Genomic DNA, 223261 nt, shown 5'->3' on the forward strand with positions numbered 1-223261 from the left:
TTTCCCGATAAGACCCCACTGAAACTTGAGGTAATTGGTGAAGTCCTGGCAGGCAACCTGCAGCACTTTTCGATCCGAACCCAAAATGTCTAACGCGGGGTCTGCGTCTTTGAGTTTCTCAGTTAGGACAATCTCAACAAAGTTCATTTTACAGTTTCCGCTCCGAGCCTTCTCATTATATTTAACCGTTTGTTGTTTGTATTAAACTTTATTTTCCGTGCCATTATAACTGCTTTAAGACGATTCCCGCAACATTTCAAGGCTCAGAATATCTTAGAAAACGATTCGATTTTACTCCAAAAGAGTTGGTAGCTCAGAAATATCGTTTATTATAAAGTTTGGTTCAGTTTTTGAAAGTTCCACATGGGAATAAAGGCCACTTAGCACGGCAACGGTTTTGGCGCCCGCCGCCTTCCCTGCCAGAACATCAACAATTGAGTCGCCAACGATGACGCAGTCGCACATTTGAACACCCATAGCCCCTGCGGCTTTAATCAAAGCTTCAGGAGATGGCTTTGGCTTAGCGGTATCAAGTGCCGTAACAACATGCGAGAAGTAGCCGTCAAGGTTATACTGTTTAAGCTCAGCAAAAATGTTCTCTTTCGACATGAACCGCATGGTGATAACCGCAAGCGGCGCATTTTTGGATAACGCTTCCAGAGTTTTTTCTACTTGCGGCATTGGTTTTGTTTTAGCGGCGGAAATCGAGTAAAACGTTTCAAGATACACGGTCAGAAATTTGTGGTAATCCACCGTTTTGGTTATGTCTGTGAAAGGTTGTTTTTGCTCTATCCGTTTTGGAATCTCAAGCAGCTGCACCGCTTCAGGGCTTTGTTGCCCCAATTTTTCAAAGGCGATTCTCCCTGTTTCCAAATACGCTGGCTTGGTGTCAAGTATTGTACCATCTAAATCCAGCATGATTCCTTTTACAGCAAGTTTTGGTTTAGTCATTTGGGAATGCTCGAAGTTTTTGTCTGTTGAAGCTGTTCCTTTCATATGAGGTTTACGTTTAACTTCCTTCAAAGTTAGCATTACTAACCTGTCAATTCGTTTTTTGGTGCTTAAACCTTCTTTTTGGCTTGCGATTGTTACGTCTTTCTTCTCAAACCTTTTATAGCATTCCCGCACTCTTTGCCGTATCAGAAACACAGGCGTTGCCACGTGGAAGAAACAAGCCCCCAAGAAAATTCCAACCTTTTCAAATGTCCTCATTGTGCGTGCTGTTTTTGCACTGCCGCTGACCTTAAAAGTCACATGACACGTTACGGAATCTTAAAAGCAGAGCATGCTTCTCAATTTAAAAAAATCCATGGAAGCCTTGAACACGGCTCATTTCAGGGCTATGAATAGCTGCGGTTAAATGTTAATTAACTGCGGTCCTGTATGCTACATTTTCAGTAATTTGACTTTTCTGCCTTAGTTATGTTCGCTTTCCTGTTTTTCATGTGTACGTTAAATGCAAAAGCTATAAAGAAGTCAAAGCCACATCTTACCGATGCAGAAGATTGAGCACATGACAGAACAACCACCAAACAATCAAGAGCCAACACCCGAAAAACTGCAAATTGATGACCCCTCAAATTTTCAGTTCCATGCGGCATACATGGTTTATGCTGAACTTTTTGATAATACCCACGAGGAAGATGCTAAACGTGACCTTAACCTAAACATTGAAGACCTTAAAGATAACCGCATAAGTCCAGAATCGTTTTATCGAAACGTTTCTCGCTACCGTGGGAATTCTGCTTCTGAACGTCGACGTGACCGATTTACAGTACAGACACAGCGGAAAAAAGATTGGCGGATGAAATCTCAACGCCAAGACCGGATAAGGCGTCATAAAAAATAGTTTGTTTTTTATTTATGATTCTTCTCATTTTCTTTGTGGTTTATTTTTTTTGAGGCATCGCAGCTTAGTTTGATGGATAAATTTAAACGGTAGTTGCAACATACAAGAGCTTGTGCAAAACCATCCTTTGCATAAACAGCGATATAGGAGTTGATAACGAGTGTATAGAAAAGAGATGCACAAGGCGACTTGTTCTGACTGTGGGAAGGAATGTGAGGTTCCTTTTAAGCCTGATGGTAGTAGGCCAGTTTACTGTCGTGAGTGCTACGCCAAACGAAGACCGCCCCGACGGTACTAATTTGGTTGATTCATAGTTTCCCTTTATTCTGCTTTTTCTTTATGATCCATCTGATTTGCCCTTTGGTTGGGTTTTTTATTCTTTGAGTGGAACCCATAAGTCAAAGAGCCATTCTGTTGGCGGTTTGTCTTCTTGCCAGTTGACTTGCTCTTCAAATCCGTTGACCCAACCGTATTTTCCTCTTTGCCACCCTGCATGTTCGTATCCGCTTGCTTCTATCCAGTTCCAAAGTTTTTTCCATCCAAACTGCATATTTTCTAGACTTTTGAACCTTAAAACTGCGTACAGCCCGCTTGGAATTTCTGCGGTTTCGATGTCACAAAAGTTGGTGGGTTCCATACTTGTGGTCAGGTACAATTCGTATCCGCGTGAAGCTGGCTTATCAGTTGGGTAGGTGTTTCTGCCAAACAACCGTGCCCCCGCTTTTTCAAGCAGTCCTTGGTTTTTAGCCCACTCTTTGATTTTTTTCATGGCTTCTTCTTCAGGTGTCGCAGCAAATGAGCAGGCGTACGCTGCAGGCATGGCTGTGAGCCTTTCGATTCGGACGACTAGCTCTTTTGTTTCCAGATTATTCTCCCTCATCATTTTTATTTGAAACTATATACTCAATAGTGGCTATATAATTAATTTTCCATAAAAACCTGCGGCTGAATTTTGAGAGAAACAGCTTGACCTTTTGTTTGGTTCTTCAGTTTTTTTGGATATATTTGTTTAAACATGTTTAAACTGTTCATACGGAATACTTAATTGTCAGCCGAGTTTTCAGTGTTTAACTTAATGTAGGGACTAACCTTGAAAGCTCAAACTATTGCGGTAATTGGTATATGTGCAGCAGTTTATGCTGTAGTTGGACGCTTAACAGATTTTGGCTTAAACTTCCTTGGGGTAGCATTTTACCCCGCTGTGGCTGTGCCCGCAGTTTTTGCGGTGCTGTTCGGACCCTGGGTTGGCGGCATCGGCGCAGCCATAGGCATATTCATACGTGACATGCTATTCCACGGAAACCCCTTCCTAAGCTTAACGGCGGGTGTTCTACCAAACTTTCTGGTCTTCTTTATACTCGGGTACCTATCAAGCAGACACATAGATGTCAAAAAAATAGTCACAACCGGAGTTTTAGCTTGCATAGTTGTGGCAGCTGGCGTGCTGGTTCCCACGGTAATTTACCCTGCAGAATTCGTTGCCGCAACTGGGCTTCCAACAAATGAAATTGTTACCATCTTTGCTTCAACTGTAATCTTTAGTTTAGTAGTGATTGTGCTGGTTTCTTGGCGGTGGCGCGAGTGGCGAAGTTTTGCGGTTGGTTCGGTTCTGGGACTGATTTCAGGAGCAGCCTTGCTTTCCGTTGCTTACTGGGGTTACAGCCAATTATTCTTTGACCCAACTGGATACGTCACGGCGCCAGTGGCAGCCTCATTCATACCTGTACTGTTCATTTGGACTTTCGTCACAGAGATACCTTTTGTTCTGCTTGTCGCTCCCCCCGTAATCAGAGCCTGCTACAAGGCATTTCCCTCTTTAAAGATGCGGATAAAACCAGGGAAAGGCGGAACCCATTGACCCAAACCGCTAACGCCTTTGCACCTGCCGCCATCTCCAGTTTTTTTGAAATTTGCGACCAAGACAGTCAAGGCAACCCTTTGACCGATTTGGCGCGTGTAGGTGCCCGCGGTGGCGGGTTTGGGCTTCAAAAAGGCGTACACACCACAATATCCGTCACCACGGCAGAAGCGTCAAACCATTTTCTTGTTTACCTCAACGGGGTGCTTGCACCTGAAGCCCACACCACCATTAACGTTTTACAAACACTGCTTGAAGCAACAGCAGACCGCTACAACGTGGTGGTCGAACATAAAATCGATGTGCCCATTGGCGCCGGTTTTGGAACCAGTGCCGGCGGCGCTTTAACGGCTGGGTTAGCGCTTAAGGCGGCGTTGAATTTGCCCCTAACGCTTAATCAGGTCGCGCAAGCAGCACACGTTGCCGAGATAAAATGCCAAACGGGGCTTGGAACGGTGAGTTCTTTGGCTTCTGGCGGCGGATGTATTTTGGTTGTGGAGCCCGGGGCACCTGGAGTCTGCGTCATTGACCATATTTTGTTGGCTCGTGAATATGTGGTTGTTGCGGGGGTTTTTCAGGGCGTGTCTAAAACGTCTGTTTTGTCTTCTCCTGAGCGGCGAAACGAAGTGAATCGGTTTGGTCGCAAAACGCTGGATGCCATTTTGGCTGAGCCGTCGTTGGAGAATTTTTTGGGTTGTTGCTGGCAGTTTGCTCAGGATGCTGGGTTTGCTACTTCACGGGTACGACAACTGGTTGATTTAGCTTTGAAGGCTGGAGCCATCGGGGCGGCACAGAACATGGTTGGCGAAGCAGTTCATGCCGTTACGGTTGCAGAAAAAGCCGCTGAAGTAGCGGAAGCTTTTAAGCTGGTTCTACCTAAAGAAAACATCCTCGTAAGTAAACTCGGCTTCCAAGGCGCAAGGCTGGTTAACTACAAGTGACACAGTTTAGGAAAGTGGCAGTTGGCGGAACCTTTGATGAACTTCACCGAGGGCACAAAATTCTTCTTAACAAAGCCTTTGAGATTGGCGAACACGTAGTTATCGGTTTATCTTCGGACGCGCTTGTTTCTAAACTGGGCAAACCCCACATAACCGCCAATTTTGAGCAGAGAAAACAGGGCTTAAACGCATGGATGACCAATTTGGGTGTTATGCAGCGGGCAAAAGTGGTCCCGTTGTTTGACGCCTATGGGTCAAGTGTAAAGGACTTGGATTTGGAAGCGTTGGTTGTTAGCGAAGAAACTAAACCTACCGCGGAAAAAATCAATCAACAACGCCGCAAAAACGGGTTGCCTCCATTAGCAATTATAACGGTCCAAATGGTTCCTGCCCAGAACAGCAAACCCATATCCACCACACGAATCCGACGCGGCGAAATAAACCACGAAGGCTTTCTGCTTAAGAAAAACAGCCATGCTTCTGCGTTATAACACTTTTGTTGCGGGCATACTCTGGTATAGGAACCTTTGTTTTGGTCGAATGAAATAAACCTATTAAGCCAAAAACATTGTGAGCATGTATGAGTACTGCAACTGTGGTTCAAATTTCCTATGAGATTCTGGACGCCATCTATGCGGGAGCAAAGCAGCTTTACCCACGCGAAAGCTTCTTGTTACTGCGGGGCAAAAAGAAAAAAGGTGTGGTTCACATTTCGGATTTGGTTTTGGCTCCGTTTGCTGTTCACGGCGAAGGGTTTGCTCACTTTAACCCCTACATGTTTTCCGGTGACTTCTCGCTGGTTGGCACTGTGCACAGTCACCCTTCAGGCAACATCAACCCAAGCGACACCGACTTAAACTACTTTTTTGGCAGAATCCTCATGATTGTGGGGTACCCATTTCAGGGCAAAAACTGTGTTGCCGCGTACGGCTCTAGCGGCCAGCGGTTACCCATCCAAATAACCGATGAACCCGTTAAGTAGCATCCGCGTTTGATGCTTGCTCTGCAGCGGCTTTCGCGGCGGCAATTTGATATTCCCGCATGAAGTCAAGGGCAAATTTATCAGCGTTTTTTTCCGTTCCCCGATGTACCCTGTCCACGCTTTTGCTGCGCAGATGATGATAAAACTCGTGCAGTACAACAAAGGGGTTCCAGAGGGTGTCGCTGTCCAGCACACTGATGGTTTGGTTTTTGGCGCTGTAGGTCCCATACGCGTTTCGCACATGCCCTTTTGGCAACCCCACTTTAAGCTTGGGGGCTTCTACGCCGTAGGTTTTTGCAAGTAGCTCCAAGGCTTGTTCGGTTTGCCTGCTTAAAATTAACTGAACAATGGCGGGTTTAAAGTTTGGTTGGGTGGGGTTTTGTTGGGGCATGAGTTTTCAGGGGTTTTTCTGCCTAAAAGGTGTTCTGCCTCTTAGAGGGCGTTTGCGAGAACCATCAGGTTGTTTACAACCACCACAACCAAGAACAGGATAACCCCAACGTAGGCGATTTTGAGTAGTTTGTTGGTGCAGGTGAAGGCTTTGCAGTTTTTGTCTTCGGTTTTCATGAGGATTTTTTCGGCTTGAACAAAAATTAAGCATACGAAAACGGTTGTTGTCATTTTAAGAACCACAAAGGCGGGTATGTTTGTGCTGACCACGCCTGCAATGAGCGGGTTGAGTTCGACTGCGCCAAAATAAAGTATGCCAATTACGGTGGTTAAGCAATCCATGGATCCCATGAAAGCAAGGAACACTGTTGGGTAACCTGTCATTTTCATCATGTCATATTTTCCCCATTTGTCTCCCAATACACGCCTTCTTTGGCGGTTAGACTTTAAGAGCAAGCTTGCGTTTTTTGACATATTCCCTTTTTGGGCTGACGTCCTAAGAAAACGTTAAAGCCTACATACGCAATGATATGGGAGGTTACGCGGTGGAGGTGAACCCACAAAATGCCAGTGGTCATAGTTGAAACTTGGGCTGGAAAAAGCAACGAGCAGAAAGCCAAATTGATAAAGGGCATTACACGCGCGTTTGAGGATGTCGGCGTAACAGCAAACCAAGTGCAAGTAATCATTCACGACGTGCCCAAAACAAACTGGGGCATACACGGCGAGCAAGCCAGCATGCTTCCACCCTAACGGGCTTTACACGTTCGCTGTTTATTCTTGAATGCTCCAAACCTCCCCTCCCCGTATGTTTTTGATGTGCCCGTTTTGGGCTTATTTTTTGATTTTACGCTTGTTTTACGTTTATGCTGCGGCTTGAAACGGCGCGGCACGACGCGGAAAGGCAGAAAATGGCTCAATTTGCCTTTTTTGAAATCCTATCCAACCTGCTTCTCTCAAGGCATTGGCGAAAAAACCGTTCCCCTCTAACTCTTCGCCTCGGGTGGCGGCGGGCGGTAAACCATGCAGGCACCACGCAAAACCCATAAATACGTCGGATGCCGACAACTTGTAGCACAGCAAAAACGTGGGCCGGTCGTCTAGCCTGGTTAGGACATCTGCTTGACGTGCAGAAGGTCACCGGTCCGAATCCGGTCCGGCCCACCACAAAAACTAATTTTTCTATGGTTATTAGTTGGTGAATTTGGTGTTTGTCTTGTTGTTTGTTTCTCGAAATCTTTATTAACTCTATAGTGTTACTAAACCAAAAATTGGTAATACGTATAATAGTTGGGTATTAATGGAAGTGTTTGAATGGACAGAACCAAAGTTTTTGCCATCGTTGCCATAGCTATAGTTGTAATCGCCGCCGTAGGCGTTGCTTACATTCTAACAACCAGCAATGGAGATAACGAAGTTTCCGCGACAACCGTCACCGATGCCTTAGGACGAACAGTGAATGTTCCCCAACAGATGGACTCCATCTATTGTATTGGTGCATGCTCCCTGAGGTTGGTGTCCTATTTTGATGCAGTTGACAAGGTCCAAGCGATTGAAACCGCCGGCACCTTCAACACACGGGATGACCAAACATACTATCTCGTGAACAAAGCAAAATTCTCCGCCCTGCCCCAAGTAGCCACTACTCCAGAAGCCATTTTAGCTCTAAACCCCAGCGTCATCATCACCTCCACAGCATCCGATGTAGCAACCGCTGACACCCTACAATCCCAAACAAGCATCCCAGTGTACGTCATTAACGCCGACCTTGAATTCGGGCAGGCTTTCTATGACCAAATAACCTCTTTAGGCACTTTGTTTGGTGAACCGACTAGGGCTGCTGAACTCAATACCGGCATTGCCGATATGATTAACGAAGTTACCTCCAAAGCTACCACCGCAAGCGTCGAGAGCGCATACGCCTGTGGCATGTTCTACTACGGTGGGGCTTCATTTCTGAAGGGCTCCGGCAATTATCTGCCCTTCGACTATTCAAATGTCACCAACGCAATCGAACCCGCCGCTAACGGCCAACCGTACGTCATCACCTTGGAAACCTTGATAGCCGATAACCCTGACTACATCTTCATAGACAGCATAGGCCTAAGCAGCTGCATCGACTCAATCAACGAATACATAGATACCAATACTGGGCTAAGTGATGTTTCAGCAGTGGAAAACAACAACCTCTACTCCACCATGGTCTACAAATGCTACGGCACCAATTGGGACAACCAACTCGTAAATGTATACTACGTCGCCTCCATAATGAACGGGAACCTGTACTCATGGAACTTCGAGGACAAAGCAAACCAAGTCATACAGCTATTCTATCCAGAAACCACCATAACCTATGCCGACATCGCTGCTGGGCAGACAGGCAGCGGATGTGCCAAAGTCACGTTGTGAGGCTTTTAAACCTCTTTTCACTCTTTTTTTTCAATGGTGGTGTTAAGGGCGAGTAGAAAACCAAGCGATCACGACCACGGCGGACCCGAAGCGTTTGACATCTATGAAGACGATGAAAAGGACAGCAACCAGGTCTCAAAGACATACAGTGGATTTGTAAAACGCAAGCGCCTTTTCCTAATTGTAGGCTTAATAGTGCTGGTTTTATGTGTGGTCGTAGCCGCTCAGAGTGGACCTATTGACATACCGTTTGGAGACGTCATCAGGTACATCTTTACCTTTGACACCAGCGGAGCAGGCAGCGTTGTCTGGAACATCCGCATGGTCAGAATTGTCGGCGCTCTCTTAGCAGGCGTCGGTTTGGCAGTTGCTGGGGTAGTGATGCAGTGTATCCTCCGTAATCCCCTCGCTTCACCGTTCACCTTAGGCATATCAAGCGCCGCAGCTTTTGGGGCTTCTTTCGCCATCATTTTTATGGGCGCGGGCAGCAGCATGACCTCCATCGTCTCCATCAATAATCCCTATGTTACGACGATATGCGCGTTTTTCTTCTCCCTGCTGGCAACCGGTTCTATACTGCTGCTTACTAAGATTACCCGGGTCAGCGCTGAGACGATGATCCTGGCAGGTGTGGCTATCAGTGTCATGTTCTCCGCTGGGCTTTCCTTTATGCAGTATATAGCCACCGATTCGCAGTTGGGTAACATTGTTGCTTGGACCTTCGGTGACTTAGGTAAAGCCACTTGGTCATGGAACGCCATAATTCTTGTGGTGCTTCTTCCGATTGTTTTCTACTTCTTCTACAAACGGTGGGATTATAATGCCTTAGACGCTGGGGAAGACACCGCTAAAGGGTTGGGCGTCAACACGGAACGCGAGCGGCTCGTGGGCATGGTTTTGACCTCCGTTCTTTCAGCAGTTATTGTCTCCTTCTTTGGTATCATCGCTTTCATAGGTCTGCTGGGGCCACACATCGCCCGGATGATTATCGGCAGCGACCATCGGTACCTCATCCCTCTTTCGGTTATCCTCGGAGCCATTATCCTAATTATTGCAGATGGGGTTGGGCAAGTCATCTTGTACCCCTCCGTCATACCAGTAGGCATCATCACCTCAATGCTTGGCGGACCCCTATTCATCTACCTGCTAATCAGGAGATACCGAAAATGATGTTCTTCGAGGTAAATGACCTAAGTTTCTCCTACCGTAGCAAGTCAGTTCTGGACGGCGTGTCGTTTACCGTTACAAAGGATGATGTCGTCTCTGTCCTAGGACCCAACGGTGTAGGAAAAACCACCCTGATTAAATGCATAAGTAAGGTGCTCACACCAGCAGCTGGTTCAGTGATTATTGAGGGGTCAGACCTTCATCAAATGAACAAAAAAGAAATTGCCAAAAAAATAGGGTACGTGGCACAACGAAGCGAGACATCCCGAACCACGGTTTTTGATTCGGTGCTTTTGGGCAGGAAACCGCACTTTGAATGGGACATCACCGAAAAGGACATACGTTTGGCGGGAAGAGTGCTCCATCTTTTAGGCTTAGATGGGCTGGCGCTAAAATACGTCGACGAAATCAGTGGTGGAGAATACCAATTGGTGCAAATCGCAAGGGTCATAGTTCAGCAGCCAAAGGTTATTCTTTTAGATGAGCCCACAAGCAGTCTTGACTTAGCCAACCAGCACATGATAATGCATCTAATCCGGAACATTGTTAAGAAAAACCATATGGCTGCGATTATGGTTATTCACGACCTCAACTTGGCTATTCGTCATTCAGACAAATTTGTTCTAATGAAGGACAAAATGGTTTACTCCGTGGGCGGTCATGAAGTCATCACCCCCGAGAGCATCAAGGCAGTATATAACATCGATGCCTACGTGGAGTGCGTCCGAGGAATCCCCGTAGTCATCCCCATATAAGAAGGCAAAAACATGAACATGAACTCAAAAAAGGTCAATCCGAAAAAAAGAGAATTCTTCAACGAGAAAGCTGAAATCTGGGACAAAATCACAATCCACAACCTCCAAAAAGTACAATACATCACCGAACTACTAGAAATTCAACCTGACGATAGGATTCTGGATGTTGGCGCTGGGACAGGAATTATGATTCCTTTCTACGAGAAATATCTGGTTTATGGAAGCGTGGTTGCAGTGGATTATTCGGAGAAGATGATTGAGGTAGCCCGCTTGAAATATCCCCAAAAGGAGCATCCGCGGGTTTCATTTTTAGTTTCTGATGTCTATGACCTGAACTATGATGCCGAATTTGACTTGGTAGTGTGCTATTCCTGCTTTCCTCATTTTGTTGACCAGCCTTTAGCCCTCAAAATACTATCTAAGGCGCTACGGAAAGGCGGGCGAATAGCGGTGGCGCATTCTGATTCTGCTAAGAAAATTAATGGGGTTCACATGAATGGTGGTGTGGAGGTCGGGAACGATTTTCTGCCCCGTATGGGGCTTCTTAGGCAGATGATGAAGGAGAGCGGTTTTGATGTTACGTTTGAAAGGGATGACGAAAATTACTTCATATGTATTGCTAAAAAAATATAGTTAATACTAACCCATTTTTGAAGTGAATTAAAACGATACTGAAATGACAATCTTTCTGCTCATACCCTTTTCAGTGTTTGGTTTGTTTCCTAAAATGCTGTTTTTGGATAGACGACTACACTTTAGACTCCACCGCTTGTCTTTTTTAAAAAAGTTATGTCAAATTGTATAGGTTACTGTATAAAAAACAAAATGAATTAATGAAATCATCAGGAAACCATAAAAAGCTGCTATTTGATGTACCGAAGGTCTCTGGTCCGAATCAGTCCGACCCCAAAAAGAACCCCGCGGTTTTGTCTTCTAACTTTCCAAATTTTGAAAATTGGGCAAACGGACCACCTATCTCCAGGCGGTTTTCCGACAATCTAAGAGCAGTTAGATATGAGAAAAAGAGAAAGTGAATTAGTGATAGTTTACGCGTCTGTCGCTGCTGGTTTTTTTCTGTATAGTATGCCTTTGGGGTCTTTGAGTAATAAAATGCCCTCCCACAACACAAGCCCCACAACAAGCATAACGCCGCTGAGAACTGTTGCTTCAATTGATACCTCAAAGAATTCTCCGCCCCCTTCTAAAATGAAGGGCACTACGTGGTCAACAAGCACCATTATTGTTGTCCCCCAGAGAATTAAACTAAGATACTTCAATAGGTACTTGTCGTTCTCAGCTTGGGTATACCATATTGCAGTTGCAATTGTCGCGGCGAATGCGAGTATTATTAGCCACATATTTTCTCATCCTCCGTTACGCTTATTAGCGAGTGTTACTTTATTTAAATTTAGTGTTACTGGAGGAAAAATGTGATGGCGTGCTTCCTAGCTCCGATGACTCTTGCAATTGTAGTGACAATCGTTCAAGTAATAACGAGACATAGCGATATCCCCAATAAACTAAAACTAACAGCATTTAATGCAATGCTCTGGGGAGGCGTAGGCTTGCTCGCTGCAGAACACGTCTTTCACGGTGAAATAACCGCGTGGGCACCATACCTAACAGCAATGTCCTCCCCTGCTGACACTGCTGTGATGTTGTCCGAGATTGCTAGCGTTGGGGGGTCAATGACTTTAGCCATATCTGCTACATGGATGGGAATGCTTGCAGTAACTTCGCTGATGACAAAACGAATCGCAATCAAGGACCAATTAAGCCCACTCAGCAAGCCAATGACCACAAGAAAACAATAACACCAACTATCAAAAAACTCAAACTTTTTTTGTTTTCAACTTTTAATAACGCTTAACGCGATAGGCTAGTCATCGACTTTAACAAACATACCCTGAGTAATAGAACAAACTATGTTCTTTAACACGCGTCCCTTCACCACTGCATGGCTGCCTGCAGCAGAAAAGGGTACTGACCTGCACCGCTCAGAAGTGGAGACCATTGTACAATTTGGCTTTTAGGGGTCAGAGCTGGGCAACGTGGTTAAAGCCAGTGCATCATGTGAACTCACTTTTCTACTTCATCCTGGTTGCTTTAGTTTTCTACTTTTATTGATTCTTCCAGTTCGTGGTCATAGAAGTGATTCAGAACCATCAGCACACTTTTGCCCGCTGTCTTAAAGCCCTGCGCGTAGTTTTCGGAGATAAACATCCCTTTCTTGTGGTCAGCTAGAATTATGCCGCAGTTTGTGGGCAGGGGGGATTCTTCGATAAAGATTTCGGCGTTTTCTTTAAGGTTTCGTGCGCTCGGAGTTAACCGGTGCACTAAGAGTTGGACTTTTACGCCTTTTGAGTGCGCCGCCTTGATTGTTGATTCAAACTCGGAGAAATCATCGTAGGGAATTCTTAGGCGCGCCTCGTTTGTGGCTGACAAAATGATGTCTTTTGCTTGGGTGTTTAGGTTGGTTTTTCCCCGTATTGTCCATACAATGTCCTCTGAAGGCTCCACCGATTCGTTCTTCCCAAAAAGATACTCCAGTTCCTCCAAAACTGCTTTTTGTGCTTCTGAAATTTCGTTGATTTTCTTTTTGTAGCTGCCTTCCAGAGCGCTTTTTCTTTCTATGTATTCTTTTTCTACAGTGCTTTTTAGCTGGTTCTCGATTCCTTCCATTGAGGTGGAGGGTTTTATTGCTTTGAAGAGTATGGGTCTGCCTTTTTGAGTTTCGATGAGTTTTCTTTTTTCGAGGCGCATGAGGACTTCGTAGATTTTGGAGTGGGGGATTTCGGTTATTTTGCTAAGGTCGCCGGCGCTTGAGGTGCCTTTTTCGACGAGGCTGATGTAGGCTTTTGCTTCGTATTCGGTTAATCCTAATGTTTCAAGTGCCTGCTGGATTTCTACACCTTTCATGTTTTTCACCACTGAGAAAAAACATCAGTGACAAAACGAATTTAAGAATTGCTATACCTTATCCAGCAAATTAGCATCTAACACACCTAATGGAGATTAACAGCTTGAAACAAAACAAAAGAGCAAACTCAACAACCCGACTGGAGGCGACATAATTGTCAAAATCCAAGTCATGGCATGCATTAACAGTCGAAGAATCACTCACAGAGCTAGACGTCAAAGAAAACGAAGGCATAACACAGCAAGACGCTCAAAGCCGACTCACCAAGTACGGCCTAAACGAGCTCAAAAAAGAAAAAGGCAAATCCCCCATCAAACTCTTCCTCTCCCAATTCACAGACGTGCTTATGATTATTCTTCTCATCGCCACAGGGCTTTCACTTGCAGTCGGCGAAACCGTAGACGCCATAATCATACTCGTCATCGTCATCGCAAGCGCCACTCTGGGCTTTACGCAAGAGTATCGTAGCGAAAAAGCCGTCGAAGCCCTCAAAAAAATGACCTCCCCCAACGCCATCGTCATCCGCGACGGCAAAGAAGCAAAAATTCCCGCCAGCCAACTTGTTCCCGGCGACATCATGCTGCTTTACACGGGTGACAAGGTCCCCGCTGACGCCCGGCTGATTGAAGCACATAACCTTAAAGTTGAAGAAGCCGCCCTCACAGGAGAATCTGCCGCAGTAGACAAAGCCATCACCACCCTCGCGGAAGGTGCCCAGTTAAACGACCGCAACAACATGATATACACCGGCACCATCATCGCTTACGGTAGAGCAAAAGCCGTTGTTACCGAAACTGGTATGAACACTGAGTTTGGCAAAATTGCCCAAATGGTCCAAAGCACCGAAACCGAAACAACACCACTCGAAAAACGAATGGCATCAGTAGGCAAATGGATAGGCATTCTGGCTGTGGTTATAGCTGCCAGCGTAGCAGTAGTGGGCATAGTTATCGAGGGGCGTCCAATTCTTGAGATGGTCCTCTGGGCAGTCAGCCTCGCAGTAGCTGCGGTGCCCGAAGCGCTTCCCGCGATTGTCACAGGCGCCTTAGCCATCGGCATGTACCGCATGACCAAAGTTAACGCTGTCGTGAAGCGGCTTCCTGCCGTAGAGACTTTGGGCTGCACCAGCGTTATCTGCAGCGACAAAACTGGTACAATGACCAAAGGCGAAATGACCGTCCAGCGGGTCTACACCAACAACTCCGCCATAAAAGTCACAGGCATCGGATACGCTCCCGAAGGCAACTTCGAATTTGAAAACAAACAAATAACCCCTGACGCGCAACTCACCAAACTCCTGAAAGTCTCCTGCCTCTGCAACGACTCCGCCCTTGAAAAAGACGACCAAACCAAAAAGTGGACTGTAAAAGGGGACCCCACTGAAGGCGCCCTCATTGTTGCAGCCGCCAAAGCCGACCTACAAAAGCAGGAGCTTGACCAGCAAGAACCCCGCATCGCAGAGATTCCCTTCAGCAGCGAACGCAAACGCATGACCACCATCCACCAAGTCGGCAACACACGCATGGCATACATGAAAGGCGCACCAGAAATTGTGCTGGAGAAATGCAGCCAAATTCTGCTCAACGGTACCGTGCAGAAGCTGACCAGCGAGCAGCGTGTTGAACTGCAAAAGGTTACTGAAGCGATGGCTTTGCAGGCTTTGCGCAACTTGGGTTTTGCCTACAAAGAACTTCCCTCAAACAAGGCAGTCTTTGATGAGACAATTGAAGAGGGCTTTGTTTTCGTAGGCATTATGGGTATGATTGACCCGCCCCGCAGCGAAGTTAAAGACGCCATCGCCATCTGCAGAAAAGCAGGCATCCGCGTGGTCATGATAACAGGCGACCACAAACTCACCGCCACCGCCGTTGCCAAAGAGCTTAACCTCATCGGCGAAAACGAGGAGGGCAAAGTTCTCACAGGCGTTGAGCTTGAAGCAATGGATGACCAGCAACTGTATGACGTAGTGGAAAACGTTGCCATCTATGCCCGCGTTGCTCCTGAACATAAAGTGCGCATAGTTAAGGCATGGAAGCAGCGGGACCAAGTTGTGGCCATGACTGGCGACGGCGTCAACGATGCACCCGCGCTTAAAAAAGCAGACATAGGCATTGCCATGGGCATCACCGGCACAGAAGTCAGCAAAGAAGCAGCCTCCATGGTTCTGGCGGACGACAACTTTGCCAGCATCGTCAAAGCAGTCAAAGAAGGCAGGGAAATCTATGACAACATCAAAAAATACCTCACCTTCCTGTTGCAGTGCAACATCATGGAAATCCTAGTCATGTTCATCGCCGTCGTCACAGTGCCCTACATTGCAAGCATGCTGGTTCCTGGGCTTTCCTCTACACTTACGGGTCAAAACTCCATCAACAATGCAGCTATTGCGTTGACTGCGGTGCAGATTCTGTGGATGAACCTTGTCACTGACGGCTTACCTGCTATCGCATTAGGCGTAGACCCAGGCGACCCCGACCTCATGGAACGCAAACCTCGCAAACCCAAAGAGAGCATATTCTCACGTGATGTTCTGACGTTCCTGATTGCTACCCCTCTGCTGACAACGACTCTGCTGCTGGGAGCGTATTTCGCGCATTCCCCATGGCTGGGTGAATATCAACTGTTGGAAGCCCGAACTCAACTGCTGACTGCTATGATAATGATTGAGTTAGCCATTGCGCTGTCTTCGCGTTCGCTTAAGTACCCCGTGTTCAAAGTGGGCGTGTTCAAGAACAAGTACCTCTGGTACGCGATACTCTCATCGTTTGCCCTGCAGCTCGTCATCCTTTACGTCCCTGGAATTCAGGCGCTGTTCGATGTGCGTTCACCCGAACTCATTGACTGGGCAATCGCGGCACTATTTGCAGGCATAGTCTTCGCTGCGTTGGAAACCGGAAAATACATCTCAAGCCGACGAAGAAAAACATAACCCACCCCCTCTTTCCGCAAGATAAATCCGCGATGAACAAAGACGGAACCACCAAGCAATATTTCATTCTTGGCGTTCCGTTGTTCGGCTGCGGAAATCGTTTTTTCTTTTCAATATACGATTTCGATACGCGTAGGTTATTGTTAAATGAGGTGCGGCTGGGCTATGGTTGTTTGCGGATGAACCTTAATTGTGGTTAACGCTGGGGTTTTGATTCATATTTGTAGCTGTTATGTGTGTTGCGGTGTTGTTGTTCTAAAATTTTAAATATTCACAATACGCATTTCTGATTGAGGAATGATTATGCAACCAGATTTCAAGTTTTGTCAAAGTTGTGGAATGCCCCTAAATCAGTCTGAACTGTTTGGAACAGAATCTGATGGCTCAAAAACCGAAAAGTACTGCGCCTACTGCTACAAGGATGGCAAATTCACTACCCCTGAGGCTACGCTTGAGCAGATGATAGAAATTTCCGCCAAGGGCTGGTCAGATAATGACCCTAACATCACCTACGAGCAGGCAAAAGCTGAACTGTCGCTGATGTTGCCGCGGCTGGAACGCTGGTGGAAGTAGCTGTACCTTCTTGTGTCTGTTGGCAGTCTTAAATTGAAGGCGTAGAAAACTGCAGAGCAAAAAACACCTCTTGCTTAAATTTTAAGGGTGCTTTCACCAGAGCCTGTACCACGCCACCCAATGGTTTTCTGTTTTGGCTCTCTCGCCATGAGATGCGTGACATGGGATTTATGCGTGCAAAGCAGGCATCCGTGGTGAAAGCATACAAACAAAGGGGTTGTTCCTTTTGGGTTTTGCCTTTATAGTTGATGACGCATTTTTACCTCTATATTGGTCTACAAAAACTTGTGGCTGGCCTTTTTTTCAAAAACAAATTCGTACCCATTCCTGTGTGGTGGTGGTTCAAATTCTGTTTTTTCTCCACAACTTCTTTAAACAAATCCGCCCATCCTACGTAGGAGAAGTGAGTGAAATGGTTGAAGACATCATTTTGGCAACAATGCCTTTAATCCCAAAATATGACGTTGAAGAAGTCCTTGGACTAGTTTACGGCTCCAGCACCCGAACCCGCGGCATAGGCGGCAGGTTTGTTTCAGGTATCCAATCCATGACGGGCGGCAAAGGCACCGCTTACGAAGAAGAAATCGAAAAAGCTCGAAGAGAAGCGGTGGAAGAACTGAAAAATGAAGCCCGCAAGCTCGGCGCCAACGGTGTGCTGGCTATCGATTTTGAAACCACCGAAATCCTCGAAGGCTTCATAATCGTGACGGCGTACGGAACTGCAGTTAAACTGAAGAAGTGACACCCCAAACAGTTTTAGGTCGTATTTACATAAGTAACCTTGAGGGATAGATTTGGACAAAAAATGCCCTGTATGCAAGAAACCTTTTATGACCTTTGACAGCAAGAAAAAATACTGCAGCGATGCCTGCGCCAAAAAAGCCAACAAAGCCAAATAGGCGCCGTTAGAGTTCATACCTTGATGAATCCATCTGGGAGCCGCATTTGGGCGTAACAAAATAGAAGGTTTCGCCACATTGGCGGCAGTGGAACTCTTGATTTTTATTTTTCTCCACTTCCAAACTTTGGCATTTGGGGCAGCGTATATTGGTGGGCAAGGTTTCTCGTTATTTTAAGTGTGGCAGTTTGGATAAAGCTTGCGACTGCACTCACCAACGTACGGCAAAGTATTTGTACTGTTTCTTTTTATTTTTGATAGGGTGGATGGATTGTCTAAAAAGGCTAAAAAAGCTGAGGGCTTAGAGCAACACAAAAAGCTTCAGCGGGAAAAAGACCAGAAGCGCAAAGAGCGAAAAAAGGTTGCCCTTCCGGCAAAACACGGCAAAGGCAAATAGCGCATAATCGTCTGTGCTTTGCCGCCCCTCTTTTTTGTTTACTTACACCACTTTAGGCTTTGAATCCGCAGGGTCTTCTTGGGTTTGTGGTTGTCGTTTTATGCCAACAAAATCTTATTACACAAACTCTGCTTGCATAAGCTTAGATTTTGGAAGGATTATCCATGAGTGCTTCTTTTCATAATTTCCCTTTCAAGTTTGAGCTTTCTGCGCGTATCTCGACACGTGTCATAGTTTTGGCGTTAATTGCCGTTTTGGCGCTTGCTTTTTCAGCGGGAACAGCCGCAGTTTACGCCCAAGAATCTACTGTTCAGCCTCAAGTAACCTCCCCGTCCACTTCGCTTTCGCAGCTTTACCAAAACGTTGAGGACTCAGTGGTTGTTATAACTTGTTTACAGCCCACCTTGACGATGTTTGGGCAAGCTTACAGTCAAGTTCAGGGCTCGGGCTTTATCTACGACAATAACGAAACCATGGTCGTAGTTACGAACTACCATGTTGTTCAGGAAGGGGTAAACATCAGCGTCACTTTTCGTAACGGAAACGGCTATGCCGCAACAGTTTTAGGTTCAGACCCCTACGCGGACCTTGCGGTGCTCTCTACCGCTGCACCCCCCGACGCATATCACCCTATCGAAATAGCCAGTTCTTCATCGCTTGAAGTGGGTGACTTTGTGGCGGCGTTGGGAAGCCCTTTTGGTTTGTCAGGGTCAATAACCGTGGGCATCGTTAGCCAACTGGGCAGAACCATAACCGAAACAACCTCAGGGGGCTTTCCCATAGCTAACGTGATTCAAACAGATGCGCCCATTAACCCTGGAAACTCGGGCGGTCCCCTGCTTAATGGTGAAGGACAAGTTGTAGGCATAAACACCGCGGGAGTTTCTGGAGCCACTGGGGTCGGGTTTGCTATCCCCTCTGACACAATTCTGCGGGAAATCAATGACCTGATAACCACGGGGACCTACACGCAGCATCCTTACTTGGGCATCATTGGCGTAGACAACACCTACGACCTTGCAAACCAGACAGGACTTAACGTCACCTACGGCATTTTACTCCAGCAAGTGACCGCCGGCGGACCAGCCGACGATGCGGGGCTTAGGGCAGGCACCACCCAAATCACCATAAACGGCGTGAATGTCATCGTGGGCGGCGACCTCATTGTAGCCATTAACGGTTCCCGCATCATCAACTCCGACGGGTTATCCGCGTATCTTGAGGAAAACACTTTGCCAAACCAAACCATAACGGTTACCGTTATCCGAAACGGCGAAACAATGGATGTCCCCGTAGTGTTAGGAACGCGTCCTTTACCTAACAGTGCCGTAGTGCCATTTCCGTCCCCTTCATCCTCTTCGTCTGCTTCTCCTGCAATTGCAGAAGCCACTGCCATAGCAGCCATAGGTGCCTTCACTGTGGGAACAGCTTTGTATGCCACGTTTTGGTGGCGTTTTCGAAGATTTGCTCCTAATAAAGAAAACAGGGTTCATGTTGGATAAGGTGTTTTTGTGGGGTTTTTGTTTTATTTTTCTATATGGAAAACGTGGTTTGGTTTTAAATACTACTAAAGCCGACTATAAGTTAGCAGAACTGGTGGAGTGGAAACTTGTCAACAGATGAAGAACTGCGAAGAAAAGCTCGTCAGAGAGCTGAAGCCAAAATCGCCTTTTACATTCACTTAGCCGTGTTCTCAATTGTCAACGCCTTTCTCATTGCCGTCTGGTGGTTCACAGGCGGCTATCAGGGCGTGTTTCCCTGGTTTGTATTTCCGCTCTTTGGCTGGGGCATCGGGTTAGTAGCACATTACCTTACGGTTTTCTTGCGCACCGGAGTATCTGACAGAATGGTTGAGCAGGAATACCGCAGACTCAAAGAAGAACAACAATCAACCTAACAGTCAAAGACGCGAAGAAGAGTTGCTGACAGGAAGACTAAGAGGCGAAAAGAGTAGGCGGGTGGGCGTGCAAGCCCTTTTGTTATGCTTTTCCTGAGCTTCCAAACAGTTGCATTTTGCTTTTGGCAACTTGCTTCATGGTTTCTCGGGCGGGACCTAAAATCTTGCGGGGGTCAAACTCTTTAGGTGAGGTTGTGAGAACTTCCCGCACCGAACCCGTAAACGCTAAACGCAAGTCGGTGTCCACATTGACTTTAGCGATGCCTAAACCAATGGCTTTTTTGATTTCGGTTTCAGGGATACCTTTTGCGTTGGATAGTTGCGCACCGTATTTGTCGGCTTTCTCGATAAGCCACGACGGGACACTGGATGCCCCGTGCAGCACCAGCGGAACTTGAACTTTCTGGTTGATAAGCCTTAACCGTTCAATGTCGAGTTTAGCTTCGCTTTTGAATTTATACGCGCCATGGGAGGTGCCGATGGCAACGGCTAATGTGTCCACTCCAGTTTCTTCAACAAAAGTTTTGGCGTTTTCAGGGTCAGTTAAGATGGCGTCTTTTTCTTCCACGCTGCGCTCCTCCACGCCCGCCAATCTTCCTAGCTCGGCTTCCACGCTGACACCTTTTGGGTGTGCCATTTCTACGACTTTTTTGGTGACTGCAATATTTTCTTCCAGCTTCAAAAAGGAGCCATCAATCATGACGGATGTGAACCCGGCTTCAACACATTTTTGGGTGATTTCAAAGTCTTCGCCGTGGTCTAAGTGGATGCTCACGGGCACCGGCGCCAACTCTGCAGCCGTTTTAGCCATGCCGCTGATGTAAGGAAGCCCTGCATATTTGACGACGCTGGGGCTTATGGCTATAATGACCGGGGACTTTTCTTCAGCTGCGGCCTGAGCCACTGCAGTTAAACTTTCAAGGTTCTGGACATTCAAGGCGGGGATTGCATAACCGTTTTTTCTGGCTGGAACCATCAAATCTTTGTTTGTAACGAGCAAAGTTTCACACTCTCTCAGTTTAGCTTACAAGGGACTATCGACGGTTTCGGGGTATTTAATTTTTCTTACGAAAAAAGAATACGCATTCAGAACGGTGCCCCAGAGTATTCTGGATAACCTTATTTTGTTCAAGGCACATTTCAATACTGGTGTGTTTGTTTGACTTGTTACTTTAGGCACATGAGCGGTGTCTTTCAAGAAGCGGAAATCTCCGTTACGCCTGCCAATAAGAAACAGCTTGACCAAGTGATTCACCGTTTGGTGGGCGTCCAATACAAGGATTGTTCGGCTACTTGGCGTGAAGTTAAAAAGCACTTGGCGCAAGATGAAGCCGGCTTTGTTTTGCAGCTCAAAGAAGCTTGGCGTAAACAGTAACCCGCCTTTTGTGTTACTCTAAGGAGTCAACTCGTGTTACTCTAAGGGGTCAACTCCAAAAAACCCCTGTAGCTTGGTTAGCAGCTCTATGAGTTCTTTGCCTTTTTTTGTTGTCAACAATTTGTCGTCTGACTCGTTAAGCAAACCCTGCGCCACTAAGTAATGTATGCAGCCATTGACAAGTTCAGGGTTAAGGTTGCGAATGATTTTGGCTTTGGATTGAGGCAAAGTGCACAGGTTCAAGACGTCGGAGATTACTTTGATGCTCTCTTTGCTTAGCGCCCTTTCCGCTGTCCAGCATGGGTCTTCAAGGAGATTCATGTAGTAGGTTCTGTTGTTCACACCAAAAATGACCCTTTGAAGCTTGACATTAACTAATGCTTCCTCAAAAATTCTGCTCCTCAAGTCATTCCCCTCAAAAACCTCATGCTTAGGGGTATCGGCTAAAATGAATATAATTTTTTGTGGCTGTCAGCACACAACCACAAACCCAAAAAGAAACCAAGCAAACTACAAGCACTGGCAGATGATGCACATTGAGGCTTAAAATTTACTCAGACGGAGGCGCCCGCGGAAACCCGGGTCCTGCGGCGGCAGCGTACCTGATTCTTAACGAAAACGACGTTGTAGTTGAGTCGGGGTCGCGTTTTTTAGGAAAACGTACCAACAACCAAGCAGAGTACGAAGCGTTAATTGATGCTCTTAAGGCGGGTTCCAAGCTGGATGCTGCGGAAGCGGTTTTTCATTTGGACAGCGAGCTGGTTTGTAAACACATGACAGGCGAATATCGGGTTAAGAACGCTGAGCTGTTTAGGCTTTGGTCAACTGCGCAGGCGCTGGTGAGGCTGTTTAGGAAGGTTCAGTTTGTTAATGTTCCCCGAAGCAACAGGTTCATTCAGGAAGCTGACCTGTTAGTTAATGAACGGCTAGACGAAACCGTTAGAAACCCCCATGCTTTCTGAGGCATGACCGTTTTTGAGCATTGAAAAATTCTTTGTTCTAAACATTAGGTTTTTACGGTATTTTTAAATATCGACATCTATTCATTAAATCTCGGGGGCAAATAATGTCAAATCCTACTTACGCTGTTGAACTCCAAAACGTCGTTAAACGCTACAGTGAACTCGTAGCCGTAAACAACCTCAACCTAAACATCGGGCAAGGCGAAATTTTCGGGCTTCTGGGACCAAACGGCTCAGGAAAATCCACCACCCTGAAAATGCTCATGGGCTTGCTCCAGCCTGACCAAGGTAGCATCCACGTACTGGGCATAGACGCAAAACGTGACCCCGTCGGCATCAAACGGCAGGTTGGTTACGCGCCTGAATCCCCCCGTCTGTACGAGTTCCTCACGGGCATAGAGTTTCTGGACTTCATCGGCGATATATACGGAATGCAGCCCAACGAGAAACGCAGCCGCATAAACGAGTACCTCAAAGCCCTGCAGTTGGAAGGTCGCGAAGGTGACATGATAAGCAGCTACAGCGAAGGCATGAAACAGAAAATTGCCCTCATCTCCGCGTTTCTGCACAAACCCAAACTGCTCATCCTTGACGAACCGCTAAACGCTTTGGATCCCCGCTCTGCCCGCATCGTTAAAGATTTCCTGCACAGCCTCAAACAGCAAGGCGTAACCACCATCATGTCCACGCATATTTTGGAGATTGCGCAGGCTGTTTGTGACCGTATCGGCATCATGTATCAAGGGCAGCTTTTGGCGTTGGGCAACATGGCTGAACTGCGAAAGATGGCAAGTTTGCCCGATTCAGAGTTAGAAGACATTTTCCTAAAGCTCACAGGTACAAGTGACATTAAAGCTGTGGTCGAGGAACTTGTGAAATGAACTGGAAAAATGTCCTGCAGCTTGTCCGCGTGGACATGAAGTCGGGCAGGCTAATGCGTGGGCAAGATCGGTCCAACTATAACGTGAAAAAGAACCGCATATACAGTTCCCTCGGCTACATAATTGCCACCATAATCGGCATTGCCGCTGGGGCTTTGGCGCTTTTCATTTACGACACTTTGGCTGCAACCGAACCCACCTTTCAAGCCCTGTTTAATTTGGGGTTCATAAACTTCCAGTATGCCCTTCCAACGTTGATTCTGATTTTCACCTTCGTCTTCTCGATGATGCAGCAAATCCAGCGTAGCGGCGCAAACTTTGTTCGTCAGGCTCCTTACTGGCTGCCCGTCACTTGGCAAGAACACACCTTGGCGGGAATCATCTCCGACGTTTTAGGTTTGCCCATGCTTGGCATCTTGGTCATATCGCCTGCGGTCCTCATAGTCTCCGCCTCCATCGGGGCAATTCCCTCAACCATCTGCGCAATTCTGGCAATGCTTGCCGCAGCATTCATGGCAAGCGCAACCACCGAAATCTTTCGTATCCTACAGGTACGTTTCACAGGCGCCGTCTATAAGTCCACGGGACGCGCGGCAGTTTGGGTGCGCTTCATCAGTTCAATTCTGTTCTTTGTGGTCTTCTACATCATCTACTTCTCCTTCACCTACGGCGCAAACTCCCTAAACTTCATCCAATCCGTTGCTTCAGCCCAAAACACCCTCTGGTTTGTACCCTTTGTTTGGCTGGGCATAATGCTCTACTCCATAGCCAACGGGCTACTTGTCAACGGGATTGCGTTTTTGGGGCTGTCCGTCTTGTTCATTTTGGGCTTGTTTGTTTTAGGCACCAAACTCAACGCAAGATTTGGACTCTACGAACCCCCAGCCATAACCATCAGCCGCGGCGTCTACACACCCAAAACGGGCATGCTGGGCAAATTAGGCTTCTCCTCGGTTGAAGCCGCCCTCATACGCAAAGACCTCAAAGCCTTCACCCGCCGACGCGAACTCATTTCCGCCTTCATCCTGCCCATAGTGTTCCTAATAATTCCCGTTATGTCCAGCCTAAACGCCTCAAGCCCCTCCGAAGGCTTCCCACCACAAATGGGCTTTGCCTTCACTTCGCTTTTCCCTGTTGGGCTCATGGCCATAAGCCTTGGCAACTTCATGACTGGCGAAGAGGGACAAAACATGTGGCGACTTTACATGTCCCCCGTTTCCGCCAAAAACTTTGTCAAAAGCAAGTTCGCCTTCATGCTGTTCTTTGCCTTAGTGGTGCTGCCAATAACGGGCATGGTGGGCTACTTCATTTACCAGCCTTCCATAAACACAATCGTTGTGTTGATTGTGGAATCCATTTTTGTGGCGTTTGCAGCAGGCTCCTTGTCCTTGGCTAACGGCATTAAAGGCGCCGACTTCAACGAGGTGCCCCGACCACGCATGATACGCGGGGAGTGGAGCATCATAAACATGCTGACCTGCGGTGTCATCGCCTTGGTTGTGTTGCTGCCGCTTGCACCTCACGTCATCATGTCCTTTGTAGGCATGAACATAGGCTTCTTCTTGGACCTGTATCCGGCGCTCATAGTTAGTGGTGTCATCGCGGCGGTGCTGACGGTGATTTTCTACAAGCTGGCAATTGGCAACGCAAAAGAGTTGTTCACAAAAGCCGAAGTCTAAACAGCCTTTTAGGCTACTTCTCTTTTTTCTTCTCCAATTTAGGCGGTTTTGTGCGTCCGTCCCAAACGTGATGCAACGCCAACCCTGGGTGATGTAGCATCATGCGTGGTCCCGAGTACCGCATGACCTTCTTGACTTTCTGCTTCATGTCGGGGCGGTAGCAGTGAACGAGGCATTTGCCGCAGGTACTCTTCTTCTCTTGGAAGGGGCACTTCTCCAACCGCACAAAAGCGTAGGCCCGGAATTCGGTGCATTCAGGGCAGAGTCCATCATGGGTGTTGTGGTGGGCTTTGCAGTAGATGTGTATCATGGCGTCGATGGTTTTCTTTTCGCGGGTTATGCGTGGATGTTCAGGTTTTGCTTGTTGAGTTTCCAAGGTTGCTCCCTGCCTGTTTCATGTGTGGTTGATTGGCATAAGCTTTTACCCGAAAAGCTACGGGATTTCCGCCTTCTAGACTAAAACGGTCCAATGTTATGAGTCCTCAAGGCTTTCGAAACGCATAAACCCATCGATGCTCCATAAAACATGTAGCGTTTTAATCAAACAAAAACTCAAAAAGGAGAATTTCAAAAATGAAGTACCAAATTGAAATTAACCGCGAAGACTGCATTGCTTGCTCTAGCTGTTACAGTATGGACCCCGACCACTTCGAAAGCGACTCCGAAGGCAAATCCAACGTTCTGGGCGGCTCTACAAACGGCAAATCCGTTGGGGGCTTTAACGACGGCAAAGAAGCAGAGGCGCAAGCAGCCGCGGACGCCTGCCCCGTCAGCGTCATCACAATCACCAAAACGTAGGCATATCAGCGCTGGCAGGTTGCTTCTCTTTTTAAGAAACCCCGAGTTAGCGTCAAATTTAAACCGAACCGTGCCCTATAAACGAAAGATTACTATGATTGAAGTTATTGATGATGCTGGTCTTAAAAAAGAAGTGACAGCAAACCCCAAGGTACTTGCCCTGTTTTATTCTTCTTGGTGTCCTTTCTGCCAAAAATTTTTGTCTGTTTTTGACCGCTACGCTGCAGTCCCCAATGGGGTGGTTTACCTTAAGGTGCGTGTTGATGAGGATGAGAATCCGCTGTGGGATATTTATGGTTTTGAGGCTGTGCCCTCGGTTATTTTGTTTGAGGGTGGACAGGTTTCTAGGCGGCTTGACTGCCAGTTGGGGCGTGGGTTAACGGAATCGCAGTTTAGCAGTTGGCTGGCTGCCCCGTAACCTCTTTTCTGTCCTTAAGTCGGTTTTTGGTTTGTTGGTTTTTGTTGAGTGTAGGGTGGTTTTTTGTCTGTTGTGATTGAATGGTCATGTCGGGCTGTCTTTTTTGGTTATTTAATCGTATCTGTGCATTTGGTGGGTTGAGTTTATCAAAATTAACTTTTTGGGTGCTTAAAATTGGTTTGTTGGTTGTGTTGTCTGGTTTATGTGTTCATTTGTTCTGTGCAAAATAAAATGAATGGACGTTCATAGAGTAAATCTCAAAAAGTATGAACAATTGTGAAGTTATCACAAATAGTTTTTTAAAAAGCGGAAGCCATGCCATCAGGTAATACGAGGTATGGAACATGCGACAAATCGCCATATACGGAAAAGGTGGAATAGGAAAAAGCACAACAACCCAAAACACCGTCTCAGCACTCGCTGAAATGGGTAAAAAAATCATGCTCCTAGGCTGCGACCCCAAAGCAGACTGCACAAGGTTACTGCTCCACGGAAAACGGCAGTCAACCGTGCTCGATGTCCTAAGGGACGGCGGCGGAGATGTCTCTCCAGAACAAATCTGCACCAACGGCTTTGGCGGCGTCATGTGCGTCGAATCAGGCGGACCTGAACCCGGCGTCGGATGCGGAGGCAGAGGAATCATAACCTCAATCCAGACCCTGCACGACCTAGGCATGTACACTGAAGACTTGGACTTCGTGTTCTACGATGTGCTGGGAGATGTCGTCTGCGGAGGCTTCGCCATGCCCATTCGAGAAGGCTACGCACAGGAAATCTACATCGTAGCTTCAGGAGAATACATGGCGCTTTATGCAGCAAACAACATCTGCAAAGGCATCAAAAAATTTGCCGACCAAGGGCAAACCCGTCTGGGCGGAATTATCTGCAACTCCCGCAAAGTCGAAAACGAAGAAGCCCTAGTGGCAGAGTTTGCCAAGCGTATTAACAGTCAACTGATTCAGTTCATTCCTAGGGATAACATTGTTCAAAGAGCAGAAATTAACCGAAAAACCGTCATCGACTACGACCCCCACACAGCGCAAGCTGATATCTATCGAAGTTTAGCCAAAAAAATCGTTGACAACACAACCTTCACAATACCAACTCCAATCACACTTGACGAGTTGGAAAACTTGATGCGTGAATTCGGCATCGTGGATTAGTGAGATAATGACTGGATGTTTTGAAACAGCTGATCATAAGGAAATATGCAGTCAAAAGGTCATGGAGCACCCGTGTTACGGGGCTAAGGCGCACTTCAAGTATGGTCGAGTGCATTTGCCTGTTGTTTCAACCTGTAACATTGGGTGCAACTATTGCATAAGAAAGTTTGATTGTGTAAACGAAAGCCGACCCGGAGTCACCAGCAAACTCCTAACCCCCCAACAAGCCATCGAGACCGTTCGTGAAGCCGCGCGTGCAGACTCACGGCTGCGCGTTGTCGGCATTTCTGGACCCGGTGACCCCCTAAGCAGTGACGTTACGTTTGAGACTTTTCGTCTTGTCCAAAAAGAGTTTCCCCATTTAACTCGATGTCTCTCTACCAACGGGCTAATGCTCCCTGACAAACTGGATCTACTCAAAGAAGTTGGCTTAAACACACTCACGGTAACCATAAACGCAGTAGACCCAGACATAGGCTCCAAAATTTACTCCTTCGTCCGTTACAATAATCAGACGCTTCGAGGCAAAGAAGCCTTTGAAGTCTTAAGCAAAAAACAGCTTGAAGGCCTCCGGGCAGCAGTCGACGCCGGTATCGTGGTCAAAGTGAACTCCGTTTTCATTCCCGGCATCAACGACGACCACTTAATTGATGTCGCAAAAAAAGTGCGCCAACAGGGGGCTTACATAATGAATATTATGCCGTTGATTCCGCAGGCAAAATTCGCAAACATACCTGCCCCAACAGTACACGACATTCAACAAATACGCAATGTTTGCGAAGACACCATGTTCCAATTTCATCACTGCCGTCAATGCCGAGCCGACGCCGTAGGCGTGCCCGGTGAAGAGGGCTGCGGTTCACGGCTAACAGAAACTGAAAGATTAGAGAAAAAATGAAAATTTGAGGGTGCCATAAAGATGCCATTTGTATTACCTGAATGTGATAAAGATGTACCAGAAAGAAAAAAGCACATCTACTTAAAAGATGAAAAAGATGAATTCGCTATCCCCGCGTGCAACATAGCCACCACTCCGGGTGACTTGACTGAACGCGGCTGTACCTACGCGGGTTGCAGAGGGGTCGTTGGAGGACCAGTGAAAGACGTCATCCAGCTTCAACACGGACCCATTGGGTGCTGCTACTATCCATGGGCAGCGCGTCCACACGTAGCCACAGGAACAAACTTCCATCTGGCAAACGCGTTCTCCACGGACCTGCGTGAATCCAACATCGTGTTTGGGGGCGAAAAGAAACTCTACAACTCCATCGTTGAAGCCAGCGAAGCTTTCCCCAACGCTCAAGGCGTATTTGTTTACGCGACTTGCGTGGCGGGCTTGATAGGCGACGACATCACTGCAGTAGCTAAACGTGCCAGCAAAGCCATAGGCAAACCTGTGGTGGCGTTTAACTGCCCTGGATTCCGAGGCGTAAGCCAAAGCTTGGGACACCACGTAGGCAACCAAGTTCTCTTTGACACCATCGTCGGAACTGAAGAGCTTGAAGAGAAAACTCCCTACGACATAAACCTCATCGGAGAATACAACATTAAAGGCGACGACTGGCTCATCGTGCCCCTTCTTGAATCAATCGGGCTAAGAGTAGTTTGCACCTTCACTGGTGATGCCTCCATCCATGACATAGCCAAGATGCATGCAGCCAAGCTAAACGTCATCCGGTGCGCTCGTTCTGCCAAATATATCGCGGAAATGATGCAGGAAAAATACGGAACCCCATTTATGGAAGTTGACCTCTACGGGATAACCCAAACTGCCAACGACCTGCGCAAGGTTGCCCAGTACTTTGGGTTGGAAGAGAAAGCTGAAGAAGTCATCACAAAGGAACTGGCGGAAATCAAGGAGGAACTGGACTTTTACCGTGAGAAACTCAAAGGCAAAAAAGTGATGATCTATCAGGGTGGACCCCGCAGCTGGCACTGGCCTGAAACCATGGCGGAGCTTGGCGTAGACGTTGTTGTGGTGGCCACTACGTTTGGGCATGAAGATGACTACGAGAAAATCGTGAAACGCGTAAAGAACGGCACGTTAGTGATTGACAACCCGAACGCGCCTGAGCTTGAAGAAGCCATGCTCAAGTACAAGCCTGACTTGTTCATTTCCGGAACCAAAGAGAAATACCTCTCCCACAAATACGGCGTTCCCTTCCTCAATGGGCACACCTACGAAAGCAGCGGCGGCTACATGGTCTTTAAGGGGCTGGTCCGGTTTGCCCGAGACATGTACAAGTCGCTTTACTCGCCCTCGTGGAAGTTTGTCCGAACCCAAGAAACAGCAGCGGAGGCGCAGTAACATGGTGGTCATTAACCGAACCCGAAGCGTCACAATCAACCCCCCTAAAATGTGCCAACCCATCGGAGCCATCTGGGCATCTCTGGGTGTCCATGCCAGCGTACCCTTGGTTCACGGCTCCCAAGGATGCTCAACGTACCCCCGAAACTTGATGTGCCGCCACTTCCGCGAACCCGTTGAAGTCGCCATCACCTCGCTGCACGAAAAAGCCACAATATTCGGAGGCGCCCCAAACCTAAAGCAGGCACTTACGCACATCATCAAGCGTCAGCACCCCAAACTCATAACCGTCATCACCACTTGCCTTAGCGAAACCACAGGCGACGACATCCATGGTATTGTGAAGAGTTTCAAGGCGGAAAACCCCGTTTACGATGACAGTACAAAAATCGTCACCATAAATACCCCCAGCTACGTTGGCACTCACGTGTTAGGCTACGACAACGCCATCAAAGCCATGGTCTCGCAGCTTTCAGAGAAAACCGAGCCCAACGGTAAAATCAACATCATCCCCGGCATGCTTAACCCAGGTGACGTTTTGGAAGTGAAGCATATGCTTAAGGAAATGGGTGTGGAAGCCATCTATCTTACCGACATTTCCCGAACCCTTAACGCGCCCCTGCGGTTGCCTAAGCCTCACTTCCCTGAGGGCGGAACCACAACCGAGGAAATCGCTGACTCAGCCAACTCCCTGGGCACCATAACCCTGTGCAAACATGAGGGGCAAAGTGGAGCCAACGTCCTAAAGGACAAGTACGGTATGCCCGCCTTTTTAGGTGAGCTGCCCATCGGGGTCGAAGCAACCGAGGCGTTCCTTGGAAACGTTACCCAAATGACAGGCAAAAAGATGCCTGAGTCCCTGCGGGATGAACGCGACTTGCTAGTGGATGCAATGGTGGATGCAAGCCAGCTTACCTTCGGCGTGAAAGTTGCCATCTTTGGTGACCCCGACATTGTGCTGGGGTTGACGCGGTTTGCATACGAGTTAGGCATGAAACCTTTGCACGTGTTGACGACGCTTGAGAACCCGCAGTTTGCGAAGGACATGCAGGCGCTGGACACCGACTACGGCGCGGACGCGGAAAAGCAGAACATCATCGTGGGCGGCGACCTGTACGATTTGAGCCAGAAAATCAAGGAAACCCCCGTGGACCTGATAATCGGCGACTACAAAGGCAAATACATCTCCAAAGACGAAGGCATCCCGCTGGTACGGGTAGGGTTCCCACAGGCTGACCGCTTCGGCTACCAACGAAAACGCATGATTGGCTACAGAGGCTCCTTGGACTTGCTGGACACAATGGTCAACACAATCATGGACCGCAAAGATGACTAGACCCTGGAGATGCCCAGACATGAAGCTGGATGACTTCCTCTTCAAAATGCCTGCCCTCAAAACCGACCCCATAATCGACGACACCACCCTACGCGACGGCATGCAAATGCCCGGCTTAGCAGCCCGCCCCCAAGACGCAGCCAAAATCGCCCAGCTACTCTGCCAAATCGGCGCCGAACGCATCGAGCTGTTCCACTATCAGGAACCCGACCGCCGCGCCGCCAAGCTCATCCTTGGCATGAAGCTGCCCTGCCGCATCGCAGGCTGGTGTCGTGCCCTCAAAGAAGACATCGACAGCGCAGTGGACGCAGGCTTTGACGAGGTAGGCATTTCTCATCCAGTTTCCAACGTGCATCTTCGGGCAAAATGGCCCCGCAAAACATGCGAGGAGCTCTTGGCTAACTTGGTGGACGTAGTCGAATACGCCGCCAAAACCCATGGGTTGCGCACGTTTATCCACGGCGAAGACGGCACTCGGGCTGACTGGGAATTTGAGAAACGCCTTGTGAACGCCGCCGCGGATGCGGGTGCAGAATGCTACCGCTTCTGTGACACTGTTGGCATTGGGCTTCCAGAGTTGGATGCGCCTTTGCCTGTGGGTATTCCTGCAAAAGTTAAGGCGCTTAAGGCGGAGACGCGGATTTCTGCGTTGGAGGTTCATATGCATGACGACTTTGGAAACGCTGTCTCCAACACTATCGCTGCGATTCGGGCTGCTTCGGGGCTTTGGGAAAAAATCTACGTTAACACCACCTGCCTTGGCGTGGGGGAACGAGCGGGAAACGCGGAGACGGAGAAAATCCTGCTTAACCTCTACTTGCACTATGGCGTCAAAAAATATGCTGACAAAATCCAAAAGCTCAAACAAACCACGGACTTCATTGGTAAAGCCATCGGGTTTGCGGTTCCGCTTAACCAAGCCATCGTGGGTGAGTATGGGTTTACGCATGAGTCTGGTATTCACGCTTACGGCGTGCTCAGTGACCCTTGGACGTATGAGCCTTACCCGCCTGAACTGGTAGGCAACCAACGGCACCTGACAATCGGCAAGCAATCCGGCAAAAACGCCATCCAACACAAAATCATTGAAGTAACTGGAACTTGCCCAAACGACGAAGCCCTCGCAGCGGCTGTTAAAAAAGTCAAAGAGGTTTACGCCGAGGGAAAGCAGGAATCTCTTAAAGAGAGTGAGTTTAAGAAAATTCTGCAAGACCTTCATCTGCTGCCCTTAGAAAACTTGCTGGGCGGCAGGGGCGAGACGCAACGGGAAGTGTGTCTGGATGTTCCCGCGTGAGGAGGAGATTTGATTGAAGAAAATTGTGCCTATAAGTTTGACGCTGATTGTGATAGCTGCCTTGGTTGCCAGCGCGGTGTACCTGGGGTACAGTAACACCGACCCCTTTGCGTCAAGCTCATGTCCTCCAGCTTCGCCGTCGCCAAATGCCGCTTCTGTTGAGGAACTGCGTGTTTTCGTCGCCTCTAGTCTCATCAACGCCGTGGAAGACGCAAACCCCCAGTTCGAACAGGATAACAACTGCAAAGTAGTGGTTAACATCGGCGGCTCCAACGGGTTGTATCAGCAGATAATTGCGGGAGCACCCTGCGATGTTTTCATGTCTGCGGACTTCAAATGGACCAACCAACTTAACGCGTCCAGCTGGCTCTACAACGACGTTTACCAAAACTTCACCTCAAACACCCTGGAAGTGCTCACCCCAAAAGATAACCCCGCAAACCTAACCACACTCTTAGACCTCGCAAAACCCAAAGTGAAGCTTGTCATCGCAGATTTGACCGTTCCCGTAGGCTCCTACCTTAACAAGACGCTGACAAAAATCGATGCCACTTGGGGAAACACAAGCAGCCCACTGTACAAGGGTCCTGAATGGGAAACCTTTCGTGCAAAGGTGCTCGCAAACGTAGTTTCCTATGAAACAAAGGTGCAGGATGTAGTGGGCAAAGTCTCTCTCGGGTTGGGTACTGTGGATGCGGGCGTGGCTTTCATTTCCGACGCAACCTATGGCGCCATGACTGGGGCACAGCTTCAGTACATCGAGATTCCCGCTGAAGTGAACACTCAGGGCACCTATGGCATCGCGGTCATGGCAGACACTGCACACGCTGAACTTGCCGCTAAATACGTTGGCTTCTGGCTCTCCACCGAAGGTCAGGCAACCTTGAAGACTTACGGGTTTGGAACCTAAGCATGACCCCTACTCAACTTTCCTTTTTCTTTGAGCGTAACTTTTAGAGTGGTGCCTGAACCTGACCCGTACCCCCTTTAGCTGCATATCAAACAAGCTGGTACTCGCAGTTTTAGGCGCCATCATCCTGCTCTTTGTTCTATTCATTTCCCTCCCCATCCTTGCGGTGTTCCTCAAAATGGACCCCGCCCAAGCCATAAAGCAGCTTCAGAACCCAACAATCATAAACGCCATCGTGCTGGGGCTTGGGGCTTCTTCAGTGGCAACGGTAGCCGCGTTTATTTTTGCCGTGCCAACCGCTTACCTGCTGGCTACCCGCGATTTCCCGGGAAAAGCCGCCCTCGACACCTTAATGGACCTGCCCATCGTTCTTCCGCCCGCCGTGGCAGGTGTTGCTTTGCTTTTGGCGTTTGCACCAAAAGGGCTTCTGGGACCCGTGTTCACTGCTTTCGGCTTAACCATCCCCGGCAGCACAATAGCCGTGGTTATGGCGCAGACGTTTGTGGCTTCTCCGCTGATTTTGCGGTCAGCAAAAACCGCCTTCGAAAACCTAAACCCCGACGTAATCAACAGCGCAAAAATCCTAACGGAGTCACCTCTGCGTGTTTTTTTCACGGTTACTTTGCCGCTTTCCAGCCGCCCAATCCTTTCGGGGCTCATGATGACTTGGACGCGTTCCATGGGTGAATTTGGCGCCACATTGATGTTTGCAGGAAACCTCCCAGGCATAACCCAGACCATGCCCCTTGCGATTTACCTGCTGCTGGCTCAGGACCCGTTCGCGGCAATTGTGCTCTCGGCAATTATGGTGGCTGTCTCGTTTGCGGTGTTGATAGCCGTCAAATTGTTGGAGCAAAAAAAGTATGGAGCCAAAAAATGATAAAACTTGAATCCGTCAGCAAATCCTTCGGACAAAAAACCATCCTCAAAGACCTGACCTTAGACGTGCAGAAAAGCGAAATCTTTTCCTTGCTGGGACCTAACGGATGCGGAAAAACCACCACCCTAAACGTAACCTCAGGCTTAAGCAACCCCGACACAGGCAAAATCTACATCGACGACACCTTGGTCTACGGAGCTCTGGGCAACAAGATGGTTTGTCTTACGCCTTGTGAACGAAAAATCGGCTACGTTTTTCAGACTGCAGCGCTGTTTCCCCACATGAAAGTAAAAGACAACGTCGCCTACGGGTTGAAGGCAAAGCGCCTATCCAAGCAGGAAATCGCGGAAAAAACCCGTTCCCTGTTGCAGTTTGTGGGTATGGGTGAGTACGCTGAACATTTTCCGCATCAGATCAGCGGTGGACAAAAACAGTTGGTGGCGTTGGCGCGGTCGGTGGCTACGGACCCTGAGGTGCTTTTGTTGGATGAGCCGTTGTCGGCGGTTGATGTGAAGATGCGGGAAACTTTACGGTTTGAGTTTAAGAGTCTGCTGCGTAAGCTCAACATTACAGCAGTGTATGTTACGCATGATTTGACGGAGGCACTGGTGATGTCTAGCCGCGTGGCGGTCATGGGTAATGGACGTATTGAGCAGGTGGGGAATCGGGATGACATTTTGGGCAAGCCTAACTCTCGGTACGTGGCGGAGTTTTTGGGGCTAAACGTGTTCACGGCAAAAGCAGTCCAGAAGCCTAAAGGCAAAACGGACTTAGACATTAACGGTGTGGTGCTTATGGCGCCTAACTTGGAGGTTCCTGACGGGGAACCTGTTCTGGTTACCATTAAGCCTGAAGACGTCATTTTGTCGTCTCAATCCAGCCTTAAGGAACCCAAATCTATCTGCTGCAGATGCAACTTCCTTAAAGGCACCATCGTCGAGATTACCCTGATGCGTTCCATCGCCCGCGTAACGGTTGATGTAGGCTTTCAAATACGCTCCAAACTCACACTAAGTTCACTGGGCGATTTGGGGTTAATTGAAGGCGACACCGTCTGCGTAAAATTCAAAATTGATGCCCTAAACGTGTCCACCAAAAACACCCCCTAACATGAATCTATAGCCGCCTATTAGCATCCAATTAGCAATTCAATGCAGAACCCGTAGAGGGAAGGGGCGAATGTGGAGCATGGCGGTTGTGTGTTGGTTTTGTGACGTGATAGTGCTTTTGTTTGTCGCTGGACTGTTTAGGGTTGATTAGGTATGTCTCAGGAAACCCCCACCCAAACCCCAGCCGTCCCTTCTGCCGCGGTCGCTGAAAAGAAACCCATTACAGTTCAGGAGCTGATTGATTCCCTTCGCAGCATGCCTACGCCTCTGCCGCTGTTGTCCGTGACCCCATTGGCGGTAGAGGAACCTGGTTGGAAAATCAGGTTAATCAACTGTCATTGGTCCTTTTTTCTATGTCGGCTTCAGTTTCGAACCCTTTTTTGAGGGCGGATTTTTTGATTTTTTCAGGGTCAATGCCAAATCCGTCGTCTTCCACCACAATTATGACGTGGTCGCCGTTTCTCTGCGCCGAAAGTTTAATGGTGCCCACAGGGTCTTTGTGGGCGTTTTCCCTTTCGCTGGGGGTTTCGATGCCGTAGTCGATGTTGGTAGTAGACCTATTCTGCAACCAACCCCTATTCCCTCTACGCTTTTACAAGTATATTCCTGGTTGTTAGGTTGATTGTGATTCAATCAAAGTTAGCGTTAAAGTCGATTTAATGTTATCCAACCCGCGGATACGTTTAGACACGATTTCTTTGACGGCTCCAAATGATTCAGCTTGAATTAAAGCCACCGCATCATACATCCCGCGGGAAGAATGAGCTTCACTTACGCCTTCAACCTTCCTTAAACTTTCAACCACCTCCGCGCCGTCAGAAGTGGCGTTTATGAAAACCAACGCTCTGGGCATAACACCTTCACCTCCTGTCCGCGTGGATTTCTTTTCTCCCAACGGGAAAAAACGTGCATACACAAAGCAAGCTTCCTTCTGGAAAACCGCGCCACCCCAGCATGGTTCCAAAATGAAGCTGAAACACTCATCACGGTATTCCTTCTCGAATACAGTAAAAGTTGCCGTTTATGCACATGAAAGCGGGGCATTTTCCGTCATAGCAGTGGTTTAGCCATTGGCATGGTGAACGGACTTCGTGGACGCGTCGCTTGTAGGTGTACGTGCTTTGGATTGAGCGGTTTTTGGGTTTGTCCTGTTTAGAAATTTTGTTTAAAACTGCTCCCATTTGAGCACCTCAAAATTCGTTGTTAGGTCATTTGATTGAGGATGTTATTAAAACTGTGTTGCATACACTGTACTACTACAACTTGCAACTGGCTGTTAGGTTGTCTGTGTTTGGCGTTAAACGCGATGAACCATGACAAGTGTTATCTACCAGCAAAGCTAACCATTTTCAGGTGCGGCACTTGGAGTTCCAAGGAAGAGACATAACCTCAATTGAAGACTTCACACGCGAAGAAATTGACTACTTACTTAACACTGCAAAACTCATGGAGCCCCTCGCGGAGAAGGGTTCAGATATGCTTAAAGGCAAAATTCTTGCCAACATATTCTTTGAACCCTCCACACGTACACGGTTAAGTTTTGAAGCGGCGATGCTTAAACTCGGAGGCAGCACAATCGGCTTTGCCGACGCCGAAAACACTTCAGTGAAGAAAGGCGAAAATTTAGCCGACACAGTCCGCACAGTTGAAAACTACGCCGACATAATCACCATCAGGCATCCGCTGGAGGGCGCCGCCAAGCTCGCGGCGGAGTTCTCAAAAATCCCAATAATCAACGCTGGCAGCGGAGCAGAAGAGCATCCGACCCAAGCGTTGGTGGACCTCTACACCATCCAGAAGGAACGCCACACCATCGATGGCTTAAAAATAGCTTTGGTGGGTGACCTTCGTTATGGCAGAACAGTTCATTCGTTGGCGTACGCGCTTTCCCTCTACAACATCGAGTTGACGCTGGTTTCTCCTGAAGCGCTCAAGATGCGCCGGGAAGTTTTGCGCAGCATCCAAAACAAGATTTCGGTTTCAGAAACCCAAAACTTGGAGGACATAATTCCCCAAACCGACGTGTTATACGTTACCCGTATTCAAAAGGAGCGGTTTCCCGACCAAGCTGAATTCGCCAAAGTCAAGGGCACCTACCGAATTGACCTCAAAACGCTTTCTAACGCTAAAAAAGACCTGATTATTCTCCATCCGCTGCCTAGGGTTGACGAAATTGCGCCTGAAGTTGACGCTACCCCCCAAGCCTGTTACTTTAAGCAAGTGTGGAACGGGATTGTAATTCGGATGGCTTTGTTAGCTTTGGTTTTAGGTCAAGTCAAATAGCGCTGTTAGGTGTTGCTGAACCTGTTGAACTCGACCAGGGTTCCAATGGCGCCGCATGAGGGGCATCGGTGTAGGTTGCCAAACCAGCTTTTCTGGCAGTTCTTGCAGTAGGTCACGGAGCGGTTATACGTTAATAATTCAACGCCGTGATTCTGCATTAAGCGAAGGGTCAATTTCATGAGTTCGTCGGGGTTTTCCTCTGAAGCATCAATGTCGATGATGGTCAAGTTTGCACCCGCGCTTAACCCTTTAGTTTTCTCATGCAACTCTAACTGCTCGGTGGGCACCGAAAGAACTTTGTTGCCTGTTTGCAGGGTCATTCTTTGGGCAGTGGTGTAGTAGGGTTTCTCGCGGGTTCCCAAAAAATTAACCTTAGCTAACCCGTACTTCTCCACATCCAACTGAGCTAACCTCCCCGAAGATTCGGGGCTGCGTACAATGGCCAGTGAGATACGTTTTCCATGTTTTCTGCCCAGTTTACTGATGTATCCCTGCATGTTCTGTAGCAACTCCACCGCAAACTGGATGCTTTCTTTGTCCCCGAGGGGTTTGGACGTGAAGCTTTCAATTGAGCTTTCAAACCCTGCCACGTTAACTATCCCGCTGCAGTTTTCCAACCTGAAGTATGTGTCTCCGTTGGCGCCATGCATAAGAAACGGCAACACCGTTTTCCCAAACTGCTTCAGCGCTCGCTGCTTTATGCCTAACGCGCGTACTGCCATCTCTGCTCTTTCTTTGAGTAAATTGAAGAATTTGGTTTTGTCTTTTTCGCATTCACGCACAATCCTTGGCAAATTTATGGTGACGCAGCCAAGGCAGCCAGTTCGCATGGTGTCGGTTTCCCAGTCGCCAGTTAAGTTCGCTTTCAACTTTATTCCTGAAGCAGAAAACGAGGCGGTTTCTCCGTTTAAAAGTTCATTGGCAAATAAGATGGGGCTTTTGTCAAATGCTAACTGGGTGGCTTTTTGAAAAATCGGTGTTTCTTGTTCAGTTGCTGTTTGGGGGGTAACTTTCAGGATGAGTTTGGGGTTGACGATTGGTTTAAAAACGCTTTCTTCGGTGAAGATATCTACGGTTAATTCCGCTAAAAGTTTGGCTTCTTCTGTGTATTGGCTGTAGTTGCCTGCGGTTTTTCCGTTTGGACCTACAGCTGGTTTATTTGCCAAAAAACTTGGCATTTGAGGTTCTAACCCCAACGATACGTCTGCGTGCTGGTTAAGGTTTAAAATGAACAAGCGCAGGTTTTCCTTCACCTGAGTTGGGTCTAAACCTGTAATGAACGGCGCCAAAAACACGTTGAAGTGGTCTATAGTTTGGGTTTCGTTAACTTCTTGCTGCGTGAACAATAGCATGTCAAAGGTGGTTGCCAAGGCGGCTTCAAAGCTTTTGGGCGGCTTCTTGGATTGCTGTTGTGGGTTAAAGTCGTCCAGACGCATCCCGTTTTGGAGAAAGAACCGTAAGTCATGCATGATTTCGCTGGGCTTAAGAATCCAAGTGCTTAAACCGTTAATGTGCAGTGCCCCAGACAAATGTGCATCTGAAATGTCTCGGGGTAACACATTAAGTAATGTGTATTCGCGGAAAACGGTTTTCCCCGCCATAGCCAAAACTGACCCCGCCTCCTGAGGCGTTTTTGCGTCAATCAAGGCAGCAACTTCGTGAACGGGCAACCCTAACCGTGTAAGCTTATGACGATAATCCTCAAGGCCTTTCTCGATTAAGAGGACGTTTACGATTTCGCGGATAAGCGCGGCAGTTAAGTATTTGATTTTGGATTTGACGAGGAGTTTTTCGGTTTCTTTGGCAGTTTTTTGAGCCAAGTCCGCGGGCATTTTGCTTTCACGTATGAGGCTGTTGGCGATTTTGTTTGCGTCAAACTCTTCAAACGTGAAATGGGATGTGCGCACCAGCATGCCTTTGGGTTTGACTGCTTTTTTCTCTACGCGGTCAGCTACGTCGATGACCATCTTGCCAAGGTCTGTGAGGAAGTATTTTTTTGCCTCTGAATCCACTTCCACCAAGTTTGCTTTCAGCAGGAACTTTAGGTGATACGCAAATCTTCCTGCGTCGCGGCTTGGATTCATCTTTAACTGGTTCATAAGTTCGGTGTAGCTTAATTCGCCTTTGTCAAAGAGCAGGTTTAGGATTTGCAGCCTCAACGGTGAAGAAACAGCTTTGAGAACTTTTACGCCACGCGCACGTTGAGGAAGCGACATTGAACCTTTTCTCTCTTCAGGTGACTTGAGGTATTGTCAACGGGAGAGTTTAAACCTTAGCCAAGAACCCGTTTTTCTCAATTCCCCTTTCATGGGAAAAAAGTTTGATGACTTTCTTATGTTAGTATTCATGCAACCTTGAGTTTTAAATCTAAAACCCCTTCTGCCAAGGTTCTGGTGACCTTCAAGTTTATGGTTCCGAAGCATACAAGCATCTAAAAAGCTGTGCTGTCTGCTTATATTTTTTCAAATAAACTTTAATGTCTTGTTAGAAAATTTTTGCTTCGTTCAGCTCTAATTACGGCAATTCTTATATATGTCTTGTAGTTACTCCGTTTTTACCCTAAATAGGAGAAAATGATAAGAATGAAAATTTCGATGAGTAAGATTAAGTTAGCTACGCTTTCGCTTCTGCTATTAGCTATAATCGCTTTCCCCGCATTCTCACTGCAGACCGCCAGTGCGCATTCGCCTTCTTGGAATATTACTCGGTATGCTTTTGCTTCTGCTGCTCCTAATCCTGTCGGTGTGAATCAGCCGGTTGCTATTGTTATTTGGGCAGATATCCCTCCGCCTACGGCGTCGGGTAATGCTGGTGATCGTTGGACTGGTTTTAAGGTTGACGTCACTAAGCCTGATGGTACGACGGTTAATGTTTTGAGTGATGGTGTTTCGGATCCTGTGGGTTCGAGTTATGCGCTTTATACTCCGGACATGACTGGTGTTTATACTGTTGAGTTTAGTTTTCCTGCTCAGGTTTTGGAGCGGGCAGGTTATACTGGTCTTGATGGTTCAAACAGCGTTTACATCGGCGATACCTTCTCTGCCGGACATGTGACAACTACATTCACTGTTCAGCCTGATGCAGTGCCTCACTTCGAAGAAGCACAGTTGCCTGTAAGCTACTGGACGCGGCCAATCAACGAGAACAACCGTAACTGGGCTCAGGTTGGTTCAGCCTGGCTAGGCTCAACTGGCAACGGCGGTATTTTTGGCGCTACTTACCTTAAATACAACCCCTACGGCTGGGCACCAAGCACTGCTCACGTCTCCATGACTTACCCACTTTCGTGGGGCGGCATCGTCGGAGGCGGCAACGCAATTGTCTCTGACATCGGCTTCTACTCAGGCACACAATACCAACTAAAATTCAGCTATCCAATCATCATGTATGGCAACGTCTACTTCAGCCTCCCAGTTAACAACGCAATCAGCGGTAATGGTGTTGCTTGTGTTAGTTTGCGTACTGGTGAGACTTTGTGGGTGAATCCTGACTTTAGTACGGTTATGATGGGTCAGCTTTATGATTTTGAGTCGCCTAACCAGCACGGTGTCACAGGTATTTACTTGTGGGCTAGTGGCCGGGCTGTTGGCACTGGAATCACTAATCCTGGCGCTGATGCAGTTGCAGCCTTAAGCGACAACTACCCCGTCGGCACAAACCTAGCAATAACCCCTGCAGTCACCAACAGCACCGCCAAAGTTGATGCTGCTGCTTGGGTTGCTCTTGACCCTCAGACTGGTAAAGTGCTTTTCAATTTGACTAATGTTCCTTCTGGCACGCAAGCATATGGACCTCACGGTGAGTGGCTTATCTATAACATCGGCGGCGAAGACGGCTCAGCTTCCTACCTCTGGCAATGGAACAACACTAAACTACCCGGCAACGACGCAAGCGGCGGCGTAACCCAATGGATGCCTGGCAACCGAAACTGGAACATGAGCACTGCTTATGACTATAACGTGACTTTGTCTGAGACTCTACCTTCTAGGACTTCTCCGATTGGTGGTAGCGGTTTTGGTGTGACCACCTATTATGATGCGGCTACTGGTCTTTATACTGCGCCTCCTGCGATTGTTCGTGTGTTTCCGGGTAATGTTATTCTTGGTCAGAGTTCTGGTTTGCAGCAGACTCCTGGTACTTCTGCGGGTATTCTTGGCACTCCTAATCCGTTCACTTTGTGGGCGATTAATCTTGATCCTTCACGTGGTGATGTGGGTGAGGTTTTGTGGCTTAAGGATTATCCTGCTCCGGAGGGTAACATTACGGTGAACATTGGTCCTGCTGATGGTGAGAATAACGTTTTTACGTTGTACTATAAGCAGACTCGTCAGTGGGTTGGTTATGACTTGTTGACTGGTGAGCAGCTTTGGGGTCCTACGGATTCTGAGAATCAGTGGAACTTTTACACTGGTACTACTGGTTTGACTGGTCCGATTGGTGTGGGCTATGGTCACATGTATGTTGCTGGCTACGGCGGTACGGTTTATGCGTATGATCTGAAGACGGGTAATGTGGACTTTACTTTCGGTAATGACATCAATGACCCTAATAATAGTACTTTTACTGCAGAAACTGTCTACGGCGTTTATCCCACTCAGGTGGCTGCTGTTGCTGATGGCAAGGTGTACTTGGTTGAGGAAGAGCATTCTTTGGATTCGCCTGCGTATCGTGGGGCTAAGACTCGTTGTATTGATGCGTTTACTGGTGAGTTGCTGTGGGATATTTATGGTGTTAGTTCTTGGCAGAGCAGTGCGGTTGCTGATGGTTACTATACTTGGCTAAACTACAATGACATGCAGATTTATGCTATGGGTCCTGGTCCTAGCGCAACCACCGTTGACATAACTAACAACGTTGTCTCCTTAGGTAGCAGTGTTGAAATCGTCGGAACAGTTACTGATCAGACTCCGCTTGAGGCTTTGATGGGTACTCCTGCTGTTTCGGATGCGGATCAAGGTGTTCAGATGGAGTATTTGGTTCAGCACAGTGTTGATAAGCCAACTGACATTGCTGGTGTTCCGGTGACTTTGTTTGCTACTGACTGTAATGGTGTTACTGCTGAAATTGCTCAGGTGACTAGCACTGGTACGGGTGGTGTTTTCCACTATTTGTGGACTCCTCCGGCGGAAGGTGAGTTTGTTATCACTGCAGAGTTTGCTGGCACTAACTCTTATGGTCCTTCTTCTGCTCAGACAGCTCTAGGCGTTACTGCTGCTGCTCCCATTGTGAATCCAACTGCAACCCCCAGTCAATCTTCATCCCCCGTTGTCTCTGCAACTCCTGAAGCTTCCCCTACAACTGCAACTTCGCCTGGTAATGCGCCTGCCTTTGAAGTTTACATTGCAATCGCCGCAGTCGTCATAGTCGTAGTCATCGCAGCCGCAGCACTCGTCCTAAGAAGACGCAAATAAACCAACAACCAACCCTTTCTTTCTTTTTTTGTTTTAACGCTCAAAACCTGTTTTCTCTGCAAAACATCAGTCGCTTTATATTTCTCTGCGCCTACGCGTCTACGGAGACAAATTCATGCGTATAGTGCTCAGAATAGGCGGCTCAGTTGTCGCATCACCCATTAACACTGACCTTATCAACAAATACGCTGACCTGCTTCGAACCCTGAAAATGCAGGGTCACGAGGTTGCCGTGGTTACAGGCGGAGGACAAATGGCTCGGGAGTTCATTCAAATCGCTAAAAACTTGGGTTTAGAAATGCAGGCGCAGGATGAAGTTGCCATAAGCGTTTCTCGGTTGTTTGCGCAGCTTTTTTTGAAGAAGCTTGGTGGCTTGGCATGCGGCAAAGTGGCTGTGTCCTTAGAGGAAGCAGCGGCGTGTTTAGACACGGGGAAAATCATGGTTATGGGTGGATTAAAACCTGGCATCACAACGGACGCCGTCGCCGCTATGGTCGCGGAGCATGTTAAGGCAGATTTGCTGCTTAAGGGCACCGACCAAGATGGCATCTACGATAAAGACCCCCGAAAATTCGCCGACGCAGTGAAGCTGGATCATATGCAGTTTGAGGATTTGCAGGGTGTGCTCTCGGAGACGGTTCACACGGCGGGGATTCACCAAATCATCGACCCTGAAGCCGCGAAAATTCTTAAACGCAAACACGTCAAGCTTATGGTGGTTAACGGGTTTAAACCTGAAAACGTTTTGGCGGCGGTTAATGGCGAAAAAGTCGGAACTGTCGTCGACTAAATAGTCTTTTTTATTGCAGTTTTGTTTCTTGGCGGCAACAACCTTAAATATCACTTGCGATATCGCCTTTGATATCTAATGTAATATCAATAGTGATGTGAAATGTTCCCTCATAAAAGAAACTGGATGCGACACAACGCCATGGTTCCCAAAGGCTTCATACGATACCACGTCCTTGAAGCCCTCAACGAGAAACCCATGTCCGGCTCCGAACTCATGGAGCACATCGAAAAAAACACCGGCGGAAGATGGAAACCAAGCCCCGGCTCAATCTACCCCTTGCTTTCATGGCTCCAAGACAACGGATACATAAAAGAACTCCCCACTGAAAACGGGCTCAAACGCTACGAGCTGACCCCAAGCGGCAAAGTTCTTCTTGAAGAACAAGTTCAGGTGAGAAGCAAATTCCGTGAGGACGGTGGCTTCTTCTTAGAGCCCTTCTTTGACCGCTTCTTCACGGGGATGCCCGACGAAAAAACCGAACAAGTCCAAAAGTCCATAAAACGCCTTGCAAATTCCACCTTCAACTTGGCTCACAACCTCAAAGAGACCTATTCCGAGCAAGCATTGGAGGAAGCTTTGCGGATAATTGATGGTGCCTCAGCGAAACTGGAACAAATCAACAGTACCATAAAAGGCGAACCAAAACATGAGCCAAACACAAGTTGACTCCGCTGAAGACGTAATTAAAGTTGAAGGCTTAACCAAAGTCTTCAACAAAACCTTCACAGCCGTTGACCACATAGACTTCAGCGTTAAACGCGGCGAAATCTTTGGCTTTTTAGGTCCAAACGGCGCAGGCAAAACCACCACCATCAGCATGCTCATCACCGTGCTTAAGCCAACCAGCGGCAAAGCCACCATTCTGGGCGGCGACATAGCCAACCAAAGCCTCAAGGTCCGAAGCGCCATAGGCGTGGTTCCCCAAGAATACACCGCTGACGAAGACCTCACCGGCTACGAAAACATCCTGCTCTGCGCCGACCTCTACGGTATTCCCCGTTCCGTCTCCAAAAAACGCGCCATGGACCTATTGCAGCTGGTCGAGTTGACGGCATTTAAGGATAAACGGGTCCAGACGTACTCGGGTGGCATGCGGCGTAGACTGGAACTTGCATGCGGCTTAATCAACAGGCCCAACGTGCTCTTTCTTGACGAACCCACCTTGGGGTTGGATGTGCAGACTCGCGCTGCCACATGGAACTACGTCAAGATGCTTAAGCAACAGTTTGGCATGACGCTGTTCTTGACCACGCACTACTTAGAGGAAGCTGACGCTCTCTGTGACCGCATCGCCATAATTGACCACGGCAAAATTATAGTAACCGGCACTCCCGCTGAGCTTAAAGACAGCCTAGGCGGAGACATCATAACCTTAGCCATCCAAAACGACGCCGACATAACTGACCTCATCAGCAAACTTGAGCATGTCAAAGAAGTCAAAAAAGAAAACGGCTCCTACTTGATAAAAACTGCAAACGGCGAAGCCACTGCACCCCTAATCATCGAAGCGCTACGTAAGAATGGGTATGTCGTTACAAAGCTTTTCCTAAACAAGCCAACCCTAAACGATGTCTACTTAGAGTACACTGGCAAAACCATGCGTGACGCCGAGGAGTCCCGTGAAAACGTGGCTCGACAAAGAATGGCGGTGCGGAGGGCAAGACGTTGAGTGACATAGAAACCCGCGTTTCCAGCAATCGCCTGCATGGCTTGTGGGCTTTAACGAATCGTGACCTCAAAAAGTGGTACCAGAACCCCGTCGTGTTTGTGATGGGGATTATTCAGCCGATTCTGTGGTTGACTCTCTTAGGCAAAGCCATGAACATAGGCTCAATAATACCCAACATACCCGGCGTGAACCCCGCGTTGGTCATGCAGAACACTTTCGGAACCAGCGATTACTTCTCCTACATGGCTATGGGCATGGTGGCGTTCACCACAGTCTTCACTTCGGCGTTTGTCGGCATCTCCGTTGTCATCGACAAGCGCTTGGGCTTCATGAGCAAAGTGCTAAGCACCCCCGTCTCGCGTTCCGTGATAATCCTCTCCAAAGTGCTTTCCGCAAGCATCCGCTCCATGTTCCAAGCAGGCATCGTCACAGCTTTAGCCTACCTCATTGGACTACAGTTAGGCGCAAACTTTACAGTCTTTAGCGTCTTTGGAGTCTTTGCCCTCGTGTTCCTCATCAGCTTTGGATTATCTTCGATGTTCACGGCGATTACGTTGCGGACCACACGCATGGAAACGCCCCAAGCCATAATTCAGTTGGTTACGTTGCCCTTGATGTTTGCCAGCAGCGCCTACTTCCCGATTTCCCAGATGCCCAGTTGGCTGCAGGTAATCGCCAGCGCTAACCCCATTAGCTATGCAATTGACGGGGTACGGCGGTTGATGATATTCAGCGACGGTTACAGTCAACTGCCTTTGGACTTCGCGTTCGTTGGAATCTTCGCGGTCGTTGTAACTGCAATTTGCATCGTGCTTTCCTGGAGATACCTCAACAAGTAACCTCTTCTTTTCTTTGTTTTTGGGAGCCCTCTGTTTGGCTAACGTTTTAAACCTACTTCTCTCAATAATGAACCATTTGCTTGAGTTTAACGCGGTAAACTTCAGTTAAAGGTGCAACAATGACTGATAAAAGAAAAGGCTCAGTTCAGATTCGGTTCGAAATCCTAGAGTTCCTTTTCTTTGCCAACATGCCTCAACTGCGCACTCACGTTTGGCGAAAAGCAACTGACGTTTCCTATGACGATTTCCTTAAACATTTAACGTACCTTCGGGAACGGGGGTTTGTATCCGAAACCTCTAAAGGACAAATCTTACTGACGGCGGATGGACGAAAAATCTACTCCAACCTGCGGGACAGTTTGCCGTCTTTGCTTTAGGTTTCACCTTTGGTGCATCATCTATATAACTGCCGCATGGAAACAAGGAGATGAAAACAAATGACGGAAAATGAACCTGAACAAATTTACCCCGTGAAAACGTTACATGATTTTCTTAGTGAATTCAACAAAGAGTGGTACAGGTTCAAACGGGGCACGCTGATTAGCCTCACCATTTTAAGCACGTTGCTTGCCACGTTTATTTTGTTGTTTTTCCGTGCCCTGCGAATGGGCGTAGACTTCCTTGTTTTCATATTCCCTTTTATTCTAGCAACCTTTTTAATTTACAGCATAAGTGCTTTGATGGCACAGTACCGTTTCTTACGAAAATGGGAGCACCGAAGAGAACAACTGCTCAGTTTAGAAGAGAAACTTATGGCTTCAAAGCTTGACACGGACAAGCCTGAAGCAATCTCTCCTCAAAGCGTTGAGTAACTGCAGTTCATCTCTGGTGTATATGCTCCGTGAGATACCCTTTATTAAAACGCAAGAAACTGTTGAGCAAAAAAGGACGTGAAAGAAAATGTCAGCGACGACTCCTGTTGTCGAAATAACCGACCTCAAAAAAACTTACATGCTTGGAAAAATCCCAGTGGAAGCTCTCCGCGGCATCAATCTTCGTGTTGAACGGGGCGAGTTCGTTTCCATTTTGGGTCCAAGTGGCAGCGGCAAATCCACCCTCCTAAACCTAATCGGCGCCTTGGATAAGCCCACTTCAGGTAAGCTGCTTATAGATGGCGTCGACGTTTCAACTCTGAATGATAACCAGCTTACAGAGATACGTCACAAAATTGGTTTTGTCTTTCAGTTTTTTAACCTGATTCCAAGGTTCACCGCAAGAGCTAATGTAGAGCTTCCTATGTCTATTGCAAGTTTAAGCAATGGTGAACGGAAACGGCGTGCGGAACAACTTCTTGAAACCGTTGGGTTAAAAGAGAGACTGGATCATAAACCAGCCGAGCTTAGCGGGGGACAACAGCAACGTGTTGCTATTGCTCGGGCGTTGGCGAATAATCCGCGTTTTCTGTTGATGGATGAGCCTACGGGTAACGTTGACTCTCGAACTGCCCAAGAAGTCATCACTTTAATCAAGAAACTCAACGAAGATGGCGTCACCATAATCATGGTAACACACGACCAGAACCTAGCCAAAGAAGCAAAACGTACCATCAAAGTTTTTGATGGGCGCATCGATTCGGATATGGTGAACTGATATGAAGGCACGTGACGTTTTCTCTTACTCGTTAAGCGCTATTAAACTGCGGAAACTCCGCGCTGCCCTCACCATACTAGGAGTCGTCATAGGCATAGCCGCCATTGTTGCGTTGCTGGGCATTACACAGGGGGTTGAGAGCACCATAACTAGCGAACTTAGTCAAGGCTTAGCCACTGACACCCTCATTATAACCACCAACTCTGGTCTTGGAGGTGGAGGCGGCTTTGGCGGTAATGGTGGTCAAAGTGACGCAGAAGGCGGCTTAGGCGGCGGAGGTGCATCCAGTTCAAACTTCAAGCTATACCTCAATTACACCAATGACCTCAACTCAACGCTGGACCCAGGAATCGTTTCCTCGTTTGCAATCATTCAGCAGTCAGGCTACCTGCAATCAGGTGACGACACACGGCAAGTTACCAACTTGGTTGGCGTTGACTTTGAAGCCTACGACAGCGTTTATGGCAGTACCTTCAAAGCTGCCAGCGGAGACATAAACCTGAATCCTTCCGACACAGACATCGTGATTGGCGCACGGGTAAGTGACCCCAGACTTAACGGCACCGTACTCTTCAACGCGGGAGACCAAGCAGACCTCATCTGGACAAATGTCACCCAACTTAGCTTCGCAAACGAAACATACTCTGGACAAATCTCTGCTGTTCTGGAAAAAATAGGCGGATTCAGCTTTGTGGGCCCCTCCGACACGGGCGTTTACATCCCGCTTTCGCAAGCTCAAAGCTTCTTTGGAACTGACGAAGCCAGCATGATAATCGTGAAACTTGCCAACAGCGACAACGCTACCGTAACCCAAGCCACCAAAGCCATAACCGACTACTTCAAGAACCAAGTCACCATCATATCCCCCAACGCCGTCGTTGATTTACTCTCCAGCATCGTAAACATCTTAGGCTTGTTCGTGGCGGGCATTGCAGGAATTTCACTGCTGGTTGCGGGAATCGGCATAATGAACATCATGATTGTGTCGCTGATTGAACGCACCCGCGAAATCGGCATCCTCAAGGCGTTAGGCATGAAGAGCCGAACCGTGCTCTCCATCTTCCTTGCTGAATCAGCCATCATCGGCTTAATCGGCGGAGTCTTGGGCGTCCTTGGAGGCTGGGGCTTAGCGCAAGCTGTCAGCTTCATCGTGGCAAAAATGTTTGAGTTAGGCGGCGGCTTAACCCTCACGCCCGTGTTCACGCCCCAAGTTATCTTGGGCGCGTTGGCGTTTGGTATGAGTGTAAGCATAATCTTCGCGTTGTACCCTGCTTGGCGCGCTTCCAAACTGAAGCCTGTGGATGCCCTACGATACGAGTAGCCAAATGAACCCTCTTTAGTCTCGTCGGGTTTTCATTCCCCCCGACAACCTTTTTCTAAAAAGCCGATACTGCAGCAACCGTGAAGCTTCCACGTATGCACGTTTATTTGCCATCTCATCATGATATTTCTGTGATTACATCGCGGAAAGTGGTTCAATGTCCAATGACGTCCTAAGAGTGCATTCAGAATCTGCGCAAACATATGACCAAATCTGCCTGCAGGTGGAGTCACATGCACACGAAGTCCTCTTCGGGATGGCTTTCGAATACATTAACCCAAAAGAAGCACTGATAGACATCGGGATAGGCACCGGCGTGTGCTCTAAGCTTTTTCACAAGGCAGGTTTGAAAATTTATGGCGTGGACAACTCGCAAGAAATGCTCGCCGTCTGCAGAAAGAAAGGGTTTGCAACGGAACTGAAAAAACACGATTTGTGCTCTGGTAACTGGCCTTTTGAGGCTCAGGCGTTTCACCATGCCATCTGCTGCGGCGTGTTCCACTTCATTCCCGATTTAATCGTTTTCTTTCAAGAAACCCGCCGCGTTCTAAAGGACAAGGGCACCTTCAGCTTCACCCTAATTGACGGAAAGGGAAAAACCTCCTATGTGGACTCTGGCATCCACATTTACTGCCACGACGAAAACGCGATACTTCCTCTTGCATCTGGCTGCGGTTTTTCTTTGCTTAAACGACTGCCATTTTCTACCTTCAAAGACCCCCGCAAACAGGAAACAGTGCATTTTAAGGCTTACACCCTAAGAAAAACATAGCTTTACACATCAAAACTTAAAGCTCCCCCCTGAAGTGTTCTACAGCAGAGGCAGACTCATGGTGAACAGACGTTATCCGGACCAGCCCGTTGTCGGTGTTGGCGCAGTAATCCTCAAAGGAGACAAAATGCTCTTGGAAAAGCGCGGAAACCAACCCGCTAAGGGGCAGTGGACCATTCCAGGCGGCGTGGTTGAAGTTGGCGAAAGCTTGGAAGAAGCAGTTATCAGAGAAACCCTTGAAGAAACCGACTTAGTTGCCTCAGAGCCGCAGCTTATCGATGTAGTTGACCAAGTGCATCTGGACGCGGAGGGCAAAATCGAATACCACTACGTCATCGTGGATTTCATTGTAACCGTATCTGGTGAGCCTCAGGCGGGTAGCGACGCCGACGAACTCAAATGGGTACCTGTCGATGCTGTAGAAAGGTACGATTTAACGCCCTCTTTTAGAAGATTCTTTGTCAAAAATCAAACAAAACTACAAAGCATAACCTCGACATAGAAATGTCCTTTGAACGCGCCGAGCATATCAAATCCAATACCGTTAATTCTTGACTCACGTTTTGGCTTTCATTACCCATATAGTTCGCCAGCATTTTATAGCTGTGTTTGCATATGTCTAGGTAGTTCTATACATTAGCCCATCGTTATGTCTACTGAAAATGCGTAGATTTGCTAAACTGAATGAAGGGTGGCGCCTAATTTAGCATCGTTTAAATGTGCCTTAACAATTGGCGAACCACTGGTGGTTGTTGAACTGCGACATCGTGGACGCGGTGTGATTTGCACGTTTGCCTAGTTTTGGAGCGGTCATATTTGGATGCTAATAGCAATTGTATGCAGAAACCGAGGAGGAGGGAGCCGAGGGCTCCTGCAACTGTTGAATGTTGTTTTTTCTATGAGGCGAAGAACAGTCGGGTTTCGCCCATCGTTTTCAAATCCAGCGAACGCACCCGTGTAACCATGGGAAAGTCTCGGACAACCCGCCCCAAGGTAAGGCAGTTGTGCGGCGGCAAATCCCGTGCAATGCTGCGAACCGTTTCAGCGTCTACGCGTGCAGCTCGGCTGACCACATCCAAGTCATGTTCGTTGGTGAAGTTAAACAGGAAAATGTTGTCCGCTTGCCTGTAGATGGTCTCCTGCACCGTGTCAGGCTGGTTAGTGATGAACGTGGTGAATATGCCAAAGTGCCGCATGCGTGTGACGATGTCGTCCCAGTAGGTTTCCCGCAGGTACAGGTGTGCCTCCTCGGCAAAGAGGAAAACCGCTTTGAGTTTCCAGTTTTGCAGCGAATCCACAAGCTTGCCCAAGACGTATTCGACGACGATTTGGCGGTCTATGTTGCCGGTGTTCTTGAGGTTGATGATGATTGCGCCGCCGCTGTCCTTAGCCTTGAGCAGGCTGTCATCAAGCAGGGCTGCTTCGGTGAGGTTGTCAGTGAAGAAACCAGAGTTAACCAGCGAAAAGTAGCGGCTGGCAAGAGCGTCACGGACATGCTGGTTACAGTTGCAGTTTCGGATGGCTTCGTGGAGTTCGGCGAGGGTGAGTTTGCTTTGGTCTTTGAGTTGTTTCCAGATGCGTTTGAACTCCCGCGCCGAAGTTCCAGGCAAATGCAGCGCGTTGACGAGGATGCCTAAAACGACGTTGAGGTGGAGTTGGTTTATGGCGACTTTGAAGTTTTGGCTGGGCGTGAGGGCGTAGATGCGGTCGTAGTATATGTTTCGTTTGCCGTCGTTGGTCATGCCGATGCTGCCATACTCGCCGTTAAGGTCAAAGACGACGACAGTGGCTTTGTAGCCCACAAGACTAGCCATAAGCAGCTTGCTGAGGTGGCTTTTGCCGCAGCCCTTCTTGCCTGTGATGATGTTTAGTGTGCCGTCTAAGGCGGTGGCGTCGATGGTGAGTAGCGAGGAGTCTTTGGTTCCGCCCAAAATGATGGGTCGCTTGCCATCCACGTTTGCCAGCTTCATCAGCGCGGGTACCGACAGCTTCCGAATCAGCGACTGGGAACGGCTGGGCAGCCAGCTGCTGCTGGGGCTTAGCATGTTGTTTTCGAGGGTGGCGCGGATTTTGCACACTAGCAAGCTTGCGTCTTGGATGTAGGTTATGTGGGGCGCGATTTCCAGCGGGTCAATGTCTTCGCCCTGAATCGGTTCACCTCCATCAGGCAACGTACGCAGAAGCTCCTCCAACACACCTGGCACCGCGGCAAACTGCACATCAATCACCTGCACAATCAGCGCCTTGGCAGCTTCTGTGTCTTCGACCATGAGGTAGTCGCCTTTTTCGGCGCATTCGTTGGGGAAGCTGAGGATTTGGATGATGTTGCCTTCTTTTCGGTAAAGCTTCATGCAAACCCCTCCCTGCCAAACGGGCCAAACAGCAGTCGATGCATGTCTGGACGGTTGACAATTTGGATTCCGTGCCGGCGCGTGATGAAGTGCTGCATCGCCAAAACCTCATTTGCCGTAAACGTACACAAAATATGCGCCAGCCGCAGCGTCTCGGGGTAGCTGTTTTGGAGCACGTCGTTGCCCAGCAGCTTCTCGACGGCTTCAAAGCGGCTCTGCAACGGGACTTCGCAGTCAATGTCAAGGCGAAAAGCCATGTTGGCTTTGTGCAGCCGCGCCACATAGACATCACCCAACGGAACCATAGGCGCCTTAAACCGCAGCCCCGTGGTTTCCAGCAGGTAAGGCGCTTCGCCACTGGGCAGCAGGTCAGTTATGAGGTAACCGTTGGCGCGCAGACTGGTAGCTTTGCTGAACGCGAGAACGGTGTTGTTGTTTCTGCGGGCAAGGGTGAGGATTTCGCGCATGCGGTGCACGGGCGTGTCCATGGTGCCTGAGATGAGGCTGCCGTCAAAAAGCAGGACGGCGTTGTTTGTGGTTCGAGCGAGGCGATTTTGCATCCACCGCTCCAGAATGCTGGCGAGGCGCGTGGGCATTTGCATCAGCGGCGGGGTGGCTTGGCGGCTGCCGGTGTAGGGGGTGTGGAAACAGTCGCGTTCGAGGTTGCTGTAGACGGCGTTTTTGTTTTCTTCGGTTATGTGGAAAATGAAGGGACCCAGCCGAGTGTAGTGGTAGCGGCGGTTTTTTTGTTGGACGGTGGCGCCGCGGATGGCGATGATGATGCCGGTTTTGGTTTCGCCGATTTTGATGGTGGAGGTGTCGACTGCTGCGCTGGGGGTTGGTTGGTGGCTTGGTGGGCGGGGGAGGGGTGTGCGTTTGAGTTGGAGTTGCGTGGGGCATTCTTGATGAAGTTCGGGGGTGAGGGTTTGGGGGGTGGGTTGGAGGTTTGTGTTGTGGGCTTGGCGGAGGCTGTTGATGCTGAGTTCTATGAAGCGTGTGGGGAGGGGGGTGTCGGTTGTGGGTTGTGGAAAGTTATATTTGGGGGTTGTTGTTATTGTGTATTGTTCAATCACCAAGATTCACCAATATGCAATATCTATTGGTGCAGTAAATAAATGTTGCGCTTGTACATCATGCGCAATACAATATACAATAACAGCAGAAGACGAGACCGTGACCGAACCCCAAAAACCACCCATCAAAGTCAAAATGAAAATCGGCGACATAGAATTCGAAATCGAATCCCAAGAAGACCAAATCCAAACCGCCGTCGACCGCATCCTCGCAACCGTCACCACCCGCCTCAAAGACCTCCCCACCTCGGTCCCGTCACCAACCGAACGCCAAGCTCCACCCCCAAGAGCCGAAACCTGCAAAGGCATCATCCAAAAACTCTGGGAAGAAAACTGGTTTGCTCAGCCCAAAGGCTTAGAAGACGTGCATAGCGAACTGGCAAGGCGAGGTTTTCACTATGACCGAACCGCCGTAGCCCATGCATTGGTGGACCTGGTTAAGGATAATGTGCTTACACGCATCGGCAGACCACGTAGGTACCAGTACGCCCAAAAACGACCTCCACCCTAAACAATAGACACAATTATGAAGGATATAGGCAAAAATGCCTACATAGGCACCCGTGTCTATATCCTACATTGATTTTGGCATAGCATAACCCCCCTTTTGTTCGGGAAGGTTTGCATATTTTTTCGTTCAGATTAATGTCCACGGTTTAACGCCTTAGGCGAGCGACTCACTTGTGGCTTGTTTTGGTCAAAAGAACCTGCGTTCTACGGTTGCCGCCTGTTCCGTTAAGGTTGCTGCAGATGCCGTCTCCAAGTTAGCGTGCTTACAAACACGAGCGCATAGCAAGCTAACGCCAGTAGCATTGCTGTCGAGAGTCCCATCATGATGCCTATGCCCGTTGCCAGAACCGAGCCCAACACGGAAGTTACACCGTTAATTGCCCACATCCATGGAACACTGATTTTGGTGTTCGCCGCGATGATGCTGATTCCTGTGGGGAAAGGTATGCCCATGAAGAAGCCCAGCGGAAATATTAGGGCAATTGTTATGGCGCTTCGAGCTATGGCATCCAAGGGAAGCAGGGCGTTTAGTAGAGGGTTTAAGATGAAGTAGTACGTTCCTGCTATGGCTGTGATGGCTAAACATGCAAAAAGCACTGTTTTAGAAGCATCCTTGGTTTTGATGAATTTGCCTGAGAAACTGCCAACCCCGGTGGACAGAAGTAACGTGAACAGGATAACTTCAAGTGATCTGGTTGGGTAGCCTAGAAACAGGATGAACTTTTGCACCAGCGTGATTTCGATAAGCATGTAGCCTGCGCCCAACGCTGCAAAGTAGAGAATAAACGGTGCTGCCTTGGCGAGTTTGCCTTTGCCTTCGGAGCGTTTGCGCACTAGCGGAACCACAGAAACCCCTGCTGTGGCGATGATGGCAAACAGCATCAGGGGCGTTAGGCTTTCGGGGATGCCTTTTTCGAAGTCAAAGAAGTAGGGGTTGTCATCTGTGGCGGGGCGAATTTGGCTGTTGGAATTGGCGTAGAACTCTTCTAAGGTGACTTTGCCTGTGAGGAGGTCAGCGTAGGGCTCCTGCGTTTCAATGTAAGGTGCGTGGAGGACGGCGTGGTTTTCACCCATCTCCAGTGTTTCTATGTTCACGGTTTGTGCTTCAAGCTGCGTGAAAGGCACCTTCTTTAGCATAAACAAGGCCGCAACTCGCCCCGGCTCATACTCCCAAGTGGTCACAGACATGTATTTGCCCACATCCTCTGGCGCAACCCCCTCCGCTATCAAAAGCTCCGTAGCGGTGGTTACCAGTTTGGGGACTTCTTTGATGAATCGTGTGATGCTTAAGACGCCGTTGTTTGTTAGGTGGTTGTAGTATTGCTGGAAGGCTTCTTGGGTGTAAAGGTAGTTTTCTGCTAAAGCGTAGCCGCCTGACGCAAGTGCAGCCCAGGAGTCAACCATGGTTAAAACGATGACATCGTACTGTTCGGTTGAGCGGCTTATGTAGCTTCGTCCATCAGCCACCACTTCGTGCACATCATCGTAGGGTGCGATGCCGTCATCGTAGCTGTATATGTCGCCGCCTTTTGCCCCAAGACTCTTGACCACATCAATCACGATAGGGTTCAGCTCAACAGCCGTCACCAATTTCGTACCGCCATGGAGCGCGGTGAGTACGTCTCCGCCGCCTCCTGAACCGATAACTAACGCGTGCTTGGGGTCCTCCACTATTGTGTAGGGTGTGTAGTAAATCATGTCTTTAAGAAAAGTTGCATCATTCAGCGTTCCGTTGAAGCGGTATACGTTGGTTCCTGCGTCTGCGTCGATGTAGATGCTGGCTGCGATGGGGCTGCCCGCTGGGAAACCCTCTACTACGTCGACTCGGGAGAACGAGTTCCAGTCAGTGTAAACGTCCGTGAGTGAGGGGTCCTCTAAGGCGCGGTATAGGGATTTGCTTTCGTTGGGTTCTGCTCTTAGCCATAGGGTCTGTGCGTTGGTTGCTAACATGCCCGAAGACAATACCAACACGGCTAAACTGAAGGCTATGAATTTACGTTTTTTAGTGGCAAATGCAAAGAGTGTTCCCGACACAGCTATGATTAAGCCGACCAAAAGCACGGCGGATTCAGCGCTTAGTGGTCCTAGGACGGGCTCCACCATGAAGCAGCCTAAGCTTGCCCCAATCATGTCTGCAAAGTACAATGCGTAGACGGTTTTGCTTTGGCTTTGAAAGACTGAGGATATGCAGATGCCGCAGAAGAAGAATGGAACCATAGACACGGCATAGAACACGTATAACGCGTAGACTGAAATTGGGAACTGCAAAATCACATACAACACTGCTGGAATGGAAAGCGAGAAAGTCAGGGTTGCAACCGTTGCTATCTCCATGGAAGGTGCTTTTCTTCCGATGTAGTGCGCAAAAACTCCGCCAAACCCGAGCCCAAACATGGCGACGGAAACAGCAATGAAGGCGTAATGGTACCAGATGACAGTTGAGAATAATCTTGTTATTAAGATTTCCAGCATCAGGCTGGAGAAGGAAACCAGCATAATGCCCACTAAGACAAGGGTTTTATTTTTTTTCATTTTGTCGTTTTGTCCGTTCACATCTGCGTGCATCGATTTCTTTCCAGCATCAAACAGATGAGTATCTGAAATTTAATTTTCTGCATGTGTGAATCACACTGACACCCCACAAAGTTTAACAGTGCGTACACCCATGGAACCGCACACTACCCGCAGGGGTTATGGCTTTGGAACACACGTACGTGCAAACATTAACTGGATTGGGGCTTACTTCTTGCCAAAGCCGCGTCTATCTTGAACTCGTACGTTTAGGTTCTTCGTCTGCAAAAGCAATCTCCGCAGCAGCACAGGTCACCCGTCAGGATGTTTACCGCATCATGCCTGCCCTTCAGGAAATGGGGTTAGTTGAAACTGTTATTGACTCTCCCACTCTTTTCAACGCCATACCCATCGAAGAAGGCGTTTCCATCCTGATGAAACGCAGGAAAAAAGAAAATGATGAGCTCCGTGTAAAAACGCGGCACTTGCTGGCAAACTTCCGAGCCAAAGAAACAAAGCATCTTCCCCAAGAACACGCATTTGTTTTGATTCCTCCAAAAGAAACTGATGTTCGGCGGCGAAAACGCTCCCTCTCCAAAGCTCAAGAAACCTTTGACGCCATCAGTTCTAAGAAGCGTTTTTCTCAAGCGGTTTTTCATATGTTTGAGACCTTAAGTGCAGCGGCAGACCGCGGCGTGAGGATTCGTTTGATAACGGAGCGTCCTGAAGAAGGTGGATTGCCTAAGGAATTGGAGCATTTGGCAAAAAATGCTCGTGTGGAAGTTCGTTTTCTTGAGTATCCTCCTAAGGCGGTTGTGAACATTGTTGATGGTTTGGAGGCTTCAATTTTGACTTTGGGGTCTGCGGGTTGGGCGCAGTCGTCTTCTTTGTGGACCAGTAATCCTAGTTTTGTGGCTGTGGTTCAAGACCATTTTGATTCAACTTGGAGTAAAGCGTTACCTTTAGCTTTGGCTGAGGCGCGTCCCCGTAAATGTTGGACTTAACGCAAATTATCGGTCTGGGTGTTTGAGGCAAAAATTATAACTCAATGCTTAGGAATAGTAGCGTGGGGACTACCAATGAAGAGTGTGGTTGTTTATTATTCTCGAACGGGAAACACCAAGTTTATAGCAGAAACCATCGCCGCCCAACTATGTGCCGATCTATGTGAAGTTACGGATAAAACAAAACGTGACGGTAAACTGACCTATTTGACAGGCGGATTTGCCTCTTTGCGGGAAAAACCCACAGAAATTGAAGTCTCCAAACCCGTCGGCGTCTATGACTTGGTGGTTGTGGGTTCGCCTGTGTGGGCAGGAAAAATAGCCCCCGCTATCAGGACATTTCTAAAAACCACTGACCTGTCCCAGAAACTTGTTGCATTATTTGTGACGTTAGGCGGAGACAAACCTGAACACGCGTTGCAGAACATGAAGACGGCGTTCGCGGCGAAACAATTAGTCGGCGAGTTCGGAGTTACCTCCGCATTGGATAAGCGGGAACAAACCTTGGCGCAAGTGGCTGCTTGGTGTAGCAAACTGCAAAAATCACTTAACTAAAACCCGAGAAAACAAATTACGCTTCTGAAGTCTGCTTGTTGAGCCACTCAAAAATGGCTCCTGCAGCTTCTTGGTCCAGCACGCGGTCGGAAGCATTGTAGTGCAGCGCCGCTTGAGCATCAAGTTTCTCACGGGGCGTCTCTTCATGCTTCAGTATATGATTCGCGTTTTCTGGGTACACAAACTCTGCCAAGCCGTTTTTGGCAGCCGCAGCTTCCAGGGGCTTCCCGTCTGCTTGCCAGTCAGTTTGGATGTCCTTTTTGCCAATAACCACCAGCAATGGAGCATCGAGTTTGGCTATAGCTTTTGCTGGGTTGTATATCCATAATTCGCGGGCAAAGGGCAAGTTAAATGGCGTTGCCAAACTTAGCAACAGTTGTTTCATACCCTCAGGCAGAGACGCGTCAGGAACTACTGGTTTGCCCTCGACAAATGCGGCAATGGCAGCGTCATAGTACTTCATTGTGGATTCTGCGTCTGGTAACGCTGCGACTTGGCTGAAAATCTGACTACGCGCCACTTGACCAACGGCTCTTCCAGGGGCACCTGTGAGCACGAAACCTCTGAATCTGTGCTGCTTAGCTTCAAGTTGGTAGTTTAAGGCGTGAATGGCGCCTTCGCTACTGGAAAGCACAAACAAGTCCGAATCATCTCCCTGCCTCTCAGCCACTATGGTTTTAACGGCGCCAGCCAATTCGTCAACGTGGCTTTGCATGCTGATTTTACCTTTCAGCTTCATCGCAGCCTCTTTTGCATGTGGTCCCGAGGCACGTTTATCATAACGTAAAGTCAAAAACCCCTGATGTGCGAGGGCTTCCGCCAGCAGCTTGCCGCTGCCGTTGGTTCCGGGCAAAAGAGGTGAGCACCAATCGCGGTCGGTTGGTCCACTGCCCGCCACAAACACTACTGCACCGCATGTTTTCTCGCTTTTTGGGTAAGTCAATGTGCCGTAAACAGGAATCTCGTCGACTATCCATTGTGTTTCTTTGTTTTCGATTTGCTGATTTTGTGGCATGCTTTCACAGTGTCTCCAGTGATATCTGGTTGTGGGGTAACTTAAACAGTGTGACAGCGTGGTTGCAGCGTAACTATGCTAGAATTGCTTCTTGTCCTAAGAGAGCTTTTTGGAATAAGTCTTGGATTGCGGCGGTTATGCTGCCTGCGTAGCGTGGTCTCACTACTTTTTCGGAGAACTCTATGAGCAAGGCAGGTGGCACATTGTGGAATGCCAAGTCTGTGAGGAGGTCATCTTCTGTGACTAAGGTTGCGTTTTTTCGTTTCATGCATATTCGCCTACAGACTGCCTCTATGCCTATCTCTTTAAAAAGAAACATGCCCCAGCGACTCACTTGGGCAGGGGGGAGGGAGCAGTGAAACTGAAAGCGCGAGTTCGAATGAAGTAAAAAGGGCGGTTCCTGCTTGGGTTATGCTGCAGCGGCTATGCTGTTGACGATGAATATGAACAGGGCAATCACCGCTATGAATACTGCACCCAAGAAAACCGTTAAGCCTTTTTCATGTTTTCCAAACTTCAACGACAAAACTGCGTTGACTGCTGGAAATATGGCGCCGATTCCCAAAAGAAACAGCAGTTCCGATTTGTTTCCCCAACGGTTGGCTACGCCGTCAAACCCAAAGTGGACAGGCACCGTTTCTGGAAGGGCAGCATAAACCGCAAAAAAGTAACCCACAAAAACAAGGTACGCCCCAAAGACGGCTAAAACCTGCGCGTAAACAACCCACTGGCCCGCCCCCCGGCTGAGGTCTGGCTTTGTTATAACCCCCTTTACGGCTCCTACAGTTTTAGCCTTTGCCGCTTCAAGAAATTGGAGCGGTTGTGCAGGTGAAAGCACCAGTTTTTCTCCATCCACCAACGTAAGAACCACAAATTCCCCATCAATTCTCGTAGCATAAACGTGCGCATTGCCTATGCTGGTTCGAAATAAGCCCCAATGAAGCCCGGGCAGGCTTGCTCCAAACAGCCGCAAATTCAGCTTTAACTCTGCAGCTTCCACTGACGCAATTTGTTGGTAGGCTATTTTTTTCTTGATTAACCCGATATTTACTTGAACATGTGTGTTTGAGAGCTGGTATTTCATGTGCCCTGCAGAAAACGTGAGGTAACCCAGCAGGAGAAGCACCGCAAGCAGAACCGAACCCATTACTGCAGTGAAGGCTACGGGTCCCTGCAAAAACAGAAACATCAATGCTCCAATTGGAACTGCAAGAATGACAAGAAAGATTATTCCGTAGTAATTTGACTTTGAGGAATGTGTAGGCTCGTAAGCTGTGACGTTTTCGGGTGGCATTGCATTATTCACGTATGCGTTGTTATTATAGTCGTTTCATACTGCCTGCTTTTTCCCTTGTTTGGATAGGTTTTTGGGTACATAGTTTATTGAGAAAACCCTTTTACTCTCTAAACCCCCACTGTAAGGCTATGTCTTCTACAAAACGAATGATTGTTGACTGGAAGGGGCAGCTCCGCCTTGAGGCTGCAAACGAAAAAGGGCTTTTGGTGCGGTTTGATGCACCCAAAGAGCACGGCGGCGAAGAAAGTGCCCTTTCCCCAATGGAAAACGTGCTCGCCAGCTTAGCGGCATGCAGCAGCTTCCATGTTCTGACAATCCTGAAAAAGAAACGCCAAACCGTCACGGGCTACTCTGTTGAGGCAACCGCTGAAAGGAGAGACGAGCCCCCGCGGGTCTTCACCAAAATTCACCTCAAATACGTCATTAAAGGCGAAAACCTCGACCCCCACGCTGTGGAGACCGCTATCAAACTCTCCGAAGAAAGTTATTGCTCGGTGGGCGGGATGCTAAAAAAAGCTGTTCCTATAACCTCTTCCTTCGAAATCAACCCCTAAACACCACGACGGACCCGAGCAACCGCATATTGCTGCCTATTTGGCGTTTTATCTTCGGCAACTGCCACGCATGCGGTGCCTTTCTTTGCGACGTTTCTGCTACTGCTATGATAGTAAGAGAATTTTTTTCATCACGTCGATGCCTTTTTGGGTTATGAGGTAGTCGCCTTTGTTGTCTTCTTGGGCAATCAACCCCGCATCCAGTAGCTTTTTGACGTGAAAAATCAGGTGCCCTCCCTTCAGGTTGGTTATTTGGGTTAATCGTGAGAAGCTGTTTTTGCCCTCGTAGGTGCTGAGCAGGATTTTAAGCCGCACGGAATTTGCCAGTGGCTCCAGTACCCCCTCCACAAGCTTGGCTATGTTTAGTTCTTCGTTTTGTTTGTCTTCGGCGTTTTTCTCAACCAGAACCACGGTTTGGAACGCCCGCTTTTCGCGTTTTAGTTTTTTCTGAAAATTTCGGTGGCAGGCTTCACAGGGTGCTCCTTTGGCTTTTTCTGTGATCTGTTTTGCATGGTCGATTTTGGAGTCAAAGTCGGCTAAGGTGTCGGTGGAGTTTGATTCTTTTATGGCTTTGAGGTTTTCGTTGGCGATTTCTGCGAATTTTTTTATGCAGTTGGGTTGGTTTTTGCATTGGGCGTCGGTGAGGTTTTGAAGGTCTTCGTTGAGTTCTTCTTGGAGTTGGTTGGCGAAAAGGAGACGGCGGTTTTGGGTTAAGGCTTCTTCGACGGCTTTTATGCGTTCTTTGAGGATTGAGCCTTCAAGTCGGTTTAGTTCGGCTCGGAGGGTTTTGATTTCGGTTTTTAGTTCTTCGATGGCGGTTAGCATTGTTTGGTTGTTTGGGTTGGTCATGTTTTCCCTCTACAAATTGGTATATTTTTGTTACCTAAAACTATATAAAAATATCTGAGTGACTTGACCAATACAGGAGAAACAAACATGACGAACCTCTTAATCGCCTACTACTCCAAAACTGGAAACACCGAAAAAATCGCCAGCCTCATAGCCGAAGGCGCCAAAACCACACCCCAAACCACCGTAGTGGTCAAAAAAGCCCAAACCATAGACGCCAAAGAAGCCGCCCAAGCCGACGCCTTCGCAATTGGCTCCCCCACATACTTCAGCCTAATGTCTGGGCCAACCCTAACCCTACTCACGGAACTGTATTTTGTTCGTGACCAGCTAGCCGGCAAACCCATGGTAGCATTTGCCACAGGCGGCGGCAGCCAAACTAAAGCCGTGGAAAACATCGAAAGTGTCCTAAAAGCCTTCAACCCCAAACTACTACAACCCGGACTGGCTGTGGGCAACACAGTTTCGGACGCCGACGCCCAGCAAGCAAGAAAACTGGGAGCCGACTTGGCTAAAGCCGCAGCAGAAACCAAAGCAACTTAGCAACAATTGCCGCCGTAAATTGCGGCGCCTTCTTTTTTCTGGAAGACAGCAACAAAAGGTGAATTCCCAGATTTTTCGAAGCTCTTTGCGTGCTGCTGAGTGTGGTCTCTAAGGTATAAAGGTTTGTTGGGCTTTGGGTTGCTGCGGTTCAAATCTGGGTGTGTTCAGCTGAGGGGTTTACTGTTTTTCCCAGTAGATGGTTGTTATGGTGGTGTCTATTTGATCTATTACCCTGCCCTCTTTGGTTATGACTGTAAGGTATTCTTTGATTTTGTTGATTTCATCGGCTGTTAGCTGCTTGGCCATCATTGTTCTGCCTATGTAGTAGGAGCATGCATCCTCATACGTTTGGTTCATGTCCCAAATCTGTTTTTCATACGCAAGCTTTGGCAAATACCCATTCCCAAACAGCATCCCCATGATGTAGGTGCGGTCTTTTCCACAGTTTCCTTCATCATCAGCTACGCCTGCAATCTTGTGAACCTGCTGCAAAACCGGCTCCACCATCTTGCTGGGGTTGGATATTACACAAAACCGTTTGCTTGCAGCGTTCATTTTTTTGATTGTGGCGGCATTGCAGATTGCGGGAGTTGTGTGGGCAAACACCAAATCAAAATGTTCCTTGAAGCCTTGTTGCTCAAGGTCTACGGCGTTCCAATCCAGAACGGAAAGGGCTACGTTGGGTATTTGTTCTTTTTCGAGTTTTTCTTTTCCTTGCTGTATCATTTTAGGGGACAAATCTACTCCTGTTACAGAATGCACCTTTTGAGCCACCGCCATGGAGTATACGCCCACTCCACACCCAACATCGAGCACGTCATAGTTTTGGGCTAACATGTGCTCTTGGTCCAGCAGTTGCAGGAATTTGTTGTCCTGAAAAGTCGGCATTAAATTGTAAATTGGGTCTTGGGCTTGAGAATCCCATAATTGCACTTGCGACTGGGTATCCTTGTTTTGTGACACCCAGCTTTTTTCGATTTCTTCAATAGCCATGCAGTATTACTCCAGTTGTTTAGAGTGTTACTGGCTTTGTAGGTTTTACCTGTTTTATATAAACTTTGGCAACCCCCAAATTGTGTGCTTTCAAAAGTGGTGGGGCTGGGGAGATTTGAACTCCCGTCACGAACGCCCGAGGCTCATAGCCTGGACCATGCTAGCCGACAGCCCCACAAGCGGCTACGGTTTATGTTCTTTGGGCAGACATGAACATAAGTGTTCCTCAACAAAAAGGTTCACCCTTGTCTTGTCAAGTTTTCTTGAGGCGCTTGGATTAAGTCAAGAAAGTTTGACCAGAAAACACGCTTGTTTCCGTTCTGTTTAGTCAAAAAACCTTTACAAAAACCCTTTTTTACGCTGAAAATCCTAGACAAATTGGGCTTCGGCTCAGGCACAGTTTGAACAATTGGAGAAGTAGGGTATGTTTGACCTTAAAAAAGCGTTTGCCGCTGCTTTACTTGCAGTGGCAGTTTTGGTTTTGTATTATTTTCTCAGCGGCAAAGGGTTTGGGTTAAGCAGCAGCAACTGGGTGCTGGTCGCATTAAACATTGGCTTCTTCAGCCTATTCTTCCTGTTCATACCCTTCAAACGCAAAGTCAAACGCCGCCACGCCAGCATATACCTCGCCTTCATCGTAGGCTTATACGCCGAAATGTACGGCGTCCCCTTAACCATGTACTTCTTCACCTGGGCGTTTGGCTACAACAACGTCTACACCCTTGAATTCCTACTCTCCGGAGTTTTAGGACCTGAACTGTTCTACGCAGTCTTCACGTTCTTCATATTTCCCGCAACCGCCCTCGTAATGGTCGCTGGCATCTTGCTTATTGTGTTTGGCTGGAGAGACATCCACCGCGGCAAAGCAACCAACCAACTGGTTTCAACTGGCATCTATGGGCGAATTCGGCATCCCCAGTACTTGGGTTTTCTGCTCCTCACGCTGGGCATGAACCTGGAGTGGACCACCATATTCACGTTTCTGCTCTGGCCCGTACTGGTCGTCATGTACTATCGGCTGGCAAAAGAAGAAGACATGGACAATCAGGAGCAGTTCGGCGAAGAATTCCAACAATACAAAAACCGTGTCCCAGGCTTCCTGCCCCGGCTAACCAAACCCCACTTCACCTTGAAGCAGGCAAACCCCAAACGCTTCCCACAGACATAACTTCCCCAAACCACCACGTTTTTTTGTCTGGAGAAACCTAAATAGGCTTGCCGCGTTCACGCTTTAGCAGAACGCTTCGGAGAAGTTACATGCCCCAAAAAAACCGACGATACACCCTCAAAACCAAAGAATCCAAACAAATCCTCACCCAAGCTTCCGAAAAACTCAAACTCAACCTTGACAACCTCGTAGGCGCAAAAGCCAATGTGGAAATTGTAGAAGCCGACTTTGGTGACCTGCTGCTTATCGACGGCACGCCTCTGCTTTTTAGGACCGCGGGACTGGTTTTTCCCACGTTAATGGCGGAGGCAATTGTGACGCGGCTGCCCAAAGTCGTGGTGGATATGGGGGCGGTCAGGTTTGTCTGCAACGGCGCCGACATCATGGCTCCAGGCGTGGTCCGCTACGACGGAGACTTCGCAGCTGGCGACGTGGTTGTGGTTGTGGATGAAAAACATGGCAAGCCGTTAGCTCTAGGTGAATCGCTATACCCTTCAACCGAAGCCCGCGGGATTAAGCAGGGACCTGTCGTTAAAAGCCGGCACTGTGTGAGCGATAAAGTTTGGAATTTCGCCAAGTTGTCGACTGAGTAAACCGCGTGTGGCTTTTTCGGTGACAATCCATGCATATGCCAACGACTTTCACGTTTTCGACACGTTGCTGCCTACCCAGCAAGCCTTTTCCAAGTACAGTGACGTAGCCGAGAGGTTTGCCGCATTTCTGGCATCGGACTGGTTCGTTTTCGTTCATTTGGGTCACTTCCATTTAGTGAGGATTTCTTCCCGCCGAAACGTCGCTTTAGCCACGTAAAACAACGCCAAATCCGCCACCGCAAGCGCGCCTGAAACAACCAAGCCTAAGGTGACCAGCGGGATGGAGGGGATGGAGGTTGCAAGTATCATCACCATCAGCAGGGGCAAGATGATTAAGCCGCCCAGTTGCTGAGCAGCGCGGATATCGTTGACGCGGGAGGAAATGATGACGTTAGCTTCAACGCTTAAAACGCAGGCAAGCGGCGTCATTAACCCCATGACAACTGCCCAGTAGAGGTTGGGCAACAGCCAAACACCCAGCGTCATCGAGGACCATACGTCGATTATGACCACAAAGATGGCGGTGCCTATGTATGTGGCGCCTATGCAGGGAATGAAGGAGGCGAGGCTTTTGCCAAACAGCAACTCCGCATCCGTGGTTGGCGTTGCCAGAAGCGGCTCAAGGCTTTTTTCCAGTTTTTCGCCTACAAAACTGTACGATGCAATGATGGTGGGCAGCACGGCGGCGATGACCACAAAGTACGCCGTGAACATGTCAATGAGCATGTAGGCGGTTTGCACCATTTGCGGGTTGTTTATGCTGCTGGCTCCGGCGGTTATCGAGAAAATCAGGATGCCTGGAATCAAAATGCCCATAAGCAGGGGTAAAGCAACAAGCGAGTACGTGATGTACTTGTTTTTCTTAAACACCGATAGGTCTTTTGAGGCAACTATCCACGCTTTTGCAAATCTCACTATGCCTTCGCCTCCCTAATCAACTTTAAGTACACATCTTCAAGTGTGGACTTAAGCTCGGTCACGTACTGTACATCTCCACCCGCAGCCACAATCGCCCGCACCAAGTCTGGGTTATCCTTCTCAGGGTGATCCATATCCAATACGAGTTTGTTATCGACGACCCGAACATTACTGACCGAATTGAGCTTTTCAACTGACCTCGTTATCTCGTCGGTTACCATCTGCAGATGCACGATAGTCTTGCGACTGTAAAGGCTCCGCTCCAACTCCTTGGGTTCACCGACAGCAATAAGGCGGGTTTTGAGGATGCCTATGCGGTCACAAAGCCGTTCCGCCTCATCTAAATTGTGCGTGTTGAGAAAGATGGTGTTTTTTTCTTTTTTGAGCTCCAACACAAAATCCCGCACCGTCTTGGAGGCTTCGGGGTCGAGGTTGGCGGTGGGCTCATCCAAAAAAAGCAGCTTAGGTTCATGGATGAGGGCGCGGGCGATGGCGATTTTTTGTTTGGTGCCTTTGGAGAAGTTGCCTACGTTTTCGTCGCGGCGCTCCCAGATGCCCAGCAGCCGTAGCAGCCGCTCGATGTTTTCGCTTCGTTTCTCTGGGGGGACCTCGTAGAGTTTGCCGTAAAAATCCAAGTTACGGTATGCGCTTAGGTTATCATATAAGCCTACGTTTTCAGGCAGTAGCCCCACCATTTTGCGGATAGCAAGGCAGTCGGATTCTTTGCCTGACTCGTAGCTGCCGATGTGGGCTTTTCCACTGGTTGGTGTGATGAGGCAGCAAAGCATACGCACCGTGGTTGTTTTCCCCGCGGCGTTCGGTCCAAGAAACCCAAAAACTTCGCCGTCTCTAACTTTGAGGTTAAGGTTATCCACAGCAGTCAGGCTGCCGAATTTGCGGGTTAAATTTTCAGTTTCAATCATCCGCAAGAGCCCCTTAAAGTTGACTCTAATTAGGGCTTTTGGTATTTAGATTCTTCTATCCACCGCTTCTTTGTCGTCCTTGAGCAACTGGAGCTTAAGTTGATTTTTTCCCAGATATTTGCAGTTGTTGGGAAACGGTTTAGGTTTTTTCGTACTTGGAATCTTCGATGCGTTTGCGTTCCAGCTCCTCCTCAGAGATGTCCCTTTCAGGCTCCTGCTGGTTTTCCTGCGGAGGATACGTTATGGGGTCTGGGACGCTGGAGTAAATGTTGAGCCAACTGCGTTTGCCGCAGGCGGGGCACTTCACATAGTGAAGAGGACCCACGTGAGGCGCGAAAACTGCGCCGCCTAACCCTTGCTCGAAAACTGCCCCACATTTCTTGCATTTAACCCGAGCCATATCTTTTCGTCCTGATGCCTGTTATTGTTGCATCAATTGGAGCAAATGTAGTTAAGCTTTTCCAAAACAGAAAAACAAACACGACACCAACCGAAAACTATGGTCCAATAGTTGGTTTATGGCTTTTTTTTCGGATCCTGCTTTTTCGCCAAGAGACATGGCAGAGGCTTTTTGGGAATTCGGATTTTCAATCTGAAATCGTCGGTCACAAGCGTCTTATACGCCTTCAACAATACGCCTTTCAATAGGTGATTTCGAATACGTTAATTAGGGAACCAACCTATTTCCCTTGTGGAGTGACGTTTATGGCGGTCTTGATTGATGACATCGGAAGCTTTCCCTTACCCCACGCCATAAGTCAAGAAGCGTTCAGCCGTGCCTATGTGGCGGCAAGAGACGCTTTCGCCAAAGGTGCCGACCCGCGCAGCGATGAGTTTGTGAAGGCAAACTTTTGTGAGGTGGTGCTTGACTCCTTCCGCAAGAAGCTAACTGCAGGGCTTGATGTGGTTAATTTTCCTCAACACTATGATGGGGTTAAGCAAATTGGCGACGTGCTGCATAAAGCCATGGACAATGGCACCTTTGTGGTTGACGAAAAGGATGCTTTTCTGCCCGAAGTTCGCCTAATCAGTCAAGAAGCCAAAAACCTCAGCGAAGAGTTCGGCAAACAGATTCTACTGAGAATTTCCCTCTTTGGACCGATGGAGTTGTATCTCAAAGAAATCGGCACCACCCCTTACCCTGATGTGCTGGATGGTTTTGCGCAGACCATTAGGCTTTTTGCAAAAAACTCCATCTTAGATACCAAGTATCTTAAGACCGAGGTTGTTTGTATTGATGAGCCAAGCTTTGGTTTTCTTAACATTAACGCCGCAAACGATTTGATTCAGCAAACCTTGGCGAAAGCCTTCGATTTCTCGGGGGCAACTAGGCAAATTCATCTGCACTCCTCAGTTCGGCTTCCCGACCTGCTACAGATAAAAAACCTTGATGTGCTGACATTTGAGTATGCGGCTTCCCCTAAAAACATCGAAGGCGTAACCAAACGCATGCTAGAAGCGGCAGATAAGCGGGTGCGTGTGGGCGTTGCCCGAACCGACATCGACACAATTCTGGCTGAACTGCACGACCAAGGCATAGCAAATCCTTCCGCGGAGCAGCTTGTCGAAAGCAAAGCGGCAATACACAAACGGTACCTGTTTGCAAAAGAAAAGTTTGGCGACCAAATGACGTTTACGGGTCCAGACTGCGGGTTAGGCGGCTGGCCAAGCCAAGACGCCGCGCAGATGCTTTTGGCGCGCGTGGTTGAAGCCGTCAAAAACCAGTAACCCACTGTAGCCTTCAGCACGGGGTTTTCTGTGTTTCCGCCTTGACCTTTGGTAGGTAGGCTACCTTTTGATAGACCCTTCCCCTCCTACGTTTTGGTTAAAACCCACTTTCTATAGTCTCTATGTTTTTAGGTTCTTAAGGCAGCAGAGAAAATCGTCTATGTGTTGCTTTTTGGTGTGCGGCATCAAAACCACCCGTATACAGCCCAACCGTGGTACGTGCGAGACATACCAGCCTTGACTGCGCAGTTTTTCCGTGAGTGCCCTTGGGTTCGCGGCGCGGAAAGCAACAATATTCATGTTTGGTCGAAGTAAAACTTCGAAACCTGCCGCTTCGAGCCCCTCGTACAAATAAGTGGTCAGCTTCATGCAGTGCGCCACCGTTTTCTTGAAGCCTTCGCGTCCCAAAGAAGCGAAAACTGCCCAAGTTGCGGCTGCCGAAGCTGCAGGACGCGTGCCCACAAAGGTACACTGAAAATCCTGTGTCAAATACGGCGTCGGGGTCTTGATGCACTCCACGGCGTCTTTGTCTCGAAACAGGATGCCGCCTGCGGGGATTGTGGACATGCCCATCTTGTGGGGGTCAACTGTGACTGACCTAACCCCCTCCAGCTGGAAGTCAAATGCTGGAACCGTGTAGCCCAGCTCTTTCAGGAACGGTAGCACCAGCCCGCCAAATGCTGCGTCAACATGCAACGGCACGCCGTGGTTAAGGGCGATTTCGGAGAGTTCCTCAACGGGGTCAACTGTGCCCAACTCTGCCGAACCCGCGTTCCCCACAACGGCTATGGTGTGGTCGGTGATTTGCTGCTTCACAGAAACAAGGTCCACTTGGAAGTTTGTGTTCAGTTTCGCTTTTTTCGGCTTTATTTTGAGCAGGTCACAAATTTTGATAAACGAGAAATGCGCCGATTCAGGCACCACCACTTCAGGGTCGTCCACGTTTGCCGCGTTCCGCGCTGCATACAGTGCCATAAGGTTGGCTTCGGTTCCTCCTGAAACAATAAACCCCGCGCCGTTTGCGGGTGCATGCAGAAGCGCCAGCAGGTCGGCGACCGCTTCCTGCTCCAGTTGTATGCTGCCAGGGAAAAGGGCGGGGTCACCAAGGTTTGCTTCCATGAAGCTTTTGTGGGCTGTTTTGGCTGCGGGGTGGGGGGTGGTGCACATGGAGCACAGGATTTTGCCGTCGCGGTATTTTTGGTCTTTTTGGTTTGCTTGTTTGAGTTTTGCCAAAACTTCCTTTTTGGTTAAGCCTTTGGCGCGCATGCTTTTGCCTCAGATGCCTGCGGCGTGGCAAGGCTTCAACGCGTTTTTGATGACTTGGACGATGATTTGGACTTTTTCTTTGGTTATGTGCCCTGTAACTCTGTCTCCGTTTAAGCATGCTGCGCCTCGCAGTCCAATGATGTCTACGTCTAATCCGCAGAGCACGGGCAGATTCTCCAGCTTCAAGGAGCCTGCCAAGGCGGCTTGTAAGCCGTAGCTGTGCGCTTCATTGACAAACGCCTTCAGTTGTTTGGCGTTGAGGAAGTCCAGCAGGGTTTTGCCGTCTTTAATGGCGGTGTCCAGCATGGCTAAGTCGCATCCTGCCTGATGAGCGATTTTGGGGACTGCCATGGGGTCAACGGAGTTTACTCGGTGGGCGTCGGCGTAGCCTGCAACCACCACCTTCACGTTAGAGTCAAAATCTTTAACGGCGTGGACCACATTCTGCATCAAGAACACGGCGTCTTCTGGGGTTTTGAGGTGGTAGAGGCTAGCTTTGACGTAGTTGACGCCTGTTGAGGCTGCACCCAAAGCCGCCAGCGACGCGCTCCCCGGCAGGTTGGGTAGGTCGCCAAGTGTGCAGCTGACCTCAAGGTTAGCGGGAGTCACCGTTCGGATTTGTTTGATGACCCACGGGAAACTGGCGCCTAGGGGTCCTTCTTTGGGGTTTTTCACGTCAATTATATCTGCACCGCCAGCGACGGCTTCCAAAGCTTCCATAGGGTTAATTGGGCTCACGAGCAGTTTCAGCAGTATCCGCTCCCATTCTGTATGGTGATGCAGATTTTCTCAACCTTAAAGCTTTTGCCCCAGAAATAAGTTTACGTTGTTTTCAAAGCGGGCTTCTTTTGAGAAGGGTTAACTTTTTGGCGTTTGCGGGAGACGTTTAGCTGCTCTAAACTGTTATCCTCCTCGGTTTTTGGCAGCGTCCGTTTTGGGTTGTTTTTTTAATTTGGGCTTTAAAATGGGTTTGTGTCGCGGCGAAAAACGGCGTGGAACGGCGGGAAAAGGCGCTGCAGGGCGGGTTTTGGCGCCGTTTGGCTTAAATCAACTATGTACCCGCCGTTGTTTGAGCAAAACAGTAGCCGTCACTACCCCAACAACAGCAGCCGCTATCGCGCCCACCAAAAGAAGGTTCTCCTGCAAACCCGAGTCGCCTTTAGTTGTGGCTATTGAGGGAGATGGAATTGGTTGCGTTGCAGTTGATGAGGGCTTGGGAGGCGCAGTTGTTGGGGGTGCCGCTGAAGAAGGTGTAGGTGACGACGTTGGCGTCTGTGCTAAGCTGGGCGTTGGTGTCGGGGCAGGTGCTGGGGTTTGGTATGTTGGGTCAGGTGTGCCGTATCCTGCAGGCATATACTGCTCGTTAACCGCGCTTGGTTCAAACGAACCGATGAAATCACTAAAGCTAAATGTGAAACCGCCTACTGTGTAAATAACATCGTTTATTGCTGTGGCACCAAAATATGTGAGAGATGTGGGTTTAGGAGTGGTGCCTGTTGCCCAGTTGTTATTTTTTTGGGTTATAAACGTAAATAGCTGCCTCATCAAAAACGTAGACTTGTTTAGAAGCATTTATGCCCTCAGTTGCGACTGCAACCCATGTGCTCCCTCTTGAAGGCGCTACTTCACCTTGGTCCTCCCAAAAGAACGCGTTGTTCTGCCAAAAGAACACCGCTTTGGCATGTTCGCTGCGGTTGCCACGTTTAAAAGGAACAACTTCACAGTCTCATGCATAGGGCAACGAGGTTGACGATTTGAAAATTATCCCTGTAATAGACATCTTAAACGGCGTAGCGGTGCATGCGGTAAGGGGGCAGCGGAGCCAGTATCAGCCCCTGAAAAGCGTCCTTTGCACTTCTGCGGAGCCGCTTGTCGTCGCTTCGGCATTCAAGGAATGCGGCTTTTTCGACTTGTACGTTGCCGATTTAGACGCCATTTTGGGCAGGGGCGAAAACTTCTCGGTTTTAAGGCAGATAGCCCAGCAGACGGGGTTGAAGTTGATGGTTGACGCAGGCGTCTCCGACCTTGAGGGAGCGCGACGGGTTTTGGGTTGCGGGGTGGCGAAGGTGATTGTGGGAACCGAAACCCTGCCCTGCCTAAGCTTCCTCAAAGACGCCGTCGAGTGTCTTGGGGCAGAGAAGGTTGTGGTTAGCCTTGACCTAAACGCGGGAAACGTGCTGGGCAAATCTGAGGCTTTGCGGTCTTTGGGTGCGTTGGAGCTTGCGGGGCAAGTGCAGGCGGCGGGGGTTTTGGAGTTGATTGCGCTGGATTTGGCGCGGGTCGGCAGCGGCGAAGGCACCGATATCCCGCTGTTGGACGCCTTGTTAGGCGGGTTGAATCTCCGGGTGCTTGTCGGCGGAGGCATGCGGGGCATCAACGATTTAGTCCTCCTAAAAGACAGGGGCGTTTACGGGGCGCTTGTGGCAACTGCCCTGCACTCGGGCAAGATTTCCATCGATGCCTTGCAGCATTCAGGTTTTCTTGAAACATAACCCACTAGCGTTTCTTTTCCGTCAATTGGAACGTTTTCTGTGTGGTTATGGGGCTTCTTTGAGGGTGCACACCACCCCGCCCAACTGCAAAAGCCGTTTTCCCGTCGCCGTATCCGATTTGACCACCCGCGTTTTCACGCCTTTATTGGTGGCGACCTGCGTTAGCCTTTGGAGGCGGTTTTTTCGGCGGTTACCCGTAAGCTGCGTGTCGGTCAGCATGAGGTATTCGGGTTCAGGCTTACCCGGCGGGTGTACTCCGTAAACAGCTTCTTCAATGTCCTCCAACGCGTACAAAACCATGGGCGTCTGGACAGGGGCATTTAGACGCCTCTCAAGCAGTTCCAGCAGGTTCTCGTTTTCCTCGGAGGTGGCTTTGCCAATTATTTTGCGAAACTCTGCTGTCCGCGTCAAAACCGTCACTTCATGCATCGTGGAGGCAGACCCCGTGACTTGTGCAAACGCGGCTTTGCTTGGACCCCCAATAAGCCATGCGTGGTGCTCTTTGATGTGCCGCAGAAAATCCGCTGAAAAGCCTGCTCTGGGTGGGGAGGCGACGATTATGCTTTGGACGCCTTCTTTTAAGGTGGGGCGCAGAGCGTTTATGATGGCTTCGTGAAAATTGTAGACCGCTTTTTGGTCACTTCGGTTTGCGTTGAGTGGAACGGTCTTTTCAGGCTTAGCAACGTGGCTGTAAACTTTCCACAGCGTTGCCTGCTCCTCTTTTAAGCCTACCAGAACCGCAACGGGGTACCCTCGCCGATATCTTCTCTGAAACGTCACCACAATCCTTCCGCTGGTCAGGTTCTTCTATGTCTCACCGCTACCCTATAAGCTATCACGGCAACGACGCCTGTGGCTACTGCTGCAAACACGTAGAGCACGGCGTCTTCTAACCCGATGACTTGTGGCTGCCACATGTTGGTTTTATCCATTACCGTGTCGATTGAGAAATTGTACTCGGGGTAAGTTGAATGCGCCTCCACCAGTACCCCTGTTTGTTGGTCCCAATAAAAGGTGGTTTGTGGGGTTCTTCCAGAAGCCACAGACCGCGGTGCGTCACCATAAGTTTTCTGTTGTACACTTTCAATTGTGATGTTGCCTTGATGGGCATCAAAGAAAGATTCGCCTTCGGTGAGGTCAGCGGGGATGAAGAAGGCGTCTCCGATTTGTCCCGTTTCAAGGTTCAGGGTTACGTTTTCCACCAAGAAGGTGCCGTTTTGAAATTGGGTTGTTACGTTAAGGTTAATGACTGTGCCCTGAACGTTTTTAACCTCCATTCTTGCCCACTGCGCGTCATGGTCTCCAGGCGGCGACCCCGAAGTTGCAACCTGGTACTCTATCCAGTCCCCTTCCTTTGTGCCCACAGAAATGCTGGCAGAAACCAAAACGGACGCGGCAACCAAAACAACAAATAAAGCCGCGGTTACTGCTGCGACGCGCTTCTTGTTCATTTTTATTCGGGGATAGTTGTGGCAGAAGCTGCCTTTAAGATTTGCTAACCGTCTCAGTTGCGCTGGTTTTCTGGGGGTTTGGAAAAGTATAAAGGCATCTTCAGGCGAGAAGTAACTTCTACTTACATGTAAGGGTTGAGAGGATGCAAGCAGTTGGCATTATCCTGTTTCTAATCAGCGTTGGAACTATCGCCGCGCCTATAGGTGCCGTCATCGTCATGTACCACGATAACTTGGCAGAGTTGGTGGTTCCACCTGAAATTTCTGAACTTATCGACGGAAACAGCGCCGCCCTGCAGCAGAATCTGGGGATAAGCGGCGGCAGCGGCACAAACACATCCAACTCCGAGATGATGGGCATCACAGTTGTGGATAAACAGATAAACGCTTTGTCTCGAACATTCTCCATAACCGTAAACTTCACCAACCCCCTTAACCTCAACTTCACCCTCAACAACCTCTACGCAGGTGTCCAATGCGCAGAACACAACTTCTCCTTGGGCTCCGTCGGTCTCGATGGCACCGTAGCAATCCCCGCGGGAAAAGCCGCCCTGCTTACCGTGACGGGTTCATGGACGCAGGACGCCGAGAGTCACTTCCTCACCGAGCATCTAGGCGAAACATCCATAGATGTGACTCTGGTGGATGTGACTGTTGACTTAAACGGCATAACCATCCAGCAGAACGAGCCCATCCCCATCGGTCCTGTTCCCATATTTGGCTGGTGACCGTATGCCCGGCAAGTTTAACTGGGTGGGCATAGTGGGTGGCTCTGCTACTCTTGTGCTCATTGCTGTTTCCTGGTTCGTTCCTTGGTGGAGCTTTAACATCGGAAGCCCCGCCTTCGTGGAAGCCTCCTTCTCGCCCGTTAACCTGAACTTTGCCCTCTTTGGCGATTCCCTCACGTTGCCGTTGATTTGGGCAATGAACATCTCGGTTTTGCTGTCTTTGGCTGCTGGCGGCATCATCATGCTGGTCTACTCCCTTGTACCCGCTAAGCCATACGCTAAGAGGCTGCTAAGCTTCAGCTACAACAAACCCATTTACGCGGTCGTCTTCTTTGTGGCTGAGTTGATTGTGATGGTGATTATGGCTAAGACCCTTGTAGGACTTGACCTTCCCCTGTCAGGGTCAGCGGTCATTATGCTTCCGCCCAGCATGACTCAGGGAACAAGTGTGAGCGTCGCGGTTCTGGCGGCTTTTGGCTGGCCCTTCTACTTCGCAATCGTCGTTGCAATCCTTTGTGTGGTGGCCCGACTTGTGCACAAAAAAGTTGTTGGCGCTACCTCAACTGAACCCCAACCATAACCCGCACACATCAAAGCTGGTCACGAGGTTGTGCTTGTCATTTCTTTTTCGGCATCATCTTGGCGGCTGGGTTTTTTGGTTACTTGTAGCTTTCTAAGCATTTCCCGGGCGTTTTCCAGCATCGCAGTGTCATTGTTAAAGAAAACATATGCCCCTGTCGGGTTTGCCTTAGCGATTTTAGCTGCGACCTCTTTGAGCTCTTTGTCCGTGTAGCGGTGAATATACCATGCGGTTCGACCATGCATCCGCAGATAAACCCTGCCTTCAAGGTTAACGACTTCCCTAGGCAAGTCGGGCGCATCCACACTCACCCAAACAACCCCCACATCCCTTGCCCAGCTGGTCCACTCGGGCGTGAACCACTGCTGGTTTCTCGCCTCAAGCGCAATTTTCCCCTCAATGCCTGTTTTTTGAATAAACCTTTCAATGATTGACGCGGAATGCGGTGTGGTTTTGGGTGGAAGCTGAAACAAGAAAAAATCCGTCACAGACTCAAGGGGGGCAAAGAGTTGTTGGAAGTTTTGCCATCGGCTTATGGCTGCCTCGTTGAACTTGTAGGTGTGGGTGAAGAGGCGGTTGACTTTAATTGACCACCGCAGGTTTTTGCCTTTGGTTGCCCATTTCTCAACGGTTTTTGCGGGTGGGTACCTGTAGAAGCTTGCGTTTAATTCTACGGCGTTTAATCCTGATTTGGCAGCGTACCAGTCTAGCCTACGCGTCTGGTTCCATTTGTAGTACCAGCCAGAAGTGCCTACAAAAGCATCCATGGTTAGTGGCTCCGGAAAATAAACATATTAACTATCGTTGAAAGAGTAAATAAAAGTTTTAGTTCTCGTATCAAGTCAAAATTCTGCGGGTGAAAGTGCTTTTATGGCGCGGACGGTTTTGTTTTAAATGTTAAGGGAAGGCTTATTCAATTGTTCGTCGTATAGATAACTAATCTTTGTTGGGGAACGCGATGACGGACGGCAAAGGAAAATTTGAACAAGACCTCAACGTGCTTGTCGCTAAACTTTCAGCAGACATGACAGAGGATCACAAGCACAAACTGGAAAAACTAAAACTTGACCTTATCAATCTCCAAAAACGCAACATAGTCAAAATTAACCATTCTGTCATGGAGTTAGTCTGCGCCAAATACCTCATCCTTAAAGATTATGATGTTGAAATTGAGTACCCTCTTGACCCCATTTTAACCTGTGATTTGTTTTCCGCAAAAGGCTACGGAGACCTCATCGTGGAAATCGAAACCGGCTACATACCGCCCGAACACGCTATGGCTCCCCTAACGTACACTTATGCGCGTTTGGCAAGCAAAATCGTCCGTTACAGTTGTTTTGCAGGAAAATTCGCCATTGGAGTTCCGCCTCACTATGTTTTGCCGCTACCGACGGCTCTAACGTTGCCGCCTCGCCGAAGAAACCCCAACGACATTGAATACATCAAAAACCTCTGCGACCGCTTCTACCAAAACCCTCCCGTCACCTACGATGGCATCCGAAATGCACGCATACACGAAATCTACCTAATCGACGTAGACCGGCTAAGAGTTCAAGAGATGGACCCCGAAACATACATGAAACGCGCTCTAAACAAAGGAGTTGTCTTCACACCCTACGACGAAGCAATTGTTGAAAATGGCATAGGCACTCAGGGGCGTCAAGAAGAAAGAATTGACTACTACACCAAATAACTCTGATGATACCTCGATGCCCTACTTCGTTTACATACTTCTTTGTCAAGACGGAACCTTCTACACTGGCTATACCAAAAACGTGCAGGAACGCGCCAACCTGCATGCAAACGGACGCGGCGCCAAATACACCAAATCACATCCGCCAAAGCAGGTTTCCTATGTGGAAACGTTTTCTTCCCGTTCAGAAGCTATGCGCCGCGAGAAGGCAATTAAGAAGCTAAACCACCAACAAAAACAAGCCCTCATTGACTCACAAAGCAACCCAAAAAACTCTCCCTAACGCTTCAAGGAAACGTTTGATAACCCGTTTGGTTCAAGATGTTTCAGTGAAGCACGATGCCTAAGTCCAAGCTGACTTGGAGCCAAAAACTCCCAGAGCAAAGGCTCCCAAAAGTTGAGCAGATTCCCGAGCGCATGGTTAACCGCTGGGGCACCGGCACCATAGTTATTCCCGCCCCCATCGAGGTTGATGAACTCATGCGGAAGGTCCCAAAGGGTAAACTTGTCACAATGAACATCCTTCGCGCGGCGCTTGCCAAAAAACATAACGCCACCATCGGGTGCCCCATGACCACAGGCATTTTCAGCTGGATTGCCGCCCACGCAGCCGAGGAGCAACGGCAACAAGGTGCCTCCGACGTTACGCCCTATTGGCGAACGCTAAAAACGGGTGGTTTACTTAACGAAAAATACCCTTACGGCGCTGAAGGGCAAAAGCAGCTTTTGGAGACTGAAGGACACGTGGTTGTTAAAAAGGGAAAAAACTATGTTGTCCTAAACTACATCGAGGCTTTAGCCACAATTAGCGTTTGATTAAATGATGAACATTAACGCTAATGCGGTGCAGATTGGGATAAGTAAATTGTCATTTATGGGCAGTGGCAAAAACTCAATAGTCATCCCTATCGCGGCGCCAACTAAGGCAATCCAAGGCGAAACAAACATTAAAGCCCCCAAAAACGCGAAGAAGAACCCGCCTAAGGAGCCTTCCAGCGTTTTTGACCGGTTAAACGGCATCGGCTTTTTGGACAGTGTGCCTCCGATGAGGGATGCGGTGCTGTCACCAAAGGTGAAGATGGCAATGGCGGCATAGCTTGCTGGAGCTGGGAAAAGTAAGAGCGTGAGCAGAATTCCAAACGCAAAGTACAACGGGGCTGTCGTAAATTCGCAGAGTTCTGATTGGGACGCCGCATGCCGGGTTACTGTTGAGAAGAAAGGCACGTTCATTCCTTTCACCCTTGATAACTCAGAAACCGTGTAAAAAACAATCACCAAACTTATGAAAAGCGCTACAAGCGGTACACCTAAGTAAATTGCAAAAATGGGCATGAAGATGCCTGAGGCGTGAATGGATTCGCGGAGTAGGTCTTTGGATGAGGGAAAACTTTTGGTTTTTTGGACGCCGTGAATGATGGGTAAAATTTTGGAAAGCCTGCCGGTTACAATGGCGTCTGCTTTTGTTTTTATGATAAAGTCGGAGTTGTAGCCGATTTTTAAAGCGTCTTTGAGAAAGATACTAGAGTTGTTGCGGTCATCAGCCACTACAACACAATCGCTGGGAGTCAGGTTTCCTTCTTCTAAAAGTTCCTTTAGAACCAAAAATTTGCCGTTTGATTCAGTTACGTCGCCCCAAACCTCCCCCGTGAAGAAATCGCCTTCAATGCTAACCTCCACGCCTATCGCGTAGTCGGCACCAACTTGTTTTGCTAATCGATCAACCAGAAACGTCGGAATGCCCGAACTGATCAGCGCTGTTTTACAGCCTTCAGCCCTTAAGGTGTCAAAGACTTCTTTGCTGTTGGGCATAAGCGGCAGATTATCAATGGTTTGATAAAACACTTCAAGTTTAGTGCCTCGTATAGTCCAAAAAATCCGCGTCAACGCCTGCTTAAGAGGCAAAGCTCCGATTTCGTACAAGAAACCCATGAGCAGCACCCGAAACAAATGTGCAAAACCTAAACTTCGTGCTACGTCAAAGAACAACCGGTTTCTAGGTATCAGGACGCCTTCCACGTCAAAAACAGCAAGCTTTGGTTCCCTCCCCTCGGTAATCGTCAATGTTTTCACTTTTAACCCGTATTCTGGACTAACCCTCAATTATATACGCTGGCTTTAAAAGGAGTTTCTGATAAAAAGCACCCAAATTAAGCAGATTTGCCGTTGAGCGCCTTTTCGTTCTGTAACTCCAATGGGCAACCTCCACCGCAAACCTGCAGTTGAGGGCACCCCTCACATTTTTCTGGAGCGTAGGCTCGACTGCGGATTGCTTGGGCGGTGGGGTGGTTCCAGATTTTGCTCCAGCTGGCGGTGAGGATGTTTCCGAGGCTTTCAAAGTAGCTTTGACAGGGGTACACTTCGCCGTTGGGTGCCACGCACATATTAATGAGAGCGGCACTGCAGGACTTTACGCCTAACCCATACTGCACGGGGTCAAACTGGCAGTACTGCGTGGGTGTGTACCACAAAAACTTAAGCCCCAACTCCTGCGCTTTGTCCCTAACCTGCGGCAACAACACATGCAAGTCGTCAATGGTCAGGGCAAACTGCTGGCTTACCTCGTTGGCTTTGCCTGAGTAGATGAGGCTGTTGCAGCCAAACGCATCCACACCCAAACCCTTAATGAAGTCTACTGTGTCCAAGAAGCTCTTCGCGTTATGTTTGCTAAGCGTGGTGTTAGTGGTGACGTAAATTTGCGAGTTTACGACGTTTCGGATGCCCGCTACGGTTTCCTTCCAGCTGCCCGCGGAGGCAGTCATGGCATCGTGCACTTCCGGTTTATGCGACTCCAACGTAACCTGCACAAAATCCAGCCCCGCCTTCTCCAACGCGTCCACGTAGGCTTTGTCTTGGAGGTTTCTACCGTTGGTTATTAGCCCCGTGACCATGCCTTTGTTTTGGGCATAAAGCAGCAACTCCGGCAGGTCCTCGCGTAGGGTGGGTTCGCCGCCCGTGAAAGTCAAAATGAACACGCCGATACTGCTTAGGTGGTCTATTGCTTGTTTCCACTGTGCCGTGGTCATTTCAGCGGTTTCGTGGGGTCCGCCTGCGTAGCAGTGAATGCAGTTGTTTTGGCAGCGGAAAGTCAACGCCATATCCATACGCAACGGCGCTGTGTACGCGTAGCTGAACGGCTCCTCCTTTTCCACATCCAAAAAGGTCACAGGGCAAATTTTCTCCGTTTCAGCCAGTGTGCTGATTGTGTAGATAAGCCGCTCGTAGTCCGCTTTGGCTTGGTTTTCGTCAACGCGAAATGTGCCGCGGATTTTTTTGATAACCTCCGCTTCGGGCATGCCCTGCATGAAGAAATATGCGTAAGCTGAGGCGGTTGGGTTAAGGTGCAGCACAGTGTTTGCGTTAATCACCATGACGCCGCGTTCATCCGATTCAACACGTAGTTGCAGCGCCATACCCGTGAATTCGCCTGTTCCACGGTAAGTGTACCGCCCAGCAGGCACCACGCTTTTTCTAAGTAACTTGTTTTTCCAACTCATCTTATCCAACTCCTCCACCGGCACATGCACACGCACAAGAAACACACGCGCAGGCACACGCGCACGCCGCACAGGCGCAGACGCATCCCGCTTTTTTGTTGGCGGGTTGATGAGAAGCGGGGGGTTTGGCGGGGATGATGGCGTTGGCGAATTTTTCGATGTTGGTTACGATGTTGCTTGAGGTTTTCTCCAGCGAGGTGGCGATGTTGTTGGCGAATTCGGCGCCGGGAATCGTGGGGGGTTTGCCTGACTGCGAGGGGGCATTGATGTTTGGCGTGTAGTTTGGGTCGGCTCTGTAGTGGGTGTAGCCGTACCAGTACCACAGCCAGTACGGACTGGGCTCAAATGGCCGCGTGGTGAAGGTGGTTTTTGTGCGTCCCTGATAGTCTGGGTCTAAGAGTAGCCACAGAAGCTGCTGGTCATATGCTTTTGATGCAAGCTCACCTGTGCCTGCCTGCTCCACCTGCAGCCATGCTTTGTCCACAATTTTGCGGTAATACTCCTCCGTGTCCTTGCGGCTGTATCCCCGCAGTTTCTGCTCCAAGGTGTCTCGCAGATACATAACGGTCTTTGCCAGTGCCTCTTCGTCAAGGGTTCCGTCCGCTTTGACTGCGTCGAGAAAGTCTATTTCGTAGTACCGCAGCAGGTTGTCCTCGGGTCCCTTCTTGTTTTGGTATTCGGGCATAACCCGCAGCTTAAGCGATGGATTGGTGGATTCCACCCAGACCGCGCGTTTCTGCAGCAGGCTGTAGAGGATTTCGGTAACGATTTGGGTGGGCTTAAGGTCCAGCAGATAAGAGGCTTCGACAGCGGTTAAGCCGCGTTTTATGCCCAGAGTTTCCATGCTGACCTTGGGTGAAGTGTAAGGGCGTTTCCGCGCGGCGTAGAAAACTATGCCTAAGGCAAGCAGAACAAACGCCACTGCCGCCGCAATGAACGCTATGCTGGTTCCTGATAAGCCGCCTTGGGCTGGAGGCTCAAAATCTGGAAGGGCTTCTGCTGGAAACGACACCCCAACAATGTACTGCTCCTCGGCTTGCAGAACAGGAATTTCCCAGTAAACCGCGAGTCTGCCGTCGGGTTCAGTAGAGGTGCTGTTCCAAAAGGCGTCTGCAGTGGTTTTCACATCGTTTACGGTGACGTTTGGGGGCATAACAATTTGGATGCGGGCATCATTGATGGGAACCGACATCCACTGTGGGGCAAACTGCATCCCAAAGTTCCCCTCGTTCATGGAGTCAGGGCTAATCATGTCCGCCACGTTGGTGGTTAAGGTGAACCAAATGGTGTTGCCTGCGGTCAGCGGCGAATCCAAAGTTACCTTCACGCCTGTGCCATCCGAAGAACGGTCAGCCTGCAAGAAATGCCCATACTGGTCCGTGACTTCGCCAATCATGAAGTCCTTGGTGGGCTGCCCCAACGTAACGTAGCTGATTTGCTGCCCCGACTCCAACGTTAAACTCACGTTATAAAACAGGTCAACTGTGCCGTCGTGGTTTATCCAAAGCTTTGCCCATTCCTGATTGAAGCGGTAGCTTCGGGTCTGCGCGTCAGAAACCGCGACGGAGGCGGCTACGCAAAGAAGCAGAACCGCTACGAAAAATGTAAAGAAGACCCGTTTTTTCACCATTTCGGCTCCTCCGCAACCTCGAACGTGGTTCCACAATAAGGGCACTTCGCGTAGGGTACGCCTTTTTCAATGTGGATTTGGCGTGCATCCACCGAGGCAGAGCAGTGAGGGCACTTGATTGTGGCGGCCTTCATTTTTCCCGAAAGCTCCAGTTGCTGGATGATTTTGGTGGGTTTACGAGACGAAACGTAAGTGACGTATGAGACAGCAAAACCTAAGGCAAAGAGGGCAAGGGCGACGGCTAGGCGCGTGGTGGCTTCTTGGACGGAGGCGGCGATGGCAAAGATTAAGCCAAAGAAGAACAGAACAGCCGCAGCGAGCGCGCCTAATACGGTTGTTACTTTCATGGTTACGTGTTTAGGGGTGGCGGGAATTTAACTTTGCCCCGCCAAATGTTTCCCTGCAAGCGGCGCGTGAAGTGGAAACCTATTAAGAAGCCGCAGAGAACGCATATTCATGTTTCCCACTGGGGCAAAGGGCAAAAAGTTATCTGCATTACTTTTGGTAGGGCTATTTTTTGCAGCGGGCGCGTTTTCAGTTATCGCTGGTGAGGGGTTTGTTTCAGCTCAACCTTTAGTGCCCCCTGTTTTGGCATGGCAACAGACCCTGCCTGAGGAGTCGGGAGTTTCTGCGAATCAGATTATACAAACCAGTGACGGCGGATATGCAGTGGTTTGTGAGGGGAACTACAAGAATTTTTCTCCGGGGGCACTTGTCAAACTGGACGCTGCGGGTCAGGTTCAGTGGAGTAAAACTTATGGTGTGGTTAATTTGTTGACTTTAATGCAGACCACAGATGACGGCTTTGCTCTGGTTGGCTACGAGTTTAGGGGCACTTCCCGCCCTGTTCTTCTTAGAACTGATTCAAACGGCAATGAACTATGGAACCAAAGCTACACCGAGTTAACCGTCAACTCGATGCTGCCCGCACCAGACGGAGGCTTCATATTTGCGGGGTCTGCTTCAACCACCCACGACGCCGCGTTGTCTGATTCTGACTTTGCCTTGGCAAAGGTGACTTCTTCAGGGACTCTTCAATGGAACAAAACATACGGCGACGCAGGCGACGATTATGCCGTTTCGGTTGTGCAAACCCTTGATGGCGGTTATGCTTTGGCTGGAACAACAACGTCGTTTGACCCTGAAGGAGAATCCAATATGTGGCTCGTAAAAACGGATTCAGAAGGCAACATGCAGTGGGACAAAGCCTTTGGAGGGTTAGGCGACAGCGCGGCTTACTCGGTTATTCAAACCAATGATGGAGGCTACGTTTTAGCGGGCGACACTAACGCTTTCGGGTTAGGCCGCTATGACGCGTGGCTAATAAAAACCGATACCACGGGCAATCTTTTATGGACCCAAACCTACGGCGGAACAGGCGAACTACCCAGCATAGGCGATTTGCCGACAAATTTTGTTGCAGGCTCAAACGGCGAGGCAGAAGACCACGCGTATTGCGTAATACAGACCCGTGATGGAGGCTTGGCCTTTGTTGGAGCTTCCTCCTACATGCCATCAGGGTCGGCAACTACCCTTGTTTGGCTAGTCAAAACCGATTCTGCTGGAAACCCCCAATGGAACCAAACCTTCGGCGCACCATTCAAGACTTGGGCAGGAAACGCCCTCATCGAAACATGCAACGGCGCTTTTGCCATTGCAGGTTTCAGGCAGGAACCTGGGTTTCCGTGGATAGGCAACGGCTATGTAGTTGAAACTGAACCCTCTTCACCTTTACCGAGCTTAACTCCAACAGTCTCCGTTTCGCCAAGCTCGCCTCCTCCCACCTTGTCTTTTCCCTCAACCATCATACTTGCCGACGGAAACATTGACCCCTCAACGTCGCCTATTCAACGCATCGGCAACCTCTACACGTTAACGGACAACTTGAATGGAGAACTCGTCCTCAATAAAGACAACGTGATTCTTGATGGCGCTGGCTATATGCTTCAGGGAAACGGCACCTTAGGCGGGCTTATAATTCGAAAGAGTCAAACTGGCGTGAACCTAACAGACCAAACCAACATCACGGTCAGGAATCTGCAGATAACTGGCTACAACTACGGCATCTACCTCCAAAACTCCACCAACATCACCCTCACCGAAAACAGAATTTCACAAAACAGCAACGGCATTTTTGAGAAAAACTCAACCTTCACCACAATTTCAAAGAGCAACCTGACACAAAACGACTACGGCGTTTTCATAACCCAATCCTTTAACAACAACTTAAGCCGCAACAACATCGATGATAGCCTCTCCTTTGGCATCACCTTAAACCAATCGGTGGGTAACGTTCTTTTCGGAAACAACCTAACCACCTCAAGCGTTGACTTTGAATCGGGCTCAAACAACCTCGTCGCGGGGAACCTCTTCTACAGCAGCTACTTTGGCATCTACCTGAACGGCGAAACCAACTCTACGGTTGTAGCAAACAATTTCACGGCCTGCAGTTTTGCCATAGATTCCCCAAGTGGCGCCTTTGGCAACTTGTTCTACCTGAACAGCTTCAACAATACGCACATTAACGAGTTTTCTGGGAAAGAGCATAATTTTTGGGACAACGGCACAGTTGGAAACTTCTGGAGTGACTACTTCACAAGGTACCCAAACGCCACTGAAGCTGACAACTCTGGGGTCGGAGACATTCCTTACGCCATGGTCTACGGCTTAACCGATGAGTACCCATATGATGGGGATGTTCCAAACCCCAACAATGTGGACCGCTATCCCCTGTTGACGCCAGTTTCAAGCACCACCGCCATGACCTTAGCGGAAGAGTTAGTTTTGGCGCATACGTGGTCGTCAACTCCGACTCTGCCCCCATACGCCACGCCTTCACCATCAACCTCCCCGCAACCCGATTCCGTATCGGCTGATTTGTGGCTGGTGCTTGCTTTTTTGGGTCTAATTGGGGTCGTTGCGGTTGCTGCGTTGGCTTTCAAATTGAGAAAGAAGCATACCTGAAAGCCTGCGCTGAGTTGCTTTGAGAATTTGAAAGCTAACCTCATGAATTCAGACTATATAGTTAATTTTGACAAAGCATATTTACCTGAAAAACCTACTTTTAATTGGACCTTTGTTTACGCCAAACCTACCTAGAGGCGACTGGAGGTGCAGGTGGACACGTGAAAAAATTCTTAGTTATGCTCATAGTGGTGTTCTTGCTGACATCTACTGCAGCCGCCGTCGTGGTGCCCTTGAGGTTGGCTGACAAAAACAAAGAAACCTCCTTTTATGTAGGTGTGTCTTTCTGCGGCAACACCACCGCTGAGGCAAAACTGCTCATCGACAAGGTGCAGGGGTACACGAATCTGTTTGTGTTGCAGTCGTGGCCTGTGAGCCGAAACGAAACCGCTGTTTACGAAGTTTGCGACTACGCTGTTGCTCATGGGTTGAGCATAATTGTCAATTTGGGCACGCGGACTGACCGTGTGACTTGGGAGTGGCAATTTCAGGTGTGGAAGAACGGAGAGACACGTTGGGGTGACAAGTTTTTGGGTGCCTATTATGATGATGAACCGGGAGGCGCTCAAATTGACTACGACTGGAATGGTTTTCTTTCTGAACGTGTAGCTTACACTGTTCCTAAAGATTCTGACCAATGGGGCAGAGAGGTTTACCTGAAGTGGCTGGAGTGGAAAACCAACGGCACCCAACCCGCAGACTACAATGCAGAAACACAGGTTTTCCTCAACTACTTTAACCATAATGAAAGTGCTTTTCAGGAGCTGAAACGTAACGGCATTAAAACCTTCATCTCTGACTACGCATTGCACTGGTTTGATTACTTGGGCGGTTATGATGTTGTTTTGGCTCAGTTCGGCTTCAATAACAGCTACGTGCAGGCAATCCAGCAGGTCCGAGGTGCAGCGAACATGCAGGGCAAAGAGTGGGGCGCCATCATAACTTGGAAGTACATGCAGGAACCCTACTTGGCCAGCGGCGAAGAAATCTACCAGCAAATGATGACGGCATATCAGGCAGGCGCAAAATACGTGGTTATCTTTGATTACCCGCAAATTGACGGGAATCCTTATGGTGTTTTAACCGAGGACCATTTTGATGCGCTGGAACGTTTCTCAAATGATGTTATGGCAACTTCCAAAATGCGGCTTTTAACAGATAACAGCCAAGCTGATGCAGTTTTGGTTTTGCCCAGCAATTATGGGTTTGGGCTCAGACGGGCAGATGACCGAATTTGGGGCTACTGGGGACCTGACCAGAAAACCGCGCAGGTCTGGGCGGCGTCACAAAACCTGCTGCTACAGTATGGGGTTCATTTGGATATCGTGTTTGATGACCCCGCTTACCCTGTTGAGGGCAAATACTCCACGGTCTACTACTGGAACCAGACCCTTTAACCGCCGCAACTGCCCTTTGCCCGCGGGGTTTTGCTTCTGTTTGATATTGCTAAGGCGGCGTTTTGGTCGTAACTTTTATAAGGTTTCCCTGCATGAGAAGATGGGGAATGGGGGTCCTAATCACTTTAGGACTCCCAAACGACAATTATTTTTGCCTCACGTTTAAGGTAGTTTTCTTTGTGTATGGTTTAAGGCGTTGCTTTGATTTTTCTCTTTAATTATACGCAGCATTTTGGAGGCTTCAAAGGCGTTTTGTGCCGAAGCGATGCGTTTTGCTTTGGCAACTTCGATTTTGGTGCCGCAGTGAGGGCAGGTGCGAGTTTTCTGGCTTGCGGGGGCGAGCAGCAACCCCATGCATTTTTTGCATTGGATGATTAGTGTGGGGGGCATTTTGGTGTGCCTCAAGCGAAAGCCTTTTCCACATACAGTTAGATAACAGTATTGGCAAGGATGCATCGCGGATGGGTGTGCCTGAAAAGCAACGGTCCAGACCCAATTTAATTGAGGTTGCCGTGAAATACTTCAAAAAAGAAGGCTTCAAAGTCAACGGTCAAGCCGTAGCCATGGAAGGCGACAGCGGAATTCTGCGCCAATTTGACCTTTTGGTGCAGAAGGGACGCGAGGAGCAGGTGGTTTGGGTGCGTGACTGGAACCGAACAATCGGCGTCAACGTCATCATCGGATTAGACACGGCTTCGGCGGACGTGCGGCTCTCCAACCCAATTATGATAGGCGAAAAATTCAGCGACCACGCTAAATCTTATTCAAACCGCCGCAAAATCATGCTGCTCACCAAGCAAAAGTTGACAACCAGCTTCCGCTAAAACGGCTACTCTTTTAGGAACTGGTCAAGTTTGCCTTCCCGCTCCAGCGTACCAAGCCAATCCACAAAGCCATACACGCAAGGTTTTTTGCCCTCCAAAACCGCCACAACCTGCTGCAACACCTCTTCTGCGGGTTTGCCTGTGGTGTCTACTTCGCAGACCTTTGCCTTATCCTGCTTCTGCAAAGCTTCCACAAGGCACACATCCAAAATTTCGGCTTGCAAATTTTCCCGCTGTTTAGCTTGGGTGTAGCCGCGTTTCTGCATGAGCTCGGAGAGCTGGGTGGGGTGGCGTCGAAGCACGAAAACGTGGCTGACCAACGGTTTTGGGGTGACTGCGGCGGCGAAATGCCCGTCGATGATGGTGTCGGTTTGTGCGTGTGTGAGGAGGCTGCGGAGTTTGCGGCGCATTTTGGCTTCGTCCACAACCGTGGTTTGCCGCTGTTTGTCCTGCTCAAGCGCCAAATGTTCCTTTTCTGTAAGCTCGGTTAGGTTGATGTATTGGGCGTTTAGTTGGCTGGCGAGTTGTTTGGCGAGGGTGGTTTTGCCTACGGCGGGTGTGCCCGTGATGAGGATGACGCGTTTAGCCATGAGTTTAGAGGGCGGCTGGGGGTAGTTAACGCTTACGGGCCCAGATGTGCCTTTGTGTTTTGGGGTTCGTGGTTGTTGGTGCACTGGTGAACCAGCATTTGTTCTTAAACAAAAAACCCAACCTTCTTCTTCAAAGTGAAGCAACAATGAACTCCCTAAAAAGAATCATCACCGTTTTGCTGTTGACCACGCTTGGGGTTGGAGCAGCCGTATGCGCTTTTGGGTCAACAACCTACACCGTCCAAAGTGACAACACCGCCAAAATCACTGTCCATTCAGGCAACGTAAGAACCACTTGGCACGCTTATGCATTTAGACCCGCCCTGCCAATGTTCCTGCAACAGCCCTCTACGCAGACAAGCAGTCAGCTAAGTGGAGCAGGGGACACGATAATTGCCCACCTAGCCGTAACCTCAACAACCGTGTATTTTGGTCAAGATGTCAAAATCATAGCCAAACTTAGCCAGCCCGTCTCAGGTTTAACTCTTACGCTGCGGTTCATGGATGCCAATCAGCCCACCTTCAACGCAGAGGACGAAGCCTACCTGCAGGCAACAATCGACTATATTCTCAGTTCCCAGTGTCAGACCACGGCGACCACCAACTGGAATGGTGTTGCAGTTTTTGATTTAGGCACCGGGCTGCCGGTAACGCAGGCTCCGTTTGACGCGTGGCACTTTAACATCATGCCCCAGTCCGTAACCAACTAGCTCCTCACCCTTTTCCTTTTTGTTTTTCTGGTTTGGTGGGTTAACTTTATTGCTTGCCCCGCGTCTTCTGATTTGGGCTGGCGAGTTGGTGTGTGGCTGTCGTTCCCTTCGGGGAATGAGGAAACTCCGCTCACGTGTAGAATTGCACCCCGACGGGGAAGCCGAGAGGCTTGGCAACAGAGCAGAAACGAAACGTCCCCCCAGACTTGGCGATGAAGCGTTAGGGACGCGGAGTGTGCTGGGTGCGGCGCGGTGAAACGGCTGTCCTGCAAGTGGAAAGGGCAAACAGGCGCCGATGAAGCATCTACCGGAAGGCGCGGGTAGCCCGATTAGCCGAATGCCACAACAAGAACAAAAAGCGGGTTACAACCAACACACCACGCCCACCTTAATTTGAGAGCTTATAACGTGCTTGTTTCTTTCAAAAAGGGGTTAGGGGAAGGTTGAGTTTCCCCTAGTCATGACCAGTACCTGCTGGCTGACGTAGTCCACAAGGTATACTTTTGAAGTTGCTGGGTTGACTGCCATGGGGTCTAAAGCTGGCCAAACTAACACTTGCAGTTTAACGCTGGACAGTGCGTCGTGTGTGGTTCCGTTAAGGCAGGAGACGTTGTAGCCCTGCGTCGTGTAAAGCAAGTTGTTCGCCGCGTCGATTGCTTCCACCTGCCCCGTAAAGTTCGCCGAGACCAGTTGCAGGTCGGTGCCGTTCAGCACTGCACCACCCACATACACGTAGTCGGTGGCGTTATTGTACATAACCGCCACATCAAATAACGGCGTCTGCGTTGCATTGACAATCATGTTGTTATCATCAATCAGGTAGGTGCCGTCGTTGCCCGTCCAAGTCGCGTACATTCCGTTGGTGTTGACATTTACTGCGACGCCGACCCGCTGTATGTAAGTGTTGTTCTCGCTGCCGGGGATGTTTACGGTGGCAATTAAACTGAAATTCAGCGCGTCATAAACCTGCACGGCGTCGCACTTGCCCCTTAATGTGGTCCAGTCTCCGATGTAAAGGCGGTTAGTGTTTGGGTTAAGCGCCAACTCGTAATAGTTGTACACCTGCTCCTCTATCGTTCCCAAGACGGCATTTGTGGCTCCGTCAAGGACGGTGATGTTGCTCCAGGTGCCAACGTACACGAGGTTGTTTTGGGGGTTAACGACGACGGCCCCCACATCCTTATCAAAAGCAATTTCACTTAGCACAGTGTTGTTTTCCCCGCTGATTATCACAAGCCCTTCTTTCGTACCCACATACACCAAGTTTGTCTGCTCATTAACCGCCACACACGTAGGATCATCAGCAAAAGCAAGAATAGCCTCCACACTCAAAACATCCGTGTCGTCAGCGGCATAAGCCCCCAACGGGGTAGAGCTAACCACAAACAGAGCCGCAAGAGCCACCAGAAAAGCAGCCTTCACGCTTTTTCCGTTAGCTACCGATTCTTTAATCTCAAACATGACTTTCACCTCCCTCACAAGCTTTGAACCTATGGCAATTCGCTTGCCAACGTAGGGCGGCGATTCACAAAGCGAGACAGCATTGACCCATCTTGTGAAAAACGGGCTCTTTGCACTAAGCAGCTTTTGGTTGCCAAGAAACGCATCTTTCAAGCAGAGGACAGAACTGTTATCGCGGTGATGAATACCAGCGGCTTGCTTTATTCTTTTCTATCCCATAACAAAACGAGCAACCCATAGAGCCGAACGCCCAAAAAAAGAAGCGGGTTACAACCAACACACCACACCCACAACAAACACACCCTGTTTCACTTTCTTTTCCTAAAGATTTTAAGCACCTCCGTGCGGGCATCCTTGAGTAATTGTGATATCTGAACTTCCACCCATCCCCTGCTTCAAATTATTTTTATCAATCAAGCAGTAAGTCTTACATAAGAAACAGCAGAAAAATAATCTCACAAACAAAGCATGAAGCCAAATCGCCCCTTGCCTTGTTTAGTTCTGGGTTTTTCTCCACAAATACTATGAAACTTTATATTTAAGGGAACGTGTAATTTTAGTGTTAATTTGAGGGGAAGGAGAATTGAAGGTTTATTATTTAGAGAATAAGTTGAATCGTTTGAATGCTTTAGCGAAGTGTTTGCGGGTTGCTGTTTTGGTTGGGCTGCTTTTTTCAGGTCTACTCATGGCAGCATCAGCCATCGGCTTTGCCGCTGCAGCGGATGCTCCTGCTACCCAGTGGAGTCAAACCTACGGCGGAACAGACTGGGATTATGCGGAGTGTGTGGTTCAGACTAGTGATGGCGGGTATGCACTAGCAGGCTACACAGCTTCGTTTGGTGCAGGCTACAGTGATTTTTGGTTGGTGAAGACTGATGCTTCTGGTACTTTGCAGTGGAGTCAAAATTATGGCGGACCAGGCAGTGAGTGGGCGTATTGTGTGGTTCAGACTAGTGATGGCGGGTATGCACTAGCAGGTCGAACAGCTTCGTTTGGTGCAGGCTTTGATTTTTGGTTGGTGAAGACTGATGCTTCTGGTACTTTGCAGTGGAGTCAAAATTATGGCGGACCAGGCAGTGAGTGGGCGTATTGTGTGGTTCAGACTAGTGATGGCGGGTATGCACTAGCAGGTCGAACAGCTTCGTTTGGTGCAGGCTTTGATTTTTGGTTGGTGAAGACTGATGCTTCTGGTACTTTGCAGTGGAGTCAAAATTATGGCGGACCAGGCAGTGAGTGGGCGTATTGTGTGGTTCAGACTAGTGATGGCGGGTATGCACTAGCAGGTCGAACAGCTTCGTTTGGTGCAGGCAGCAATGATTTTTGGTTGGTGAAGACTGCTCCTGATAGTTTGTTTGTTGTGCCTGAGTCTGCCTTTGGCGCTCTGGGCACAATAGTCGCCTGCATAACAGCCATGGCAATAATAGCCACAAACAAAAAACGCCAAACCAAATAACACAGCCCCAAACCACACTTCTTTTTATCAGAAAAACGCAGAAGTATAGTTTTGAGTCTGCAGCCCAAAAAGAGGGCAGAAGCAACTTCTCTGAACTTATCTTCAGAAAGGTTAAGCCCAGTTGTGGCGCTAAGAATGGAATTGAATGCACGGAGGCGCTTTCTTTTTCTGCACTCATTGCTCTGTCTTTTTAGAGTATATTGTTCTGATGCAGGTTCAAAGAATTTTTTTATGTGAATTAGCTTGAAAATTGAGGATTCTTTACAAACATGCATTTATTGACGTGGTGCTTGACACATTGTCTGCGCAATGCTGCTGTTGCCCTCACTGTTTCTATTATGGTTTACTTTAAAAAACCAAAAAATAGGGAGAAGCTTTGAAAACTATTTTTCTGGGGTAGTTCGCTGATTTTGATGTCTTTGCTGAAGCGTTGGAGGTCTTGGTCTTGGGAGTAGAGGATGTTTGCTTTTTGGTTTATGGCTGTGGCTACGATTAGGGCATCGGGTAGTTTTCCGCCTCTTTTAGCCCTCAGGTTGGCGGCTAAGTCTGCAATTTCAAACGTGACGGACACAATTTTGAAGCCGTTAAGCGTTAAGTCTTCAAGCAGTTTTTTTGTTTTTGCAGCTTTAATTTGGTTCAGGGCATTTTTCATTGTTTGTCTTCTCATTCTTCGCGAAGCTTTCGCTGATGTTTTAAGGGGTCGCCGAAAACGCCTTTGCCGATGCCTTTCAAGTCCACTACTGGGTTAAAAGGTTTTAGAAGCAAGCCGTCTTCGGTCTTGTTGATTTCAACTATTATTCCTTCTTCGATGTGGTGTTTTTTGCGGAGTTTTTGGGGAATAACTACTTGCTCTCGCATGTCCACCTTTACTTTTTCTGACATAATATCTATCAGATAATGGTCATTCAGGGAATTAACGTTTCTTACAAAAGTTGATTTCTGAAACCGCTTAGATAACTGGCTAAATGGCAGAAACGGCAGATTAAAGATTAAACCAAAACTACGCCACTAAATCAAGTTGCTTATTTAACCGATTGGGCAAACGTTTGTTGGTTGCCCTCTGAGGGGCTCTTTATTGTGGCAGAAATGTGGGGTGGGGGTTAAGCGGCTTGTTTAATGTAGCCTTCTACCACTTCGTCAGATAGCATTTCCATTTTCTTTGTTGCCGCCGGTATGACAGCGATTTTTATTCGGGGCGGCGCCTGTCTTGAATCAACCGCTTTCACTAAGCACTTCACTGCAAGCGCGGTGATTTGTTGAAGCGTCAAATCTTCCCGGTACTCTTTTTGCAGCATTGACAGCACGTTTTCGCTTCCTGCACCAATTGCCGTGGCTTTGTATCGTTTGTAGGTTCCACTTGGATGCGTAGCAGTTATGCATGCGCCTGTTTTGTCGACGCCGCCAAAGATTATTGAAACCCCAAACGGTCGTCCGCCGCCGTTTTGCGTGTACGTTTGCTGGGTGTCGCACACTTGTTCGGTTACGGTTTCTACGTCAATGGGTTCATCAAAGTTTAAAATGTTGTTTTGCGCGTTTGTGCGTGCCTTATCTATAAGCACTCTAGCATCTGAACTTAAACCTACAATAGCTGCGCCTATATGGTTGTCCACTTGAAAAATTTTCCATGAACATTTGGGGTCCTCAAATGCTTCAATGTTTTCTTCTGCTCCAAGAACACAGCCTTCAGGACAGTGGATGCCTAAAATGGTGGATCCGCGGTTCACAGCTTCCATTGCGTATTCCACTTGGAAAAGCCGTCCGTCGGGGCTGAAAACGGTGTTTATGTGGTCATATGCTCCAGGTTTTACAAATGCAGACATGGCATTACCCATCCGTGTTGTGCTTTTACGCCTTCAGCATCATATAAGGGTTAGCTATATTTAATTACGCATTTCAAGGAAAGGAGCATAGTAGACTTTCACTGGACATTTCGGGGGAACAACTGCTTTCCTTTTTCCGTGTAGGCGATGAAGCCGAGTTTGTTAAAGAAGTCCAGTTGGTCGTCCAGCTCGCCGCCCTCCACAAGCTTGCCTTCTACCACGCGAAAGAAGAAAACCATGGGCAGGGTGACTTTGTTGCCTGTTGGGGGAAGGGGGACTCCGAAAAGGTTCCAACTGCCCGTGTGGGTGCCTGTGGCGGTGACTTTGACCCAGACCCACTCTCCCTCGGCAATCATGTCTTGGATGGTTTCATGCCAGTCAGGGAACCCCTCAAACGCCAAGGTGAAGAGTTGCTTAAAGTTGTCTCTGCCTTGCTGCTGATGCGTGTGGTCAACGTAGTCCAGCGAGACCAGTTCTTCGAATATGTTCAGGTTGCGGTTGTTGTATGCGTCAATAAATTTTCGAATGATTGATTTGTTTTCTTCCGCTGACAAAAAATCACCAATCCTAATGGTTTTGATGGCGTTTAACAGTTTTTGCCTCTACGGGCGCATGTTGTCAGGGCGTGGATGGCTGTTTTCTGGTTTGTAAATTATTAAGGTGTCGGGTTCTTTGTTTATGGTGTGCTTTGTTTTCCACATGCTGCCGCTTTGGTACGCCAGTTGATGTTTGGCTACTATGTCGTGCACGCAGTTACGTGTCTTCTCATCCAACGGCATCCGAACAATAATCCGATAACCCGCGTCGCTTGGCGTGTTAGAGGGTGCTACCTCCAGCGGGTGCCCATCCAAACCCAAACAGCAGTCAAGAAGCTCCTTCACAACAGATATGGCTTCTTCGCGTTTCAAAACTGTCCCTCGCATGTTAGATTAAAGAAAAATTGGGGGTTGCGGCTGTTTATAATCCGCTGCCGTCTGGGATGCCGTCACCCGAGTTTGGCGCTGGTCCAACACCGGGATTGTCGGGGCGTTCAAGTCCACTTCCATCTGGAACACCGTCGCCCATGTTTGGGGCAGGTCCAGAGGCGTTGCTTGCCGCTGCAACTCCTACGCCCAGAGCCAACGTTAAGAGCCCAACGACTAGGATGATGCTAAAGATTTTCTTTATTTTAAAAGCCTCCAACACTAAAGTGTTGTTAAAATCATATTAAAGATTTTTGGACAAGCACGAGTACTACTTCGGCTGTCCTAAATCGGACTCCTTACCAGTACAATAGCTCCATAGCGCTACAGGCTATGTTTAACATGAAGCCAACCCCTGGCATCCTTTTGTGGATTAGCCCCAAGTTGTAGTCATGTTTAGAACTTGTTAGCATCTTCGGTTTTTTCGAAAGTTATTAAAGCACTCTCATACATATCGTAATCTTCGGAGACCGTAAATGCCAAAAAAAGAAAAACCTTTAACCAAAAAAGAGCGCGACGAGAAACGAAAAGCGAAAAAGGCAAAGCAAAGCAAAACGCAAACTTCCTAAGCCCCAAAGAGCTTTGTAAGCTTTTTTCTAATTAACCTTTTCTATGCATTTTGTCCAGTCAGAATCACCAAATGGGCGGTCTTCATTTCTTATCTGTAGCGCCTGTAGGCGTGTTGCGTTGGGTTCTTATAGACACCTCAAGAGGGTAAAACAAGTTTAAAAGCTTGAACGCTGTTACTGCATTTGTTGAGATTATGCCAAGTGTAGCTAGACGTAAAGCAAAAAATACTCAGAATGCACAACAGAAAAAGCTGCAACGGGAAAAGGAAGCAAAAAAGAAACTGGAGCGGCAGCAGCTTCCTGCTAAAGGTAAAAAACGGTAGTCAAAAGTCAAGGCGCCCCGTTGTTGACTTAAGCAGGTTTGTTGTGTCAAGAAATCTTTACTAGCAACCTTTTTTGTGTCAGGAAACCTTTACAAACACCCATTTTTAGGCGAACGCATAGCTGGTTTTTGGGGTTTAGGATGAAACAGCAGCATGCATTAGCACTCCAGCCAAATCCAGACGTAGACGCGTCTGTTTCTGGAAATGAGCCTTCTTTTTCTAACCTGCCCGCCATGGACTCTCACGCAGAAAAAACTGCAGTGGGGGCATCTGCGTAATTGGATAGCCACAACCAAATCCAAGGACGCCCCGTAAACGTTGACCTGATACGCACCACCGCCATGTTTGGCGTTCTGCTGCTGCACGCGGCAGGCAGATATCCCACAACCCCCAACGAGCTCCAACAAATGGCGCCTCTGGCGTTCGTGGGTTGGGGCATCGTGGACATTTACCAAAGCATCGCCGTACCTCTGGGCGTTCCCCTTTTCTTGATGCTCACGGGCGCGCTTCTTTTGCAGCCCGAAAAAACCAACGAACCCTTGGGCGTGTTCTTCAAGAAACGCTGGTCACGTTTAGGTTTGCCTACATTGTTTTGGTGTGTTGCGTATTTTGCTTGGGACTTTCTGGTTCAAGGCATCCCGTTCACTTCCAGCGCCATCATCCAAGGACTCCTTAATGGCCCCTACACCCAGTTGTGGTATCTTTACGTGCTTGCAGGACTTTACCTTCTCACGCCGATTTTACGCGTGTTCATGGCGCATGCAAACCAGACTTTGATAAAGTACTTCGTGATTTTGTGGGTTATCAGCGTTGCCGTTTTGCCCTTTTTTGGCTTATTCTCGCCCTACATGTTAAACGAAAACGTTTTTACCCTAACGGGGTATGTGGGCTTCTTTGTTTTAGGCACCTACCTTCTCACCGTAAACGTGCCCCGCAAAACCCTCCTGACCCTTGCAGCTCTGGGTGTGGCTTTGACTGCCGTGGGCACCTACGCGTTGGCAGCGACGGTTGGCGGAACCGAAATGTACTTCTTCCAGCAATACTTCAGCCCAACCATCCTTTTAACTTCCACCATGGTGTTTTTGCTACTGCTCACCTCGAAGCCGCCTTCCACCCAAAAAGATGCGCATCCCTCAATAATCAGTCGACTAATTCAACTTATCAGCGAAAACACGTTGGGCATATTCTTCATTCACGTCATGATAATTGAATCCATCCAAAAAGGCTACCTGGGCTTCACACTCAACCGCACCATCCTTAACCCCATAGTTGAGGTTCCCATCCTGACCATAATTGTCATGTTCATTTCGCTGGGGATAATTCTTTTGCTCAAAAAAATCCCCTACCTCAAGAGGCTGATTGACTAATGCTGACGAAACAAAAATTCCAATCGCAAACACCTCTTCTTCTTCGCAGGGCGCGAACAAGCAAAAACCATATTTTATCAAACAAGAAACTAGACTGCAGCATTCCGCGAGACAGCAAAATGACTATACCAAATTCGCGGCTTCTCAATGTGGGTGTGCTGATTGTTCTGCTTGTTTTCTTAGGGGTGCTTGCGTTCTTTGTTGTAACCACCACAAACCAGCCTCCTACGGACTCAATTCGTGTGGCCTGTGTCGGCGACAGCCTCACCCAATTAACCTACTACCCAAACGACCTTAAGCAAATGCTCGGTTCCGACTATACAGTTCGTAACTTCGGTGTTGGCTCCACCACTGTCTCGCTTGAATCCGAAACGCCATACATGAACACCAGCAAATTTCAGGACGCACTGGAGTTTAACCCTGACATAGTAGTCCTCATGCTGGGAACCAACGACGCCCAACCCAGCCTTCACCAGTACAACGCCAGTTTTGTGGACAACTACCTCACGCTGGTTGCCGCATTCCAAGCGCTTCCCAGTGACCCTCAAATCTGGATTGTGCTGCCCCCACCCATTTTTGATGACCAGTCAGGCAAAATAAGCCCCCAATATTTCGCTGACACCCTTATCCCCATCATCGGGCAGGTGGCAGAGCAGGCTGACCTGCCAGTTATCGACGTGTATTCGGCTTTGGCTGATGGCGCACAGTATTTTCCTGACGGTGTCCACCCTGACCAAAAAGGCGCCGAGATAATCGCCCAAACGATATACAAAGCGTTAACTACACAAACAATTGAACCGACGCATTTGCCGTCCTAACAAACAATATGCGTGCAAACGGTGGGCTCCTCAGCTAAAACTGCCTTCAAGCGGTCGGGGAACTTGCCGTTTACAACAAAGCAATCTAACGGGTGCTCTAAAAGTAACTGGGGCAGAAACGTGTCTACGCTGGTGTGTTGCCCAAATTTTAGCAGTTCCCGCGCCGAAACTGTGTTGAGCAGTTTGGCGTTTGGGTTTTGTTTGGGGTTTTGGGTGAAGATGCCGTCTACGTCGGTGGCAAACACTACTTTTGGTGCGTCAAGTTGGTTGGCTATGTAGGCGGCGATGGAGTCCGAGGTGACTTCCCACGAAGGCGTGAACGGGTCGCCCTCAAGTAGCAGTGTAGCGGGCAGAAAAATGGGAACTGCGCCTGTGCCCGAAATCGTGAAGGCATCTTTGAGTGAGCGGCAAACCTGGCTATCAGGAATAAGCTGGGTGAGCAGCAAGCCGTACTGGTCCATGGCCAGAATTGCCATCCGATGCGACACCGCCGCAGGCAAGCTAAACTTGGCGTCCAAGTCCCTAACCGTGTCTGCGAATTTGCCCCCGCCGGGCACCACGACAATTTGGTGTGTCCTGGCGATTTCAGAAATTGCCTTCCCAAGTGCCTCTAAGGTTGCGGGGTCTTCGGATAGGCTGCCGCCGACTTTAATCACGGCATCCAATTAACATCCCTGACTTCCAGTTTGGTAGCCACCTTTAACGCTACACCCACCGAAGGAGAAACCAACGCCGTCCCCGCAGGGAGCACATCTTCGATGCTCACGATTTGAGCGATACCTGCCCGCTCTGCAGCTCTGCGAGCCAGAAAATCTTTGCCCATTCCCGTAACAACTACAGGAATTGTTCTTTTCGGGCTGCCTTTTACACGGCTGTAAATCTGATTTAGTGCTTCCGTAATCTGTCCTACTTGTTCTCGGTAAACTGCAACGGCAATCGCGTGAATTTCTTGCCCCGAAAGCATCTCCACATCGGCGCAGACCACCCGTGCCAAGCGTGCCGCAGCGTCGTCTACTGTTTTTCCTTTGCCATCAGCCGTTTCCGTCGTGTATTGCTCAGGGGTAATGTTGCCTAAAAAGAGGTGCACGTCGCCGCTTTGAGCAAACAGCTCTGAAGAAACCCTTGCCGCACCTCCATGCACAGGGACGCGGCTGACAACTGCCGCAACGTTGGTTCGCAGGCAGCCTGTGTACACAAGTTCGCCGTTTATGAGTTTCTCCAAATCTGTTTTGCCTTCCGCCGCAACCACGCCGCCTTTTATTGGAATGATGCTGGTGCTTGTGCTGCCCGCATCCACAACGACGCAGTCCTGTAGGTACTGGGAGACCAGCCATCCCGTCGCCGCCCAATTCGCCGCGGCTACCTTGAGTGGTTCAGCTTTTGCAGCTTCAACCGACTGCAGTTCTGCATCAACGTCTAAAACCCACACTTTTACACCTTGAAAAACTTGGCTAACGCAGTCGAGTACGTGGTGGATGCCTTCGCGTTTGGTGCGATAGATGTCGGAGAGTTCCGCCGTAATTGTAACTGCAACTCCGTCAAGCGCCACAGGCCCCGCTACTTTGCCCTTGATGCTGGAGAGCATTTCGCATAGCTGTTTGGTGTCTTTTTTCCAGAACGGGAAATACTCCAGCGCTGACTTGTATTCTGTAACAGTGGCGTCTTTGGTTGATATGTATGTGGCTTTGGTGTTGGCGCCACCTATGTCTAATCCTAAAACGGTTACCATGGTTTCTGTCCCTTCTCCCAGATGTCTTTGAGGTCCTCTTTAGCTTTATGCATTTGTTGGAGTGCTTGCTCGGTTGTGGCTCCACAGGAACGGAGCATTCCATAAGAGGTTTCCTGCCCATACAGGGGAAACGGCGGCGAAACCAACGCCTCCAACGCACAGAAGTTTTGCCAAGCAAAAATTATGGGGCGTTCAATGGGCACTTTAGAGAAACAACAAACCCCGTTAAACTCCACGTTACTGGCAGCTTCCTCTTTGAGCAGTGCATCGGCGATGTTGAGCTTGCTTGCTTTTCTTAGCCCAACGTAGGACGTGGTTAAGCGAGGGTTAACCTCCATCACGTACACTTTCTGTGTGCCCAAAATCACGTCAACTCCAACATACCCAAACAGTCCACGGAAGGATTGGACTAAACGTTTAGCTGCCTCAAACGCCTCAGCTTTTAGGGGATAATCGAACGGAACCAAACCACCGTTATAATTTGACTCACCTTCAGGCGAAGCCAACGTCAAATCCTGCAAGTTCAAACTCAAAGGCAACACCTCTCCACCTCGGCAGAGCAAGCTGACGCTAGCGGGAACCCCCTGCACAAACTCCTGTGCACAAACCCCCACGTTTCCTGCCTCCCCAAAAATCTTGTCAACCGCAGCTTCAACCTCAAAGGCTTCTTGAACCACACTCAACCCGCCGCATCCAGCGCTGCTGACGGGTTTAATCACCGCGGGAAAACCTACCTCGTTCTCGACTGTTTCCGCCATAGCTTCTATCGAGTCTGACGGGTTTAGCTGAATGGTTTTGGGGAAATTTAAGCCCAGCTGCTTGGCGTGCTCGGCGACCTCGGCTTTATCGGACGCTTGGGCTATGGCGCTGGCGGAACAGTTCAGGGAACGGGCGTTTGAGGATTCAACGCGTTTAGTCAGGTAATGCAGTATGCCCTCAGACTCAGGCGCCACCATATAAGCTGCTTCTGCCCAACTCAGTGCAGCTTTAAGCACTTGCTCAAACTCCTCTAACTTGTTAACTTGGCGTATGTTGTCGGCTTGCAGGGGCGGGTTGAACCGTGCAATACGAGCATCAAGCAGAACGGTAACCTCATGCCCAGCCGCCTTGAAATCCTCGGCTAATCCCCTAAGCATGGAGAAGCCTTCACAGAGCAAGCTGCTTGAAAGGGGTTCCCCTATGTATCCGCCGCTGCAAATGTGTTCGTAAAGTAGAATCCTCAAGTGTCAGTCACCAAAACCGAAGAATCCGCTGTTGGCTTAAAGCTTTTGCCCAAAAATGCGTTTGGTTTTATAGGTCGGCTACTTCTGGATAGACCCCTGCCCCTCTACCTTTTCAGTACAGTCTCCACTGGCTAAGTGGTTGTGCCGTAAAAGTCCAACGTAACCTTGGCGTCCGTGAACTGGGATGAAGCTTTAGCGTCCACAAGCACGGCAAAAATCACGTTGGGGTATCCGTAAAGCTGCAGAAAATCTTCATCATCCAACCAAACCGAGCCGCTGCTGTTGAAGGTTTTCTCGACGCTGCCTCCAACCACGTTGTCAACAAACTCCAGTCTCAGCCTCACTGTAATTGTCTCGTTGTTGGCAAAGCTGCCTTGCACGGAGATTTTTGGTTTAAAGCTGGCGATGGTGGCGGGATGCACCTGAACAATCTCGGTTTGCCCATACACATTTGCTCCAAGGGGAATTGGGATGTTTGTTTGTTTGAAAACGCCGCCGACACCAAAAATCCACACGCTGTACGGGTTAGATATGCGAGCCGTCCAGTTGCCCAAAATGTTTACGCCTGCCTCAAACACCGGCGACTGATACGCGTCTGCACCAATTTTCATGGCAAACAACAGGGCATCGTCAAGAGGAAGCGCAGCGAAGGACTCAAACACCACGCTTTCCATCGCGGTTTTGTACATGGAGCCCTCCAGCTGCAGCCCCGTCTGGTTAAATTGTCCAAATTCGCCAATCCACACTCGGACATCTTGCATGAGGCTGTCGGTGAATTCAGCTTGCGGCTCCACCGTTATGGCAACGGAGTTGTCCATCTGGTTAAAGTAGCATCGGGTGACCTCAGTGTTGGCGTAGGAGCCCGTTGAGTTTCCGCCTATAATTGGGCTGCTGCTGTTTGTCCGAAAAACCAAGCCCTGAACGCATTTGTCAAAATGAATCGTGTCAATACGGGTACCCTCCGACCACGTATTCGTATTCACTAGCTCCAAGCCGGCGGTGCAGTTCTGGAAAATCATGTTTGTCACCGTGGTTCGGAACGAATTTTGAACCCGCACCGTCCCGTTCACGACGACAAAACCTGAAAGCTGATTGTTCACTGAGTTGGCGTAGTCCACGCCGTAGATGACTATTCTGTGTCCGTTAGCGTTGAGGGTGGCGCCGTCGCTGTCCAGACGCGTGTTTTTCTTGTTTGACATGTAAATGTCTGAGGTTAAGTCGTACTGGTCTGCCTTGACGTAGATGTTGTTGCCCGCGGAGAGTGCTGAATTGAAAACCGCTGAGGCGTCAGTGGAGTTAAGCGCAACGTAGCCCGTTTTGCCGTCTTTAGCTAAGTACTCGGAGGCGTTGATTTGGTAGTTCCAGACGCGGTATATCACGTAGTCGTACTGCTCGATGGGTAGGCGGGCGTTGAGGTTGTCGATTTTGCCGTTAAGCAAATCCTTGATGGCGTAGTCGGTTTGGTTTAGGGACGTGTAGGCTTGGTTTAGGGTTTGGTTGAGGTCGGCGAGGTCTTGGCTGCGCTGCTGTTCCTGTATGCTGTTGTAGTGGAATATGAGGTAAGTGTTGGAAACTGACAAAGCCAGAACGGCAATTAAAAGCACCCCGAGGATACGGTTGGGTTGAGCCAGATTCATCGTTCTTCGTCCCAAGCCAAATGAGTTAAACTATGAATACATGTGATAAGTTAAATAACGTTTCCAAAAATCAAACCCGACGCACCTGAGTACAGTTTCTGTTGCCGTTTGCTGAAGCAAGCATAAACAATATAGCATAAACCGCAAACACTATAGCCAAACACCTAAAGGAATAAACATGCCCGGCTCATACTCACGCCTGCTTGGCGTCATCGGCAAACCCAACGTAGGCAAATCCACCTTCTTTAGCGCCGCCACGCTCGCCACGGCAGACATCGCCAACTACCCCTTCACCACCATCAAACCTAACCGCGGCGTCGGCTACGTCCGCTCCCCCTGTGTGCATGGCGAATTTGGCGTGCAAGACAACCCCAACAACAGCCTCTGCCTAGACGGCGCCCGCCTCCTCCCCGTCGAGCTCGTAGACATCGCAGGCATCGTGCCCGGCGCGTGGGAAGGCAAAGGCTTAGGCAACCAGTTCCTCGACGAGATTCGCCGCGCCGACGCCCTCATCCACATTGTTGATGTTTCGGGGGGCACGGACTGTGAGGGCAAAAGCTGCAAGCCCGGCGAGCATGACCCGGTGGAAGATGTGGAGTTTCTGGAGCGGGAAATCACGCTTTGGATGGTTACTATTCTTAAGAAGGATTGGGCGCGCATCGCCCGCACCGCCGAAGCCGACAAAAAAGGCATTGCGCATCACCTTGAAGACCGCCTCAACGGGCTGAGCATCAAACGACAATGCGTTAATGAAGCCGTCCGCAAAGCAGACTTAAACTTAGATAAACCCGCCACGTGGACGGACGACGATTTCTACCGATTCGTCGACGAGTTGCGCCGCATCTCCAAGCCGCTGCTTATTGTCGCCAACAAAATCGACTTGCCCACCGCCAAGGACAACGTGGAGCGCCTCAAAGCTCTGGGGCACATTGTGATTCCAGCCAGCGCCGAAGCCGAACTGGTATTGCGACGCGCCGCCGAGAAAGGCTTAATCGACTACAAACCCGGCGATGGCGACTTCCAGGTTCTGCAGCCGGAGAAGCTTTCGGCAGGGCAGATTCGCGCGTTGGAGCAGGTTAAGGAGAAAATCCTTCAGCCCAACGGCTCCACTGGCGTCCAAGAAGCCTTAAACACTGCCTACTACAAGCTGCTGGACATGATTGTGGTGTACCCGGTGGAGGACGTGGAGCACCTTTGCGACCACAACGGCAGAGTCTTGCCTGATGCTTATCTTGTTCCCAAAGGCACCACCGCCCACCAATTCGCCTACATAATACACACGGAGCTCGGCGAGGGCTTCCTGTATGCGGTGAACGCGCGGGATAAACGTAGAATCGGCGAAGACGCGGAACTAAAAGACCGCGATGTCATAAGTATAGTGAGCGCCAAAAAACGAGCCTAACCCAAAGTAAACGCTACACATGAGCATAGGCAGTCAACAGAAAACCTGTTTCTTTTCTGGTTTTAGCGATGTTTAAATTTGTCTTTTCCCACTTTATGTGTGGGATGCTTTATGGAGTTGGTCAAGCAAGTTAATGTAAAAGTAGATTCAAAGGGCAGAATCTGCATTCCGGCAGAAATCCGCAAAGAAATAGGCGAAACCGCAACCATAAAAAGAGTCCCCGAAGGCTTCCTCCTTGTTCCAGGCAAAAAAGAGGACCCCGTAGAAAAACTGCGCCGCATCATAAATTCAAAACATGAACGAACGGGCAAACCTGAGAATTGGTCGCCTGAAAAAATGAAGTCCATTTGGGGCAAAAGCGAATGATTGTGGGGTTGGACGCCAACATTTTATGCTACGCGCTTGATGATGCTTACCCCGAACATGAAGCCCTAAAGAATCTGCTGCTGGAATTAACCCCTGAAAACAAGGTTGCTCTAAACCCGACAACAATCCATGAATCATACCATACATTGGTGCGTTCCCAGAAGTGGCTGCCTGAAAAAGCTGCAGACGCCCTAATAACCCTCATAACCCTGCCTAACACAGAATTTTACAGCCAAACCAGAAAAACCAGCACCCTAGCCCTCAACCTGTCCGTCCAGTACAATCTAGGCGGAAGAGACGCCCTCATAATCGCAAACTACATGGCAAACCAAATTCCAACCCTCTACACCCACGACAAAAAACTCCTAAAACACCAAAAAATAACCCACAAAAACAACAACCTAACAATCAAAGACCCACTGAACCAAAAATAAACAACAACCTTCCCACCATTGCCTACCCGATAGTCAACTCCCAATATCCCAACAGACTACTAACAGTTATCAACCCCATCCACAACACCAAACATTCTTTGAGATACAAGCAAACAGCGGCTAATGGACGTCCACGACAAACGCAGAATCAGCGAAGACACCATCCTAAAAGACCGCGACGTAATCAGCATAAACAGCACACAAAAACGAACAAAACATACCCACCAAAAACATACTTAACTACAACGACGAAACTGCGATTAAGAGGCGAAACAACAACTCGCAAGAAGACCTTTGACAGAATAGCCTAGCCCTCTTAAAATGGGTAAAATATGATTTCAAGGGAAAGCTAAAACTTTTACATGTAAAACTTGTATTGCTGTTTTATAGCACTCCCTTGAGGAACCTCGCCGAGTACATCACCAACCTTATAGGCACACTTTAAAGTCAATGGTAAGTAACTTGAGTAGTCAGCGGTGTTCCAGTCCAGCCTACTTAGAGCAATCATTTCTTTGGCAATTTCGTCTTGAGTAGCATCGCCGAAATGCTGACTTATCTCGAGCGGCTTTGGAACACGAGGACCAAGATATGCTCTCTGGTACGGTACGTAGCCTTTAGTATATACAAGAAATGAACGTCTTCCAAGGGTTATCGTAGTCCCCCTTAAAACTGCTTTTTCTCCATTTCGATAGAAAAACACCTCTCGACCATCACTTACAGAAATGAAGTCAAATCTAGGAATTTGCTCGCATGCTTTCAAGAAGCCTCTTCTTTCTTCATCCAAATACATTGATGATTTGTGAATAACCACTCGATTTGGTAGTTGCTGCTCGTGGTGTTCCTTGTAAACCGCAATAGCATCTTTCAATACGTCGTAAGCGTTTTCCTCCGAAAGATGGGGGGCACCAAGCTTTTCCATGTCCCACTTAAAATCGTGTCCTCTTACAACCATTCCTTCGCCACTATCGCTAAATACTTGGGCAAGACTTGCACACATCGACTTATCTTGTTTTGTTCTATCTTTGTAAAAGGAAATTCCGACGTAACATGTTCCGCTTCTCAGATTTCCTACTTTCCAAGGAAAATGATTAGACTTATAATAAATGGCAGAGGCAAGGTTCCATACGAGGGAGGAACGGTCTATACCCTTTCTTTTCTTTTTTACGTTACGTCCTGACATTTCCACCGTTGGCTCTAAAATGGTAAGTCTATGCAGTATTGATTGAGTCAGAATCTGTGTAGGTATGTCAAAAGCCAAGCATTTAGCCTTAAGTACACGTCTAAAATCTTGATGCACCGCCATATCCAGAAGATTTTGAGTACTTTCACTTAAAGGAGCAAGAATCTGATATGTTTGAATGTTTTTCCTTATCTTATCCGCTTGCTTCTTGTCTTTTCGTGTGAGAACTGACCTATTTTTTGTGCCAACCATTCCTGCTCCACAATTAGCTTCTATATTTTCAGGCTCATGACAGATAATGACCTCTGGGAGACTAACGCGCCTGCAAATAATGCCTACCTTTTCAGCGTATTTTTCAGCAGCACGTCTTATCCTTGTTTCAGGATTAGAGACTGAGAGAATTTTGTCAACCTCTTTTGAAGTTATTTCTTGGTCGTAATCGGATGAAAGAACCAATCTACAGCGGAACGCTTTCATGAAACCAGGAAAAGATTGGTTCGCAAAAGGTTTTTTCCCAGAACTCAAAATAACATTATTATTGACGTACTCCAAGAAAGAGCTTGTCTCTTGTATCCCTTCACCAGTGCTAACAATTCCAACTCTAATTGTATACATGATATTGGTCTTGGCGTCTGAAGGTCCATTAATCGTTAACCCACGCTTTTGGTCTATGTCTTGCGTTCCGTTAGCAAAATAAAGCGGTGCCTCTTCAATGTACTTCGCCGCATATCTTACTTCAGATTGTCGGCATGCAACCGTACTTTTCACAATGGTTTGTGTCATAACTCGTTCACCGTGAACACTTTATCCAGTGCTGCGCTCTTTTCTATGGCTTGTTCAAAGTAATCAGGCTTGGGTTGTTCATACCAAAGCCTTCGCTTATAATCGCCTTCTATTCCACGGTTAATTGTAGCAAAAGCAGGCATCGTTGCAATAGTAGCTTCCAAATCCTCACCCAAAAATAGTTTCATTTCCTCAGATTGTTCCGACAAAATTGCTGTCCAAAAACGAACATCATCTAGTACAGAGTGGTTTCGCTGCATGTTCATCCATCGCGCGGATAACGATGACATTCGTAATGGAGAAACGGGTTCGATAATACCATCTTTAGTAAAATGCCAACCGGGCAATACTTTGAGAAACAACCAATCATCAACTTGCGTAAAAGTGGCTTTGCATGACCTATGAACATAATGTGGCTTCACTGACTTTGCTTTTTTTACAAGGAAGCGAGTGTACTCTTTTGTTCCAATTCTCCAAGTTCCATTTCTGCTCTCATCGCCTCTATTGAGCAAAGGGAAGAACGTTTTTTTCTTCTTGCTTCTGAAATCATATGTCATATGCAGTTTTTCTTTCATGTGCCTTGTCATTGCCCTATTGAGGAGGTCAATAATCCAACAAGTTTCTTCCCCAGTTAGCAAGCTTTTGGTAGACACTGTTTGACAGGTCGGTTCTAGACACAAGTCTCCGAATCGATACTGCGAATCTTTTAAAGAGGCAAAGCTGTAAATTTTATGTTTCTCCTCGTCAAAGGCAAAGGGCGGGGGGTTCGCGCCCTCACCTAGCAATGGAAAAATATCCCTCCGCCTTTTCACGGTTGTCAATGCAACGTTGATTTTCTCAGGAATTTTTAAAATGGGAAAAATGTTAGATGCTATTTCTTCCTCTTGTACATCAGCGGTTAATGACCCATAATCAATTTGCCCTGTATAAGCTGATGTAGTACGGTCTTTACCCATGGTCTCTCGTAACGTTTTACCCTGAAGCCTTCCAATCAGTTTTTTACTTTCTTTTTCAAAATTCGAATCCGTCTCAAAATTTAGCCATTTTAAAATGCGCATGGATGGTGGAGGCTCACAGTTTCTTCGCATGACTGGAATCATTCTGGCTTTCAAGCCTGCGGGGTCATCGTGTACAGGGATAACACGTTCCAACGTTGTCCAATCAGATTTTAACCAATCAGGCGACATAATGGGAATAATAAAATGTGACGAGGGTTCTGCTTTTTCTATTCTGAGTAAAATATTCTCCCCCGGCTCAATATCCCACTCGGCAAAAAAGACTTTGATTGGTTGTCCGTTAATGTTTTCCTTTTCAATTCTCTCAACAAGTTTTTCTGCAAAATCCTTGTCAGCCTTATTGTATGAGATAAATGCATCATAATCATACTGGCTTTGAGACAGTCAAATCGCCCCTCTTCTACGTTAGTTTTCTTATGATTACTTGTATTTGAATTTTCAGAGTATTGATACTTTAAAAATCGTCGAAGTGAAGCCGATTAAATTTAACAGATAACAGATGCCGAGAATTACTGTATAGGTTCTTTACTGTTTTCCAGCCAGTTGCCAAATGTGGATTGGATAGTTGAATTGTGCTTGCTTTTACTTTTTGTTATGGGCTGTTTTGGGGGTTTAATTTTGGTATTGGAAGGTGTAGTGGGTTTGTTGGTTGTTTTGGTGATTTATGCGCTTTTTTGTAGGGTGATTTTTATTTCTTGGGCGATGTCTTTGCTGATGGGTTGTATGGCGTTTTTGGAGGCTTTCCAGATTTCTATGCCGACAAAGTTTTGGTCTTTATCCATGTCGACGTAGACGTCTTCGTCGAGCATGCGGGTGTCGGTGATTTTGGCGTCTTTGAGTTTGATGTAGAGTATGTCGGCTTTGCGGTCGTATTCAGCTTTCATTTGATTTTCACCCATACGTTGGCGTTTAGTTTGCTGTGGGTTATTTCTTGGGCGGATGATGTAATAAAAGTTGTTATGACTCTCACTTGGTCGCCTTCCGAGGCATAGACGACGAGCAACTGTTGACCGTTGAGCTTTTTGAAAGCCACATAGGCAGCTGATGATAGGTCATAGAAGACAGTGGTAGGCTCTAAGATGGCTTGTATTATTGCCTTCTCGGTTATGCCTCTTTCTTTTGCTCGGTGTTTGCCATGTACAGTAAACTTCATAGGGTTAGCCACTAACTGTTATCGCTTGATTTTGATATTTAATTTTCCCTTTTCTAACACAACGTGATTTTGCGCCTTTTTATAAGAAGGAGAGAAGGTGGTGGTGATGAACGATAGGGTTTGGTGGTTTTTTAAGGCGTTTTTTGTTCTGCCTTTCATTTGGCAAAATTGCTTATAGACTGGCTGGGGCTGTTGGTGTGTGGGCGGATTTAACCGTAAATGGGCCATGCCAGTGCCCGACTGTATTGTGCCGACATTGCTCTCACTGCTTTCTGCTGCAGTCTTTGCTTAAAACGTAACCGCTGTCACGGGGCGCGCACTTTGGGTGCGTTTTTTGCCATCCTATTAGCATCCAAATAGCAATTGTATGCAGACCCTATAGAGGGGAGGAGGAGACGGGCGGAATAACCGTGCGCTTCACGCAGAGAGCCTTCGACGATGTTTGCCTTAGGAGCCGAAGCGGCGTTTGCGGTTCTGATATGTCCTTATGGCTCGAAGCAAGTCGATGAAGCGAAAGTCCGGCCAGTAAACATCCAAAAACAGCAATTCACTGTAGGCGGATTGCCACAAAAGAAACCCGCTCAGCCGCTCTTCGCCTGAGGTGCGGATAATCATGTCAGGGTCCTGTTTAGGCATATGCGACGTGTACAGAAACTTTTCAAACAGCTCCTCATCCACATCCTCCACTTCTAACTCGTTATCCTTAATTTTCTGGGCAATGGTTTTCGCGGCATCCACAATCTCCGCTCTGCCCCCATAGGCAAAGGCAAAATTCAAAAACTGATTGCTATAATTCGCGGTCGCCTGCTCCACATCAGCTATCAACTTCTGCAGGTTTTCCGGCAACAAATTAGCTCTCCCAATGACTTTAACATGCACCTTGTTACGGTGAATACGTTCATCGGTTAGCAACTTCCGAAACTTTTCCTCAGCAATCTGCATGATCTGATCCACTTCCCCGGAGGCACGACGAAAATTCTCCGTGGAAAACGTATACAACGTAACAAACTTTACATCAAGTATTTCAAGCCAATCCAAAAGCTGCTCCACAGTTTCGGCACCTTGCTTATGCCCCAACCACGGATTAATCTCCTGCTCATTAGCCCAACGCCGATTCCCATCCAATATGATAGCTATGTGTTCAGGTTTTTTGCCGTTTTTTATTTGAAGCCAAAGCCACTTTTCATAAGCTTTGTATGCTCCGATTGCCCTCAGAAACCTTTGTAAGCCCACAGTTACCCTCACATCATTAAGCATCTAAGTTTTTAACCGAAATAATTTTACGTACTATAGTAAAACCCGCCAACGGTTCAATTAAATCTTACTCTAGTTTAAATGAGCAAGACTTCACAATCCCATCATAGATATCTGCCTGCAGGCAGTTTTAATGCTGCTCTTGAGGGTTTTGTGGTTTTTCCTCTTCTTTCTCTTCCTCAAGGTCGTCAAGTTTTTCCTTGGGTTTGCCAAAGAAGTCTTTTGCAGACCGCTGAACAATTAACATAACCAAAACCGAGGCAATGGCAACCAGAATACCCACCACAATGTAGAAAACCAAATTAGCGTAACCCAACGCTGGACTGATAAGCACATCCGCGGCACCCGCAAAAATCATGCGGGACCACAACATCGTCACTATAAGAGCAGCATTGCGCAGTAACCTGGCGTCGTGATCAAAATATAGCGGCACCGAACGCCCCACCAAAATGGTGCATAACCCAACGATAATTAAGTCTAACGAACCCCGAAGAAAGTAACCCGCAAAAGAGGGCAAACTGCTCAACCAGTCCGCCGTGCCCACAGGCAAAGGATTCACCCCCCCAATGGCAGCTATGTACCCCGAATAAACGCTTATGCCAATGCAGAGCAACCCAGCGATGGTTGCATAGTTACTGATTTGCACCGGCAGAGGCGGCGGCGAGTATTCGCGAAACCATTTGTACGCGTTTTTGGCTGACCGGTCCACCCCAAAACCTTTGATTAACATAAAACTGCCAACCACCAGAATTATCGCCACAGCGTAATAGTAAACGTCAACTTTCAGAATGGCAAGAATGCTCCAAATCAAAATTAGCAGTCCCGGAAGCCCCAATGCTATGCGGCTGTAACGGGGTTCCTGAACAAGCATCCTCATGTATCGTGAAAAGAGGGCGGCGGTTTCTTCAATGGATTCGCTGTGCTTGACTACTATGCGGCGAATTGAGGAAACAGGAACCCGTGACTCAATAAGCGGCATGATGGCTTCGTCGCTGTAGCCGTCCGTGACTAAGATGACCTCGTCGGCGTTGAACTTTTCAAGCAGGGTGCCCAACTCGGCGACTAGTTTTCTGTCTGCGCCCACCCCGCCTAGTTCGGTGCCGCATATTGTGGCAACCTCAAAAATTTCGTTTGAGTTGTTTTCTTTGGCAAGTCGGTCGTGCAAGCTGACAGCTTCAAACATCGCGTTTGCGTCTGCTTCTTCGGGGTCATTTAACGCCAAAGAAACTGCAGCTTCTAAATTGGCGTTTCTCCCCAGAAGCGGCGTTTTTATGTTCGCCTTGGTTCCGAGATCACAATCTCTGTCAACGCATAGGATGAGGATTCTCTTGAGTATTGGTTCCCCAGTTTTCTCCGACATTAGGTCTCTGACCGAATCTTATAGGCGATGTTAGAGTTTAATCTTCCGTTTCCGTATCATCGCCTGCGAGAAGCTGGAATTCTCTCCAGTCAAGCTTTTCGCCTCGTTGCAGTTTTTCGCGCACAGCTGAACCCATTTTTTCTTTAATTTCCTGCTCTTTGGCTTTCTTTTGCCGTTCAGTTTCAGCTTTTGCAGCTTCAAACTGTTTTTGCCGCTCGACATACTGACCTTGTCGGATTCCAAACAGCTTCTGCCTCTGCTCTATGCACTTGCCGATTTCTTCGTGAAGCGGTTTAATTCTTTCCTTAGCCAAAAGGAATTGCAAATGCAGGTTGGTTGCGTCCTCCCTGATTTTCTTCATTTCTTCAAATTTGGCGAGCATTTTGGCATGAAGGTCTTGGCTTTTCTTGGCGTTTTCGGTTAGTTGACTGTGGAAGGCGTCTGCTTTCTGTTGGTATACCTTAAGCTGGTTCTTTAATTCGTTAATTTTCTTGTTGTGCTGGTCAATCTTTTTGTAGACGCTTAGTTGAATCTCGATTTCCTTCACTTGGTCAATGAGTTTTCTTTCTTCATGCAAATCCATCGATGTGGTTGCAATTTTGAACTCTAAAGCATCAAAGGCTTTTTGCAGTGCCTGACGATTTTGACCAGTGCGTTTTTCTCGCAACTCGCGGATTTTCTGTGTATGCTCTTTTATGGTTTCAATAAAAGGAGCCATCTGTGTCCGAACTTCATCACGTTGCGCCTTCAAGGCTTTGACGCTAACGTTAAGTTGGTCTCTTTCTTTTTTGATGTCAGCAATTTCCTGCCGCAGCGTTTTGGCTTTTTCGTTGAGCTGATCCCTTTGTTCAATGTGCTTTTTTATGTCTTCGTGGGTCTTGTTAAGGTCATCCTTTAAAGAACCAATCCGTTTGTGGATTGCCTCGATTTGCTGGTTGACTGTTGCGATTTCGGTTGTTTTTTGTTCAGTCAAACGGTTTCCTCTTTCGCGCCACTTTATCCTGATGACTGTAGCTTTCGAACTAATATGGGTTTCAGAGGATACTATTATGTTTAATGGATAGAAGAGCCTTTTTCTGTGTTTGCAGGTTAGAAGTTTTAAATACTTTGATGCGCCCAGTCATTTCGGGAAACCCATGGACTATAATTACAGTGACTTACTGAATCGTGCGCGCTCTTGTGTTCCAGAGGTAACAATGAAGAAGGAACGTTTAGAGTTGCCGCGGCTTTTTGTTTCAACTGTTGGGATGCGAACTACCATCTCTAACTTTAAAGAAATTTCCGACACACTTGACCGAGACCCCCAACATATACTCAAATTCCTTACTCGCGAGATGGCCACCGCTGCCACCTACCACGACGGTCGAGCAATCTTTCAGGGGAAATTCCCACGCGACACCTTTGAGCGGCTAATCGGACGCTACATGGAAAGCTTTGTCATCTGCCCCGTCTGCAAACGCCCCGACACAAAAATCCTCAAAGAAAAACGCTTAGCCTTCATTGTTTGTAACGCGTGTGGCGCCAAATCATCCATAAAACAACTCTAGGCGGGCTTGAGTTGGAGGCATGCGTTAACCTCAAAAAAATGGGCAAAAATGTAGTCTTAGCCATCTGTGACTGCGAAGTTTTAGGCAAAACGCTACGGGAAGGCAAACTTGTCTTCCATGTGAAGGAAGAATTCTACGATGGGGGACGCGTGACGGTTGAGGAAGCGGTGGACATGATTGAAAACTCGACCATTGTGAATATGGTGGGCAAGAAATGTGTCGAGACAGCAATCGCCCGGGGCTACGTGCATCCACGGGCAGTGCTGAAAATTGAGGGTATTCCTCACGCCCAAATCGTCAAGCTCTAAAGACCATTTTTTAGGCAACCGTAATACTTTTTTTGTTTTCTCCTAATTATTGGGCATAGTCTAGATAGTATTATATGTTGAGTGTTAACATACTGCTTGGCAGGGATTATATTTGAGTGGAAAAGAATACGAAGAACAAAGAAAGAGCGAGAAGCAAATTACAAAGCAACTTGCCATAGCCGACATCAAAGATTGGATGAGTAAAATTCCTAAAGATAAAGTGAACAAACCTGCCATTGTTGTCGGGACAAAAACTTTTACTCCGCAAGAAATCGAGAAAGAAGTAGAAAACGACACCGAATATGGTCAAGAATTCGCTAAAATTTTAGCGCGGTCTAAAGTGGAATTCGCAAAGAGGGCTGATCAGCAATGAAAGTAGAGAAAAAAGCAATTGATCTTAACGAAAAACTGATTGTTGATAAACTTTCTTACGACTATCTCCTTAGACGATGGAAGCTGAAGGTGTCAAAGAAGCTTTTAATCATAAGGCCAAATGTGCCCGGAGATAACTACACTGCCCTTTTCTCTTACAATGCTGCTGAACAAGTGAAGACCAAGGCGGTTGCTGAGGGCTGGACCGTAACCGACCTGAAAGCCAACGACACCAACAAAGCCAACGTGGAATTAACCATAAACAACGTGAAGCCTGACTTCATCATCCACTATGACCACGGCAGCTCCTACACGTTGTATGGGCAAAGCAGCAACACCATCACAGCAGCAATAAACTCCTCAAACGTTGACCTCCTGTCCAAGAGAGCCGTAAGCACCGTTTCATGCGAAAGCGCATTGGGATTGGGTCCATTAGCCATAAGTTCGGCTGAAACAAAAGCGTACCTTGGTTACGATGAACTGCACTGGGTCCACTTATGGTACCTTGACAAATTTACGGAAGCGGCAAACGCAGCAAACTACGCCCTTTTAGAAGGCAAAACCTACCAGCAAGCCTACGACATAGCCTTTCTGAAATACACCGAGAAATACAACGAACTCGTCACCATCGACACTTCGGCTGCTGGGTTGATGCTTCATGACCGCGACCACCTGCGATTGCTCGGCAACCCCTCCGCGAAAGCCTACAGCGTTACCATATCCCCAATACGAGTCGTCGCCCCAATTTCAAAGTTGAAATTGAAAACCCCGATACGCACTCCAGTACCCACGCCAACACCAAAACCTAAAGCAGCCTCAAAAAAGAAGGCATAACACAAAACACAAGATTAGCGGCACCAAAAGTGCCCACCATTTTTCTGAAAAATTGCTTTCTCCTATTTAGTTAGGCAGTCAAATTGGAAACTGGCGGTTTTAAATCCCGTTTAGGGGGCGTCACTGGTAAAATCTGTTTGTGGTGTTGTCACGTTTAGGTTTTCGATGTTTCAGTTGGCGTCATCCCAAATGGCGTATTTCAAATTTCCGTTGGAGTACTCCAGGTAGCTTAGTAGGAGTCTTTGTTGGCGTCAATTGCCCAGAAGCTGTTTTAGGATTTTTGAACAAAATGTACTACATAACCTCTTTCTGTTTGCTTTAAAACCAGGTTTGTCCAAAACGAAAAAGAAAAAGAAAGGCGAATTTTACTTGGGAATTTTTACTTAGCTACAGAACGTTGCCGACGGCTTTTGAACAGTGCCAGTGCCGCAAAGCATGTGACCACTGCTGCTAAGCTGCCCCAAACGTATTCGGGAAGCACGAACAGGCTGGGTCCGTTGCCGCATGTTCCGGTGGTTGCTGCGCAGCCTGCGTAATTGGTGTCGCCTGAGAATTCAGCTTTGACTGCGTAGACGCCGTTAGGTAGCGTTGCGGGGACATCCCAGTTGTAGCTGTAAGAACCATCTGGTGCCGTTGACACGGAGGTGATTGGAACCCATCCTGAGCAATCAAAGTAACTTAGCATAACCGTTTCGGCTGCAATGCCTGTGTCTCCGCTGGTTAGTGCTCCTGAAATCAGGGTGGTTTCGGTGCCTGTTTTGTCTACGGTTGAAGGGGTGCAGGTGACGGTGATTTCTGTTGCTACTGGTTGTGCTGTCGATGTGCCGTAGTTTGCGGTGATGGTTGCGTCAGATGCGACAGTGGTGTAAGTGCTAGATGTGCCTGAAAGGTCATTGCCATTGGTCCAGCCAGTGAATGTGTAAATCGTGCCGTCCCAGCCTGTTAGGGGCGTTGAAACTTCAACGGTATGGGTTGAGCCAGTTTCCCAGAAGAAGTGGGTTGAAGGCAAATTGTAGTAGTCGTATCCTGTGCCGTCGATTGTTAAGACCACTCCACCCGTGAAGGTTTGCATATCGGTTGCTGCGAAGGTGATTTCAACTGTTGCTGAGGCATAGTTTGCGGTTACTGTGGTGTCCTCATTGGGCACAGTGAATGTTCCTGATGCACTTACGAGTCCGTTTCCGTTTGTCCAACTGGAGAATCGGTACTCGGTTTCATCCCAGCCTGTTATGGGTGTTGAGGCTGCAACGGTGTGAGTTGACCCTGGGGTCCAGATGAATGTGGGTAGGTTCCAGTAGTTGTAGCCTGTTCCGTCGATGGTGAGGATGGTTCCGCTGTATGTGCTTACGTCAGTTGATGTAAATTCTATTTGGACGCTTGCTGACGCATAGTTGGCGGTTACTGTTACTTCGCCTGTGTTTGGTGTCTTAAATGTTCCTGAGGCGCCAGTTAAGCCGTAGCCGTTGGTCCAGCTGGAAAACTGGTATGTTGCATGGTCCCACGCTTCAAGTGGAGTGATTGCTTGAACCGTGTGATGTGAGCCTATTGCCCAATTGAAGGTGGGCATATTCCAGTAATTGTAGCCTGTTCCATCAATGATTAAAATATCAGAGTTTACGTTACTCACTCCGTTTACTGCAAAATTGACGGTTGTCGTCGGCGGGATTCCTTGAGCCTGAAAAACGTTGGGCGCGAGGACGAAAGCAGCCAAAAACGCCGCCACGATTACTGAGTATATTGCTTTTTTGTGCATCATTCAACCTCTTCTGGATTCGTATTTATTAACTCGTCATATGCTGTTGATTTTATAACTGATATTCTGGGTGTCCAAATATTTCGAATATTGGAATGTTTTTGCGTTTTTTCCTGTTAAAAGATGGGAAAACATTCATTTGCCTCGTGTGTTGGTAGCTTAGTGCTGCTTGTTTGTCCGTTTTCAGCTGTCCTGCGGGTGCCTTCACATCTTTAACGCAAAGGTTTTTGTCGTTCTTTGCCCTCTAAGTCGAATTCACTGCGAGTTGATTGACGTTGGATAAGGCGGATTTTTTGAAGTGGAGCCGTAAATACGACAAGGAAACCGGTATATGGCGCCAAAAAGAAGCCGAATTATCTGCTAAACTTCAAAAAAACAAAATGCTAACCCCAGATGACCTCGTCCAAATCGTAGAGTGGCAATTCAAAGACCACGACGCCAAAAAAAGCAAGGTTCTGGAAGCTGTCTCTAAGAATGACCCTGAAAATTTGGGGCGAATCTCCAGCCAAGTTTTCAACGTTGCTGTAGCGGAAGATGCGTACCGCATGCGAAGCTTAACCATGCTCAACGGCGTCAGTCCCGTCTTAGCAAGCGTCATCCTTGCGTTTTTTGACCCCAAACGCTACGGCGTCTTTAACAAACATGCGTATTGTGCCCTTCTTGGAAATGAGCCACCGAACCTGTTCACCACCCAAAACTATCTTCGTTTTCTTGCGGCGTTAAGAAAACTAGCCTGCAAACACAATTTGGATGCGCGTACAATTGAAAAAGCGCTTGTGGCAAAAAGCCTCAACAAATCTTAACTGGTGCTTAGGGGATTTCGAGTTTGTATGTGTTGATTTGGTCTATTTCCACGGTTGCGTCTTTTATGATGCAGTCCAGCAAGTGTCCTCCTGCGGTTGCGTCGTCGGTGATTAGGTGAAGATGATACCCTGCGTAGTCAGGGCCACTCATGCTTGATGGAAACCAGAAACCTGCCGCAGTTGCATTAACCTCATTTAACGTGAAGATGGACTGCGTTTTAAGTGCCTCAGTTAGGTTCGGGTAAGGTTGCGTTTGTATTTGGGGGCTTCGGGTGAGTGCATAATCAAAGGTGCCTTGCACTTTTATGGCGTAAATTGCCTCTTCTGAAGGACGTAAACCATCAAGATAAGTGGATAGTTGAGAGTAGTTTAAGCCTGTCACTTGGGCGGTTTGGTCTGAGCGAAAGAAGGTAACGGTAGCATAGGGCGTTTTTTCTGTTGGGCTTATTTGGCGTGGTGTACCGTCGGCAGGAATCTGGTAGAACACGCCATCTAAGGCAATCATTTCTCCGTCTAAGCCGTTTAGGGTCCCTATCCCAAAGTCGCCTTGTTTTGATAGTTCAGCGAACGTCAAGTTGCCCTCGTAGTTTCCTTCTGCGAAGGTATTAAACGGTGCAATCTGAAAAAGCCCCCCCTCTTGAGTGGGTGTGGGCGTTTCCAGATTGTGGGTCCACGCGCTGTACAGTAAAGTTCCTGAAACAGCCCCAACTAATGCAATGATAATCAACAGAAACCCCTTGTTCTTTTGTTGCATCGTGACTCCTCAACGTTTTCCTATGTCCTTCTTTCCTTTCGCTAAATTCTTTGTGTATCACCAATACCTAAAGTTGAAGGGGAAAACAGTATAAGCTAAGACTTGGCAGTATGAGGCGGTGATTGCTTGCCCAAAATGGTTAGCTTACCCGACTCGGTGTATCAAGATTTAGCTTCCGTCGCAGAAGAATTAGCTGACATGGCAAGAAAGCCTGTCTCTCTTGGCATGGCAGTGTATCTTTTAACCGAAGTTTACCGTGCTCACATGCATGACCCCTGTGCGCGTGACCTGTTTCGCCAAAAAATGGCGACCTCCAACATAATGTCTCCTGAAGAGTTTGAAAAAGCATGGGACTTGACGCCATCTGAAGAGGAGACAACAAAACCCTAACCTGAATGCACAAGTTTGTTTGTCGCTTCTGCGTGTCCAGAACTTTTGTTCTTAAAATTTAGGTTTAGATTTTGAGGACTTATACACAGCCCAGCAGAGCACATGACGTTTTTCATCAGCTTGTTTTGTCGTCCTGGATGAGTTGTAGGACAGCGTATTCGATGGCATGGCTGCGTGAAGCATACTTGCGGGTATCGATTTGTTTATCCATCCATTTGACTATGTCATCTCGAATAGTGACTTGGATTCTGATTTTGGACATTGCGTTGACCGTTTGTTTACTTTATTGTGTGTTAATCTTATTGGTTTTATGAATTCTGACTTTATTTTACTATTTATGACTCTTATTTCTGTTTGTGTCCACTGGTACACAGATATACACATAAAAAGAAAACGCAGAAAAAGAATATCAGCTTCCCCATTTAATCATAGTATGGTGTCGCATTTGGACACGTTTGAAGCCATAAAAACCCGACGCAGCATACGCGTATACCAAGATAAACCTGTTGAAGCGCAGAAACTTGAAAAAATTCTGGAAGCAGGCAGGCTTTCCCCCAGTGCAGTCAACTTTCAACCGTGGGACTTCATCGTCGTCAAAGATGAAGCCGCAAAAACCCGCCTGTACACGGCATATGACCGCCCATGGATTCAAAAAGCACCCATCATAATTGTTGTCTGTGCAACTCCCCAGAAAGCTTGGAAGCGACGTGACGGGGAGGAATTTTGGAAAATCGACGCTGCAATTGCTACTCAAACCCTGATTCTTGCGGCTGCCGCGGAAGGTTTGGGTACCTGCTGGATTGGCGCTTTTGATGAAGAAAAAGCCAAACAAGCTCTTGGAATACCTGCGGACGTGCGGGTAGTGGCGATGACGCCTTTGGGGTATGCTGATGAGCAGAAGGGTCCTGTGGTTGAGCGGAAGCCTTTAGCGGAAATTGTCCACTACGACAAGTGGTAGCCGTAACCAGCAGGCGGTTTTTTCGTTTTTTTATGTTTTTGTTTGGTTCATTTGAGTCTTCTATTCAGCGTTTTTGACTGAAATGTGGGATAAATGTTATAAGCGCGTGTTTGCAGTCAAACTATAAGTGGTTCACATGGGGCTATGGAAACTTCGTCTTTCTATGCTTGCAACTTTAGCCGCCATTTTCGGCTTAACCACGCTAGTCTTTGCTGTAGTCCTAACCTGGGTCGGCTACTTCAGCCTCACAACAATAGCCATTCTTGTGGTAACCTTAAACATCGCCCAATGGCTCTTTGCCCCCTACCTCGTGGGCTCGCTCTACCGCGTTCGCGAAATGAAGCCCGACGAAAACCCCAAACTTCACCAAATTGTTTCCGAATTAAGCCACAAAAGCAAAATCAACACCCCCAAACTCATGCTCGCCCAAATTCCTTTGCCTAACGCCTTTGCTTATGGCTCCCCCATTTCCGGCAGCCGCGTTGCCGTCACGCAGGGTTTGCTTAACAACCTCAATGAAGGTGAAGTGGAGGCTGTTTTAGGTCATGAACTGGGGCATCTAAAGCATCGGGATGTGCAAATCATGATGGTGGTCAGCTTCCTGCCCGCCCTTTGCTACTACATCGGATATACGCTGATGCTTTCGGGCATGTTTGGCGGCAACCAACGAAACAACAATGGGTACGGTGCGTTAATCGGCATCGGCTTTATGGGTTTTAGCTGGGTGCTTAACCTGTTCACGCTCTACATTAGCCGACTACGTGAATACTACGCGGACAGACATAGCGTCTCCATTGTCGACGACGGCGCAACCAAACTCAGCACTGGTTTAGCCAAGATAGTTAACGCCAGCTCACGCACTGTTCTGACAAGGCAGCAGCAGGAGCAGATGAAAAACTTTAGCAGCTTCAAATCCCTCTTTATCGCCAATCCCGAAACCGCCAAAGAAGACGCAGCATCAATAAATGCCTTCCAAAGCAACCAGCAACTCGTCGAAGACATTCTCGCTAAGAAACTTACCTTCGGCGACAAACTCATTGAAGCCCTCTCAACACACCCCAACATCGTTAAACGCTTACGTACCTTGCAGGAACTGAGCAAGAACCCCAACGCGTAACCAACAAGGTCTTTTTTGCTTCGTTAGTAACCTCTCTTTTTCTATCCTTCTCCCTCCCTCTATCTTTGCAAAATGTTTCCTGCTTGCTGCTTTTTTGATTCTGCTTTCAGTTTGGGTTTTGGTTGCGTCTGGAAAAAGTGCGAAATGTCACAAAACGTCAGGAATCGTCACCTTTGTTGTGTTGGCGCGCAAGTAAAGGGTTCTGCTGTGCCTGAAGCAAAAAGTGTGTGCCTATGCTTGAATAATTGATGATGGCTTGTTTGGTAAACATTAAAAACATCCAGTTCTCTTGCTATGCGGTGATACCTTGGATACGAAAGGGCTCTTTGGACAAGTTGACGCACTCAAACCCGAAATGATTGATACTCTGATGCGGCTCATCAGCGTTTGTGCTGTGGGTCCAGAATGCGGCGGCGAAGGCGAAAACGCCAAAGCCCAAACTCTCATGCAGGTGCTCTCTGAGGTTGGCTTTGACCGAATTGAACTCCACAACGCCGATGACATCCGCGTTTCCACGGGAAAACGCCCTAACATCGTTGCCTACCTAAACGGCGAAACATCCGACAAGCGGCTTTGGATTGTAACCCACTTGGATGTGGTTCCCTCAGGCGATTTGTCCGGCTGGAAAACCACCCAGCCTTTTGAGCCAACCCACAAAGACGGATGCATATTTGGGCGCGGCAGCGAAGACAACGGGCAATCTTTAGTGGCCTCCGTTTTTGCCGTAAAAGCCCTCAAGCAGCTGGGCATAAAACCCAAGCGCTCAGTGGCGTTGGCGTTTGTCGCTGATGAAGAGCAGGGCAGCACCATGGGCATTCAGCACTTGCTTAAAGAAGGCGTTTTTGGCAAAGACGACTTAGTGGTGGTTCCCGACAGCGGTAGCCCCGACGGTAGCTTCATCGAAATCGCTGAAAAAAGCATCCTCTGGCTCAAAGTCGCCACCTCGGGCAGACAAACACATGGAAGCACACCCGACAAGGGATTAAACGCCCACCGCGTAGGCATGCAGTTCGCGTTAGCCCTCGACACTCAACTGCACCGCAAGTACGACGCCATAAACGCGTACTTCTCGCCTGCGTGCAGCACGTTTGAGCCAACAAGAAAAGACAAAAACGTGGACGCCGTCAACATCGTCCCCGGGGAAGACGTCTTGTATTTTGACTGCCGTATCCTGCCCCAATACAACGTTGACGCGGTATTGGATGATGTTGAGCGTGTGGCGGCTGAGTTTGAGGCAACAGGCGCAACCCTGCGCGTAGAAGTGTTGCAGAAACAAGTTGCCCCCAAAGAAATCATAGACAACGCTGAGATTGTTTTGTTGCTCAAGGCAGCTCTCAAGCAGGCACGAGGTTTGGAAGCTGTTGTTGGCGGAGTCGGAGGCGGCACATGTGCGGCTTATTTCCGTAAACAGGGCATTCCAGCGGCGGTTTGGAGCACCATCGACGAAGTGGCGCATCAGCCCGATGAATACGCGAAAGTGCAGAATATAGTTGAGGACGCAAAAGTGTTTGCTCTTTTGGCAGTGATTTAGGCATACGCGGCAGTTGTAATCAAGTTTCGCATGATGTGGGGCATAAGCGTTTTAAAGTTGACTGATGTTTCTTCACGCATCCTGTTAGCGGAGTGTACTGGGTTTGAATAAGACCGATAAGATAATCAGTCAAGCACGCCGAGAGGGACGCAATGCCCTACTTGAGCCTGAAGCAAAAACCATCTGCACCGAATATGACATTTCAGTAACCGAGTTTGATTTGGCAAAAAATGAAGACGAAGCCGTCACCGCAGCTGAAACAATTGGGTTCCCCGTTGTTTTGAAGATTGTCTCCGAGGATATCATCCACAAGTCTGATGCGGGCGGCGTCAAAGTTAACCTGAAAACCAAAGAAGAAGTCAAAGAAGCTTACAACCAGATTTTGGAAAACGCTAAACAATACAAACCTGACGCCAAAATCACTGGCGTTTTAGTGCAGGAGATGGCGCCTCAATCAACCGAAGTTATCATAGGCTCCATTAAAGACCCACAGTTTGGTCCAACAATCATGTTTGGGCTGGGAGGAATCTTTGTGGAACTCCTCAAAGACGTCACCTTCAGGATTGCGCCCATCACTGAGCGGGATGCCCGAGAAATGATTTCTGGCGTAAAAGCCTACCCCCTGCTAAACGGCTACCGAAATACTCCCCGCGCAGACATTGAAGCCATAGTGCAGTTGCTGCTTGCCGTGTCGGAACTGATTACAGAACATCCTGAAATCAAAGAACTGGACCTCAACCCCATCATGACATACGAGAAAGGCGCAAAAACGGTTGACGCCCGCATAATCCTAGAATAAACGCGGGACGCCTTACCCTCAGCTTTCGTTTTATTTTTTGTTTTTATTTGTGCCGCATCATCGCGGCGCCTTTCTTTAATGTGCTTATCAAGCCTTCTCGTTTAACGACCCGCATCAACCGCGCAGCCGACTTGTTGAAGCTGCCCTGAAATTCCCGCTGCACCTTCAACAACATCTCGTAGTCAAATTCAGGGGTTTTGACGCGCGCCAAATAGTTATCCATCTGGTCATACCACCCCTTCTCCATGACTTCGTCGTAAAGTCGGCTTCCCGGGCAGGCAACGTAAATGTTGAATTGGCACCAGTCAGGGTTCAGCTGCTTGGCAAACCTGAAGGTGGCATCCATGTCGCTGAAGGTCTCGCCTGGGATACCCAACATAAATGAAGCCACGGTGTGTATGCCCTCTTTGCGGCAGAGCTCAAAGGCAGCTTTGACTTCTTGAAGGGTGACGCCTTTGTTGAGTTTTTCCAGAATAGGCGGCGAACCTGATTCAACCCCAAAAAAGATGGTCTGGCAGCCAGCCGCCTTCATCTCACGCAGAAGCTCTTGAGACACCAAGTTGGCGCGGGTCTCACAGACCCATTTTATGTCGAGGCGGTTCTTTTTGATGAGGTGGCACAATTCGGTGATGCGTTTTTTGTTTATCGTGAAGTTGTCGCCTACAAAATAGATGCCTTTAGTGCCGTACGTTGCCATAATGTGGTTGATTTCGTCGATGGTTCGTTGGGGGGTAAAGATGCGGCAGGTATTTCCCCAGAGCTCACGGGTTTCGCAGTAGGCGCAGCTGTAAGGGCAACCGCGAATTATGCTCACCGTGTCCACGGGTTCCACGTTCAAGTAGGGCAAGCGGCGGTCATACATCTTCATAGGCAACAGATGCCTTGCAGCAAAAGGAAGCTGGTCTAAATCACTGATGAACTGGGGCGGGTTTTTGATTTTTCCGTAGGCGACGCCGGGGATTTTGGCGATTTCGGCTTCGTTGGCGTTTTTAATTATGGCTGCGGCGAGTTGGGTCATTGCTTGTTCCCCCTCTCCAATGACCACATAGTCAACCTGCGGGTGCTGCAGCATGGTTTTGGGCATGTATGATGGATGCGGTCCACCGACAACCACTTTGCAGGCGGGCGCGGCTTCTTTGGCGGCTTTGGCGGTTTCAATGCATCGCTCAAAAGTTAGGGAACTGCAGGTTATGCCCACAATTTCGGGTGCGCGTTTTCGGATTTCCCCTTTGAGTTCTTCAGCGGATTTTTCAAGCAGGTAATTGTCATAGATTTCTACTTCAAACCCCGCTTTTTGGAGCGCGGCAGCAACGTAAGCCAGCCCCAATGGGGGAAGTTTGCCTGCCATGCCCCACGGCGATTTTTCAGGCGGAGCGGTGGTCATCAGTAGGATTTGCATGAATCAATCGTAACCTGCCTTCTGGTCAACTGGATCCACTTTGTTAGCCCATTATGCGGTTGAATTTAGCTCTGGCAGCTCTGCGGGCGTGCGCCAAAATCAGGCGTGTTGCGCCTAGCCCCCACATTTTGCCTTTCTTGAACATTTTAAGAGCGCTGACAAAGTATGCTGGGCTAAGGTAGAACTGCTGGAACGCCTGCTCCCGAATCTGCACCAGCTCCTGCATGCTTAAAGTGGGGATTTCGAAGACGGGAGTTGCGGTGTCGTATCGGTCAAAGTCAGTTATACGAAGCCAGCCTTTTGCTAAAACTTCGTCATACATGGGTGTACCCGGGTAGGGCGTAGCAATGTAGAAGCCCACATCGTTGGGGTTGAGTTCTTTAACGAAGCGGATGGTTTCCCACGCCGTTTCTTTAGTTTCGCCTGGGAAGCCCAAAATTACGCCTGCAACAACCATGAGGCCAGCGTCTTTTGCCCATTGGAAGGCGCGTCGAATTTGATTAAGCGAAAAGCCCTTCGCCATGGCGTCTACAACTTGCTGGCTGCCAGACTCCACACCGAACCAGACGCCGATGCAGCCTGCCTTGCGCATCTTAACGAGGAGCTCTTTGGTTACCATGTCTACGCGGGTTTCGCAGTCCCACTTGAACTTCAAGCCCCTGCGCTCCATTTCGTCGCACATTTCGGCTGTTCGCGCTTGGTCCACTGTGAATGCGTCGTCGTAGAAGGTGAATTGGTTGGCGTTAAATTTTTTGTGCAGATACTCCATTTCGTCAACCACGTTTTTGGGGCTGCGCATACGGTATCCTCGACCAAACATGCGTACTGCCGTGCAGAAGTTACACCAGAAAACGCATCCGCGGCTGGTCATAATTGGGTAAGGGATGGTGCCGTACTTGTTTAGGTCGCCTGCATTTTCTTGTGTGTGCCACAGGTGGTGCGCAGGAAACGGAAGGCTGTCAAGGTCTTGCAGGAACGGTCTGTCAGGGTTTTTGACTATGCCGTCACCTTTTCGGCAGGTCGTGCCCACCAAGTCAGTGTATGGTTTACCTTTTTCCACGCATTCAGCGAGTTCCAGCATGGTAGCTTCGCCTTCGCGGCGGACAACCACATCCAAGTATGGCGCTTCCTGCAGAGCTTTGTCATCCCAGAAGGTGACGTGGCTGCCTCCGATGGCGGTTATGCAGTTGGGCCAGACTTCCTTGGCGATTTTTGCCACTCTAAGCGCTGACTTGTAGGTGAGGGTGGTGGAGGTCATCCCCACGATGTCAGGTTTGTTTTTGCCAAGCTCCGCCTTCATCTGTTCCAGCGTAAGTTTTTGGGCTTGGCAGTCAATTACGTTAACGTGATATTGGTCGCGTTCTAAAACCGCCGCTAAATACCCCAAACCTAACGGAATAAAAGCAGGGTGCTGATGGGAACCAACGGGGTATGGCGGATTGATAAGAGTTATGTTTGTCCTCATTCTTAGTCCCTGAATCTATATTGGTCCTTTGCACTTCCCATAACGTACGGCAGTTCATTTACCTTTTGTAACCATGCAACCTTTATGTTTAAGCCCCACCGTAGGGAAACGAGGAAAACACCGACTGCTACTTTTGGTCTTTGCCGCCCGATTTACCCATAAGCGTCGAAATCAGCTGGGGAACCTTGCTGCGCCATAGCAGGTGATTAAGGGCGGTTCGAGCCATGATTTTGCTGTAAAAGTCTCCCCGCATCGACTCCCGCACGTAATAAGTAGGCGAGAAGAAGCTGTTGAAGAATTCGTGACGTGTCTGGTCGATGTTTTCCTGCCGCAACATGGGACTCTTAAACACGGGCGTCACCTCATCGTAGTGGTTCCAGTCAGGATCCATCGCCCAACCCAGCTGTTCCAGCCGCTCAGCCATATCAGTACCCGGATAAGGTATAGCTTGACACATGTAAACGTAGTCAGGCTGAGTCCGCTCAATGAACTCCACGGTCTGCTTAAGCATTTCAGGGGTTTCGCCGGGGTAACCCACAACAACCGAAATTGCTGCGCCGATGCCAATCTCTTTGGTCAGCTTGATGGCGCGGGCGTTCTGCTCAACGGTGGTGCCCTTTTTCATGAGGTTAAGCATTTTTTGGCTGCCTGATTCGACGCCGTAGTGGATGAGTTTGCAGTTTGCCTTCTTCATTTTCTGTAGCATCTCTACCGTGACTTGGTCCACGCGGGTGCGGCAGTCCCAGGGTAGGTCGACTTTGCGGTTTATGATTTCTTGGCAGATGTCATAGGCGCGTTGTTTGTCAAACGTGAATGTGTCATCGTAAAACGCAAATGCGTCGGCGTCGTAGCTGTCCCGTAGCCACTCCAACTCGTCAACCACTTTCTTGGGGCTTCGTGCACGAAAACCTCGCCCACACATCTTGGACGCCAAACAAAACGCGCAGTTAAAAGGGCAGCCTCTGCTGGTTATGATGGGCAAATACATTTTGCCCGCGAACTTGTAGCCCCGTAAATCAAAATGATTATACGCTGGATGCGGAAGTTCATCAAGGTCTTCAATAAATTGGCGGTCTTTGGTGCGGACCACTTCGCCGTCGTTCCTGTAGGTGATGCCGTCGATTCTGCTCAGTCCCTTAAGGTCGGAGCCCGAAGCCAACCCTGCCAGTTCCAGAATCGTCTGCTCCCCCTCACCCCGAGCCACCACGTCGGGTGCGTTGGGTTCCTGCATGGTCTGCTCGTCCAACACGGTGACGTGTGGTCCTCCCATGACGGTGAGGCAGTTGGGGCGAACTTCCTTGGCGATTTTCACAATCTCTAACGCAGGTTTGTAGGTGAGCGTGGCAGAGGTTAACCCCACTAAGTCAGGCTGCGTTTTGGCAAATTCATCAGCGAGCTGCTTGGGCGAGGGATAATCCACTTGGCAGTCGATAACATTGACTTCGTATTGGTTTTTTTCCAAAAACGCCGCTAAATACCCAATGCCTAAGGGTATAAAAGGTGCTTGAACAGCCCCTGCTGGGTAAGGTGGGTTGACAAGGGTCACGCGTGCCTTCAAGTTGCTTTCGTCCAACGTTGGTTAAGAGACCAAACTGGCGACGCACGCTATTATGTGTTTTGCAAAAAACCCGCGGTGTCCACTGAAGGGGTGCAACTGCTGAGTTAACAACAAACGCGCGGCTTCCGAATTGTGCATCAAATTCGTGTTTTGGCGGTTTTGCACAAGCTATTAATCCCGCCGCATCCCATATGCACCTGCCAACCAAAAAGGGGACATGCCAATTTTCCAGAGCATTCCCAAGAGCAGGTCAAAAACATGCGTGTTTGCCTCATTAACCCACCCCGTTTGCACCCGAAAATGTGGGGAAAACCCAGCCCCTTCCAACCCATCGACCTTGCATATGTTGCTGCTGTGCTCAGAGAAAAGCATGATGTTCACATTATTGACGCACCGGCTGAGGGCTGGTCAAACCTGCAGGAGATTGGGGCTCGTAAATACCGCCTTGGCTTAACTAATGGGCAGATGGCGTTTAGGGTTAAGCAGTTGGCGCCGGAGTTTGTGGTGATTACGATTCCGTTTTCAGGGTGGTGGGAAACTGCCTTCGAAGCCGCCAACATCGTCAAGAGAGTAAATCCGCAAATCAAAACTGCCTTGATGGGTTTGCATCCGACCTCGCGTCCTGAAGAATGCCTCCATCAGCCAAACGTGGATTTCGTGGTTCTGGGTGAACCTGAACTCACTACGCTGGAGCTAACTGACCAGCTGGAGCAGGGGGCAACTGAGGCGGGCCTCAAATTGGTCCAAGGCATAGGCTTTCGGAGCGGCAACCAAGTCATCCTCAACGAAAGACGCCCCTTTAACACTGACCTTGACAGCTTGCCGTTTCCCGCGCGGGACTTGCTGCCGTTGGAGAGTTTTTTTGCTGCTATAAAAAAGAATCCTATCCGAGGCGAAATCCGCAAACCCTACGCCCGCGTCATCACTAGCCGCGGCTGCCCCCACCGCTGCATCTTCTGCTCCAACCACATCATGAACGGCAGAACTTGGCGCCCCAGAAGCCCAGAAAACGTTGTTGCTGAACTGGAAGACGCGGTACGCAGGTTTCACGTGACGCAGGTGGATTTTGACGACGAGAACCTGACTTTTGACATGGCGCGGTTTGAACGTATCTGCGATTTAATTGTGGAGAAGAAGCTCAAGTTTGAGTGGTTCACGCCAAATGGGGTGCGGGCTGACGGCTTAAACGAAAAACTGTTAAGGAAAATGCGGGCGTCCGGATGCCACCGAATTCTCATCGCGCCTGAATCGGGCTCCCAACGCGTAGTTACCGACATAATAAAAAAGAATCTAGACCTCTCAAAGGTTGAGAACGCTGTTATCGCCGCACGCAAAGTCGGCATAAAAGTCGGCTGCTTCTTCATCATCGGCATGATAGGGGAAACCAAAAACGAAATCATAAAAACCATAAACTTCGCCCTCAAACTCCGCCAGCTAGGTGCAGACCGCTTCTACTTCAGCTTTGCCACCCCGCTTTACGGTACGGAGCTTTATGAGCAAGCAAAACGTGGCGGATACCTCAAAGAAGGCTTCAACGACGAGGCATTGTCCGAAGCACAGCCGCTTATTGAAACGCCCGAGTTTTCAGCAGAAGACCTGCGGGAGCTCTGTGCGAAGGCAATGATGATTAACCCCACCTTGAACAGTGACCGTCTTCTTCGAGCCATACGCAACCCCCGCAAAGCTCTGGAAACGCTGATTGGGCGCACGCGGGCGCGTCAGTACCAGCGGGAAATCAGCAAAACCAGCGGAGCTAACACAGAAAAAGGAAGTTAAGCTTTAGGCTGCAGGGACACATCTTTGATGTCCATGTACAGCCAGTTGCGTTTCCAGTTTTTGCTCTTTTCTTTATGGTTTTTCGTTTTAAATTTGTCCACTTGTACGTTCTGCTTAAAGAAGGGTGCCTCAACGACTTCGCTGTGGTATCCCTGTCCATCTTCACTGCAGACATCAATTTCTTTTTCATCCGCCAACGCCTTAAGCTCCTTGATTGACTGGGGGTCAATGACGCGTCCAAGCCAGTTTTCAGGGAAAAAGTTCAGGTTGATGCAGTTAAGCATTGGGCGTAAGCCGGCGTCGATTTCTTCTTTGAGGACGTCGTAGGTGTCGCCGGAGGGGTTTTCGTTGGGCATCATGAAGTTTAGCCCTGCTTCTTTACACATTGTTTCGTAGTAACTGGAGTGGACAATTGCGCATCCTGCTCCTACGATGTCGCCGGTGACTACGCCTTGTACGCCTTCTTGGTCATGTAGCTGTTTGAGTGCTTTGAGGATGTCTTCGTAGGGTTTTTTGATTTTGACTTTCTTGAGCGGTACATTCATGGTTTGGGCTTGAAGCTCCATGATTTTGAAGCTGTGAAAAACATAGGGTTTGGCGTACTCGAAGGTTAATAAGTATGCGACTTGGTGCCCCTGTTGAACTGCTTTTTGGTAGGCTAAGGCGCATTCTTTACCTCCGCTCCAGTGGATGACGACTTTCATTTTTGTCCCTGTTCATGTTCCATCTTTAGGGGTGTATTAAACTTTTTTGCCCTATCATGCGCCGCTGGCGAATGTGACCTTTGGGGTGATTTTTACAAATGTCCACATGGCGTGGTGAAATGGCGCATATTTGTACACGAAGCTGTTGAGGTGCTGGAAGAGTTTTTATAAGTTCACAATTTTTATGAAGAAATCTCAACCACCTTTTTAAGCATTCATGATGGTGTATTTACAAGTGAAGCCAACTTCCCCTAAAAAAGGAGGTCCAACTGAAACCAGTATGCTTAAAAAAAGCAAACCAAAAACGGATGAGAACAAAATGCAAAAAACCTCGTTCCAAACCTTGGAAAAACCAAAAAAAATTGAAACCCCCCACGATGTGCGTCATGAAATAGACTTCTGTCCACAGTGTGGGAAACTACTCAAGTTAGTTAACAAGGGCGTCCCTACGCTTTATTGCCCTAAATGCCGCTTTAAAACACAATTGGCTCACATAAAAACGGCAAAACAAAACGTTCACTTTGGGCGGTCAAAAGAAATCGCTGTTATCGATAAAAATGACGAGTTTGCCCTGCGGCCTTTGCCCACCGTGAAAGCGATTTGTCCGATTTGCGGCAAAGCTGAAAGCGAAACTTGGGTAGTGGCAGTTGGAGGCGAAGCCCCTCCGTCAACGGTCACCTTCTTTAGGTGCACAAACTGCGGTGCAACAAGGAGAGAAACGGGATGAATAAAAGGCATGGCGAAGGTGAAAAGGTAACGCACACTGATGGAACCATTTGTCCGCGATGTGGAAAGTCGGGAACCGTTACTGAAGTAGACCTCAATACTGGCGAAGTGCTGCTGGTTTGTTCAAGCCGAACCTGCAGAGCACTCCGAGCCAAAGGCTGGTTCTAACCGCCTTCATCCTTTTTTGTAGGAATCAGTGCGTTAGTATCTTTTCGGTAAGTTTTTCTGTTAAGCTGTATGCGAAGTTGTGGGAAGTTGTGGCATTCAAAGTACCTCTAATAACGGGGAAATCCGTCTGTTAGTTGGCTAGTTTCGTCAACATATGTCTGCAATGTTACGTTATTTTTCTATACTTCACTTTCTTGTATATAGTTTATATTGACAACGTGTAAAAAGCATGAGCGCCACATTTTATGTTAGAGCAATGAGGGGCTATTCGTTGACGTCGGAACTGGAACCGAATAAGGCAAATTTACATCCACAAGAGTCAAAGTTAAGTCTGTACTTGAATTTTCTAAAACTTTTCGCCGACAGTGGTCCACTAACTGCCCAGGACGTTCACCAGTTAAATTCTAAAGGATGGGCCCTTAAAGAGTTACGTTTCCATATAGATTTCTTAGAAAAACAAAACCTTCTCTCCAGAACTGGCCAAAGCCCTAGAAAAACCATTTACAAAATTACCCAATCAGGCCTAAGAGTTCTTTCGTACTTCAAGTTGCTACCGCCCATGCCGCCAATCGACGACATCGAAAACAGAACCTACAAGGCTCGCCCACTGTAAAACACAAGTTAATTGTTCAATGTAATAAAATATTTGTGAAGGGTAAAAATAGAAAGCCCCTCACCTGAGGACATTTTTGTTTTCTGACTTCTCTGACGCAGCTTTTTTCGCCATTGTCTTCTCAAAAGCTTTAGCGCGAGTTTCGATGTATTCAACTACTTTGAGTTCACTGTATTTTTTGTCGTCTTCCCTTTTTTTCAGATGTTTCGCAATTGTTTCCAGCAGTTTTTCCGTATCCACAGGTTTTTGTACATAGGCGTCTGCTCCGTTGTTTACTGAGTCAATTGCGTTCTGCATCGAGGGGAACCCTGTTACAATGAATCTGAGCATCGGCGGCGTTGAGGGCTTAAACATTTCCAGCAAGTCGGTGCCCGCAAAGTCCGGTAAACGAAAATCAATTAGGGCAACATCGTAGGTTCGTTTTTCTGTTTTTTGAAGGGCTTCTTTTCCGTTTTCAGCAGTATCCACGTCGTATCCTTCAAGTTCCAGAACCGCCGCGATAGAATATCGTATGCTTTCATCGTCATCTACAACTAGAACCGAGTAAGGCTGTTTACTCAACGGTTTTCACCTCCTTGCTGTCTGAGGTTGTTGGCAAGTAAATGTTGAATTCAGACCCTTTACCTACAATACTGTTCACGACTATTTTTCCTCCATGAGCGTCAATGATTCTTTTACAAATCGACAAACCAAAACCCATACCTTTAGCTTTGGTTGTGAAAAGCGGCGTGAAAATTTTTCCACGTGTCTGCTCCGTCATACCCACACCCGTATCCGAAAATACGAAGCGTACCTCTGGGTTTGAGCCTGTGGCACTGATGGTTAGGGTTCCGCCTTCAGGCATGGCGTCAACCGCGTTGTTAATGAGGTTGGCGAAAACCCGTTTGATTTTATCAACATCCACTTCAAGTGGTGGCTCATCTGATGTCAGGTTTTCCAGTTTGACCTTTTCAGGAATGTTCACCAGCGTCAGCGTTTCCGACAGAAGCTTTTTGGGTGTAGTCTGTTGTACATCTAACCGAATTTCCCGCGAGTAATCCAGAAGGTCGCGCACAATTTTGTCGGAATAGCGCACGTTGTTCTCAATTAAGCGAATCATATCTTTTTCTCTGTCAGGAGCGGTTGGCTTGGCGGTTCGTTTGAGGTAAAAGGCTGCGTTGGCGATGCCTTGCAGGGGGTTTCGAAGGTCATGTGCAACCATGCTCGCCAGTTCCCCGATGGCGGAGAACCGTTCTGCTTTTTGGAGTTTGACGTTGTTTTCTTCAATTTCGTCAAGCATGGTGTTGATGGATTTGGTTAACGTTTCGATTTCGTCGTTGCCTTTTGTGGGTAGTCTTTCGGAGGGGTTTTTGTGTTTAGTGATGATGCTGACGGCGCTGTTGAGTTTGCTGAGTTTTGAAAGATACAGAAATTCTAAAAGAATGAGAATGGCTATGCTGAAAACAACGCAGCTTATGAGAACCAGACGGTCAATGTAGTTAACGGTTATGACCCCTTGGACGTAAACACTTCTGGGCATAGTAACTTCTAGAACGATAGCGGGCTCGCTGTTGATGCCCTCCACCACGTTGTAGCCAACGATGTAATTCGTGTTTAACGGTTTAGAAAGCGTCAAAGAAGAGGCAGGGTTTTGGGTCACTTGTGCGTTTGTGTTCAGCCAATCATTGTACAAGCTATAAGTGACTGGAAGCTGCAAACTTCTTGACAGCGCAGCGACAACTTCTGCGTCAAGGTAACGGGCTAAAATAAGTGTGCCCTGCATCGGCTCCCCCGCAACTGCAGAAGGAACCGCCGTGGACGCCACAATGAGAGGCCCCTCTGGAATGACAATGATGCCTGTGGTGCCGCTGTCAAGGTTTTTTAGGTTCCAGAGTTTGGGGTTGTTGGACAGTTCGGTTAGCAGGCTGTCTGGGATGGGTTCCTGCTGGTAGGTGGTTAGATTAAATCCTATTCCTGCGGTGACGCTGCATGTGAGGTCGCAGGCAAGTATGTAGTTGGCGCCAAGGTTAACCCATGAATTTAGAGCTTGGGTGGACCGGCTAAAGTCTAAGCTTTGGTTCTCAAGGTACTCGTAGAGGTTGTCTCTTTGCGCCCAATCTTTGGCTTTGTTTTGAAGCTGGGCAAATTCGTTGGTTAATGCAGTTTGAAGCTGTCCAACGGCGTTGCCAACTTGGGTTTGTTCAAGTTGTGTAAAGTTGTCTAAAATTATGTTCTCCGAGACGACATGCAGAAGCCCGATGAGGCATACTGTTGTTCCTACGAAAACTGCCAGTGTTTTCATTCGGAGATTCATGGGGCGACTCACTGTGGCTTTGCGAAAAATTTAGCTACTTCTCTTAGTCGTTCATCAAAGTTTACGTCTTCTTTAAACGACATCTTTTCATGGTTGGCTTTCGTTTGGAGCTGGTCGATTATCATATTTTCGACGTAGCTGGCGCCGGGGCCAAGTAGTTCTTCTAAGGCGTGGGTGAAGTCTGAAAGTCTTTGAGGAGTTTCATCCATTTTGAAGTCAAATGTGTTTTCTAAGTGGTAAACTATGGCTCGTTTTACGGATTCTCCTAAAACTGCTAATGCTTCATCTACTGCTTCACAGAGGATGTTGCTAAAGTTGTTACCTGACATAACCTGATGCTCCAAGCCTAAACGGTTTTTTCCAGTATATCAATACTTGTGCTTTCGGAAACCGACGCATTGTCTGCGGAGGATAATTCTTGGCAATTTAAAAGTCTATGCTATGTATTTTATTGTGTCTACAAAGGTCACCTATAAACTGGCGGTTCAGATACCAGTTTCATAATATTTAATAAACAAGTTCCTGAAGGTATTAGAAAATGAAAGCCGCCACAAAAATTGTGTTTGCTTTACTCGCGGTAGCGGTTGTTGTGTCCGCTGCTTTTGGTTACCTTTATGTTTCACAGCCTTCCCCCTCAGTTGCTTTATCTGGGGAGGGCGCCACTTTTCCTGTGCCGCTTTTAAATGCCATGTTCATAACTTACAACAGCACCAAAACAAACATCCAAATAAACTACAATGGCGTGGGCAGCAGCGGCGGCATTCGTGCTTTAGGGGGCAAAGCGTGTGACTTTGCATGTTCCGATGCCCCCTTGAGCGCATCTGACAGTACAACAGCGCCTAACGTGCTGCATATACCCGAAACCATTGGGGCTGTTGCCATAGCCTACAACCTTCCCGGCGTATCTTCCGGGCTTCACCTGACTGGTGAGGTGATTGCGGACATCTTTTTAGGAAAAATATTCACTTGGAATGACCCCGCCATTCAAGTCCTCAACCCAACCGTAACGCTTCCCGCGGAAAACATAACCGTCGTGCATCGCTCGGAGGGTTCTGGAACCACCTTCATCTTCACCAGCTTTCTAAGTGAAGATAACGCTAACTGGAAAAACTCTCTTGGAAGCGCAAAAACTGTTCAGTGGCCGGTTGGGTTAGGTGCTACTGGCAACCCTGGCGTGGCAAGTGTTGTTCAAGCAAACCCCTACGCCATCGGCTATGTCGAGTTGGCCTACGTGATTGAGAACGACATGACTGTTGCCGCAGTCCAGAATCCCTCTGACAACTTTGTAGTTCCATCGCTTGAATCTACCCAAATCGCTGCCCAATCAGGCGCCTCCAAAGGCTTACCCACAGGCAGCGGCGACTGGACTGGGGTCTCTCTTCTTAACGCCCCTGACCCCAACGCATACCCCATCGTCAGCTTCTCCTACACGCTGATCTATCAAGAGCTTAACGTGATTCCCAGCATGACACATGACCGTGCAGAGGCGCTGGTTCAGTTCCTGTGGTGGATGGTTCATGATGGTCAAGAGGTTGCTCCCGACTTGGAGTACGCCGCACTTCCCCTCAACGTTGTGCAGGTAAACGAAGCCACCATCCAATCCATAACATTCAACGGGCAATCTTTACCCACAACATAAACCGCTTACCCTACAGTCAGCTTAAATACTCAACTGCAGATGAAAACGTCAGGGACACTCCATGAACCGCAACCCCATGAAAAGAAACGCTCTCCTCTCACTTTTTGTCACCGTTCTTTTTACTGTTATGATTTTTGTTCCTGGTCTTTTGGGTGTGGACGGTTTTGACTGGGGCTACGCGTTTTCTTTTTTGAGCCTTTTTGTAGCGGTTTCAGCGGCTGTGGTTTCGGTTTTATTTTTTAATTTAGCACGCCGCTTGGATGCCCTTTTGCGGGGCGAAGGGGTATTGGCTCACTGGACCTATGAACCCAAGTACTGGAGTGAATACACAAAAACCGAGTACGAAACTGAGAAGTCCCAGAAGAAGGGGCTTTTTCTTGTGGTTGCCGCGTTTGCCTTGTTTTTCGGCGTGCTCTTTTGGGTCTTAGACTCCGAGGCGGGTTTTATCGTGTTTCTCAGTATGCTTGGTCTAATTGGGGTAGTCGGGTTTGCGTGGCGTTTTTCCGCCTGGACAAACTACAAACAGAACCTAAACGGCATACGAGAAGCCTACATCACCAAAGACGCCATTTACCTAAATCAGAAAATGTACAGTTGGCGTGGACCCTTAGCGCGGTTTGTGGGCGTCTCAATGGAGAGCAGTCATGGCGTAACTGTTTTAGCTTTCAAGTATTCTACAGAGACAGGCCGAGCTGGACCCCAAACATATGTCACCCGTGTTCCTGTGCCCAAAGGACAAGAAGAAACCGCAAACAAAATCATCCAAGCCTTTTTAGGTGAAACGTAAAGCAAGTGTTTTATTATTGGCTCTATGCTAATTCATGTTGACTATGTGACCTTTGGAGGTGAACAGACGATGCCAACGTATATTGTTTTGATGCGTGCCACTCAGAAGGGCGTAGCTGACCCCAAGACCCTGCCCAAAGATGTGGAGGCAGTTAATGGTGTAGTTGAAAAGTTTGGTGGAAAAGTGCTTGATTGGAACCTAACAATGGGGCCATTTGATGCGGTTGCTAAAGTTGAGTTCCCCGACGACTACACGGTTGCTGCTTTTGCTTTGGCTGTCGCGCAAACTGGAAACCAAGAAACAACGACGATGAGGGCGTTTAGTTTAACGGAAGTGAAGAAAATTGTTGAAAAGATTCCTTAACCCGTTCCCTCTCCACTTCATTATACCTTCAATTTGGCTTGAGGTGTGTGCCTTCGAGGGGTTAAGGGATGGGGTAGCGCCAGATTGCTTCCAGCATGTTTTCCGAGAACGTTTTTCTGCTTAGGTGCTTGGCGAAGTCGGAGACGGCAATTATCCCCACTAACTGGTGGTCTCTGACGACGGGAAGCCTGCGGATGCGGTTTTCCACCATTTTTCGTGCGGCTTCCCCAAGAGAAGCATCTGGTGTAATAGTTATCAGCGGCTTAGTCATGACATCTACGATTTTGGTGTCCAGCGGGATTTGTTTGGCGATGACTCGGCGCACAAAGTCCCGTTCCGTTACTATGCCCCGAGGGCTATCGTTAATCGTGACTACAACATCACCTACTTCTTTCTGAGTCATTAACTGAGCTGCCTGCAGAACTGTTTTGGACGAATCAATCGTGAGGACGCCTTTGGTCATAAAATCTGCAACTTTGGGCATTGTATCCCGACAACATCACCTTTGTCTTCTATCTGATAAAAGTCTTGCCTAACCACAATTTGCCGCAAACTCCGAATTAAGCTTGATTTCACGAGTTTTTTAAATTGCAGACTAAAAAAGAAGATTTATGAGAAAAAGCTTGTTTTGCGCCTCAGAATAAGTTTGCTTCCAGTCATCGGCAGAGAATACCAATCTCTGAGTCCTAACGTGCAATTGTCATCACAGGCGCTTTTAACCTGAATAGTGAACGCTAAAACATAAACATGGAGCCGCCAATTCAGGACAGGCTGCTTTCGGCTTTTTGCAGTTCCAAAAGAACGCTGTTTAAGTCCCTGATTTGCTGGTCTATCTGTTTTTTCACTTCTAAATAGGCAGCGTCAGTCATGTTCCCATACATATAATCCAACTCTACTGCGCGCAGATGCTCTTCTACATTTGCGATGCGGGCGGCAAGGTTGGCGAATAAGGCGTTAAGCAATCTGTTGAGCACATCAATTTTTTCAAAGGGCAGCTTGTTGTTCTCCAATGTTTCCGCCTTAACTAGACATCTTCTTTAAACAACTTAAATTTTACAATTTTACACAACCAAGCACTTGCCTAAAACATAAATGTGAATCTGCCTCTTCACCTTTTCAATTGGAGGTCATGTGTTGTCGTTGGGCTGCTTTGTTGCCACAAAAGAGGTCTTCATAGACGCCGCAGGCTGGAGCGACCTCCTCTTAGGCGTTGTCATAGGCGCAATTAAACCGCCTGACCCACGACTCATGGAACGACGCATCCCCACCGCTGCATTTCAGCCACCCAACTTTGCCCAAAAAAAGTACTTGGAAAACGCCGAGAAAATTGCCGACCAAATTGTGGAAGTTATGGCTCCTGATGGGCAAACTTGCTTTAAGGTCTGCTCTGAGTATGTTTTGTCGGGTGTGGTTAGGCATCTGCAGAAGCGGGGTTTTAACGTGCAGGTGGTTAAGGACACGGGCGACTTGAAAGCGATGGCGGAGCGTGGCTATGTGCGGTGGTGTGTTGAAGAGGGCGTGCCGCAGGAGTTGCTTAGGGATAAGCGGCGGTTTTGGGCTTTTCTAAACTGGGTCTCGGAGAAGCCGCATCTGCGGGAAAGCATCGTGAAGACGGGGTGGGCAAGCTGGCAACGCAAATGGCGCAACGAAATCTATACAAAAAACAGTTCCCGCATCGTGCCTAAATGAGAACCACGAGATTAGCTGACTTGCCGAATATACTCCATTTTCTGTTCAGTCTGGTTCTCAACTGTGACTGCTCCAATGAAGGGTTCTCCAAGCTGGTTGGTGACCTCTTCCTGCTTTGTCCAGATTAGCCCTTTGGTTTGGACAGTTATGCCGTGAGCGCTAAAAATTCCCGCTATCGCAACTTGGTCGCCTGCAGCTACGTCGAGGTCCGCAGGGTACTTGACAAGGATTTTTCCGCCTACACTGTCCTGCAGGTAAAAGTAGGTTGCTGAGGCGGTGGTTTGCACGGTTGTGGGCAGATTCAAAAACCATGTGCTCACGGTTTGTTCATCCATCTGGTCGATGCTGACCACGGAGATGACTGTGCCTTGCATCGTGACTGCGTGTCCGTTGTAGGTTTCTTGCTGGGCTAAAAGCAGGCTGACTTTTACGTGTTCAGGCGCCAAGTTGGCATGTATCTGGGCGACTTCCTGCTCAACAAAGAACGGTAATTTCATTAGGATTCCTCTCAATCTGTTTGTTTCCATTAAAGACTTTGGGCGGCATATAAGAGAATTCTCTGTTTCGTAAATAATCTTTTTAGCGTCCAATGCTTCCCCTACGTTTAGGGAACAACTTGACAAAAAACACGGGTAACCTGCAGATGCACATCGGCTTTGACGACACCGACTCCACAAAGCACGGTTGCACAACCTACGTTGCAGCACTGCTTGTCGAAAGGCTGGAGCAGCTTGGCGTGACGTTTCTGGATTATCCTCGTTTGGTCAGGCTTAACCCGAATGTTCCGTGGAAAACACGTGGAAACGGTGCCCTCTGCCTAACTCTCCAAACCGACCCTGAGTTGGAAGCCGACATCAAGGAATGCACCATAGACTTGGTGGAAGAACATTCTGACTTAAACTCAAAAGGCACCAACCCCGGAATCGTCTTCCTAACCGCCAACGCCGTCCCCACGGAAATTGCGGCTTTTGCTAAGAAAGCAGAAACTGAAATCGTCACCCTTAAAGAAGCCCTCAACCTAATCAGGACCTTTCACGCGGAAGCTTTGGGCTATAACACGCGGCGCGGAATCATCGGGGCGTTGGCAGCCATCGGCGAACCCCTCACCGCCGACCACACGTATGAGCTTATCGCGTACCGCACCAAAGAGAACTTGGGAACTAAACGCCGCGTAAACGAAGTATCCATTTCCCAAATGGATAACGCTCTGCAGCCTTACACGTTTAACAATGTGGATTTGGAGACTAAACGCGTGGTAATTACGCCTCGTGGACCCGACCCCATTCTGTTTGGCATCCGCGGCGAAACCGCCCAGACCGTGAAGCAGGCGTTTGGCATGGTTGAAGCGTTGGAGCCGGTGGAGCGCTGGGTAATTTTCCGGAGCAATCAGGGCACGGACATGCACCTCAAACCTGTAAGCAGCCTAAGCCAAGCCCAACCGTACAGCAGCGTGGTTGCTAAGGGCACCGTTTCCCGTGCACCTGAAGTTGTTCCCGTCCGCCACGTCATCTTTGGTATGAAAGATTCAACTGCAGAAGTGGATTGTGCAGCTTATGAGCCAACGGGTGAGCTTCGCAAAATTGCGCGGGAACTGGTGGTTGGCGACGAAATCAAAGTCTGTGGAGCAGTGCGCAAGCCACATGCTGATAAGCCGTTGACGCTGAATCTGGAGAAAATCGATGTGCTAAAGCTCGCCACGAAAACTGAGCCGCAAAACCCCCTTTGCCCCAACTGTGGCAAGCGCCTCAAATCCATGGGTAAAAATCAAGGTTTCCGATGCGAAAAATGCAAGTCACGCTTCCAGACACTCCAAAAAGCCCAGGTCGCAAAACAGCGTTGTTTGCAGACGGGGTTGTATGTGACTTCGACGCGTTCGCAGCGGCACTTGACCAAGCCTCTTAGACGTTACGGTCTGGAAAAACACGGCGCAAATGGGGTTGAGTTGCTTGCGGGTTGGCACTCTTAACTTAACCTGGAATTGTGGGTTTTAGCGTTGGGAGAAAACTTTTTTACTGCGCCAATTCTTAAATTTAATAGATATGTGCTTTTCCAGCATCAATTTGGCAGTCGGAGTTTCTTCTTTGCTGTAGGTAATCAAGTCAAAATAGCTTTTCTCTAAGGTAGTTCTTGCTTTTGCTGTAAGTTCCAGTTCATCTCCAGACGCGTGTTAAGTAAAAGCCAAAGAAAGGTTTGCTGAAATGTCTTCTTCCAAGAGTTCAAAGTCTGCGCCGTCAAGGAAGCCCGCCCAAAAGGAAGGCTGGTACCGATTGAGCGTTCAGCAAACCGCGGACAACTTGGGGGTAGACGTTAAAAACGGTCTTAGCCCATCTGAGGCGCAGTCGCGTCTGCAAAAATATGGTCCCAACGTGTTGGCTGGCAAGAAAAAAGAGTCGGGTCTTCATGCTTTTCTGCGGCAGTACCGCGACTTTATGCAGATTATTTTGGTTGCCGCCGCATTATTGAGCTTCATCTTCACCGCGAGATTAAACACCACCTTAGTTCTGCTGTTACTGACGATTGTTAACGCTGTTTTAGGGCTCAAACAGGAATCCAAAGCTCAAGCAAGCATAGCCGCTTTGGAAGCCAAGACCCTGAAGAAAGTAGTTAAAGTCCGCCGCAATGGGCAAGAAACTGAAGTTCAAGCGGAAAGTTTGGTGCCGGGGGACGTTGTTTTGATTGAGGCGGGCGACCGTGTGCCTGCAGATGGACGTTTGTTTTTTGCTGCCTCCCTTGAAATTGAAGAGGCTGCGTTAACTGGAGAAAGCCTGGCTTCACCAAAAAACATTGATCCCCTAGCTGCTTCTGAGGTGCCTTTAGGGGACCGGCATTGTATGGCTTACATGAACACGTCAGTCACGCGTGGCCGAGGCGAAATGGTTGTCACAATGACCGGCATGGGCACCGAGATGGGGCACATCGCTGACTTGCTCAACAAAACCAAAACCGCCAAAACTCCTCTGCAAAAACAGCTTGACAAGCTTACGCTTGTTATTGCTGGACTAGCGGGAATCACTTTTGTCATAATGGTTATTCTTGGGTTAAGCAAGGGGCAGGAATTTCAAGCTCTTTTCATTGCAGGCGTGACCTTGGCAATTGCCGCCATCCCCACTGGCATGCCCACGGTGGTGACTACCCTGTACTCAATGGGTACCCAAATACTGGCAGCACATAATGCTATCGTTAAGCGTCTTCCCTCGGTTGAGACGTTGGGTTCGGTTTCTGCAATATGCTCCGACAAAACGGGAACATTAACCCTTAACAAAATGACAGCAAGGGAATTCACCATCCCCGGCAGGAACCATTACCGCGTAACTGGGGAAGGCTACAGCAGTCAGGGACAATTATTGCACGACGGCGGAGCCAAAATTGACCTTGATGAGATACTGCTTCCGATGGCGCTATGCTCAGATGCCTCCTTGGAGGGCGATAACTTGATTGGAGACCCCACGGAGGGCGCGTTAATTGTTTTAGCCGAAAAAGGCGGCATCAATATTGAGGGCTCCCGGAAAACTTTTCCCCGCATAGCTGAAGTGCCCTTTGATTCAGAATACAAGTTCATGGCAACCTTCCACAACATGACCGATAACCAAGGCAAACCCGTTGTGCGGGCGTTTGTTAAAGGGGCGCCAGACGTTCTGATTGCCCGTGGCAGCTTCTTCTGGACGCCGGGCGACGAAGTTTTTCCAATCACCGACCAAAACCGTCCGATAGCCCTCGCGGAGAATGAGCGTATGGCAAAAGCCGGCGAACGAGTAATGGTGGTGGCGCGAAAGGATTTTGACCCGCAAACGTTTAACCGCCAAGGTAACCTGATGGAGCTAATTAGTGGTTTGACCCTTTTAGCCATGGTTGGCATTGTCGATCCTCCGCGGCGGGAAGCTAAAGATGCAATTGCTAAATGTCACAGCGCGGGCATTCAAGTGCGCATGATAACTGGAGACCATGTGACTACGGCAGCAGCCATAGGTGACGAGTTGGGGATTGACGGCGAAGCCCTTACGGGTACCCAGTTTTCTGCCAAGACCGATGCTGAGCTTGATAAGGAACTGGACAAAATTGCTGTGATTGCACGTGTTGCTCCTGAAGATAAGCTGCGGCTGGTTTCTTTACTTCAAAAACAAAACAACATCGTCGCGATGACTGGCGACGGGGTGAACGATGCACCTGCGCTTAAGAAAGCCGACATCGGAATAGCTATGGGTATTACAGGTACGGATGTGTCTAAAGATGCGGCAGTGATGATTCTTACTGATGACAACTTTGCTACAATTGTGAACGCAGTGGAGTACGGACGGAGCATCTATAACAACTTGGTTAAGTACATTCGGTTCCAGATGAGTACCTTGGTGGCGTTTATTGTTACTTTTCTTGGGGCAGCGTTTTTCTCCATACTGGGCGGAACACCTTTTGGCGCGATTAGTGTTTTGTGGATAAATTTCCTTATTCAAGCTCCAATCGCGATAGCTTTAGGCTTTGATGAACCCTCCTCCAATTTGATGAAGCTCAAACCCCGTCCGCCTACGCAGCCCGTGCTCTCACGCAATCAGTGGCTACGTATCGTCTTCTTAGGCGTTATCATTGCCAGTTTTACGTTGTTTGTGGAAGCCTATTACAGTGAAATAGGCTCAAGTCACGCCATAACAATGGGGTTCGTGGTTTTTGCCCTGCTCAGCTTTGCTCTTGGAATCACTTCAAGAAGCGAAAAAGGAACCATATTCAGCAAAGACCTTTTGCCGGGCTGGCGGCAACTGGGGCTTTATGGGCTGTCTTTGCTGTTTATTTTCTCGGGGACGTTTTTACTACGTGTAGTTGACAACACAACACCGTTGACGGGTACGCAGTGGCTGATTTGCTTTGGCTTCACTGGGCTTTTGATTCTTATTGAAGAAGTGAGTAAGTTTTTCATGCGCAGATACAACTCAAAAGGAGCATAAACGCTATGGAAAGGTATGAACGAACAAAGCGGTTCATGGACTTAACCAAGGTTAAGCCCGGCAAAAAAGTCTGCTTAAAAGAGTTAGAAACGGGGTGGGCACAAACCGAGGAAATGAAAATCATAGGAAAAAGCGAGCTGAAAGAAAGAGCCAATAAACTGTTAGAGCAAAACCGTGCAGATCTCGCAGAGGCGCAGGAACTTCTCTACGCGGACGATACGTATGCAATTTTGATAGTTCTTCAGGGCATGGACGCTGCAGGGAAAGATGGCACAATAAAGCATGTTATGTCGGGTGTTAATCCTCAAGGATGCCGCGTTACCAGCTTTAAGCAGCCTTCCGCCACGGAACTGGACCACGATTTCATGTGGCGCCAAGTCGTGGCGTTACCAGAAAAAGGCATGATTGGCATATTTAACCGGTCCTACTACGAAGAAGTTCTAGTGGTTAAGGTGCACCAGAATCTTTTGGATAACCAAAAACTTCCCTCCAGGAACTATGGGCAAGAGTTTTGGGCGGCACGATACGAAGACATCTCCAATTATGAATGTTACCTTGTACGTAATGGCACCTTAATTCTGAAGTTTTTCCTCAATATTTCTAAGGATGAACAGAAGAAACGGTTTTTGGAACGGTTAAATAACTCGGCAAAGCACTGGAAGTTTTCTGCCTCCGACCTCAAAGAACGCGACTACTGGGATGAATACACAAAAGCCTACGAGGACATGTTGAGTAACACCAGTACCAAATGGGCGCCTTGGTTCATAATTCCGGCGGATTACAAATGGGTAGCCCGTACTCTAGTCGGGGACATTATCACGAGTAGTATTTACTCGCTTAACCTCAAATACCCCGAGGTTGATGAACAGAAGCGCAAGGCAATTGAAGCCGCCAAAAAACAGCTTGAAAACGAATAACCCTACTCTTCCCAGTGCAGTTGTAGCTGCTAAGTCAGATAGCCCTATTTGAGCCTTCAAGCCAACTTACCCAAACTTCACTTCTCTTTGTCGTGTAGCTTACTGTTTGCATCTTGGGCGGTGTTGGTTTTGTAAGAAGAAGCGGGCAAGTGGCGCTTTGTCTTCGAATTACAGAAATGCTTTAAATCTTGCGTGCTCGTAAACCCAACCATCAAATCTCAGTTCATGGTGCCTACGATGTCAAAAAGTTTCCCAGCGGAACATTATGCTTTGCCCTTCTTCAAACAGGAGGGGTTTATCCGCAAAAAGTGCCCTCGATGTGGCGACTTCTTCTGGACCCAAAACCCAGACATGGAAACCTGCGGCGAAGCCAGCAGCGATGAATGTGGCTGCTACACCTTCATAGGTAACCCCGCTGCAAGCAAACCATTCTCCTTGCATGAAATGCGTGAAGCCTTCCTGAGCTTCTTTGAGCGGAACGGTCACACCCGCATCAAACCCTACCCTGTGGTCGCGCGTTGGCGAAGCGACATCTACCTCACCCACGCCAGCATCATTGACTTTCAACCCTACGTTACTGAGGGCATCTCGCCGCCGCCAGCAAATCCGCTCGTGATTTCGCAACCCAGCATCCGCCTCACCGACATCCCCAACACAGGGCCAACCTTCGGCAGGCACTTGACCATTTTTGAAATGGGCGGCGCACACGCCTTCAATTACCCCGACAAGGAGGTTTACTGGAAGGACCAAACAGCGCGTTTGCATCAGCAGTTTGCCACTGAGGTTTTGGGCATCAAATCTGACGAAGTCATCTACAAGGAAGGTGTCTGGGTTGGCGGAGGAAACGCTGGCCCCGATGTGGAATGCATCGTGCGCGGCTTGGAAGTGGGCACGCTGGTGTTCATGCAGTACAAGGTTGTAGGCGACGAGTTTGTGGAGTTGCCCATACGCACCGTAGACACTGGTTACGGTATTGACCGCTTCACGTGGATAAGCCAAGGTACTCCAAGCCTGTTTCAAGCCATCTACGGCGACATGCTAGAGAAGGTTTACTCGCTGGCAGGAATCACTAATGTTGACAACGAGTTTCTCGCAAAAGTCGGCAAATACTCCGGCTTGGTGAATGTAGACAAAACCGCAAACCGCATGGTACTACGCAAACGCGTATCCCAGCTAACAGGCATTGACCTGCAAACGCTGGAAAAACAACTTATCCCAATCGAGAACGCCTGGGCACTAACCGACCACACCAAAACCCTCTGCTTCATGCTCAGCGAAGGCGTAGTTCCCAGTAACATTCAGGAAGGCTACCTTGCGCGACTGCTGTTCCGCAGAGCATACCGTCTTGCACTCGGCTTGAACATGGACATTGACCGCTTGTTTGACGTGGTGGATTTGCAGGTGGCGCTGTGGGGCAAGGACTTCCCACAGATAAAAACCATGCACGGCGAAATCATCGAGATGCTCAAAATGGAGAAGGAAAAGTTCGAAGACACCCTCAAACGCGGCGAAGGCATGGTCAAACGCATCGCAGCCGACCTTAAAGCGAAAAACGCTTGCCAAATCTCCAACGAAACACTTTCGGAGCTGTATGATTCACATGGGCTGCCCCCTGAAATTGTGAAACAAGCTGCGGAAGCTGAAGGTGTCGCGGTTGAGGTTCCCGAGAACTTTTACTCTTTGGTGGCTGGTCGTCACATGCAGGCAAACAAGGCAACGGAGGAGGAGCCTGCGGCGGAGCATGCGTTGGAGGTTGCGGTTCAGGGGCTTACGCCAACAGAGTTGATGTTTTATCCTGAGCCTTACATGCGGGAATGGAACGCCAAAGTCCTCAAAGTCGTCAACGAACAGTACGTTGTGCTGGACAGGACCTGCTTTTACCCTGAAGGCGGCGGGCAACCCGCTGACCATGGCTACTTCGCTTATGGCGGTGGCGTGCAGGCGGAAGTTGTGGATGTGCAGAAGGTCGGCAGAGTTGTCTTGCACAAAGTCAAAACCGAAAACCCCCTACCCACCGAAGGCTCCAATGTGCACGGGATACTGGATTGGGAGAAACGCTACTCTCTCATGAAGGCACACACGGGCACGCACCTAATTAACGGGGCTGCACGGCGCGTTCTTGGGGAGCATGTTTGGCAAAGTGGCACCCAAAAAGGCGTCGAAAGCACAAGGTTAGACATTTCCCATTATTGCAGGTTAACCCAAGAGCAAGTGCACCGAATCGAGCAACTCGCCAACGAGGCAGTGCTGGCAAACATGCCCGTGGAAACCACCTGGTACCCGCGTAACGAAGCCGAAGCACGCTACGGATTCCGCCTCTACCAAGGCGGCGCAGTTCCAGGCAAAGACATCCGCGTGGTGAAAACGGGCAACTGGGACGTGGAAGCCTGCGCGGGCACGCACCTGAAAAGCACAGGCGAAATCGGCTACGTCAAAATCCTCAGCACCGAGCGGGTGCAGGATGGTGTGGAGCGGCTGGTTTACGCGGTTGGCATGGCTGCAGTAAAAGCAGTTCAGAGGCAGGAAACCCTGTTGCAGAAGGTTGCCGAGACACTAAACGCGCCTATCGAGAAGGCGGATAAAACTGCTGAGCGCATGGTTCGTGAGTTGAAAGAAGCTAATTCGGATAAGAAGAAGCTGCTTAAAGAGCTTGCAGCCAAAGAAAGCGGCGCGTTGGCGGAATCTCAAGCTGAAGCCGAAGACGTTTCAGGAGTGAAACTGGTCAAACGGGACTTTGGCGCCGACGCGGACGTAAACCGCATGGTGCAGACCGCCAACGAAATCATCAAACGCAACCAAGCAACCGCTATCCTGTTCTACGGTGCAGACCAGAAAACCGCAAAACTTCTTGTAATGGCAGGCGACGAAGCCGTGGCAAAGGGCGTGAACGCCGGCGATGTGGTTAAGCTGTCTGCTCCTGTTTTCGGAGGTGGCGGTGGTGGGCGACCGAATTTTGCGCAGGGTGGCGGAACCAAACCTGACAAACTTGCGGATGCGGTTAAAACTGCTGAAGAAGCCGTCAAAAAGCAGCTTCAGTCATAACCCTTTTTTGCCTTAAGCAGCTCTCCTCTTCGTGTTTTGGCGGGGGTTGTTTGAGGTTGCTTTTTCAATTTAGAACTTGAAAAGTCTTCCTGTTGCGTCTTAAAACGATTAAATATGGTGTCAGATGGTATGAAAAGGCATTTTTTGGCGTTGGTTGTTGCTCTGGTTGGAGTTTTTTGTTGGGGCGACAAGTAGACGCTGTTTTGGAAGTGAAGATTTTCCCTGATTTGTCCTGAGTAGATTGGTTTCTTTGTTTGCTAGAACGCCAAAAATCCGTGATTTCATAAAAAATCTACCAGAAAAAGAAAATGGGTTTGTCGCGCGTAGCGTATTCCTTTTTGGGTTAGTGTTGTGATCTACTTTTTCACTTTTTTCTTAAACGCCGCTTCTTTCTTTGTCTCTGAGTCTTCCGCTATTGGATTACTGTCATTACAGTATCCTTCGAAACACTTGGTTGCTTTCTTGAAATCAAATCCCAACCGTTGCAGTTGTTTAATCATTTTGTCATCTATGGCTTCGTTGTCAATCAAACACCTAAACAGTTTACATAACCTCTGTTCATTATCCCGTTGACCGTCTGGCTTTGAGTCACCGCCAAAATATGCTGCAGCAGTCAAGGTTTGTTCACGCCAAAACTGAGACCCGTACAATGTCTCGCCCATTGTTCTAACGCGCAACTTGTAAAGCCCAGACAACGTAGTTCTCAAGCGACCTTGAAATTGACCTGGTGCATACTCCTCCAAATTAAGTTCCAGCTGACTTCCATCGGGTAATGTTACTTCTGCCCAAACCTTCGCACGCTTCTCAACTGGCACGCCATATTCTTTCAAGCTCGCAAAAACCCAAACATCCGTGTCCAGCGCAAAGTTTTTTTGTTGAACCTTGACTGCGAAGAACAGGTTTGAATAGCAATGAGCAATTAAATCGTAGGGCAAGTGCCCTTTACGGACTGCTTTTTTCAGAGAAGAATCTACGTCGGTAGAACGTAACTTGTTTTGGTCAAGCTTGATTATTGCCTTCCATGTGCCGTTGTGGCTGCCTTTGGGGTCACTGTGTATTGCAGGCAGTACGATTCGGTAGTAACTGAAATTGTTTTTGCTTACGAATTTAACAGGTGAGGACCCGCCGACCATTGAAGGGGTAACGAGTTTTCCGTTGGGTGTTTCAAGCTGGAAATCAATAATTGGAGCAACAGGGGACAGCAGGAAAACATCTATACCGTTATCGGATTCAATTACGTTGAAGGGTATACGATGTTCTACGCCAGGGTCAAGATTTCCATGGGGATCCAAGATTACGTTAGCGCTTGTGATGCCCGCGAGAATTTGAAGGAAGTACTTTTTAAGCAGCGCCTCCTGATCCGACGTCAAAGTTCCTGTTATAAGCAAATATCCATTGTGTCCCTGCGTCAAAGCATTCAAAGCAGCAGTGCTGATGTTTTCGGGATTTCCAAGACCAATCGCAAAAGTGTTTGCTGTTATACTGGAACTTATTTGTGATAGGTAAGGTGACGTGTTTTCTTTGCCGTCCGTGAGAACTAGTTGTGCGAGAACATCAAAAGGCGTTGAGGCGCCCGCTTGGCTTGCGTCAAGAGCCTGTTTTGAGGTAACAACTCCCGCTCCAATGGAAGTTGTTCCGTTTGGGTCCAACTCGGAGCTTGCTATGTGCCCTATTGCTGTTGAGCGCCCCGCGCCGGTCATTTCTGGTCCCGCTTGTGTGACCGGCATAAGAAGGTCAGCGGCTTGATTGAAGCGGACAATTCCTATGGAGTCGTCTTCCAACATGGCATCTACGAAGAGGTTTGCGGCTTCTCTTAATTTTTCTACTTTAATTACTCCATCGCCTGCGTCTTCAATCATGCTGCCCGAACGGTCTAAGACCAGTACAACCGCTGCTTTTGGTCGAGAAACTGTATTCGCGTTTATGTTGATGACCCACGTTTGTCCCGTTTCTGCACATTGAACTGTAACGGTGCCTGAACTTGTTGCGCCTGCGGTGGTGGAGGTATAAGAAAGCCAGATTTGAGCCTTGTTGACGGGTGTGGTTTTCGGTGGAGGGACAACAATGGATGTCCCAAAAGGTGTGCCAAAGCCGCTTGTTGGACCTGAAAGGATATTTAGTGTTTTTGGGGTATAATTGACAATCTCAAAAACTATTGCTCGAAAGGTTGTAATGCCTGTTCCGCCGATGCCTTCAGGAATATCTGTGAAGGAGATGCTTGGGGTTAAAAGTGTTATGTATTCGGCTGGCTGAAAAGGCGCTAAGGTTTGTCGTATGGCCCGTTCACAGACAGCGCAGAAGGGTACGCCCAGATTCCGCATCTTACAGTTATATTGGGGGCGGAAAATTCCGCAGTGATTATAATATGCGCCTTCAAAAGTTCCAACGGTATCTGGGGCTACGGGGTTTCCTTGCGTATCGCATTTTGTGCAGTCTGCATTTGTAGTTGTAGGGGTTGGTGTCGTTGTTGCAATCAAATCATCCCATTTGTTTGTTGCATTACTGTCCTTCGTGACATTTGCTGCGGTTGGTTCCCCTCCAGAATAGTGATCATGCCCCAGTTCACCTGAATTACATCCCTGATAGTATGGATATTCATCTGCAAGTTTAAACGCGGTATGCCCCATTTCATGAATTGCGCATTCAATTCCTGAACTTGCTGTGAATTTAGCAACTGCTCCTCCAGAACCGCCACCTAATGACGTATTGACTATAACAAACACCATATGGAATTGGGGAACTTGTGCACTTGCTACTGCAAATGCAGAGGCGTTATTTATTGTCACTAATCTACGAACTGTTCCATCCCCACAGGTTGTTGCGTCGAAATATGTGTGTACACTTGCTCCTGAACCTACGCTGCCGTCGCTGCAACTTGCGGGGTCGTCAATTCCGCTATCTGTTGAGACTACGTCAACGCGGTAGACGTTTATTCCGCACCAAAGTTCATTGAATGGCGCTGTTGCGTAGATTCCGTCAATGGCGTCTCGGACGTCATTATGGTATTTGGTCATCTCTGATGCGCTATAGCCATCACCCAAAAACACTAAATTGTAGCGTAGCGACGCTGGTCCATGGTCCACAACCTTTGTTGTGCCAATTATGTATCCGTCAGATGTGGTCATGGTGTGTCCCCCTTTTGTCGTTTTTCTTTTAAAGCGAAGCTGGCGAGTTTCTTCGCAGGTTCATGTGCTCTTTTTGCGTCTAGTGGGCTACTAACAAGGTCAATCGATTCTGCCTCTGGCAAATCTGGAACAAGCAACACGAAGGTTCCTTGTGGATGTAAGATGGGTCGACGTACTATGTTTTTGTTAGCTGTGCCCAAGAAAATCTCAGTGTCGTATTGTATCGGGTTGTATTCAACGCGTGAAAAAAGGACTTTTCCTTCGCTGTCTTTAATCTCAATCCAGAATCCGCTGTGTTTTTCAGTCAGCGGCGTTGTGGTGGGGGGCGGAACAATCATGTTAACGCTGTGCCGATTAACTAAGCGTATTTTGTCTCGGTCGTATTCAAAAGTCAGGCGAAGTGCGTTATGTGAAAGTGGCTTTTTGGGTTGGGAATTTTTATCTTTCTTTTCCACTTTTCATAATTCTCCTTTAAGTGCTCATGATGCGCTAAATTGAGACATCAAAGGTTTCATATTAAAAAATTTGAAACATTTGTCTTCGGAAAATAGCGCACGAATGTAGTGTCATGCCGCATGATTTAAACCTTCTTGAGGCGGAAGTATTAATATACTCAGGCAATCAATTCAAATCCTTGAGAATCTATAAATATGTATCAGACAATATTTTGAAAGATAAACAAGGTGAAAAAGTTTTGAGAATTGGGTTTTTCGTTTGGGAGTATCCGCCAGCGCTCGTTGGCGGTTTAGGAACTTACGCAGAATACGTAACGCAAGAATACGTTGACATTGGACACGACGTTTCCGTTTTTACCCTCAACCCCGGCAACCTGAAAACCCGCGAAATCCTGCGCGGCGTCGAAGTTCACCGCCCCTTAATTGCCGACGCCAGCAACGTTTTTCCCTTCTTCGTAACTGACGACCTCAAAAAATGGGGCACCAACATCAAACTTTTCAGTGACATCTTCACCTATAACATCCTTAGCGCCACCAAATTCATCAATGGACTAATCAAGAAAGAAAAATACGACTTTGACGTCGTCTGCGTTCATGACTGGCTCAGCAGCATCGCCGGCTTGGTTGTGAAAAACGAAACAAACATCCCTGTAGTTTTTCATGCCCACAGCACGGAGTGGGGCAGAAGCAGTAGTCAAGGCTCCGAAGTGGTCAGCCACTTTGAAAGCGCCATGGCACAAAACGCCGACCGCATAATCACCGTCAGCTACGCAATGCAACGCGACCTTATTCAGCACGGGTGGCCGCAAAACAAAATCAGCATGGTCTGGAACGGCGTGGACACCAAACGTTACGACCCCCGCCTATACCCCAAAGAAGAAGTGCAAAGCATTCGAAAGCTGTACGGCATTCCTGATGACTGGAATATGGTTCTTTACGTGGGCAGATTGACCTGGGTGAAGGGCGTGCGCAACATTTTGCAAGCCATGCCAACGGTGCTTAAAGAATTCCCCAAAACTAAGCTGGTGATTCTGGGCAAGGGTGAAGAGCAACGAGACATCGTGGAAACTGCTGAACGCCTTAACATCAAAAACAACGTGGTGTACCGCTTTGACTTTGTTCCTGAAAGCGAACGCATCTTGCATTATGCGGCGGCAGACATGTGCGTTTTTCCCTCAACCTACGAACCCTTTGGTATTGTCAGCCTCGAAGCCATGTCCATGGAGAAACCCGTCGTTGTGGGTGCCCGCGGCGTGGTGGGTTTTCGCGAGCAGGTTATTACTTCAGGACCCGACCAGTGTGGCTTACACATAAATGGCGAGGACCCCGCCGACATTGCTTGGGGCATCAAAGAAACCCTGCGTAACCCCGAAAATGCCCGTGTTTGGGGTGAAAATGGGCGCAAACGGGTTTTGGAGTTTTTCACTTGGCGCAAAGTCGCTGACGAAACCCTCAAAATCTATGAGTCAATGCGTCCCTAACCTTCTTTCCAAAAACAACTTGAAAAAGAAGAAAAATTAATTTATGTTGCGAGCATGTCAGCGAGTTTGAGCAGATTAGCGTCTAGCTGTTTGGTTTTGCTGCAGGCTTCCTCAAGGGGCATGCTGCCCACTTTTCCATTTTGCAGTCCCACCGCTTGGTTGCCTTGCCCCTCACAGAGCAGGTTGACGGCTTTTTCAGCAAAAACACTTGCCAAAAGTCTGCTGCGCGCGGTTGGGCTGCCTCCTCTTTGGGCATAGCCCAGAATGCTCAGGCGGACCTCGGAGCCTGTTTGCGTCTCGATTTCGTGGGCAAGTTGACTAACTCTCCCGCAGCCTTCCGCCGCGACGACTATGCCTGCTTTTTTGCCTTTACGACTATTCTCGAGAAGGGTATCCACAACCATGGATAACTCACAGTGGCTTTCAGGAACAAGAATGACCTCAGCGCCCACCGTAATCCCAACTGTCAACGCCAAGAAGCCTCTTTCTCTGCCCATGACTTCCACGATGAAGATGCGTTCATGACTGATGGCTGTGTCTCGGATTTTGTCAATTTCGGCAACCGCCGTGTTTACCGCTGTGTCAAATCCGATGGTTTCTTCGGTTCCGTAAACATCGTTGTCTATGGTGGCGGGGATTCCTGCCATTAGCGTGTCGCAGTGTTTGCTTAAGTCAAGCGCGCCTCGAAAAGAGCCGTCGCCGCCTATAACCACTAGTCCCTCCACATGATTAAGGCTTAATGTGTGCGTTGCTTTTTGCATGCCTTCTATGGTTTTGAATTCGGGGCAACGCGCCGTGTGTAGCATGGTTCCGCCTAGCTGGACGATTCCGCCTACAGAGCGGGGCGTTAAATGTCTGAAACTGTTGGTGATTACGCCTTCCCAGCCGCGTTCAAACCCCAACACCTGTACGCCTTTTTGAGCACCAATTCGGGTGACGGCTCGGATGGCGGCGTTCATTCCGGGTGCGTCTCCACCTGTGGTTACTACGCCAATGGTTTTCATATGTGTCAACTACCTCTACTCCTAGCTGTTTAAGAACGTCACGTTATGCTTAATGGGTGTTGGAAAATAAACTTGACGCATCAAAAATCTGCAGCGGCAAGCTTTTTTGAAACCCCTACAAGTATTAATTGGTGAACCTTGTGGAGAACCAGTACATCGTTGTGCTTGTGACGGCGGCAAGTAAACAGGAAGCAGAAACCCTTGCCCAAACGCTGCTTGAAGAGAAACTGATTGCCTGCGCAAACATTGTATGGCCAGTTTCGTCTCATTTCCGTTGGGAGGGGAAGGTGGAGCAAGCGGAGGAGTTTTTGGTTTTGATGAAGTCGCGGCTGGACTTGTTTGAGGCTTTGTCGGAGAGGATTTTGGTGCTGCATAGTTATGAGGTTCCTGAGGTGCTGGCGTTGCCTATTATTGCTGGTTCGGCAGATTATTTGAGTTGGTTGGGGCAATCGTTGAAGCGGTGACAACACATTGCAAACGTACGTTTGTGTGCAGACAAGCCTTAAATAGCGCATTTGAGTATAAGTGTGAACCATAGGAGAACAACAAAATGGGGTATCGTCTTTGGCGACCAAACGCCAACCACAACAATACAAACAACCAGTAACTTAGTCAACCCTCTAAGCTTCAAAAAAATCCCCTTCAAAAAATCCCCCCTCGACATTTTCAACCAACTCTACAAACACTACCCACACGCGTACCTGCTCGAATCCATCGAAGGACCCAAAAAACTCGCACAATTCTCATTCCTCGGATTTGACCCTCAACTCACCATCCAAATAAAAAACGGAACCGCCACCACCCGCAACCCCCAAACCGGACACGAAACCAAACAAGAAACCACCAACCCACTGCAAGTCATCAAACAGGCACTCGCAGGCAGAACAACCGCCAACAAGGACTTCCGCTTCGCAGGGGGCGCCGTGGGCTACATCAGCTACGACGCCATCCGCTACTGGGAAAAACTACCTACCTCCACCGTTGACGACTTGAATTTCCCCGACGTGGAGATGGGCGTCTTTGACGACGGTATTGTCTTTGACCACAAACAGAAACGTGCCTACTACTATTACTATGGCAAAAACCGGTTGCAAGAGGTTGAAGAACTGCTTAGCCAGACCACAGAACCGCCAGAACTCAGTGTTAGCCCGCCCAACGTAAACGTCTCCAAAGACTGCTACGAGAAAGCCGTCGAAACCGCCAAACAATATGTAACCCAAGGTGACATTTTCCAAGTCGTTCTTAGCAAACGTTTCGACATGCGCTTTAAAGGTGACCTCACCGCTTTCTACCGGGCATTACGCGCCATTAACCCTTCACCTTACATGTACTTCTACAAAGCCGAAGACCGGCAAATTGTGGGTTCCAGCCCCGAAATGCTGGCGCGTGTCGAAAACCGCACCGTCGAAACCTTCCCCATCGCTGGCACCCGCCCCATCACAGCCGACGTAGCTGAAAACAGGCGACTATCACGCGAACTTTTGGCTGACCCCAAAGAATGCGCCGAACACGTGATGCTGGTGGATTTAGCCCGCAACGACGTAGGCAGGGTCTCCAAATTTGGCAGCGTTCGTGTGCCCCAATTCATGCAGGTGCAACGCTACAGTCACGTGCAGCACATTGTTTCGCGAGTGATCGGCGACCTTACAGATGAATATGACTGCTATGACGCCCTGCGCGCAGTTTTCCCCGCAGGCACTGTTTCGGGGGCACCTAAAGTTCGCGCCATGGAAATTATTGAGGAGCTTGAGCCCACGCGTCGAGGACCTTACGCGGGTGCTGTGGGTTACTTCAGTTACAACGGCAACATGGATTTTGCCATAACCATCCGAACCCTCTTTGCCGAAAAGGACCGCGCGTTTGTGCAGGCAGGCGCAGGCATCGTGGCGGACTCTGTTCCTGAGCGTGAGTGGTTTGAAACCGAACATAAAGCTGGCGCGCCCATGAAGGCACTGCAGGCATGCGAAGGAGGCAGCACCCAATGAAGGTCCTAGTTATTGACAACTATGATTCATTTGTCTACAACCTCGTACAGTACGTGGGAGAACTCGGAACCGAAGTTGTTGTTTACCGCAACGACCAAGTTACCCTCACTCAAGTGAAGGCACTCAAACCCGACCGCATAGTCATCTCCCCAGGACCAGGCAACCCCGAGGATGAGCATTACTTTGGCGTCTGCAAAGCAGTACTGCAACAAGTCAGCCCAACCGTACCCACCTTGGGCGTGTGCTTGGGGCATCAAGGCATCGTCGCAACTTTCGGCGGCAAAGTCGTCTCCGCCAAACGCCTCATGCACGGAAAAACCAGCGTCATAAAACACGACGGCAAAGGACTCTTCCGCGGCGTCGAGAACCCGTTCACAGCGACGCGGTACCACTCGCTGGCAGGGGAGCAGGACACCATCCCCGACTGCCTCGAAGTAACAGCGGTTGCAGTGGATGACGGTGAAGTCATGGGCGTTCGACACAAACAGTACCCCATCGAGGGAGTTCAGTTCCATCCTGAATCCATCCTTTGCGAAGACGGCAAACTCATAATCAAAAACTTTCTTGAGGGCAACGCGCCATGATTGTGCAAACAATACGAGCCCTCATCGAAGGCAATAACCTGAACCCGCAAGACGCGCGCTCAGCCATGGAGGAAATCATGACTGGACAAGCCACCAACGCCCAAATCGCCGCGTTTTTAACAGCGCTACGCATGAAAGGCGAAACCGTTGAGGAGTTGGTGGCGTTTGCGCAGGTTATGCGGGATAACTGCACCCGAATCTCACCCAAAGTGGGGGGTCGTCTTGTGGACACATGTGGCACAGGCGGAGACAAACTCAAAACCTTCAACGTAAGCACAGCAGCCGCGTTTGTGGCTGCAGGCGCAGGCGTTTTCGTAGCTAAACATGGGAACCGCGCGGTGACCAGTAAAAGCGGAAGCGCCGACGTGCTTGAACGCCTCGGCGTTAACTTGGCTTTGGAGCCTCAGGGTGTCAAGGCAGTCATTGAGCAGGTGGGAATTGGCTTTATGTTTGCGCCTGCGTTTCATCCCGCCATGAAGTATGCAGTGGCGCCCCGACGGGAACTGGGCATACGCACCGTCTTTAACGTGTTGGGACCGCTAACTAACCCTGCCTCGGCTGATGTGCAAGTGCTTGGTGTTTACTCCGCAGAACTTGCCGAGCCGCTGGCTCTCGCGCTCAAGGGATTGGGCTGCAGTGAAGCCATGGTAGTGCACGGCGTGGACGGCTTAGACGAGATATCCACAGTCGGCAAAACCACAATAGCCCAACTCAAAGACGGCACCGTAACCACCCGCCACGTGTCCCCCCAAGACTTAGGCTTACCGCAGGCTACGCTCTCGGATTTGCTGGGCGCAACACCACAAGAAAATGCAGAATATCTTTTCAAAATCTTGTATGGGCAACAGTTGAAGGGTGACCCGAAAACCGACATCGTGCTTGCCAACAGCGCCGCGGCGTTGGTTGTGGGCGGAAAAGCAGACGACCTGCTTGGAGGCGTCGAGGTAGCGCGTGAAGTAGTTGAAAGCGGAGCCGCCTACAATAAGCTCAAGGCGCTGGTCAAGGGGTCGGGCGGTGATTCCGCAAAACTTGAGGAGTTGGAGCAGAGGTATGCCTGACTTTCTTGATGTTCTTGCCAAAGACGCGCAAGCAATCGTGGCAGAAGGCTACTACCAGAGCCTTCCCTGTGTGGAGCAGGTCCAGGTAAGCATGCGTGAGGCGATTCTAAACGCTAAAACGGCTGTTATTACCGAAGTTAAAGGCGCCTCGCCCTCTAAAGGCACCATCCGCCAAAACTTCCAATCCGCAGCGGTCGCCCAAGCCATGATGCGGGGCGGTGCAGTGGGCATCTCGGTTTTAACTGAACCCAAACACTTCAACGGCTCCCTGGAAAACCTCAGGCTGGTCCGCGGCGCAGTGGAGTTGCCTGTGCTCATGAAAGACATCGTCGTCAATCCTATACAGTTGGAGGCAGCCGCAAAACTTGGCGCTAACGTTGTCCTGCTCATCCAAGCGGTGTTTGACCGGGGTTACTGTGGCTTCGAACTGCCCGAAATGATTGCGAAGGCACATTCGAACAACCTCGAAGTGCTCCTGGAAACCCATAATCAGCACGAATTCTGCCGCGCCGTGCAATCCAACGCAGACCTTGTGGGTGTCAACAACCGAAACCTTGGAACCCTGCAAGTTGACCTCGCTGTTACCAAGAACGTGCTGGCGAACTGCCCCCACAACGGCAAAGTCGTCGTGAGTGAGAGCGGAGTCAACACGGCAGCTGACCTGCGTTTTCTGCGCGAATGCGGCGCACAGGCATTTCTTGTTGGCTCCTCTGTGATGCAGGCTTCTGATGTTGAAGCAAAAGTCAAGGAGCTCGTGACTGCCTAACATTCAAGATAATTAAAGATGGAGGAAAACTGAATGGAAATTGAAAAACCAAAACTGAGCAGCTACCCCGTCGATGGCAAATACGGCAAGTACGGCGGACGCTTTGTTCCCGAAGTGCTCATGCAAGCCGTCAACGAATTGGAAGCTGCCTACACTCAAGCCCAATCGGACAGCAAGTTCAAGGAAGAACTCAATTATTACTTACGCGAGTATGCAGGTCGACCTACCCCGCTCTATTTCGCTCAGAATCTTACTCGTAAGGTGGGTGGCGCCAAAATCTACCTCAAACGTGAAGACCTTGCCCATGGAGGCGCCCACAAAATCAACAACACACTGGGGCAGGCACTACTTGCTAAGCGGATGGGTAAAACCCGCGTGATTGCTGAGACAGGGGCGGGGCAGCATGGGGTGGCGACGGCGATGGCTGCGGCAGTGTTAGGGTTGAAGGCGGAGATTTACATGGGCACCGAAGACATGGAACGCCAACGGCTCAACGTTTTCCGCATGCGATTGCTTGGCGCAGAAGTGCATCCTGTGGATGCGGGCAGCAAAACCATGAAGGAAGCCATAAACGAAGCTTTCCGCGACTGGGTAACCAACCTTGAAAACACCCATTACCTTATCGGCTCGGTTGTTGGTCCGCATCCGTACCCGATGATGGTGCGCGACTTCCAACGCGTCATAGGCGAAGAACTCAAAGCTGAGTTCCAGAAAAAAGTGGGGCACCTTCCCGACGCCTTGGTTGCATGCGTGGGTGGTGGAAGCAACGCAGCGGGCACGTTCTTCCCCTTCGAAGACAACCCTGAAGTGAAGCTTTTCGGGGTAGAGGCCGCGGGTCAAGGCATCGAGACAGGTAAACATGCCGCCTCCCTGGGCGCAGGCTCTGAAGGCGTCTTTCACGGCATGCTAACTTATGTCCTTCAGGACGACGAGGGACAAATCCAGATAACCCACAGCGTCTCTGCAGGTTTAGATTATCCCGGTGTGGGTCCTGAACACTCGTTTTTGAACATGCTGCGGCGGGCAGAATATGTTTCGGTCACTGACAAAGAAGCAGTTGAAGCATTCCTCGCGCTGTCCCAGACTGAGGGCATCATACCCGCGTTGGAGTCCTCACATGCTTTAGCATACACCATGAAGCTGGCGGCGCAAATGAAGTCGACGCAAACCGTTGTGGTGACACTGTCGGGACGCGGCGACAAAGACGTGGAATCAGTCGCGAAATTTATGGGGGCAAAAATATGAGCCGCATAACCCAAGTTTTCGAAAAACTCAAGGCACAAAAAGAGGGCGCATTAATCGGCTACGTGATGGGCGGTGACCCCCAACCTGAAAAGACCATGCAGATAGCTGACGCCCTAATCAAAGGCGGCGTAGACCTCTTGGAGCTGGGTATCCCCTTCTCAGACCCCATCGCCGACGGACCCACCATTCAAGCAGCCAGCACACGCGCCTTAAACGCACAGACCACCCCCACAAAAGTGCTTGAAATCGTCAAAGCCATAAAACAAAAGCACCCCCTACCTGTTGTTGCCATGACATACTTTAACCCCGTCTTCAAAATGGGTCTACAGAAGTTCTTTGAAGCCGCAAAAACAAATCAAGTTGACGGCGTGATAATTCCTGATTTGCCTGTGGAGGAATCCGCGGAACTGCAGCAGGCTGCATCTGCGGTGGGGGTGGACAAGATTTTCCTTGCCGCGCCCTCTACAACCAATCAGCGGCTCCCCAAAATCGTTCAAGCCTCCTCAGGGTTTCTGTATTTGGTTTCGCATTTTGGCGTGACTGGTACCAAAAGCTCGGTTGCGGACTCAACCATAAGCCTTGTCAAGCGGGTTTTGCCTTTCACGGCGGGGCGGATTCCGTTGGCTGTCGGGTTTGGGGTTTCCAAGCCTGAGCATGTCCAAGCAATCCTTGAAGCAGGCGCTGACGGGGTCATCGTGGGCAGCGTGTTTGTCAACCTCATCAGCGAAAATCAGGGTAACCCTGAAAAGATGTATGCAGCGCTTGAAGAAACCGCCCGAAACCTCAAACAAGCCACCCACAAATAGCTTTCTCCTTTTTTTCCATGTGGTTTTTTCAAAAATTCTTATCTACTTCCCCATTAACATAAACAGAGGAGACTTTACGGGTATGCAGGACGGAAGAGACCTACAAGTAAAAATCGCCATAATTTCCGAAATTGAGGCACTTCAACAACACTACGCCACGTTAAGGGATTACGTGATGGGCAAACAGTACGACACGATTGAAATTATGGCAACGCTGCAAGTTTTCAGGGACGGCTTAAACCGCCTCAGCGCACAAATCCTCACACTCTACGCGCTAAACCAACAGAAAACCAAGATAACCTGGCAGCCGCTTTTGGAAAACCTCGAAAACGCAGTAGCCACCGTGCAAGCTTCACCTACACGAGACGCCCGCTCCGCCATCAAACTTGCCTTCACCATGAGCGACCCCGACGTGAACGAAGTCATGGTATATTTGGCCCGGCTTAAAGAATCCCTCAAATAACCTTGCTGTCGGTTTTTTCGGCTTTTTTCTTTAACTCTTTTAGGAGCAGTTTCAGGATTATTTTTGCGGCTCGTTTGTCTAAGGGTTTGTTTTCGTTGCCACATTTGGGTGAGTAAATGCAGCTGGGGCAGCCTTCGGTGCATTCACATTTCTCTATCAGCTTAAGGGTTGCTTTGAACAGTTTTTCCATCATGCTGTAGAGCGTTTCGGATATGCCTATGCCTCCCTCAAAGCCGTCATAGATGAAAATTGTGGGCTGCTCCGTGTCTAAATGCATCGGCGTGGAAACACCCCCTATATCCCAGCGGTCACACATCGCATAAAGCGGCGCCATCGCAATCATCGCATGCTCAACTGCATGCAAGCCACCTGCAAAATCCAACTGAAGCGCATGCTGAACCTGTGCTTTGATTTGTTCGGGCACCGTAAACCACATGCCTACGGACGAGAAAACCAGCGGGGGAAGGTTAAGTGGCTCCACGTCCAAGATGACCTCGTTGTTTTTCAGCACAAATTGGTGGTACCGCTCGGTTACTTGAACTTCCCCCAACCCCATCTTGAAGCCTGTGTCTTTTTCTTGGAACCTTTTTTTGATGTCGATGTCGACGGTTTTTCGGGTTTCCGTGTTGTAGCTGACATCCTTTTTTGTAACCGACGCCGTTAAGGTTTTGAGGTTTAATTCGTCCACCACGTAGGTTTCGCCTTGATGCAGCAGAACCGCTCCTTCATGGGCTTCCTCATAAGCCTTGGTTAGCTCCAATGTTTCCAAAACCTTTCCGAGGCACAGCACCGTGACGGTTTTGTTGGATATGTTATTTAGGTTCACGACCTCGGAGGGTCTTGCCGTGCCACAGTACACCCAACCCGAACCCGTTTTCCGTACAAGCCGCTTGTTTTCCAACGCCGTTAGGCTTTCGCTTAAGACTTCAGGGAAAAACTTGTGGTCCCCTTCCGTGACGGGCAGTTCCGCGGCTGCACACATTATGTGTCCAAGCGAGATGTACGGGTTATGCAGGTCGATGATGGCTTGTTCGTGTGCTCGACCAAAGAAGGCGTTTGGGTGCTTCATGAAGTACTGATCCAGCGGGTTTTGGAAAGCCACCAGCGTGACCAACGAGTCCGCGGTGGTTCTGCCTGCGCGTCCTGCCTGCTGCCACGTCGAGATTACTGTGCCCGGGTAGCCCGAGATTATGACCGAGTCTAATGAGCCGATGTCGATGCCTAATTCTAAGGCGTTGGTGGATGCAACGCCGATTAAACTTTTGGAGCGCAACTTATTCTCAATTGCACGCCGTTCCTCAGGTAAGTAGCCTGCACGGTAAGCCGTAACCGCCTCCGAAGCGTTAGGAAGGGCACGTTTGCGTTTGAGGTCTTCACGCGTCCACCTCACCAAAAGTTCCGCCATCTGACGCGAAACGGTAAAACACAAGGTTTGAAGGTTTTCACTTATGCTTAAGACGAAGAGGTCTTTGGTTTCTTGATGCGTTGAACGCCTCAACGCGCGCAGGGCGTCGGTGAAGGGTGGGTTCCAGAAGACAAAGTATTTTTTGCCGCGTGCGGAGCCGTCGTTGGAGATGACTTCGAATTCTTTGCTGGTGAGTTTCTGCGCGTGTTCCTGTGGGTTGGCTATTGTGGCGGAGCTGAGCACGATTTGTGGGTGGGAACCGTAATTTTCGCAGATGCGCAGTAGCCGCCGCATAAGCATGGCTACGTTTGAGCCGAAGACGCCTCGGTAGAAGTGACCTTCGTCAACTACGATAAATTTTAGGTTCTGAAAGAACTTGCGCCATAAGTAATGCCACGGTAGATACCTGTGCAGTCCGTAAGGGTTGCTGAGGATAATGCGGGAACCTTCGCGGATACTTGCCCTCTGATGCTTGGGAGTGTCACCATCATAAACGTTAGCACAAACCCTGACGCCTGTTTCCTCTTCCAGTTTTCTCAAAACCTTAAGCTGGTCGTTGGTCAACGCCTTGCTGGGATACAGGTAGAGCGCAGTTGCCTTCTCATCCGTATGCAACGCTTCAAACACGGGTAGGTTAAACGCCAACGTTTTACCCGAAGCAGTAGGTGTGGTTATGACCACGTTTTTGCCTTGCCGAATTTGGTTAATGGCGCAGGCTTGATGAGAGTACAGCCTAATGCCTGCCTGCTGCAAGTAATCTTGGAGGCATTTTGGCAACGGCTTATCCAAATCGCCATAGGCTGCTTCTCGGGCGGGAATTTCTTCAATATGCACAATTTGCTGCTTGTACCCCTTCAGGCTTTCCAGATGCCGAATGTACTTGCCAATATCCATTAAAGCTGCCACTCCCTGTAAAGGCTACAAAACAGCAGTGCCAGCGTCACCAAATCCTGCTTATTATGCTCCACGATGGCAACCAACGGACCCACATTCCCACTCTTCTGATAAGCGTCATAAAACTCAGGCACCAATGCACCTGGAATGTTGACATCGCGGTGGACTCCCAGAAACGGCTCCAACGTCTCCAAACGGCAGTCTCTAAACCTACCCCGCAACGCACGCCGCGCAAAATGCAAAACATCAAAATGCACCACACCAAAATCACTTTCTAATCCCGATGATTGCAAGCCGTAATATGCTAGCCTTTCCCGAATAAAGGGGGCATCAAAACATCGCCCATTATACGAAACCAAAACCGAATCCCCGTTCAAAGTGGAGACAAACTCCCAAAGGGCACTTGCTTCTTCGGAAATGTCTCGCACCAAAAACTGTCGCGTGCAAATTTTTGATTTCACGATGTTGGCGGCACCTACCAGAATGATGGGTCTTCCAAACAAACCTAACGTTTCCACATCAATGATGGCGAATTTTTTGTTTTGGCAAAACCCAGCCAAATAGTGCACTAAAGGGTGGGACTTAGGCAAACGTTGTCGTAGTTGCTCTTGTAAGCCTGAAACGTCTTTGTCTTCAACCAGCTTCAAGAAATCCTTTGCTTGCCTTTGCCACCGCGGATGCCCCCTTAAGGACTCAATAGTTGGGTAGCCTTGCTGTTTTAGCGTTTGTTCTCTTGCGGGACCAATACCTGACAACAGTTTTAACTCGGAAAGCAAACGTTGTTTGGTTTCAGTTGCGGTTGGTTTTTGAAACCTGATTTTGTGGTTTTCAGTGATGCAGTAGCATTGACCGTGCGGGTTTGAAACAACTTCTCCCGCAATTACCTTCTCCAACTGTTTGCCTGCATATTTGCGGGTAAGTTCCGTTTTGAGCTTTAGAGCTTGGTCATATTCAGAGTTGAAGAGGTACCCTTCGGACGCAAAACCCTCGGGCACTTGGTTTTCTGGTTCGGGGATGATTTGGTATTCTTTTTCTTTTTCAACCTTCAGCCGTAAGTTTTGGGCGACCCGCTGCAACTCCCCATTTTGCTCATGCTGTTTGGGCGGCTCTGGTGTTGATTGAGGTAGGTGAGGCTCTACGTTTGCCCTCGCGGTGGGTACAGTGAATTTTTTTGCAAGAAGCGAGCCACACTTTGGGCATCGGAAGACTTGTTTTGCCTCTTCTTCAGAATAGCCCACATTGCATTTTTGGCAAACATAGTTTATAGTCAATTTTATCTAACCCCACTTCACAAAGTGGATATAAAAGCCCTCTGTCACCTAAAATAAAAAACAAACAAGACAGGCAGAACCGTTTTCAATATTTTCTTGTCAAACAACCCTTTGACGAAACAGTTTAACGGCGTTTAATGCGGAAAACGCGGACGTTTCCATGGTTGCAACTGCATGCTCAACTGCACTAACATACAGAAGTCCATCGTCAATGCGTGTGGGTGGCAGTTTGTTGACGGGTTTGAACTGGGGGTAAGCGGTTTTCCACTGATGCTCCAAAACTGTAACCCACCGTGCCTTAAACATGCCTTCAAACATGGCGTCCTTGATGGGTTGCGGCGAAGAAGCAGTCACCAAGACTTCCCCGTTTTCGATGCGTTGAATACTCAACTGGGTCAGGGGGTCAGCTGCTTTAGTGGTTAACACCACCGAGGGCACATCCGCTTCCTTTTCTAAACGTAAAAAGCACGGCTCAAAAACTCCCCGCACCACCCGCCGATACACCATTTGGTATGTCTGCTCCGAAAAACTTGGCAGGGCTACGCCTTCAAACTTGATGCCCGCAACTTCCAGTGGCGCCGTAACAAACACGCCGTCAAACGCCTTGCTGTCTTTTTTTGTGTGGATGAAGTAGGTGCCGTTGGCGGTTTTCTCGACTGCTTCAATTTTGGTTCCCCGCTGAATTGACGCTTCAGACGCATCCAAAAGGTGGGCAGGCAAACTGCTGTTGCCGCAGACTAAACTGTACATTGCCCCCGAATACACACCTATTAGGCTAGATATTCCTGCCAGTCCCCCAAGGTCGGCGTTTTGGGAGTAGATGGTTCGGGTGATGGGCGAAACCGCCTCCTCAATAAAGTCCTGCTCCACGTCCGCCTCTGAAAGCAACTGGTCAAACGGTTTTTTGTACCACTTGTCCAGTTCTGCCGCCTCAAACAGTTCGCCAACTTCCGCGGGCGCTTTCTGGGCTGTTTGATGTAATTTGACAAATTGACGTTTGGCTTCGGCTATTAAGCGGGCTGTCCGCGTTAGACTTAGCTTGTATTTTGCCAAAAGCTCCATTTCGGTCATGAGGGAATGCTTGTTGGACCTGAAAATGATTTCTGAACCGTTCCAAACCGCAAAATTCGCGTGCTCGTTTAGTTGCCTAAATTTAAGTTGCTCTGCTTCAACTATGCTTTTGATTGTGGGGTTGAGGTCGTTAAAGAAGGCGGCTCCCAACTCAATATTTGTTTCTTCAACTGTTTGGGTGAGGATTCTGCCGCCTACGTGGGGTTGTTTTTCGTAGATGGTTATGGTTGCGTTTGGGAATGTTTTGTGTGTGATGTACGCTGCGGAGCAACCGCTTATGCCTGCGCCGATTACTGCTAAACGTTGCGTCATTTGGGTTCACAACTCTTTTGTCGTGCGAGTAGATAAACCTGCGGCGCTTGTACTTGACCATGCAGCGGTGCTGTTTTGCTTTTTTTGGTGTTGGGCTTTTGTTTTTCAAAAGGTTTAAGTTCTCAGACAGTCGGGTTAGAGTGGGTTTTACCTATGTTGAAGCACTTGTTTGGGTTTGAAGAAGAAGACTGTGACTGCGACGATTGCGATTGCGACTGTGAATGCGAAGACTGCGAAGAATAAGCCCCTCAATCGTTGACAAAGATCCACCTTTTCTTTTTTTAACCACGCAAAAATGCTGGAACATTGACGTTTTTTGGAGAAGTAGCAGTGGATCACAGGGGTTTGACGCCTAGACTCCGCCTGTCATCTCAAATCCTACGCTCTTACCCGTAACCCCTTGTGCGCTGAACGTCCAAACTTAGGTTGCTCTCTCCCGAGCCTAGCCGGATTCGCCTGTTAAACCCCGAAGACGGTTGCCCTACGGAAACCGCTCGGAGACCGCCAGCCTCAAAGGACGGATAGTCACTGTTTCGGAAGTGAGGGCCCAGACGGCCTTTTGCGCCTCAGCCTCTGCTGTCGGCCCGTCGTGTAGAGGGTTTACGGTTCAAGGGACCCCTACCCCCCCGCCTAAGACCCACTGCCAAACGTATGGAACTGAAGTTTGCTCTTTAATAGTTTACTTTTTGTTTAGCCCTGCCTTCTTGTTTAGGAGTTCAGCAATCAAGAAAAACCGCTGCAGAAGATGTTTTGAGTCTTTGTTGACTGTGAGATTTGTTTCTGTTTGACCCGAAAAGAGGGGAAGGTGGTTGAAGGTTTAAGCCCAGACGACCAACAAAGAGAGAGAAAGGAGAAAAAACCGTTGCTAACCTAAAAGCTAGCATGATTACGTCCAGGCTTGCTCCTTCAACCTTCGTGGCTGCACTCTTCCATTGACACACTGAACCGCTTGGCGGGTTCTTGCTTGTCGGCACAGTTTGCAATATCAGAACAGTGCTGTAGCGTATTAATCGGTTTTCCAAAATCATTGCCAAAACTGTTCAGATTCTCACCCAAATTAACCCCTAATCTAAAGGGGGCCTCTGATTGGGGTCCTGCAGTACCTTGACGGTTGCATAGTCGGTTTCGATGAATTTTTCAGTTGTTTTCCCCCGAAGATACCAAGACGTGTAAAGGGTTATTCCCAAAACGATGGCGGTGGAGGGCACGATGGTTGACCCCGCTATTGCAAAAATGTTGTTTGCAAAATGCAGAGAAACCGCCATCAAATAGTAGGGGAGGGGGCGTTTGGTGGCGATGCCGTAAGCGGTTATGGCGGCACTGGCAGGGTGGAAAAGAAGCCCTGGGATTCGGGCGGGCAGCACCTCCGTTCCGTAAGTGCCCACGTAGGTAAGGAACTCAACGATGCCAAACCCTAAACCTACACATATGGCTAAGTTAAAGATTGAACGTTGGGTTTCGCCGTGACGGTAGAAAAGCGGAAAAACTTTGGCGAACTCTTCCACCAAGGGCGCAAACAGGATAACTGTGATTACCGTGATATCAAAAGCTGAGAACCCAACTAGAAGGGGGTCAGCAAAACTTTCCACAAACAAAGTTAAGGGTACACTTACGATGGCTCCCGAAAGAACAAAAAAAAGCAGCTCATTTAGGCTGGGTCTATGAAGTCTTATGGTCACGCAGTTATCTGCCATTTCCTAAGCTACCTCAAACATGCCTCAAAAGAGAAACCTGAACTTCAGTTAACTGGTTTATGCGGACTTATTTTAATGATTCTCCCACCAAAAACCACGTTTTTGCGCCAAAGCCATTTCCGCGCGAAGAGTTATTTAACCCAAGCCGCCGCTATATGAACCCAGAACTGATGTGACTGCCATGCCCAAAAAAGACTTCACCAGCTTTGACCTCTACGCCGTAGTGCAAGAGCTTAAACCTCAAATACTGGATGCCCGCGTCAACAACGTTTACCAACTTGACGCAAAAACCCTGCTTTTCAAGCTGCATAAAGTCAGCCAGCCACCCATTCAGCTTATCCTTGAAGCAGGCAGGCGCCTTCACCTCACCAACTACGCTCAAGAAAAACCCCAAGCACCCCCCGCCTTCTGCATGGCTCTTCGAAAATACCTGCCAGGCGCGTGGATAAGTAATGTGGAGCAGTACGGGTTTGAACGGGTAGTTACCTTCGAGTTCAAAGCCCGCGAAGGCACCCTTAAACTGGTTTTGGAGTTGTTTGGCGAAGGCAACCTCATTTTAGCTACAGAGCAAGGCGAAATTCTTCAAGCTCTCATCTTTAAACGGATGCGTGACCGCAGCATCGTCCGCAAAGAAACCTACCAGCTCCCGCCCTCCAACGCCCAGAACCCCTTTCAAGTTACCAAAGAAGAACTTGCCCGTGGACTTCAAGCTGCGGGGGACGCTGCCGTCGTGCGGGTGCTTGTTCGTTATCTAGGGGTTGGAGGCTTATACGCCGAGGAGCTTCTGCTTCGGGCGGGTGTGGAAAAAACTACGCCTTGTACTGCGCTGACTGATGTGGATGTGGACGCGGTGTTTGGTGCACTTCAAGGGTTGCTTTCGCCGTTTTTGGCGCAGACCTTGGAGCCCAACATTGTGTTGGATTCGGCTGAAGGGTTTGTTGATGTTGCGCCCGTGAAGCTTAAGCGGTATGAGGATTTTACGCAGCAAAGCTTTAGCAGCTTTGGCGAGGCTTTGGATGAGTTTTATGTTCGGGTGACCGCCGCTGAGAAAGCTGTTGCAGGTATTGATGTGGGGCAGTTTCGGCGGGAAGCTGAACGGCTCAAACGGATGATTGCAGAGCAGGAACGAACCCTGCAGGAAGAAGACCGCAAAACTGCCAAGGATAAGCAAATCGGCAACACAATTTACGAGCACCTAAACGAGATGCAACCGCTTCTGGAACGGTTTGCGTCCACCTGGAGGCGCGGTGCAGATTTGCCTGCTCTGGTTGCACAAGTTAAAGCCGCCAAAAAAACCGGCAGCCTCCCCGAAGCCTTCTTTGACTCCTTTGACGGCAAAAACCTTGCCATCACCGTCTCGGTCGGCGAATTGACCTTTAGCATGAGCCTGCGCAAAACCATCTACGAGAACGCTAATGAATTCTACGACCGCGGTAAACGTGCCAAACAAAAAACCTCCAACGTTGTCGCGGCAATGGAGGATTCACGCAAAAAACTCGCGGAAATTGAAAAAGAACTCGGCAAAGTAGAAGCCCTAAAAGCCGCTGCCCCCGCAGAAGCCATTGAAGAAGTGGAAACCCGCAGGGTCCAAACTAAGGAGTGGTTTGAAAAGTTCCGTTGGTTCAAATCCAGCGAAGGCTTTCTTGTTGTCGCGGGTAAAGATGTGGTCAGCAACGAGGTTTTAGTCAAAAAATACACTGACGCTTACGACCTGGTTTTTCACGTTGACATTGTTGGCTCTCCGTTTGTGGTTATAAAGACGGAGGGCAAAGAGCCTGGAGAGGCAACCTTGGCGGAGACGGCAGAGTTTGCAGCCGACTACTCTCGGGCTTGGCGGGAAAGCATGGGTGCAGTGGATGTTTACTGGGTTAAACCTGAGCAACTCAGCAAAAGCGGGCCTTCAGGCGAATTTGTCCCCAGAGGCGCCTTCATGGTTAACGGCAAACGAAGCTGGATGCGCGGCACCCCATTAAGGTTTGGGTTGGGCATCGTTGAGACTGAGGAACCCTACTTCATTGGCGGACCGGTTGAAGCAGTGAAGGCTCAAACAAAAGTCTACTTGGTTTTAGTTCCCGGCGATTCATCGGGCAAGGATTTCCTCAAGCAGGTGCTGCGGTCGCTGCTGCTAAAGTTGCCAAAGGAACAACGGATAAAACTGGGTAAAGCTTCGATTGAAGACATACGCGAGTTTGTCCCCTACACTAAGGGGCGCATTTCACCCAACCCGTAAGCCTTGCTCGTTTTTCTGGGTAAAACTGTTTTGCGTGTTCGGGGTTGTGGAGATAAGCAAGGTATAAAAACATAAACTGCGCGTCTTGTAAGGAGGCACTGAGCATGAAGAAGTCTATTTTGGCTTTTTTCACTATCCTAATCATTGCGTCTCTTGTGTCGGTGACGTTTCTTAGTTTGAACAATTCGGGCACGCAAAACACGGAGTCAGTTGACGAATTGGATATGCTTCAAGAAGCCTACGATGAATTAGAAGCCAAATACTACAATTTGCTGGGTAATTACAGTGCCTTGGAATACAACTATCAAAGTGTCCTTTTGCAGAATCCGGTTTCAGTGCCTAACCCTGCAAGTTCAGGCGGAACTGAAACCCAGCAGATGCTCACCCGATACCAAGCCCTACAACAACTTTACATTAGCCTGCAAAACGAATACAACCAGTATTTAGCCGATTACCAGTACTTGAAAAGCAACATGGACCAGCGGCTAATGCGAGGCGACCTTCGCTCGTTGATTACGCCTAACGACCCCGAAGTTATGAATCTAACCTACAGCGTCACTGGGAAAACTGGAAACACCACCGACCCCAACTCGTACTGGAAAGACATCAAAGCCATGTATGACTGGGTGAACACTAACATCGAGTACCGCGACGACGGCTTGTACCCGAACCTGCCTGCCTCCCCCGCCGACGTGGTTGCAGACGGTTTGTTGCAGACCGACCAGATGGCGCAACTCTCCAACGAAACCTTGCGGGTGAGGATGGGGGACTGCGAAGACATCGCAGTTTTGTTGACTTCGATGATTCGGGCATACTTTGACAACCAGTTCCTTGTTGAATGCATCTGGATAACAGGCCAAAACGCCGGACACGTAGCCGTTGTTATTCCCTTCAGCGGAGACCAAATCGTCATTTTAGACCCCATCAGGGACTACTTTAGCCACGACACCTTGGGTAACATTGCGTTGAACACAATTTCCTCAGAGATTTATAACTGGATGCAAATCTGGCGTCCCTCACTGGGCAACGACGTGCACGTTTACCGCGTGTTCAGCGACTATATGGATCAATACTTTGAGAGCACAGAAGAGTACATCAACTGGATGTACAACCGATAACCCAAAAAGCCTTATTTAAACGCAGAGTGCCCAGAAAGTAAACCGTTGTTTGAGGCTACTTTGTGTTAATCCGCTTTCTTTTTGACCGCCTCTCAACAAACACCAAACCAACGTAAACCCCAACCACCGCAACCGCAAGAAGCGTAATATGAGTCCTTGCATGAAGCAACTACGTCCAAGCATGGACTACAACTTCAACTACCAAGTTGACATCTGCGACTTAACCACCGCAGTAGCACACATTAACATGTAACAAACTGAAATCCCTATTTTCTTTTTCACTTCGGTGGCGTTAGTTAAAAAGTATAAATTCTTAAATGCCCCTTCAAATTTGGGAACCCGAAATGAGCAAGCCGTCCAAGGAACCCAACCAACCCGCCAACAAAACAGTCACCTTGCCCTGTGGCTGTGCCTATCAAGATAAGGGCTGGTTGTTAACCCGCGTCAAAGAGTGCGAATATCATAAACGAAAACGCACCTCAAAGCGACCCTACAGGCCAAAAGCCGAATGCGTTCGACCCTAACTCAACCGTAACGAGAAGTTGTAGTGGGTAACCGCTTTGAGTCTGCGTTTAGTGAGTTTTTCGAGATTCGCGGTTGAACGGAACGCCGATTGGTGCTGCTTCAATTTTCACTTTGTTGTCGTTGGCAATGGTTTTGCAGATGAGATTTAGTGAGCCTTCGGTGAAGTTTAGCACTGTTTCGCCTTCTTTGGTTAACTCATAAACCTTGCGTGGGCGTTCAGTGTTCATGTTCCAAGTAGATTTGACGTACTCCTTCTTTTCCAAACTGTTCAAAAGCGGATAAACCGTGCTTGGACCAAAATAGACGCCAAAGCTTTTCCGAATTTTCACGATAAGCTGGTAGCCATGCATAGGTTCCTGGTCAAGAAATTGCAGGATAATCATGTCTAAGAGCCCTTTGGTGAGTTTGGTTTGAATTTCTTTTTGATAGTTTGCCATTTTTCATTTCTCCAGAGGATTGTTTTATGATTATCATCATGTCTTTCTTGGGAATATCTTACGTCTTTATACACTTGAAAAACTGAATATAAATTTATAGACATAATCCAAGCATACTAAAGCATAAGCTAAAACCCAAAGCGCGTCCAAATAAACATACCTAAACATCGAAAACATGCAAAAACAACAAGCAAAAACCCGTTTCGTCATCAAACAGCAACTTGTAGAACAGATCAACAAAAAACCCAAAAACGCCCATACTTGTCAACGACCCAGATACAGTTCCGTACACCAGAAATTGAGGTTGGGTTTTAAATAAGGGTTAAAACAAAAAGAAACAAGGCTTGATTCACTAATGAGTTTGCGGATAAACCCCCTTTACGAGAAACTTCTTCCTCAAATGTCAGAAGAAGAATTTGCGCAGCTCAAAACCTCCATACAAGAAGAGGGACAACACTACCCTATCATCGCCAACCAAGACCTCGAAGTTCTGGACGGACACCACCGTTTTCGCGCATGCCTAGAGCTGGGTATCGAACCTGATTTTGAAGTCCGCCATTTTGAAGACAAGCTTATAGAAAAAAAATTTGTTATAGAAGCCAACCTGCGACGGCGGCACCTAAATAACTTTCAACTCGTCGAATTAGCGGTTCCCCTTATGGAAATCGAAAAGCAATTAGCAAAAAAACGGAAAGCTGAGGGCGGAAAACTTGGGCGAGACATGCAGTTGGGGATAGCGCCAAATGACGCTAAGCCCTCACCGCCCGTGTTTGTGGGTAAAGCCGCTGAAGTTGTCGCAAAAAAAGTTGGCCTATCAACCCGAACTTTTGAGCGAGGAAAAAAAATTCTAGAAAAGGCCAGCGAAGAGGATAAGCAACAGCTTAGGGACGGAAAAGTGAGTATATCAAGGATTTATCAAGAAATTGTTGCTCCTGAAAAAGAAGCGGGCAATCTGCAAGATGCCCCCACCATTTCAATAAACGTAGAAGAAGACCCACAATTAAGTGCTAGCAGGGCAGCACTTTTGGATTTTCAAAAGCAACTGGAAGACAAACAGCTTTTTTGTCCCTTCTGCAAAAACGCCATGTTTGAATGTAGCCAGTGTCACAAAACCATCAAAGACCTAACAAAACAATAACAACTTATCATGTTTGGTTAAAAGAAGAAGGCAGCGTGTCGCTGCTAGTTTTCAGCCTGTGCCTTGGCCGGTTGCTGTTTAAGGTTGGTTACCTCAGAGGAGATTTTCTCGGCTAACTGGTTTGCTTTACTGCTTTCAGCCTCAACTTTTTTAAAGACTGCAAAAACCTGCTCTGTACTTGCAGTTTGTTCTTCTACGGTTGAAGTGGATTCTTCTGCGGCGGATGCGGACTGCTCAGAAACTGACGCGACCTGTTGGATGGCTTCGTTAACTTCCTCAATGGATCTGACGCTTTTGGCAACATTTTCTCTAAGGTTGTTTGTAATTTTTAGAATGTCGTTCATGGAGCAAGCCACAAGACGTGAATCTTCAACTGATTCATTAACGAAAGTGCTGCCTTCTGTAGCGGCTTTAGCGGCTGACTGAGTCATCACTACGGCTTTGCTTCCAGATTTGGTTATGTCATCAATGGTTCTGACTGCCGTCTCCGCACTTGTTCTGGTGCGTCCAGCTAACTGGGTTAACTGCATCTGCAACCACTGCAAATCCTCTCCCAGCTTCACCTGCACGTGCAGCTTCGATGGCAGCGTTTAATGCCAACATGTTCACTTGTCCCGCAATTTCGGATATGTCGCTGGCAAATGCGGCAACGTTTTTAACCGAAGCATTTACGTCACTGATGGTTTGGTCCGCTTTACACACTGAATCTCCAATGTTGCCCAAGGATTTTAGGTTACTTTGCCGTTTTCTTGAACTTTTAATGCAAGCTTGTTGGATTCGTTAACTTGGGAGTTAACTTCGTCGGTGTTTTTGTTAACCGCCGTCATTAACGCCATGAGGTCTTCAACTGTTTTAGCGGTAGTCTGAGCTAAACCCGCCAAATTTTGGGTTCCACTGGAAACGTTTTGGCTTGCCGATTGAAGCTGCCGCATATTGCTTAGCAGTTTCTCCATTTCCTTAGCTGCTTCAATCCCCATTTCGCCTACACTTTTTGATGATTCCAACACTTGCCCCGATAAGGCTTCAACATGTTCTGATGCCAAAGTTGCGGATTTGATTACAGCTTCTATTTGGTTTCATCATTTCTTTAAGCTGCGTAACATCGGTGATGGCTTCTATTGCGCCGACAATTTGGGTTCGTTCATTGTTGTATAACGGCGATGAGGTGTACTGAATGGGTAAGGCGCCCTCTCGCCAAAATGGGCGGTTGTTTGTGAGGTTTCGGGCGTCTGCGTTTTCTGCATGCAAATACAAGAAGCGCAGCGTTCAGTTTTGCACTCCTCAGTCTTGAAAAGGTCGTAGCATTTTTTCCTGTAAACCGTGGCTTTTTTCATTCCAAGCAGTTTTCTTCCAAACTGGTTCATGTAGACGACGTTGAAATCTGTATCGATAACCATAACTGGAGTCTGGATTCCTTTGAGATATATTTCGAATTGGTTTGCCTCCAGCGTGGAGGAGGAATTTTTACCATCGACGTTTTGATTAGTGGTAAATGATTCTATCATGTAGTCTCCCAGCTAAACCTTGTTTTTTTATTTAAGTCACTTGTGTCCGTAAAATACGTATTAAAAATAAGAAATAGAGCCGCTTATTGTAACCTACCCTACAAACCCTGTACAGCAACATCAAGCAACATCTGGAACGCCTCACCATTAAATTTCAACGTTTTCAAACCAGTTTCCTCCCGCTTGGCAAGCATCCTCATTTCCAGTTTTATCGCTTCAACCTCTTTCGTAGGCAAAACAAGATCCATTATCTTTTCCGTTTTCTTAACGGTTATTTTGCCTTTCAGCAACGCCAACAACTCTGGCTTTACGGCTTTGTTTTGCATGGCACATAAGAGAGGTAGCGGCAAGACTTCGTTTTTTGCCCTATTCTGCAACTCTTGAACGTTAGCCAAGTCCACAAATTCTGACCGTAACGACATCAACACGCTTAAGGTCCTGCCAAAATGTCCCAAAGCAGCTATTTCCCGGGCATTTCCGCCTCCAATGATGCCGCCGACACGAGCAAACGCATCTGACACGGAACCTTTAGCAAAAATTATTTCGCGGTATTTTTCGGGTTCAAGGCTGAGGTTGCCTTTGTAGAGGCGTTCTTGGGCTGTTGCGCACGCAATTTCTACGAAGGCTTGTTCAATGGTGTTTCTGATAGCGGGTCTCGTGTTGGGGGCGAGTTTTTCGGTGGCATTGTTTAGCAAGGTTAGAGCTTTCAGAAGCAAGATATCGCCAGCAAGCAACACTTGGTCAGGGTTAAATTTTCCAAATGCGGTTGGTTTACCAAATTTTACTGTCGATTTATCGATGATGTCATCATGGATGTCCGCTGCGCCCGTAAGAAGAACCAGCGCCGCACCCACCTCATCGGGCAATTCGCCGTCCCCACCCACCGATTCACAAGCCAAAGAAACCAAAGCAGGATGTTGCACATTTGCCCACGAATCATCAATAAAAAAACAAACCACCCCCGCAACAGGACCAACAAGCAAAGCATCCTCACGGATGCTTTTTTTCGCTAACTGGTAACCCTTCTGACCGTAAGCAGCAACAAGACGTTGCGCTTCAACTATCAAATTTGTCAGCTAATCACCCGTTTAAACAGTTGATGTGTTGTACTCAAACAGCGACCTCCACCTATAGTCTGCAATTCTTATATATTACTACAGGGTATTTGGGTTTTGGGGGCAATTCATATTCAAAAAAGAGTTGTAGCCTTATCTGCAGTATTGTCGTTTGTAATCTTGGGGGCTTGTGTTAGTTCTGCGTTTGCAATTACTGGCAATTTTCAACCCAGCGCCTCGCGTAGTTGTGTCGGTGTAGTTGTTTTTTACAGTACTGATGCTTTCGGAAACATGATTCCTTTAGCGTATTGTAGTGGTGTTTTGATTTCGCCAACTGTGCTTTTGACTGCTGCACATGCTTGTGTAACCCAATCGGTGCTTGTGTGCTTTGATGTTGGACCGCTTACATTGCTGTTGGATAATGGTCAACTTCAGTTTCAAGGTGTAACTTCAGTTTTCACGGGAACCGCTTATCCTAATCCTGCTTTCACAATGAACGTGGATGGCAAGAGTGGCTTACCCTACACGTTAAGCAACGATGTCGCAGTTGTAATTCTTGACCAACCCGTACCCTCAACAGTCGTCGACCAGTTTGGTGCACTTCCAGAAATCGGAGTCGTAGACACCTTACCCGTAAACACTGCAGTTGAACTAGTCGGCTACGGCGTGCAGCAGCAGACGGCACCTAAAAAAGCAGGCATCGAAAACTCATGGATAGGGCTTGTGATGCGCAACAGCGCCCAAGCCAAAACATTATCAACAAACTTTGCTTGGAGCGACGAGTTTTTGCGGTGTTCCGCTAATCCTGGTCACGGAAGAGGCGGCATAGCCTTCGGCGACAGCGGCGGCCCAGTGTTCCTGGGGCAAACAAACCAAATCCTCGCCTTGAATTCTTACGTAACCAACCCCAACTGTGTCGGAGTAAGCTACCACACCCGACTCGACACAACCGCAGTCCAAACTTGGATCAACCAGGAGGTGAGCATCCATGGCTAAGAAACGTGCAGTCCGCGCAAAAGCCCAACCAGCATTCTACATGTGGTGGTAAAATCCGTAACTACCCTTTTTTCCTCTTTCCCCACTTAAAATGCATCCGTTAGGCGGTTCATTTGCTGATGCAAAATGCATCTTTGAAATTCTTAATCCTTAACTATCTTTTTCCAAAACTCACCGGTATGCGATAACAATGCGTAAGAACTTCTTGGACACAGTTGGCACTGCTCCAAAAAAGGCGTTTGCAAGTACCCTTTTAGTCGCTAACGCGTTCGTGTGGGGCTTTTACAGTTTTCGATTTCTCAATTTAGTAACTGCCGCATCTAACCTGTCAAATGCACTTGAGTTTACAGTCCGGGGACTAAACTTTTTTGGAATTGTTGTCGCAGCAATATTTGGCGTTTACCTTGTTTATCACATCAAAAAAAGAGTAGTTTTCCTCAAGTCTTGGATGCTTACTGGAATTGTCCTCTCTTTAGTGCCCACTGTTCTGGATGTCAGCGGGTTTGTTACCTCAGCGGTTTTCTTCACTTTAGTAGGACTCTACTTTGGGTTTGGTATGCCCGTTGCTTTTGCCTACTTTGCCGCCTCAACCCAAACCAATAACCGTTCACGACTGGGGGGAATAATCTTTTTCGCTTCCTTTTTTTGCGTGTTTCTTCTGGGCGCTTTAGGAATTACTGATATCACCCTGAATGCGTTTTTGCTGGCAGCTTGGCAAAGCATCGGCTTTATCATCACAACATTTGTTAAACCTGAAGAACAAGAAATCAACCCAAACGACCAAGTGCCCTACAGCAAAATCTTGCATAACCGACCCTTCCTGCTTTACCTCATTCCCTGGATTATGTTTATAATCATAAACTTCTTGGCGCTACCTCTGGTTGAACAAGTTTTCCCTGAACTCTTCCAATATATTGAATTAATAGGCACTGTTTTGGCGTGTTTTCTGGCTCTATTTTTCGGGTTTTTTGCAGACCGCGTCGGGCGCAAACGTCTTGCAGTTCTCGGTTTTGCCATGTTGGGTTTTGGGTATGCGAGTCTGGGTTTGTTTTCAGGCAACATTTGGGGTTGGTGGTTTTTTGCTGTAGCCGATGGAATTGCTTGGGGCGTTTTCAGTATCGTTTTTGTTATGAGTGTCTGGGGTGACTTAGCCCAAGAAAAAAGCAGCGAAAAATACTACGCCATCGGCTTCTTGCCTTTCCTGTTTTCTTTTTTCATGCAGCTCCTCGCACCCTACGTCTCTCTGAATGTACCCAATTTGGCGGTGTTTTCTTTTGCAAGTGTGTTTCTTTTCATCGCGGTTTTGCCTTTAGCGTACGCACCTGAAACCCTCAACCTCAAAGACCGCGAATTTAGAAGCTACGTCGAAAAAGCAATGCAGGCAAAACTGCAGCATGAACCCGATGTTGCTACCGCAAAGCAGTAAACTCGGCTCGGCAGCTACAGCAACTATTATCTATAACGTCGAGGAAAAATGAACAGCACAGGTGTGAAGGGTTTGGCTGCTGTAAACAAGGAAGTTCGTGTCTCAAAAATTAAGGACGGAACCGTCATTGACCACATCAGAAGCGGTTATGCTTTGGATGTGGTGCGGCTTTTAGGAATCACGGGTCACGAGCATCAAGTTGTCACCATAGCCATAAATGTTCCCAGCAAACAGTTGCACACAAAAGACCTTATAAAAATTGAAGGTCGCGCATTAAACAGACAAGAAGTTAACCGTATTGCGCTTATTGCGCCTCGAGCAACCATAAACATCATACGCAACTACTCTGTGGTGGAAAAACAAGAAGTCAAGTTGCCCACCGTAATTGAAGACATCGTGAAATGCATAAACCCAACATGCATAAGCAACAGTAACGAACCTATCTCGCCACGATTCAGAGTGGAAACAGAAGACCCCCTGCTGCTCAAATGCCACTACTGCGGCTACTCACTTGAGAAGCAAGACGTGCTCAAACAGTTTTAGTTTCAGAATTTTCCTCCTCAATCTCTGAACGCGCAAGCTTTAGCAGGTCTTCGAAAAACAGCTCGCCCAAGGGCTCTGTTTTTTCAGCGGCATCTGGGCTTGAAATAGCTGGGCATTCTTGGGTTTCCCTGAAAACATAAATGCCCTCGGAGTTTGTGGTTAACTCGAAGGGGTAAAACCGACAAATCAACGGTCTAACAGAGTATATGCTGCATTGATTGTTCTGTAGGAAGATGCATTGCCCTGTTTTGGGTTTTTTCCGCATTTGAAAAACATACGGTGTCCGCCCACCCATGTTTTTGGTCGCGAATGTTTCGGTTGGCCTTTGAATGTATGTGGCTATGCGTTCTGTGTCTTTCTTTAAAAGAAGAATATGTCGTGTTTTTTTGTTTGTGTCGCCACAGCATAAGCCACATTTAGAGCACACAAACTGAATGCCCAAAGGGTAGCTAAAGCTCAAACGTTAATCCTCTGATAAGACGTGTGTGAACACAGATAAAAACGCTCACGCCAACACGTTGAATTGGTCATTTATTGCGGTGTCCTTCACCATACTGATAGGGTCTGCCCAAGTTCTTTTCCAGCTTCCACCGAAACATCTCATCCATGTCCACGCTGGGGCACGCCAGGCGGCTTGCATCTAAAATGTAAAACATCACATCAACAAGCTCCTCAGCGATTTTCTTTTCATCAGCGCCTTTTTTCCATGCGTCACTTGCTTCCCCCAATTCAATGAAGGCAAACAGGAGTTTTTTTGGGATGTCTTCCGGTTTGTTGTAGAAGCCCTTGGTGAGTACGAGGTTTTCGATTTCTTTTTTCATTTCTTCCAAATGCATAGAATGTTCGTCCTGCTTCGCCCTTTTATCGTTACAGTTCAAGTATTTCTGCTTCTCGTTTTTCGGTGTCCATCAAAGCAAAAGTCGATTTACCAGTTAAGTATCCACATAGCTCGCCTGGGTTTATGATGAGTGTTTTTCCGTTTGTTTTACAGACGGTTGAGTGTATATGTCCGTAAACTACTGCGTCAAAACATTCACGGCTGGTTAGTGCGTGAAGCAATTCATTTTCGTCACCATGTAACAGCGCTATTTTGAAGCCTTCTGCGTTGACTTCTGTGAAGCGTCCATGGATTTCACAGTTGGTTGTTTCATTGAAGCGTTTTTTGAGTAGTTCGTGGTCGCCGTCGTTGTTGCCAAACACGCCGATGAGTTTGCAGTTTAGGGCTTTGAATTTGGGGATGACAAATGGTGATGTGAAGTCGCCTGCATGTAGAACAAGAGCCACTTTTTCGTCGTTTAAGCGTTTCACTGCTTTCTCGACAAGAGGTAAATTGTCATGGGTATCGCTTATTATTCCGATGAGCATTTTTTCACTCTCTGCATTTTGTTTCGTGTCAAGGCAGTAAAATGTTTTCGTGCTTTAATTTCCAGTTGCTTGTAATATTTCGATTTCTGACATATCCAACCCCGCGAAACACGCCTTAATATGCATAATCACGTAGTCCGCTACAGAAGTCTCATCTAGAAGAAGGACCCATAATATGAATTCAAATACAACCACGACCGATACCCGTAAACGAAGAGACAAATTGGTGATAATGGCTGAAATACTGGAAATCACCAAAACAGGCGCTCTGAAAACCCAAATCATGTACAAAGCAAATCTTAGCTTTGCTCAACTCACTGATTACCTTAGTCTGTTGATGCAGTTAGGTTTTCTTGAAAAAACCACGCTAAACGACAACGGCAAAAAGGGGTACATTGCAACTAAAAAAGGAAAGGACTTCTTGAGGCAGCAGCAAACAATCATGGGTCTAGTTAACGATGCATCCGTATTTGGAGATGGAGTAAAGCTTACTTTCACTCCAAAGAAAAACGTGGATAGGAGATGTGAAAATGAAAAGTGATGTTGAAATTGAAGAATTCCGTTGGCAAATAATGAAAGCAATATTAGATGAAACACCTTCGCTTGTGGAGAAAGTTAAGAGTTACGTAGAAGGAATCTGAACGCTGAATTAACAGCAGCTGTCTTTACGGGCTCTCTTTTCCTCTGGTTATGCATATCCATATACGACCCCGCTTGCTTCCGAGCCCTAAATCCAGTTTTACTCTTTTAATTCGGTTCTAAAAGAAGCCAAACGCATTTCTCGTGCAAAAACATTTTAACCTTCACTGCAGACTGCACTTAAGAAGGAAATCGCATGCCCATTAAAGCTGTCCTCTTTGATATGTTCGACACGCTTATGCTGATTAAAAAAGACCATGCTTTCTACAGTCCCGCCGTAAAAGGAATGCACCAGTTTCTTTATGAAAACGGAATTCAAGTTCCATTTGCTACGTTTCGAGATGCCTACATCAAAGCGCGTGACCAACTTTATGACGAAGCTGACCTAAAAATGACTGAGCCACATTTTGATATGCGCGTAAAAAACGCTCTTCAAGCACTTGGCTATATCAAAGAATCTGAAAGTGTTCTTGTACAGGGAGCAACGTCGGTTTTCTGCGGGGAATTCATGAAGTATGTAACCCTTGATGAAGAGGCTCCTCAAACTCTAAAAACTTTACATGACCTATATCGTTTGGCTTTAGTTTCGAATTTTGCCATTCCGGAATGCGTACATAGGCTTCTTGAGCAAGAAGGGCTCAACAGCTTATTTGATGTGGTCGTCGTTTCCGCTGCGGTTAACTGCCGCAAGCCTAACCCCGACATCTTCAACCTTGCTTTAAGGCAGCTGCAGGCTAGTCCTAGTGAGGCAGTTTTTGTGGGTGACACGGTGGACGCGGACGTGATGGGTCCAAAACAGGTGGGCATGAAAACAGTTTACATTGAGCGTCGACCCCAAAAAGACCTTGAACTCCACAAGCCCGATCAGACTGTAAAAACCCTCAAAGAGTTGCCTGATGTAATTGGGCGCCTCTAAAGGGATTATTACTGTATTCGGCGTCTTTTTGGCTGCACCTATATTCTGTGCAGCGCCTAAAGGCTAAGCCGAAGAAACTAGTTGTACGCCAGCAAAAAATAAGAAAAATTATGAGGCGCCGTTTTTAAGCAGCCCCATTAGCATCGGCATGAGCTGATAGCCAAAATCTAATGTTCCTAAGCTGCCTTGAAGGCACTGTTTCTCGCAGAACTTGTCCAGTTTCTCGTCTGCAACAGGACCACCCGAGATTAGCACTGGCACGGGGGTGTCGCTGTGCACTTTCAAGATGCAGGGGGTTGCGTGGTCAGCGGTGATGCAGAACAAAGTCTCCTTCAGGTTTAGATGGGGTAACAGTTTGCCAAAGAAGTGCTCATCGATAGCGGAGATAATGCTGGTTTTAAGGTGGCAGTTGCCGTCGTGTCCCGGCTCGTCAGGACCTTTAAGGTGGATGTAGAAGCAGTCATGCTTGGGTAAAATCTCCAAAAGCCGCTGAACGCGGATTGTGCAGTCTTTTTCCAAGTCGCCTGACGGAGGAGGAAGCAATGATGCCTCCATGCCTGCAAGTTTAGCGATACCGCTTTCCGCATGCATATCCGCCAGCGCCGCAAAATCTACGCCGTAGCGTTCGTTTATGCTGAAAAAGTTAGGCAGCTGGTTACCGGCGTCACGGGACAGAACCACGTTGCCTTTTAGTTTGCCTTCAGCGGCGCGTTTCTGGTTAACAGGGTGATTTTCCCAGAGTTCCCGTGCTTTCAAAGTGAACTCATTGACTAAGTCAGCGGAGATTTGAGCCTCCTCAGAGTCATCAAGAGGTTTGCAGGTTTTTAGATGCATGTCCACGTTGGTTTCGGCGACGCCTACACCGTTCACGTTGCTGTATGCGGGGTCAGTGTTGGTGATTTTGCTGCTGAGCGGTTTAGTTTTGTGTTTAATTACTAAAACTGCTCGGTGACCCAGAGTGTTAACAAATTCAAATGTGGCAGGGTGAGATGTAAGCTGGATTTCGTTGTTGGCGGCTTTGCTTAGTTCAATGGCTTCTTGAGTTGTAAGGGTGCGGGCAACGCGGCGGTCGACGATTTCGGTTCCATTGCCCATGGTTGCAAAGTTGCATCTTAGAGCTAAGTCGCCGTTTTTGAGTTGGACGCCTGCGCCTACAGCTTCGATGATTCCGCGTCCAGTGCTGTACTTAAAGGGGTCATACCCCAGCAGTGAAATAACTGCCACATCGCTTTCGGGGGCGACACCTTTTCGGACGCTGTACATGAGTCCCGTTTTGCCGTTTTTTGCCAAGGCATCCAAGTTAGGAGTGTTGGCGGCTTCAAGGGGAGTTTGGTTGTTTATGTCTTTGTTGGGCAAATCGCCCATGCCATCTATCACTATGTAGAGTAGTTTCAAGGGTGGAGTTTTCCTCCGTGTGTCCTGAGCATCCCTTAATCTGTTTTAAGGTTTATTTCTTTTTTGTATGGTTATGCACGTTTATGCACTTCAGCTTTAGGTTCACAGAGTTTCAGCGAATCCTTTGAAGACTTCTTTTATGCTTCGAATCAAGGGATACCTTACTTTGACCGGTTCCTCAAGGTTTTCCATGCGGGCAACGCGCCAATAAATGGGTGGGTGCGAATCCAGCCCTATCCATTCTTGGAGACGAAAGCTTGGGGTGCGTTCGAAGAGAAGGCGTTGGAAGCCGATTTTTTCCAGTGCCCGCGCCATAACTTTGGGTTGCCCCATCATGATGGCGGAGGTTAAGTCTGCTCTTGCTTCAAAGAATTTGGCGATGAAAAATATCCCGGTCATGATTGCCCAGAAGTAAACAAAGAACAAAAAGGACACAAAGATGTAGGGAACAAAGACGAAGAGTACGTAAAAGCGGAACAAAAATTCTGCGCTTGTTAACCCATAAAGAATCAAGGGGTCTCTGCCTTTTAAGTGCCCAAACTCGTGTCCAAGCACGCTTATGAGTTCCGGCTCATCAAGCTGTACCAAAGCGCCGGTTGTGATGAGGACAATTCCCCGGCTTGGGCTGGGTCCTGATGCCGCCGCGTTTGGGGTCATAGTGTTTGAGACAACGATTTTGGGGACTTTGTAGCCGAATTTGTCCGCGACCTTTTTGACCAATTCGTACACGTTAACCTTTTTTGCTGACAGAGTGCCTTCACTGCATGAGACGTTATGTTTGTTGAAGACTTTCTCGGCTTGGGCGCAGTCAATTTCTCCGTGTTTAGAGAGAATTTCCTCGTAAACTTCTCGTTTTATGGCGGCTAACTGTTGAGGAGAAGTTGCTTTTAAGTCATCAAGTGTTCCCAGTGTGCCTACTGGAAGGTGGTATTCGAGGAAGTGTATGATAGGGTTTTTTTCGGTTATGGTCCAATCGCCCGTGCGTGCGATAATGCGGTTGCTGTAGAAGACCAAAATAAACTGGGATCCAATTAACGCCAAGGGGGCAATCCAGAACCAGTCAGGGTAATAAGTGAAAACAACAATGAAAAGCCCCATACCCAAAACAATGAACACAACAAAGAACAGTATCTGGGTTTCAAGAAAAAGCCGCCTAAAGCTCTTTTCTTTTTCCTTAACTTTTTCGGGCACAATTTGTTCGCCTTCGCGCCACGCAAAATACCATGTGGCTTTGCGGGCTTTTTCCTCAAACATTTTTGTTACTATGGTTAAGTCTTGTTTTGCTTCGTCAATGGCTTGGCTTGGAAGTTCAGGGTCAAGGGGGGTTATTGTGGCGTTTATGTTTTGAGTGTTTGCAAAAATAACCACATCAATTAGGTATCTACCTTGAAGGTCGACTACGGTGTAGGACAGTTTTTGAGTTGTCGGCGAGGTTTGTCTAACGAGGTTAATGTATCGTTGTTTCTGCGGGTTTAGGTACTGGGTGTAAATGAAGTCAAACAGTTTTCCAAAATAGCTTGGTGGGACATCCGTTTCAACCTTAAAAGCGAAAGCTCCTGTTGCCATGACTTCCAATCCTAGAAAACTCTTTAGGTTAACCTAGTTTTTTCTATGTAATAACTGTATGGGTTTATGACAGAATAACCAACTAAAACTGCAACTGCGATGTATGATGTCTCTTATCGTGTTATCAAACGCCTTTTGCTGAATCAGACATGATGCTTTTGGAGGCGGGTTTATATGCGCCCTTGTGGCGTGGCGTGTGTTGGTTGGCGCCTAAACATGTTGTGTATGCTCCCTTTTCCAGGCTCTGCCAGTGTAGTTAACCTATTCAAACAGACCCCTATCCCTCTACGTTTTTTTGAAAAAAGAAAGAATGGTGAAAATTGCAGTTAGATGGTTGTGCATGAAAGAAAGGTCAGTTTGGTTTTGTGGCTGAAAGTTTAATGCTGACGGCAGCTCCAAAAAACTCTGAGGCTTCACTTAGCGACATTTGAAGTTCCTTAAGAATTTGGGCTGTTGTTTCTTTAGTGATTAACGCTTCTATAGGCATGGCTTTTTCTTCAACAATTTGTACCTCTTTGAAACCGGCCCGCTTAGCTTGGTCAATGTAGCTCTCTTTCTTTTCTGCCCCCGCAATACACCCCACGTATGCTGCGACATTTCTCAGAATCGCTTCAGGGATTTCTTTTAGCAAAACCATGTCCGAAATCATCAAGCGCCCCTTGGGTTTTAACACACGGTACGCCTCGTCAAAAACGCGTTGTTTGTTAGGTGACAAGTTTATGACGCAATTGCTGATTATTACGTCTGCAGTTTCATCAGCGATGGGCAAGTTTTCAATTTCGCCTAATCGAAACTCGACATTGGTGTATTCACCTGTCTTTTGGTTTCTGCGTGCACGTTCAATCATCTCTGGGGTCATGTCTACACCGATTACTTTGCCCGTTTTCCCGACTTTTCCTGCGGCTATGAAGCAGTCTAAACCTCCACCTGAACCTAAATCCACAACCGTTTCCCCCAGTTTTAGTGAGGCCAAAGCTACGGGGTTTCCACAGCCCAAATTGAGGTCGGCACCTTTAGGGACAGACTGCAACTCTTCTTTGCTGTAGCCAACTTGCTCGCTGACGTTGGTTGAACTGCCACATCCACAGCAGCATGCTGTTTCTGATTGTTTGGCTATTTTTCCGTAGCCGTTACGTACAATTTTATGAATGTCTTCTTGTTTCATGTTTTTTCATCTCCATTTCCGAAAGCCCCATTAAGGATTGGTGCCAGCTTACATTTCACTGTGTCTTCTAAAGACTCAGTTTTCATCAGGACGATGCAGCAAACTTGGTTTTCTTGTTCTACGCCTATTATTGCAAGTTTGTCGCTGGGTTGTATGTTTGCTTTTTCGCGCAGGTTTTTTGGTAACACTATTTGCCCTTTAGGGTCGACGGTTACTACTGCATCGATTTTGCAGCATTCTTTGCTGGCTGTTTGCTTCATTTTTTTCTCCTTAACCTAAGGAGTAAACTCGGTTATTTATGCTTTTTCGGATTTTTCTTACTATTCAGAAATGCGTTTTTCCTCAAGTCTACTTTGGAAAAACTTATAACACAAACAAAACAAACAAGCACCCACCCTGTGATTACCATGGAGTACTTTTTTGATGAGGACAACGGTATAATTTTAGACAAAGTAACCCGCGACCGATGTCTCATATTGACAAGAGCCCGACTTTCCCAGATTCTCGGAACCTTGAATCAAATTTTCGGCTCTAGTTCAGCATCCCTCATTAAAGCGGGGTTCCTGTTGGCTGGAAAAAACTTTGTTAACGAGGTTGCCGAATGTAACAAGAAAAGCACCACTGAGTTCATGTCCTGCGCAGTACAAAGGTTCATGAATGCGGGTTTAGGAAGAATCGAACTCACAGAATTCAACCCTGAATTATCCACTATGACACTAAGAATATGGAGTAACTTCTTCGCCGACATCCGCAGCAACAACGGCACGTACTGCGACTGTGTTGGCGCATTCGTTGAGGGCATGTACAGCGAGTTCTTCAAAACAAAAGTGCGAATCAAAGAAACTAAATGTATCAGTAAAGGCGACAGCTACTGCGAATGGTACCTTACTTCACAAAAGGGCATGCAGTGAATTATCCGTCAATAACATTTAACTATAAATTCCTGCTACCCTTTTTTTGGGCGTGTTGTTTCTTTGAGTGGGACATCTCAATTCACGGTTTTCACAGTGGGGCACTCTACCCGCTCAATAGACGAATTCCTTAACCTCCTAAAAACGTATGATGTAACTCTGGTGGTTGATGTACGTGCGGTTCCCCGCAGCCGCCACAACATCCAATTCACCAAAGAAACCCTGCCTGAAAGCCTCAAACCCGCGGCCATCCACTACATCCACATACCTGAACTGGGAGGACTGCGCCGAGCTAAACCGGACTCTGAGAACCTTGCCGTCGAAAAGTCACTGCGTGGATACGCAGACTACATGCAGACCAAAGAGTTCACCGAGCACCTGCTAGAGCTGGTTGCGCTGATTCAGCAAAACCGCGTTGCCCTCATGTGCGCAGAAGCGGCGCCTTGGCGTTGCCACCGAAGTCTGCTCTCTGATGCGCTTGTGGCAAGAGGCATTAAAGTGCAGCATATCCTCACGGAAACCAGCAGCACCACTCATGAACTGACCCCCCTTGCAAACGTCGAAGGGACAAAAGTAACCTACTCCCTCTTTGTCAAAGAGAAAACGCAGAAAACACTGTTTGATTTTAACGATGGGGCTACTTAGTTTCGTCGTCCGCTTCCATGGCTTCACGAATCAACTCGACATGCCTAACATTAAGCGGCTTGTTGGTTGCTTTTATGGCGAAGCGTTCTTTCCATCCGCAGTCAGGGCACTCATAACTGGGCGGAACAATACCCATATGTCCCAACAAGTCTCCCCCAGTACTTTTTACCCTTCGCAATCGGGGGCTTTTACATTTGGGGCAAACCAAAATATCCACATGTTGGCCCTGTTGTTCCAACTCCTCCAAAACCTGCGAGACTTCAACCGCGTTCTGAACTGCAACCTCTTCTTCCTGAACCTGCAAAAGGGCAGAGAGCTGTTTTCTTTTTCTCTTTTTCTTTTGTGCTTGAGTTTCAGCCATTTTTTTCGCCCTTAACACATTGAATAAGCTGCAACTATAAGAAAGGCTTTCTGGTACAGGATTTTACCTTAGTACAGTGGTTTACAGAATATGATAAATAGCTCCGCAGCAAACCGTTTCGGGGGAATATGTTTGAACAAAAAAACCACCGCTGCCTTTACGGTTCTTTTAGTTATGCTTGCGTTATCGGTTTCCTTTGCTGCTGCTTACTCACCCAACAGCGTTCCTCAAGCCGCCACGTTTCAAAACATGGACAATACACAACAACAACTATCCGTAACTGTGCCTCTTGTTGTCGGCGCAGGGCTACAGGGTAACTCAACATCGCCGCTTAATCAGCCAACGCGAATAGAAATTTACAACTACATCAAGGACAACCCCGGAGTGCATTTCAGAGGCATATGCGACAAACTGCATCTCTCAGTCGGGGTAGTCCAATACCACCTTGACGTTCTCCAACACGCGGGTTTAATTGACGTTTTTGCGGACGGACAAAACCGACGGTACTTTGACCCCAGAACTTGCACTGAAACAAACGTTGCCCTGTTTTCGCTTTTGCGGCATCAAACAGCCAACAAAATCCTGACCGTTCTTGCCCAGAATGGCTCAGTTCTTCATAAGGACATTGCGTGCAGTCTGGGGATAACCTCGCAGGCACTCAGTTGGCAGATGAAGCAACTTAAAGAGACAGGGTTAATCACCTCTGAAAAATCCGGCGTAAATGTCAGGTACAGCTTAAGCGGGACAAATGTCGTTGCATTAAAATGTGCGCTTGTCCTCACAAGCAGTTCACGAACCTAACTGGACTGTTAGTCAACTGGCATTTGGCTGGAAACCTCTTTTTATGCTTTTAGCTTGGATGCAGGGTGGGCAGATTGTGGAAAAACTATAAGTCTAAACAAAACCGACTAGACCTTGAGCGCTTCAAATATGTCCCGAAAACTAAGCCCCCGCCTCCAAACCGCTCTGCTTTGCCTGCTGCTGTTTGCCGTTGCATTTACAGTTTACTACTTCACGGGTGAAGGGCACCCTACATACTACAACTATTACGTGCGGCTCTCTGACGCGTTTCTCCACGGTAGACTCTACCTGCTGGATAATCCGTCTTGGCTTAACGAGTTAGTTCCCAACCCTTCAGGACCAGGATTTTACGTGGTTTACCCGCCGTTGCCCGCCGTACTCATGACCCCGCTGGTTGCGGTTTTTGGGTTAGAGTTGAATCAAACTTTGGTTTCGCTGGTTGTGGGCTCGACTACGGTAGTCGCCGCGTTTTTCGTAACTAAGGATGTACTGCGTAAAGCTGAGGCGGGGCCGAGCAGTAACCGCCAGACTTACGTATGGGGCGCAGTGCTGTTTGGGTTTGGAACACTCTTTTGGTGGCTTGTCAGCGTGGGCAGCGTGTGGCTCATCGCCCAAGTTTTCTCCGCCTTTTTCCTGCTTTTAGCTATCCATGAAGCATTCAACAAGTCGCGACCATTCGTGATAGGGCTGCTGGTGGGCGCATCGTTTTGGTGCCGCCTACCCACCATTCTATGCATACTCTTCTTCGCAGGCTTACTTATCGCACGAGCCCCAAGCCAAAACTGGACCCAAAAACTTCGCCAATCCCTCAAACCCCTCCTGCTGCTGGCTGCAGGCGCAGCCGTGTTTGTGGCTTTAGACATGGCATACAATTTTGTGCGGTTTGGAAGCCTCTTTGACGTAGCGTACTGGATGATTCCAGGCATACTGGAGGAACCATGGTTTCACTTGGGTCTCTTTAACTTAGCTTACATCCCCGAAAACTTGGTGCCTTTCCTGACGGGGCTGCCCACCTTTGACTGGACAGCGCCGTTTATGCATGCTCCCATTCAAGGCGTCGCCATTTGGTTCACCACCCCTGCGTTCGTGTTTGCTTTGCGCTCCAAGCTCCGCGACGCCGTCACATGGTCCGCTTGGGCAGCTATCTTCGCGGTTGCTTTTGTCATCTTCACCAAAGGCTTGTCTGGGTGGGGCTGGGGGTACCGATATGCAATGGATTTCTACCCGTTTTTGTTCGTTTTAGCCATACGCGGTATGGGTGTTAAGCTACGTTGGTACCATAAACTGCTCATTGGTTTAGGCGTTGCCATAAACTTGTGGGGTGTTATCGCCTTTAATATGTTCCAAGGTTAACCGCTATGTTGAGTGGTTGGTGAAGCCTTTTTTCTTTGGTGACGCCAAATCAGGAACGCCCCAATTGACCCCGCCAAAACCGCCGCAACCGCAACAATGCCGTATTGTGATAAATTGGTGATTTCTTGCCACTGAGCGCCCAACCAATACCCTGCGTAAATTAGCAGCGCATTCCACAGAAGACTGCCCACCGTGGTGTAAACCGTGAATTTAAGCAAGGGCATTTTGACCGCGCCTGCGGGGAACGAAACGATTGTGCGCAACCCCGGAATTAACCGACCAAAGAAAACCACGATGGCACCGTATTTGTTAAACCAGTTGCTGGCGGTGTTTAACTGGTTTTGTGTAACAAAGACTTTGCCTAAAATGCCGTGGTTTGAGAGAACATGGACTGCTTTGAGTCCGATGTAGTAGGCTATAAGCGACCCCACCAAGCCGCCCAATGTTGCAGTAGCAATTGATAACAAAAAGTGTAGTTCGCCACGCAAAACCAAGTACCCCACAAACGGCAAAATCGCCTCACTGGGTATGGGTAAGCTGGTGGCTTCTAAAAGCATCAAAATAAACACGCCCGTATAGCTCCAAGCGGAGATAGTCGCCGTTACATTCTGAGAGAGAAACAGGATCCCTTCAAAGAGGAATTTCAGGGTTCCTGAAGTGAGGGGTACACCAGCTAAATATAGAATAACCAGAACAAATATGACAGCCACTACTACAGCAAGGCTGATTTGGATTGGTTTTTTACGTATCCACTTTGGCTTAGGCTGGGTTGGCAAACACATCACTTTTCTTAATGCTGTGCTTCCATTTAACTTTCAGCCCAAAAAACTATCCTGCAGCTACAAACACTACATAGCTCCTGTACCAGTGGAACCTGAATTAGACACGTACAAGTTAGGCAAACAATTTATTTCCAAAAACAGAAAGAAACATGTGGCGTTTGTGATGAAATACAAGATGCTCATACCCATCGAGAAAAACATCGAGCATTATGCCGGAAAAGAAGCCGCCGCAACGGTCATGGAAGGAAGCACGAACATCAACGAAAAAACCGACAAAAAGAAAACCGCCCTCTGGACAAAAGCAGCCATGGACCGCCTCGACAGCACAGTTAATGAACCCATACGAATTCAAATTATGAATAGCTGCGGCGCCAACTGCGCAGAAATCAACAAACGCGTCATCCAAAAAGCCCTTGCCAGAAGAAAAAAATTTGACTCAACAGCGGATTTTTTGAAAGCGGAAATGGAAAACCCGCAGAAAGGTACAAGGCTTCTCTGGGAGGGCAAGCAGCTTTTTCAGTTTTATACGCCGCAGGCGTTTACTCATCCGATGCGTTGTTACTGCGGTTTGATAAGAGCCCTGCCCTCAGGCACTGTCATGTCAAAAACTTATTGCCACTCCCTCTGCGCAGAGGGGTTTGTCAAGAAATACTGGGAAACCGTCGTGGGAAAACCCGTGGGCGTTCAGTTCGTTGAAAGTGCCGTTTCAGGGGCTTCAGAATGCAAGTTTGCAATCCACCTCTGACGCGCTTTTAGTTTCTTAGTCAGAGCTTAGGGTTCGGGTTTTCTGCAGGGCCAATAAACGCTGTGGTTAGCTTGCTTGTGTTTATACCCGCCGTCAGAAACCGAGAGCATATGTCCACAGTTTTTGCACTTCATGGTTTCATCAACAGGTTGCTATCTGAAAAACCTAAAGAAACGGAGTCAATAAAAAGTAACCTATCAAAACCTGAATTTTGATGTATCCAGAACTCGCTGTTACATGTGGCGTTGATTGTTTGTTGCCGCGGTTTTTGTGGGTGTTTCCTCTGCCTTTAAATAGGAGTTTTTAAAAATAGTTTGGGTTGTGGGGCCGTAGTATAGACAGGTATTACGACGGGCTCCAGAAGCTACTTGAACGGGTATGCTGACCCTTCGGGGAATGACGAAGTTCTGGAGCTGTAGATACCCGTAGGTCGTCGGTTCAAATCCGGCCGACCCCACCAACATTTTTATCACGCTTAATGAGAAAAAACCAACCTACAGGCACCAAATATTTGCCACGATGCCACCCTGAAAGCGAAAGGTTAAAGAGGGAACTCCTCTGCTTTAAGCTGGGTTTGCCGGCCATTGGGCGCGGGTTCCACCTGATCCCGTTCCGAACTCAGAAGTTAAGCCGTGTTCCGTTCCCTGCTGTATTGCGGTCTTCGGCCGCGAGAACCCGGGAAAGCTGGCAACCCATTTCGGCATCTTTAATTGTTTACTTAGATTTGGCTAAACTTTATTACCAACCGCAAATAGTTTTGAAGAGATGTGATAAAGAAATGATTAACCCGCTGGCTCAGTCACCAATCTTTACTAACCAATTCGGCATCGGTTCAGGCGATCCTGTCCTAACAATATTGAGTTTACTCTCTTACCTTTTCATCTTCGTCTTCATCTTCTACGGCCAACGAATCCAAATGTACGTCATGATTCGGGAAGTAGAAAACTCCCTCTTCAAGCTGAAGCTGATGAAGGAAGAAGGACGCAAAACCGCTGTGGAAACCATCAAAGAAATCGGAAAACCCACCACTGACCCATCCAGCAAGGTTGACCGATACTTAGACTACTTCACCATATCCCCACAAAACATGGACCCCGCAGGCATAGTCAACAAACTGGACCACATCCTTGACGTCCGAGACCAACGTATGAAAGACGAAGTAAAACTGATGGCTCCCGCCAGCGACGAAGTTCAAGTTTACAACTTAGAAAACACCTTGGAAGCAGCAATGGCGCTTAACTTTATCTACAAAGTCGTACGCCACTACTATCTACAAGGCAAGAAAACGCTCAGCCTATACACCATCATGCAGCTACAGATGATTCTGCCCATGGTAATGAAAGAAGCAGAAGCCTACGCAAGCGCGCTAAAGGCCTTCGCTTACGGTCAACCCATCGGAGACGGAGCAGGTCCCCTCATCGCCGCCCGAATTATGCACGGTCAAGAAGTCCACAAAATCCCCAAAGACTGCGTATACGCCGAGGTGCCCTTTGAAAACCGCACTGCCTTAGTGATGAAGGCTGAAGGCCCAGGCGGAAACGTGGGTAAACCTGGCGAGGCAGTACAGTACCTATTGGAGGAATACAAGGGCAAAGTCACGGCGGTCGTAATGATTGACGCAGGCTTGAAACTAGAAGGCGAGGCTCTTGGTGAAATTGCGGAAGGAATCGGCGCAGCAATCGGCGGACCCGGTGTAGACCAGTTCAAGATTGAAGAAGCTGTCGTCGAACAAAAGATTCCGCTGTACGCTGTCATCATAAAAGAGGACATCGGCGACGCGGTTTCGATGATGCGTAAAGAAATCTCCGATGCAGCCGACAAAGCCATTGAACGAATCCGAGAGGTCATTAAAGAAAGAACGCAAGAAGGCGACCATGTGGTAATAGTCGGTGTAGGCAACACAATTGGAGTAGGACAATAGGAGACATGAAAATGACAAACCAAGCTAACTCTACAGGCGCAAACAAAATTTCAACTTTGGTTATGGCCGCTATCTACATAACCCTCATCCTGTCCATCGTTGCAATCGGCGTTGGCATAGCCGCTTTCTACGAGACCGGCACCTACGAAGTCACGCTATACCTACTTGCCATAGGCTTCATCGCAATGGCTCTCTCCGGATACTACCTGCTGCAATCCCGCAAACACACTGCAAACCTAAAGATTGAAGCTCCAAAAATCCTCACCACCATCGAATGTGTCAAATGCAGCATCAAAACCACCCGAGACTTCCAACGCGGCGACTACGTCTACAAAGAAATCGAGAAATGCAGCAAATGCGAGGATATGCAGGTTATCACGGCAATTTACCGTGAACCCACCGCCAAAGAAAAAGAGAAAGAAAAACCCGCAGCCGTCTAAGTTAAGTGGCAGTATTTAATAAGAAAACAATGTGGATTTAGACGGTTAATAACCACATTTCCTTCTTTTCTAAAAATTTTTAAACAAGAAGTGTAAGCTACGGTGTCTCGCCGGCTTTCTTCAACAATTCATCAAGCAAAAGAAGGTCTTCTGTTACTTTCTGACGGTTAACTGTTTTTGCTCTTGCTCGATGTAAAATGACTTTGAAGCCTTCCAGTCGTTCTCCTGTTTCTAAGTATCGTTTGATGAGTTCTCTTTCATGTTCCGATAGTAGGCCGCTGTGCATAGCCATCATGAACTAAGTGTGATGGTTTCTTATATAAGGTTAATGTTTGTGGTTTCTGCGTTTGGTTGCTTATTTAGTAACCTTTATTAGATTGGTCTTGGTTACAAATTATGTAACCAGTAAGGAGTAACCCAATATGGAAACCGTGACGATTCAAACCAACAAGAAAATGAGCTACCAAGAATTCTGCGCAGCAAACAAGCTGCCAACGTGCCCTAACAGAACCCGAGTCTTCCCAGAGTACGGCACCGTGTTCTGTGAACGCACAAACGACCAACTTGACATCTCCTACTGCAAAAAATGCAGCGCGGCACGCCGCGAAAGAATGAGCTTGGACTGGTGAACGGAGACAAGAGCATATGAGAAAAATGTCCAAAGCAGAATTAATATACAACAATCCCACAAACAGAGACGCAGAACGGGTAGCAGTAAGTCTTCCAAAGGTTGAGCTTCACCTATTGAAAAGCCAGCATCCTGATGAGTCAATCGAACAGGGTCTGGTCGCTTTAATTCACGAGTATGCCGATAAGGAGGTGACGTGATGGTGAAAGTGGAGGTTGAGGTCGATTTAGGTATGCTTCAGTTTTGCCTGCGGTCTTTGCCATACCTGAGTTATGATTCGCCTGAAGACCTGGTTAAGGACGCGGTCGCTTCGCGGATGGAGAAGATGCTTCATCTCGCCGCACTTGCTCATGAAAACCCAAGCATCCAGACGTATCCCCAACAACCGACAATAGGAGATTACCCTAAAAAGTGAGGCCTCACGAATAAGAGAAACTGCTAAAGCTACAGGTTTATGAGGAATTGCTCCAACTTCTCAAATTTAGCAGGGTCTTCCCCTATTTTTGCTAATTTTCCATTATCCCTTCCCTTTTGTTCTCTTTTTCTTTTTCCCCTTCACTTTCTGGAAACTTCAAAGTTAAATATGGCGAATTCTTGTCCAGCCTTTATCGGTCACGGGAGCTGTCCGAGCCATTTACATCCCCCTTCATTTTCCTAACCTATACAGCTAGTTTATGCAGTTAAACGCTACTTAAGCTTTCAATAATAACTCCTGAGCTGTTGTTTCTGATTTTGCTATGTTCTGCTAAGTCATTTTGTGGGTGTAGAGGGGGGGGGGGGGTGATTGGGGCTTGTTTTGGGGTTATTTTCTTTCGCTGTCTTAAATTTTAAGTTCAGTATCCCACATGTTGTCCTCTACCGCATCTACAACTTCCTTAATCACGTACCATTCCCCTTTTAGGTAAACACGGTAAGTGGGCAAATACGCCGCGTCCCCATCCACAATAACAGGGTCAAGCATACGCGGACTCCTCCAGTAATGCAAGCGCTCGCAAGGTGCATTCTGCGTCGCTGTTTAGGCTGGTGTCAACTTCAGGGGCAGCCTCCACGATACCCCAAGCCTCCGCTTGACTGTATGTGTTGTTTTCAGTTGCACGAAAAGCACCCTCCCCAAAGTTTACACCGTCCAAATAGAAACCAAGACTATACTTTGAGAACTCGAAGTACCATTCGATAACGGTTATGTTTGTCCAGTCCGGGCTACCCGACTTCTTCCAAACCCCCGCCAACCCCTGTGACGGACCCACTTCTAAACGCTTGCTCTCTTCAACGCTTTGGGGTTCGGCAAATGACGCAAAAATCTTAAGTGTCCCATCAGGTTATCTTTATAGCTATGCCGAGACGCAGAACGCCAGCTCGTGAGGTTTATGTCGTAGAAGACCTTAACCAGGCACTCCAAGGGTTGCCTACCGATCATAAGTTTAAGAAATGGATTAACGGCATGAAACTTGTTCTCAAAGAGCACATGTTTTCAGGCGATCTTATTGGAAAAAGCTTGGTTCCAGCGGTTTATGTCGAAAAATATGGTGTTAACAACTTGTACCGCTACGAGCATCCAGAAGGGCACCGCTCCTGCTACACCATAGCAGAAGGCTGCGTGTACATCCTTGATATAATGACTCATGCAGAATACGATTTGAAGTTTGGTTACAAGACAACTTAGATTTTGACGCTTGTTTTTATCATAGCTGCTAACTTAGGATTGTTGACGCCTGTGTATATTATGTGGTCTGAGTTGGAAGCGATTTTTCCAGAAGCCTCCAGATAATCTAAGGCGCGTTTGAAGGTTTGGTACTGCATTTTTTTGGGTAGGCTCTTCCAGAGTTGTGTTCTTGTCGGGTGTTCTTTAGCGTCTAAGATGGCTTTCTCAATCATTAGGAGTGTGCTTAATGTTGGTTCGTGAAGAACTTTTTCCACCATATTTTTCAGCTCACGTTTCAGGTACGTTATTCAAACGCTAATACTATAACACAGATACAGTTATATAAACTTATACAATAAAGAAATGTGTTTGCGCCACCCACTGCATTGAACTATGGCCTCTCGAAAGCAACCCAAAATGTTTGAAACCTTGGATTTCTTATATTTAGGGAAATTTTCCCTAATTTCTTTCCCTTTTTCAGGGCGTCCAATGGGGTGATTCCTTTTTTCTTTTGCTTCCAGAGCCTCACCCTGACAGTTCAGTATATTTTAGGGACATTTAAGGACATTTTTAAACAAAAGTACACGTCAGGGCTTCTCGCCGGCTTTCTTTAACAATTCATCAAGCAAAAGAAGGTCTTCTGTTACTTTCTGGAGGTTAACTGTTTTTGCTCTTGCTCGATGAAAAATGACTGTGAAACCTTCCAGCTGTTCTCCTGTTTCTAAGTATCGTTTGATACGTTCTCTTTCATGTTCCGATAGTATGCCGTTGTGCATAGCCGCCTGCAGTCCCCGCTGCAGAAATGGTCAAAGAACAGTGTGGAAGATTGTAGATTTCTATGCGGGTTTTCGCAGGCAAAACAGAACTCAACAGGATGTCTCCCTGCAAAACTTAGCTTTCACTGCCGCGTCAAAGGGGTCAAGGTTTTCAGTTGTTTGTTTTGGCTTTGCTTTGGTGAACGTGCCCGCTTTGTTGAATGCTTTTTCGTAGGCAACGTCAAAGGGATCTCTTTTTTCTGCTGCGTTTTCCAGTGATTGTTTTTGTTCTGAGGGTTGCTGGTGTTTAGCCTTCAGTATGTTGATTAAGAGGCGGTCTGCAAATTCTTCTGGAGTTTCCATCAAACTACACCTCCCTGAATGTTTGATGATGAGAGGTGTTTCTGAATGGCTTTATCCAGGTCGCTTTTTCGAATGATGGATTTTGTTTTCAGGTCGTTTAATATGGCCTTTTGTTTTGCCTCACAGAGGAGGGTTAGTCTATAGTCGATGTTTTTCAATTGTTGATTTGCATAGACTTCAGCCTTGGAGAGCAAAGCGTCGATAGTGTCGAGTGCGCGGGATGTTATGATGTTCATTGTTTTCTCTATTTCGGCGCGTCGGTTTTCGGGTAGTTTATCCTTGATTTGATGTTCGTCCAAGTGCGCTTTGGACCTGCTGAGTTCAAGCCCCATTTTTTGGCGCATTGCAACTTCAAAATAGAATTCTGCCGCCTCTTGTTCGTCCGGAGTTAAGTTGTCTAACATTGTTTTTCCTCTTTTTGCTTCTGATTTTGGGTCCTTAATTTTGAGATATTTTCTACAACCGCCAATAGTTCTTTTTGCCACTGGTCAGCCCGCAACTTGACGTATTTTTCAAGTTCAACCTGTTTTTCTTCAATCTTTTCATCTATTAGACATATATTTTTGACGAATTGGTTTCTAAGGGCTTCTTGCTCAGGCACAGGTAGTTTTTTGAAGTCAGACAGAACCCCGATTTCTAAATTGAAAATTTCAGTATATTTCTTGCAGGTTTTAGCCCTCTCTCTGCGTTTCCGCAAGTATTCCCGCATATATTCGTTTGAACTATGGGCAGGCATATTTCTTAATCCCTATCAAATATCGGATAGGAAAGGTTAATATAAACGTTCCTATACTATTTTTGATAGGAAAGCGCGTTTGTATCATCTTCGGTACGGCTCAAACACTGACAAAAAAACCGCACTACATCGGCTCTGTATACCAGCGTCAACAGCTGGTCGCCACCCACAAACCGCGCTGCCAAAAAGGAAGATAGAAGATGATGACCGAAACAAATGCCATAATCCTAAAAGTAATGGGAAAAAAATCGTCAATTTTAGACCTTTTGAACGCTATAGAAAAAATGTATCCCCTACATATCCGCAGTGAACTATTGCAGAATGACCGAGATGGTGGATACCACGTTTTTGAACACCTTATAATTCAAGAGGGAACCGCCAATGAATCAAAGCGCTGTTGACGTCAAAGAGGTCTTAGCGGAAGTTCGCCTCATCCTACAAGAGACACTGAAAATCTTAGACAACGAAAACGATGCATCCAAAAGGAACAAGCGATTCCAATGACAATGCAACTAAACGTCGACTTTATCTGGTGTAGATACTGCCAAACCGTGAATTCAAAGTGGAGAGACCGCTGCCGAAAATGCGGCGAATTTCTGGGGGAATAAAAACATAATTCCAATCGGGGACCCCTTCAAACTAGACATTGACGTAACGCCTGACACTCCAATAGATGAGATCCCCGACAGCTACACAAAAGGCATAAAGCAAAAGCTAATCGATAAAGAGGCAGAACGAAAAACCCTAGAAATAGCCCTAGAAGAGCTAAGCGTAAACCCCGATGTTGAATCCGTTTTAATGAGTGAAATACACAAAACCGTCAGCCACTACGACAATCACATTATCCGCGTATCTTTGGCTGCAGGATTAAGCACATACAACAAGCCCCTAAACTTGGCTTTAAAAGCAGAGTCAGGCAGCGGCAAAACATACTGCACAATCGAGACAACCAGCTTTTTACCCGACGAAGACATAGAGACACTAAACTATGTTTCGCCCAAAGTTTTCATCCATGAGAACGGCCAAGCCATGGTCACAATAGACGGCGAAGATGTACCGTTTGACAGCATACCTGAACCCGTAAAGCCAGACCCCGCCGATGAACCAGACAAAAGCATCTACGCACAGCTCTGTAGAAACTACAATGAAGAAATGAAACGCTACCGGGAACTCAAACGCCAAGTATTCTATCAAATCGATCTGCGCAACAAAATACTGGTTTTCATGGAAGGAATAGACCAAAAACTCTTCACCATGCTCAAAACTACAATGAGCCGCGACAACGAAAACCATGGATACAATGACAGCAAATACGTGGATGAAAAAGGAAGCGTGCACAAAACTCGACTTCTTGGTTCGCCAGTGATGATTTTCAACAGCGTAGACAGCGGAGAGTACAATAACGAGTTTGCGACCCGATGCTTAACAGCAACTCCTAACACCAGCCAAAACAAGATCAAGGCAGCCATGGAAATCTCAGCTAAAAAAGCAGCCTACCCTTGCCTATTCAACAACAATCGATTCCAGAAGCGACTACTAAAAGAGTATTTCCGCAAAATCCGAGAAACCATGAAAAAAGGAAACATAAGCGTAATCAGCCCATACGACGGGCTAAACACAATCTTCAATGGCGACTCAACACGGTACATGAGAGACTTTAACAAATTCATAGAATTAATTGCCCCCTTCGCAATCCTTCACCTATACCAGCGCCCAGTCGTAATTTTAAACGATCAAAGATACCTGGTCCCGACAATTCGAGACGTTTTAGACGCCAAAGACACATTCGACAAAATCATAGAGACCACCCAAACAAACGCGGATAACCGATTAATCCAGTTCTATTGGGAAACAGTCTCAAAACATCAAGGAGACGGCACAACTTTAGAAGTAATAACCGACGAATATAACCAAGGTAAAAAACGGAAACTTACCAGCCGAACAATCTATGGATGGTTGGAGCAGCTAACAAAACTAGAGTGGGTAGACGCACGTAAAGGCGAACAACTTACAAGCAAGGGGTATGTTGACCAGCAAAGAATCACGTATCACCCGTTAAAAAACCGCGAAACTTCTTTGAATATGCTAATCAAAGAAGATTTAAAGCCCGTTTTACAAGAACAGTTCAAAAAATGGCTGAAAACTTCTTTGGAAAAAGGCTGGCTCCGCACCCCTTTCATCATTCCTAGAATCGACGGTTCAGCTTTCGAAATAACATTAGAAGAACTTGAAAGAGTAATTTTAGACACCGAGGAAAAAAACGCAGTAATTTCCAAAGAAGATTTTACGCCCAAATCAAGCACCAATCAAGAAAATAAGGCTGAAAACCTTTTGATTCCTGAAAACAAAAAAATAGAAGAGTTTATGCTACCGCCAAATGAGCCACACCCATGCGAATTTTACAACTGCGGATTGGAAGCGACACACTACATCAAAACCAAAGACGCAGACGAAAGCTACTTCTGCAAAACACATTTCCGCGAAATGCGCAAAGAATGCGAATCCGTAAACATGAAACTGGAATCCCGACAGGAGAGTCAATAATGACCGAACAAAAAACCACCGAAGAACCAACATTAAACCAACAGAAAAAGAAGCACAGAACAAAGCTGTTCGCCCATTTAGACCACGTAATACGCCTATCTGACGAAAAACTTAGCAGTAAAGGCAACAGCGACAAAGCAAAGCAAGGTTGGGCCCGAGTTATGACTACTGCAATAGCCACGTATGGAACCCTGCTCAAAGATACAGAGTTAGAAACAATAGAAGAGCGCTTAACCAAAATAGAGGCTGAACGCACATTGGAAAAATGGAAGTAACCAGAAAGGAGGTGTGAAACATCAAAAGTATAATCAGAAGAATTGAAAAAATTGAGCGCCAAACCACGGCCCCACGCTGGAAAGTAGCAATCCAAGATTGTACAACCGACGGTCTCTTCCGTGGTGACTGCGGCGACGGCTTAACCCAAGAACAGTTTAGCAAATGGACAGAAAGCCAAGACAAAAACACTCAGATAATCATCATTAAACTGTCTTGCACTTTGGATGCCTTAAATGTGGTTGTTGAGAACCATGCCGACAAAAACACTGAAGACCTGCTGAGAGAATACGATGAAATAATCGCTCAGCAGGTGAACGAAGAGGTCAATAGACGGGCGGACACAATAATTAAGTTTAGCTGTGAAGAAAACAAAGAAACGGAGCAAACGCAGGAACCTTAATGCGTATCCATGCCTATTTCTTCTCTTCAAGTTTCTTCTCAAGTTCAATAACTCGTTTAAGCAAAACTTCAATGCCTTCTTTGGAGCTCTCTATTTTCTGCATTTTCTCTTTAAGCTCCACACCAGTTCTAACAAGCGATTCAATGACCTGGTCTTTCTCCGCTACCTTAGCCGATAATTCCTCAAGTTCTTCCTTTACTTTTTCGTCATATTCGGTTTGAGCAACGTCAGTTAACCGTAAGAACGCATAGACTTTTTTGGCGGCGTCAACAAAACTGTCCATCATCTGCTTGTAGCCGCCATACTCCATCTCTATACTGCTGGCGTGCCCCATCATTGCCTCTTTGGTTTTAGGATAAATACCAGCGGCCTTCAAAGAATCTTCAAAAGCGTCACGAAGATTAGTTGGCTTAAACCCCTTTACTTCATGTAGTTTGGGGACGTTCTGAATGATGCAGCTTACAACTTGCGTAACTGCCTTGTTATTTAAGGGTCCCTCTCTGCCAAGAAGCAACGGACCCGCTTCTTCTCCCCTAATCTTCATGTATGCGTTTAATGCGCTGCAAACATCCGGCATAGACACGCCTCTGATGACTTCGCCTGTTTTTGAACGGCTGCGCTCAAAATACTGCCACGGCTCAGAAGGGTAATCGCCAACGTTTAGAGCTGCTATGTCAACGGGGACAAAGCCATTCTGGTACATGATGGCGATGATGAATTTGTCTCTTGCACAATCCGCATGATCAAGTAACTCGCGGACTTCACTGTTTTCAGGGGAATATTTTCTGTGTCTTCTAGCCTTTGGGAGCTTAATTTCGTTCTTCAAGTCTAAGGCTAAACGTTTAGAGTTGTTGGCAAAGAACCCCTGTATTCTACCTATTACCCCTTGGGTGCTTCTACCCGTGTAGCCTTTGGCTAAAAGGTGCTTGGCGTACAGTTTGACTTGGCGTTCATAGCGTTCCTCGTTTTCTGGGATGCCGCTGAACAAGTCAGATTTGCGGTTGCTGAAGACGGTGTCGGGGTCTTCGCCTAGAAATAGGAAGAACGCGGATAGTTGCCAGTAATAGTTTTCTTTGGTTTCTTCGCTTAACGCGGTTACTGCGCGTTTGATTGATTCATATTCTTGTATAGGTTTGCCGAAGGTTTGCTGGAATTGTTCTTTGTTGGTGGTGCGGCCGTTTTTCTGTTTTCGTTGCTTCAGCATTTTTCATCAATACAAAGTATAGCTACCGTCTATAAATACGTTACTTTCCTACTGGGTGAGCTAACTAAGTTAGGACGGCGCACCCATCTTCTTTTACCAACAACGTATGTTCTGCTTGGGCAACCTTTTTGCGGGATGCTTCCACAAAAACTGGGTAGCCCATAACTGCTTTTGTTGTCAGTAGCTCCTTGAATGCTTCGTGATAACGATTTTTGGGTAACACGCCTTGGAGCCATCTTTCGGTGAAGGGTAAGGTGTGGCAGTTTTCTTCGATGTATTTGACTAACGTTTTTGCGTCAGGATTTTTAGTCTTAGTTTTAGTTTTTACTAAGCGAAAAATTGTTTTTTGAGGTGAATCTTCAACGGTGCCAACAGCGTCCCGCACGGTAACGAAAGGTTCAATGGCGTAGAGTTCGCCTGCCTTGAGTTTGCCCAGTGACATTTGGTGAACGTTGGGTATGCTGGTTCCTGCATGAATCAGGTACCTGCCTACGCTGTGACCCGTCAGGTTCTGGATGGGTCGGAAGCCTCGGTTGGTTATGGCGGTTTCGATGGCTCCACCGATTTTGCCTGGAGACACGTCAGCGCGGACAGTATCAATTGCTGTCTGCAGGGCGGTTTGCGCGACGCCAACCATAACGTCATATTGGGGGTCAAAGCTGACCGTAAACGCTGTATCCGTGACGTAGCCGTCTACATGGGCGCCCATGTCCACTTTGACCACGGCGCGTTCGGGTATAGTGTTTTTGTCGCCTGGCGGAGAAGTGTAGTGGGCGGCAACCTCATTAATGGAGACATTGCAGGGAAATGCTGGTTGAGCGCCCTTTTGCCGAATAAGTCCTTCGGCTTTCTCGCACACCTCAATTATTGGCATGTTTTCTTGAACAAAACCACGGGTTTCTTCGCGTGCTTCCCGCAAAATTTTTCCGGATAAACGGAACTTTTCTAACGCTTCTTCATCATAGAGGGGCATCAGTTTTTCACTTCGACTGCTTAGGGTTCAGTATGCACCACAGGCTTAAATGCCTAACCCATGAAATACATCAGAAAAGAAAAGAGGCAGTGTGCCCGTTTTAGGGCTTGTACATTTTGGGGTCTAAGACCGCGAAGTTGTTTCCGCCTGCGTGATAGAGCATTTTGGCATTTTCCAAGCTGTAGCGTTCAGTGAAGACACCTGGATTAGCGTAAGCTGCCTCCACCAAGCCGACAAACACGGTGTGGTCGCCTGTGGTGACTTGGCTATCGACGGTGCATTCAAGGTGGGCGATGCACTCTTTTATGGCAGGAGCTTTGACTTTGCGGGCGGGAATCGGGGTTAAATCTGCTTTTTTGAATTTGTCAAAGCTTCGTCCACTAAAGGAGCCGCATGCGTAAACGGACTGCAGCAGTTCAAGCGTGGGAATGTTGATAACAAATTCCTTTGATTCGCTGATTAGCGTGTGGCTGTGTCGTTGAGGTGAGAGGCTTATGGCGACCAGTGGGGGCTTGTTGCTGGTTGGCATCGCCCAAGCAACTGTGGTGATGTTGGGTTTGCCAGCTTTACCTACGCATGAGACGAGAACGGTATGCATAGGGTGAAGAAGCCGATAGGCGTACTGAGAGTTAACTTCCAGTTTACCTGCTGACATGACAATTACCGTTTGGTTTCACGTGCCCGACGTTTATTTCTTTTTCTTTAACCCTAAAACCGAAAAACAAACCGCTTCAGCAAAAAGGAAAAGGGACGAATTATTCCCTTATGTGACCCCTACCTAAAACGAAGTATTTAATGGTCGTCAAATGCTGCACGCTCATGGGCCCCCGTGCATGCAGCTTCTGGGTGCTGATGCCGATTTCTGCGCCCAAACCGAACTGGTTGCCGTCGGTGAAGCGTGTGCTAGAATTCCAGTAAACCGCTGCTGAATCCACTTCCTTGATGAATTTCAGTGCCTTGTCAAAGCTGGCGGTGAGGATGGATTCACTGTGTTTGCTGCTGTACTTGTTGATGTGAGCGATTGCTTCATCTAAGCCTGAAACGACTTTTACGCCGATGATGAGGTCTAAAAATTCGGTGCTCCAGTCCTGTTCAGTTGCGGCTTTCACCGTGGGCACAATGCGCTGAGTTTCTTGGTCGCCTCGAACCTCTACGCCTCTCTCGTGCAGTGCTGAAATGGCTTTTGGCAGAAACGTCTCCGCGATGCTAGCATCAACCAGCAGCTTTTCAGCCGCGTTGCACACACCTGGACGCTGGCACTTCGCATTAATAACTATGAGGACTGCGCGTTCAAGGTCAGCGTCTTCGCATACGTAAATGTGGCAGTTGCCCGTGCCTGTCTCGATGACGGGAATCCGTGATTTCTCAACCACTGTCCGAATTAGACTTGCCCCGCCCCGAGGCACCAGCACATCGATGAATTCTCGCATGCTCATGAGTTCCTCTGCTGCGGCGCGGTCAGGATTATCCACCACCTGAATCGCGTCAGCGGGAACCCCCGTGCCCTTTAAGGCGTCGCGAAGGACTTGGCCGATGGCGATGTTGCTGTTAATGGCGTCTGAGCCTCCGCGTAAAATTACGGCGTTGCCTGACTTGATGCATATGCCTGCAGCGTCGGAGGTCACGTTGGGTCTGGATTCGTAAATGACGCCCACCACGCCTAACGGGACTCGGAGTTGCCCGATGATTAAGCCGTTGGGGCGGGTCCACGTTTTTTCGATGCTGCCCACAGGGTCAGCTTGTGCAGAGACTTCATGAAGCTCTTTTGCCATGTTGCTGATCTTCTTTTGGTCAAGGGCTAAGCGGTCTAGCAGGGCGGCTTTCATGCCTTTGGCTTTTGCCGCATCAACATCCAGCTGGTTTGCCGCCAAAATCTTTTCCACATTTGTCTCCAACGCGTTAGCCATTTGGCATAGAGCCGCGTTTTTTTGGGTGTCAGAGAGTTTTGCAACCTCGTAGGATGCTGCGCGGGCTCTCTGGCAGGTTTCCAGTATGGTTGTTTTGCTCATTTTTCTGCCTCAATAAGGTGGATGTTTCGATGCTCAATGACCTCGTTGGGGCAATCAGCACCGAGTTTCTGGTGTACTTCAGTAACGCGTAACCCTCTAATTAGGTTTAACTCTCCACTGGTGTAGTTGGGGTTGCCTTTGGCAAACTCTTTGCCCTCCTCGTCAATGAGGCTCACAACATCACAGGCTTTAAAGTGCCCCACAACTTTTGTAATCCCCACGGGGAGCAGGCTGGAGCCCTCCAAAATGGCGTCTTTAGCGCCCTTGTTCACGTGAATTTGCCCCTTAACCGCGGCGCCATACGCAATCCAACGCTTAATGGCAGGCATCGGCTCATGAGGCTTAAAATAGGTACCCACCTCTTTGCCAGCCAATATGTCCCCAAGGACGTTTTCTCGTCGGCTGTTGGCAATTACAACAGGGATGCCGCATGTGGTGGCAATTTCTGCTGCTCTCACTTTGCTTTGGATGCCTCCCCGCCCAGTTTTACTTTTGCCCTCAAGCGAATTCTTCATGGTCAAAGTAATGTTTTCCACAGAACGGATAACCACGGCGTTGGGGTTTTTGGGGTCACAGGTGTACAAGCCTTCAACATCTGAGAGAATAATCAGCAGGTCGGCTCCTACTGCGTTGGCAACTAACGCTGAGAGGATATCATTGTCGCTGAAGTTGACTTTGTAGCCTTCGTTAACAGGCGTGAGTTCCTCCACGCTGGTCACGTCATTTTCGTTAATTACGGGAACAACCCCCATCTTAAGCAACATCCCCAGCACGTCACATATGTGCACGTATGAAGCTCTGTTGGACAAGTCCTCAGCGGTGAGCAGAACCTGCGCAACTTTCAAGGCTTGTTCGCCGAAAATTTTACGGTACTTCGCCATCAAAACGCCTTGCCCTGTCGCTGCCGCGGCTTGCTGAAACACGATATCCTTGGGTTTCCCCGAGGTGCCCAGTTCCTCTTTTCCCGCAGCCACTGCACCTGAGGTGACAAAAATGATTTTGTCTCCGCCTAAAACGGCAGCTTTAACTTGGCGGGCTAACTGCTGCATTTCCTGCTCGTCAAGTGCTCCATCGGCGGTTGTTAGACCACTTGTTCCGACTTTAACCACAACTAATCTTGAAGACATGTAAATTCCCTTTTTTGTTGCAAATTACACGTGGCACTTGCAGATATATCCATATGCCTTAAAAATCCAGCCCCTCAAACTGTTCGTTCCAGTTAACTTTAAAGTTTTCTTGGACATTCAAGCTTACAAACAAACAAAAGCTATATAAACACACTAGCATTCCGTATCGGAAAAGGTCGTTCAATAATGGTCTTACCTCTCCAAAATGTCTTTGGAATAACCGTTCTTGATTCGTCAGCTGTCTTCTGGATTGCGCCCATCGCGGGTTTCTTGGCTGTTTTTGTTTCCCTTTATCTCATGCGCCGCATTGGCAAGATGAGTTCAGGTGGACCCAAAGCAGTCGAAGTCGGCGAAGCAATCCGCGAAGGTGCCTACGCATTTCTAAAACGGCAATACAAAACCATCGCTATCATAACCGCTGTTCTTTTCGTTTTGCTGACAGTTGCGCTGGGCTTTAACACTGCAATCGCGTTCTTGGTGGGTGCAGTTGCTTCTTTAGCCGCAGGGTACATCGCAATGGACAACGCCACCAAGGCAAACGTCCGAACTGTTGCAGCAGCAAAAAACGGCGCTGAAGCTGCTCTAAAAACCGCCTTCTATGGTGGAGCCACCATGGGCATGGCTGTTGTGGGCTTGTCCCTTTTAGGTGTAAGCTTTTTGTTTTTGATTTACGGCGGATATCACGCTTTGTTTGGACCTCTACCCGTTTCTGAAGCTGCAGAATTAGGCAGAAACGCAGCCAGCGGAATCGTTGGCATGGGTTTTGGTGCCTCCCTGATTGCACTGTTTGCGCAGCTAGGAGGCGGCATCTACACCAAAGCTGCAGACATCGGCGCTGATCTCGTGGGCAAAGTCGAAGCAGGCATACCTGAAGATGACCCCCGCAATCCCGCATGCATTGCCGACAACGTCGGAGACAACGTAGGCGACTCCGCGGGTCGAGGAGCTGACTTGTTTGAGTCTGCAACAGGCGAAAACATTGGAGGCATGGTTATTGGTGGGTTAATTAGCATGGTTACGGGAAACTTGATTTTCCTGATATTCCCACTTATCGCTCGTGCGTTGGGCATTTTTGCTACACTGGTTGGTATGCCGTTTGTTAAGCTTAATGAAGCTGAAGCAAAGCACCCTATGAAGGCACTTCGAAAGGGGCTTATGGTGACAACCATTGTTTCGGCAGTGCTCTTTGGGATTGTTTCCGTCTTTCTGTTAGGCAGTCTGTATCTTTACTACTGTTTGCTTGCTGGGTTAGCTGCAAGCGTAGCCATTGATTACATAACTGACTACTACACAGGAAGAGACCGAACCCCAGTCAAAAAAATCGCCAAAGCCAGCGAAACCGGAAGCGCCACGAACATAATCACAGGTTTAGCCGTCGGCTTAGAAACAACCGCCTTGCCCATAATCGCGTTGGTTATTGCGCTTCTTGTCTCATACTTCTTTGGAACCCAATTTGCCGCCCAAATCGGCATTGACCCCTTCATCGGCGGTGTCTACGGCACCACCCTTGCAACAATGGGTATGCTGGCAGTCATGGGTATGGTTCTCGCCTTAGACGGTTTTGGTCCAATCGCAGACAACGCAGCTGGCATCGCCGAAATGTCCGGCGAAAAAGGCGCCGAAGAAACAATGGACGCCCTTGACGCAGTGGGCAACACCACCAAGGCATTAACCAAAGGCTTCGCGTTGGGTTCTGCGTTGCTGGCGGCTCAGCTGCTGTTCCAAACGTACGCGCAGGAAGTTGACGCCCAACTAGGCATAACCTTAGCCGTGGACATCTCCCAGCCAGTAGTGCTCATCGCTGCCTTCATCGGAGCCATGCTGCCCTTCCTGTTCTCATCCCAAGCCATCAGCGCTGTAGGCAAAGCAGCCTCAGAAATGGTCGCCGAAGTTCGCCGCCAATTCAAAGAAAAACCAGGCATCCTGCAAGGCACCGATAAACCCGACTACGGAAGCGCAGTGGACATCAGCACAAAATCCGCCCTCAAAGGCATGATTCTTCCGGGCGTTGTGGTTCTGGTGGTTCCCCTGGTTGTGGGTATCCTCCTGGGGCCCTCAGCCGTAGGAGCACTAGTGATTGGCGCCACACTAACCGCGGTTCCCTTAGCCTTGCTGATGAACACAGGCGGAGGCGCTTGGGACAACGCCAAGAAACACATCGAAGCAGGCAACTTAGGCGGCAAAAACAGCCCAGCGCACCAAGCGGCAGTTGTCGGCGACACCGTGGGTGACCCCCTCAAGGACACCGCTGGACCCAGCTTGCACGTGCTAATCAAGCTGCTGAGCACGCTCTCCATCGTGTTCATCCCGCTGTTCATCAACCTGCTCCACCTGATATAGGCGGAACCCAAAGGGAAGTTTTTCTTCCCACCCTTTTTCTTTCAAACAAGTTTCTTTGTTCTGTTGGGTCTTGTCTTTTAGCGGAAAGTAGACCCCTCTATAGGTTCTGCATACAATTGTTAATGGCATCCAAATAGGCTCCAAATAGGTTGCGCCGAGTCCGGTTTGCTTCTTTTTGAGGGCGCCACATACAATATAACAGACCATCGGCTATACTATAACAGGTGAATCCAGCAGTTTGCATGAGTATTCGCCAAGGTGAGGTTATGGCTTTTTTTACTAACCGAACGGAAGCGGGACAAAAACTTGCCTCCGCCCTCCAAGGTGTAGCGGACAAAGATGCGCTGGTGTTAGCCGTTCCCCGCGGAGGCGTCGTTGTTGGTTACGAAGTGGCTCGCGCCCTGAACCTTGAGTTGGATGTTATTATCACCAAAAAAATTGGGGCACCTGGGAATCCTGAACTTGCCATAGGCGCCGTCGCCGAAGACGGATTCGCTCTGGTTGATGCTGCGTTAGTCTCCATGGTGAGGGCACCTAAAGACTACGTTGAAGCGGAAACCGAACGGCAAACCGCCGAAATTCAACGTCGCCTCAAAAGCTACCGCCAAAACCAGCCTACTCCAAAAATTGCGGGCAGACAGGTGATTTTGGTTGATGACGGCATCGCCACGGGCTCAACTCTTACGGCTGCCATACGCTCGCTCAAAAAAAGGGGCGCCAAAACCGTAACCGTAGCCGTCCCAGTGGGTCCACCCGAAGTCATCCGCAACCTTAAACAAAAAGCTGACCAGGTAGTTTGCCTTTTTACGCCTGAACCATTCTACGCAATTGGAGAATTCTACGACGATTTTGACCAAACTACTGACCAAGAAGTCATCGAGCTGCTGAGTTTGTGCAGAAAACAAAAAGCGAAGGTGACAAATTGAGGTCGGTTCATGCTGGCAAAACCGATGTTGAGATTCCTGTAGGGAACGAATTCATAAGGGGAACCCTCACAATTCCTCAAAATGCAAAAGCCATTGTAGTTTTTGCACATGGAAGTGGTAGCGGCAGGTTTAGCCCGCGGAACACGTATGTCGCGCAGTTGATTAACACAGCTGATGTAGCGACGCTGTTGATTGATTTGTTAACAGCAAACGAAGCTGAACAAGACGAATACACAGGCGAGTACCGTTTTGATGTGCAAAAACTTGCAGGGCGCCTTCTGGACGCGACACAATGGCTAAAATGCAACTCTCAAACCCAAACCCTGAGAATGGGTTATTTTGGAGCCAGCACCGGAGCCGCCGCAGCCTTAATTGCATCTGCACAAGTTCCTGTGGAAGTTAAAGCGGTAGTTTCCCGAGGCGGAAGACCCGACTTAGCCAAAGAAAGCCTCACCAAAGTTAGGGTGCCAACCTTGCTTATTGTTGGGGGAAAAGACACCGAAGTTCTCAGGTTGAATCAAGAAGCCCTCAGGCTCATTTCTGCAGAAAAGAAACTGGAGGTGATTTCTGGGGCAACACACCTGTTTGAGGAACCTGGAAAACTCGAGGAAGCCGCCGCGTTAGCTCTGGACTGGTTTAAAAAATACCTCTAACAAAGCCTGATTACTCACAGTTTCCATTGAAGGCTAAAGCTGCCCTCCTCAGTTAAGTTAACCCGTGTACCCATTTTTTCGCCTTCACGATTCAAAACTGATTCGAGCCAAGCTACATCATTTGTCTGAGGACACCTTTTCTGAAAACTCTTAGTTAACATCGGCACCATCCTCAAGGAAACAAGGTTTCCAGTTCCTGCATCCGCATCAGAAAAGTACATCAAGCTAATGTCTCCGCGAAACTTTTCGTAGCCGCCAATGCCTGCGTAGTCATTGAGGAAGTCGCCGCAACCGTAGAGTATAAGTTTACCCCCATAAACCTCAATGCCCTTGACATGATGCGAAGAGTGCCCATACACTAAGTCGACGCCTGCGTCGTCAATTAATTCGTGAAAAAAAGTGGTCGGGTCCGCTTCAATACTATACCCCCAATTCTGCCCGTAATGAACGGAAAAAACAACGAGGTCCCCACGTTTTTTGAAGCGTTTCACTTGATTGTGTATGCGTTTGACTGTTTGCTTAGAGTAGTCTTGCAACAAGTTTACGCCGGGTCTGTTTTCGGTGGCTGCCCAATCCTTAGGAACACCACCGTCTAAGGTGCAGTACGCAAAAAAAAGCACGCGCCCCTTTTCTGGAACGGACAAAACCGCGGGTCTCCTTGCTTCCTCAACATTTTTTCCAGCTCCAGCATACTGCACTTCAATTTTTTGGAGAGATTGAAGAGTTTCAGAGAGCCCCGAATAACCATAATCAAGCACATGGTTATTTGCTAAAGCGACGCAGTCGATGTGCGCCCGCAAAAGACAGAGAGCATTTTTTGGGTTCATTCGGTAGGTTACGCTTTTACCTACCCATGGATGACTGCGTTGGGTTATGCTGGTTTCCAAATTCGCCACCCGCACGTCAGGGGCAGCGCGTTCAAGCTCCTCCAATGCGTCACCCCAAACGTAGTCAAAATCGACAGGGCATAGGATAGCCCCGCTGGTTTTTTCGGCAAACCGGACGTATTCACGGGCATCTTTCACGTAGGGTTCATGAAGTGACGGATTTGAGGGGTACGGCAGCACCTGATCTATGCCTCTGCCCGTCATGACATCTCCGCATAGGAAAAGCCGAATTTTTTGGTCATCTGGTTTTTTAGGTGAAATCATGCCGCCTAATGCCAGATTCGCAGCTAGCAGATTCTCCGTATATCTCTCTCCTAAATCGGTCTCTGGAACTGTGAAGGAGAGCCGCCGCGGTAAATGAAAAGGGCGAATTAGGCTCTATTGTGATAGGTAGGTTGCAGGGCATAGGAGTTTTTCTTGTTCCTCGCTGATTAGGCTCTCCGCTTTTAACTCTTCAGCTATTTTTTTGCCTAACTCGGTTAAGTAGTAAATTTTGTATGTGTTACGTCCGTTCCTTGAGACTTTCATGTCTTCATTGAAAAGACCTGCATCACGCAGCAACTCGCAGTTTTTAAGGTCTGCTGAGGGAATCATCATTCCTGCGCTGGCCTCTAAGTACCATAAACCTTGCTCTTTGTTTTCTAAGGCGGCTAAGAGGTATTTTTTGAAGACGCCTGTTCTGCACCTAATATAGTCGGATAGGAAGTCGCCAAGTCTTTGTGACATATTAATCAAGAATATTGAAGGTTAAAGCAAATTTAAGGTTTATCTAACCCCACCCAAGACGCGAAACAGTAGAAAACGCACAACTTCCAGACCTGCGCTTCTTTCACTTTAATTGACCCCTCCCCCCTGCATCAAAGAGTTGCTTTTACGATAGCTTAAAAGCAGAAAAACAACCAACACAGTCCAAAACAAAACGGCGAAAAAACATGTCCCAAGGCCTCCTAATCCAACAACCAACAGCAACCCAAACCAACCAAACACTATTCTCACTAAACATGCCCAACGTAACAGACCTATTTCCCGGCTTTAAACCCGGAGACTTCGCGGTTGTCTACGGTTCACCAACCATAAACTCAGTCATGTCCCTACTTTGCGTACGCGCCCAACTGCCTACCCAACTAGGAGGCTTAAACAGCAACGTCGTCTTCATCGAAGGCGGAAACACCTTTCGCCAAGCAAAAATCGCGCGGTTCGCTCAAATTCATCACCTCAACCCAAAAAAAGCATTAAACCGTATCTGCCTTACACAAGCATTCACAGCATACCAGATAACCAACATCATCTTAGAACGCCTTCACAGCATCATGGAAAAAAATGGTGCAAAGCTTGTAATAATCTCTGACATCGCAGGGCTATTTCTTAACGAAGACATCCCTGAGGAAGAAGCCAAACGAGCTTACAGTCAACTAACTGCCTACCTTCAAGACTTTGCCCGACAAAACCAAGTGATTGTAATCGCAACATACCTTTCCCGTCAAAACTGCAGCCGCCACCGATACCTTCGTGAGGTTTCCTTCGATAACGCTACTGTCGTGACTGCTTTTCGGCAGACACCTTACGACCGTGAATTTACGTTGGAAAAACACCCCCAGTTCATGTTGGGAACAGCGGATTTTTCCTTGGAACACCTGCCCTTAACTGATTTCATGTGATGCAAGGCGTTGGCACCTTAACTTGCCTGAGCCTTAGTCGCTTCAAGGTTAAACGTCACCCGTTCACATTTCTTGTAAATTGGCGTTATTGTGGATGTTTGCAGCGTATTTTCCTGATTTTGCATCGATGTGTTTAAGTTTTCATAATTTTTATGTATAAATCTCAACTAGCCTTTTATTCAATTACTGCTTAATTAATAAACAAGAAAAGGCGAAGAAAAATGAAAAACAAAACGGCGGTAAAAAAGACCCTTGTTGCAGAAAAGTATAACGTTGTTTACTTCAGCCATATCTGAAAGGAGGCGGAAAGATGATTGAACTTTCAAGTCTTGTTTGGATTGGGCTGGGGGCAGGCGTTCTGCTGTTAACCTTCACAAGGTACGCTGTTTCCTACAGGAGGCGAATGCGAACCGAACTGTACTAAACAAAAAATCTGAAAAAAGCGCCTTTACGATAGAAGGGCGTGAAATATCAGAGCCAGTGAAGTGTAAGGATTGCATATGGTGGTATGCAATTAAATAACAACTAAAATAAGCGCAGCCAAGAAGAAGAGGTTCTAGTGTAAATCACTGGGGCCCTTCTTTCCTCGTAGATGCTTGAGGCGTCTGAGAGCTATCTTTTTCAAGTTCGCATTGTTGTTGACGGAATTGGTTAGAAAAATATTTTAATGCAGATGAGACAAATGTAGGTGAGGATAAAAATGCCTACAGCGTTTGTGTTGATTAACACTGAAATTGGCTCTGAAGCCGATGTTCTTAAAGAGCTAAGAAAAGTTGAAGGCGTCGAGGAATCATCAGCTGTCTACGGCGTCTATGACATCGTCGCCCGCGTTCGTGCAGATACAATGGACCGACTAAAAGAAATCGTAACTTGGCGAATTCGCAGACTTGACAAAGTGCGTTCAACGCTAACTATGATTGTTGTAGAAGAAAAACAGTAACTTTCTTTTCTTTCTTAACATAACCATCGGTCAGAATGAAGTTTTAGTGTAACTGTTATAGGCTCTATCCACCAACAAATTTTTAAAAACAAACCCGAACAAAAACACGAATGGTGATTTTTTTGCCGAAAGACAAAATTGAATTTCAATGCCCTTGGTGTGGGGTCCTTTTTGAAGATGCACGACAACTAGAGATACATGCCCGAAACCACTACGCAAAACAAAGCCGTCTATAAGGTCGCCCTCTAAATATTACATTTTTTGTTTTTTCTTCACAAAGTATATTTTTCAGAGAAACCACTAACTGTTAAGCCCATTTGGATTTATTTGAGTAAATTGAAAATGCCTTCTTCATTAAAGTTCACCTTTCACATGTAGTGCAGGCGATAAATTTACTCTTTGTATTCTGAAGGGGCTTGCCACATAGCAGTTTGCCACTGCTTAAAAGGCCATAATTTGAGGCGAAGGAACATGGAAAAACCCAAACTTCCCAAGGCGTTACCCTATGCAATGGCAGTCATTGTAATTGGACTTATCGTCATAGTGTTAGTTGCAGGTTTACCCAGTTCCATTCCCACAGAATATAGTGGCGAAATCCGCAGTTATCAGGGCGAGGGTCTTTCGGCAATTGCTGAGGTTCAAGCAAACGAAATTTCAGGGCTTCAAGACATCAACCACGATACATACCGTCTTGTTGTGAATGGTACAGTGAAGGAACCGCTCGAGTTAACGTACAGTGAGGTCATCAACAATTATCCAAGTTACCTTCGGGTTGCCACCATATACTGCGTTGAGGGGTGGGAAGCAAAAATTCTCTGGGAAGGCGTCCAAGTAAAAGACCTGCTGTTGGCTGCCGATGCCAACATGAGTGCACCGGTGGTCATCTTTTACGCTTCTGATGGCTACTCTACTGCTTTGCCGATGAGTTACATCGTAGACAACAACATTTTGCTTGCCTACAAAATGAACAACGTCACGATGCCTCCTGAGCGGGGATTCCCCTTTGAGTTAGTGGCAGAAAACCAGTACGGCTACAAATGGATAAAGTGGATAACTCAAATTGAGGTTTCCCAAAACGAAAACTACTTGGGTTACTGGGAACGCAGAGGCTACCCCAACAACGCAACCCTCCGATAGAACCAAAACGAACCGTATCCTTCTTTTTTGTTGTATAAAAAGCAAAGCCTGACATAAGCCGCTCTACGTTCGCATTTAATTTAAAAAATTCATTTCAGTTGCTTAAATTTAAGCCTTGACTTAAATATTATCAACTAAGACTTTTAAATCAAGACAGCAGTACTGCAATACAAAACAGGTGAATGAAATGGTAAACGTAACAAGCTACCATGTATTGATCTACGGAAGTCAACAAGGCTACCAAACAAACAGAGCCCAAATCGCCCTCTACAACAACGGAAAAGTAGTTGCGTACGTCCGATTCAACGACCCCGGCATGGCTTTTGAAGCCGACAGTGAGGTTAACGGAATCATAAAGATGCATTTGCCCTCCACAATGTTCCAAAGCGTTTTAGACATACTCCGCAATGAAAAACCAATAAACATCTACTTCGCTCAAGGTCGAGGCTTCTTCGGAACGGGCAGTTTGGAATCAGTCGGCGAAGCAGAGTAAACGCCGCCTAAACCAAAATAAACTTCATCCACCCGACACCCTTTTTTAATTATCCGTGTCTTAACAGCACAAGTTTCTACAATCTTCGGATTTTTCGCTTGGCTATTACGCTGAGAGTAACCTTTGAATACATTTGGACATACAACTCAAATACGCCAAATGCCCAATGATGGGCTTCAAAGAGCTTGCTGAAAAGACAACTTAATATGCCTCAGGAAAACAATAGTAAAAGAGCCTCTGCAATGAGGCGGAAAACCTCTCATTGGCGTGGCCGGGGTAATGTAGCTTGGTTAGCATAGAGGCCTGTGGAGCCTTTCGCCAGGGTTCAAATCCCTGCCCCGGCCCCATCAGTAATCTCTTCTATAAAGGCGCCGTCAAGATGTATTCAGCGCGGTTTCTGCGGATTGGTTTGCCTTGATGCCTCGCCGTTGCAACATCAATTTTTCTGTCGCTGTAACCTAAGAAAAGCATGCAGGTAAGGACGTACCGTTCTGGAATACCTAAGACGTGGCGAATCCGCTTCTCTTGGTCACCGTACTCTGGGGGTGTAATTGAGACGTAGCAGCTTTTTATGTTCTGTGCTTCTGCCATCGTTATCATGTTCATGGTTGCGGCGGAGGTGTCCTGCCAGAGGAAACGCATCCATGGGTGACGCTTATTTTTGAAGTCTAAGCTTATTATGTGCTTTTTGGCGGTGTCAAACAGAACCAATACGATTTTGTTAGGGTGTGAGTTCTTAAACCATGGCGAAGCATACTTGCAGACTTCTCCTATTCGCTTCTTGTCGGAAACAACCATAAACCGTATGGCTTGATGATTAGCCGCTGAAGGTGCATACATGCCAGCCGTTAAGATTTTCTGCATCTTGTTCTCCTCAACCGCTACATCGAGCCATTTTCGGTTGCAAACCATTTACCTCAAAATTTACTATAATCATGTATGACCAACAAATATGAACTAAAAATTCATTTATCGGCAGTAGAAAAGTCTTGTTTACCTTTCTACTCTGACTCCATAAAACCTTCGGGATAAGCGGTCTGTTGGACCAACTCGTACGCAGTAAGCCTTAACTGTTCTGTTACACATTATATAGTATCCCACTGGCTAAATCCATGACGACGGACCCAACGGAAGAAGCAAGCACCACAAATCTTGCCCTTGTGAAGTATGGGTTTTACCCAATCATGGGACACGGTGGGCGCGGGCACAATTCCCACGCCAGAGAGAGCTTAGCATAGAGGAGCGCACCGCTCCACAATGAAGTTGAGTGTTAGGTTACGTGGGACACAATTGCCCGCGAAGAAAAGCGGCTTCCAAAAAGTCAACAACCCCTTTCCGCTAATTGGGTATGGTGGCATTCCAATAGTAAACGCTTTCATACATGTCGACAAACGAAAAAGTTGGTTCCTCATAAACAATGTCCAAAGCGTACTGGTACTCCGATAAGAGGTGCCGGCTAAGAGCCCAAATTTGAGGGGACATTTCATCAGGTCCCCAAAACCCCCAAATGGTATCCTGCGAATTACGCATACCCCATCCATAGTTTTTAGGCAAAATCAACGCCGCCTTTGCCGTGACAGAGTTGAAGGCAAGTTTGTGGGTGACTTGGGTGTTGGTCCAGAATTGTTCCAGCGCCTCAAAATGCTCGTCAAGCAACACGCCATAAGGATTCCCATCAAGGGAAGGATAGTCAAAGATGGCGATGTATTTGGCGCCAGCCTCATATGCAGCAGCCATCTGGGCGTATATTTCTTGTCCGCTGTCTAAGTAGGGCGGAGACTGATACTTCCAAGTAATAATAGCGCCCCACTCTTTGCCTTGAAGATTTGCTGCGCCTCTTGCTAAGGCGATGTCTTGGGCTAAGCTGTTGTTCCACCCAATTTGTGCCAGAACTACATCGTAGCCTGCTTGGAAGTCAAACCAATGCAGGGCGTAGTCAGAAACAAAAATGGGCACCCCATTATTTTTGAGGTCTTTGATGCCTTGGTCACTACTGAGGCTGTTAATGAACTGATTCGCGACTTCATCATAGCTTAGGTCTTCATTAGACTGGAAGCCGTAGGAACGCCAGTCGGTGTCAATCCACATCCCACCCGGTTCTTCATAGTAATATACCCCCAAAAATTTGTCACCCCAACGGCTTTTTGCCGAGCCTATCCAGGTGGTTCTCCATGACGTTTCAGCTGTTAAAACCCTTGGGTCAAGGTCGCCAAAATAAACCACAATGCTCAACCCCGCATCAACTGCGTAGTTGCAGATTTCGTTGGTTGCCGTTTCATTTTTGCTCACCGGACCCGACTGCAATATCAACAAATTCGTGCAATCCTTTACTCTATCAATGAGCAACTCGGCTTCTTTTGTCGTGTTACCGCAAAAAGACACCCCAACGTAGCAGGAGTCGGTTTTGGGGGTTTCGTCAGCTAAAGGCGGCATGACAAACCACGCGGCGAAAACAGACCCAATTATCACTAGAACCAGTGCTGCCGCAAGAAGCTTTTTCTGCATGTCCAACGCGCCCTGAACGTTTAGGCGTGCTTGAAGATATTTCTTCTTGTATTGCGCTCTATCGGATTATTTTCATGATTTCTGACGCGTCATATCCTCTACGAAGTAAACCCGCCATGATGTTCATAGAATGTTTTGAGTGCGAAAAGAAGTCTGTTAGTCCGCTGCATAGCCAGTTTAATCCGGGTTCTCCGTCGGGCGTTTGAAGCACACGGTTTTTTGGGCATTCCCCCCAGCAGGTAAACAAGAACTCGCATTCACGACAATATTGAGGCAGCTGTGTATATTTTGCGTTTCCGAATCCCCGCTGTTTTCGGCTGTAAACAAGCTCACCGATTGGGTTTTTCAGGATGTTTCCTAAAAAATAGTTGGGTTCCACGTAGTGGTCACAGGAATACACATCGCCATTATGCTCCAAAGCAACGCCATCGCCGCATCGTGGGCTGAGAATACAAAGCGAAGAATACCCCCGAACATAAGAGGCTAAGACGCCGTCAAAAAACTGGACAAACATGCCGCCTACATCGTTATGAATCCACTCGTCGAAAATCTCGATTAGGAATTTTCCGTACTGCCTTGGCTGCACTGAACGTTCAGTGATGGAGGTGCCTTCTTGGTTTCCAGTGTCGTTTTCGCGCTCCACGATGGGTATGAACTGCAGGTAGGGGGTTTTGAGTTCGTCACGGAAAAAACGGTAAACCTCAAGGGGATGTTGACTGTTTTCTGCGTTGATGGTGCAAAGGATGTTGAAGTCCACTTGATACTTCTGCATAAGGCGAGCGGCATTAACCACTTGGTCAAACACCGAGTTTCCTTGTTTGTCTCTTCGATACGCGTCATGCAGCCTCTTTGGGCCATCCACGCTTAACCCAACCAGAAAATTGTTGTCGCGCAGAAAGCGGCACCACTCCTCGTTAAGCAAAACCCCGTTTGTTTGCAGAGTCTGTTCCACTTGGATGCCTGAGCAGGCGGTTTTTTTGATGAGTTCAGTGGCGCGACGGAAAAAGTCAATGCCCATCAAAGTGGGTTCGCCGCCCTGCCACGCAATCGTCACTGTAGGTGCCTCATGAGCCTCAATTGTCTGCTGAATGTACGCTTTCATAACCTCGTTAGACATGTGAAAGTTGCTGTTTGGGTAGAGGTACTTCTTTTTTAAGAAAAAACAATACGCGCAATCAAGGTTGCATTTGGAGCCGGTGGGTTTTGCCATAACATGAAAGGCGCGAAGCTCATGTTTTCTTGTTTCAGCCATTTCTCACTGAGCCTCTAACAAAAAGAAAAAAGGGTGCATTGGGGGTATCAGTGTTGACCCGCGCCAGATGCGTTTTTTAGATTTTCCAAGACTCTGTCTAAGTTAAAGGACGCAGGTTTCTGTCGTGGTGGAAACTCTTTAAACGATTGAATCTGTTGAGCTACAAAAGCTTGTGCGGGAACAAGTATGAATGCATGGCTAAGGAGCCAGTCCCAGTAGGTGTTTGAGTTTTGGTCGGCGCGTTCGAATGGGTCACGACGTAAGTTGAATATTTTTGGGATACGTAATTCTACAAATGGTTCCCCCCAAAGAGCCAGCTTCTTTGCTCGCTGCTCCATGAAGACAAGCTTCCAATCATTGTAACGTAAAGCTAAAAGTTGTCCATCATCACTAATGTAGAAAAACGAATTTCGCGGGCTTTCTTTGGTTTCTCCCATCAGGTACGGCAGCATGTTGCAGCCGTCAAGGCACACTTTGAAGGTTTTCACACCTGCAGCATGTCCAGCTAAAAGTTTTTCTTTGATGTCGGGTTCTCCTGCGGCAGCCAAAATTGTGGTTAGCCAGTCTTGATGAGAAACGATGTCATTGATTACAGTGCCAGCGTGGAACTTCTTGGGCCAGCGGACAAATGCGGGAACACGCCAGGCGCCTTCCCAATTGGTGTTTTTCTCGCTACGAAACGGTGTAATCGCACCGTCAGGCCAAGTGTTATAGTGCGGACCATTATCCGTGGAATACAGGGCAAGAGTATTGTCCGCGATGTTTAACTCGTCAATCTTTTTGAGAAGTCTGCCGATGTTTTCGTCGTGAGCAACCATGACATCATTATAGAACCCGCCATTACCGCTTTTACCCAAATGCTTTGCGGCAGGGTGTGTTCGAACATGCATCGCAGTGGTATTGTACCAGATAAAGAACGGCTTTCCATTCTTATTTGCATCCTCAATAAACCGAATTGCGCGGTCGGTTACTTCTTCGTCAATGGTTTCCATTCTTTTACGCGTTAGCGGACCGGTATCCTCAATTTCTCCTCCAGCAAAACTATGAAGTACGCCTCGGGGACCAAATTTTTTGCGAAATTCAGGGTCTTTAGGGTAATCTGGAAGTTCAGGTTCCTCTTCTGCGTTTAAGTGGTAAAGATTGCCAAAAAACTCGTCAAAGCCGTGGTTTGTAGGCAGAAATTCATCCTTATCTCCCAAGTGGTTTTTACCAAACTGACCCGTAACGTAGCCTAAGGGTTTGAGCAATTCAGCAATTGTTGGGTCTTCAGGACGTATTCCTATGTCAGCGCCTGGCATTCCTACCTTTGTCAACCCTGTCCTGATTGGATTTTGGCCTGTAATGAAGGCAGCGCGGCCAGCAGTGCAGCTTTGTTGACCATAATAGTCCGTGAAAGCGACCCCTTCATGCGCCAACCGGTCGATGTTTGGTGTCTGGTAACCCATTTGACCTCGATTGTTGTAGCTGATGTTCCACCACCCGATGTCGTCACCCCACATTATCAGAAAATTAGGCTGTTCAGTTGCAGCCATTTAGCATCACTCCAAAAAAGCAGGTTGAAAAAAGATTTAACTCAACAAAAGTTGTTTTCAAAAAGAACACCCAGCAATATCAGCAGGGCAGTGGACTTAAGGTTTTGTGGTTGTGTCCTACCCTTTACATGCTCTTCTCTGTTGAGAACCCTATTTTCTGGTGAGGTACTAAATTCTTAAGTTTAACGTACGCAATAAGCTATCAGCAAGACAGGTTGATACCCGTTGGATATCGAAAAACGAATCGAACTAATATGCAGACCACCCGCAGAGGAAGTCTTGACTCCTGACGACCTTAGGCAAATACTTGAAACCGAAGAACACCCTATCGCCTACAACGGTTGGGAACCCTCCGGACTTGCCCACTTGGGAACTGGGGTTATCTGCGCTTACAAAATGAAGGACTTCGCCGAAGCCGGCGTCCACTTCAAAGCCTTTCTAGCCACATGGCACGCATACCTTAACAATAAACTGGGCGGCGACCTAACTCTCATACGCAAAGCCGCCGACCTTTTCCGCCACAGCTGGATCGCCTTAGGCGTGCCTGCAGACAAAGTGGAATTCATCTACTCCGATGAACTCTACAATGACTTGTCGTACTGGGCAAAAACCATGGCTGTCGCCAAGAGCCTTACCATCGCCCGAACTACCCGCACGCTGGAAATTGCCGGGCGCAAAGAAGGCGAGGCGCACTACGTCAGCGACTACCTTTACACGCCAATGCAGGTAGCAGACATATACCACCTTAAAGTCAGAATCTGTCAACTAGGCATGGACCAACGCAAGGCGAATGTGGTTGCCCGTGAAATCGGAGAAAAAATCGGCTACTGGAAACCCATCTGTGTCCACCACCACCTGCTGCAAGGGCTGGCAAAACCCAAGGTCTGGCCGATTCCTGAAGGACAAGAAAAAGAAGCAATTGCTAGCGCAAAAATGAGCAAAAGCAAACCTGACACATGCATATTCATCTATGACACCCCCAAAGAAATCAAACAAAAAATGAGCAAAGCCTTCTGCCCCGAAAAAACCATCAAATACAACCCCATCTTAGACATCTGCAAATACATCATATTCCGCGAGGAAACCGCGTTCACCATTGAACGCCCCGACAAATTCGGCGGCAACATCCAGTTCGGCAGCTTTGACGAGCTCGCATCAGTCTACGCCGAAGGAAAACTGCATCCTATGGACCTTAAAAACGGCGTCGCCGAAGAGTTGGGCAGAATTTTGGAGCCAGTCAGGCGGTACTTTAGCAACAACAAAGAAGCCAACGAGTGCTTAGAAACCATACGCGAAGCCAAAATCACCAGGTAACCCCTTTTTGTCGGCGCATCTTAGGGAGAAACATGAAAAAATTCAGCAAACCTTAACCCAACTTGCCGAAGAATCAGCCAAAGGCACCCTCATTGTTGTGGAGGGAAAAAAAGACCTGCAAGCCCTCCGCGAACTAAACATAGGGGGCTCCATTTTTACCTTAAAAACGGGAGGCAAATCTTTCACGGATGCGGTAACGGAAATCGAACGCACAGGGGCTTTGGAGGTTATTTTGCTTTTGGATTTTGATAGACGCGGAAAACTGGGAACAAAACGATTGAAAACCTGTCTAGAGCATGTCAAGATCACGCCTAATCTCAAGTTTTGGCGCACCATTTTTGGGGTGGTAGGCAGAGAGCTGCAATGCGTCGAAGGTTTACCCTCGTATATCCATACTTTGGCTCAGAAAGCAAACTGCCTGTGACTACACCAAGCACCAACATACTCTTAAAATTTTAAAAAACGTAATTTATGATGCATCCGAACGGTGAGAAAATGAACAAACAGAGAAAAAATCGCTTTAATCAATGGGGGTCTACGGCGCTTCTCGCTGCATCGGGTGTGTTGAAAACCTTTTTGGGTTGGACGAAGAGGTTTGGAAACAAAGAAGCCTTTTTGTTTCCTAGCCGCCACTGCTAAACTCAAACCTCCAAGTCCAACTGGCTTTATTGAACGGAGAAACTTTGGATGCCCGCGGCTTATGTTCTTTTAAACACGGAAATCGGTGCAGAACGGGACGTGCTAAATTTTGTGCGCAAAATGGAAGGCGTGCAGGACGCGTTTAAGGTTCTGGGGATTTATGACATAATCGCCCATGTTACGGCGGACACCATGGATACTCTGTTAATCATAATTAAAAGTCTACAAATTAACAAAGTCATCACCAAGCTCACTGTTGTCCTCGCCGAAAAATAGCGAAAACTGCGGAAACGTATTTTTTTAGCTGTGTTTTTGGGGTCTTAAGTTCAGAAAAGTTATTATCATCAGCCTATCTTACTGCAACCAAGGAAGGAATCGTTATAGCTGCTAATGAAAACATGGTTACCCTCGGACTAATCCAGACGGCAGTCTCCAAAGACCCCCAAGAGAACCTTAAAAAAACCAGCCGAAAAGTCGAGGAAGCTGCCCAGCAGGGAGCCCAAATTATCTGCCTTCAGGAACTGTACCGTTCGCGGTATTTTCCCCAAAAAGAAAAGCTAAATGTTAGCAGTTTGGCTGAGACGATTCCCGGCGAATCCACCCAAGCCTTATCTGAACTGGCAAAAAAACATGAAGTCGTTGTGATTGCCCCAGTATTCGAGAAGGCTGCTGACCAAAAATGCTACAACTCCGCCGTCACAATTGATGCAAACGGCGAAATCCTTGGTGTATACCGCAAAATTCACGTTCCTAACGATGATTTTTTCTACGAAAAAGGCTACTTTGCACCTGGAAGTTCGGGTTATGGCGTTTATCAAACGCGGTTCGCAAAAATCGGCGTCCTCATTTGCTACGACCAATGGTTCCCTGAAGCCGCTCGAATTAATGTGCTTAAAGGGGCGGATATACTCTTTTACCCCACTGCCATCGGAACCATCAAAGACTACACCTCACCCGATGGGGACTGGCATGAAGCATGGAAAACAGTGCAGCGGGGGCATGCCATAGCTAATGGTGTTCATGTTGCTGCCGTTAACCGAGTTGGCGAGGAAGGGCAGCTTCAGTTTTGGGGTGGCTCATTTGTCTGTGACTCGTTTGGGCAAGTGGTCAAAGAGGCAAGCGGCACTGATGAGATGGTTCTCGTCGCAGAAGTTGACCTTTCCAAGAACCTGAGCATTCGGGAAGGGTGGGGTTTTCTGCAAAATCGGCGCCCCGACACTTACCACGCCATAGTTGAAGATAACCCTTGAGGCAAAACCATGAACAGCGAACCCGCTTTTGGCAAGACTCCATGCGAATTAGGTTACCGCATGCCCGCTGAATGGGAAAAACATGACGCTATCTGGATAGCTTGGCCCCATGACCCCTCCACTTTTCCGTTCCGAGTTGACAAGGCTGAACAAACATACGTGCAAATCGTTAAGCACATTCATCAAAGCGAGCACGTGAACCTTTTCGTCAAAGACCAAGCTACACAAGAAAGGGCAAGGGAAATGTTTCTGAAGGAAAAAGTGGACCTTAACTGTGTTTCTTTCTTTGTGTTTGATTATGCGGATGTGTGGTTCCGCGACTACGGACCAACCTTTGTGGTTAACCCGGAAAATCAACGACTGGGTATGGTGCGCTGGGTGTTTAACTGCTGGGGCGAAAAATACGACGAGCTCCTTAAAGACCGTCACGTCGCCGGCTACATCAACCAGCAAATGCAGCTGCCGTCTTTTGAGCCGGGCATCGTGTTGGAGGGGGGCTCCATCGACGTTAACGGCAAAGGAACGCTCCTGACAACCGAGCAGTGTCTGCTTAACAAGAACCGCAATAGCCACCTATGCAGAAACGAAATTGAAGGCTACCTTAAAGAATACCTATGCGTCAGCACGATTATTTGGCTTAAGAGGGGTATCGAAGGCGACGACACGGATGGACACGTAGATGACTTGGCACGCTTCGTGAATCCTTCCACGGTGGTGTGCGCCTATGAGGAAGACGAAACCGACGAGAACTACGCTGTTTTGAAAGAAAACTATGAACTTCTCTTAAACTCCGTTGACCAATGCGGTAAAAAACTGAAGGTAGTTAAGTTGCCGATGCCGATTGTCTTGGGTGATGAAGGCGAACGGCTGCCCGCCAGCTACGTTAACTTTTACATAGGCAACATGGTGGTTTTGGTTCCTGTTTTTGGGCACAAAAACGATCATCAAGCCTTGTCCACGCTTCAAGAGTTGTTTCCTGACCGGAAAGTTGTGGGCATAAACTGTGTGGATTTGGTTTACGGGTTAGGCAGTATCCATTGCGTTACGCAGCAGCAGCCCAGTGTAGCCCCTTAGCCTCCTTTTCCGCAACCATTAAATTTAAAGAATAACTTATTATTTAACTGAGCAAGCTGGATGGCGGCTTGCTTGGGCAGCGCAGGAGTCACAGGACATGACAAGGCTCAAGGACGTTGCATTATACGTAATTGTTACTGCACTTGTTGCCGTTTTCATGTACTACTTCACTTTCACCTCCTTTGGCTACGGCAACTGGCTCTTTGTAGTTCTCAACATAATCTTTTTCAGCCTCTTCTTTTTGCTCACCCAATACCGCAAAAAAATGACCCGCCTACCCAACAGCGTCTACGTCGCCTTCATTGTTGCACTATTCGCTGAAATGTACGGGTTACCCTTAACCATGTACTTTTTCATGGGTGTCTTTGGGCTAGGCGATATTTACTCTTTAGAGTTTCTTCTCACAGGCATCATGGGGCAAGAAATGTTCTACACCGTTTTCCACTACTACATTTTTCCCCTCTCAAAAATCGTCATGGGCATCGGCATACTGCTAGTCATTTTCGGGTGGAAACAAATCTACGAAGCCAAAGGCAACCACTTGGTAACAACAGGGCTTTACGCTTACACCCGCAACCCCCAATACATAGGGTTTCTGCTCATCACGCTCGGCTTAAACATTCAATGGCTTACCATAATCACGTTCTTGCTCTGGCCCGCGCTGGTTCTGTTGTATTATCGACTGGCAAAGACTGAGG

At 48.1% G+C, this 223261-nt stretch carries 248 protein-coding genes, 4 tRNA genes, 1 rRNA gene and 2 other RNA genes (2 of these 255 only partly in view); 143 read left to right on the forward strand and 112 right to left on the reverse strand.

What is annotated here, in order from left to right:
* Both ACBZ72_03465 and ACBZ72_03470 read right to left on the reverse strand, forming a co-directional pair.
* Window positions 1-147: the start of a hypothetical protein gene (locus tag ACBZ72_03465; GenBank protein ID XES77941.1), read on the reverse strand. The gene continues 468 nt to the left of window position 1, outside the view; the window shows 147 of its 615 coding nt (coding positions 1-147); its start codon is at window positions 145-147; the stop codon falls past the left edge of the window.
* A 144-nt stretch (window positions 148-291) separates the two neighbouring features.
* Window positions 292-951, reverse strand: a complete 660-nt coding sequence (locus tag ACBZ72_03470; protein ID XES77942.1) for an HAD family hydrolase — start codon at window positions 949-951, stop codon at window positions 292-294.
* A gap of 562 nt (window positions 952-1513) precedes the next feature.
* On the opposite strand from ACBZ72_03470, the gene ACBZ72_03475 reads away from it, so the two are divergent.
* On the forward strand, window positions 1514-1849 hold the full coding sequence (locus ACBZ72_03475; protein XES77943.1) for a hypothetical protein: 336 nt from the start codon (window positions 1514-1516) through the stop codon (window positions 1847-1849).
* A 175-nt stretch (window positions 1850-2024) separates the two neighbouring features.
* Window positions 2025-2147, forward strand: coding sequence for a CxxC-x17-CxxC domain-containing protein (locus ACBZ72_03480; protein ID XES78646.1), 123 nt, complete (start codon window positions 2025-2027; stop codon window positions 2145-2147).
* Between the two features lie 75 nt (window positions 2148-2222).
* On the opposite strand, the gene ACBZ72_03485 is transcribed toward ACBZ72_03480, so the two are convergent.
* Entirely contained in the window at window positions 2223-2729 is a 507-nt protein-coding gene (locus ACBZ72_03485; protein ID XES77944.1) for a GyrI-like domain-containing protein, read from the reverse strand.
* A gap of 210 nt (window positions 2730-2939) precedes the next feature.
* Here ACBZ72_03485 and ACBZ72_03490 point away from each other — a divergent pair, with 210 nt between their 5' ends.
* The 4 genes from ACBZ72_03490 (at window position 2940) to ACBZ72_03505 (ending at window position 5630) form a co-directional block, all read left to right on the forward strand.
* Window positions 2940-3707: an ECF transporter S component gene (locus tag ACBZ72_03490; GenBank protein XES77945.1), complete on the forward strand. Its 768-nt coding sequence runs from the start codon at window positions 2940-2942 to the stop codon at window positions 3705-3707.
* Window positions 3704-4648, forward strand: coding sequence for a pantoate kinase (locus ACBZ72_03495; GenBank protein XES77946.1), 945 nt, complete (start codon window positions 3704-3706; stop codon window positions 4646-4648). Before ACBZ72_03490 ends, ACBZ72_03495 begins: the two co-directional genes overlap by 4 nt.
* A complete protein-coding gene (locus ACBZ72_03500) occupies window positions 4645-5139 on the forward strand; it encodes a phosphopantetheine adenylyltransferase (protein ID XES77947.1) in 495 nt (164 codons plus the stop codon). The genes ACBZ72_03495 and ACBZ72_03500 overlap by 4 nt, the downstream gene beginning before the upstream one ends.
* An 89-nt stretch (window positions 5140-5228) precedes the next feature.
* Window positions 5229-5630, forward strand: coding sequence for a Mov34/MPN/PAD-1 family protein (locus ACBZ72_03505; protein XES77948.1), 402 nt, complete (start codon window positions 5229-5231; stop codon window positions 5628-5630).
* Here the strand turns inward: ACBZ72_03505 and ACBZ72_03510 are convergent.
* Window positions 5623-6021, reverse strand: a complete 399-nt coding sequence (locus ACBZ72_03510) for a hypothetical protein (GenBank protein XES77949.1) — start codon at window positions 6019-6021, stop codon at window positions 5623-5625. The genes ACBZ72_03505 and ACBZ72_03510 overlap by 8 nt on opposite strands.
* 41 nt (window positions 6022-6062) lie before the next feature.
* Window positions 6063-6413: a DUF5658 family protein gene (locus ACBZ72_03515; GenBank protein XES77950.1), complete on the reverse strand. Its 351-nt coding sequence runs from the start codon at window positions 6411-6413 to the stop codon at window positions 6063-6065.
* A 171-nt stretch (window positions 6414-6584) separates the two neighbouring features.
* On the opposite strand from ACBZ72_03515, the gene ACBZ72_03520 reads away from it, so the two are divergent.
* Window positions 6585-6773 carry a 4-oxalocrotonate tautomerase family protein gene (locus ACBZ72_03520; protein XES77951.1) on the forward strand — a complete coding sequence of 63 codons (189 nt, stop codon included), beginning with the start codon at window positions 6585-6587 and terminating at the stop codon, window positions 6771-6773.
* Between the two features lie 111 nt (window positions 6774-6884).
* Here the strand turns inward: ACBZ72_03520 and ACBZ72_03525 are convergent, their stop codons facing one another.
* Entirely contained in the window at window positions 6885-7088 is a 204-nt protein-coding gene (locus ACBZ72_03525; GenBank protein ID XES77952.1) for a hypothetical protein, read from the reverse strand.
* A 21-nt stretch (window positions 7089-7109) separates the two neighbouring features.
* On the opposite strand from ACBZ72_03525, the gene ACBZ72_03530 reads away from it, so the two are divergent.
* The 5 genes from ACBZ72_03530 to ACBZ72_03550 all read left to right on the forward strand — a co-directional run bounded on the left by ACBZ72_03530 (window position 7110) and on the right by ACBZ72_03550 (window position 10984).
* Window positions 7110-7187: transfer RNA gene (locus ACBZ72_03530), tRNA-Val, on the forward strand.
* A 147-nt stretch (window positions 7188-7334) separates the two neighbouring features.
* Window positions 7335-8429 (forward strand): ABC transporter substrate-binding protein, encoded by a 1095-nt coding sequence (locus ACBZ72_03535; GenBank protein XES77953.1) that lies wholly within the window; start codon window positions 7335-7337, stop codon window positions 8427-8429.
* 33 nt (window positions 8430-8462) lie between these two features.
* On the forward strand, window positions 8463-9599 hold the full coding sequence (locus tag ACBZ72_03540) for a FecCD family ABC transporter permease (protein ID XES77954.1): 1137 nt from the start codon (window positions 8463-8465) through the stop codon (window positions 9597-9599).
* Window positions 9596-10351 (forward strand): ABC transporter ATP-binding protein, encoded by a 756-nt coding sequence (locus ACBZ72_03545; protein ID XES77955.1) that lies wholly within the window; start codon window positions 9596-9598, stop codon window positions 10349-10351. Before ACBZ72_03540 ends, ACBZ72_03545 begins: the two co-directional genes overlap by 4 nt.
* A gap of 12 nt (window positions 10352-10363) precedes the next feature.
* A complete protein-coding gene (locus ACBZ72_03550; GenBank protein XES77956.1) occupies window positions 10364-10984 on the forward strand; it encodes a class I SAM-dependent methyltransferase in 621 nt (206 codons plus the stop codon).
* A 413-nt stretch (window positions 10985-11397) separates the two neighbouring features.
* Here the strand turns inward: ACBZ72_03550 and ACBZ72_03555 are convergent, their stop codons facing one another.
* From ACBZ72_03555 to ACBZ72_03565, 3 genes are all read right to left on the reverse strand, one after another.
* Window positions 11398-11709, reverse strand: a complete 312-nt coding sequence (locus ACBZ72_03555) for a hypothetical protein (GenBank protein ID XES77957.1) — start codon at window positions 11707-11709, stop codon at window positions 11398-11400.
* A gap of 230 nt (window positions 11710-11939) precedes the next feature.
* Entirely contained in the window at window positions 11940-12152 is a 213-nt protein-coding gene (locus ACBZ72_03560) for a hypothetical protein (protein ID XES77958.1), read from the reverse strand.
* A 305-nt stretch (window positions 12153-12457) separates the two neighbouring features.
* Window positions 12458-13270: a TrmB family transcriptional regulator gene (locus ACBZ72_03565; protein ID XES77959.1), complete on the reverse strand. Its 813-nt coding sequence runs from the start codon at window positions 13268-13270 to the stop codon at window positions 12458-12460.
* A 155-nt stretch (window positions 13271-13425) separates the two neighbouring features.
* On the opposite strand from ACBZ72_03565, the gene ACBZ72_03570 reads away from it, so the two are divergent.
* From ACBZ72_03570 to ACBZ72_03580, 3 genes are all read left to right on the forward strand, one after another.
* Window positions 13426-16200 carry a cation-translocating P-type ATPase gene (locus ACBZ72_03570; protein XES77960.1) on the forward strand — a complete coding sequence of 925 codons (2775 nt, stop codon included), beginning with the start codon at window positions 13426-13428 and terminating at the stop codon, window positions 16198-16200.
* Between the two features lie 303 nt (window positions 16201-16503).
* Complete coding sequence (locus ACBZ72_03575; GenBank protein ID XES77961.1) at window positions 16504-16773, forward strand: zinc ribbon domain-containing protein; 270 nt, start codon at window positions 16504-16506, stop codon at window positions 16771-16773.
* Between the two features lie 412 nt (window positions 16774-17185).
* On the forward strand, window positions 17186-17515 hold the full coding sequence (locus ACBZ72_03580) for a YbjQ family protein (GenBank protein ID XES77962.1): 330 nt from the start codon (window positions 17186-17188) through the stop codon (window positions 17513-17515).
* 163 nt (window positions 17516-17678) lie between these two features.
* Here the strand turns inward: ACBZ72_03580 and ACBZ72_03585 are convergent, their stop codons facing one another.
* Complete coding sequence (locus ACBZ72_03585; GenBank protein ID XES77963.1) at window positions 17679-17831, reverse strand: hypothetical protein; 153 nt, start codon at window positions 17829-17831, stop codon at window positions 17679-17681.
* A gap of 111 nt (window positions 17832-17942) precedes the next feature.
* Between ACBZ72_03585 and ACBZ72_03590 the strand changes: the two genes are divergently transcribed.
* The 3 genes from ACBZ72_03590 (at window position 17943) to ACBZ72_03600 (ending at window position 19965) form a co-directional block, all read left to right on the forward strand.
* Window positions 17943-18068 (forward strand): hypothetical protein, encoded by a 126-nt coding sequence (locus ACBZ72_03590; protein XES77964.1) that lies wholly within the window; start codon window positions 17943-17945, stop codon window positions 18066-18068.
* A 164-nt stretch (window positions 18069-18232) separates the two neighbouring features.
* On the forward strand, window positions 18233-19570 hold the full coding sequence (locus ACBZ72_03595) for a S1C family serine protease (GenBank protein XES77965.1): 1338 nt from the start codon (window positions 18233-18235) through the stop codon (window positions 19568-19570).
* Window positions 19571-19677: 107 nt separating this feature from the next.
* On the forward strand, window positions 19678-19965 hold the full coding sequence (locus ACBZ72_03600) for a 2TM domain-containing protein (protein XES77966.1): 288 nt from the start codon (window positions 19678-19680) through the stop codon (window positions 19963-19965).
* 82 nt (window positions 19966-20047) lie between these two features.
* Here the strand turns inward: ACBZ72_03600 and fba are convergent, their stop codons facing one another.
* Window positions 20048-20965 carry a class II fructose-1,6-bisphosphate aldolase gene (gene fba, locus ACBZ72_03605; GenBank protein ID XES77967.1) on the reverse strand — a complete coding sequence of 306 codons (918 nt, stop codon included), beginning with the start codon at window positions 20963-20965 and terminating at the stop codon, window positions 20048-20050.
* Between the two features lie 159 nt (window positions 20966-21124).
* Here fba and ACBZ72_03610 point away from each other — a divergent pair, with 159 nt between their 5' ends.
* Window positions 21125-21340, forward strand: a complete 216-nt coding sequence (locus ACBZ72_03610; GenBank protein XES77968.1) for a hypothetical protein — start codon at window positions 21125-21127, stop codon at window positions 21338-21340.
* Window positions 21341-21376: 36 nt separating this feature from the next.
* Here the strand turns inward: ACBZ72_03610 and ACBZ72_03615 are convergent, their stop codons facing one another.
* Complete coding sequence (locus ACBZ72_03615) at window positions 21377-21745, reverse strand: winged helix-turn-helix domain-containing protein (protein ID XES77969.1); 369 nt, start codon at window positions 21743-21745, stop codon at window positions 21377-21379.
* 131 nt (window positions 21746-21876) lie between these two features.
* On the opposite strand from ACBZ72_03615, the gene ACBZ72_03620 reads away from it, so the two are divergent.
* From ACBZ72_03620 to ACBZ72_03630, 3 genes are all read left to right on the forward strand, one after another.
* Window positions 21877-22302, forward strand: coding sequence for a ribonuclease HI family protein (locus ACBZ72_03620; GenBank protein XES77970.1), 426 nt, complete (start codon window positions 21877-21879; stop codon window positions 22300-22302).
* Between the two features lie 104 nt (window positions 22303-22406).
* Window positions 22407-23183 carry an ABC transporter ATP-binding protein gene (locus ACBZ72_03625; protein XES77971.1) on the forward strand — a complete coding sequence of 259 codons (777 nt, stop codon included), beginning with the start codon at window positions 22407-22409 and terminating at the stop codon, window positions 23181-23183.
* Window positions 23180-24862: a hypothetical protein gene (locus tag ACBZ72_03630; GenBank protein XES77972.1), complete on the forward strand. Its 1683-nt coding sequence runs from the start codon at window positions 23180-23182 to the stop codon at window positions 24860-24862. Before ACBZ72_03625 ends, ACBZ72_03630 begins: the two co-directional genes overlap by 4 nt.
* A 13-nt stretch (window positions 24863-24875) precedes the next feature.
* Here the strand turns inward: ACBZ72_03630 and ACBZ72_03635 are convergent, their stop codons facing one another.
* Complete coding sequence (locus tag ACBZ72_03635; protein ID XES77973.1) at window positions 24876-25238, reverse strand: nitrous oxide-stimulated promoter family protein; 363 nt, start codon at window positions 25236-25238, stop codon at window positions 24876-24878.
* A 197-nt stretch (window positions 25239-25435) separates the two neighbouring features.
* On the opposite strand from ACBZ72_03635, the gene ACBZ72_03640 reads away from it, so the two are divergent.
* From ACBZ72_03640 to ACBZ72_03685, 10 genes are all read left to right on the forward strand, one after another.
* A complete protein-coding gene (locus ACBZ72_03640; protein XES77974.1) occupies window positions 25436-25660 on the forward strand; it encodes a ferredoxin in 225 nt (74 codons plus the stop codon).
* A gap of 94 nt (window positions 25661-25754) precedes the next feature.
* Window positions 25755-26078: a thioredoxin family protein gene (locus tag ACBZ72_03645; protein ID XES77975.1), complete on the forward strand. Its 324-nt coding sequence runs from the start codon at window positions 25755-25757 to the stop codon at window positions 26076-26078.
* A 344-nt stretch (window positions 26079-26422) separates the two neighbouring features.
* Window positions 26423-27241, forward strand: coding sequence for a nitrogenase iron protein (nifH, locus tag ACBZ72_03650; GenBank protein ID XES77976.1), 819 nt, complete (start codon window positions 26423-26425; stop codon window positions 27239-27241).
* Between the two features lie 7 nt (window positions 27242-27248).
* On the forward strand, window positions 27249-28139 hold the full coding sequence (gene nifB / locus ACBZ72_03655; protein ID XES77977.1) for a nitrogenase cofactor biosynthesis protein NifB: 891 nt from the start codon (window positions 27249-27251) through the stop codon (window positions 28137-28139).
* A gap of 21 nt (window positions 28140-28160) precedes the next feature.
* Window positions 28161-29549, forward strand: a complete 1389-nt coding sequence (locus tag ACBZ72_03660; protein XES77978.1) for a nitrogenase component I subunit alpha — start codon at window positions 28161-28163, stop codon at window positions 29547-29549.
* 1 nt (window position 29550) lies between these two features.
* The gene (locus ACBZ72_03665) at window positions 29551-30885 is read left to right on the forward strand and encodes a nitrogenase component 1 (protein XES77979.1); all 1335 of its coding nucleotides are present in this window, start codon (window positions 29551-29553) and stop codon (window positions 30883-30885) included.
* A 19-nt stretch (window positions 30886-30904) separates the two neighbouring features.
* Entirely contained in the window at window positions 30905-32179 is a 1275-nt protein-coding gene (locus ACBZ72_03670; protein ID XES77980.1) for a LeuA family protein, read from the forward strand.
* A 13-nt stretch (window positions 32180-32192) separates the two neighbouring features.
* A complete protein-coding gene (modA, locus tag ACBZ72_03675; GenBank protein XES77981.1) occupies window positions 32193-33089 on the forward strand; it encodes a molybdate ABC transporter substrate-binding protein in 897 nt (298 codons plus the stop codon).
* A gap of 178 nt (window positions 33090-33267) precedes the next feature.
* Window positions 33268-33969, forward strand: a complete 702-nt coding sequence (locus ACBZ72_03680) for an ABC transporter permease (GenBank protein ID XES77982.1) — start codon at window positions 33268-33270, stop codon at window positions 33967-33969.
* Complete coding sequence (locus ACBZ72_03685; GenBank protein ID XES77983.1) at window positions 33966-35078, forward strand: ABC transporter ATP-binding protein; 1113 nt, start codon at window positions 33966-33968, stop codon at window positions 35076-35078. The genes ACBZ72_03680 and ACBZ72_03685 overlap by 4 nt, the downstream gene beginning before the upstream one ends.
* A gap of 328 nt (window positions 35079-35406) precedes the next feature.
* Here ACBZ72_03685 and ACBZ72_03690 read toward each other — a convergent pair whose 3' ends face one another.
* The 3 genes from ACBZ72_03690 to ACBZ72_03700 form a co-directional block, all read right to left on the reverse strand.
* Window positions 35407-35646: an ATP-binding protein gene (locus ACBZ72_03690; protein XES77984.1), complete on the reverse strand. Its 240-nt coding sequence runs from the start codon at window positions 35644-35646 to the stop codon at window positions 35407-35409.
* A 45-nt stretch (window positions 35647-35691) separates the two neighbouring features.
* A complete protein-coding gene (locus ACBZ72_03695; GenBank protein XES77985.1) occupies window positions 35692-35931 on the reverse strand; it encodes an Lrp/AsnC ligand binding domain-containing protein in 240 nt (79 codons plus the stop codon).
* A 130-nt stretch (window positions 35932-36061) separates the two neighbouring features.
* Window positions 36062-36259 (reverse strand): hypothetical protein, encoded by a 198-nt coding sequence (locus tag ACBZ72_03700; protein XES77986.1) that lies wholly within the window; start codon window positions 36257-36259, stop codon window positions 36062-36064.
* 181 nt (window positions 36260-36440) lie between these two features.
* Here ACBZ72_03700 and pyrB point away from each other — a divergent pair, with 181 nt between their 5' ends.
* Entirely contained in the window at window positions 36441-37361 is a 921-nt protein-coding gene (gene pyrB / locus ACBZ72_03705) for an aspartate carbamoyltransferase (protein ID XES77987.1), read from the forward strand.
* 5 nt (window positions 37362-37366) lie between these two features.
* Here the strand turns inward: pyrB and nrdD are convergent, their stop codons facing one another.
* The gene (gene nrdD, locus ACBZ72_03710) at window positions 37367-39577 is read right to left on the reverse strand and encodes an anaerobic ribonucleoside-triphosphate reductase (GenBank protein XES77988.1); all 2211 of its coding nucleotides are present in this window, start codon (window positions 39575-39577) and stop codon (window positions 37367-37369) included.
* 378 nt (window positions 39578-39955) lie between these two features.
* Between nrdD and ACBZ72_03715 the strand changes: the two genes are divergently transcribed.
* From ACBZ72_03715 to ACBZ72_03765, 11 genes are all read left to right on the forward strand, one after another.
* Window positions 39956-42772, forward strand: coding sequence for a PQQ-binding-like beta-propeller repeat protein (locus tag ACBZ72_03715; protein XES77989.1), 2817 nt, complete (start codon window positions 39956-39958; stop codon window positions 42770-42772).
* 115 nt (window positions 42773-42887) lie between these two features.
* Entirely contained in the window at window positions 42888-43562 is a 675-nt protein-coding gene (gene pyrH, locus ACBZ72_03720) for a UMP kinase (protein ID XES77990.1), read from the forward strand.
* A 102-nt stretch (window positions 43563-43664) separates the two neighbouring features.
* Window positions 43665-44231 (forward strand): PadR family transcriptional regulator, encoded by a 567-nt coding sequence (locus ACBZ72_03725; GenBank protein XES77991.1) that lies wholly within the window; start codon window positions 43665-43667, stop codon window positions 44229-44231.
* Window positions 44212-45234: an ATP-binding cassette domain-containing protein gene (locus ACBZ72_03730; protein XES77992.1), complete on the forward strand. Its 1023-nt coding sequence runs from the start codon at window positions 44212-44214 to the stop codon at window positions 45232-45234. The genes ACBZ72_03725 and ACBZ72_03730 overlap by 20 nt, the downstream gene beginning before the upstream one ends.
* Window positions 45231-46073 carry an ABC transporter permease gene (locus ACBZ72_03735; GenBank protein ID XES77993.1) on the forward strand — a complete coding sequence of 281 codons (843 nt, stop codon included), beginning with the start codon at window positions 45231-45233 and terminating at the stop codon, window positions 46071-46073. Before ACBZ72_03730 ends, ACBZ72_03735 begins: the two co-directional genes overlap by 4 nt.
* A 119-nt stretch (window positions 46074-46192) precedes the next feature.
* Window positions 46193-46450, forward strand: a complete 258-nt coding sequence (locus tag ACBZ72_03740; GenBank protein ID XES77994.1) for a winged helix-turn-helix domain-containing protein — start codon at window positions 46193-46195, stop codon at window positions 46448-46450.
* Between the two features lie 60 nt (window positions 46451-46510).
* Entirely contained in the window at window positions 46511-46885 is a 375-nt protein-coding gene (locus ACBZ72_03745; protein ID XES77995.1) for a hypothetical protein, read from the forward strand.
* An 88-nt stretch (window positions 46886-46973) separates the two neighbouring features.
* Complete coding sequence (locus tag ACBZ72_03750; GenBank protein ID XES77996.1) at window positions 46974-47663, forward strand: ABC transporter ATP-binding protein; 690 nt, start codon at window positions 46974-46976, stop codon at window positions 47661-47663.
* Window position 47664: 1 nt separating this feature from the next.
* Window positions 47665-48984 carry an ABC transporter permease gene (locus ACBZ72_03755; protein ID XES77997.1) on the forward strand — a complete coding sequence of 440 codons (1320 nt, stop codon included), beginning with the start codon at window positions 47665-47667 and terminating at the stop codon, window positions 48982-48984.
* 157 nt (window positions 48985-49141) lie between these two features.
* Window positions 49142-49756 (forward strand): class I SAM-dependent methyltransferase, encoded by a 615-nt coding sequence (locus ACBZ72_03760; GenBank protein XES77998.1) that lies wholly within the window; start codon window positions 49142-49144, stop codon window positions 49754-49756.
* A gap of 58 nt (window positions 49757-49814) precedes the next feature.
* Entirely contained in the window at window positions 49815-50258 is a 444-nt protein-coding gene (locus tag ACBZ72_03765; GenBank protein ID XES77999.1) for an NUDIX hydrolase, read from the forward strand.
* 394 nt (window positions 50259-50652) lie between these two features.
* On the opposite strand, the gene ACBZ72_03770 is transcribed toward ACBZ72_03765, so the two are convergent.
* Window positions 50653-52107 (reverse strand): ATP-binding protein, encoded by a 1455-nt coding sequence (locus ACBZ72_03770; protein XES78000.1) that lies wholly within the window; start codon window positions 52105-52107, stop codon window positions 50653-50655.
* The gene (locus ACBZ72_03775; GenBank protein XES78001.1) at window positions 52104-53180 is read right to left on the reverse strand and encodes a DNA double-strand break repair nuclease NurA; all 1077 of its coding nucleotides are present in this window, start codon (window positions 53178-53180) and stop codon (window positions 52104-52106) included. Before ACBZ72_03775 ends, ACBZ72_03770 begins: the two co-directional genes overlap by 4 nt.
* A gap of 100 nt (window positions 53181-53280) precedes the next feature.
* Between ACBZ72_03775 and ACBZ72_03780 the strand changes: the two genes are divergently transcribed.
* On the forward strand, window positions 53281-53691 hold the full coding sequence (locus ACBZ72_03780) for a hypothetical protein (GenBank protein ID XES78002.1): 411 nt from the start codon (window positions 53281-53283) through the stop codon (window positions 53689-53691).
* 224 nt (window positions 53692-53915) lie between these two features.
* Here the strand turns inward: ACBZ72_03780 and ACBZ72_03785 are convergent, their stop codons facing one another.
* A complete protein-coding gene (locus ACBZ72_03785) occupies window positions 53916-56255 on the reverse strand; it encodes a hypothetical protein (protein ID XES78003.1) in 2340 nt (779 codons plus the stop codon).
* Window positions 56256-56383: 128 nt separating this feature from the next.
* Between ACBZ72_03785 and ACBZ72_03790 the strand changes: the two genes are divergently transcribed.
* Both ACBZ72_03790 and ACBZ72_03795 read left to right on the forward strand, forming a co-directional pair.
* A complete protein-coding gene (locus ACBZ72_03790) occupies window positions 56384-57205 on the forward strand; it encodes a TrmB family transcriptional regulator (GenBank protein XES78004.1) in 822 nt (273 codons plus the stop codon).
* 75 nt (window positions 57206-57280) lie between these two features.
* Window positions 57281-57760 (forward strand): flavodoxin family protein, encoded by a 480-nt coding sequence (locus ACBZ72_03795; protein XES78005.1) that lies wholly within the window; start codon window positions 57281-57283, stop codon window positions 57758-57760.
* A gap of 16 nt (window positions 57761-57776) precedes the next feature.
* On the opposite strand, the gene ACBZ72_03800 is transcribed toward ACBZ72_03795, so the two are convergent.
* From ACBZ72_03800 to ACBZ72_03810, 3 genes are all read right to left on the reverse strand, one after another.
* A complete protein-coding gene (locus ACBZ72_03800) occupies window positions 57777-58775 on the reverse strand; it encodes an alpha/beta hydrolase family protein (GenBank protein ID XES78006.1) in 999 nt (332 codons plus the stop codon).
* Between the two features lie 73 nt (window positions 58776-58848).
* The gene (locus ACBZ72_03805) at window positions 58849-59043 is read right to left on the reverse strand and encodes a hypothetical protein (GenBank protein XES78007.1); all 195 of its coding nucleotides are present in this window, start codon (window positions 59041-59043) and stop codon (window positions 58849-58851) included.
* Window positions 59044-59184: 141 nt separating this feature from the next.
* Window positions 59185-60069 (reverse strand): PH domain-containing protein, encoded by an 885-nt coding sequence (locus ACBZ72_03810; protein ID XES78008.1) that lies wholly within the window; start codon window positions 60067-60069, stop codon window positions 59185-59187.
* A gap of 131 nt (window positions 60070-60200) precedes the next feature.
* On the opposite strand from ACBZ72_03810, the gene ACBZ72_03815 reads away from it, so the two are divergent.
* Window positions 60201-60626, forward strand: a complete 426-nt coding sequence (locus ACBZ72_03815) for an OsmC family protein (GenBank protein ID XES78009.1) — start codon at window positions 60201-60203, stop codon at window positions 60624-60626.
* 105 nt (window positions 60627-60731) lie between these two features.
* Here the strand turns inward: ACBZ72_03815 and ACBZ72_03820 are convergent, their stop codons facing one another.
* Window positions 60732-61475: a winged helix-turn-helix domain-containing protein gene (locus ACBZ72_03820; protein XES78010.1), complete on the reverse strand. Its 744-nt coding sequence runs from the start codon at window positions 61473-61475 to the stop codon at window positions 60732-60734.
* An 87-nt stretch (window positions 61476-61562) separates the two neighbouring features.
* Here ACBZ72_03820 and ACBZ72_03825 point away from each other — a divergent pair, with 87 nt between their 5' ends.
* Window positions 61563-62018 (forward strand): flavodoxin family protein, encoded by a 456-nt coding sequence (locus ACBZ72_03825; protein XES78011.1) that lies wholly within the window; start codon window positions 61563-61565, stop codon window positions 62016-62018.
* A gap of 177 nt (window positions 62019-62195) precedes the next feature.
* Here ACBZ72_03825 and ACBZ72_03830 read toward each other — a convergent pair whose 3' ends face one another.
* Together ACBZ72_03830 and ACBZ72_03835 are read right to left on the reverse strand one after the other, a co-directional pair.
* Window positions 62196-63011, reverse strand: coding sequence for a class I SAM-dependent methyltransferase (locus ACBZ72_03830; GenBank protein ID XES78012.1), 816 nt, complete (start codon window positions 63009-63011; stop codon window positions 62196-62198).
* A gap of 97 nt (window positions 63012-63108) precedes the next feature.
* Window positions 63109-63186: transfer RNA gene (locus tag ACBZ72_03835), tRNA-Pro, on the reverse strand.
* Between the two features lie 249 nt (window positions 63187-63435).
* Between ACBZ72_03835 and ACBZ72_03840 the strand changes: the two genes are divergently transcribed.
* Together ACBZ72_03840 and ACBZ72_03845 are read left to right on the forward strand one after the other, a co-directional pair.
* Entirely contained in the window at window positions 63436-64179 is a 744-nt protein-coding gene (locus ACBZ72_03840) for an isoprenylcysteine carboxylmethyltransferase family protein (protein XES78013.1), read from the forward strand.
* Window positions 64180-64268: 89 nt separating this feature from the next.
* Window positions 64269-64772 carry a DUF1947 domain-containing protein gene (locus ACBZ72_03845; protein ID XES78014.1) on the forward strand — a complete coding sequence of 168 codons (504 nt, stop codon included), beginning with the start codon at window positions 64269-64271 and terminating at the stop codon, window positions 64770-64772.
* A gap of 162 nt (window positions 64773-64934) precedes the next feature.
* Here the strand turns inward: ACBZ72_03845 and ACBZ72_03850 are convergent, their stop codons facing one another.
* The 3 genes from ACBZ72_03850 to ACBZ72_03860 form a co-directional block, all read right to left on the reverse strand.
* A complete protein-coding gene (locus ACBZ72_03850) occupies window positions 64935-65687 on the reverse strand; it encodes an ABC transporter permease subunit (protein XES78015.1) in 753 nt (250 codons plus the stop codon).
* Window positions 65687-66613, reverse strand: a complete 927-nt coding sequence (locus ACBZ72_03855) for an ATP-binding cassette domain-containing protein (protein XES78016.1) — start codon at window positions 66611-66613, stop codon at window positions 65687-65689. Before ACBZ72_03855 ends, ACBZ72_03850 begins: the two co-directional genes overlap by 1 nt.
* Before the next feature lie 139 nt (window positions 66614-66752).
* Window positions 66753-67013, reverse strand: coding sequence for a hypothetical protein (locus ACBZ72_03860; GenBank protein ID XES78017.1), 261 nt, complete (start codon window positions 67011-67013; stop codon window positions 66753-66755).
* A gap of 305 nt (window positions 67014-67318) precedes the next feature.
* Between ACBZ72_03860 and ACBZ72_03865 the strand changes: the two genes are divergently transcribed.
* A complete protein-coding gene (locus ACBZ72_03865; GenBank protein ID XES78018.1) occupies window positions 67319-68341 on the forward strand; it encodes a hypothetical protein in 1023 nt (340 codons plus the stop codon).
* A 120-nt stretch (window positions 68342-68461) separates the two neighbouring features.
* Here the strand turns inward: ACBZ72_03865 and mfnA are convergent, their stop codons facing one another.
* A complete protein-coding gene (gene mfnA / locus ACBZ72_03870; protein XES78019.1) occupies window positions 68462-69607 on the reverse strand; it encodes a tyrosine decarboxylase MfnA in 1146 nt (381 codons plus the stop codon).
* Between the two features lie 9 nt (window positions 69608-69616).
* The gene (locus ACBZ72_03875; protein XES78647.1) at window positions 69617-70357 is read right to left on the reverse strand and encodes a (5-formylfuran-3-yl)methyl phosphate synthase; all 741 of its coding nucleotides are present in this window, start codon (window positions 70355-70357) and stop codon (window positions 69617-69619) included.
* A gap of 214 nt (window positions 70358-70571) precedes the next feature.
* Between ACBZ72_03875 and ACBZ72_03880 the strand changes: the two genes are divergently transcribed.
* Window positions 70572-71039 carry a hypothetical protein gene (locus ACBZ72_03880; GenBank protein XES78020.1) on the forward strand — a complete coding sequence of 156 codons (468 nt, stop codon included), beginning with the start codon at window positions 70572-70574 and terminating at the stop codon, window positions 71037-71039.
* Window positions 71040-71361: 322 nt separating this feature from the next.
* Window positions 71362-72099 carry a HisA/HisF-related TIM barrel protein gene (locus ACBZ72_03885; protein ID XES78021.1) on the forward strand — a complete coding sequence of 246 codons (738 nt, stop codon included), beginning with the start codon at window positions 71362-71364 and terminating at the stop codon, window positions 72097-72099.
* 45 nt (window positions 72100-72144) lie between these two features.
* On the opposite strand, the gene ACBZ72_03890 is transcribed toward ACBZ72_03885, so the two are convergent.
* Together ACBZ72_03890 and ACBZ72_03895 are read right to left on the reverse strand one after the other, a co-directional pair.
* A complete protein-coding gene (locus ACBZ72_03890) occupies window positions 72145-72882 on the reverse strand; it encodes a hypothetical protein (protein XES78022.1) in 738 nt (245 codons plus the stop codon).
* Window positions 72883-72896: 14 nt separating this feature from the next.
* On the reverse strand, window positions 72897-73550 hold the full coding sequence (locus ACBZ72_03895; GenBank protein XES78023.1) for a hypothetical protein: 654 nt from the start codon (window positions 73548-73550) through the stop codon (window positions 72897-72899).
* 143 nt (window positions 73551-73693) lie between these two features.
* Between ACBZ72_03895 and ACBZ72_03900 the strand changes: the two genes are divergently transcribed.
* Together ACBZ72_03900 and ACBZ72_03905 are read left to right on the forward strand one after the other, a co-directional pair.
* Window positions 73694-74278, forward strand: coding sequence for a hypothetical protein (locus ACBZ72_03900; protein ID XES78024.1), 585 nt, complete (start codon window positions 73694-73696; stop codon window positions 74276-74278).
* A 4-nt stretch (window positions 74279-74282) separates the two neighbouring features.
* Window positions 74283-74858 carry a hypothetical protein gene (locus ACBZ72_03905; GenBank protein XES78025.1) on the forward strand — a complete coding sequence of 192 codons (576 nt, stop codon included), beginning with the start codon at window positions 74283-74285 and terminating at the stop codon, window positions 74856-74858.
* 20 nt (window positions 74859-74878) lie between these two features.
* Here the strand turns inward: ACBZ72_03905 and ACBZ72_03910 are convergent, their stop codons facing one another.
* Window positions 74879-75625 (reverse strand): DUF72 domain-containing protein, encoded by a 747-nt coding sequence (locus ACBZ72_03910; protein ID XES78026.1) that lies wholly within the window; start codon window positions 75623-75625, stop codon window positions 74879-74881.
* Window positions 75626-75816: 191 nt separating this feature from the next.
* Between ACBZ72_03910 and ACBZ72_03915 the strand changes: the two genes are divergently transcribed.
* The 3 genes from ACBZ72_03915 to ACBZ72_03925 are packed head-to-tail and all read left to right on the forward strand — an operon-like array spanning window position 75817 to window position 77367.
* Entirely contained in the window at window positions 75817-76551 is a 735-nt protein-coding gene (locus ACBZ72_03915) for a hypothetical protein (protein XES78027.1), read from the forward strand.
* Window positions 76532-76834: a GIY-YIG nuclease family protein gene (locus tag ACBZ72_03920; GenBank protein ID XES78028.1), complete on the forward strand. Its 303-nt coding sequence runs from the start codon at window positions 76532-76534 to the stop codon at window positions 76832-76834. Before ACBZ72_03915 ends, ACBZ72_03920 begins: the two co-directional genes overlap by 20 nt.
* A 56-nt stretch (window positions 76835-76890) precedes the next feature.
* The gene (locus ACBZ72_03925) at window positions 76891-77367 is read left to right on the forward strand and encodes a hypothetical protein (GenBank protein ID XES78029.1); all 477 of its coding nucleotides are present in this window, start codon (window positions 76891-76893) and stop codon (window positions 77365-77367) included.
* Here the strand turns inward: ACBZ72_03925 and ACBZ72_03930 are convergent, their stop codons facing one another.
* The 4 genes from ACBZ72_03930 to ACBZ72_03945 all read right to left on the reverse strand — a co-directional run bounded on the left by ACBZ72_03930 (window position 77368) and on the right by ACBZ72_03945 (window position 82022).
* The gene (locus tag ACBZ72_03930) at window positions 77368-78612 is read right to left on the reverse strand and encodes a haloacid dehalogenase-like hydrolase (GenBank protein XES78030.1); all 1245 of its coding nucleotides are present in this window, start codon (window positions 78610-78612) and stop codon (window positions 77368-77370) included.
* A gap of 86 nt (window positions 78613-78698) precedes the next feature.
* Window positions 78699-80102, reverse strand: a complete 1404-nt coding sequence (locus tag ACBZ72_03935; protein XES78031.1) for a radical SAM protein — start codon at window positions 80100-80102, stop codon at window positions 78699-78701.
* Window positions 80047-81675, reverse strand: a complete 1629-nt coding sequence (locus ACBZ72_03940; GenBank protein XES78032.1) for a hypothetical protein — start codon at window positions 81673-81675, stop codon at window positions 80047-80049. Before ACBZ72_03940 ends, ACBZ72_03935 begins: the two co-directional genes overlap by 56 nt.
* A complete protein-coding gene (locus ACBZ72_03945; protein XES78033.1) occupies window positions 81669-82022 on the reverse strand; it encodes an MJ0042-type zinc finger domain-containing protein in 354 nt (117 codons plus the stop codon). The genes ACBZ72_03940 and ACBZ72_03945 overlap by 7 nt, the downstream gene beginning before the upstream one ends.
* 109 nt (window positions 82023-82131) lie before the next feature.
* Between ACBZ72_03945 and ACBZ72_03950 the strand changes: the two genes are divergently transcribed.
* Window positions 82132-84639, forward strand: coding sequence for a nitrous oxide reductase family maturation protein NosD (locus tag ACBZ72_03950; protein ID XES78034.1), 2508 nt, complete (start codon window positions 82132-82134; stop codon window positions 84637-84639).
* A 161-nt stretch (window positions 84640-84800) separates the two neighbouring features.
* The gene (locus ACBZ72_03955; GenBank protein XES78035.1) at window positions 84801-86036 is read left to right on the forward strand and encodes a hypothetical protein; all 1236 of its coding nucleotides are present in this window, start codon (window positions 84801-84803) and stop codon (window positions 86034-86036) included.
* 162 nt (window positions 86037-86198) lie between these two features.
* Here ACBZ72_03955 and ACBZ72_03960 read toward each other — a convergent pair whose 3' ends face one another.
* On the reverse strand, window positions 86199-86426 hold the full coding sequence (locus ACBZ72_03960) for a DUF1922 domain-containing protein (protein ID XES78036.1): 228 nt from the start codon (window positions 86424-86426) through the stop codon (window positions 86199-86201).
* A gap of 71 nt (window positions 86427-86497) precedes the next feature.
* Here ACBZ72_03960 and ACBZ72_03965 point away from each other — a divergent pair, with 71 nt between their 5' ends.
* Complete coding sequence (locus tag ACBZ72_03965) at window positions 86498-86860, forward strand: restriction endonuclease (protein XES78037.1); 363 nt, start codon at window positions 86498-86500, stop codon at window positions 86858-86860.
* Between the two features lie 5 nt (window positions 86861-86865).
* On the opposite strand, the gene ACBZ72_03970 is transcribed toward ACBZ72_03965, so the two are convergent.
* Window positions 86866-87534 (reverse strand): adenylate kinase family protein, encoded by a 669-nt coding sequence (locus ACBZ72_03970; protein ID XES78038.1) that lies wholly within the window; start codon window positions 87532-87534, stop codon window positions 86866-86868.
* 62 nt (window positions 87535-87596) lie between these two features.
* On the opposite strand from ACBZ72_03970, the gene ACBZ72_03975 reads away from it, so the two are divergent.
* Window positions 87597-88160 carry a hypothetical protein gene (locus ACBZ72_03975; GenBank protein ID XES78039.1) on the forward strand — a complete coding sequence of 188 codons (564 nt, stop codon included), beginning with the start codon at window positions 87597-87599 and terminating at the stop codon, window positions 88158-88160.
* Between the two features lie 80 nt (window positions 88161-88240).
* Window positions 88241-88538: RNase P RNA component (gene rnpB / locus ACBZ72_03980), an RNA gene on the forward strand.
* A gap of 54 nt (window positions 88539-88592) precedes the next feature.
* On the opposite strand, the gene ACBZ72_03985 is transcribed toward rnpB, so the two are convergent.
* Window positions 88593-89621 (reverse strand): YncE family protein, encoded by a 1029-nt coding sequence (locus ACBZ72_03985; protein ID XES78040.1) that lies wholly within the window; start codon window positions 89619-89621, stop codon window positions 88593-88595.
* 610 nt (window positions 89622-90231) lie between these two features.
* Here ACBZ72_03985 and ACBZ72_03990 point away from each other — a divergent pair.
* Window positions 90232-91074, forward strand: a complete 843-nt coding sequence (locus ACBZ72_03990; protein XES78041.1) for a hypothetical protein — start codon at window positions 90232-90234, stop codon at window positions 91072-91074.
* A gap of 343 nt (window positions 91075-91417) precedes the next feature.
* On the opposite strand, the gene ACBZ72_03995 is transcribed toward ACBZ72_03990, so the two are convergent.
* The 6 genes from ACBZ72_03995 to ACBZ72_04020 form a co-directional block, all read right to left on the reverse strand.
* The gene (locus tag ACBZ72_03995; protein XES78042.1) at window positions 91418-91726 is read right to left on the reverse strand and encodes a type II toxin-antitoxin system VapC family toxin; all 309 of its coding nucleotides are present in this window, start codon (window positions 91724-91726) and stop codon (window positions 91418-91420) included.
* An 11-nt stretch (window positions 91727-91737) separates the two neighbouring features.
* Window positions 91738-91956, reverse strand: coding sequence for an AbrB/MazE/SpoVT family DNA-binding domain-containing protein (locus ACBZ72_04000; protein XES78043.1), 219 nt, complete (start codon window positions 91954-91956; stop codon window positions 91738-91740).
* Window positions 91957-92174: 218 nt separating this feature from the next.
* The gene (locus ACBZ72_04005; protein ID XES78044.1) at window positions 92175-92894 is read right to left on the reverse strand and encodes an archaeal proteasome endopeptidase complex subunit alpha; all 720 of its coding nucleotides are present in this window, start codon (window positions 92892-92894) and stop codon (window positions 92175-92177) included.
* A gap of 98 nt (window positions 92895-92992) precedes the next feature.
* On the reverse strand, window positions 92993-93448 hold the full coding sequence (locus tag ACBZ72_04010) for an ester cyclase (GenBank protein XES78045.1): 456 nt from the start codon (window positions 93446-93448) through the stop codon (window positions 92993-92995).
* 48 nt (window positions 93449-93496) lie between these two features.
* Window positions 93497-93802 carry a hypothetical protein gene (locus ACBZ72_04015; protein XES78046.1) on the reverse strand — a complete coding sequence of 102 codons (306 nt, stop codon included), beginning with the start codon at window positions 93800-93802 and terminating at the stop codon, window positions 93497-93499.
* Between the two features lie 49 nt (window positions 93803-93851).
* The gene (locus ACBZ72_04020) at window positions 93852-94076 is read right to left on the reverse strand and encodes a hypothetical protein (protein ID XES78047.1); all 225 of its coding nucleotides are present in this window, start codon (window positions 94074-94076) and stop codon (window positions 93852-93854) included.
* 513 nt (window positions 94077-94589) lie between these two features.
* Between ACBZ72_04020 and ACBZ72_04025 the strand changes: the two genes are divergently transcribed.
* The 4 genes from ACBZ72_04025 to ACBZ72_04040 all read left to right on the forward strand — a co-directional run bounded on the left by ACBZ72_04025 (window position 94590) and on the right by ACBZ72_04040 (window position 96933).
* Complete coding sequence (locus ACBZ72_04025; GenBank protein XES78048.1) at window positions 94590-94748, forward strand: hypothetical protein; 159 nt, start codon at window positions 94590-94592, stop codon at window positions 94746-94748.
* 140 nt (window positions 94749-94888) lie between these two features.
* Window positions 94889-95026, forward strand: a complete 138-nt coding sequence (locus ACBZ72_04030; protein XES78049.1) for a hypothetical protein — start codon at window positions 94889-94891, stop codon at window positions 95024-95026.
* Window positions 95027-96115 (forward strand): acyltransferase, encoded by a 1089-nt coding sequence (locus ACBZ72_04035; protein ID XES78050.1) that lies wholly within the window; start codon window positions 95027-95029, stop codon window positions 96113-96115.
* 119 nt (window positions 96116-96234) lie between these two features.
* Window positions 96235-96933 (forward strand): GDSL-type esterase/lipase family protein, encoded by a 699-nt coding sequence (locus ACBZ72_04040; GenBank protein ID XES78051.1) that lies wholly within the window; start codon window positions 96235-96237, stop codon window positions 96931-96933.
* Here the strand turns inward: ACBZ72_04040 and ACBZ72_04045 are convergent.
* The 3 genes from ACBZ72_04045 to ACBZ72_04055 are packed head-to-tail and all read right to left on the reverse strand — an operon-like array spanning window position 96930 to window position 99885.
* Window positions 96930-97589, reverse strand: coding sequence for a delta 1-pyrroline-5-carboxylate synthetase (locus ACBZ72_04045; protein ID XES78648.1), 660 nt, complete (start codon window positions 97587-97589; stop codon window positions 96930-96932). The two genes, ACBZ72_04040 and ACBZ72_04045, sit on opposite strands and share 4 nt — an antisense overlap.
* A complete protein-coding gene (locus ACBZ72_04050; protein ID XES78052.1) occupies window positions 97586-98662 on the reverse strand; it encodes a hydantoinase/oxoprolinase family protein in 1077 nt (358 codons plus the stop codon). The genes ACBZ72_04045 and ACBZ72_04050 overlap by 4 nt, the downstream gene beginning before the upstream one ends.
* On the reverse strand, window positions 98656-99885 hold the full coding sequence (locus ACBZ72_04055; protein ID XES78053.1) for an ATP-grasp domain-containing protein: 1230 nt from the start codon (window positions 99883-99885) through the stop codon (window positions 98656-98658). The genes ACBZ72_04050 and ACBZ72_04055 overlap by 7 nt, the downstream gene beginning before the upstream one ends.
* Here ACBZ72_04055 and ACBZ72_04060 point away from each other — a divergent pair, their 5' ends adjacent.
* Window positions 99886-100020, forward strand: coding sequence for a hypothetical protein (locus ACBZ72_04060; protein XES78054.1), 135 nt, complete (start codon window positions 99886-99888; stop codon window positions 100018-100020).
* Here ACBZ72_04060 and ACBZ72_04065 read toward each other — a convergent pair.
* A complete protein-coding gene (locus ACBZ72_04065; GenBank protein ID XES78055.1) occupies window positions 100017-101522 on the reverse strand; it encodes a hypothetical protein in 1506 nt (501 codons plus the stop codon). The two genes, ACBZ72_04060 and ACBZ72_04065, sit on opposite strands and share 4 nt — an antisense overlap.
* Before the next feature lie 178 nt (window positions 101523-101700).
* On the opposite strand from ACBZ72_04065, the gene ACBZ72_04070 reads away from it, so the two are divergent.
* The 3 genes from ACBZ72_04070 to ACBZ72_04080 all read left to right on the forward strand — a co-directional run bounded on the left by ACBZ72_04070 (window position 101701) and on the right by ACBZ72_04080 (window position 103724).
* Complete coding sequence (locus ACBZ72_04070) at window positions 101701-102924, forward strand: redox-regulated ATPase YchF (protein XES78056.1); 1224 nt, start codon at window positions 101701-101703, stop codon at window positions 102922-102924.
* A gap of 111 nt (window positions 102925-103035) precedes the next feature.
* Entirely contained in the window at window positions 103036-103290 is a 255-nt protein-coding gene (locus tag ACBZ72_04075; protein ID XES78057.1) for a hypothetical protein, read from the forward strand.
* Window positions 103287-103724, forward strand: a complete 438-nt coding sequence (locus tag ACBZ72_04080) for a type II toxin-antitoxin system VapC family toxin (protein ID XES78058.1) — start codon at window positions 103287-103289, stop codon at window positions 103722-103724. The genes ACBZ72_04075 and ACBZ72_04080 overlap by 4 nt, the downstream gene beginning before the upstream one ends.
* 358 nt (window positions 103725-104082) lie before the next feature.
* On the opposite strand, the gene ACBZ72_04085 is transcribed toward ACBZ72_04080, so the two are convergent.
* From ACBZ72_04085 to ACBZ72_04115, 7 genes are all read right to left on the reverse strand, one after another.
* Window positions 104083-105687, reverse strand: coding sequence for a hypothetical protein (locus ACBZ72_04085; protein XES78059.1), 1605 nt, complete (start codon window positions 105685-105687; stop codon window positions 104083-104085).
* Complete coding sequence (locus ACBZ72_04090; GenBank protein XES78649.1) at window positions 105684-107087, reverse strand: toll/interleukin-1 receptor domain-containing protein; 1404 nt, start codon at window positions 107085-107087, stop codon at window positions 105684-105686. The genes ACBZ72_04085 and ACBZ72_04090 overlap by 4 nt, the downstream gene beginning before the upstream one ends.
* A gap of 278 nt (window positions 107088-107365) precedes the next feature.
* Window positions 107366-107587 (reverse strand): DUF2283 domain-containing protein, encoded by a 222-nt coding sequence (locus tag ACBZ72_04095; protein ID XES78060.1) that lies wholly within the window; start codon window positions 107585-107587, stop codon window positions 107366-107368.
* Window positions 107584-107856 carry a DUF4258 domain-containing protein gene (locus ACBZ72_04100; protein XES78061.1) on the reverse strand — a complete coding sequence of 91 codons (273 nt, stop codon included), beginning with the start codon at window positions 107854-107856 and terminating at the stop codon, window positions 107584-107586. The genes ACBZ72_04095 and ACBZ72_04100 overlap by 4 nt, the downstream gene beginning before the upstream one ends.
* Before the next feature lie 447 nt (window positions 107857-108303).
* Window positions 108304-109113 (reverse strand): polyprenyl diphosphate synthase, encoded by an 810-nt coding sequence (gene uppS, locus ACBZ72_04105; protein ID XES78062.1) that lies wholly within the window; start codon window positions 109111-109113, stop codon window positions 108304-108306.
* A gap of 127 nt (window positions 109114-109240) precedes the next feature.
* Window positions 109241-110470, reverse strand: coding sequence for a DUF373 family protein (locus tag ACBZ72_04110; GenBank protein XES78063.1), 1230 nt, complete (start codon window positions 110468-110470; stop codon window positions 109241-109243).
* Window positions 110471-110507: 37 nt separating this feature from the next.
* The gene (locus tag ACBZ72_04115; GenBank protein XES78064.1) at window positions 110508-111443 is read right to left on the reverse strand and encodes a coiled-coil protein; all 936 of its coding nucleotides are present in this window, start codon (window positions 111441-111443) and stop codon (window positions 110508-110510) included.
* Window positions 111444-111606: 163 nt separating this feature from the next.
* On the opposite strand from ACBZ72_04115, the gene ACBZ72_04120 reads away from it, so the two are divergent.
* The 4 genes from ACBZ72_04120 to ACBZ72_04135 all read left to right on the forward strand — a co-directional run bounded on the left by ACBZ72_04120 (window position 111607) and on the right by ACBZ72_04135 (window position 113531).
* Window positions 111607-112017, forward strand: a complete 411-nt coding sequence (locus ACBZ72_04120; GenBank protein ID XES78065.1) for a translation initiation factor IF-2 subunit beta — start codon at window positions 111607-111609, stop codon at window positions 112015-112017.
* 11 nt (window positions 112018-112028) lie between these two features.
* On the forward strand, window positions 112029-112325 hold the full coding sequence (locus ACBZ72_04125; GenBank protein XES78066.1) for a DUF424 domain-containing protein: 297 nt from the start codon (window positions 112029-112031) through the stop codon (window positions 112323-112325).
* A gap of 112 nt (window positions 112326-112437) precedes the next feature.
* Window positions 112438-112698 carry a hypothetical protein gene (locus ACBZ72_04130; GenBank protein ID XES78067.1) on the forward strand — a complete coding sequence of 87 codons (261 nt, stop codon included), beginning with the start codon at window positions 112438-112440 and terminating at the stop codon, window positions 112696-112698.
* The gene (locus ACBZ72_04135) at window positions 112695-113531 is read left to right on the forward strand and encodes a hypothetical protein (GenBank protein XES78068.1); all 837 of its coding nucleotides are present in this window, start codon (window positions 112695-112697) and stop codon (window positions 113529-113531) included. The genes ACBZ72_04130 and ACBZ72_04135 overlap by 4 nt, the downstream gene beginning before the upstream one ends.
* A gap of 379 nt (window positions 113532-113910) precedes the next feature.
* Here ACBZ72_04135 and ACBZ72_04140 read toward each other — a convergent pair whose 3' ends face one another.
* A complete protein-coding gene (locus ACBZ72_04140) occupies window positions 113911-115287 on the reverse strand; it encodes a hypothetical protein (protein XES78069.1) in 1377 nt (458 codons plus the stop codon).
* Between the two features lie 266 nt (window positions 115288-115553).
* On the opposite strand from ACBZ72_04140, the gene ACBZ72_04145 reads away from it, so the two are divergent.
* Window positions 115554-116087 (forward strand): hypothetical protein, encoded by a 534-nt coding sequence (locus ACBZ72_04145; GenBank protein ID XES78070.1) that lies wholly within the window; start codon window positions 115554-115556, stop codon window positions 116085-116087.
* 7 nt (window positions 116088-116094) lie between these two features.
* On the opposite strand, the gene budA is transcribed toward ACBZ72_04145, so the two are convergent.
* Window positions 116095-116841, reverse strand: a complete 747-nt coding sequence (gene budA / locus ACBZ72_04150) for an acetolactate decarboxylase (GenBank protein XES78071.1) — start codon at window positions 116839-116841, stop codon at window positions 116095-116097.
* 126 nt (window positions 116842-116967) lie between these two features.
* Here budA and ACBZ72_04155 point away from each other — a divergent pair, with 126 nt between their 5' ends.
* Window positions 116968-117231 (forward strand): hypothetical protein, encoded by a 264-nt coding sequence (locus ACBZ72_04155; protein XES78072.1) that lies wholly within the window; start codon window positions 116968-116970, stop codon window positions 117229-117231.
* Window positions 117232-117346: 115 nt separating this feature from the next.
* On the opposite strand, the gene ACBZ72_04160 is transcribed toward ACBZ72_04155, so the two are convergent.
* Window positions 117347-117493, reverse strand: coding sequence for a ribbon-helix-helix domain-containing protein (locus ACBZ72_04160; protein XES78073.1), 147 nt, complete (start codon window positions 117491-117493; stop codon window positions 117347-117349).
* 174 nt (window positions 117494-117667) lie between these two features.
* On the opposite strand from ACBZ72_04160, the gene ACBZ72_04165 reads away from it, so the two are divergent.
* The 4 genes from ACBZ72_04165 (at window position 117668) to ACBZ72_04180 (ending at window position 121636) form a co-directional block, all read left to right on the forward strand.
* On the forward strand, window positions 117668-118189 hold the full coding sequence (locus ACBZ72_04165) for a nitroreductase family protein (protein XES78650.1): 522 nt from the start codon (window positions 117668-117670) through the stop codon (window positions 118187-118189).
* 136 nt (window positions 118190-118325) lie between these two features.
* A complete protein-coding gene (locus ACBZ72_04170; protein XES78074.1) occupies window positions 118326-119306 on the forward strand; it encodes a M48 family metalloprotease in 981 nt (326 codons plus the stop codon).
* Window positions 119307-119613: 307 nt separating this feature from the next.
* A complete protein-coding gene (locus tag ACBZ72_04175) occupies window positions 119614-120837 on the forward strand; it encodes a M20 family metallo-hydrolase (protein XES78075.1) in 1224 nt (407 codons plus the stop codon).
* Window positions 120838-120940: 103 nt separating this feature from the next.
* Window positions 120941-121636 (forward strand): acetate--CoA ligase family protein, encoded by a 696-nt coding sequence (locus ACBZ72_04180; protein XES78076.1) that lies wholly within the window; start codon window positions 120941-120943, stop codon window positions 121634-121636.
* A 43-nt stretch (window positions 121637-121679) separates the two neighbouring features.
* Here ACBZ72_04180 and ACBZ72_04185 read toward each other — a convergent pair whose 3' ends face one another.
* The 3 genes from ACBZ72_04185 to ACBZ72_04195 all read right to left on the reverse strand — a co-directional run bounded on the left by ACBZ72_04185 (window position 121680) and on the right by ACBZ72_04195 (window position 126046).
* Window positions 121680-123035, reverse strand: coding sequence for a radical SAM protein (locus tag ACBZ72_04185; protein XES78077.1), 1356 nt, complete (start codon window positions 123033-123035; stop codon window positions 121680-121682).
* Window positions 123036-123078: 43 nt separating this feature from the next.
* Window positions 123079-124500, reverse strand: coding sequence for a radical SAM protein (locus ACBZ72_04190; GenBank protein ID XES78078.1), 1422 nt, complete (start codon window positions 124498-124500; stop codon window positions 123079-123081).
* A gap of 127 nt (window positions 124501-124627) precedes the next feature.
* The gene (locus ACBZ72_04195; protein ID XES78079.1) at window positions 124628-126046 is read right to left on the reverse strand and encodes a radical SAM protein; all 1419 of its coding nucleotides are present in this window, start codon (window positions 126044-126046) and stop codon (window positions 124628-124630) included.
* 270 nt (window positions 126047-126316) lie between these two features.
* On the opposite strand from ACBZ72_04195, the gene ACBZ72_04200 reads away from it, so the two are divergent.
* Window positions 126317-127834: a radical SAM protein gene (locus ACBZ72_04200; protein ID XES78080.1), complete on the forward strand. Its 1518-nt coding sequence runs from the start codon at window positions 126317-126319 to the stop codon at window positions 127832-127834.
* Here ACBZ72_04200 and ACBZ72_04205 read toward each other — a convergent pair.
* Entirely contained in the window at window positions 127831-128538 is a 708-nt protein-coding gene (locus tag ACBZ72_04205) for a hypothetical protein (protein XES78081.1), read from the reverse strand. The two genes, ACBZ72_04200 and ACBZ72_04205, sit on opposite strands and share 4 nt — an antisense overlap.
* A 319-nt stretch (window positions 128539-128857) precedes the next feature.
* Here ACBZ72_04205 and ACBZ72_04210 point away from each other — a divergent pair, with 319 nt between their 5' ends.
* Together ACBZ72_04210 and ACBZ72_04215 are read left to right on the forward strand one after the other, a co-directional pair.
* Window positions 128858-129265: a hypothetical protein gene (locus ACBZ72_04210; protein XES78082.1), complete on the forward strand. Its 408-nt coding sequence runs from the start codon at window positions 128858-128860 to the stop codon at window positions 129263-129265.
* Window positions 129262-129432 (forward strand): hypothetical protein, encoded by a 171-nt coding sequence (locus ACBZ72_04215; GenBank protein XES78083.1) that lies wholly within the window; start codon window positions 129262-129264, stop codon window positions 129430-129432. The genes ACBZ72_04210 and ACBZ72_04215 overlap by 4 nt, the downstream gene beginning before the upstream one ends.
* A gap of 673 nt (window positions 129433-130105) precedes the next feature.
* On the opposite strand, the gene ACBZ72_04220 is transcribed toward ACBZ72_04215, so the two are convergent.
* Genes ACBZ72_04220 through ACBZ72_04230 form a run of 3 tightly spaced genes read right to left on the reverse strand, consistent with a single transcriptional unit; the run spans window position 130106 to window position 132667 of the window.
* The gene (locus ACBZ72_04220; GenBank protein XES78084.1) at window positions 130106-130606 is read right to left on the reverse strand and encodes a response regulator; all 501 of its coding nucleotides are present in this window, start codon (window positions 130604-130606) and stop codon (window positions 130106-130108) included.
* Window positions 130599-132338 carry an ATP-binding protein gene (locus ACBZ72_04225; protein XES78085.1) on the reverse strand — a complete coding sequence of 580 codons (1740 nt, stop codon included), beginning with the start codon at window positions 132336-132338 and terminating at the stop codon, window positions 130599-130601. Before ACBZ72_04225 ends, ACBZ72_04220 begins: the two co-directional genes overlap by 8 nt.
* A gap of 8 nt (window positions 132339-132346) precedes the next feature.
* On the reverse strand, window positions 132347-132667 hold the full coding sequence (locus ACBZ72_04230) for a hypothetical protein (protein XES78086.1): 321 nt from the start codon (window positions 132665-132667) through the stop codon (window positions 132347-132349).
* Between the two features lie 209 nt (window positions 132668-132876).
* Between ACBZ72_04230 and pstS the strand changes: the two genes are divergently transcribed.
* From pstS to ACBZ72_04245, 3 genes are all read left to right on the forward strand, one after another.
* Window positions 132877-133977 (forward strand): phosphate ABC transporter substrate-binding protein PstS, encoded by a 1101-nt coding sequence (pstS, locus tag ACBZ72_04235; protein XES78087.1) that lies wholly within the window; start codon window positions 132877-132879, stop codon window positions 133975-133977.
* Window positions 133978-134038: 61 nt separating this feature from the next.
* Window positions 134039-134764 (forward strand): hypothetical protein, encoded by a 726-nt coding sequence (locus ACBZ72_04240; protein ID XES78088.1) that lies wholly within the window; start codon window positions 134039-134041, stop codon window positions 134762-134764.
* Window positions 134765-134833: 69 nt separating this feature from the next.
* The gene (locus ACBZ72_04245) at window positions 134834-135127 is read left to right on the forward strand and encodes a GYD domain-containing protein (GenBank protein XES78089.1); all 294 of its coding nucleotides are present in this window, start codon (window positions 134834-134836) and stop codon (window positions 135125-135127) included.
* Window positions 135128-135188: 61 nt separating this feature from the next.
* Here ACBZ72_04245 and ACBZ72_04250 read toward each other — a convergent pair whose 3' ends face one another.
* The gene (locus ACBZ72_04250; protein XES78090.1) at window positions 135189-135611 is read right to left on the reverse strand and encodes a cyclic nucleotide-binding/CBS domain-containing protein; all 423 of its coding nucleotides are present in this window, start codon (window positions 135609-135611) and stop codon (window positions 135189-135191) included.
* Between the two features lie 277 nt (window positions 135612-135888).
* Window positions 135889-136137, reverse strand: a complete 249-nt coding sequence (locus ACBZ72_04255) for a hypothetical protein (protein ID XES78091.1) — start codon at window positions 136135-136137, stop codon at window positions 135889-135891.
* Between the two features lie 124 nt (window positions 136138-136261).
* On the opposite strand from ACBZ72_04255, the gene ACBZ72_04260 reads away from it, so the two are divergent.
* Window positions 136262-136816, forward strand: coding sequence for a hypothetical protein (locus ACBZ72_04260; GenBank protein XES78092.1), 555 nt, complete (start codon window positions 136262-136264; stop codon window positions 136814-136816).
* A gap of 11 nt (window positions 136817-136827) precedes the next feature.
* Here ACBZ72_04260 and ACBZ72_04265 read toward each other — a convergent pair whose 3' ends face one another.
* Window positions 136828-137313: a hypothetical protein gene (locus ACBZ72_04265; protein ID XES78093.1), complete on the reverse strand. Its 486-nt coding sequence runs from the start codon at window positions 137311-137313 to the stop codon at window positions 136828-136830.
* Window positions 137314-137432: 119 nt separating this feature from the next.
* Here ACBZ72_04265 and ACBZ72_04270 point away from each other — a divergent pair, with 119 nt between their 5' ends.
* The 4 genes from ACBZ72_04270 to alaS all read left to right on the forward strand — a co-directional run bounded on the left by ACBZ72_04270 (window position 137433) and on the right by alaS (window position 145709).
* Entirely contained in the window at window positions 137433-138782 is a 1350-nt protein-coding gene (locus tag ACBZ72_04270) for a DUF1743 domain-containing protein (GenBank protein ID XES78094.1), read from the forward strand.
* 301 nt (window positions 138783-139083) lie between these two features.
* A complete protein-coding gene (locus ACBZ72_04275; protein XES78095.1) occupies window positions 139084-141750 on the forward strand; it encodes a cation-translocating P-type ATPase in 2667 nt (888 codons plus the stop codon).
* Window positions 141751-141755: 5 nt separating this feature from the next.
* Complete coding sequence (locus ACBZ72_04280; protein XES78096.1) at window positions 141756-142667, forward strand: polyphosphate kinase 2 family protein; 912 nt, start codon at window positions 141756-141758, stop codon at window positions 142665-142667.
* Between the two features lie 237 nt (window positions 142668-142904).
* Window positions 142905-145709 (forward strand): alanine--tRNA ligase, encoded by a 2805-nt coding sequence (gene alaS, locus ACBZ72_04285; GenBank protein XES78097.1) that lies wholly within the window; start codon window positions 142905-142907, stop codon window positions 145707-145709.
* A gap of 356 nt (window positions 145710-146065) precedes the next feature.
* Here alaS and ACBZ72_04290 read toward each other — a convergent pair whose 3' ends face one another.
* Window positions 146066-148834 carry a M64 family metallopeptidase gene (locus tag ACBZ72_04290; protein ID XES78098.1) on the reverse strand — a complete coding sequence of 923 codons (2769 nt, stop codon included), beginning with the start codon at window positions 148832-148834 and terminating at the stop codon, window positions 146066-146068.
* Window positions 148831-149289, reverse strand: coding sequence for a hypothetical protein (locus tag ACBZ72_04295; GenBank protein XES78099.1), 459 nt, complete (start codon window positions 149287-149289; stop codon window positions 148831-148833). Before ACBZ72_04295 ends, ACBZ72_04290 begins: the two co-directional genes overlap by 4 nt.
* 239 nt (window positions 149290-149528) lie before the next feature.
* Here ACBZ72_04295 and ACBZ72_04300 point away from each other — a divergent pair, with 239 nt between their 5' ends.
* Window positions 149529-150770 (forward strand): glycosyltransferase family 4 protein, encoded by a 1242-nt coding sequence (locus ACBZ72_04300; protein XES78100.1) that lies wholly within the window; start codon window positions 149529-149531, stop codon window positions 150768-150770.
* 41 nt (window positions 150771-150811) lie between these two features.
* Here the strand turns inward: ACBZ72_04300 and ACBZ72_04305 are convergent, their stop codons facing one another.
* Window positions 150812-151774 (reverse strand): ATP-dependent 6-phosphofructokinase, encoded by a 963-nt coding sequence (locus ACBZ72_04305; protein ID XES78651.1) that lies wholly within the window; start codon window positions 151772-151774, stop codon window positions 150812-150814.
* A gap of 140 nt (window positions 151775-151914) precedes the next feature.
* Between ACBZ72_04305 and cutA the strand changes: the two genes are divergently transcribed.
* From cutA to ACBZ72_04345, 8 genes are all read left to right on the forward strand, one after another.
* Entirely contained in the window at window positions 151915-152238 is a 324-nt protein-coding gene (cutA, locus tag ACBZ72_04310) for a divalent-cation tolerance protein CutA (GenBank protein ID XES78101.1), read from the forward strand.
* 63 nt (window positions 152239-152301) lie between these two features.
* The gene (trpE, locus tag ACBZ72_04315; GenBank protein ID XES78102.1) at window positions 152302-153759 is read left to right on the forward strand and encodes an anthranilate synthase component I; all 1458 of its coding nucleotides are present in this window, start codon (window positions 152302-152304) and stop codon (window positions 153757-153759) included.
* Window positions 153756-154343, forward strand: coding sequence for an aminodeoxychorismate/anthranilate synthase component II (locus ACBZ72_04320; protein ID XES78103.1), 588 nt, complete (start codon window positions 153756-153758; stop codon window positions 154341-154343). The genes trpE and ACBZ72_04320 overlap by 4 nt, the downstream gene beginning before the upstream one ends.
* A complete protein-coding gene (gene trpD, locus ACBZ72_04325) occupies window positions 154340-155401 on the forward strand; it encodes an anthranilate phosphoribosyltransferase (protein ID XES78104.1) in 1062 nt (353 codons plus the stop codon). The genes ACBZ72_04320 and trpD overlap by 4 nt, the downstream gene beginning before the upstream one ends.
* Complete coding sequence (locus ACBZ72_04330) at window positions 155394-156167, forward strand: indole-3-glycerol-phosphate synthase (protein XES78105.1); 774 nt, start codon at window positions 155394-155396, stop codon at window positions 156165-156167. The genes trpD and ACBZ72_04330 overlap by 8 nt, the downstream gene beginning before the upstream one ends.
* Window positions 156168-156200: 33 nt before the next feature.
* Window positions 156201-157412 (forward strand): tryptophan synthase subunit beta, encoded by a 1212-nt coding sequence (gene trpB, locus ACBZ72_04335; protein ID XES78106.1) that lies wholly within the window; start codon window positions 156201-156203, stop codon window positions 157410-157412.
* Complete coding sequence (trpA, locus tag ACBZ72_04340; protein ID XES78107.1) at window positions 157409-158218, forward strand: tryptophan synthase subunit alpha; 810 nt, start codon at window positions 157409-157411, stop codon at window positions 158216-158218. The genes trpB and trpA overlap by 4 nt, the downstream gene beginning before the upstream one ends.
* Before the next feature lie 82 nt (window positions 158219-158300).
* Complete coding sequence (locus ACBZ72_04345; protein XES78108.1) at window positions 158301-158681, forward strand: hypothetical protein; 381 nt, start codon at window positions 158301-158303, stop codon at window positions 158679-158681.
* On the opposite strand, the gene ACBZ72_04350 is transcribed toward ACBZ72_04345, so the two are convergent.
* The 5 genes from ACBZ72_04350 to ACBZ72_04370 form a co-directional block, all read right to left on the reverse strand.
* Entirely contained in the window at window positions 158674-160980 is a 2307-nt protein-coding gene (locus tag ACBZ72_04350; protein ID XES78109.1) for a DEAD/DEAH box helicase, read from the reverse strand. The genes ACBZ72_04345 and ACBZ72_04350 overlap by 8 nt on opposite strands.
* Window positions 160980-162251, reverse strand: coding sequence for a ribonuclease H-like domain-containing protein (locus tag ACBZ72_04355; GenBank protein ID XES78110.1), 1272 nt, complete (start codon window positions 162249-162251; stop codon window positions 160980-160982). The genes ACBZ72_04350 and ACBZ72_04355 overlap by 1 nt, the downstream gene beginning before the upstream one ends.
* A 99-nt stretch (window positions 162252-162350) precedes the next feature.
* Complete coding sequence (locus ACBZ72_04360) at window positions 162351-163634, reverse strand: FAD-dependent oxidoreductase (protein ID XES78111.1); 1284 nt, start codon at window positions 163632-163634, stop codon at window positions 162351-162353.
* 328 nt (window positions 163635-163962) lie between these two features.
* An RNA gene (gene ffs / locus ACBZ72_04365) (signal recognition particle sRNA) lies at window positions 163963-164277 on the reverse strand.
* A 421-nt stretch (window positions 164278-164698) separates the two neighbouring features.
* On the reverse strand, window positions 164699-165313 hold the full coding sequence (locus tag ACBZ72_04370) for a PrsW family glutamic-type intramembrane protease (GenBank protein XES78112.1): 615 nt from the start codon (window positions 165311-165313) through the stop codon (window positions 164699-164701).
* A gap of 196 nt (window positions 165314-165509) precedes the next feature.
* Here ACBZ72_04370 and rqcH point away from each other — a divergent pair, with 196 nt between their 5' ends.
* The 3 genes from rqcH (at window position 165510) to ACBZ72_04385 (ending at window position 169200) form a co-directional block, all read left to right on the forward strand.
* Entirely contained in the window at window positions 165510-167558 is a 2049-nt protein-coding gene (gene rqcH, locus ACBZ72_04375; protein XES78113.1) for a ribosome rescue protein RqcH, read from the forward strand.
* Window positions 167559-167662: 104 nt separating this feature from the next.
* Window positions 167663-168676, forward strand: a complete 1014-nt coding sequence (locus tag ACBZ72_04380; protein ID XES78114.1) for a transglutaminase-like domain-containing protein — start codon at window positions 167663-167665, stop codon at window positions 168674-168676.
* 344 nt (window positions 168677-169020) lie between these two features.
* On the forward strand, window positions 169021-169200 hold the full coding sequence (locus ACBZ72_04385) for a hypothetical protein (GenBank protein XES78115.1): 180 nt from the start codon (window positions 169021-169023) through the stop codon (window positions 169198-169200).
* 48 nt (window positions 169201-169248) lie between these two features.
* Here the strand turns inward: ACBZ72_04385 and ACBZ72_04390 are convergent, their stop codons facing one another.
* Window positions 169249-169638 carry a PadR family transcriptional regulator gene (locus ACBZ72_04390; GenBank protein ID XES78116.1) on the reverse strand — a complete coding sequence of 130 codons (390 nt, stop codon included), beginning with the start codon at window positions 169636-169638 and terminating at the stop codon, window positions 169249-169251.
* Between the two features lie 400 nt (window positions 169639-170038).
* Between ACBZ72_04390 and ACBZ72_04395 the strand changes: the two genes are divergently transcribed.
* Window positions 170039-170776, forward strand: coding sequence for a ParB N-terminal domain-containing protein (locus ACBZ72_04395; protein XES78117.1), 738 nt, complete (start codon window positions 170039-170041; stop codon window positions 170774-170776).
* A 44-nt stretch (window positions 170777-170820) separates the two neighbouring features.
* On the opposite strand, the gene ACBZ72_04400 is transcribed toward ACBZ72_04395, so the two are convergent.
* The 5 genes from ACBZ72_04400 to ACBZ72_04420 form a co-directional block, all read right to left on the reverse strand.
* Window positions 170821-171306, reverse strand: coding sequence for a hypothetical protein (locus ACBZ72_04400; protein XES78118.1), 486 nt, complete (start codon window positions 171304-171306; stop codon window positions 170821-170823).
* Window positions 171242-171478: a methyl-accepting chemotaxis protein gene (locus ACBZ72_04405; protein ID XES78119.1), complete on the reverse strand. Its 237-nt coding sequence runs from the start codon at window positions 171476-171478 to the stop codon at window positions 171242-171244. The genes ACBZ72_04400 and ACBZ72_04405 overlap by 65 nt, the downstream gene beginning before the upstream one ends.
* A gap of 26 nt (window positions 171479-171504) precedes the next feature.
* Entirely contained in the window at window positions 171505-171780 is a 276-nt protein-coding gene (locus ACBZ72_04410; protein XES78120.1) for a hypothetical protein, read from the reverse strand.
* Between the two features lie 111 nt (window positions 171781-171891).
* Window positions 171892-172281, reverse strand: a complete 390-nt coding sequence (locus tag ACBZ72_04415) for a PAS domain-containing protein (protein ID XES78121.1) — start codon at window positions 172279-172281, stop codon at window positions 171892-171894.
* Between the two features lie 98 nt (window positions 172282-172379).
* Complete coding sequence (locus tag ACBZ72_04420) at window positions 172380-173348, reverse strand: polyprenyl synthetase family protein (GenBank protein XES78122.1); 969 nt, start codon at window positions 173346-173348, stop codon at window positions 172380-172382.
* Between the two features lie 279 nt (window positions 173349-173627).
* Here ACBZ72_04420 and ACBZ72_04425 point away from each other — a divergent pair, with 279 nt between their 5' ends.
* From ACBZ72_04425 to pyrI, 3 genes are all read left to right on the forward strand, one after another.
* The gene (locus tag ACBZ72_04425) at window positions 173628-174332 is read left to right on the forward strand and encodes a trypsin-like serine protease (GenBank protein XES78123.1); all 705 of its coding nucleotides are present in this window, start codon (window positions 173628-173630) and stop codon (window positions 174330-174332) included.
* Window positions 174333-174522: 190 nt separating this feature from the next.
* Window positions 174523-175758 (forward strand): MFS transporter, encoded by a 1236-nt coding sequence (locus ACBZ72_04430; protein ID XES78124.1) that lies wholly within the window; start codon window positions 174523-174525, stop codon window positions 175756-175758.
* A 48-nt stretch (window positions 175759-175806) separates the two neighbouring features.
* Window positions 175807-176301, forward strand: coding sequence for an aspartate carbamoyltransferase regulatory subunit (gene pyrI / locus ACBZ72_04435; GenBank protein XES78125.1), 495 nt, complete (start codon window positions 175807-175809; stop codon window positions 176299-176301).
* On the opposite strand, the gene ACBZ72_04440 is transcribed toward pyrI, so the two are convergent.
* The 3 genes from ACBZ72_04440 to ACBZ72_04450 form a co-directional block, all read right to left on the reverse strand.
* On the reverse strand, window positions 176288-176728 hold the full coding sequence (locus ACBZ72_04440; GenBank protein ID XES78652.1) for a YkgJ family cysteine cluster protein: 441 nt from the start codon (window positions 176726-176728) through the stop codon (window positions 176288-176290). The two genes, pyrI and ACBZ72_04440, sit on opposite strands and share 14 nt — an antisense overlap.
* A gap of 100 nt (window positions 176729-176828) precedes the next feature.
* On the reverse strand, window positions 176829-177137 hold the full coding sequence (locus tag ACBZ72_04445) for a hypothetical protein (protein XES78126.1): 309 nt from the start codon (window positions 177135-177137) through the stop codon (window positions 176829-176831).
* 31 nt (window positions 177138-177168) lie between these two features.
* Window positions 177169-177666, reverse strand: coding sequence for a metallophosphoesterase (locus ACBZ72_04450; protein ID XES78127.1), 498 nt, complete (start codon window positions 177664-177666; stop codon window positions 177169-177171).
* Window positions 177667-177841: 175 nt separating this feature from the next.
* On the opposite strand from ACBZ72_04450, the gene ACBZ72_04455 reads away from it, so the two are divergent.
* A complete protein-coding gene (locus ACBZ72_04455) occupies window positions 177842-178207 on the forward strand; it encodes a winged helix-turn-helix domain-containing protein (GenBank protein XES78128.1) in 366 nt (121 codons plus the stop codon).
* Window positions 178208-178501: 294 nt separating this feature from the next.
* Window positions 178502-179221, forward strand: a complete 720-nt coding sequence (locus tag ACBZ72_04460) for an HAD family hydrolase (protein ID XES78129.1) — start codon at window positions 178502-178504, stop codon at window positions 179219-179221.
* Window positions 179222-179329: 108 nt separating this feature from the next.
* Here the strand turns inward: ACBZ72_04460 and ACBZ72_04465 are convergent, their stop codons facing one another.
* The 4 genes from ACBZ72_04465 to hgcC form a co-directional block, all read right to left on the reverse strand.
* Window positions 179330-180616 carry an alkaline phosphatase family protein gene (locus ACBZ72_04465; GenBank protein XES78130.1) on the reverse strand — a complete coding sequence of 429 codons (1287 nt, stop codon included), beginning with the start codon at window positions 180614-180616 and terminating at the stop codon, window positions 179330-179332.
* Between the two features lie 102 nt (window positions 180617-180718).
* On the reverse strand, window positions 180719-182182 hold the full coding sequence (locus ACBZ72_04470; GenBank protein ID XES78131.1) for a M48 family metallopeptidase: 1464 nt from the start codon (window positions 182180-182182) through the stop codon (window positions 180719-180721).
* Between the two features lie 352 nt (window positions 182183-182534).
* Window positions 182535-183347: an arsenite methyltransferase gene (gene arsM / locus ACBZ72_04475; protein ID XES78132.1), complete on the reverse strand. Its 813-nt coding sequence runs from the start codon at window positions 183345-183347 to the stop codon at window positions 182535-182537.
* Complete coding sequence (gene hgcC / locus ACBZ72_04480) at window positions 183344-183607, reverse strand: HgcAB-associated protein HgcC (protein ID XES78133.1); 264 nt, start codon at window positions 183605-183607, stop codon at window positions 183344-183346. Before hgcC ends, arsM begins: the two co-directional genes overlap by 4 nt.
* 147 nt (window positions 183608-183754) lie before the next feature.
* On the opposite strand from hgcC, the gene ACBZ72_04485 reads away from it, so the two are divergent.
* Together ACBZ72_04485 and ACBZ72_04490 are read left to right on the forward strand one after the other, a co-directional pair.
* Window positions 183755-184258 (forward strand): hypothetical protein, encoded by a 504-nt coding sequence (locus tag ACBZ72_04485; protein XES78134.1) that lies wholly within the window; start codon window positions 183755-183757, stop codon window positions 184256-184258.
* 63 nt (window positions 184259-184321) lie between these two features.
* Entirely contained in the window at window positions 184322-184903 is a 582-nt protein-coding gene (locus ACBZ72_04490; GenBank protein XES78135.1) for a DUF488 family protein, read from the forward strand.
* Here the strand turns inward: ACBZ72_04490 and ACBZ72_04495 are convergent.
* A complete protein-coding gene (locus tag ACBZ72_04495; GenBank protein XES78136.1) occupies window positions 184896-185264 on the reverse strand; it encodes a hypothetical protein in 369 nt (122 codons plus the stop codon). The genes ACBZ72_04490 and ACBZ72_04495 overlap by 8 nt on opposite strands.
* A gap of 132 nt (window positions 185265-185396) precedes the next feature.
* On the opposite strand from ACBZ72_04495, the gene ACBZ72_04500 reads away from it, so the two are divergent.
* Both ACBZ72_04500 and ACBZ72_04505 read left to right on the forward strand, forming a co-directional pair.
* On the forward strand, window positions 185397-186065 hold the full coding sequence (locus ACBZ72_04500) for a winged helix-turn-helix transcriptional regulator (protein XES78137.1): 669 nt from the start codon (window positions 185397-185399) through the stop codon (window positions 186063-186065).
* 129 nt (window positions 186066-186194) lie between these two features.
* A complete protein-coding gene (locus ACBZ72_04505) occupies window positions 186195-187418 on the forward strand; it encodes a hypothetical protein (protein XES78138.1) in 1224 nt (407 codons plus the stop codon).
* Here ACBZ72_04505 and ACBZ72_04510 read toward each other — a convergent pair.
* Complete coding sequence (locus ACBZ72_04510) at window positions 187415-188128, reverse strand: DedA family protein (protein ID XES78139.1); 714 nt, start codon at window positions 188126-188128, stop codon at window positions 187415-187417. The two genes, ACBZ72_04505 and ACBZ72_04510, sit on opposite strands and share 4 nt — an antisense overlap.
* On the opposite strand from ACBZ72_04510, the gene ACBZ72_04515 reads away from it, so the two are divergent.
* The 8 genes from ACBZ72_04515 (at window position 188118) to ACBZ72_04550 (ending at window position 192349) form a co-directional block, all read left to right on the forward strand.
* Complete coding sequence (locus ACBZ72_04515; protein XES78140.1) at window positions 188118-188945, forward strand: hypothetical protein; 828 nt, start codon at window positions 188118-188120, stop codon at window positions 188943-188945. The two genes, ACBZ72_04510 and ACBZ72_04515, sit on opposite strands and share 11 nt — an antisense overlap.
* A 323-nt stretch (window positions 188946-189268) precedes the next feature.
* Window positions 189269-189405, forward strand: a tRNA-Trp gene (locus ACBZ72_04520).
* A gap of 113 nt (window positions 189406-189518) precedes the next feature.
* Window positions 189519-189638: ribosomal RNA gene (gene rrf / locus ACBZ72_04525) — 5S ribosomal RNA — on the forward strand.
* Between the two features lie 85 nt (window positions 189639-189723).
* The gene (locus tag ACBZ72_04530; GenBank protein XES78141.1) at window positions 189724-190866 is read left to right on the forward strand and encodes a DUF1512 family protein; all 1143 of its coding nucleotides are present in this window, start codon (window positions 189724-189726) and stop codon (window positions 190864-190866) included.
* An 11-nt stretch (window positions 190867-190877) separates the two neighbouring features.
* The gene (locus ACBZ72_04535) at window positions 190878-191306 is read left to right on the forward strand and encodes a hypothetical protein (GenBank protein ID XES78142.1); all 429 of its coding nucleotides are present in this window, start codon (window positions 190878-190880) and stop codon (window positions 191304-191306) included.
* 422 nt (window positions 191307-191728) lie between these two features.
* Window positions 191729-191935: a hypothetical protein gene (locus ACBZ72_04540; GenBank protein XES78143.1), complete on the forward strand. Its 207-nt coding sequence runs from the start codon at window positions 191729-191731 to the stop codon at window positions 191933-191935.
* 16 nt (window positions 191936-191951) lie between these two features.
* Window positions 191952-192134 carry a hypothetical protein gene (locus tag ACBZ72_04545; GenBank protein ID XES78144.1) on the forward strand — a complete coding sequence of 61 codons (183 nt, stop codon included), beginning with the start codon at window positions 191952-191954 and terminating at the stop codon, window positions 192132-192134.
* Window positions 192134-192349 carry a hypothetical protein gene (locus ACBZ72_04550; GenBank protein XES78145.1) on the forward strand — a complete coding sequence of 72 codons (216 nt, stop codon included), beginning with the start codon at window positions 192134-192136 and terminating at the stop codon, window positions 192347-192349. The genes ACBZ72_04545 and ACBZ72_04550 overlap by 1 nt, the downstream gene beginning before the upstream one ends.
* Before the next feature lie 405 nt (window positions 192350-192754).
* Here the strand turns inward: ACBZ72_04550 and ACBZ72_04555 are convergent, their stop codons facing one another.
* Together ACBZ72_04555 and ACBZ72_04560 are read right to left on the reverse strand one after the other, a co-directional pair.
* The gene (locus ACBZ72_04555) at window positions 192755-192895 is read right to left on the reverse strand and encodes a hypothetical protein (GenBank protein XES78146.1); all 141 of its coding nucleotides are present in this window, start codon (window positions 192893-192895) and stop codon (window positions 192755-192757) included.
* Window positions 192888-193181: a hypothetical protein gene (locus ACBZ72_04560; GenBank protein XES78147.1), complete on the reverse strand. Its 294-nt coding sequence runs from the start codon at window positions 193179-193181 to the stop codon at window positions 192888-192890. Before ACBZ72_04560 ends, ACBZ72_04555 begins: the two co-directional genes overlap by 8 nt.
* A 194-nt stretch (window positions 193182-193375) precedes the next feature.
* Here ACBZ72_04560 and ACBZ72_04565 point away from each other — a divergent pair, with 194 nt between their 5' ends.
* On the forward strand, window positions 193376-193597 hold the full coding sequence (locus tag ACBZ72_04565) for a hypothetical protein (protein ID XES78148.1): 222 nt from the start codon (window positions 193376-193378) through the stop codon (window positions 193595-193597).
* Here the strand turns inward: ACBZ72_04565 and ACBZ72_04570 are convergent.
* From ACBZ72_04570 to ACBZ72_04590, 5 genes are all read right to left on the reverse strand, one after another.
* Complete coding sequence (locus tag ACBZ72_04570; protein XES78149.1) at window positions 193594-193854, reverse strand: hypothetical protein; 261 nt, start codon at window positions 193852-193854, stop codon at window positions 193594-193596. The genes ACBZ72_04565 and ACBZ72_04570 overlap by 4 nt on opposite strands.
* Before the next feature lie 309 nt (window positions 193855-194163).
* Complete coding sequence (locus ACBZ72_04575) at window positions 194164-194352, reverse strand: hypothetical protein (GenBank protein XES78150.1); 189 nt, start codon at window positions 194350-194352, stop codon at window positions 194164-194166.
* 90 nt (window positions 194353-194442) lie between these two features.
* Window positions 194443-194694, reverse strand: coding sequence for a hypothetical protein (locus ACBZ72_04580; GenBank protein ID XES78151.1), 252 nt, complete (start codon window positions 194692-194694; stop codon window positions 194443-194445).
* Window positions 194694-195098, reverse strand: coding sequence for a hypothetical protein (locus ACBZ72_04585; protein XES78152.1), 405 nt, complete (start codon window positions 195096-195098; stop codon window positions 194694-194696). The genes ACBZ72_04580 and ACBZ72_04585 overlap by 1 nt, the downstream gene beginning before the upstream one ends.
* Complete coding sequence (locus tag ACBZ72_04590) at window positions 195092-195430, reverse strand: hypothetical protein (protein XES78153.1); 339 nt, start codon at window positions 195428-195430, stop codon at window positions 195092-195094. Before ACBZ72_04590 ends, ACBZ72_04585 begins: the two co-directional genes overlap by 7 nt.
* A 381-nt stretch (window positions 195431-195811) precedes the next feature.
* On the opposite strand from ACBZ72_04590, the gene ACBZ72_04595 reads away from it, so the two are divergent.
* From ACBZ72_04595 to ACBZ72_04610, 4 genes are all read left to right on the forward strand, one after another.
* Window positions 195812-195934: a hypothetical protein gene (locus ACBZ72_04595; GenBank protein ID XES78154.1), complete on the forward strand. Its 123-nt coding sequence runs from the start codon at window positions 195812-195814 to the stop codon at window positions 195932-195934.
* Between the two features lie 294 nt (window positions 195935-196228).
* Window positions 196229-197974, forward strand: coding sequence for a hypothetical protein (locus ACBZ72_04600; protein ID XES78155.1), 1746 nt, complete (start codon window positions 196229-196231; stop codon window positions 197972-197974).
* Window positions 197974-198249: a hypothetical protein gene (locus tag ACBZ72_04605; protein XES78156.1), complete on the forward strand. Its 276-nt coding sequence runs from the start codon at window positions 197974-197976 to the stop codon at window positions 198247-198249. Before ACBZ72_04600 ends, ACBZ72_04605 begins: the two co-directional genes overlap by 1 nt.
* A gap of 236 nt (window positions 198250-198485) precedes the next feature.
* A complete protein-coding gene (locus ACBZ72_04610; protein ID XES78157.1) occupies window positions 198486-198650 on the forward strand; it encodes a hypothetical protein in 165 nt (54 codons plus the stop codon).
* 13 nt (window positions 198651-198663) lie between these two features.
* Here the strand turns inward: ACBZ72_04610 and ACBZ72_04615 are convergent, their stop codons facing one another.
* The 5 genes from ACBZ72_04615 to proB form a co-directional block, all read right to left on the reverse strand.
* Window positions 198664-199854 carry a tyrosine-type recombinase/integrase gene (locus tag ACBZ72_04615; protein ID XES78158.1) on the reverse strand — a complete coding sequence of 397 codons (1191 nt, stop codon included), beginning with the start codon at window positions 199852-199854 and terminating at the stop codon, window positions 198664-198666.
* A 64-nt stretch (window positions 199855-199918) separates the two neighbouring features.
* Window positions 199919-200827, reverse strand: coding sequence for a type II methionyl aminopeptidase (gene map / locus ACBZ72_04620; protein XES78159.1), 909 nt, complete (start codon window positions 200825-200827; stop codon window positions 199919-199921).
* A gap of 100 nt (window positions 200828-200927) precedes the next feature.
* Complete coding sequence (locus ACBZ72_04625; GenBank protein XES78160.1) at window positions 200928-201482, reverse strand: flavin reductase family protein; 555 nt, start codon at window positions 201480-201482, stop codon at window positions 200928-200930.
* Between the two features lie 100 nt (window positions 201483-201582).
* Window positions 201583-202836, reverse strand: coding sequence for a glutamate-5-semialdehyde dehydrogenase (locus ACBZ72_04630; protein XES78161.1), 1254 nt, complete (start codon window positions 202834-202836; stop codon window positions 201583-201585).
* Window positions 202833-203963, reverse strand: a complete 1131-nt coding sequence (gene proB / locus ACBZ72_04635; GenBank protein XES78162.1) for a glutamate 5-kinase — start codon at window positions 203961-203963, stop codon at window positions 202833-202835. Before proB ends, ACBZ72_04630 begins: the two co-directional genes overlap by 4 nt.
* Window positions 203964-204149: 186 nt before the next feature.
* Between proB and ACBZ72_04640 the strand changes: the two genes are divergently transcribed.
* The 3 genes from ACBZ72_04640 to ACBZ72_04650 all read left to right on the forward strand — a co-directional run bounded on the left by ACBZ72_04640 (window position 204150) and on the right by ACBZ72_04650 (window position 207882).
* The gene (locus ACBZ72_04640) at window positions 204150-206303 is read left to right on the forward strand and encodes a sodium-translocating pyrophosphatase (protein ID XES78163.1); all 2154 of its coding nucleotides are present in this window, start codon (window positions 204150-204152) and stop codon (window positions 206301-206303) included.
* 242 nt (window positions 206304-206545) lie between these two features.
* Window positions 206546-207229 (forward strand): phosphoribosyltransferase, encoded by a 684-nt coding sequence (locus ACBZ72_04645; protein ID XES78164.1) that lies wholly within the window; start codon window positions 206546-206548, stop codon window positions 207227-207229.
* Window positions 207196-207882, forward strand: a complete 687-nt coding sequence (locus tag ACBZ72_04650) for a dienelactone hydrolase family protein (GenBank protein ID XES78165.1) — start codon at window positions 207196-207198, stop codon at window positions 207880-207882. The genes ACBZ72_04645 and ACBZ72_04650 overlap by 34 nt, the downstream gene beginning before the upstream one ends.
* A gap of 14 nt (window positions 207883-207896) precedes the next feature.
* Here ACBZ72_04650 and ACBZ72_04655 read toward each other — a convergent pair whose 3' ends face one another.
* Together ACBZ72_04655 and ACBZ72_04660 are read right to left on the reverse strand one after the other, a co-directional pair.
* Window positions 207897-209033: a CapA family protein gene (locus ACBZ72_04655; GenBank protein ID XES78166.1), complete on the reverse strand. Its 1137-nt coding sequence runs from the start codon at window positions 209031-209033 to the stop codon at window positions 207897-207899.
* A gap of 114 nt (window positions 209034-209147) precedes the next feature.
* On the reverse strand, window positions 209148-209495 hold the full coding sequence (locus ACBZ72_04660; GenBank protein XES78167.1) for a hypothetical protein: 348 nt from the start codon (window positions 209493-209495) through the stop codon (window positions 209148-209150).
* Between the two features lie 206 nt (window positions 209496-209701).
* Between ACBZ72_04660 and ACBZ72_04665 the strand changes: the two genes are divergently transcribed.
* The 5 genes from ACBZ72_04665 to ACBZ72_04685 all read left to right on the forward strand — a co-directional run bounded on the left by ACBZ72_04665 (window position 209702) and on the right by ACBZ72_04685 (window position 213344).
* Window positions 209702-210427, forward strand: coding sequence for a hypothetical protein (locus tag ACBZ72_04665; GenBank protein ID XES78168.1), 726 nt, complete (start codon window positions 209702-209704; stop codon window positions 210425-210427).
* Between the two features lie 700 nt (window positions 210428-211127).
* Window positions 211128-211367, forward strand: a complete 240-nt coding sequence (locus tag ACBZ72_04670; protein XES78169.1) for an Lrp/AsnC ligand binding domain-containing protein — start codon at window positions 211128-211130, stop codon at window positions 211365-211367.
* 471 nt (window positions 211368-211838) lie between these two features.
* Window positions 211839-212504 carry a molybdopterin-dependent oxidoreductase gene (locus tag ACBZ72_04675; GenBank protein ID XES78170.1) on the forward strand — a complete coding sequence of 222 codons (666 nt, stop codon included), beginning with the start codon at window positions 211839-211841 and terminating at the stop codon, window positions 212502-212504.
* A gap of 187 nt (window positions 212505-212691) precedes the next feature.
* On the forward strand, window positions 212692-212997 hold the full coding sequence (locus ACBZ72_04680; GenBank protein ID XES78171.1) for a hypothetical protein: 306 nt from the start codon (window positions 212692-212694) through the stop codon (window positions 212995-212997).
* A gap of 270 nt (window positions 212998-213267) precedes the next feature.
* Window positions 213268-213344, forward strand: a tRNA-His gene (locus ACBZ72_04685).
* 13 nt (window positions 213345-213357) lie between these two features.
* Here the strand turns inward: ACBZ72_04685 and ACBZ72_04690 are convergent.
* The 4 genes from ACBZ72_04690 to ACBZ72_04705 all read right to left on the reverse strand — a co-directional run bounded on the left by ACBZ72_04690 (window position 213358) and on the right by ACBZ72_04705 (window position 218286).
* Entirely contained in the window at window positions 213358-213909 is a 552-nt protein-coding gene (locus ACBZ72_04690) for a nitroreductase family protein (protein ID XES78172.1), read from the reverse strand.
* 426 nt (window positions 213910-214335) lie between these two features.
* Window positions 214336-215502, reverse strand: a complete 1167-nt coding sequence (locus tag ACBZ72_04695; GenBank protein XES78173.1) for a hypothetical protein — start codon at window positions 215500-215502, stop codon at window positions 214336-214338.
* Between the two features lie 58 nt (window positions 215503-215560).
* Window positions 215561-216754, reverse strand: coding sequence for an anaerobic sulfatase maturase (locus ACBZ72_04700; GenBank protein XES78174.1), 1194 nt, complete (start codon window positions 216752-216754; stop codon window positions 215561-215563).
* 47 nt (window positions 216755-216801) lie between these two features.
* Window positions 216802-218286 (reverse strand): arylsulfatase, encoded by a 1485-nt coding sequence (locus tag ACBZ72_04705; GenBank protein XES78175.1) that lies wholly within the window; start codon window positions 218284-218286, stop codon window positions 216802-216804.
* A gap of 225 nt (window positions 218287-218511) precedes the next feature.
* Between ACBZ72_04705 and ACBZ72_04710 the strand changes: the two genes are divergently transcribed.
* From ACBZ72_04710 to ACBZ72_04735, 6 genes are all read left to right on the forward strand, one after another.
* On the forward strand, window positions 218512-219600 hold the full coding sequence (locus ACBZ72_04710; GenBank protein XES78176.1) for a tyrosine--tRNA ligase: 1089 nt from the start codon (window positions 218512-218514) through the stop codon (window positions 219598-219600).
* Window positions 219601-219607: 7 nt separating this feature from the next.
* Entirely contained in the window at window positions 219608-220024 is a 417-nt protein-coding gene (locus ACBZ72_04715; GenBank protein XES78177.1) for a toprim domain-containing protein, read from the forward strand.
* 263 nt (window positions 220025-220287) lie between these two features.
* Window positions 220288-220515 (forward strand): Lrp/AsnC ligand binding domain-containing protein, encoded by a 228-nt coding sequence (locus ACBZ72_04720; GenBank protein ID XES78178.1) that lies wholly within the window; start codon window positions 220288-220290, stop codon window positions 220513-220515.
* A 122-nt stretch (window positions 220516-220637) separates the two neighbouring features.
* On the forward strand, window positions 220638-221489 hold the full coding sequence (locus ACBZ72_04725; GenBank protein ID XES78179.1) for a carbon-nitrogen hydrolase: 852 nt from the start codon (window positions 220638-220640) through the stop codon (window positions 221487-221489).
* 9 nt (window positions 221490-221498) lie between these two features.
* Entirely contained in the window at window positions 221499-222563 is a 1065-nt protein-coding gene (locus tag ACBZ72_04730; GenBank protein ID XES78180.1) for an agmatine/peptidylarginine deiminase, read from the forward strand.
* Window positions 222564-222660: 97 nt separating this feature from the next.
* On the forward strand, window positions 222661-223261 hold the 5' portion of the coding sequence (locus ACBZ72_04735) for an isoprenylcysteine carboxylmethyltransferase family protein (protein XES78181.1). Its footprint extends 104 nt past the window's final position; only the first 601 of its 705 coding nucleotides appear in the window; the start codon lies at window positions 222661-222663; its stop codon lies beyond the right edge, outside the window.

The sequence above is a fragment of the Candidatus Bathyarchaeia archaeon genome, from assembly GCA_041447175.1.
GTDB lineage: Archaea > Thermoproteota > Bathyarchaeia > Bathyarchaeales > Bathycorpusculaceae > JADGNF01.

Excerpts from the sequence above, each read along its gene's own strand:
- ACBZ72_03470 (XES77942.1), bottom strand. The coding sequence starts at position 951 with ATGACTAAACCAAAACTTGCTGTAAAAGGAATCATGCTGGATTTAGAT.
- ACBZ72_03475 (XES77943.1), top strand. The coding sequence starts at position 1,514 with ATGACAGAACAACCACCAAACAATCAAGAGCCAACACCCGAAAAACTG.
- ACBZ72_03480 (XES78646.1), top strand. The coding sequence starts at position 2,025 with ATGCACAAGGCGACTTGTTCTGACTGTGGGAAGGAATGTGAGGTTCCT.
- ACBZ72_03485 (XES77944.1), bottom strand. The coding sequence starts at position 2,729 with ATGAGGGAGAATAATCTGGAAACAAAAGAGCTAGTCGTCCGAATCGAA.
- ACBZ72_03505 (XES77948.1), top strand. The coding sequence starts at position 5,229 with ATGAGTACTGCAACTGTGGTTCAAATTTCCTATGAGATTCTGGACGCC.
- ACBZ72_03510 (XES77949.1), bottom strand. The coding sequence starts at position 6,021 with ATGCCCCAACAAAACCCCACCCAACCAAACTTTAAACCCGCCATTGTT.
- ACBZ72_03515 (XES77950.1), bottom strand. The coding sequence starts at position 6,413 with ATGATGAAAATGACAGGTTACCCAACAGTGTTCCTTGCTTTCATGGGA.
- ACBZ72_03520 (XES77951.1), top strand. The coding sequence starts at position 6,585 with ATGCCAGTGGTCATAGTTGAAACTTGGGCTGGAAAAAGCAACGAGCAG.
- ACBZ72_03535 (XES77953.1), top strand. The coding sequence starts at position 7,335 with ATGGACAGAACCAAAGTTTTTGCCATCGTTGCCATAGCTATAGTTGTA.
- ACBZ72_03540 (XES77954.1), top strand. The coding sequence starts at position 8,463 with ATGGTGGTGTTAAGGGCGAGTAGAAAACCAAGCGATCACGACCACGGC.
- ACBZ72_03545 (XES77955.1), top strand. The coding sequence starts at position 9,596 with ATGATGTTCTTCGAGGTAAATGACCTAAGTTTCTCCTACCGTAGCAAG.
- ACBZ72_03550 (XES77956.1), top strand. The coding sequence starts at position 10,364 with ATGAACATGAACTCAAAAAAGGTCAATCCGAAAAAAAGAGAATTCTTC.
- ACBZ72_03555 (XES77957.1), bottom strand. The coding sequence starts at position 11,709 with ATGTGGCTAATAATACTCGCATTCGCCGCGACAATTGCAACTGCAATA.
- ACBZ72_03565 (XES77959.1), bottom strand. The coding sequence starts at position 13,270 with ATGAAAGGTGTAGAAATCCAGCAGGCACTTGAAACATTAGGATTAACC.
- ACBZ72_03575 (XES77961.1), top strand. The coding sequence starts at position 16,504 with ATGCAACCAGATTTCAAGTTTTGTCAAAGTTGTGGAATGCCCCTAAAT.
- ACBZ72_03580 (XES77962.1), top strand. The coding sequence starts at position 17,186 with ATGGTTGAAGACATCATTTTGGCAACAATGCCTTTAATCCCAAAATAT.
- ACBZ72_03595 (XES77965.1), top strand. The coding sequence starts at position 18,233 with ATGAGTGCTTCTTTTCATAATTTCCCTTTCAAGTTTGAGCTTTCTGCG.
- ACBZ72_03625 (XES77971.1), top strand. The coding sequence starts at position 22,407 with ATGTCAAATCCTACTTACGCTGTTGAACTCCAAAACGTCGTTAAACGC.
- ACBZ72_03630 (XES77972.1), top strand. The coding sequence starts at position 23,180 with ATGAACTGGAAAAATGTCCTGCAGCTTGTCCGCGTGGACATGAAGTCG.
- ACBZ72_03640 (XES77974.1), top strand. The coding sequence starts at position 25,436 with ATGAAGTACCAAATTGAAATTAACCGCGAAGACTGCATTGCTTGCTCT.
- ACBZ72_03645 (XES77975.1), top strand. The coding sequence starts at position 25,755 with ATGATTGAAGTTATTGATGATGCTGGTCTTAAAAAAGAAGTGACAGCA.
- nifH (XES77976.1), top strand. The coding sequence starts at position 26,423 with ATGCGACAAATCGCCATATACGGAAAAGGTGGAATAGGAAAAAGCACA.
- nifB (XES77977.1), top strand. The coding sequence starts at position 27,249 with ATGACTGGATGTTTTGAAACAGCTGATCATAAGGAAATATGCAGTCAA.
- ACBZ72_03660 (XES77978.1), top strand. The coding sequence starts at position 28,161 with ATGCCATTTGTATTACCTGAATGTGATAAAGATGTACCAGAAAGAAAA.
- ACBZ72_03665 (XES77979.1), top strand. The coding sequence starts at position 29,551 with ATGGTGGTCATTAACCGAACCCGAAGCGTCACAATCAACCCCCCTAAA.
- ACBZ72_03670 (XES77980.1), top strand. The coding sequence starts at position 30,905 with ATGAAGCTGGATGACTTCCTCTTCAAAATGCCTGCCCTCAAAACCGAC.
- ACBZ72_03680 (XES77982.1), top strand. The coding sequence starts at position 33,268 with ATGGACCCCGCCCAAGCCATAAAGCAGCTTCAGAACCCAACAATCATA.
- ACBZ72_03685 (XES77983.1), top strand. The coding sequence starts at position 33,966 with ATGATAAAACTTGAATCCGTCAGCAAATCCTTCGGACAAAAAACCATC.
- ACBZ72_03695 (XES77985.1), bottom strand. The coding sequence starts at position 35,931 with ATGCCCAGAGCGTTGGTTTTCATAAACGCCACTTCTGACGGCGCGGAG.
- ACBZ72_03700 (XES77986.1), bottom strand. The coding sequence starts at position 36,259 with ATGGGAGCAGTTTTAAACAAAATTTCTAAACAGGACAAACCCAAAAAC.
- nrdD (XES77988.1), bottom strand. The coding sequence starts at position 39,577 with ATGTCGCTTCCTCAACGTGCGCGTGGCGTAAAAGTTCTCAAAGCTGTT.
- ACBZ72_03715 (XES77989.1), top strand. The coding sequence starts at position 39,956 with ATGAGTAAGATTAAGTTAGCTACGCTTTCGCTTCTGCTATTAGCTATA.
- pyrH (XES77990.1), top strand. The coding sequence starts at position 42,888 with ATGCGTATAGTGCTCAGAATAGGCGGCTCAGTTGTCGCATCACCCATT.
- ACBZ72_03725 (XES77991.1), top strand. The coding sequence starts at position 43,665 with ATGTTCCCTCATAAAAGAAACTGGATGCGACACAACGCCATGGTTCCC.
- ACBZ72_03730 (XES77992.1), top strand. The coding sequence starts at position 44,212 with ATGAGCCAAACACAAGTTGACTCCGCTGAAGACGTAATTAAAGTTGAA.
- ACBZ72_03740 (XES77994.1), top strand. The coding sequence starts at position 46,193 with ATGACTGATAAAAGAAAAGGCTCAGTTCAGATTCGGTTCGAAATCCTA.
- ACBZ72_03745 (XES77995.1), top strand. The coding sequence starts at position 46,511 with ATGACGGAAAATGAACCTGAACAAATTTACCCCGTGAAAACGTTACAT.
- ACBZ72_03750 (XES77996.1), top strand. The coding sequence starts at position 46,974 with ATGTCAGCGACGACTCCTGTTGTCGAAATAACCGACCTCAAAAAAACT.
- ACBZ72_03755 (XES77997.1), top strand. The coding sequence starts at position 47,665 with ATGAAGGCACGTGACGTTTTCTCTTACTCGTTAAGCGCTATTAAACTG.
- ACBZ72_03760 (XES77998.1), top strand. The coding sequence starts at position 49,142 with ATGTCCAATGACGTCCTAAGAGTGCATTCAGAATCTGCGCAAACATAT.
- ACBZ72_03765 (XES77999.1), top strand. The coding sequence starts at position 49,815 with ATGGTGAACAGACGTTATCCGGACCAGCCCGTTGTCGGTGTTGGCGCA.
- ACBZ72_03770 (XES78000.1), bottom strand. The coding sequence starts at position 52,107 with ATGAAGCTTTACCGAAAAGAAGGCAACATCATCCAAATCCTCAGCTTC.
- ACBZ72_03785 (XES78003.1), bottom strand. The coding sequence starts at position 56,255 with ATGCACGCAGATGTGAACGGACAAAACGACAAAATGAAAAAAAATAAA.
- ACBZ72_03790 (XES78004.1), top strand. The coding sequence starts at position 56,384 with ATGGCTTTGGAACACACGTACGTGCAAACATTAACTGGATTGGGGCTT.
- ACBZ72_03795 (XES78005.1), top strand. The coding sequence starts at position 57,281 with ATGAAGAGTGTGGTTGTTTATTATTCTCGAACGGGAAACACCAAGTTT.
- ACBZ72_03800 (XES78006.1), bottom strand. The coding sequence starts at position 58,775 with ATGCCACAAAATCAGCAAATCGAAAACAAAGAAACACAATGGATAGTC.
- ACBZ72_03805 (XES78007.1), bottom strand. The coding sequence starts at position 59,043 with ATGAAACGAAAAAACGCAACCTTAGTCACAGAAGATGACCTCCTCACA.
- ACBZ72_03810 (XES78008.1), bottom strand. The coding sequence starts at position 60,069 with ATGCCACCCGAAAACGTCACAGCTTACGAGCCTACACATTCCTCAAAG.
- ACBZ72_03815 (XES78009.1), top strand. The coding sequence starts at position 60,201 with ATGTCTTCTACAAAACGAATGATTGTTGACTGGAAGGGGCAGCTCCGC.
- ACBZ72_03820 (XES78010.1), bottom strand. The coding sequence starts at position 61,475 with ATGACCAACCCAAACAACCAAACAATGCTAACCGCCATCGAAGAACTA.
- ACBZ72_03825 (XES78011.1), top strand. The coding sequence starts at position 61,563 with ATGACGAACCTCTTAATCGCCTACTACTCCAAAACTGGAAACACCGAA.
- ACBZ72_03830 (XES78012.1), bottom strand. The coding sequence starts at position 63,011 with ATGGCTATTGAAGAAATCGAAAAAAGCTGGGTGTCACAAAACAAGGAT.
- ACBZ72_03840 (XES78013.1), top strand. The coding sequence starts at position 63,436 with ATGTTTGACCTTAAAAAAGCGTTTGCCGCTGCTTTACTTGCAGTGGCA.
- ACBZ72_03845 (XES78014.1), top strand. The coding sequence starts at position 64,269 with ATGCCCCAAAAAAACCGACGATACACCCTCAAAACCAAAGAATCCAAA.
- ACBZ72_03855 (XES78016.1), bottom strand. The coding sequence starts at position 66,613 with ATGATTGAAACTGAAAATTTAACCCGCAAATTCGGCAGCCTGACTGCT.
- ACBZ72_03860 (XES78017.1), bottom strand. The coding sequence starts at position 67,013 with ATGGCTCGGGTTAAATGCAAGAAATGTGGGGCAGTTTTCGAGCAAGGG.
- ACBZ72_03865 (XES78018.1), top strand. The coding sequence starts at position 67,319 with ATGGCGGTCTTGATTGATGACATCGGAAGCTTTCCCTTACCCCACGCC.
- mfnA (XES78019.1), bottom strand. The coding sequence starts at position 69,607 with ATGCGCGCCAAAGGCTTAACCAAAAAGGAAGTTTTGGCAAAACTCAAA.
- ACBZ72_03880 (XES78020.1), top strand. The coding sequence starts at position 70,572 with ATGGGTTTGTGTCGCGGCGAAAAACGGCGTGGAACGGCGGGAAAAGGC.
- ACBZ72_03895 (XES78023.1), bottom strand. The coding sequence starts at position 73,550 with ATGAACAAGAAGCGCGTCGCAGCAGTAACCGCGGCTTTATTTGTTGTT.
- ACBZ72_03900 (XES78024.1), top strand. The coding sequence starts at position 73,694 with ATGCAAGCAGTTGGCATTATCCTGTTTCTAATCAGCGTTGGAACTATC.
- ACBZ72_03905 (XES78025.1), top strand. The coding sequence starts at position 74,283 with ATGCCCGGCAAGTTTAACTGGGTGGGCATAGTGGGTGGCTCTGCTACT.
- ACBZ72_03910 (XES78026.1), bottom strand. The coding sequence starts at position 75,625 with ATGGATGCTTTTGTAGGCACTTCTGGCTGGTACTACAAATGGAACCAG.
- ACBZ72_03915 (XES78027.1), top strand. The coding sequence starts at position 75,817 with ATGACGGACGGCAAAGGAAAATTTGAACAAGACCTCAACGTGCTTGTC.
- ACBZ72_03925 (XES78029.1), top strand. The coding sequence starts at position 76,891 with ATGCCTAAGTCCAAGCTGACTTGGAGCCAAAAACTCCCAGAGCAAAGG.
- ACBZ72_03940 (XES78032.1), bottom strand. The coding sequence starts at position 81,675 with ATGGTGAAAAAACGGGTCTTCTTTACATTTTTCGTAGCGGTTCTGCTT.
- ACBZ72_03945 (XES78033.1), bottom strand. The coding sequence starts at position 82,022 with ATGAAAGTAACAACCGTATTAGGCGCGCTCGCTGCGGCTGTTCTGTTC.
- ACBZ72_03950 (XES78034.1), top strand. The coding sequence starts at position 82,132 with ATGTTTCCCACTGGGGCAAAGGGCAAAAAGTTATCTGCATTACTTTTG.
- ACBZ72_03960 (XES78036.1), bottom strand. The coding sequence starts at position 86,426 with ATGCCCCCCACACTAATCATCCAATGCAAAAAATGCATGGGGTTGCTG.
- ACBZ72_03965 (XES78037.1), top strand. The coding sequence starts at position 86,498 with ATGGGTGTGCCTGAAAAGCAACGGTCCAGACCCAATTTAATTGAGGTT.
- ACBZ72_03975 (XES78039.1), top strand. The coding sequence starts at position 87,597 with ATGAACTCCCTAAAAAGAATCATCACCGTTTTGCTGTTGACCACGCTT.
- ACBZ72_03985 (XES78040.1), bottom strand. The coding sequence starts at position 89,621 with ATGTTTGAGATTAAAGAATCGGTAGCTAACGGAAAAAGCGTGAAGGCT.
- ACBZ72_03995 (XES78042.1), bottom strand. The coding sequence starts at position 91,726 with ATGAAAAATGCCCTGAACCAAATTAAAGCTGCAAAAACAAAAAAACTG.
- ACBZ72_04000 (XES78043.1), bottom strand. The coding sequence starts at position 91,956 with ATGTCAGAAAAAGTAAAGGTGGACATGCGAGAGCAAGTAGTTATTCCC.
- ACBZ72_04005 (XES78044.1), bottom strand. The coding sequence starts at position 92,894 with ATGTCTGCATTTGTAAAACCTGGAGCATATGACCACATAAACACCGTT.
- ACBZ72_04030 (XES78049.1), top strand. The coding sequence starts at position 94,889 with ATGAAACAGCAGCATGCATTAGCACTCCAGCCAAATCCAGACGTAGAC.
- ACBZ72_04040 (XES78051.1), top strand. The coding sequence starts at position 96,235 with ATGACTATACCAAATTCGCGGCTTCTCAATGTGGGTGTGCTGATTGTT.
- ACBZ72_04050 (XES78052.1), bottom strand. The coding sequence starts at position 98,662 with ATGGTAACCGTTTTAGGATTAGACATAGGTGGCGCCAACACCAAAGCC.
- ACBZ72_04065 (XES78055.1), bottom strand. The coding sequence starts at position 101,522 with ATGAATCTGGCTCAACCCAACCGTATCCTCGGGGTGCTTTTAATTGCC.
- ACBZ72_04070 (XES78056.1), top strand. The coding sequence starts at position 101,701 with ATGCCCGGCTCATACTCACGCCTGCTTGGCGTCATCGGCAAACCCAAC.
- ACBZ72_04075 (XES78057.1), top strand. The coding sequence starts at position 103,036 with ATGGAGTTGGTCAAGCAAGTTAATGTAAAAGTAGATTCAAAGGGCAGA.
- ACBZ72_04080 (XES78058.1), top strand. The coding sequence starts at position 103,287 with ATGATTGTGGGGTTGGACGCCAACATTTTATGCTACGCGCTTGATGAT.
- ACBZ72_04085 (XES78059.1), bottom strand. The coding sequence starts at position 105,687 with ATGACACAAACCATTGTGAAAAGTACGGTTGCATGCCGACAATCTGAA.
- ACBZ72_04095 (XES78060.1), bottom strand. The coding sequence starts at position 107,587 with ATGAAAGCTGAATACGACCGCAAAGCCGACATACTCTACATCAAACTC.
- ACBZ72_04100 (XES78061.1), bottom strand. The coding sequence starts at position 107,856 with ATGAAGTTTACTGTACATGGCAAACACCGAGCAAAAGAAAGAGGCATA.
- uppS (XES78062.1), bottom strand. The coding sequence starts at position 109,113 with ATGCTTAATGATGTGAGGGTAACTGTGGGCTTACAAAGGTTTCTGAGG.
- ACBZ72_04110 (XES78063.1), bottom strand. The coding sequence starts at position 110,470 with ATGTCGGAGAAAACTGGGGAACCAATACTCAAGAGAATCCTCATCCTA.
- ACBZ72_04120 (XES78065.1), top strand. The coding sequence starts at position 111,607 with ATGGACTATAATTACAGTGACTTACTGAATCGTGCGCGCTCTTGTGTT.
- ACBZ72_04135 (XES78068.1), top strand. The coding sequence starts at position 112,695 with ATGAAAGTAGAGAAAAAAGCAATTGATCTTAACGAAAAACTGATTGTT.
- ACBZ72_04140 (XES78069.1), bottom strand. The coding sequence starts at position 115,287 with ATGATGCACAAAAAAGCAATATACTCAGTAATCGTGGCGGCGTTTTTG.
- budA (XES78071.1), bottom strand. The coding sequence starts at position 116,841 with ATGCAACAAAAGAACAAGGGGTTTCTGTTGATTATCATTGCATTAGTT.
- ACBZ72_04160 (XES78073.1), bottom strand. The coding sequence starts at position 117,493 with ATGTCCAAAATCAGAATCCAAGTCACTATTCGAGATGACATAGTCAAA.
- ACBZ72_04170 (XES78074.1), top strand. The coding sequence starts at position 118,326 with ATGGGGCTATGGAAACTTCGTCTTTCTATGCTTGCAACTTTAGCCGCC.
- ACBZ72_04185 (XES78077.1), bottom strand. The coding sequence starts at position 123,035 with ATGCAAATCCTACTGATGACCACCGCTCCGCCTGAAAAATCGCCGTGG.
- ACBZ72_04190 (XES78078.1), bottom strand. The coding sequence starts at position 124,500 with ATGAGGACAAACATAACTCTTATCAATCCGCCATACCCCGTTGGTTCC.
- ACBZ72_04200 (XES78080.1), top strand. The coding sequence starts at position 126,317 with ATGCGTGTTTGCCTCATTAACCCACCCCGTTTGCACCCGAAAATGTGG.
- ACBZ72_04205 (XES78081.1), bottom strand. The coding sequence starts at position 128,538 with ATGAAAGTCGTCATCCACTGGAGCGGAGGTAAAGAATGCGCCTTAGCC.
- ACBZ72_04210 (XES78082.1), top strand. The coding sequence starts at position 128,858 with ATGCAAAAAACCTCGTTCCAAACCTTGGAAAAACCAAAAAAAATTGAA.
- ACBZ72_04215 (XES78083.1), top strand. The coding sequence starts at position 129,262 with ATGAATAAAAGGCATGGCGAAGGTGAAAAGGTAACGCACACTGATGGA.
- ACBZ72_04225 (XES78085.1), bottom strand. The coding sequence starts at position 132,338 with ATGAATCTCCGAATGAAAACACTGGCAGTTTTCGTAGGAACAACAGTA.
- ACBZ72_04230 (XES78086.1), bottom strand. The coding sequence starts at position 132,667 with ATGTCAGGTAACAACTTTAGCAACATCCTCTGTGAAGCAGTAGATGAA.
- pstS (XES78087.1), top strand. The coding sequence starts at position 132,877 with ATGAAAGCCGCCACAAAAATTGTGTTTGCTTTACTCGCGGTAGCGGTT.
- ACBZ72_04240 (XES78088.1), top strand. The coding sequence starts at position 134,039 with ATGAACCGCAACCCCATGAAAAGAAACGCTCTCCTCTCACTTTTTGTC.
- ACBZ72_04245 (XES78089.1), top strand. The coding sequence starts at position 134,834 with ATGCCAACGTATATTGTTTTGATGCGTGCCACTCAGAAGGGCGTAGCT.
- ACBZ72_04250 (XES78090.1), bottom strand. The coding sequence starts at position 135,611 with ATGCCCAAAGTTGCAGATTTTATGACCAAAGGCGTCCTCACGATTGAT.
- ACBZ72_04265 (XES78093.1), bottom strand. The coding sequence starts at position 137,313 with ATGAAATTACCGTTCTTTGTTGAGCAGGAAGTCGCCCAGATACATGCC.
- ACBZ72_04280 (XES78096.1), top strand. The coding sequence starts at position 141,756 with ATGGAAAGGTATGAACGAACAAAGCGGTTCATGGACTTAACCAAGGTT.
- alaS (XES78097.1), top strand. The coding sequence starts at position 142,905 with ATGTCAAAAAGTTTCCCAGCGGAACATTATGCTTTGCCCTTCTTCAAA.
- ACBZ72_04290 (XES78098.1), bottom strand. The coding sequence starts at position 148,834 with ATGACCACATCTGACGGATACATAATTGGCACAACAAAGGTTGTGGAC.
- ACBZ72_04305 (XES78651.1), bottom strand. The coding sequence starts at position 151,774 with ATGAAAACCATTGGCGTAGTAACCACAGGTGGAGACGCACCCGGAATG.
- ACBZ72_04320 (XES78103.1), top strand. The coding sequence starts at position 153,756 with ATGAAGGTCCTAGTTATTGACAACTATGATTCATTTGTCTACAACCTC.
- trpD (XES78104.1), top strand. The coding sequence starts at position 154,340 with ATGATTGTGCAAACAATACGAGCCCTCATCGAAGGCAATAACCTGAAC.
- ACBZ72_04330 (XES78105.1), top strand. The coding sequence starts at position 155,394 with ATGCCTGACTTTCTTGATGTTCTTGCCAAAGACGCGCAAGCAATCGTG.
- trpB (XES78106.1), top strand. The coding sequence starts at position 156,201 with ATGGAAATTGAAAAACCAAAACTGAGCAGCTACCCCGTCGATGGCAAA.
- trpA (XES78107.1), top strand. The coding sequence starts at position 157,409 with ATGAGCCGCATAACCCAAGTTTTCGAAAAACTCAAGGCACAAAAAGAG.
- ACBZ72_04345 (XES78108.1), top strand. The coding sequence starts at position 158,301 with ATGCAGGACGGAAGAGACCTACAAGTAAAAATCGCCATAATTTCCGAA.
- ACBZ72_04350 (XES78109.1), bottom strand. The coding sequence starts at position 160,980 with ATGGATATTGGCAAGTACATTCGGCATCTGGAAAGCCTGAAGGGGTAC.
- ACBZ72_04360 (XES78111.1), bottom strand. The coding sequence starts at position 163,634 with ATGACGCAACGTTTAGCAGTAATCGGCGCAGGCATAAGCGGTTGCTCC.
- rqcH (XES78113.1), top strand. The coding sequence starts at position 165,510 with ATGCCCAAAAAAGACTTCACCAGCTTTGACCTCTACGCCGTAGTGCAA.
- ACBZ72_04380 (XES78114.1), top strand. The coding sequence starts at position 167,663 with ATGAAGAAGTCTATTTTGGCTTTTTTCACTATCCTAATCATTGCGTCT.
- ACBZ72_04385 (XES78115.1), top strand. The coding sequence starts at position 169,021 with ATGAGCAAGCCGTCCAAGGAACCCAACCAACCCGCCAACAAAACAGTC.
- ACBZ72_04390 (XES78116.1), bottom strand. The coding sequence starts at position 169,638 with ATGGCAAACTATCAAAAAGAAATTCAAACCAAACTCACCAAAGGGCTC.
- ACBZ72_04395 (XES78117.1), top strand. The coding sequence starts at position 170,039 with ATGTCAGAAGAAGAATTTGCGCAGCTCAAAACCTCCATACAAGAAGAG.
- ACBZ72_04400 (XES78118.1), bottom strand. The coding sequence starts at position 171,306 with ATGCAGTTAACCCAGTTAGCTGGACGCACCAGAACAAGTGCGGAGACG.
- ACBZ72_04415 (XES78121.1), bottom strand. The coding sequence starts at position 172,281 with ATGATAGAATCATTTACCACTAATCAAAACGTCGATGGTAAAAATTCC.
- ACBZ72_04425 (XES78123.1), top strand. The coding sequence starts at position 173,628 with ATGATTCCTTTAGCGTATTGTAGTGGTGTTTTGATTTCGCCAACTGTG.
- ACBZ72_04430 (XES78124.1), top strand. The coding sequence starts at position 174,523 with ATGCGTAAGAACTTCTTGGACACAGTTGGCACTGCTCCAAAAAAGGCG.
- pyrI (XES78125.1), top strand. The coding sequence starts at position 175,807 with ATGAACAGCACAGGTGTGAAGGGTTTGGCTGCTGTAAACAAGGAAGTT.
- ACBZ72_04445 (XES78126.1), bottom strand. The coding sequence starts at position 177,137 with ATGCATTTGGAAGAAATGAAAAAAGAAATCGAAAACCTCGTACTCACC.
- ACBZ72_04450 (XES78127.1), bottom strand. The coding sequence starts at position 177,666 with ATGCTCATCGGAATAATAAGCGATACCCATGACAATTTACCTCTTGTC.
- ACBZ72_04455 (XES78128.1), top strand. The coding sequence starts at position 177,842 with ATGAATTCAAATACAACCACGACCGATACCCGTAAACGAAGAGACAAA.
- ACBZ72_04460 (XES78129.1), top strand. The coding sequence starts at position 178,502 with ATGCCCATTAAAGCTGTCCTCTTTGATATGTTCGACACGCTTATGCTG.
- ACBZ72_04470 (XES78131.1), bottom strand. The coding sequence starts at position 182,182 with ATGGCAACAGGAGCTTTCGCTTTTAAGGTTGAAACGGATGTCCCACCA.
- arsM (XES78132.1), bottom strand. The coding sequence starts at position 183,347 with ATGAAACAAGAAGACATTCATAAAATTGTACGTAACGGCTACGGAAAA.
- hgcC (XES78133.1), bottom strand. The coding sequence starts at position 183,607 with ATGAAGCAAACAGCCAGCAAAGAATGCTGCAAAATCGATGCAGTAGTA.
- ACBZ72_04485 (XES78134.1), top strand. The coding sequence starts at position 183,755 with ATGGAGTACTTTTTTGATGAGGACAACGGTATAATTTTAGACAAAGTA.
- ACBZ72_04495 (XES78136.1), bottom strand. The coding sequence starts at position 185,264 with ATGGCTGAAACTCAAGCACAAAAGAAAAAGAGAAAAAGAAAACAGCTC.
- ACBZ72_04505 (XES78138.1), top strand. The coding sequence starts at position 186,195 with ATGTCCCGAAAACTAAGCCCCCGCCTCCAAACCGCTCTGCTTTGCCTG.
- ACBZ72_04515 (XES78140.1), top strand. The coding sequence starts at position 188,118 with ATGACAGCCACTACTACAGCAAGGCTGATTTGGATTGGTTTTTTACGT.
- ACBZ72_04530 (XES78141.1), top strand. The coding sequence starts at position 189,724 with ATGATTAACCCGCTGGCTCAGTCACCAATCTTTACTAACCAATTCGGC.
- ACBZ72_04535 (XES78142.1), top strand. The coding sequence starts at position 190,878 with ATGACAAACCAAGCTAACTCTACAGGCGCAAACAAAATTTCAACTTTG.
- ACBZ72_04540 (XES78143.1), top strand. The coding sequence starts at position 191,729 with ATGGAAACCGTGACGATTCAAACCAACAAGAAAATGAGCTACCAAGAA.
- ACBZ72_04545 (XES78144.1), top strand. The coding sequence starts at position 191,952 with ATGAGAAAAATGTCCAAAGCAGAATTAATATACAACAATCCCACAAAC.
- ACBZ72_04550 (XES78145.1), top strand. The coding sequence starts at position 192,134 with ATGGTGAAAGTGGAGGTTGAGGTCGATTTAGGTATGCTTCAGTTTTGC.
- ACBZ72_04555 (XES78146.1), bottom strand. The coding sequence starts at position 192,895 with ATGCTTGACCCTGTTATTGTGGATGGGGACGCGGCGTATTTGCCCACT.
- ACBZ72_04565 (XES78148.1), top strand. The coding sequence starts at position 193,376 with ATGAAACTTGTTCTCAAAGAGCACATGTTTTCAGGCGATCTTATTGGA.
- ACBZ72_04570 (XES78149.1), bottom strand. The coding sequence starts at position 193,854 with ATGGTGGAAAAAGTTCTTCACGAACCAACATTAAGCACACTCCTAATG.
- ACBZ72_04575 (XES78150.1), bottom strand. The coding sequence starts at position 194,352 with ATGCACAACGGCATACTATCGGAACATGAAAGAGAACGTATCAAACGA.
- ACBZ72_04580 (XES78151.1), bottom strand. The coding sequence starts at position 194,694 with ATGGAAACTCCAGAAGAATTTGCAGACCGCCTCTTAATCAACATACTG.
- ACBZ72_04585 (XES78152.1), bottom strand. The coding sequence starts at position 195,098 with ATGTTAGACAACTTAACTCCGGACGAACAAGAGGCGGCAGAATTCTAT.
- ACBZ72_04590 (XES78153.1), bottom strand. The coding sequence starts at position 195,430 with ATGCCTGCCCATAGTTCAAACGAATATATGCGGGAATACTTGCGGAAA.
- ACBZ72_04595 (XES78154.1), top strand. The coding sequence starts at position 195,812 with ATGAATCAAAGCGCTGTTGACGTCAAAGAGGTCTTAGCGGAAGTTCGC.
- ACBZ72_04600 (XES78155.1), top strand. The coding sequence starts at position 196,229 with ATGAGTGAAATACACAAAACCGTCAGCCACTACGACAATCACATTATC.
- ACBZ72_04605 (XES78156.1), top strand. The coding sequence starts at position 197,974 with ATGACCGAACAAAAAACCACCGAAGAACCAACATTAAACCAACAGAAA.
- ACBZ72_04615 (XES78158.1), bottom strand. The coding sequence starts at position 199,854 with ATGCTGAAGCAACGAAAACAGAAAAACGGCCGCACCACCAACAAAGAA.
- map (XES78159.1), bottom strand. The coding sequence starts at position 200,827 with ATGCCCCTCTATGATGAAGAAGCGTTAGAAAAGTTCCGTTTATCCGGA.
- ACBZ72_04625 (XES78160.1), bottom strand. The coding sequence starts at position 201,482 with ATGTCAGCAGGTAAACTGGAAGTTAACTCTCAGTACGCCTATCGGCTT.
- ACBZ72_04630 (XES78161.1), bottom strand. The coding sequence starts at position 202,836 with ATGAGCAAAACAACCATACTGGAAACCTGCCAGAGAGCCCGCGCAGCA.
- proB (XES78162.1), bottom strand. The coding sequence starts at position 203,963 with ATGTCTTCAAGATTAGTTGTGGTTAAAGTCGGAACAAGTGGTCTAACA.
- ACBZ72_04640 (XES78163.1), top strand. The coding sequence starts at position 204,150 with ATGGTCTTACCTCTCCAAAATGTCTTTGGAATAACCGTTCTTGATTCG.
- ACBZ72_04645 (XES78164.1), top strand. The coding sequence starts at position 206,546 with ATGAGTATTCGCCAAGGTGAGGTTATGGCTTTTTTTACTAACCGAACG.
- ACBZ72_04655 (XES78166.1), bottom strand. The coding sequence starts at position 209,033 with ATGATTTCACCTAAAAAACCAGATGACCAAAAAATTCGGCTTTTCCTA.
- ACBZ72_04660 (XES78167.1), bottom strand. The coding sequence starts at position 209,495 with ATGTCACAAAGACTTGGCGACTTCCTATCCGACTATATTAGGTGCAGA.
- ACBZ72_04665 (XES78168.1), top strand. The coding sequence starts at position 209,702 with ATGTCCCAAGGCCTCCTAATCCAACAACCAACAGCAACCCAAACCAAC.
- ACBZ72_04670 (XES78169.1), top strand. The coding sequence starts at position 211,128 with ATGCCTACAGCGTTTGTGTTGATTAACACTGAAATTGGCTCTGAAGCC.
- ACBZ72_04675 (XES78170.1), top strand. The coding sequence starts at position 211,839 with ATGGAAAAACCCAAACTTCCCAAGGCGTTACCCTATGCAATGGCAGTC.
- ACBZ72_04680 (XES78171.1), top strand. The coding sequence starts at position 212,692 with ATGGTAAACGTAACAAGCTACCATGTATTGATCTACGGAAGTCAACAA.
- ACBZ72_04690 (XES78172.1), bottom strand. The coding sequence starts at position 213,909 with ATGGTTTGCAACCGAAAATGGCTCGATGTAGCGGTTGAGGAGAACAAG.
- ACBZ72_04695 (XES78173.1), bottom strand. The coding sequence starts at position 215,502 with ATGCAGAAAAAGCTTCTTGCGGCAGCACTGGTTCTAGTGATAATTGGG.
- ACBZ72_04700 (XES78174.1), bottom strand. The coding sequence starts at position 216,754 with ATGGCTGAAACAAGAAAACATGAGCTTCGCGCCTTTCATGTTATGGCA.
- ACBZ72_04705 (XES78175.1), bottom strand. The coding sequence starts at position 218,286 with ATGGCTGCAACTGAACAGCCTAATTTTCTGATAATGTGGGGTGACGAC.
- ACBZ72_04720 (XES78178.1), top strand. The coding sequence starts at position 220,288 with ATGCCCGCGGCTTATGTTCTTTTAAACACGGAAATCGGTGCAGAACGG.
- ACBZ72_04725 (XES78179.1), top strand. The coding sequence starts at position 220,638 with ATGGTTACCCTCGGACTAATCCAGACGGCAGTCTCCAAAGACCCCCAA.
- ACBZ72_04730 (XES78180.1), top strand. The coding sequence starts at position 221,499 with ATGAACAGCGAACCCGCTTTTGGCAAGACTCCATGCGAATTAGGTTAC.